A 230,686-nucleotide genomic window follows, 5' to 3' on the forward strand; every position below is an offset into this window, starting at 1 on the left:
CATCTGAGAGCAATCATAAAATTTCAGTTCAACAATGGCTTTCTGGAGTTTATATCATTAATTTAAAATACCATAATTTAAATAAAACTATTAAAATCATTTTACCTTAATTAGGGTATATTTGATGCAATTAATGTTAAAAGTTAAAATAAAGCTAAACCATTACTTCCTTTAAGTTTTCCTTGATTAAATCATAACTTTGTATAAAAAAATGCCAACTACAATAAAAGCTTATGGTGCAGAATTTTCTGATGCACCGCTAAAAGAATTAGAAATTAAACGAAGGGAACTAAATCCTAAAGATGTTAAAATAAAGATTGAATACTGTGGCGTTTGTCATAGCGATATTCACACCGTTAGAAATGATTGGGGTGGCAGTAAATATCCAGTCGTTCCGTGTCACGAAATCATAGGAACAGTAGAAGCCATTGGCGATGATGTGAAAGACTTTAAAGTCGGACAAACCGTTGGCGTTGGATGTATGGTTGATTCGTGCAGAACTTGTCCGTCTTGTCAAGACGATTTAGAACAATATTGTGAACAAGGCTCAGTCGGCACTTATAATGGCAATGATAAACATCTGGGCGGACACACATTTGGTGGTTACTCTCAACAAATTGTTGTTGACGAACATTTTGTTTTGAATATTCCTGAAAATTTAGATATCAAAGCAACCGCTCCTTTATTGTGTGCTGGCATCACAACTTGGTCACCTTTAAGCCATTGGAATGTCAAAAGAGGTGATAAAGTCGGTGTTGTTGGTCTTGGTGGTTTAGGTCACATGGGGATTAAATTTGCTAATGCTCTTGGTGCACACGTGGTGATGATTACCCGTTCCAAAGATAAAGCACAAGATGCTAAGGATTTAGGAGCTCACGAAGTTTTAATTTCCACTGATGACAAACAAATGCAGGAACATGCCAATAGTTTTGATTTTCTATTGAACACAATTCCTGTCAAGCACGATATGAACCCTTATCTCGGTTTGCTCAAACGCGATAAAACTATGGTTTTGGTCGGTGCAATTGAACCTCTTGAACCACTGCACGGTGCATCTTTAATTCTAAACAGAAAACGTGTTGCTGGCTCCTTGATTGGAGGCATTAAAGAAACTCAAGAAATGTTAGATTTTTGTGGCAAACACAATATCACTTGTGATGTAGAGATGATCAATATACAAAACATCAATGAAGCTTATGATAGGGTGACGAGTTCGGATGTAAAATATCGTTTTGTAATTGATATGGAGAGTTTGAAGTAACGTGACTTCGATATAAATTCCAATAAAATATATTCATATAAAATACAGATATTTAATCATTTGTCATGTCAATAAAGCGGAGCATGAGCGACGAGACATCTCAGTAGGATGAGATTTCTCCTCATTCTTCGTTCGAAATGACAAAATTTGCTTACAAAAAGATGTAATTATATGATTTACAGATTTCAATAAATCGAACTCACGTTGAAGTAAGTATTAGTCTTCCCTTTTAACTCCAAAAAAACCCAGCTGTAATGTAATAAGCTGGTTTTTTTATAATTTTTCATTAGTGTCCGATAAAATATTTTAAAGTGGGATTTCCAATACAGGATTTCCCACTTTTTTATATCTTCATCTTTCGCAAAAAAAAAGAGATATGAACAAAAGTAAAAATTTCAGCGGTCAACCCATTATCAAACAGGTTTTAAATTTTATTTTACCCAACGATGTTTATCGGACAGCCGAAAAGCATAACAGCGACAGATACACTAAAAAGTTCACTACTTATGAGCATTTAGTTACTATGATTTTCACTGTCATTAGTGGTTGTAGCTCGCTTCGTGAAGTATCGAGTATTATGCTTGCTTGTGAAGGAAAAATCAACCATTTGGGGCTAAAAGATTTCCCAAAGCGAAGCACATTATCTGACGCCAACAGGAGAAGAAGCTCATCAGTATTTGCTGATATTTACCATTTACTCTATAAACGTTACCACCGATTTTTGTCGGACAGCAGAACTTATGAACCAGCTGTAAAAGACCTTAAAATTGTTGATTCATCAACTATAACACTCTTTAGTGACATTCTTAAAGGTGTAGGTAGAAACTCACTCAACGGCAAAAAGAAAGGTGGTATCAAGATGCACACTATGATAAATGCTATGGAAGATGTGCCCTGTCTGATAAAGTTCTCAAATGCCGCAACCCATGACCATACCTTTTTAAAGGATCTTGAACTCAAGAAAGGTTCTTATGTCGTCTTTGATAAAGGTTATGTGGATTATAAACAATACCAAAAATGGACCTTAGAGAATATTTACTTTGTGACCAGACAAAAAGACAATGCCCGTTATACAAGCCTTGAAGAGTTTGATATTCCCGACACGGTAGATGATGCTGTCCTAAAGGACGAAAAAATAGAACTCAAAGACAATGACGGTAAGCCATTTTACCTTAGAAGAATAGCTTTTTGGTACGATAAACACCAAAAAGTTTATGAGTTCATTACCAACAATTATGAACTTCAGGCAGATAAAATTGCCGAGATCTACAAGAACAGGTGGCAAATCGAGACTATGTTCAAACGCCTTAAACAAAACTTCCCGCTAAAGTATTTTCTTGGAGATAATCAAAATGCCATCGAGATACAGATATGGGTCAGCTTAATCATACAACTAATAATGCTTGTCATTCAGAGAAAAGCAGAAAGAAAATGGGCATATTCTAATATGATGTCCGTGATACGATATCATTTAATGACCTATATTGATTTGTTCAAATTCCTTAAAAATCCAGAAGCAAAATGGGAAGATATTACAACAAAAAATATAGGTCAATTAAGCCTTTTTGACCCATAAGGAGGTTCTATTTTTAAAATACTAAAGCTACACAGTGAAATTAGGCGATACAAAAGATTTTTTTAGTAATTTAGATTTTTATCGGACAACAATGATAATTTTTATTAAAGTAACTTATCGCTTCAACGTAAAATGTGATTTAAAAGTGCTTGGACTACCTGTTGTAGGTTCTATAAACTCTACTCTAAACCAATAATCCTGTGATGGCATGGCTTTGCCGTTAAATGTTCCGTCCCAACCTATTCCGCCAGGACTGAGTTGTTTGAGCAATTTGCCATAGCGGTCAAATATATAAATTTTTGCGTTAGGTTGATTAGATAATCCTGTGATATTCCATGTTTCGTTAAAACCATCTTGATTGGGTGTGAAAAATGGTGGGAAATCTATCGTTGCAAAACTCACTTGTTGCTCTCCACAACCGCCTTCTTCTCTGCCTCTTATTATATGTGTGCCTGGGGTTACAGCGTTAAATACCAAGGTGGTTTGTCCTGGCTCTAAACTGATCCATTCTCCATCATCTAACTGGAATTCAAAATTGCCATTACCAACTATATTGCTGACCTCTACCACATAACTTTGACTAAATGATGCCGATAACACTGTGACTTCAAAACTCGGTGGATTGCTCTCTATGATTTCTGCACTGCTTGTGCCTACACAACCTGTGGCGTTGTTGGTTACAGTCACGGTGTAAACGCCTGGCTGATCTGCTTCTATACTCGGTGTGGTATCTGGCAATGCTGTGCCTTCAAAAGTCCATTCAAAACTGAAGTTTGCACTGTCTAATCCTGTATCGATTATTGGTGGTGAGTCTGCATTCTCTATCAATTCACCGTCTTGTCCTATACAAACTATCGCACCATCAAATCCACTGATATCTACATTGGGTAAGGCATTGACTATGATATCAAAACTTAAAAAACGACTCGACTCACACAAGGTTTGCGTATTGACCACTTCGGCTATGATTGTCTGTGGCGTTTGACTGGTTTGATAATTCGTTGGGTCGTCTATTGGTGTGGCATTATTAAAGTTCATCATGCCTTCATAATACACTACCATTGTATTGGCTGGTGAACTTGGATTAACCGCTACATCTTGTTGGGTTAAATCTATCGTGGCTACACCAGATGCACCTACGGCATCGGCACAAACCACAATGTCATCTGGGTTGGTATTGGCTATAGCTGGTCTTGGCTGGATTTGCATTTCTACTTGACCGATTCCTGCCGTATTAAAACAGTCTGTTGTGGTGTTTTCTACTCGTATAAATAATATTTCTCCATCGCTAGCTTGATAGCCTGCTGATATTTCATTCACTCCATCTTCGGCATCTTGCTCCGTTAAGTGATAGCTCACTGTAAAATCTTCTATGCTTTGACCTGGCGTGATATTGGGGTCTAAAAGTGGGATGATGACATCACTGTCGCCATTCGTTAAATCCCAAAGGTTGTCCGTGATGTCCTGAGTCGAAAATATAGTCGCTACACCTGGATTGGTATCGTCGTCCTCACACAAAGTGTAAGCAAAAGGATTGCCGTTTGGATTGAGCACTGGAGCACGATGCACCACAATCTCAAAGGGAACTATCACAAAACAGAAGTTACCCGCAACGGCATTGTCCACCCTCGCATAAATGATTTGTGTATTGGTCGGATTGCCATTGGCATCGGTTTCGTTTAAACTGGGATCATTCACGTAAGCATCGGGTGTGGTGATTAGGTCTCTGCATCTTCATTTTCTGCACCACTTTCGTTGAGATAATAACTGATACTGACATTTTCTGATCCAGCTATCAGGTTTCCGCTTTGGGTTAAATCAAATGGTTCTGCGGCTACACCATCATTGTTATCATCGCAGGCTTCTAATCTCAGAGCATCGGGGTCGGTCTCACTTGGACTTGGCAATGGCAACACGCTGATGGTCATAATTACCGTATCAAAGCATTGATTTTCTGTAGCTGTATCAACGACTTTGATGAAAATACTTTGCGGTTGACTCGTGTTGGTATAGTCCGTCGGATCAGTTATCGGGTTGTCATTGTCTAAATCGGCTTGACTTTCATAATAGGTGAATTGTAAGTTGGCTGGAACTACCGTTTGTCCGACTATCTCTGCCTCTTTGACCGTTAAATCAAAACTAATCTGTGGAAATGGATTTTGATTAGCATCATCATCACAAACTTCTAACACACTTGGTGCGGTAATGGCTGGTAATGGTTCTACCGTTAGTGTAAAACTATTATTGGTATCATCTGTAAAGTCAAATAAGTCAACACAGCCGGTTGCTGTGTTTTCTATACGCACATATATAATCTGTGGGTTGGTGATATTGGTGTAATTACTCGGTACGGCTATGGCATTGATGCCATCCTCGGCGTCTTGTTGGGTCTCGTGATAGGTGATTTGTATGTTTGTCGGGTCTTGATTGCCGAGAGCTTCTGGAGTGTTTTGGGTTAAATCAAAACTCGCAAAGCCATTTGCAGTCTCATCATCACAGCGTGTTAAGTCTTCTAAGTTTTGTATTTCTGGACTGGGGATTACAATCAAATCTAATGGACGTGTATCATAACAACCTGTACCATCATCGCCGTTTGGTCCTGTGTTTTCCGCTCTGACATAAAGGGTTTGTTGGTTGGGGTTGTTTGTTCCAAAAGGCTGTGTGGTGTCTATCGGATTGACTCCTAAGTCGGCATCGGCTTGGGTCAAGTGAAAAGTAATTGTTACCTCAGGTTCATTGTTTAGAATATCTGCAATAGCGGCATCTAAATCAAATTCTGCAAAGCCGTCATTGTCGGGGTCACAAACCTCTAAAGGTTCTAAAGTTGGAGCTAAACTCGGCACAGGATTAACCACCAAAGTTAAAGTGGTAAAGTCTTCGCAACTTGTTGTCTGACTGGTTACCTTCACCTCTATCGTTTGGGGATTTATAAGGTTGACATAACTGTCTATTGGTGTTATCGGGTTGTTATTGGCTAAATCAGTTGGGGTTTCAAAAAACTCTACGTTTAGCTCATTATTGCCTTGGGTGATTTCATCTATCTTATCATTCAAATCAAAGGTGGCGATTTCATCGCTTAAATCTCCGCCTGTTTCATCATCACAAACGGCTAAGGGTTCGGGGTTGATAATCTCTGGTAATGGCAGGACTTCTATATCAAAAGGCTCGATATTATAGCAATTTTGGGCATTGCTCGTGTCGGTTACCCGTACCCAAATGGTTTGTGGACTACTCGTGTTTTGATAGTTCGTCGGTTGGGCTATTTCATTTTGATCAGTCTCGGCATCAGTTTCATTCAAGTGGTATGTGATGTCTAAGTTTGTTGGGTCTAAACTGCCTAAGACTTCGGGCTCTATTTGTGTTAAATCAAAAAATAAAAAGCCGTCTGTATTGTCATCGCATACCGATAGAGGATCTTCTATTGGTGTCAGTATTGGACTATCGACTACTTGCAACTCAAAACTGCTGACCAAGCTACAACTGTTGTTGATGTCTTCGGTTCTAAAATAGATTGTTTGAACACTTTCTACCACATTAGAATAAGGCGAACTCAAGGCTCCAACGTTATTTTCAGCATCTGATTGGGTTAAATGATAACTGACTTGAACATCAGGGTTGGCTAAACTTATCACATCGTCTTGACTGCTTAAATCAAAGTTGTTGAAAAAGCCGTCGTTGTCATCGTCGCATTCTACGATGTTTGGTGGGGTTAGGTTCACTGGGGCAGAATCGGTTACCGATATCTCAAAACTCGCTATTTCAAAACAGTTTGTTGGATCGCCAATGTTCTGCACTCTAACCCATATGGTCTGTGGGTTGCTGGTGTTAGGGTAAGCCGTGGGATCTGGAATGGGGTTTGACCCGCCATTGGCGTCGGCTTGGGTTTCGTGGTAACTCACAGAATGCGTCGTGGTGTCTTGGTTAGGTCCTAGTACCACAAAATTGTTTTCTGTGAGGTTGAAAGTGGCTGTACCTGTGCCACTACCGTCGTCGCATAAACCTAAATCGTCGGGTTGTAATATCTCTACATCAAAGATTTCAATGGTAAAACTGTCGGTAGAAAAACAATCTGAGCTGTTGATGTTTTCGGCTCTGATAAATATCGTTTCTTGATTGTTTGCAGGTTGGTAGTTGGCAGGATCTGGTATGGGATTGTCTCCTATATCGGCTTCGGCTTGGGTGTTGTGATAGGTGAGTTGGGTTTCTGCTGGGTTTGATATGCCTAAACTACTCACATTGTTTTCGGTTAAATCAAAAGTTTGGGTTAGGGTGAAATCGCCGCATTCTTCTAAAGCAATGGTCTGAATAATTTGAGGTTGTTGAATTACTATTAAGTCAAAACTAGCAACTTCAAAGCAATCTGGATTATCTTGATTTTCTACACGTGTCCAAATGGTTTGAGGGTTAGACAAATTAGTATAGCTTGCTGAATTAGTTATTGCACTTGCTCCAGCTACAGCATCAGATTGAGACTCATAAAAAGTAGCGTCAAAATTGGGATTATTTGTTAACACATCTGAACCAACTATATCTAAGTTAAATATTGAAGTTCCGTTACTAGACGATTCACAATTTTGTAGATCCTCAAGTTGGCTAGGTAATTGGGGTAAATTATTGATTGTGAGTGATAAATTAGTAAATGCTTCGCAACCTGTAATTTGACTAGTCACTTTAACTTCTAATGTTTGAGGGTTTGATGTATTGACATAACTATCAATTGGTGAAATAGGATTGTTATTATCAATATCTGACTGGCTTTCAAAAAATAAAACATCTAAATCATTATTAGATTGAGTGATTTCATCTATTTTTTGACTTAAATCGAATGTGGCGGTTTCATCGCTTAAATCACCATCAAAAGTATTAATACATACACTAAGTGGTTCAGGGTCTGATATATCATCTTCTAAAACTGAGCAACCTTCTTCATTAACAACAATCAAATAGTCTTCAACTTCACCATTAGGTGCATTCCCAAAAGCTGTACCAGCCGATAATTCATCAGTACTCAATCTTAATCTTAAAAATTTATTTTCAATTGTTGAGTTAAAATTAGATGGGACATTAAATGTTAAAGGATAAGTTGCAAATCCGGAATTAGCAGGTATAGTTAATAATTGGGATTTTTCATCTGTATCTGCAATAAAATCTCCATCATCATTCCAGTCTATAAAACCATAGCTAAAAACTGTTTCATTCTCATTATTAGTCACACCAACATCAACTGTAAAAGTTCCACCAGCTGTAGGAGATGTGTATAAAAACAAAGAAATAGCATCCTCTTCATCACCGTCACCAGTAGCGTCTGCTGTGGGTTGATTAGTGAGTTCATCACTTGGTAGAATCGATCCAAAGTACACATCAGGGTTAATAAGTGCTCCAGCGGCAACAGGAGGCTGTTTTCGTTAAGATCATAAGAAATTGGAGCATCACCATAGTCAAAGATTCCTCCAGTAATATTAACTTGACAATTGAAAAATTCAGCACATCCGCTTGAAGACTCAGCTTCGAGTAATAAGTTTACTAATCCATTTGCTTTATCTACATCATTGATGATATAGGATGTTGATGCGGTTGAAGGATTAGTAAAGTTTCCTCCAGAGCCAGAAGTCCAATTTATAGTTATCGCATTAGACACTGAAAAATTTAATACAATATTGGTATCATTAATAGTAACATTAGTGGGACAATTTCCAGTTATAATAGGGATTTGACCTGCGGTAACATTGTCAAAACCAATGGCGTTGCCCGTATTATTTACAGTATTTGGTATTTGAGATACTTCTGCAGATAAGGTAGTTACACCAGTTCCTAACATAATATCAACATTAAATGTTGAAATACCACCAGCTAAGTTAAAAATAGCAATAGAATTAGCCCCTGATTGTTGAGATAATGCGTTAGCAACATTAGGATAAGCAGGATCAAAAATATTAGGTTCTGCCAGTGCTAGCCCATTGGTTAAATTGTAGGGTTCACCATTAAATAAAGAACCTGTTCCTGAAAGATCTAAAGTTAAAATTGTATTATTAAAGGTCAAACCGCTTTGGTTATTGATTGTTATAGTAGCTTCGCTAAAATCTCCAGGACAGCTTCCATCCCCAGTCAATGAAACATCTACAACAACCTGTTCACCAGGTACACAATCTGAACTGCTCCCATTAAAAGAAAGATCATCTGAAGTATTAGCTGTACCATCATACCCGTCTAAGCCAGTTTGATTTCCAACAGTAAAATCTGTGTTTGGGGTAATTACAACAAAAGGAGCGATTCCATCATCAGCTATAGCTGTTATTCCAACACTATAATCATAATCACCAGGTGGCATATCACTAATATCATAGACTAATTGCTGAGTAAAACAAGTTTGAGCAGGAAGTTTAGTCACGACTAAATTTTCATACCAGATAATTTTATCTTCAGAAGTTGAAAAAGAAAGCACATCTAAATCACCATCTCCGTCAAAGTCTGCAAGAAATACAGATTGTGGGTTATTAATTGATTCAGTTATAAATTGTCCAGCACCAAAATTACCATTACCATCATTTTCAAACCAACTAATTTTAGACTGAGCAGTAAATGTGCCAGAAGAAGATAAAATATCTATATCACCATCATTATCATAATCTGCGGGAAAAATTGATTGAGCAGAACTAACGGCGTTGCTGATAACAACCTCAGGGTTAAAATTACCATTACCGTCGTTTTCTAACCAAGTGATTTGATTAGCTCCAGTTGCTACAATATCCATCAATGAGTTGCCATTTATGTCTGCAATGTAAACTTCTTCATCAGTAGATTGAGAGACTGTAATGAATTGCTCTGCACCAAAATTTCCTGTACCGTCATTGGCATACCAAGCAATTTTATCATCTTCTGAAGATATAGATACAACATCTAAGTCTCCGTCTGTGTCAATATCACCAACTGCTAAAGACATGGCACCATCTGCATTGGATGAAATAATTTGTTGCGAACCAAAATTACCTGCACCATCATTTTCATACCAAGCCACTGTATCGTCATCAAAAAATGCGACCAGCACATCCAAATCACCGTCGCCATCAACATCAGCAGTTCTAATATCTTCAGGTAAATTTAATGCTGAAGAAATTATCTGCTGTGAAATAAAATTTCCTGCTCCATCATTTTCAAACCACGATATTTCATTGGGGAAATCACCACCAGAAATGACATCAATATCACCGTCGTTATCAATATCGGCTACAAGTATAATTCTACCTGTGCCAATATTAGAAGCAATAGGCTGTTGTGCTCCAAAATTACCAGTACCGTCATTGGCATACCAAGCTAATTTTTCATCAGTGATATTTGCTGATAACACATCCATATCACCGTCACCGTCGATATCAGCGGCATAGATATCTCTTAAATCTGTATTTTCATTTTCGGAAACTATCTGTTCTGGACCAATAGCATTATCTATTATAAAGGGGCTGTCTCCTATTGTAGAAATGCTTACTAAATTAAAACCGTCAGGTGGTATATGATTGATATCAGACACACCCATTATAGCATTGCCTGTTCCTATATTACATACTTCTACAGTATAAAATACTTGACTATCGCATCCCACACCAAGATTAGTAACCTGAACATCAATATAAGCAAATTCTGAACAATCTCCTTCATCTATTCTATTTATAGGGTTCGAAATATTGTTTGCTACCTCTTCTTCAGTATCAATTTCAACCTGATTAGGCAAATTAGAAAATAGTAAAGGAACTTGATTTCCAGGGATACTACCATCAAAATTAACTACTGCATATAGTTCAGTTGCACTAAGAAATATTTGATTGCTTATAGATGCGGTAAATGTCCCGCCATTTGAAGGTATATTTTGTGTGCCTAAATTTTCTGTAAATAAAAATTGAGTACCAGGTAAGGTTGGGTCACCATCATAAAAAGATATTTTTAGAATATCGCTAAAGTCATTTAGAAAATCATTATTAGTAATTGTAAAATCTACAACACCAATTGGTGGTCCAGGATTACAATTAGTTAGCTCATAATTTGTCAGATTTATAGTTAAATCAAATGCATTTGACAAATCTGGTGGATCGGCTTCACAACCTACTTGAGTAATACTCTGTATAAGACTAATAGCATTATTTTGTAATTCTGCATAACTATCTGCACTAAAATAGCCATTTGGTGAAGCTACATTAGTGCCCGTCAATATGTCACAAGTTGCAGAAGCATCAACGGCAAGCAGAATGATGGTAACACCTTGATTTTTAATTTGCGTTGCAGTGTTAACAATATTAGGTGATATCTGACCACAAGATGCATCTGTTAGTATTATAATAACTTTTGGCACATTTCTACCAGGAATTGGGTTTTCAATTATTGAATTAAATGCACTGATAAGAGCACCACTAAGATCTGTTGAACCAGAAAAAGGTTTAGGAGAACTTGTATAATTTACAATATCTGAAACTTCTGTGGTAAAATTTGGACCAGCTATAGGAAAATCATAATCTTCATATTCACCAACACCTGACCAACTACTTATTGAAATACGTGTCTCTGTATCTTCTAACCCTAAAGAATTAGAAAACGACAACCCCAATTCACCTATGAAATTTTTTGATTGTTCAAATTCTTCAGCATCTACTGAACCTGATACGTCGTTGGCAATATGGATATCAAGACCTATATTACAATCTTCATCATCGTTTTGTGCATGCAAACTTAAACTTGTAAATAAAACAAGTATTATTAGATATATGTAACTATAAATTTTCATGTGAAAATTTTATAAAGAATATTAAATAAAAATTAAGAAAACAATATTATAATTTTTTTTAATGAATTTTGTTAAAATTAGATGTTTTTTCCTAAAACTTATTTCCATAATACCTAAGTATTTGATAAATAGTTTTGTTTTATAATCGTAAAAATTATTTTAGTAGCACTAATTTTTTAACATACTTCCCAATCACATCAAATTCTAAATTTACAGTATCGCCTTTTTCTATATATTTAAAAGTTGTGTGCTCATAAGTATAAGGTATAATAGCGACGCTAAAGGTATTGATATCGCTATCGACGACTGTCAAACTCACGCCGTTGATAGTGATTGAACCTTTTTCTATGGTAAGGTTTTTCTGTTCGATATCATATTCAAACCGATATATCCAACTGCCATTTTGTTCATCAGCTTCAATGCAAGTTGCGACTTGGTCAATATGACCTTGAACTATATGACCGTCAAGACGAGAATTAAGTTTCATCCCGCGTTCTAAGTTTAAATAACCTCCTTCTTTTAAAGTTCCTAAATTGGTTTTGTTGAGAGTTTCATCTATTGCGGTTACACGATAAGCGTTTTTTGAAGCATCAACTGAAACAACGGTTAAACAAACCCCGTTATGTGAAACACTTTGATCTATCTTGAGCTCGGTTGCTAAATTTGCTTTGATGTCAAAATGAATATTTGTGTCCTCTTTTTCAATATTAATGACTTGACCAATTTCTTCTATGATTCCTGTAAACATATTGCAGATTTATTTAATTATCTTTGCCCAGCAAATTTAATTGAAATAAAAAGTATAACACTTTTAAAACGATACATTAATTTTTATTTAGCTTTCATTGACTTCAAAACTTATGGTAAATAAAACTACACATTCTCAAAATAAACTTCCAAAAGTTGGCATTAGCATTGGCGACATCAATGGTATTGGTTCAGAAATTATTCTAAAAACTTTTGAAGATGAACGGATGTTGGAGTTTTGCACACCTGTAATTTTCGCTCATTCTAAAATGTTGTCTTTTCTCAAAAGACATTTTAAATTGAATTTACGATTTCAAGGTATCAGCTCGCCTGACAAAGCAATAGAAAAAAAAATTAACGTGGTCAATGCTTGGAAAAACAATCCAAAAATAGAATTTGGTCAAGAACATAAAGTTGCTGGAGCATTTGCTATAAAGTCCTTACGTCTTGCAGTTAATGCCGTTAAAACAGAACAAGTAGATGTTTTGGTCACCGCACCGATTCATAAAAACAATATCCAAGCAGATGACTTCAACTTTCCTGGTCATACTGATTTTTTGGAACAAGAATTTGGTGGCAAGGCTTTAATGTTTATGGTTTCTGAAACAATAAAAGTTGGATTACTAACCGATCACATTCCCGTTAAAGATATTTCAAAACATATCACACCAGCACAGATTAAACAAAAAATTCAGACTGTAAAACAATCTTTAAAACAGGACTTTCAAATAGATGTTCCAAAGATTGCTGTCTTAGGTATCAACCCACATACAGGCGATAATGGTGTAATTGGCAAAGAAGACGACGAAATCATCAGACCAACCCTATCAGAAATCAACAAAACCGAACATTATGTTTTTGGTCCTATGCGGCAGATAGTTTTTTTGGATCCAAAAATTATAAAAATTTTGATGCCATTATTGTCGCTTATCACGATCAAGGTTTAATTCCTTTTAAAACCTTATCATTTGGACAAGGTGTAAATTTTACGGCAGGCTTAAATTTCATCAGAACTTCACCAGATCACGGTACAGCATTTGACATTGCTGGCGAAGGCAAAGCAAATGCAAACTCATTTACTCAAGCGGTTTTTGAAGCTATTAAAATTTATAAAAACCGAGAAGAATACAAGCGTTTGACAAAAAACCCTCTAAAAATTAAATAAAAACGTGCCATAAAATTAAGTTTTAATCCTTATAGTTTATAAATATTTTTTATATTTGCAAGCTCAAAATTGATGTAGTGATGTTGAATCTTGAAGATTATGCCATTCATTTTGTAGGGCTTAAAGAAGGTAAACATCAATTTGAATATAAGATAAATAACACGTTCTTTGAAGAGTTTGATTACCAAGAATTTTCAAAGTCAGATATTCAAGTTGAGGTTACTTTGATTAAGAAAAATACACATCTTGAATTTGACTTTCATATTAAAGGTAAAGTTGAAGTAGAATGTGATTTGACTTTAGAACATTTTGATTTACCCATTGAAAACAGCTTATATTTAGTTGTAAAATTTGGAGACGAATATAAAGAAGTTGACGAGGAATTATTATTTATTCCACACGGACAATATGATTTTCAGATTGAACAATTTATATATGAATGTGTAGCTTTGTCAATACCTCAAAAAAAAATACACCCTGGAGTAGAAGATGGTACTTTAGATTCTGAGATTCTTGAAAAATTAAATCATCATAGCATAGATAGAGAAAAAGATTTAAAAAATAACGAAACAGACCCACGTTGGGATAAACTAAAAAAATTACTAAAAGATTGAGTTATGGCACATCCTAAAAGAAAAACATCAAAAACGCGTAGAGATAAAAGACGCACGCATATTAAAGCCGAAATGCCTCAAATTGGCACAGATCCAACTATCAGTGAAGCACATCTTTACCACAGAGCACATTGGCACGAGGGTAAATTATACTACAGAGGACAAGTTTTAATTGACAATACCGAAGATGTTGGAATAGAGTAATATCACCTATAAAATTTTACTTCAAACTCCGTTTCAGAATATGATTTGAAACGGAGTTTTTTTTGTTTATATCATACATTTTTAACAATTTGAATGAATAATATCGTTAATAAAAAGATGAAGGTAGAATACAAGCATATATTTTAAAGAACTTTTATGAGACATTCAAAATAACATTCGGTATTATACATTAATTAATTTTATCATAAACACTTATATTTTAAAAGGAAAATAAATTAAAATCTTAAAGATATTAACTATTTTAGTCAAAGATTTTTAAATATGGTCTCAAATAACATAGAATTGACATTAAAAACCCTACCTGAAAACCCTGGAGTTTATCAGTTTTATGACAAAAACGGAAAACTACTATACGTCGGCAAAGCAAAAAATCTTAAAAAACGTGTCAATTCCTATTTTACAAAATCTCACGATTCCAGACGGATTGAAGTCATGGTTAAAAAAATAACCAACATCAAACATATTGTAGTCAATTCTGAAGCTGACGCCTTACTTTTAGAAAACAATCTTATCAAAACTCGTCGCCCTCGGTTTAATGTCATGCTTAGAGACGATAAAACTTATCCTTGGCTCTGTATCAAAAACGAAAGATTTCCAAGAGTTTTTTTGACTCGACGCGTCATCAAAGACGGTAGCGAATATTATGGACCTTTTCCTAGCTTAAAAACTGTGAAAATCCTACTCGGTCTCATCAAAGGTCTCTACCAAATACGAACTTGTAAATACGATTTATCAGAAACCAAAATAAAAGCAGGAAAATATAAAGTCTGCTTAGAATACCATTTAGGAAATTGTCTCGGACTTTGTGAAGCTTATCAAACCGAAGAAGATTATAACCGTCAAATTGAATCGGTTCGCCAAATTGTTAAAGGTAATTTTAAAAGTTCGCTAAAAGCCTTTAAACAACAAATGAAAGACAAAGCCGAAAATCTTCAATTTGAAGAAGCCGAAAAAATCAAACGTAAAATAGAAAGCCTTGAGCGTTATCAATCCAAATCTACTGTTGTCAATCCAAAAATCAGTAATGTTGATGTGTTTTCTATTGTCTCTGACGAAAGTTTTGGTTATGTCAATTTTCTACAAGTCGTTCACGGAGCAATAATCAGATCACATACTATTGAAATTAAAAAGAAACTTGACGAAGACGACAAAACTCTACTTGAACTTGGCATTGTAGAAATTCGCCAACGCTTTGAATCGCAATCCAAAGAAATATATGTCCCTTTTGAAGTCAACCTTGGTGAAGATGTGCAAGTGGTGATTCCAAAATTAGGCGACAAAAAAGCACTAATTGATTTATCTCAACGCAACGCCAAGTATTTTAGAATAGAGCGATTTAAAACCATGAAAATCGTTGACCCTGAACGACATACCAAACGTTTGATGACACAAATGAAAAAAGATTTGAGATTACCTAAAGAGCCACGACATATCGAGTGTTTTGACAATTCAAACATTCAAGGCAGCAATCCTGCTGCCGCTTGTGTGGTGTTTAAAAACGGAAACCCGTCAAAAAAAGATTATCGCAAATTTAATATCAAAACCGTTGAAGGACCAGACGACTTCGCCTCTATGGAAGAAGTGGTTTTTAGACGTTATAGAAGACTTTTAGAAGAAGACGAAAACCTGCCACAACTCATCGTGATTGATGGTGGCAAAGGTCAACTTTCTTCTGCTGTTAACGCACTTGACAAATTAGGTTTAAGAGGACAAATATCAATCATAGGAATCGCCAAAAAATTAGAAGAAATTTATTTTCCAAACGATAGTATTCCTCTATATTTAGACAAAAAATCTGAAAGTTTAAAAATCATTCAACAACTAAGAAACGAAGCCCACAGATTTGGCATCACCTTTCACCGTCAAAAACGAAGCCAACAAGCCATAGAAACCGAATTAGAAAACATCAAAGGGATCGGGCAAAAAACAGCTTTAGATTTATTGAAAGAATTCAGATCTGTGAAACGCATAAAAACCGCTAATGAAGAACAATTGATAAAAATTGTTGGTCAAGCCAAAACAAAACTAATCAAAGATTATTTTTCTGAAAACTAAATGAAACTAAAACTATACATCTCTATATTTTTTATCTACATAAGTCTGTGCAGTCAAGCTCAAACAGACACAATTCGCCCAAAAGTAGGCTTGGTATTAAGCGGTGGCGGAGCAAAAGGCTTAGCCCATATTGGGGCTTTAAAAATGATTGAAGAAAGTGGCGTAAAGATAGACTACATTGCTGGCACAAGTATGGGTGCGATTATTGGCGGACTTTATGCGTCAGGTTACAACGCAAAACAATTAGATTCGATTTTTAGCAAAACCGATTTCTCCAAACTCATCAGGGATGAATTACCACGTGACGCTAAAACCTTTTATGAACGTGAACAATCTGAAAAATATGCAATTTCATTCCCATTTGATAACTTCAGTCTAACACTTCCCACTGGAATTTCAAAGGGACAAAATATTTACAATTTATTGGCTCAACTTACACAGCACGTAAAAACCGATGATTTTAGTGAACTCAAAATTCCTTTTTTTTGCATTGCCACTGACATAGAAACAGGACAAGAAGTTGTTTTAGACCACGGCAATCTTGCTCAATCTATTTCTGCCAGCGGTGCCATACCAACCTTCTTCAGACCTGTAGAAATAAATGGACAACTACTTAGCGATGGTGGTGTAGTCAACAACTATCCCGTTGAAAAATTAAAACTCAAAAACATGGACTACATCATTGGCGTTGATGTACAGGATAGTTTATACCCTCGACAAAAACTTAAAAGCGGTTTAGAAATCATGACTCAGGTTAGTAACTTTAGAACCATTAAAGCTATGAAAACCAAACGACAAAAAACCGATGTTTATATCAGACCTGATATTAGAAATTTCAATGTAATGTCTTTTGAAGATGGCGAAACTATAATAAATGAAGGTCTTATTGCGACCATAGAAAAATATCCTGAACTTGAAAAACTCGCATCACTTCAAAATCATCCTAAAATTGAAAAAAAACCTGTAAAAATTATTGATTCTATTTACATTGACGGTATCCAAATCATTGGCAACAAAACCTTTCCAAGAAATTATATCAGGGGAAAACTACAAATAGAAACACAACAAAAAATCGCTTACGATGATTTAAATAATGGTTTGAATAATTTATCAGCCACTGGAAATTTTAATCGTGTAACCTATAATATCGAATCAGATAACAACAATCAAAATTTAATCATTAAAGTTGAAGAAAATGAAAACAAAACTTTTATAAAACTCATGACCCATTATGATGACTTATACAAAAGTGGGTTGTTGGTTAATCTCACTCACAAAAGCCTTTTTCAAACCAACGACGTCACAAGTTTTGACCTCATCTTAGGTGATAATATTCGCTATAATTTTGATTATTTTATCGATAAAGGAAAATATTGGAGTATCGGTCTAAAATCGAGTTTCAATCAATTTGATGACAATGTTGATTTTGACTTTATTCAAGAAAATTCAAACATTGGTGATTTTAATGTTAACCAAATTAATCTCAAAATAGATGATTTTACTAACCAAGTTTATATAGAAACTTACCTCTTTAAAGATTTTAGATTCGGACTTGGTTTTGAACAAAAAGACATTAACGCCAAAACAGAAACAATTATCGATGACCAAAACAACACCGATAATGCAACCGTTATTCAAGACTCTAATCTATTGAGTGCATATACTTATATTGACTTTGATAGCTTTGACGATAAGTTTTTTCCTACCAAAGGAGTATATTTTAGCGGAGATTTTCACTTTTATTTTAATGACTTAAACAGCAATGGAATCAGTGAGTTTTCTATAGTTAAAGGTCAAATCGGTTATGTTACAACGCCATTGGAAAAATTAACCACTCGTTTTTCTTCAGAGTTAGGCTTTAGACTAGGTGAAGAAGATGTCAGTAGTCTTAATTTTTTTCTCGGTGGCTATGGCAATAAAACCATCAATAATTTCAGACCGTTTTACGGTTACGACTTTTTTAGTGTTTCTGCCAATAGTTATATGAAAGGTATGATAGAAGTTGATTACAATTTTTACACTCAAAACCACTTGATTTTAAGTGCCAATTATGCCAATGTCGCAGAAGATATTTTTTCAGATGGCGAATGGTTTAGCTCTCCCGAATTTAGTGGCTATGCTATTGGTTACGGTTGCAAAACTATCTTTGGTCCAATTGACGTCAAATATTCATACTCGCCAGAAACAGGAGATAGTCATTGGTTTTTTAGCTTAGGCTACTGGTTTTAATCACCTCTATTTTAGGGCTATCCGATAAATATTTATATTTAATATTTCATCGCGAATCCCCAAGCCATTGTCAAACACTAAAGTTGTTTTACGGTGTTTTTATCTTTAACACCTAATGTGGTAGCATAAAAAAACAATTTTATAAACCATATTTTTTTGTTTTAAAAATTTTTTGACTAATTTAGTAACTTATTCATTAATATGAGCTACAGAGCTATAGAGCTATCACTTGTAGCAAACAAAGTGGTGAAAGATTACTTTACTTTGAAGCCGAGAATGAGTTTCTATTTTGTACATATAAATTTACTTATTGGATATTTGGATACACTTAGGGTTAAAGATTAAGTTGTAAATTTTAAATCTTAATATTAATCAAATATCCATTTATGTAATGAAAAATAAAATTCAATTATTTATAATTTTTATGGTTTTTTCAATCTGTTTTATAAGTTGTCAAAAAGACGATGTGTTTCAAGACACTCAAAATGAAAACCCATTAGACCTAAAAAGCGTAAGTTCAAAAGATATAGCACAATACTATAATTCTTTTTCTCAAAACGCCAAAAGTGACCAAGCTTGGCTTACACCTTATTTTGAGTATAATGACAGCATAAGTATTGTAAACTCTAATGCCAAAATCACTGTTACACCAGCAATAACTGATATACCAAATGCTTATTCTCGGTTATTTTCTTTAAACATTAACAGCCAATTAAAAACAGTTGCCTATCATATGTTCCCAAATGACCAAGCAACGAGTAGTTCCTTTTTTGGTGGTATTATGATAACAGATTTAAGCGGTAATCTTTTATCAGCCTTTGAAGCTGAAAACAATCTATACACAAAATACTATGATGTCGCGACTTCTGATTTAGATTTGAATATTTTAGATCTTAATAGTAAGAGTGGTGACTGTCCTGACGATCCAAATTGTTTTGACGGAGGAATGTTAGATGAAGTAGTTATAGTTGCAGACCCACCAAAGGATTCTGCTAGCATAACTATAATTTTTCTACCAGAATTTATTAATCAGCCTGAAGATGGTAATGGCGGTTTTACAATACCAACAACCCCAACAGAACCCTCAGCACCAGCAACTGATACTAATGAGGACACTTGCCCGCCTGGAAAAATTAAGGACAACAATGGTAATTGTGTTGAGCCAGATGAGCCTTGTCCAGGAATTAAAATAAAAAATAGTAGTGATGAATGTATTTGTCCTAATGGTTTTGTAGAAGCTATAGATGGCAGTTGTGTTGAGGTCCCTTGCGATAAAGACCCTGTCAAAAATCCTAAAGTAGCTAAACAGAATTTATCTGGTATTGAAGGAGGCCTATTTGGGTGCACAAGAAATGGCAGTGGATGCCAAGGACAACCAAACAAAAAAAAGCATGGAGGTCTAGATGTTTTAAATTCTTTTGGTTCACCTGTTTTTGCTATGTATGATGGAGTTGCAAGCCTGTCGCCAAATGAATTAAATAGAGCAGGTTGGGTTGTTGTCCTTTTTGCTAATGTTGATGGTGTAAGCACTAAGATTCAGTATTTTCACTTACAGCAAAACAATAGAGCTAACGGCTCTGTTAGTGCTGGAGACATTATAGGCTACCAAGGAGATTCAGGAAACCTCGATGAAGCTATTGCAAAAGGTTTTACAGAATCTCATGTCCATATTAAAGTTGAAAATGACCAAGGTTTACAAAACCCTGAAGATTATATAGGAAATTTAACCACAGAAGACGAATCAATAACTATTTCTAATCCAGATTGTAATTAAAACTAAATAAAATGAAAAATAAAATAATCATATTACTTTCTATACTTAGTATAGGATTAAATGTTCAAGCACAACTTGTTCAAGAAGCCACACAGTTGGGCTATACCGTTGTAACTGAGAATATATACAACACCATAAAATTTGAGGACGTATTGTTTACAGATATAAAAGCGACCCATGGAGATATTGATCAGATGGTAAATTTATTTCCGATAGAAGATGATGAAAATACTGGTCCTACAACTAGCATAGATTTAGCTCAGCCAAACTCCGTAACGATAGAAGAACCAGGGGCTATTACAGGAGATGTTTATAGAGAATTTGAATATCACAATGGCTTAGAAGTTACCTTTTTTGGAGAAAATCAAGGAGATAATCTTGAAGTCATAGACTTAAAGTCTGATAACATTACTATTGATGGTGTAAAGCTGGAAATAGGAGACCCCATTTCTAATCTTACAAGTATAAACTATATAATAAAAAATGGTGCAAATAATAATAAATTTGTAAACATTGTAGAAGAAGGTGAATATGCTTTTTCTCTGTCTCTTGATTTAGACTCTAATAATTATATCACAAAAATACATTACTTTGAAATTCCTTAATTTATTTCCACCTCAGAGTTTTTTAGCTTTGAGGTGATTTTTTTATCTTTAGAGAATGAAAAATAAAATAATTTTACTACTATCTATACTTAGTATAGGATTAAATGTTCAAGCACAACTTGTTCAAGAAGCCACACAGTTGGGCTATACCGTTGTAACTGAGAATATATACAACACCATAAAATTTGAAGACGTATTGTTTACAGATATAAAAGCGACCCATGGAGATATTGATCAGATGGCAAATTTATTTCCGATAGAAGATGATGAAAATACTGGTCCTACAACTAGCATAGATTTAGCTCAGCCAAACTCCGTAACGATAGAAGAACCAGGGGCTATTACAGGAGATGTTTATAGAGAATTTGAATATCACAATGGCTTAGAAGTTACATTTTTTGGAGAAAATCAAGGTGATGATCTTGAAGTCATAGATTTAAAGTCTGATAATATCACTATTAATGGCATAAAGCTGGAAATAGGAGACCCCATTTCTAATCTAACAAGCATAAATTATTTAATAAAAAATGGTGCAAATAATAATAAGCTTGTTAAAGTTGTACAGGAAGGCGAATATGCAGTTTCTTTATCTCTTAGATTAGATTCAAATAATAACTTGTCTGAAATTCACTTTTATGTAAATCCATAATATTTATTACCATCTCAAAGTTTTTAAATTTGGGGTGGTACTTTTTCATTAAATCTTTAGGGTATATTGGTATTGATTTTTTTCACCGCGAATCCCCAAGCCATTGTTAAACACTACAGCCATTTTCAATTTTAAAATCTAATTTGAAATCTAAAACAAAAAAATTGGAAGGTTTTTAAACCAACTCAATTTTGCATATTTAATTTTTTAAATTAACTATTATTCACGATATTTGAATAAATTATAAAAATTATGCCTTTTTATCATAAACTTGGTAAAATACCACACAAACGCCATACTATTTTTAAAAAACCAGATGGCAGTTTGTATTATGAACAATTGTTTGGCACCATAGGTTTTGACGGGATGTACACCAATTCTTATCACATACATCGACCTACTCAAGTAAAAGCTATACAATCCCAAAAGTCAGTAGCACCCAAAATTGCGGTTAAAAACAACTTAGAATCTTTACGCTTAAAAGGGTTTCAGCTCAAACCAGAAGCCGATTATTTAGACAGTAGAAAAGTTATTATGCACAATAGCAATGTCAATATAACCCTTGCAGCACCTCAAGAATCTACCGATGATTATTTTTATAAAAACGCCGATGCTGATGAATTGCTTTTTATTCATGAAGGAAGCGGAAAACTAAGAACTCATCTTGGAAATCTCGATTTCAAATACGGCGACTATTTGCTTATTCCGCGTGGAATGATTTATAAAATCGAATTTGACACAAAGGATAATCGCTTGTTTATTATTGAATCTACCAGACCAATATACACACCCAAACGCTATCGCAACTATTTTGGGCAACTGTTAGAACATTCACCGTTTTGTGAACGAGACCTCAGAGCACCACAAGATTTAGAAACCCACGACGAAAAAGGAGATTTTATCATAAAAGTCAAAAAACAAAACGACTTGTTTGAAATGGTTTACGCCACACATCCATTTGATGTGGTAGGCTACGATGGTTATAATTTTCCTTATGCATTTTCTATACACGATTTTGAACCCATAACAGGTAGAATACATCAACCACCGCCAGTGCATCAAACCTTTGAAACCGATGCTTTTGTGGTTTGTTCATTCTGTCCAAGATTGTTTGATTATCATCCAGAAAGCATTCCAGCACCATACAACCATTCTAATATAGACAGCGATGAAGTCTTATATTACGTTGATGGCGATTTTATGAGTAGAAATGACATAGACCGCGGACATATTTCATTGCACCCAGCTGGCATACCACATGGTCCACATCCAGGTGCAAGAGAACGAAGCATTGGCAAAACCAAAACTGAAGAACTCGCCGTAATGGTAGATACCTTTAAACCTCTTCAAATCACTGAAGTTGGTATGAAATTGTCTGATGGCACTTATTATAAGTCATGGTTGGAATAAAATAGCTTTTAGCCTCTATCTGTTAGTTTTTAGACTATACAGCTTGTACAGCTTGGAATTAGATCAAGTAATGAGAAATTAAAATATAGCAGAAAATATATTATGTATGAATAAAGACCAAGAAAGTATCAAAAAAGCTTTTCAGTTGTTTGAAACTGGAAAAATCGATACTTTTGAAGTTGGCACAACAGAAGGACTTTTGCAAATTCATAAATATATATTTGATGGTTTGTATGATTATGCTGGAAAGATTAGAGAAAAGAATATTTCAAAAGGCATAAAACAATCATACTATTATGAAGGCTATAGAAAAGATGATGAGTAATAGAAAAAAACAACTTAAAACTTGAAACTTATAAACTGATAACCTTATAAACTCAATACAATGAAAACAGATACAACAAGCTTAAACTTACCCGTAGAAAATCCAGAAGCCGAAGATTTTTTACCCATTTTAGGAACCGATTTTGTAGAACTTTATGTCGGCAATGCCAAACAAGCCGCTTATTATTACCAAACCGCTTGGGGCTTTACGCCTATTGCTTATGCTGGCTTAGAAACTGGAAAGAAAAATACAGTCTCTTATGTTTTACAACAAGACAAAATCAGATTAGTATTAACCAGTCCGCTTGAACCTGGAGGAGATATCAACGCCCATATCAACAAACACGGCGATGGCGTCAAATATATTGCCCTTTGGGTGGACGATGCCACAAAAAGCTACGAAGAAACCACTAAAAGAGGTGCAAAAGCTTATTGCGAACCACACACCATTGAAGACAGCAATGGTAAAGCCGTGATTTCAGGCATTCACACCTACGGTGAAACTGTTCATCTTTTTGTTGAACGCAAAGATTATCACGGACCTTTTTTGCCAGGCTATAAAGCTTGGGATAACCCTTACACCACAGAATCCACAGGAATTAAATACATTGACCATATGGTGGGTAATGTAGGTTGGAACGAAATGAACAAATGGTGTGAATTTTATGCCAATGTTATGGGATTTGCACAACTCGTATCTTTTGACGACAAAGATATCTCAACAGAATACACCGCCTTGATGAGTAAAGTGATGAGTAATGGCAATGGTAAGATCAAATTTCCTATAAACGAACCTGCTCACGGTAAAAAGAAATCTCAAATTGAAGAATACATAGATTTTTATAACGGTGCTGGTGTACAACACATTGCAGTAGCTACTGACAATATTATTGAAACAGTCAACAGCTTAAGAAACCGTGGCGTAGAGTTTTTGAGCGTCCCTGAAGTTTATTACGAAGATGTTTTAGACCGCGTAGGAGAAATAGACGAAGACCTTGAGCCACTAAAAGAGCTCGATATTTTAATCGATAGAGATGATGAAGGTTATTTATTGCAAATTTTCACAAAACCCGTCTTAGATAGACCAACCATGTTTTTTGAAATCATACAAAGAAAAGGTGCAAAATCTTTCGGAAAAGGCAATTTCAAAGCCCTTTTTGAAGCTATAGAAAGAGAGCAAAATTTAAGAGGAACTTTATAGATAATGTAGCAATTTGAAAATGAAAAATAAATAAATCAATAATTAATTTTTAAAAAAAGTTCCTTCCCAATGAGAAGGTCAGGATGGGAAAATGAATAATCTAGATAACAAATCTTGGGAAAAAGCCCAAAAAGACGACCAAAACAGCGTTATTCTCGATGTGAGAACACCAGAAGAATATGAAGAAAAACGCATTCCAAATTCAACGCTTATCAATGTGCAAGACGCTCAAAAATTTGTAGAGGAAATAGAAAAACTTGACAAATCAATTGCCTATTTTGTATATTGCAGAGCTGGAAGTCGCAGTGCGATGGCATGTAATATCATGGAACAATTAGGTTTTAAAGATGTATCAAACCTCGAAGGTGGCATCATAGAATGGCATGGAGAAGTTGAAGGATAGCTGTTAGTCGGTAGCTGGTAGTTGGCGGTAATAAGAAAGTTGAAAATTCTTAGATGTTTTATATTATCAAAGTAATAAATTGATAAGTTCACTTTGAGTGTTTTGGCATCAAAACTTTGCGTCCTCTACATGAAATCTTAAGTATAAATAGTCATATTTGAATAATAAAATCAACTCAGAAACAGCATAACAATAGCATTATGAAACATTTTAAAATTAGCCTAGTTTTAATCCTTTTACTAAGCATAGGCTGTAAAGAAAAAGCCAAATACTCTAATATCACGATGATAGATAGTAAGGAAATGAAAACCATGCTCAAAAATGATGAAGTTCAGCTGGTTGACGTTAGAACCGTTAAAGAATTTAATGAAAATTATATCGAAGGGGCACACAATATTGTTTATGATGATAACTTCGACAAAAAGCTAGACACTTTAAACAAAGACAAACCCATTATCGTATATTGTCGCTCAGGAAGAAGAAGTGCAAAATGTGCTAAAATTCTTCAAAAACAAGGCTTTTCAAAAATCTATGACTTAAAAGGTGGTATTACGCAGTGGATGAAGGAAGGGAATACAATTAAAAAGTAAAAATCAGTTCGTATTTTCTACAAATATTATTTTAAAGTCTTACTCATTCATCGTAATTTGTTACTTTTATCAGTATAAAATTTGAATTTCTTTAAAACAAGTAGAATATTATGCTCATAAAAGTCTATGGCAGTGCTGTTTTTGGTGTTGAAGCCACCAATATCACAGTAGAAGTCAACGTGGATTCTGGCATCGGTTACCACTTGGTAGGTTTGCCTGATAATGCCATAAAAGAAAGTAGTTTTAGAATTCAAGCCGCATTGAAAAACATCGGTTTAAAATTCCCTGGCAAAAAAATAACGGTCAATATGGCACCAGCTGATTTGCGTAAAGAAGGCTCTGCTTATGATTTGACTTTAGCTCTGGGTATTCTTACCGCTTCATCACAAATCAAAGCACCAAACATTGACGAATATATCATTATGGGCGAATTGTCTCTCGATGGTGGTTTACAACCCATAAAAGGAGCTTTACCCATTGCCATCAAAGCCAAAGAAGATGGGTTTAAAGGTTTTATCTTACCAAAACAAAATGCTAAAGAAGCCGCTATTGTTGATGGTCTTGAAGTTTATGGTGTTGAAAACATCACTGAAGTCATCAACTTTTTTGATAAAGGTAAAACACTCGAACCAACCATTCTCAATACGAGAGAAGAATTCTATAAAAACTTAGAACATCCCAAATTTGATTTTTCAGAAGTTAAAGGTCAAGAATCCATAAAACGCTGTATGGAAATTGCAGCCGCTGGCGGTCATAATATCATTATGATTGGTCCGCCTGGTTCAGGCAAAACGATGCTCGCCAAACGGCTACCCAGTATTCTTCCACCTATGACACTTCAAGAAGCTCTTGAAACCACTAAAATCCATTCGGTAGTTGGTGGTGTAAAAGAAAACACAGGTTTAATGGCAAACCGACCTTTCCGAAGTCCACATCATACCATTAGCGATGTTGCTTTGGTTGGTGGCGGTGCTTATCCACAACCAGGTGAAATTTCTCTTTCGCATAATGGTGTCTTGTTTCTTGATGAACTCCCAGAATTTAAACGCTCAGTGTTGGAAGTGATGCGTCAACCTTTAGAAGATAGAGAAGTCACGATTTCTAGAGCAAAATTTACAGTAACATATCCGTCAAGTTTTATGTTAGTCGCCAGTATGAATCCGAGTCCTGGTGGTTATTTTAACGATCCTGATGCACCTGTTACTTCATCGCCATCCGAAATGCAACGCTATCTCAGCAAAATCAGTGGTCCACTACTCGACCGTATTGATATTCATATAGAAGTCACGCCGATGCCATTTGATAAACTCAGCGAAGAACGCCGAGGCGAAAGCAGTGCTGAAATTAGAGAACGCGTGACCAAAGCCCGCGAAAAACAAGCTGAACGATTTAAAGATATTGACTATATTCACTACAATGCCCAAATGGACGTCAAACAAATTAGAAAGTTTTGTGAGCTTGATGAAGCCTCAAAAACTTTGCTTAAAACCGCTATGGAAAAACTCAACCTATCTGCTCGTGCATATGATAGAATTCTTAAAGTCTCCAGAACCATAGCCGATTTAGAAAATGAAGATAATATTTCTAATGCACATATCAGTGAAGCAATTCAATACCGCAGTTTAGATAGAGATGGTTGGTTAGGTTGATTGAATTTTAGCTTTTAATGCTTTGAGTTAGATTTAAATATTTTAGAGCTAAATTTAAAAAAATTCTTGTTAATTTCATTAAATACTTTACTTTTGCAATCCTATTCTTGAATGAGAGTATATTTTAAATATTGGTCCTATAACTCAGTTGGTTAGAGTATCTGACTCATAATCAGAAAGTCCCTGGTTCGAGCCCAGGTGGGACCACAAGTCTAAAACCGTTTCATAAGTTTGAAACGGTTTTTTTTTAACCAATAAAAAACGCTGCTCAAATGAACAGCGTTAGTAAGAAAAACAATAAATAATTTGTATTATTTAGAGGATACGAACGTTTGTAGCGTTCATACCTTTTCTGCCTTCTTCTTCAGTGTACTCAACTTGATCTCCTTCTTCAAGAGATTCTCCATTAAGACCTGTAACGTGGACAAATATGTCCTTTCCGGTTTCGTCGTTAGTAATGAATCCATAACCTTTAGACTCATTAAAAAATTTAACTGTACCTTCCATAAAATATAAAAATAATTAATTAATAAAGTACAATATTACAACATATTTTAATCAGTAAAGCATTTTTAATGTTAATTATTGATTTTCTTTAAGTTAAAAACAGGGTCTTGCTCTAATTTTAAACTCCATTTTTTATGTATTAAAACGTTGAAAAGGCTTTGTTTAAAAGGCTAAGACAAATTTATTGCTAAACGATTTGAGATTTCATCTTTGTCAAACACCAATTTATAATTTTGAGATAAGTCTATAGCTTTAGGAGTATGAACAAATAAACGATGCGATTTCCAACTTAATTCAATTTTAAAATAATGTCCCATATAGTATTGATTGATAATATCTAATTCAGATTTTGTAGTTTTTTGGAGTTTTATTTCGTGTGGATATATTATAATGTTTTTTTCTTTTTTGGTTTTATTCCAAATGTGTTTTGGGTTAATTTGATTAAAGTCTCCAAATAGACTTGCCACATAAGGATTATTATTGTTTTTATAAAGCCTGTTCGGTGTGTCTCTATCGACTATTTTTCCTTCTTTTAAAACCAGTATTTCATCACAAAAGGCTAAGATGTCATCTTTATCGTGAGTTGACAAAACACAAGTCACATGATTATTTCTTAAATAGCTAAACAATTGACGTCTTAACTCATTTTTAAAAAATTGATCGATATGCGAAAACGGTTCATCTAACAATAGTAACTTAGGTTTTTTTGCTAATGCTTGAGCTAGGGCAACGCGTTGTTTCTGACCTCCACTAAGATTTTTAACTTTTGTATTCTCGTAATCCTTAAGTCCTACAACTTCAAGCAATTCTCTCGCTCGAGAAATATTTTGACGCATAGATTGTCTAGATAAAGGTTTTGTGATATTATCTAAAACACTCGTGTAAGGCATCAATTGAAAATCTTGGGTGACGTACTTTAAATCTTCTCTTCCTGGAGTTAATTGATTTGATGGTCCTAATATTGTTTTGCCATTCCATAATAATTTTCCACTATCAGCATCAAGCTTTCCATAAATAAGTTTGAGTAAAGTAGTTTTACCACAACCACTTTGACCAATAATACCAAGAATATCCCCAGAATGAATACTGAAAGAAATATTGTTAAGCCCAAAAATTTTGTTGTAAGAAAAATAAACAGATTTTAATGTTAACATCTTCTGATAAAAATAAAAGCTGAATTTAAAACAAATTCAGCTTAGATGATTGATATAATAAAGTTTTAATTTACTATTATTTTTTTAGAAATATTTACTCTAGAGTTTTCTATTTTAACGACATAAACACCAGTTTTGAGTTGAGAAACATCTAACTCTTGACTTTGGTTGAAATCTAAAGGTTTATTGATGAGCAATCTACCACTCACATCAAAAACCTTAAGGTTAGCATAACCAATTGTTTCCGAAAGACTTTTTATGTTCAATATATCATTGGTAGGATTTGGATAAAATTTTAAAGAATTTTGGTCATAATCTTGTGTTGTTAACGTTTGGCAAGGCAAAATAATATTTGTTGGTAAGTCAAAAGCTTCTATTTGATCATCTCTTTGAAGGGATGAGCCTTGATCTGCACTAAAACCTAAGCCTCTGTTTGCAAATACTTTCCATATAAAACATTGGTTAGCCCCATTGTTTGCAAGCATATCAGCCTGTAAAATTGCATCTCGTCCGTCGATAAAACCTGGATTACAACTTTGAAGTTTCATACCATCAACAATCAACTGAATAGCTATATTATTTCCGCCACTTCCATTTACTAAATCAGGGTCAAAACCATATTGATCTATCAATTCCCAAGTTAAATCCCAAAGCATGGTTGCCCATACAAAGCCAACACCATGAGGTATGGAAAGATTAGGATTATTAGTTAAATCATAGGTTGCTGGGTTTACTGAAAAGTCAGTAGAATATGGAAAAGGTCTTATGCCAGTTCCCGTAGTAGGTTGGCTAATAGCAAATGTGCCATAGCCTCTAAGTTTTTCTGGTGTATCGCCAGGTTGCATAGTCATCATCAGTACAATCCAATCGCTCCAACCTTCACCCATTTGTTCGTCATTAAACAAACAATTAGCTTGAGTTGACCCGCCTGTGAGCCTACTTGAAATTCCATGACCGTATTCGTGGGCTACAATGCCATTATCAAAATCACCATCAACTTGAAACGGTCCATTATTGACTAATGTCGCATTAATATTATCGCTATTTTGAAGCTTGGTAATAAGAGATATTCCATCTCCTAATGAAATCATTATTGAAGGAATATTAATGTTATTCCCATTCCCACCCATTGTAATGGGATTCCCTAACACATTATTTACCATTATAACAGCAATAGCACCATTATTTTGTGCTTTTTCGATTTTTTCAACAAAAGTGCAAATCCCTCGTCTTATCACAACAATTTTACCATTGAGATTAGCTCCATTAGTGATAATATCACAAGCATCATGGATATCTGTTGATGTTGCACTACTATTGTCATCTTCTATTAGTGCTAAATCTGCTGTTATCGGTGTTGGTGTCAAGCCTGGACCAAATCCAGCTTGAATACCAAAAATATCGCCAGCAATATCAGATGGCGAATTGATAGTTAGTGGATTGCTAGGTGATCCTGATGACGACCATAAAAACATTTGCATTCTTGGATTTGATCCTTCTGGTGGTGTACCGAAGTTTGCATTATTTAAACCTGCACCATCTTGTGCATCGGCTACAACAAAATCACTACCTATACCTATACTGCTGTAATTGGTTTCTTGAAAATTTCCTGCTCCTTCATCAAAACCATAATTATACCAAACATCGTGAACATAATTATTCCAAACAAATAAGTTGGTAATGGTCGCATCTTCATTCATAAAAGCGGGCAAATCCCCTAAAGGAAAATCAAAATTTAAGTTTGCACCACCATCAGGCGAATATCCTGAAACATTATCGCCGTCTCTGTCCTCACTAGCTAATACATTGTTGCCTTGTGTAGTTGTAAATTCTGCTCCTGCAACACCATCTGTGTCATGCCAACCAAAAGGTGATGCGTTATAATCTGCTGGCTGATTAAGCAAAACTCTGCTCCCGTGATTAGGAGATTCTATGCCTAATGGGTAAGCTCGATATTGAGATCCATCTGTAACAAAACTTAGGGTGGAATTTTCTTTATTTTCAAAATCTTGTGTGTTATTAGATTTATTAATAAAGTGATAATTATTGAAATTGCAACTCAACATCCAGTCGTTTTGTCTTAAAATATCTCCAGTGTTAGCATCAACTGACATACTCCACCAATGGCTTTCATCTCGTGGTAAAATGCTTAAATCCCAAGCTATTCTATATTTACCATTTTGTGCTTTCGCATAAACTAATTTGACAGGAATATTTTCTGTTGAAAGATTTTCTGATTCAAAAACAAATTCAATTGTCGAAACATTGTCTTTCAATATTAAATTTAAAGATGCATCTAAACCTAAACTTTGAATTGCTGAATTAACAGCATCTTCAGCAGAAATACTAAAGGTGGTTGTTTCAATAAAATCGCTTAAATTAGATACAAAAGAATGATTGAAATTAACTACCCGATTTTGATTGATAGCAAAACTTCCTAAAGCATTGATTACTGGGATATTTTGATGAGTTTGCTGAACATATACGTTATACAAATCCATACTCTTAGAGTAGGCTTGATTGGTGATGATAAAGTCATTTAAATCGGAACGGTTAAAATTAAATTCTTCCGAATTTTGGTCTAAATAACTATAAATAACAGTTTCGAAATTTTGTGCTTGAAAAACACTTACAATCGAAAGAGCACAGATTAAAATTATATTACGCATATATTAATTTTTTGTAAAAATATAGGAAATTAAAAATTACCCAAACTAACAAGTGTTAATTATGTAGTTTAAAGATATGTTTAATTACAAAACTTACGTGATTAACTGTTAAAGTAAAACTTACAAAAGCAAATTTTTCTCAACGTATTCTGCAATTTGAACCGCATTGGTTGTCGCTCCTTTTCTCAAGTTATCGGCAACAATCCAAAGGTTTAAACCATTTTTAATACTAAAATCCCGTCTCAAGCGTCCCACAAAAACCTCGTCTTTACCTTCCGCATAAATTGGCATAGGATAAGTATTTGTGCTCGGGTTGTCTTGAAGTGTAATACCATTAAAATTACTTAGTTTTTCTCTGACTTCAGTCATTTCAAAAGGCTTTTCAAACTCCAGATTGACAGATTCTGAATGTCCACCAACGACTGGAATTCTTACCGCTGTAGCCACAACATTGACCCTGTCGTCTGAAAGAATTTTTTTGGTTTCATGAGTGAGTTTCATTTCTTCTTTGGTATAATCGTTGTCTAAAAACGCATCACAATGTGGTAAAGCATTTTTATGAATGGGATACGGATAAGCCATCTCACCTTTTGCATCTTGATATTCGTTTTCTAATTGTTTTACGGCTTTAACGCCAGTACCAGTAATAGATTGATACGTGGAAACAATAACGCGTTTAATTTTAAAAGCATCGTGCAGTGGCTTAAGCGCCATAACCAACTGAATGGTAGAGCAATTAGGGTTTGCAATGATTTTATCATTTTTAGTCAACTCGTGGGCGTTGATTTCTGGCACAACAAGTTTTATGTTCTCGTGCATCCGCCAAGCTGAAGAATTGTCTATCACGGTTGTGCCCGCCTTAGCAAATTTTGGCGCCCAATCTAAAGAGGTTTGTCCACCAGCTGAAAACAAAGCGATATCAGGTTTTTGAGCTAAAGCATCATCCATACTGATTATGTTCACCTCTTTTCCTTTAAACTTTATGGATTTGCCAACCGAACGCTCTGAAGCGACAGGCAACAATCTTGAAACTGGGAAGTTTCTTTCTTCTAAAACTTTAAGCATTACTCGACCAACCATTCCGGTAGCACCTACAACTGCTATATTCATAATTTTAACTTTAAAAGTGCAAATGTAAAATGCTTTTTGGTATTATTGCACAAGCCTTAACTTAATTTATCAATGTCTAACCTGAGTTTATGGATGTAATTAAATGATTTTTTAATCGTATATAATTATGTTTTAAAGTCAAAACTAACTTTTTGCATTATATATCTTTTTATGAAGTACTTTTTTTCTATTGTCTTAGTTTTTAGCTTTTTATTCTCGTATTCCCAAAATTCTTTTAAAATTAGTGGCATCGTAAAAGACAGTATAAGTCAAGAAGTGCTTATTTCTTCTACGGTTTATCTCGAACGCCTTAAAGATTCTACAATGGTGTCTTATTCTATTACAGACCAAAACGGTTATTTTGAAATTGAAGATTTTACCAAAGACACGCTACTCAATTTAAACGTGAGTTATACGGGCATGAAAACTTATCAGCAAACCATTAATATCAAAAATTCTCCTATTGATATTGGCACTGTTTTCTTAAACTCAACAACTGATGAGTTAGACGAAGTTACCGTGACAGCCAACCGCTCACCTATTGTTTTCAAAAAAGATACCTTAGAGTTTAATGCGTCTTCGTTTAAAACTCGCGACGGTGCAAACCTTGAAGCTTTACTTAAAAAATTACCAGGTCTTAAAGTTGATGCCGGTGGCAATATAACAGTAAACGGAAAACCAGTTCAACGTATTTTAGTCAACGGTAAATCCTTCTTTGGCGACGACCCGAAAATCGCCACAAAAAATTTACCTAAATCTATCATTGAAAAAATACAAGTAGTCGATACCAAAACCAAACAGCAAGAATTTACTGGCGAAGATGGCGATGCCGAAAACAAAACCATCAACATCACCATAGATGAAGACAAAAACAAAGGCATATTTTCAAGATTGACCCTTGGTGGTGGCACAGATGGTCGATATGCTATGAGCGGTTTTGGAAATTACTTTAAAGACAAAACACGCATCAGTGTTATAGCTGGCTCTAACAACATTAATAGTCCAGGGTTTAGCTTTGATGAAGTCTTTGATATGATGGGTAACGTGAGAAGAGTAACAAGCAATTCAAATGGAAGTTTTGGAATTAATGGAATAAATTTTGGGGGTAATAGTGGCATCACAAAATCTGATAATGTTGGCGTAAGCTATGCTGACGAATGGCCTAACAATCAAGAATTAGAATCGAGCTACTTTTTTGGTTCTAACAAAACCCGAAATGAAACTTCAACACGTCGAGAAAATATTTTGCCTGACAGAACCTTTTTTACCAATTCTGAAAATGCATCGACCAATCGTTCTGACTCTCATCGTGGAACTATTAACTACAGCATAAAACCAGACACCTTAACTCGAATTTCGATTAGACCCAACATCAATATTTCATCGGGAGATAATGAAACTTCTTCTTTTTCGGAATCTTTAAATAGTGACGGAGAGCAAATTAATGAACTCAATACAGAAAACACATCAGAATTTGACAATAAAACTTTCAGCAATAATCTATCTGTTTCTAGAAAATTAAAAACCAAAGGTGCTTACGCGTCTTTACGTTTTAGAAATACTAATACCAATTCAGAAAACAACAGCTTTTTTAACTCCATTAGAGAAATTTTTGGCGACAATCCCAATACTGAAATTCAAAATCAAAACATTCAAAACAACTCTCACCGTGATGAATACAGTATTACAGGAAGTTATAGAAACCTTTTGTTCGATGATTTATTCTACAGCTTGACTTATGAATATGTCAGCGAAAGTGAAAAATCTGAACGAAATGTGTTTGATTTTGATGAAAATACAGGAGAATTTTCAAGCTTAAATGAAGACTTGAGTAACGCATTTACAGTTAGGGCGAATAAGCATATTCCTAAAGCAGGAGTGCGTTTTGACGACGATACTTTAACGGTAAGTGTAAGTGGCGGACTTAACCGCACCGAACTCAAAACCAACAATTTAATTCAAGACGTCAACTTCAATAATGACTTCAATGTTTTTGCTTACAGCGGTTATATTGCTTATCGATTTAAAAACAAATCACGTCTATCCTCTTGGTTCAATAACTCGACTCGAATTCCAAGCGTAAGCCAATTGCAACCCGTTACTATCCAAACCAATCCGCTAAACATTACGTTAGGGAATCCAAACTTAGACGCCTCAGTAGTGCATAACTTTAGTTTAAGTTATAGAAAATATGATTTTAAAACCCGAAGTGGCTACGGTTTTTACTCATACTACAGTTATAATGAAGACCAAGTCGTTTCCGTAACCACAACTGACGACAATTTGGTCAGGACAACCACCTACACCAACCTCAGCGGTGGACAAAATGCCAATTTGAATTTTTATATTGACAAAAGCCTCAAAAAGTCTAAAAATCAAAACGACCGCGAAAACATTACAGCTGGTGGTAACTTCAGCTTTATTTACAACAAAAACCTCGGGTTTTCAAATGCCCAAAACTTTAGAAGCGAATCTTACAGATTTTCTCCATCAATCGATTTTAGATACGAAATTGAAGACCTCATCAATATTGAACCTGAGTTTGGAATCACGCACAATATCACCACATACAACCTTCAACAAAGCCTTGACGAAGAATTTACAAATCTTAATTTCGGGATGGAGTTAACAACCTATTACTATAAAAACGTCACCTTTGGCAACGACATCACCTTCACCAAACTCGGTAATATCAGTTCAGATTTTGACTCTGATTTTTTGTTGTGGAATGTCAGTCTTGGTTACACCTTTGCCGATGAAAAAGCCATCGTTAAATTTAAAGTTTACGACCTTTTAGACCAAAACATCAACACACAAAGAACCACAGGAGACGATTTTATACAAGACACCAATCAACTCATTTTAGAACAGTATTTTATGTTTAGCTTCACCTATAAGTTTAGCAAATTTGGTGGTAAAGACCCAAGTAAATCAAGGCGATTCAATTAAATTTTTCAGGAATCAAGAACCTGCTTCCCGCTATATCTTTTGTGGTAAAATCAAGCATTGAAAACTAAACACCACCGAGTAAAAAACCTACTCCTTAAAAATTAAAACTTCCTTTTTCCCATTTTTATCGATTGATGCTCTAAACATACCAGAAGTATTAAACACCATAGAAATATTACCATCTTTATCTAAAGCGATAATTCCACCATCGCCACCAAGATTTTCTAATTTGTTAAAAATCACATCTTCAGCCGCTTCTTGCAAGCTCACTTTTTTATAAAGCATTTGGGCAGAGATATCGTGAGCTACTGCCAGTCTGATAAAATACTCACCATGACCTGTTGAAGACACGCCACAAGTCGCATTATTAGCGTAAGTTCCTGCACCGATAATGGGCGAATCCCCTATTCTCTTCCAACGTTTATTGGTCATACCGCCCGTTGAAGTTCCTCTGCAATATTGCCATCTTTATCCAAAGCCACACAGCCAACAGTGCCAAATTTTTGGTTTTCCCAGTTGAGTAGAGCTGTTTTATTTTTGGCTCGTTTTAGGGCTTGTAAACGACTTGGCGTAGCAAAATAAGCTGAGTCCATTATTTTAAATCCTCGCCCTTTAGCGAAATTTTCCGCACCACTACCAGACAACAACACGTGTTTAGAATTGACCATAACTTCGTAAGCTAAATTTATGGGATTTTTGATACGAGTAACGCCAGCCACAGCTCCAGCATTTTGAGTTTTGCCATCCATGATAGACGCGTCGAGTTCGTTGTAGCCTTCATGATTAAACACCGCACCTCTGCCAGCATTAAACAAGGGTGAATCTTCCAAAATATTGATGGTTCGTTGTACAGCTTCCAACGCTGATCCTCCTTTTACCAAAATATCATGTCCTGTAGAAATGGCTTCGTCTAATTTAGCTTTATAAAGATTTTGCTTTTCTTCACTCATATTACTTTGTGCCATATATCCTGCTCCGCCGTGAATAACGATGGCAATAGGATTTTCTGGTTTACTACTTTGTTGTTTGTTTTCAGATTTGGAGTCTTGAGTTGGACTTTGACAAGCCCAAAATAGAAGACTGATGACGAGAGATAAAATAAAAGTTTTTTTCATAAAAAATATTTGTTGAGTCTGTGAATGCTAAACTATGGTTTAAAGATAGGATATTTTGAATAAATCTTCTCTATATTTACGCCATGAATCTGATAGACATTATCATCGGCATCATTCTTATTCTTGGTTTTTACAAAGGCTTTAAAAAAGGTTTTGTGTTAGAATTAACCGCTTTATTGGGTTTAATACTTGGCATTGTTGGTGCGTTTTATTTATCAAAAGAACATGGCTTATATATTGGGCAATGGCTAGAATGGGACGATGAATATTTAAGAATTACTACCTTTTTGCTAAGTTTTATAGTCATTGTTATCATTGTTTCTCTCATCGGTAAACTCATCACAAAACTTATTGATTTTGTGGCTTTAAGCTTTTTTAATAAACTGATAGGTGGTTTATTTGGTTTGCTTAAATTTGGTTTACTTTTAAGTATTTTGCTGTTACTTTTTAATGTGATCAACGAGCAAGTTGAAATGGTGTCTGAAGAGACTTTAGAGCAATCGATAACTTATCCTGTACTCAATCAATTTACGGATATCATTTGGCCTAAATTGGTAGAGATGAGTCAAGAACACCAAGATGTGATGAATGCATTGCCTTAAAATAATTGGATTCAAAATCATAAATAACATATAGTTGCTCGTGGGAATATGCTGATTCACTAAGTTTTTAGAAACCAAACATTGATATTCATCATAAATCAAAATTTTTCTAAGATTACAAATCTAATTATACCAAATAGGTGTTGGTTTGCCCAGTTCAAAATTCTGAAATCCGAAATCCTCTGTATCAAAGGAATTAGTATTAAAAATATGGTTTCCTTTTCCAGGAATAATTGGGTAATAAGAGAATGATAACTGAAAGGAATTAAAGACCAAGAAATCGTTTCTGATAACAAAACCAACACGAAATGCAGAATACAATCGGCTTTTTGTAATACTTACGTCTTCATTGCCCAGAAGTGCTGTTGTAATATTCACAAAAGGGTTAAAACGAAAGCCAAGTGCTGCCCAAGGTGAATAAAACTGTGTTTGGAGCGATAGCACAATTTTTTTTGTCCCCACAAGATTACTGGAAAAACCTGGAATTCCAGTATTGTTTTTACGTTGAGCCTGATCGCCGTACACATCTTGATATGGATTGTATTCATCAATGGTTAATCGGTCGCCAATTGAGTTCAATCGGTTGATTCCAATTAACACTTGGGGTTTAATAAACTGACGCATTTTCCAGTTTTCACCCAATGAAATCAGGTTTGTGAAATAATTGGCTTGAAACGAATAAGCTGTTTGCTCGGTCTGTTGTTTTTTAACAAATGTGCCGTATTCAAAACTTGTGCTCAAATATCCCCAGTTGAAATAACGACCATGTGAGATTTTAGCACCCAAATATAATCTGTCTGATTCGTACTTTCGTTGATATCCAAATGTAGTGGCATAAATAGTTCCTATGGGAACGTCCTCTATGATTCCATCGCGAAAAATGTATGCGTCTTGGACAAACTGTCTGGAAGAAACACCAATTGTGCTGAGGGCAAATGTTTCATCACTAAAATAGCCAATGCTGTCAAATTCAACCGTAGGACCTTGTTTGTAATCTAAGCGTAGCAATCGTCCTGAAGTTATAAGATTGGTTGTACGTTCCCTGACAGAAGATCCTTTGAAAATCTGAAAAGAATAACCTCCCCAAACATCCAAAGATTGGTATTTGATATTTTGACTGTTTGTGTTTGTAATTGAATCTTCTTCTATAAAAGGGGCATGTCGAAACTGCTCATCTAGATAAATACCTCCTGCCCATTTGGTTAACGGTGAGTAAAACCGACGGGAAACATCAAAAAATTTTCCATAATAATCATCTAAGTCAATATTATAGCCAATTGAAGTATTGATATACGAATTTTTAAAATTAGGAACCGTATATCGGATGTCGTATCCGTTTTTGCTATCACTCATTCTATGAGAATATTGGTTATTAAATTCATGACCTAGACCTAAAAAATTGCGTTCTTTCAATCTTATTTTATTTTTATCCGTTGATAACGATACAGAAGGTATCAAACTCCATGAATCAAGTACATCCACAAATACATCAATAGAGTCTTTGGAATTAGCACTGTTTTTTATTGTAATTTCAACATTTCTGATATAATTCTGAGCACGGACTAAACGCTCTGACTCCTTAAGTTTAATAATATCTAAAGGAATTTTTTCTTTGATGAGCAAAAGATCGTTAATCGTTCCTTGCTTTGATTTGACATGCATGTTATTTCCTGTTTTTTCAAGCCAAGTGTTGTCGGTTTGGATAGAATCTTTAAAAGAATATCCAAATGGATCGTGCGTTTCAATAGTTATTTTCCTAATGATTTTACCTTCATAATTAGCATAATTTTCCTTTTCATTTTGAGTCGTTTGATTGCTTCTTCTTTTGGTGGTTGGTTTAAAAATAAGTTTATGTAAAAACTTAGTGGACTTAGTTTTTTTTGAATATTTTTCGATGTTCTGGTACATCGAAGAGTCTTGTTGTTCTTCTTTTACTTGTGCAAAAATGGAACTGTAAAAACCAAAAAACAACAATAAGAAAAAAATAGCCTTCAAGTTCATTATCTTTTGAAGCAAACAAATTATAAATTTCAAATGTAATCAAATATTTATTATCCCTTTTTCACGATTGAGTTAACATTAACCCTAACATTTTCTGATTGATAATTCTATTATTTTTAGGTTCAAATATGGAAAAATTCAACAATGAGATATATTAACTTTTAATATTGATAAGAAATTGTATTTTTAGGTAAAATTTTTAGGTTGCAAAATCTGAACTACAACCAATTTCAAATAAATATTTACAAAGTTATTGAAGTTATTTATCCGACTATTAACATTATATAAATAAAATTTAAAATTCTAACATCGATATTTGTATTACAAATTAGAATTATGAAAAAAGCACTTAAAATCATAGGAATAGTCATACTTGTTTTGGTATTAATTTTGTTGATAGCACCTTTTTTATTTCAAAACCAAATTGAACAAAGCATCAAAAAAAGCATCAACAAAAACGTCAATGCACAAGTAGAATGGTCGGCACTTAACTTAAGTTTATTGTCTAATTTTCCTAACGCTAAAGTTGGTTTAGAAAATATTTCAGTTATCAACAACAAACCTTTTGAAGGTGATACTTTATTTTATGCCCAAAATTTTGAACTTAAAATGGGCTTGTTTGAAATTTTTGACACAAGCAACATAAAAGTTGATGGCATCTCAATCAACAAAGCGGTTGTTAACATTAAAACCAATAAAGATGGTATTGCCAATTACGATATTCAAAAACCAACTGAATCTAAAGATAGAGAATCTACAAGCAATTCTTCAGCAGATGAAGGATTTAATTTAGAACTAAGTGCTTACGATATTTCTGACTCTAAAATCATCTATCAAGATGCTGATGCTATGAAGTTGACTTTAGAAGATTTTAATCATTCTGGTCAAGGTGATTTTTCAAAAAACACATTCGTCTTATCTACACAAACCGATTCAAAAATATCTTTTGTTTATGATAGCACGGCTTATCTCAATCAAAATAAAATTGTATTGGATGCAGATTTGGCAATGGATTTAGACCAAATGCGATTTTCATTTAAAGACAATAAAGCTTTAGTCAATCAACTTCCTTTAAAATTTGATGGATTTGTTCAAGTCAATGATGATAACCAAGAATTAGACATCAATTTTACAACACCTGATTCTGATTTCAAAAATCTCTTGGCTTTAGTACCTGAAGAATATGCGGGAAATCTTGACGGAATGTCAACACAAGGCGAATTTAATTTAGATGGTCGCCTGTTCGGTGTGATTGACGACACGCATATTCCTAAAATGACAATCACATTAAACAGTAAAAATGCACAATTTCAATATAAAAATTTACCCAAAAAAGTTGAAAACATCAATATAGACCTTAAACTTATAAACGAAACTGGACTTGTTGAAGATACTGCTATAGATATCAATACTATTGATTTTAGAATTGATAAAGATAGATTTTCTGGTGCGGCAAATTTTAAAAATCTAACCGAAAATATGAAAGTTGATATCACTGCAAAAGGCAAAATCAATTTGAGCAATTTAAGTCAAGCCTATCCTATAGATGCTAAGTTAGATTTAAACGGTATTTTAAATGCAGATTTTGAAACCCATTTTGATATGAATAGTATTGAAAACAAACAATATCAAAATATCAAAAGCAAAGGTCGAATAGAATTGAGCAGTTTTAAATATTCTTCTGAAGAATTAGCCAATCCGTTTGAAATCCAAACAGCTTTGGTCAACTTTAAAGGTGGTAATGCAGAGTTGTCTCAATTTAAAATGAAAACGGGTCAAACCGATCTTCAAGCACAAGGTCAATTAAAAAACCTAATGGGTTATTTGTTTTCTAAAGAAGACTTAAAAGGTCAATTTAAAACCAGTTCAAACAAATTTAATGTCAATGATTTTATGACAGCAACTGCTGAAGAAGACACAAAATCTTCTGGTGCTAAAAACAAAACACCTGATGAAAACAGCAAAACAGAAGAAGCCATAAAAATTCCAAGTCAGTTAGATTTAAGCTTAGATTTTACAGCAAATGAAGTGGTTTACGACAATTATAATTTAAAAAATGCTAAAGGTCAACTCACTATAAAAGACCAAAAAGCAAGTTTAAATAAAATTCAAGCGGATTTATTTGGAGGTCAAGTTTTAGTTGATGGAAACGTTAGCACGAAGTCTAAAACACCAACTTTTGGGATGAAACTTCAATTGCAAAACATTGATATTGCCACTTCAATGCAAGATGTAGAAATGCTCAAAGGTTTTACGCCTATTTTAAAATCTTTAGTCGGTAAAATTACCACAGAATTTGATTTTTCAGGTGATATGACACAAGGCTTGTCTCCTATTCTATCTACGTTAAATGGCAACGGTTTAGCTAATATTATTCAAGCTAAAGTTGAACCCAGCAAAATGCCTTTAACCAACTCTTTAAACAGCAAATTAAATATTATTGATTTGAACAATTTAAAATTAAAAGATGTAGTAACAACTTTTAAGTTTCAAAACGGTGCGGTAAATGTAAATCCTGTCAAATTTAAAATTGATGACATAGAAGTTAACTTACAAGGCAGTCACAGCCTTAATAATGTGATGGATTACGCCGTAAATCTCAAATTACCTGCAAAATATTTTGGTAATGAAATCGGTAGTCAACTCGCTAAGCTAAGCAATACCGAAATGAACAATATGAAAGTTGACTTACCAATTAATATTACTGGAAATTTAAAACAACCTGATTTCAACATTAATATGCAATCTGCTGTCAGCAGTTTAACCAACCAAATCATTCAAAGTCAGAAAGATGAGCTTACTGATAAAGCCAGTGAACAAATTAAAAATCTACTTCATGGAAATTCTAATGACAAAGCTCAAGACAGCACAGCTCAAGGCGGTAACAAAGCTGAAGAAACCATAAAAGACGTGCTTGGTGGCTTACTAGGTGGTAAGAAAAAGAAAGACAAAGACAATTAAAATGAAATATCTAATTGAATTAGAATTTTAATTTTTAGACAGATAGAATGTATAATCAACTACTTCAAGTAATCTTCAGAAAACGATAGAGGCAATAAAGATAACAAAGATTCAACCATTTTAACTTGACCTGATTTTCCCATAAAATAGACGGCTATGGGAGATTTTTGTTTTTGCTCATATTCAGCAATAGCTTGCCGACAAGCTCCACATGGCGGAACGGGTTGTAGATTGTCTTTGCGAATACCACTTGCTGAAATAGCTATAGATTTAATTTTTTGATTTGGGTATTTTGATGCAGATAAAATATAGCTGTACGTTCTGCACACAAACCTGAGGGATATGAAGCATTTTCTTGATTGCTACCCATTATGATTTCTCCATTTTCTAATAAAATTGCTGCTCCAACCTGAAATTGAGAGTACGGTGCGTAAGCTTTATTTCGAGCCGTAACTGCATTGCTCATCAATTCTTGAATTTCAGAATTACATTCAGCTATGCTTTCAAATTCATAAACTGTAGTGATTATTTTAGAAGAACTTGGCATCAAAGCTTATTTTAGTATTCAATATAAGCATTATCACCTATATTAAAAGTTAATGAAAATCTTAAAGTGCCTTCTAAAGGATTTTGAACTGGTGTTGTTGAAAACAAATAAGACGCATCAATATTGATAGAAGAATATTTAAAACCAGCACCAAGCGTCAAAAACTGTCTAAAACCTTTTTCTTCAGATTCGTTAAAGTAACCAACTCTAAAAGCAAAACTATCTTCATACCAATATTCTGCTCCAATGGCCCAAGTTACCTCTTTAAGTTCTTCTGAAAATCCATCAGGTGCATCACCAAAAGAGCTGAAAATTGCAGAAAACTCACCTTCGTTAGCCCAATCATCTTCTCTATTGATAACTCCGTCACCATTAGAATCACTTGGAGTTGGCACCAACAATTTATTGAATTCTACATACAAACCGATAGTATTTGATGGGTCTAAAATAAAATCATGACCTGCACCAAGTTTTAAATTGGTTGGTAAAAAGTTCTCTTGTCCGGCATCATCAAATTTAATTTTGGGTCCTATATTTTGTATAGCACCACCAAAACGCCAACGGCCATTAAAATTATTATAAAACACTTCTTCTCCCCGATAAAAGGCAGAAATATCAGCGACAAAAGTATTAGCTGCAGTCGCATCACCACCTAAACCAGGTATTTTTTGGTCTGACCGAATAAATTTACCAGTAACAGCCATAGAAAATTTTTCGTTTAATCTTAAGGCATAACTCAAATCTACTGCAAATTCGTTAGGCTCAACCTCACGTGGGACTTGGTCTGCTGTTTCTCGTAATTCTACGCCACCTAAACCAAAAAATCGAATACTTCCTGCAAAAGCACTTCTTTGATTGATTCGATTAAAATATGACAATTGACCTAAATTAATATCTGTAACCAATTCTCTTAAATAAGGCGTATAGCCTAAACCAAAACCCGAACGCGTTTCAGAGAATGCATATTTGGCTGGATTCCACTGTTGAGAAAAGGCATCAACTGGCGTTGCAATACCTTGGTCACCCATACCAGATGATCGTGCATCTCCAGCAATTAATAAAAACGGTACAGCAGTTGTAATGACTCGTCGTGGTTCTTCTTGTGAAAAAGATTTTGAAATTGTCCCTAGAGACAAAAGAACTATAAATAGATGTTTGTATTTCATAAAATAAAAATTAAGGCAAATATATAATTATGTAGCTATAGCTTAACGAGTTTTTCAAATTTTTCTACTTTTTTATTGATATTAGGCGATTCAACCGTCAATTTATAAACATAAACCCCTTTACCAATTTGGTCTCCAAAATCATCACGTCCATCCCATGTGATTTCTCGGGCAAGAAAACTATCGGTTGTAATGGTTTCATTGTGTGTCCAAACAACTTTTCCTGTAACTGTAAATACCTGAACTTGAACATTTAAAGGCACAAAAGGTTGGTTGTGATGAAACCAAAATTCAGTATAATTGACAAATGGATTTGGATAATTTAAAACTCTGGTAATATCTAACCCATCAGAAGAAGCAACTCTAAATTGAATATCGGCAGTTGATGAATTGTTGTAAACATCCCAAGCTTTAAAGCTTAAGGTATGCGACCCATCTTCTAAATCTCTGAGTTTATAAACAACTTCTCCTGAAGTAAAATCATCAACATCAGCTTTGTAAAATTCATTGAGCACCATGGGGTTAGATTCGTCGCCATCCAAATAAGCAATGATATCATGACCTATACCACCAGCGGTGTTGATACCATTTTCATCTTGTAGTTTAGATATCAAAAACGGAGCATTGTCAGTAATTTCTCCATCAACAAAAGACTCATCATTCATAAACAATTGAATTTGTGGCCCTTGGTTATCTTCGGGTGCATTTTCGTTGATATCACCAATTAAGATATCGTTACTATATCCAGATTGATCTTCTAGCACATTGTTTCTCAAGGCATAAAAACTTACTCTTCCGTTTCCTACAGGAATTTGAGTATCTTTAGGTAATACAAATTCAATATCAAATTTACCGTTATTTACACTGGCTTGACCACTAAAAAGAACTTCGCCTAAGGTTGTAAAATCCATTATCAAAAGCTCTCCTTGCGAGTTTGTGGTGTTGTCATTTGCTAGAGTAGAGCGTTGAATACGCTTGTCAAATAAAGTTGTAGAAACAACACCATTATAGTTGGATATTATATTACCGCCGTCATCGACAATTTCACCTGAAAATTTATTTTGACTTAGAGCTTTTAAAGTGTCAGTAAATTGGTTCAAAGGCGTATCATTTATATGGGTTAAACGCACATTCGGTTTTGGAAATGGTATATGTAAAGCGGGATCGCCAATGTAAAATACAATTCGGCGTCCGTTTGTTCCTAAAATATTTTTAGCCAATCTTACAGCTTCACCAACAGAGATTCTGTTTTCATCATAATCAAATAAAAATGGTGCCAATTCTCGATTAAAACTTACACCATCACTGACAGAAATGGCTCGTGTTGTGCTAATCATACTTACTGGACCACCTTGCGGATTGCGATAAGAAAGTTCGCCAGCCGTTATTCTTAAAGGATTATCAAATCTGGTAAACTCACATGTTACCGTTAAAAATACATTATAGCGATTAGGGTTTTGCCAAGACTCAACGTTGGATTGAGTAACAATTCGCTCTTGTGCCAAACCATCTTCACCACCGTGACCAAAATAGTTTAAAACAGTTGCTCCTACTTCAACTTGATCTGAAATTGCAAGATTGACTTTAGGATAGCGATCGCCACCAGCAGAAGACTGTTGTTGAAAAGCATCACTATGTATTTTTTTGACATTAATGTTGGGTTTATTTTCTGAAATTTCATCACCCAAATTATCGAGATTAACTTCAATAGTCGCATATTCCCAATTTTGATCAACATCATCAGACACTAATATAAAGTTGTTTCGCCAATTATCATAAGAAGGTCTAGTTTCATAATCCATAATTTTGTCAATAGCTTCTCTTGCTTGTTGCTGGGTATCTACAACAATTCTTCCAACGGCAAAATCCATTTTGTTAGCAGAATTCATATCGCCTTCGTTAGCATCCATCATAGTGTAGAAATCATCAGACATAAATGAAGATACCGTGGTTGCAAAGCTGTTGTAACTTTGAAAAGTAGGCAAGATATTGTTATTGCCTTGCAATCTGTTTTTATAATCAACTGATGCATCTCCTATCAAGCATAAATATTTTAGTCTATTTTCTTGAGATGATGCATTATCGTAAACATATTTAAGAAAATTTCTTATGGCAACAATATCTGGTTTTCCTGAAGAAAATTCAGTATAAATTGATTGCAAATCAACGACTTTTACGTTGAGTCCATTTTGGTTTCGTCTAAAGTTTGCAAGTCGGTTGGCGTGAGAGAGAAAATCATTTCTAGCAATAATAATGTAATCTACATCTTGAAAATTACCTTGATTATCATCAAAAATAGTTCCTTTTAAATTTTGGTTATTGACAATTTTATTAGATTCATCAATCAAAGGTTGAAAATAATCATCCGGTGAAATCGCTATAAATTTAGAATTTTGATCATGTGAAGTTACATAAGAAAAATTTTCGTTTGCATCTGTATTTTGGTATGTTGAAATATCTGTCAAGCCATTGATTTTCCAGACTTGGGAGATGTTTGATGCATTAACTAAATTATATTGTATCACATTGGCATTAGGGCTTATTTCTAGATTTTGAAATTGAAATTGCTCATTGTCAGCTCTTAATTCTCTCTTAGCTCTTAATCTTATATAATCCAAAAAACCTCTTGTCGCTGGATTGCCATTTTTATTGTAGGTTAATTTTACAGTTACAGAGTCAGAGTTGACATTAGTTTGACTGATTATGTCATTACCATTTGAAGGCAAGTCGTCACCTACTGGGCTAATATTAATGGTGTTTACTTCATTTCCATTTATTGAAATTGAAAAACTACTTTGAACTTCAGAAATAGCACCAAACTTTATATCATATCTTAAAGGCTTTGAAGTTATGAGGTTTTTAAATTCAAAGCCAAATTCTTTTTCTGTTTCAATATCAAATCTATCACCAAACCAACGCCTTCCAACTAAGGACAAGCTTGTTTCATCAACTTCGTGAAATTGAAATTCATCAAATTCGTTGATGATTTCATCGGGATTGCCAGACAAACTTTGTTGAGGCTGAACGCGATTTGGAGTTTCATTGTTTAAAGTTACATAATAATAAGCTTTATCGGCATAAGCGTTAATATGGGTTTGACTTTCTTCATTCCAAACCTGGGTTGATTCAGCATACATTAAAATAAAATCACCAGAATCAAAACGTCCATCACCGCCGTCAAAAACTTGAATCGGTAATTGAGGCGGATCATAGTATTCATTTTCTGAATTGAGAAGTGGCAACATAGCTCCGCCGTGACTGTAAATCTTAATCGCATCTGAACTTGCATTATTCAAGTCTAACCCCAATTGAGACAAAAAATTATGACTTAGCTTATAAACTCCAGTTTTATCAACATAAAATTTAAACCAATTACCTTGTTCCAAAATAGAATTTTGAACATTTATGCTATTTGATTCTATATTTGATGCTATACTTGAGATAGTTCTGTTTTGGCTTATATCGAGTTGATAAGATACCAATCGTTTTACCACACCATTTTCCTTTAAATAAGGATTAAAGCTTATTGTTATGGTGTTTTGACCTCTGGCTTTAGAAAGATTTAGATCGTATGCAAATTCTTTTTGAAAAGCTTCTACGCGATCAAGAGATCGAGAATCCACTGTTTCAAATTGGAGATCTGAAAGTTGATAATTAGCGTTAGGCAAGCCGGTTAAAGTTCTGGAATAGATTATTTTTTTTTCTCGATAATCGTATGAAAAATATTTGTCATCAAAAGCTGAAACAAGAATAGTTTTATCTTGTTGTGTAGATATGTTTTTCTTTTGTGACCAATTGATAGTGAAGCTTTTGTTTTGAGCCAATAATAAAGAGGTCGAACTAAAAAAGAAAATCAATAAATATTTAAATTTCATAGTCAATTTAAACCTTGTGTAAAGCATAAACGCAAATATATCAAAGGTAGTATTATTAATGTGTAAAGTTTTTTTTTATTCAAAACTTAAATGCATAAAATATTGTTGTTAATACGTCGTTAATTATTATATTGCGAACCTATTTTAGAAATTTTATAGAAATATGACAGATTTAAAGAAAATTCGATTGATGATTTCTGTGTGCTTATGTGTTTTGTTGATTTCATGTAATAATACAAGAAATTATGACAAAACATCAAGAGCTACAGGTGTTGATATAACTGGTCGCAAAGGCGGACCTAAGTTTATTAAAGACTTTGTTGACGATACGCCTGGTCCAGGTCTTATAGCTATCAAAGGTGGAACTTTTACTATGGGACAAGTTCGAGATGATGTGATGCACGAGTGGAATAATATTCCAACCCAACAACATGTTCAATCTTTTTATATGGACGAAACTGAAGTTACCAACAATATGTATCTTCAGTATTTGTATTGGTTAAAGTCTAAATTTCCTCCTACAAATCAAAATTATAAAAACATCTACTCAGGAGCTCTTCCAGACACATTAGTTTGGAGAAATCCTCTTGGTTTTAACGAGAGTATGGTTAAGAACTATCTCCGGCATCCATCTTATGCTAAATATCCAGTGGTTGGTGTAAATTGGATACAAGCTACAGAATTTAGTGAATGGCGAACAAATAGAGTAAATGAAAGAAGACTTGATGAAGAAGGCTATACAAAAAAAGATATTACCTACAGTATTAGCGATACTGTACCAGCATTTTCTACTGAAACTTATCTTGCTGCTCCTACAAAAGCCTATGGTGGTAATGAAGAAATCCTTACAGGAGGTAAAGTTTCTCAAAACAAATTAAAAAGAGATAGCACAAGCGGAAAGTTCGTCAATAAAAAAGATGGTGTATTGCTACCAGCAGAATACAGATTACCTACAGAAGCAGAATGGGAGTTTGTCGCACTTGGTCTATCGTCTGTAAGAGAATACAATTCATATAGAGGAAAGAAAAAATATCCATGGGATGGAAAATACACCCGTTCTGGTAACAAAAGAACAATTGGAGACCAAAAAGCTAACTTTAAGCAAGGAGCTGGTGATTATGGCGGAATTGCAGGTTGGAGCGACGATAATGCCTCTTACACCGCACCTATAAAATCTTATGAACCAAATGATTTCGGATTATATGATATGGCTGGTAATGTTGCAGAATGGGTCGCTGATGTTTACAGACCAAAAATTGATAATGAATTTAATGATTTCAATTATTTTAGAGGTAATGTTTATACAAAATATGTAATCAATGAAGATGGCACCGTTGAAATTTTAAATCCTAACGAAGTGCAATACGATACTTTAAGCGATGGGAAAATTGTTTATAGAAGTCTTCCAGGTTAAATCAAAAAAGAACCAATTGATGATAAAGAAACTTATCTAAGAACTCAGTTTAACAGAGCTGATAATATAGATTTTAGAGATGGTGACAAACAGTCGTCAAGATATTTTGGTTTAGCTAATGAATTAACCGATGACCAAAGAATGTATAATTCACCTAAACACAAAATTGAAGCTGATTCAACAAAACTCATTAGAGAATATGACAAAAGCGACAACAGAACTACGCTTATCAACAACAAAATACGTGTTATAAAAGGTGGTTCTTGGAGAGATAGAGCCTATTGGTTAGATCCTGCCCAAAGACGATTTTATCCTCAAGATATGTCAACAGACTATATTGGGTTTAGAAATGCTATGTCTATGTCTGGCTCAACACCTTTGCTTAACCAAAAAACTAGAAACTAATAATATTAAGTTTTAAAATAAAAAAAAGCCCTAATTTTGAGTTAGGGCTTTTTTTATGATTACAATTTATTAAACATGAATTTAAAACAACTTCATCAACTCTATCTCAGTAGCAATGGCATTTGCACAGATACCAGACAAATAAAACCTAAAGAAATTTTTGTTGCATTAAAAGGTCACAATTTTAATGGGAATAAGTATGCTGATGAAGCACTTAAAAAAGGAGCATTAAAAGCCATAGTCGATGAAGACTTTAAAGATATGACCCATAAAATTAAAGTTAGCAACTCTTTAAAAACCCTTCAAGATTTGGCCAGTTTTCATAGAGATTTTCTTCAAATTCCTATTATTGGCATAACGGGTAGCAATGGCAAAACAACCACCAAAAGACTGATTCATGCTGTATTAGAACAAAAATTTAATGTACAATCAACTGAAGGTAACTTAAACAACCATATCGGTGTGCCTCTAAGCCTTTTAAAATTAAACGAAAATACTGAAATTGGTATTATAGAAATGGGTGCTAATCATAAAAAAGAAATTGCATTTTTATCTGAAATTGCAAAGCCCGATTTTGGTTATATCACCAATTTTGGCAAAGCTCATCTCGAAGGTTTTGGCGGTGTAAAAGGTGTGATTAAAGGGAAAAGTGAACTCTACGATTTTTTAAAAAAACATAAAAAATTAGTTTTCGTCAATGCAGATGATAAAAAACAAATGATGAAACTCAGAAATGCAAAAATATATAGTTTTGGCGAAGCTAAACACGCTGACTTAAATATTTATTTTAAATCGGCTAATCCCTTTGTAGAACTTGAATTTGAAGGTGTTAGTGTTAAATCAAAATTAATTGGCGAATACAACTTCAAAAATATTGTCATAGCGGTTGGAATTGGCTATTATTTTGATGTGCCAGTTTTAAAAATTAAAAGTGCCATTCAAAATTTTGAAGCCAAAGACAATCGCTCTCAAATTAAAATCACTTCTTACAACACTCTAATCTCAGACGCTTACAACGCCAACCCTTCAAGTATGGAAGTAGCTCTCAAAAGTTTTGACGCTTACCAATCTGACTATAAAGTTGCTATTCTCGGTGATATGTTTGAGTTGGGTAAAAATCAACTCGAAGAACATCAGCATATAGCAAAGCTTGCTACTGATCTCAATATCGACAGAGTGATATTCTGTGGTGAAATTTTTAACGAAGCATTAGATTCTGATAAATTTGAAGTGTTTAAAAACTTTGATAATTTAAAACAAAATTTACATAAACACCCCATAAAAAAAGCTCACATTCTTATCAAAGCTTCTCGTGGTATGGCTTTAGAACGCTTACACGATATTTTGTAAAATGGCATCAAAAGTTAGCCTTAAAGACATCAATAAAATTGCTATTCCAGCTATCATAGCAGGTATAGCTGAGCCACTTATTTCGCTAACAGATATTGCTATTATAGGTAACGTTGAAAAAAATCCAGTTGAAGCTCTTGCGACAGTTGGTTTGGTCGGTTCATTTTTAAGTGCTATTATTTGGATTTTAGCTCAAACCAAAACCGCTATCTCTGCCTTGGTTTCTCAACATCTCGGAGCCAAAAGACTACACGCAGTAAAAACGCTTGTACCGCAAACCATTGCTTTAAATTTTCTGTTGAGTTTATTGATTTACGCCATCACAGCTCTACTTGCAGAATATATTTTTAAATTATATCAAGCCGATGGTTTAATTCTTAGCTATGCCAAATCTTATTACCGCATCAGGGCTTTAGGCTTTCCTTTAACCTTGGTCACTTTTGCTATTTTTGGCGTGTTTAGAGGTTTACAAAACACCTCTTGGGCTATGCGTTGTAGCTTAACTGGTGGTGCAGTGAATGTGGTTTTAACCTATATTTTGGTATATGGTATTGATGGAGTTTTTGAAGGTTTTCATCTCGCTGGTCTTGCTATAGCAAGTTTATTTGCTCAATTAGTTATGCTGATTATGGCTTTGTACTATTTTTTTAAAAAGACACCGTTTCATCTTAAGTTGAGTTTTAAAATTAATCCTTTGCTCAAACCTTTAATCAAAATGAGTTTGAATTTATTTTTAAGAACTCTTTCATTAAATGTAGCCATTTATGTTGCCAATGCTTATGCCACAGGATACGGCAATAATTATATCGCCGCTCAAAGTATTTTGATGAATATTTGGTTGTTTTTCTCCTTCTTTATAGATGGATTTGCTAATGCTGGAAATGCTATTGGCGGTAAATTACTCGGCGAAAAAAACTACAAATCTTTATGGTATTTAAGCATTGATATTTCAAAATATGCCATTGTCGTTGCGGGTTTTCTGATTTTGATTTGCAGTATTTTATATCAACCTATCGGACTCATATTCAACAAAGACCAAGAGGTGTTAAGTTTGTTTTATCAAGTGTTTTGGGTGGTTTTGTTGATGCAACTTGTGAATGCTTTAGCCTTTGTTTTTGATGGTATTTTTAAAGGTCTCGGTGAAGCCAAGTTTTTAAGAAATATTCTAATTATCGCAACATTTTTAGGCTTTATCCCTACTCTACTCATAGCTGATTACTTTGGACTAAAACTCTACGCCATCTGGATTGCGTTTTTTGTATGGATGCTTATTAGAAGTTTGACCTTGATTTTTAAATTTAGAATATCATATTTAGACCAAGCTTAACGGATTTATCAACAGTTTAACAAATGCTTATAAGCACTTTCCATAGAATTCTTTTATTTTAGTGATATGAATTTTAAACTTAAACAAAGCGGTTACAGATTTGAAGCATACAAGGATGAAGATGTATCGATATTTGAAAAATTATTCGATATTTTTAAAGAACTCATCACTTACACTTCTGGTGATTTTGATGAAGCCATTGATTGGCTCAAAGCCTTAGACAAAGAATATAATCTCACAACCGATGATTACACCATAGATGATTTTATAGAAGATTTAAAGAAAAAAGGTTACATCAAAGAAGAAATAAAACCCAATGGTGGAAATAAAATTTCTATAACTGACAAAACAGAACAAGCTATTAGAAAAAGAGCACTCGAACAAATATTTGGTAAACTTAAAAAAAGTGCTTCGGGTCAACATCAAACTCACATCAAAGGTCTTCACGGAGAACCTTCAGGCGATTTGAGAGCTTACGAATTTGGTGATGCTTTAGATAGAATTTCACTTACAGAAAGTTTTAAAAACGCACAATCCAGACAAGGATTGTCAAACTTCAATCTCACTGAAGAAGATTTGGTGGTTCAAGATAGCTATCACCGCACACAAATGAGTACAGTTTTGATGATAGACATCAGCCACAGTATGATTTTATATGGTGAAGATCGCATTACTCCTGCCAAAAAAGTGGCTATGGCACTCGCAGAACTAATCACCACAAGATATCCAAAAGATTCTTTGGACATCATTGTTTTTGGGAATGATGCGTACTATATAAAAATAAAAGATTTACCTTATCTCAATGTTGGTCCTTATCACACCAACACTGTAGCTGGACTTCAACTGTCAATGGATTTGCTCAGACGCAAACGCCAAGCCAACAAACAAATCTTTATGATTACCGATGGTAAGCCCAGTTGCTTAAAAATGGCCGATGGCACCTATTATAAAAACAGTGCTGGTCTTGACCCATTTATTACAGGAAAATGCTATAATATGGCGACTCAAGCCAGAAAACTCAATATCCCAATCACCACCTTTATGATTACTTCTGACCCTTATTTACAACAATTTGTCGATCAGTTTACAAAATCAAATAAAGGTAAAGCTTTCTATTCTGGACTTAAAGGTTTGGGTGAATTGGTTTTTAGAGATTACGAACAAAATAGAAATAAACGAACACAATAATATGAATATACAAAATATCAAAACCTTAGGTGAACTTAAATCTAAAGGCTACAAATCTCAATCTGTAAAAGATGAATTGAGAAATAACTTAATCAAAAATATAAAAAATAATGTCAATAGTTTTGAAGGCATAATTGGTTATGAAAACACTGTAATTCCACAAGTTGAACGTGCCATATTATCAAAACACAATATCAATCTTTTAGGGTTACGAGGTCAAGCCAAAACTATGATTGCTCGTAAATTGATCGGTTTATTAGATGAGTTTATTCCAGTTGTTAAAGGTTCAGAAATCAACGATGATCCATTACAGCCAATCTCAAGATATGCACAAGAAATTATTGAAAAACACAAAGATGATACTCCAATTGAATGGCTTCATCGCAAGGATAGGTTTTCTGAAAAATTGACCACACCAGATGTTAGCGTAGCCGACTTAATTGGCGATATTGACCCTATCAAAGCAGCTAACCTAAAACTGAGCTACGCTGACGACCGCGTGATTCACTTTGGAATGATACCACGTGCAAACCGTTGTATATTTGTCATCAATGAATTACCAGATTTACAAGCCAGAATTCAAGTGGCTTTATTTAATATTTTGCAAGAAGGCGATTTGCAAATCAGAGGGTTTAAGTTTAGGTTTCCGATGGAAATTCAATTTGTATTTACAGCCAATCCAGAAGATTATACCAATAGAGGCAGTATTGTCACACCATTAAAAGATAGAATTGGTTCGCAAATATTGACCCATTATCCTAAAAATATTGAGATAGCCAAAGATATTACCCAACAGGAAATCAACATTTCAGAAAATCAAAATCACATTCATGTTTCTGAAATTGCAAAATTATTATTAGAACAAATCAGTTTTGAGGCTAGAAAAAGTGAATATATAGATGTCAAAAGTGGTATCAGTGCAAGATTGAGCATCAGTGCTTACGAAAATCTGGTCAGCACAGCCGAAAGACGAGCTATGATTAACGATGAAAAAGAAACTCACATCAGACTTGCTGATTTTAATGGTATTTTACCAGCCATAACAGGTAAAGTAGAATTGCTCTATGAAGGCGAGCAAGAAGGCGTAGAATATGTTGCTCAAGGTTTAATTGACACCGCTATATTACGCCTTTATAATGTGTATTTTCCTGAAATTAAAAAGCTTGAAAAAGACGAAGACAAAAAACCATACCAAGATATTATTAAGTGGTTTACCGAAAATGAAGGTTTAGAAATTTTAGACGATAGCCCTGATAGCTTGTATCAAGAGAAATTATCAAAAGTAAAACCATTAAAGCTCTTTGTTCAAAAATATATTAAAAATCTACAAGACTCTGATTTATATTTTTATATGGAAATGGTATTATGGGCTTTAACCATTCACAAAAAATTAAGCAAGCATCGTTTTGACCAAGGCAATCAATTTGAAGATTTGTTTGGAGATTTTATAAAAGGGATATAAAGCAAAAAACAATCTCAAAATTCCAATAATTGCCGAACCCTAAATAATTTTAGACCTCACAGGTTTTAGAAACCTGTGAGGTCTATTAAATATTGTCAATCAGAACTCATTTCAGATTCTGATGGGTTCTGAAATAGTATAATTCTATTTTAAAGCGTTTTCTTAACCTCTACTTCCTGAAAAGCTTCAATGATATCGCCTATTTTGATATCGTTATAATTTTTGATTTGCATACCGCAATCGTAACCTTTAGAAACTTCTCTAACATCATCTTTAAAACGTTTTAAAGTTGCCAATTCACCTGTGTGAATCACAATGCCATCTCGAATAAGTCTGATGTTAGATTTTCTATATACTTTACCAGAAGTTACCATACAACCTGCAATGGTTCCGACTTTAGAAATCTTGAAGGTTTCTCTGATTTCTGCAGTACCAGTAACTTCTTCTTTGAGTTCAGGTGAGAGCATGCCTTCCATAGCATCTTTAATATCATTTATAGCATCATAAATAATAGAATAGGTTCTGATGTCTATTTCTTCTTTATCAGCAAGATTGCCCGCTGAACCCGCTGGTCTGACATTAAAGCCAATGATAACCGCATCAGATGCAGAAGCGAGCAAGACGTCACTTTCGGTAATGGCTCCAACGCCTTTATGGATAATATTGACTTGAATTTCGTCTGTAGATAATTTTTGTAAACTATCAGACAAGGCTTCAACAGAACCATCTACATCCGCTTTTAGGATAACATTGAGTTCTTGGAAATCGCCAAGAGCTATTCTTCGACCAATTTCATCAAGGGTGATGTGTTTTTGAGTTCTTACACTTTGTTCTCGTAAAAGTTGAGTTCGTTTTGAGGCAATTTCTTTAGCTTCTCTTTCATCTTCCATTACTTTAAAAGTGTCGCCTGCTTGTGGAGCACCATCTAAACCAAGTACAGAAACCGGTGTAGAAGGTCCAGCTTCTTTAACTTTGTTGCCACGCTCGTCTTGCATAGCTTTAATTTTACCAGAAGTTGTTCCAGCTAAAATATAATCTCCTACTTTTAAAGTTCCTGTTTGCACCAAAACCGTAGAGACATAACCTCTACCTTTATCAAGGAAAGCTTCAACAACAGTACCTTGAGCTAGTCTATTAGGATTAGCTTTTAGGTCAAGTAACTCGGCTTCAAGAAGTACTTTTTCGAGTAAATCTTCAACGCCATCACCTGCTTTAGCAGAAATATCATGAGATTGAATGCTTCCACCCCAATCTTCAACCAATAAATTCATATTGGCGAGAGATTCTTTAATTTTTTCTGGATTTGCTGTCGGTAAATCTACTTTGTTTATAGCAAAAATAATTGGCACTCCCATGACTTGAGCATGTGAAATAGCTTCTTTAGTTTGTGGCATCACATCGTCATCTCTTGCTATTACGATAATAGCAATATCGGTTACTTTAGCACCTCTTGCACGCATAGCGGTAAATGCTTCGTGACCAGGTGTGTCTAAAAATGTGATTTTTTGTTTAGAATTAAGCTCAACACTATAAGCTCCAATATGTTGAGTGATTCCACCACTTTCACCAGCAATTACATTTTCTTCTCTAATATGATCTAACAAAGAAGTTTTACCGTGGTCAACATGTCCCATAACTGTAACGATAGGTGCTCTTGGCTCAAGGTCTTCTTCTTTATCGACTTGTTCGGGTTCTATATTGTTATCTTCTTCACTATCTACAAATTCTACATCATAGCCAAATTCTTCTGCTACAATGGTGAGTGTTTCAGCATCAAGACGTTGATTCATCGTTACCATCATACCGAGAGACATACAAGCAGAGATAATTTCGGTTACCGAAACGCCCATCATAGTTGCGACTTCATTTACGGTAACAAATTCAGTAACTTTGAGTATTTTGCTGTCTTTTTCTTGCTGATCGAGTTCGTGTTGTGATTTTTGACGATGCTGTTCTCTTTTTTCTTTTCTGTATTTTGCACCGCCTTTTCCTTTCTTGGATTTGCCTTGAAGTTTTTCTAAAGTTTCTTTTATTTGCTTTTGTACTTCTTCCTCTGTAGGTTCTTCTTTAGTAACGCGTTTAGGTCTATTTCCTTTAGAGCTTTTGCGTTTGTCAAAATTTGGTTTATTGTCACTTTTGGTAATTCTGCGTCTTCTTCGTTTCTTAGAATTATCAGAAGCTTTTTTGTTGTCTTTTTTCTTAGGCTTTTCTTTAAATTTATCAAGATCAATTTTTTCGCCTGTTACATTTAAGCCTTTAAGTTTAGTGTATTTAGTCTCAAGTTTTTCTATTTTCAGCTCTTCGTTATCAGAAGTTTTATCTGGTTTGGCCTGTGTTGGTTTCTGACTTTCTTTTGAATCTTTCTTGTTTTCAGCAGATTTCTTATCGTCTGCCGTTGCACTTTTTTTAGGCTTAGGTTTATCCTTGTCCAAATCAATTTTACCTACTGTTTTAGGACCAGAAAGTTTAGCTCTTCTTAATCTTTCTTGGTCTTTTTCTTTTTGTTCTGCGACTTTTTGTTCTTCTAACGCTTTTTGCTCTTTTTCACGTTGTTCTTTTTCAAGCTGTTCTTTTTCTTCTTTTTCTTTTTTTCGCTGAAGTTCTTTTTCACGGGCTAAACGAAGCATTTCTTTTTCTTTTTTCAGCTCTTCGCTGACTTCTTTGGATTCTACTCGTTTAGATTTATCCGTTTCAAATTCTTCATATAAGACGTTATATATTTCATCAGATATTTTGGTAGTAGGTCTTGCATCAATTTCATAACCTTTTGATTTTAAGAAATCTACAACCCTATCTAAAGAAACATTAAATTCTCTTAATACTTTATTTAATCTAATTTTTTTGACTTCAGCCATAAATGAGTTTACTAAATTCTTTTGTCTTGTCTATTATACAAAGATTAATTTAAAATACTTAATCTTCAAACTCTTCTTTTAATATTTTTACTACATTAGAAACAGTTTCTTCTTCTAAGTCTGTTCGTCTAACTAAATCCTCAACAGATTGTTCTAAAATGCTTTTTGCTGTATCTAATCCTATTTTTATGAATTCTTGAATGACCCAATCTTCAATTTCATCAGAAAATTCAGTCAATTCCACATCTTCATCTTCTACGCCGTCTCTAAAAACTTCAATTTCATATCCAGTCAATCGTACTGCTAATCTGATATTGTGTCCACCACGACCAATAGCTTTAGAAACTTCTTCTGGTTTTAAGGTAACTTCTGCTATTTTTTTATCTTCATCAATCTTAACGTTCATGACTTTTGCAGGGCTTAATGCTCGAGTTATATACAAATGAATATTGTCTGTATAATTAATAACGTCAATATTTTCGTTGCCAAGTTCTCTCACAATACCGTGTATTCTTGAGCCTTTCATGCCAACACAAGCACCAACGGGATCTATTCTATCATCATAGGTATCTACGGCAACCTTGGCTTTTTCACCAGGAATTCTAACGGCGGCTTTTACTGTAATTAGACCGTCAAAAACTTCTGGAATTTCTTGTTCAAAAAGTTTTTCTAAGAACTTAGGAGATGTTCTTGATAGCACAATAATGGGTTTATTCCCTTTGAGTTCAACTTTTTCAATCACGCCTCTAACGCTATCTCCTTTTCTGTAAAAATCAGAAGGGATTTGGTGTTCTTTAGGAATAATTAGTTCATTGCCATCATCGTCAAGAAGGATAACCATATTTCTTCTCACGTGATGCACTTCTGCGGTATAAATTTCACCGATAAGGTCTTCAAAATATTTAAAGGTATTGGTGCTATCGTGTTCGTGAATTTTGGAAATCAAATTTTGTCTTAATGCCAATATAGCACGTCGTCCTAAATGGGCTAATTTAACTTCTTCAGAAACATCTTCTCCAACTTCAAAGTCGGGTTCTATTTTTCGAGCATCTGAAAGTGATATTTCTTGATTTTCATTTTCTACTTCACCGTCGTTAACAACAATTCTGTTTCTCCATATTTCTAAATCACCTTTGTCTGGGTTTATAATAATGTCAAAGTTGTCATCTTCACCGTATTTTCTTTTTAGTGCATTTCTAAATACATCTTCAAGAATGCCCATTAAGGTAACACGGTCGATTAATTTATCATCTTTAAATTCTGAAAACGAATTGATTAAATCAATATTTTCCATCTTAATTTTTATTAAACATTAATTTGATACTGGCTTCTTTTATGGTTTCAAAAGGAAAAGTTTTGTCGTGTTCTACGGTTATTTTGCCTTTGCCTTTTGTTTTTTTCTCTCTTGATTTCCAAGTGAGTCTGATTTCATTGTCATTGACTTCGACTAACTTGCCTTCAATTTTTTCTGTGTCGGTTTTCAATTTCAATTTTCTACCGATGTGTTTTTTGTATTGTCTTTTGTCCACCAAAGGTTCATCAGCACCAGGCGATTGAACTTTGATAGAAAAGTCATACAAGTCTCTATCGAGAGCGACTTCTATTTTTCTGCTTACTGAAATACAATCTGAAACATTTACAAGTTCATCTCCATCTATGGTTAAATTGATATCTAAACCGTCAGAGATATGCTTATTGACTAAAAATAAATCTGTTCTTTCTTCAAAAATTGCTGAAATCGCCTGTTCTATGATATCCTTTGCTTGCATAAATTTATAAAAAGAGGGGACAAAATGTCCCCTCTACCCTTAATCTTTTGCAAATATACAATTAAATTACAATTTGAAAAAACTTTTATGTTTCAGATATTTTTTTGTAGTTTTATTAACAATTTTTAAACTTAATCTTATGAAAAAAATTCTCGTCCCAACAGACTTCTCGCCCGAAGCAGAAAATGCTTTAAAAGTTCTTGCACAAATCGCTAAAAATTTTGATAGTGAAATTTTTCTTTTGCACATGTTAGAGTTGCCTCTTGATTTAATTGACCCATCGCAACCAAGAGGTACAGGTGATTTACCTGAAGCTCTTTTCTTTATGAAATTAGCTCATCAAAGGTTTAATGAAGTGATGAAAAAAGATTATCTAAAAGGTATAAAAGTTAATGAAACTGTTGAATTTCATGAAGCCTTTGATGGCATTATGGAAATTAGCAAAAAACACCAATGCGATGTGATTATAATGGGTTCAAGTGGTGCAGATGGCTTGAAGGAAATATTTATCGGTTCGAATACCGAAAAGGTGGTTCGCCATTCTGAAATTCCAGTTTTGGTGATTAAAAAAGAGATCCCATTATTTGAAGTTAAAAAGTTTGTTTTTGCCACAGATTTAGACTCTGAATCGATTCCAACATTTAAAAAAGCTATTGATTTTGCTAACAAACTCGACACAACTATCGAGTTAGTGATGGTCAATACAGCGAGTAAGTTTAGCACTACTGATGAAATTGATGATAAACTCAAAAGTTTCACTGAAAATATTGATGAAGCTGACTACCAATTTAGCGTATATAATGATGTCAATGTTGAAACGGGAATTTTAAATTACGGCAACAAAATCAATGCAGATTTAATCGGTATAAGCACGCATGGTCGCAAAGGTTTGGCACATTTTATTAATGGAAGTTTGAGTGAAGATTTAGTCAATCATGCTAAACGACCAATTGTGACTTTTAAAATTTAAGCATGAAGCACTAACAGCGGGGCTTGTTGATTTAAGTTTTTTGTGTTGAGTTGTTGAAATATTTGATTACTTATACTCAAATTTTTTGCCATAAACATAATCATATCAGCATCTAAACAAGCTTCATAAATCGCTTTTTTATCTTTGGATTGAATGGGCTTGAATTGAAAATTGATTTCCTTAAAAGTTTTTGCTATTTTATCTTTATTGTTTTTTTTAAACAACAAATTATTAAGTATTCGGTTTGGCACTTCTAATATGGATAAATTTATTTTTTTCCAAAAAACAAGTTGACTTATGGTTTTAAAATATTTGTATTGAAATGAAATTCCATAATCTAAAGGAAACACAATATGGTTCGGAATTTTTATGACAGAGTTTTCAAATACAACGAGAATTGGACATTTTATTTTAGTAACAATGTCAAATGTATTTTTTCCAAATTGTCTATCTTCATCTGAAGTTTTACCTTTTCCTCCCATTAAAATCATATCCACGGAGTTTTTATCGATATAATTTCTAACGGCATCTACGAGATTATTTTTTATAAAAACTTTTGAAAGCGTATGATTTGGCTTCAGTTTTGGTTCTAAATTGTGTTCATTTTCGAGTAAATTTCTCTCTCTTTTTTTTGCACAAATCCCATTGCAAGTCGATGTTTTACAAGGTTTCATAGCGTGAAATAAAACAAAATGCACATCTTCTTCGCCAAAAAAATTTAGGGCATATTCCTGTGTTATTTTGGCGTTCTTAGAAAAATCAGTAAGAAGTAAAACCTGCATAAACTCCTGTATAGGTTACAAAACTAATGTCAAAGCAGGTGTTGTGAAATGATATTTGTCAGTTTAAAAAAAATAGACTAAGAAATTTGCTCTAATTTTTCAAAATCTAACACTTTAATATTACGACCTTCAATTTCTATAAGTACTTCTTTTTTAATTTAGATAGTGTTCTTATCAAACTTTCTTGAGCAATGCCAGCCACTGCGACCAAATCGGCACGTGAAATTCTGATTTGCCTTAGTTTGTTGCGTTTAAGTCGTTCGGTAAATAAAATAATAGTTTGTGCTGTTTTACGCTTTACCGAGCTATACGCCATATCAAGCAACTGATTTTTAGTGTCTTGCAAATTATGGTCTAGCACATCAATAATGTCATAAAGCATTTTTGTATTGGCATCTAAAAAGTTTTTAAAATCTGATTTAGGAATGCAATATAACTCGGTTGGCTCAAGGCATTCTGCTATTTCTTTTGAGGAGTTGTGTTTAAATGTAAAATCGCCAAAAACATCGTCAGTTTTATATAGAGCAGTTATCAATTCTTTGCCATTTTCATCAATCATATAGGTTTTGACAACGCCTTTGTCAACCATATAAAAATAATTTGAGCCTTTATTGCTGTCATAAACCACTTCTGAAGTTTCAAAAGATTTAAGCTCATAACTTTTTAAATGTTTTTTAAGGTCTTCAAAATTGCTTAATTTAGGATGACTTTGTTGATTGTCTTGTCGCTGTTGAAGAATTGCCGTTTTAGCAATTCGACTTTCAATAGCACTGATCAATTCATCTTCTTCAAAAGGTTTAGTCAAATAGTCGTCTGCACCTAAATTCATACCTTTTCTAATGTCTTTATGGTCGGTTTTTGCAGAAAGAAAAATAAATGGAATATACTGAGTTTGTGGATTTTTAGACAAAATTTCTAAAACTCCATAGCCATCCAACTCAGGCATCATAATATCACAAACAATGAGGTCGGGATTAAAACGTTTGGCTTCTTCTACGCCTTTAAGTCCATCGGAAGCTGTTTGCACTTCATAATCTAATAGTTCAAGTATTTCAGCCGTATTTTCTCTTACGGTCATATCGTCTTCTATCAATAGTATTTTTTTAGCCATTAGTTGTCGTGTTTTATTGGAAGTTTTATAAAAAATGTAGAGCCTTTATTTTCTTGACTTTCAAAATAAATATCTCCACCTAAATTATCTAAATGAACTTTAATGATGTTTAAACCAATACCTGTGCCTTGATTGAGTAAAGCATTTTCTGCCCTAAAATAGCGTTCAAAGATGTGTTGTTGATCTTTTTCGGGAATACCAATGCCTTGATCCTGAATATCAAACTTTAAATATTTATCGTCAAAATTAATATCTAAAGTTATAGTGGTATCTTCTCTTGAATATTTTATTGCATTGTTGAGCAAATTAGATAAAATCAGCTCTAAAACATGCCTATCTTGATACAATTCTACATCTTGTAAATCTTGAGGATAATTAATAATTTGACCTGCTTTTAAAGTTACATTGGCATTATAAACAACTTCATTAATCAAATTTAACAAACTGAAGCGTTCAAATTTATAGGTAAATTTTCCTGTTTCTAATCGCTCAACTGAAAGAAAATCGTTGAGAATACTCGTTAGATAATGCACTTTATTTTTGATGGTATTTAAGTGTTTTTCACGCTTTTCCTGTTGCTCAGTCTGAGTGTATTTTTTGGCTAATGTAGAAGATGTCAAAATTCCGCTCAAGGGTGTTTTAAACTCGTGAGAGACTAAGGATAAGAATTTGGTTTTCAAATCATTGAGTTCACGTTCTTTTTGAAGAGCTGTTTTTATGCGAGCTTCGGCTTGTTTTCTACGCATAATTTCGTCTTTCAGTAAATCGTTAAGTTCTGAAAGTTCTTCAACACTTGATTTGAGATCTTTGGTGCGTTTATGAACTTTTTCTTCAAGCGATGCATTGAGATCTAAAATTTCTTGTTCTGCTTCGACTCTTTTGGTGATATCAGTGATCAGCGTCATCACATATTTTTCACCTTTAATTTCAAAAGGATTTAAGCCCGCTTCTAAGGGAAAGGTTTTGCCTGATTTAGTTAAACCAAAAATATTTCGACCAACACCCATTTGGCGACTTTCTTTTTTTTTAATGAAAGATTTTACGTATGCTTCGTGTTTATGATGAAATTTTTGTGGAATCAATATATTGATATGTTGACCTTTCAATTCATGAATTTCATAACCAAACATTTTCACCGCTGAGTCGTTAAGCTCAACGATTAGTTGTTGTTTGTTCACGATTAAGGCTCCTTCTGATATGCCATTAAATAGAATCGAAAATACTTCAGAATTTGATAATGTAAAGCTACTCAAGTTTTCAAATTTATGTCCAAAAATAAGAATTTATTAAGTAACTTCCATAGTTTTCAGTGAGTAGGTTTGTTTAATATTTCACACAAAACATAATTACGACTTAAAATGAACAAGTTTTTCGGTTAAAATTTTATTTTCTAAAAAAAATTAAATCTCATTTCAACACAAATCTATGCATTTTTGTTTTGGACTGTTAGCAATAGTTTTTATTTTATTTAATTGACTTTCACGCATTGGTTCAAAAAAATTATAACCTGAGTTCGATTTATTGAAAGCTATAAATCAGATGATTACATCTTTTTGTAAGCAAATTTTGTCATTTCGAACGAAGAATGAGGAGAAATCCAATCCTACTGAGATATCTCGTCCCTCATGCTTCGCTCTATCGACATGACAGATAATTAAATATCTGTATTTTATATGAATATATTTTATTGGAATTTATATCGAACTCACGTAATTATAAACTCAATCTAAATTAGCATTCAATCTATGATCTAAAAAATCTTCATCATCCAAATTGTTTAGATATAAATCATAGTAAAGTTATAATTTTTTCTAAAGGTTTTGAGTTGAGGCATTAAAATTTAATTCACTCGTTTCACATATTGACCTTTACGCCTTTCTTTTTCTTCTAACAAAAGTGATAACTCACGTGATGATTGTCCTTGGACAGACGAATTTTCTTGAGCTCTTCTAAACAAGTAAGGCACCACGTCTCTCACTGGACCAAAGGGAACAAGCTTAATAGCGTTTGAACATTCTTCGCCAAGATTATAGCTTATGTGATCACTCATACCATAAAGCTGACCAAACCAAACACGATCATCATCTAATTTTAAGCCTTTTTGAGACATTAATTGTAAAGCCATATAAGTTGAAACCTCGTTATGAGTACCTATAAAAGTAGCGATATCATCTATATTATCGATACAATAGCACATAATAGCATTAAAATTAACATCTGTAGCTTCCTTGTCTTCACATATTGGAGTTTGGTATCTTTTTCTTCTAGCTCTCGCGTTTTCTTTTTCCATATAAGCACCTCTAACAATTTTAAATCCAAGTTTAAAATTTTCTTTTTTAGCTCTTTCGTGAATATCTTTGAGATAGGCTAACCTGTCCCATCTGTAGCATTGAATAGTATTAAAAATAATAGCCTTATCTCTGTTGTAAATTTTCATCATTTCTTCAATCAAATCGTCAACTGCTTTCTGCATCCATGTTTCTTCTGCATCAAACATAAGTTTTGTGTTGTAATCAGCTGCAGTTTGGCACAGCATTTTAACTCGTTTTTGGATGCGATTCCATTCTGATTGTTCTGATGAGCTTAATTCTTCGTTTTGACTTACTTTTTCCCAAATCTTAAAACGACCTAAACCAGTGGGTTTGGCAACTGCAAAAGGTATTTCTTTTTGTTCTGAGGCAAATTTTATGATTTCTGCTTTTGTTTTTGCAACTTTTTCAAATTCTTTTTCATCACTTTTTCCTTCTACTGAATAGTCTAAAACACTATAAACATGTTTAGAATACATGAGTTTGATAAGAGGTAAACAGTCTTTTTGAGTTGTGCCACCACAGAATTGTTCAAAAACTGTTTTTTTTATTATCCACTCTATCGGCAACCGGAGCTTAAGGGCAATTTTTGTAAAAAAAATACCTAAAGGCACCAAAAGAGGAATATTCATCAATTTAAAAATAAATATTGACCTTTTTAAATCCTTTTCAGATTTTAAAATAAAAGCCCTTTTGGTGTTATTGAAAATTTTTGTGTCTATCATATCAGTCAAATTTACCTCAAAGATAAATAATAAAAGACGCAAAAAGTCAGGTGTATTTAACTAATTTGCATTTCTTAAAAATTGATAAAATAATGATAGATGATAAGAGCATTTTATTTGGGAAAAAAGCATATAAAACCTTAGATACACTTGTCAAAACAGCCTCAGTTTCAAGCGTGTTTTTGTTGATTGATAACAACACAAAAACACATTGTTTAGATCATTTTAAAAATCGCGTTAGCTTTAATTTTAAAACCGTATTGATTCCTTTTGGAGAAACGCATAAAAATCTTGAAACCTGCTCAGTTATATGGCAAAACCTTTCTGATAATGGAGCTGACAGGCAATCTTTACTGATTAACTTAGGTGGTGGTGTGATAACAGATATTGGTGGGTTTACAGCTTCATGTTTTAGACGTGGAATTGCTTTTGTGCACATTCCAACTACATTGTTAGGTATGATTGACGCAGCTATTGGCGGAAAAAACGGCGTTGATTTTAAAAATCTAAAAAATCAAATTGGTGTTATAAAACAACCTGAAATGATTTTAATAGACCAAGTTTTTTTGAAAACACTCCCTCATAACCAAATGGTAAGTGGTTTTGCTGAAATGATAAAACACGGTTTAATCAATGTAAAATCTCATACGTATTTTGATAAATGTTTAGATTTAGAAAAAGTTGATAGTGAAAATATTAAAGACCTCGTGGAAGAATCTATTAAAATAAAAAAAATGATAGTCGATGCAGACACATCAGAAAAAGGAATAAGAAAAATTTTGAATTATGACTATACTTTAGGACATGCTATAGAATCCTACAGATTGTCGCTTGACCCAACTAAACACTTGCTTCATGGTGAAGCTATAGCAATAGGTTTGGTCTTAGAAACTTTTATTTCTCATAAAATGTTCGGTTACCCAAAACGTGTATTGAATCAATTAAAATCCTTAGTCAAAAGATTTTATATATCTCAAAATTTTGGTCGTGATGAAATTTCACAAATCATTGATTTAATGAAATATGACAAAAAAAATATCAAAGGTAAAGTCAATTTTGTATTGCTCAAAAATATAGGGCAATACGTTTTGGATTGTCAAGTAGAAAACAAATTAATCTATGAAGCTTTTGATTTCTATGCAAAAGATTAGCCATGAATACTTTCATGTTGACCTAACTTTTTCATTATTTCAGCTTCGTAGTTTAGCAATTTGTGCCATTTTTGGTCAACAATATTTTTATCGCCATAATGTCTAGCAAGTTGAAGAAACATGGTGTAATGATTGGCTTCAGAAATCATAAGTTTTTTGTAAAAGGCTCTTAGTTTTTCATCTTTTAAATTTTCTGACAATAGCCTAAAACGCTCACAACTTCTTGCTTCGATGAGTGCGGCATAAAGCAATCTATGTATGAGTTGGTTGGTTCGACTACCGCCTTTTTCAAAGAATTTTTGTAGCTGTACAACATATAAATCTTTTCTATCTCGACCCATTGTGATGTTTTTGGTTTTAATTAAATCATGAACCATTTTGAAATGACTCATTTCTTCTTGAGCGAGTTCGGTCATTTTGGTAACAAGCATTTCATATTCAGGAAAACTGACAATTAGCGAAATAGCTGTTGATGCGGCTTTTTGCTCACAATAGGCATGATCGATTAAAATTTCTTCTATGTTTTTTTCAGCTATATTAGCCCATCTTGGGTCTGTTGGAAGTTTTAAACCTAACATATTTTAAAATTCTAAATCGAGTTTTTTTCTTAACAATTCTACGTTTGGGTTTTTTTCTACAAAATACTTGTATTTTTCTTCATTGGTATGCAAGTATTTTTTCTCTTGAAATTGGCTCACGTGAATGACAAGATCGAGATGCGAATTTCTTAAGGTGTTTTTTAAATATTTTAGAATACGATCTTTATTCCTTTGAATATCAATTTTCATGGTTTCATTTGGCAATTGTATTTCAATGGTATTATCCTTGAGTTTTGGAACATCAGATAGCAAAGTAGAAGCGAGTAATTTTTCTCCTCTATCGTCTATAATTTCTGCAAATTTTATCCAAGCAGATTTTAGACTATCAAGGCTAAATTTTTCATTTAAAATTTCTGTCTCAACTTGTTTATTCTTATTTTTTTGAACGTGATTTTTCTTAAATTCAATTGACTTAAGCGATAATGCACTTTTTTTTAATGGTCTTGCATTTTGAACAGATTCTTGCTTTTGCTCTTTCTGCTCAGTTGTATTGTTAACTTTCTCAGTGTTATCGGTTTGGGTTTTGTCTTTTTTTGCAGAGGTTATAGATTTTTTTGATTTTTTTTCTACAACTGGAGACGCTATGGATTTAGGCTTTTTTTTTTGTGATAAAATCGTCTCTTGACTTGCTAGTTTCATCAGACACAGTTCTACATGTAGTAGCTTATTTTGACTTAATTTATAATTAAAATCACATGTATTTGCTAAATCTATAGATGTTAATAATTGTTGAAAGCTAAAATTTTCAGATTGCTCTTTGTATTTTTTCTTAGCTTCATCTCCAACATCAAGGAGCTCTATCGTTGATGGATTTTTACAGACCAAAAGATCTCTAAAATGAGACGCTAAACCACTGATGAAATGCTGACCATCATATCCTTTGGCTATAACTGCATTAAAATAGGTAACTAATCCAGGTATATCAGCCTTTAGAATTAAATCGGTGGCATGTAAAAAAGTTTCAAAATCAAGGATATTTAAATTTTCTGCAACAGCCTTTCGTGTGAGTTTATTACCGCAATAACTTACCACGCGATCGTAAGTTGACAATGCATCTCGCATAGCTCCATCAGATTTTTGAGCAATGATCAGCAAAGCTTCATCTTCGGCTTCTACGCCTTCTTTTGCGACAATTTCTTTAAGGTGTTCTAGGATATCTTGAACTGTGATGCGTTTAAAATCAAACACTTGACAACGAGATAAAATCGTTGGAATAATTTTATGTTTTTCGGTTGTGGCTAAAATAAAAATAGCGTGTTTTGGCGGTTCTTCTAAAGTTTTTAAAAACGCATTAAACGCGACCGATGAAAGCATGTGTACTTCATCAATGATGTAAACTTTAAAATTACCAGTTTGTGGTGGGATGCGTACTTGGTCATTGAGATTTCTGATATCATCAACCGAGTTATTGGAAGCAAGATCTAATTCAAAAATATTAAAAGCATAATCAGAAGTTTCACTATCAGAAGACACTTGGTTGACTGTTTTGGCTAAAATTCGGGCACAGGAAGTTTTGCCAACTCCACGTGGTCCAGTGAATAGCAATGCTTGTGCCAAGTGATTATTGTCAATAGCATTTTTTAGCGTGTTGGTCACTGCTTTTTGACCGATAACTTCTTCAAAAGTATCTGGTCTGTATTTTCGTGCGGATACTACAAAATGGTTCATAGCACAAATATAAATAAAGCTATCATTTGAATAGAACTTTTGGTCAAAAAAGCTATTAGATTGCTAATTTAGTCCGTGATTGATTAATCAGTTTCATTTAGGGTTTCCTCAGAAAGTCAGAATTTAAAGTTATAGATTTAGGATTTGTTATAACCTGAGTTCAATCTATTGAAAGCTGTAAATCAGATGATTATATCTTTTTGTTAGCAAATTTTGTCATTTCGAACGAAGCATGAGGAGGAATCTCATCCTACTGAGATGTCTCGTCGCTCATGCTTCGCTCTTTCGACATGACAAATGATTAAATATCTGTATTTTATATGAATATATTTTATTGAAATTTATATCGAACTCACGTTGTTATAAATAGAATGGCTCCAATCCAACTATTTAAAACCGTTGAAACGCTTAGGATTGTGCATTGGCTATGGTTTGCAAATATTCGATGGTGAATGGATTTATCCATTTTCTATAATTTCAATTTCTTCCCTGTAAGTGGTTTATAAAAGAATGAGGATATCCTATTTAATCTCATATAAATAGACCAAAGCATAAAAGACAAATTCTATCAATTTTGCTCTCTCACATTTTTAAAATCATTGTCTTAAAAAAAGTTTTACAATACTTTAGCATTTTTAACTTTTTGATTGGTAATGGCAATTTCCAAAACTTCAGACATATCGCTGACGTAATGAAAACGCAATCCTTTGATATAGTCTTTTTTAATCTCCTCTATATCGCGTTTGTTTTCTTCACAAAGGATAATATCTTTGATATTGGCACGTTTGGTCGCCAATATCTTTTCTTTTAAGCCACCAACGGGCAATACTTTGCCTCTAAGGGTGATTTCACCAGTCATTGCTAGTTTTTGTTTGACTTTTCTTTGGGTAAATAAAGAAAATAGACTCGTCAACATAGTGATACCAGCACTTGGACCATCTTTTGGTGTAGCACCTTCAGGCACGTGAATATGCACGTTGTATTTTTCAAAAATGTCAGGATTGATGTTAAATTTTTCTGCATTAGATTTGATGTATTCCATCGCAATGGTTGCAGATTCTTTCATCACTTTACCTAAATTGCCTGTAATGTTTAATTGACCTTTGCCTTTAGAAAGTGTAGATTCAATAAATAAAATATCACCACCAACAGCCGTCCAAGCAAGACCAGTTACCACTCCAGCGACTTGGTTGTTTTCATATAAATTGGCTTTGAGTTTGGGTGCACCTAAAATTTCTATAATGTCATCTTTGCTTAATTCTGGATTATAGGTTTCCTCTAATGCGATTTTTTTAGCAATCCCTCTAACCACCTTAGCTATTTGTTTTTCTAGCCCACGCACGCCAGATTCTCTAGTGTAACCTTCTACAATGCTTTGTATTTCTGGTTTATGCAGTTTTATTTGATCTTTGCTCAAACCATGTTCTTTAATTTGTTTAGGGATAAGATGTCTTTTGGCAATTTGAATTTTTTCTTCTACTGTGTAACCATTCACATTTATGATTTCCATACGATCTCTAAGAGCTGGTTGTATAGAACCTAAATTATTTGCAGTAGCAATAAACATCACCTTAGAAAGGTCATAACCCATTTCTAAAAAATTATCGTAAAAATCATTATTTTGCTCTGGATCAAGCACTTCAAGTAAAGCTGAAGCAGGATCGCCTTGCATACCTTGAGCTAACTTGTCTATTTCATCAAGAACAAAAACAGGATTAGAAGTTCCAGCTTTTTTGATATTTTGAACAATTCTACCTGGCATAGCACCAATATATGTTTTTCTATGACCTCTTATCTCAGCTTCATCGCGTAAGCCACCTAATGAAACTCTCACATATTTACGCCCAACTGCTTCAGCAATAGACTTCCCTAAAGACGTTTTACCTACACCAGGTGGTCCGTATAAGCAAAGAATAGGCGATTTCATGTCATTTCTCAATTTTAAAACCGCCAAATATTCAATGATACGTCTTTTTACATCTTCTAAGCCGTAGTGATCTCGGTCAAGTACACTTTGTGCTTTTTTAAGATCAAATTTATCTTGGCTGAAATTATCCCATGGTAAATCTAAAAGCAACTCTAAATAATTACGTTGAATAGAATGCTCTGGGACTTGAGGATTCATGCGTCTTAATTTTGCCAATTCTTTATCAAAATGCTTAGAAACCTCTTTAGACCATTTTTTGGATTTGGCTTTTTTCTGTAGCTCTTCAATTTCGTTTTCCTGAGAAACCCCTCCAAGTTCTTCTTGTATGGTTTTCATTTGCTGGTGCAAAAAATATTCTCGTTGTTGCTGATTGATGTCAGTTTGTACCTTAGATTGAATATCATTTCTTAATGCAAGTTTTTGATACTCTACATTCATTTGTTTTAGAGTAGCTAAAGCCCGTTCTTTAAGATTAGATATTTCTAACAATTTTTGTTTTTCATCAACATCTAAACTCATATTTGAAGAAATAAAATTGATAAGAAAGGAAGAACTTTCTATATTTTTTACTGCAAATGAAGCTTCTGTAGGAATGTTAGGACTTTCTTTGATGATGCGTAAAGCCAATGATTTTAACTCTTCAATAATGGTTGTAAATTCTTCCTCAACAATATCACTTAAATCCTCTGAAAATTCTGAAACTTTACTTTTTATGTAAGGTTCTTCGCTTACAACCTGTTCTATTTTAAATCTCTTTTTACCTTGAATGATTACAGTCGTATTACCATCGGGCATTTTTAAAACCCTAAGTATTTTAGCAACAACACCAACCCTATTTAAGTCTTTGAAAGTAGGTTCCTCTACCTCGTTATCAATTTGAGCGACTACACCTACAATTTTATTAGTGGCATTAGCGTTGTTTATAAGTTTGATTGATTTATCTCTGCCAGCAGTTATAGGTATTACCACTCCTGGAAATAGTACTGTATTTTTTAAAGGCAAAATCGGCAATTCGTCTGGTAAGGTTTCTGAATTGATTGCATCTTCATCTTCTGATGTCATCAACGGAATTAATTCTGCATCTTCGTCAAATTCTTGTGATGACAAATTGTCAATATTAAATATTTTTCTGTTACTCATAATTAAATTTTAGTCATGATGTCATATCAAAATTACTCAAATCTTCATAAAGATAGATATAACTTGTCTTGATACGTTTTTTTAAAATGATTACTTTAATAATCCAATTCCTATGCCAAAAACAAATGAAATGTATTTTTTCCGTTAAAATTATGGACTTGTAAGTTTATTGATTTTTTGTAAAGCATGCTCAATATTTTCGATATGCCCAAAATTTAATACCAATCTCAAACCATTTCTTGTTTTCTTTTCTTTCAAAATAAATTGATTTTGACTTTGTTGAATTTGAGCTAAAACTTGTCTAAATTGATTACTTTGGTAAAAAGATGATTCTTGGTTAGCAATAAAATAACCAATCATTTTATGTTGTTTGATGACTAATTTTTCAATTCCAACCTTAGCCGCAGTCCATTTTAACTTGACACTGTCTAATAAATCTATTACTTGAATAGGCAGGTCACCAAAACGGTCTTTGAGTTCATCTTTAAATGACTCTAACTTATCTGATGTTTTTATATCATTGAGTTTAGTATAAAGATTTAACCTCTCGGTGATGTTGTTGATATAATCGTCTGGAAAAAGTGTTTCAAAATCAGTGTCTATTTGAACATCTTTAACAAAATCTTTGTTTACATTCTGATTTTCAGATTTATATAAATCTTTAAATTCATTTTCCTTGAGTTCTTCTATGGCTTCATTAAGTATTTTTTGGTAAGTATCAAATCCGATTTCATTGATAAATCCGCTTTGCTCACCACCAAGCAAATCGCCTGCTCCACGAATTTCTAAGTCTTTCATTGCAATTTTGATTCCACTGCCCAAGTCAGAAAATTGCTCTAATGCTGTGATGCGTTTTCTGGCATCAGGTGTCATATTGATAAGACTTGGTGTGATGAGGTAACAAAATGCTTTTTTATTACTTCTCCCAACACGACCACGCATTTGATGTAAATCGGATACGCCAAAATGATTTGCATTATTAATTATTATAGTATTTGCATTGGTAATATCAAGACCACTTTCAATGATAGTTGTTGATACCAATACATCAAACTGACTATTCATAAAACTAAGCATCAATTGTTCTAATTTTTTACCTTCCATTTGACCATGACCAATTCCAATTTTAGCATCTGGCACTAAACGTTGAAGTAATCCTGCCACTTCATTAATATTTTCTATTCGATTGTGTATAAAAAAGAGTTGACCGCCACGTTGCAGTTCATAATTAATGGCGTCTCTAATGGCGTCTTCAGAAAATCGAATAACTCGAGTTTCGATGGGATAACGGTTTGGCGGTGGCGTTGTGATGGTTGATAAATCTCTGGCGACCATCAAGCTAAATTGTAAGGTTCTAGGAATTGGTGTTGCTGTTAAGGTTAAAGTATCTACATTAGTTTTAAAATTTTTGAGCTTGTCTTTTACGGCCACACTAAATTTTTGTTCTTCATCGATAATTAACAGACCTAAATCTTTGGATTTTAAATCTGAAAGCGTCTCTCGTTTTTCTTTTGCCGTTTTAAATCGATTGATGTAATCTATTGTAACAGGAAAGTCTTTCAAACGTTCCGAAAAAGTTTTGTGATGTTGAAAAGCCAAAATTGTGGTTGGCACTAAAACGGCAACTTGTTTTCCATTATCAACAGCTTTAAAAGCGACTCGTATAGCAACTTCAGTTTTACCAAAACCTACATCGCCACAAACAAGTCTGTCCATGGGTTGTTGGCTTTCCATGTCTTTTTTTACCGCTTCTGTTGCTGTACTTTGGTCTGGAGTATCTTCATAAATAAAAGAAGCTTCTAACTCGTGTTGCAAATAAGAGTCTGGTCCAAATTGAAAGCCTTTTTTTAATTTTCGCTTAGCGTAAAGTTTGATAAGGTCGAAAGCGATTTTTTTAACTCTGGTTTTTGTTTTTTGTTTGAGTTTTTTCCAAGCTTTACTACCAAGTTTATAAACTTTTGGGGCTTGACCGTCTTTGCCATTATATTTTGAAATTTTGTGTAAGGCGTGAATGTTTAGATATAAAACATCTCCTTCACCATAAACCAATTTGATGGCTTCTTGTGTGTTGCCATTTACTTCTATTTTTTGTAAACCTCCAAATTTGCCAATACCGTGGTCAATATGTGTCACGTAGTCGCCACGCTCAAGCTGTGTCAACTCCTTTAAGGTAATAGCTTGTTGTTTGGAGAATTTATTTTTAAGCTTAAACTTGTGGTAACGCTCAAAAATTTGATGATCGGTATAACAGACCAACTTACTATTATGGTCTATAAAACCTTCGTGTAAGCCCAAGACTAAAGTTTGGTAATTGGTAAACTGCATATCCTCAAAAATGTCGTGAAAACGTTGGGCTTGTTGTTGATTCAAGCGACAAATTACATTGGTGTAATCCGATTTTTGATGCTTTTCCAAATCATCAATCAGTAAATCAAATTTTTTATTGAAAGCTGGTTGAGGAGAAGTATGGCAAGTAAAAATAAAATTATCTGAAGCTCCTAAAAAATTTTGGTTGTGATATTGAATACAATTGAAATTTTGAAGTTGAGCTATCAACTCATCTCCATGACAAAACAATTCTGAAGGTTTAGAATAGCTAACATTTTCAGAAAGTTGTTTGAAATTATTTTCAGCTTTTTTAAATAATTCATTCAAGTCTGCTTTTAGCAATTCAGGATTTTCAGTTATTATCAAACTTTGTTGTTTGATATATTCCAAAAAACTTTGTCGTTTTTCCTGCACATATTTATTTTCAACATTAGGCATAATTGAAGCCTTGCTATGGGTTTGATTAGATAGTTGAGTCTCAATATCAAAAGTTCTGATACTTTCTATCTCATCACCAAAAAATTCAATCCGATAAGGCTCGTCATGGCTAAAGGAATAAATATCAATTATACCACCTCTCACAGAAAATTCGCCAGGTTTAGTAACAAAATCTACGCGTTTGAAGTCGTATTCAAAAAGAGTTTCATTTACAAAATCTAAATCTAATCGATCCCCGCGATTTATTTTTAAAGTATTTCGGCTTAATTCGCTCTTAGTAACTACTTTTTCAAATAAAGCATTAGGGTAAGTAACGATGATAACGGGTTTTTTTCCAGAGTTTAGTCTGTTAAGCACTTCTGCTCTGAGCAAGACATTGGCGTTGTCGGTTTCTTCAATTTCATATGGTCGGCGATAGCTACTTGGATAAAAAAGCACTTCTTCATGACCTAAAAAATCTTCTAATTCATTAAGGTGATAAGTCGCGGTTTCTTTATCTTTCAAAATAAAAATAAAGGGTAAATTGGCTTGTTTGAATAGTTCAATGGTGTAAAAACTTTTTGATGAACCAATCAAATTCTTAAGCTGAAATATCTTTGGATTTTGCTCCCTAATTTGAGACAATATAGGCTGAACCGAATTGGCTTTAGAGAACAGGTTTAAGAGTTCTGTTTTAGTCATATTTTTAAAAAGAAGCTACAAAAGTAAAGTATAAATTTTGATAAAAAAAAACCGTTCCAAGTTTGAAACGGTTTTTTGATATCATATAAAGTAAAATTTTTAACTCAACACCTCTTGAACTTTATCTGCGACTTCTTGAAATAAAACTGCACTTTCTACATTTAAGCCAGAATTGTCAATTAATTCTTTAGCCAAGTCAGCGTTTGTACCTTGAAGCCTAACAATGATTGGCACATTGATTTTATCACCAAGATTTTTGTAAGCTTCTACAACACCTTCTGCAACACGGTCACAACGTACAATTCCGCCAAAAATATTGATTAATATCGCTTCAACTTTTTCATCTTTAAGAATCAATCTGAAAGCTTCTTCAACACGTTTAGCATCAGCTGTGCCACCAACATCAAGGAAGTTTGCAGGTTCACCACCAGCTTGTTTGATCAAATCCATTGTTGCCATAGCTAAACCCGCTCCATTTACCATACAACCCACGTTACCATCAAGATTGACATAACTCAAGCCAGCTTCTTTAGCTTCAACTTCAGTTGGGTCTTCTTCTCTAATATCACGCATCGCTTGATAATCTTTATGTCTAAACAAAGCACTGTCATCTATGGTAACTTTAGAATCTACAGCCATTATTTTATCATCGCTGGTTTTTAGCACAGGATTAATTTCAAATAATGATGAATCTGAACCTTCATAAGCTTTGTATAGGTTTGTAACAAACTTGCACATTTCTTTAAAAGCTTGACCTGATAAACCTAAATTAAAAGCAATTTTTCGAGCTTGAAACGGCAAAATGCCTGTAGCAGGATCAATCACTTCAGTAAATATCTTATCTGGTGTTTTTTCAGCCACAGTTTCTATGTCCATTCCACCTTCAGGCGAATACATAATCATATTCCTACCTTTGGCACGATCGAGTAAAACTGACATATAATATTCTTCTGGTTCACTATCGCCTGGATAGTAAACATCTTCAGTAATCAAAACTTGATTTACTTTTTTGCCTTCTTTAGAGGTTTGTGGCGTGACAAGGTTCATGCCGATGATTTCATTGGCAATTTCCTTTACTTCTTTAAGATTTTTAGCCAACTTAACACCACCGCCTTTACCGCGACCACCAGCGTGAACTTGGGCTTTTATCACATGCCAACCCGTACCGGTTTCTTCTGTGAGTTTTTTGGTCGCTTCTACTGCTTCATCTGATGTTGTAGCTACTATACCGCGTTGAATATTTACACCAAAACTACTGAGTATTTCTTTACCTTGATATTCGTGAAGATTCATAATCTTTGTTTAAAAAATTTTAGATGCACAAAAGTAATAATTTATAAAGTTGAAACAAGATTTTTAACCCAAATTATGATTTAGCTTAATTTTAAGTCAATATCCTTAATGCATGGTTTACATTTGTAGCTGTTTTAATTAAAAGCAATATGAAAATAATTTGTATTGGTCGCAACTATACCGAACATATCAACGAGTTAGAAAACGAAAAACCCGATGATCCGGTTATTTTTATTAAACCAGATTCATCGGTTTTACCTAAATCGCATCCATTTGTGATTCCTGAATTTTCAAATGAAGTGCATCACGAAGTTGAGGTTATAGTCAAAATCAATAAACTCGGCAAATACATTCAGCCCAAATTTGCTCATAAATATTATCAAGAATTTGGATTGGGAATTGACTTTACAGCACGAGATTTACAATCAAAACTCAAAACTAAAGGCTTACCTTGGGAAAAGGCTAAAGGTTTTGACGGTGCAACACTTATCGGACGACAATGGTTTGATAAATCAGATTTTGATTTAAATAATTTGAATTTTTCTTTACTAAAAAACAACAAAATCGTTCAACAAGGCAATACCAAATTAATGCTTTGGAAAATCGATGAACTCATCGCTTATATCTCTCAGTTTTTTACTTTAAAAATAGGCGATATCATTTTTACAGGAACACCTTCTGGAGTAGGCAAAGTTGAAGAAAATGATGTTTTGATCGGAAAAATAGAAAATCAGTCAGTTTTTAAAGTTAATGTAAAATAAATGTACGCAGAAATTATAACCATAGGCGACGAGATATTAATCGGTCAAATTGTTGATACCAATTCAGCATTTCTCGGTCAACAACTCAACAAAATAGGAATTGAAATTATACAAATCACATCCATAAAAGATGAACAAAGTCATATTCTAAAAGCTTTGAAAGATGCTGAAACACGTGCCGATATTATCATTACTACTGGTGGATTAGGAGCAACCAAAGACGACATCACAAAACATACACTCTGCCAATATTTTAATGACGAATTGGTTTTAGACCAAAAGACACTTGAACACGTTGAAAATATTTTTGAAAAATATATAAGTCATCCTATTTTAGAAGCCAACCGCTCGCAAGCCTATTTGCCATCAAAATGTTTAGCACTTAACAATCAGTATGGCACAGCACCAGGAATGTGGTTTGAAAAAGACAACAAAGTCTTTATTTCAATGCCAGGCGTGCCTTATGAGATGAAAGCTTTGATGAGAAATGAAGTCATACCAAGACTTAAAGACCGTTTTAATCGCCCGTTTATTCTTCATAAAACCGTTTTAACTTACGGTCTTGGAGAAAGTGCCATTGCCGACAGAATTGAAGATTGGGAAAACAACTTACCAAATTTCATCAAATTGGCTTACTTGCCAAGCTTAGGCAGAGTGAGATTAAGATTAACCGCTCGTGGCGATGATGAAAAATTATTGCAAAATACTATTAATCAAGAAATTGAAAAATTGCACAAACTCATTGGTGATATCATCAAAGGTTACGAAGATGAAAACAGCATAGAAGAAAACATCGCTAAAAGCTTAACCGAAAAACATCTCACCTTAGCTACAGCCGAAAGTTGCACTGGCGGTCGTTTAGCGACAAAATTTACCGAAATTCCAGGTGCATCGGCTTATTTTAAAGGCAGTATTGTGAGTTATGCCACTTCAGCAAAACACGACGTATTAGGAATCTCAAAACAATTTATTGAAAAATATTCAGTGGTAAGTGCTGAAATTACTAAAGAAATGGCCAAACGTGTTCAAAAAATGTTCAAAGCAGATATTGCAGTCGCAACAACAGGAAACGCAGGTACAACAAAAGGCGATAGCGATGCGGAAATCGGCACAGTTTTTATAGCTTTGGCTTATCAGTCTGAAGTTGTCGTCGAAAAATTTAATTTTGGTACCCATAGGGAACGCGTGACCCAAAAAGCCGTCAACAAAGCTTTAGAAATGCTTTATGACCAAATAAAAGTCTAAGAGTTATGAGCAACAACATCAATATCAAAAATAGAAAAGCCAAATTCCAATACGAAATTTTGGATAAATATACCGCAGGCATCAAACTTGTTGGCACTGAAATCAAATCAATTCGTGAAGGCAAAGCCTCTATTGCTGAAAGCTTTTGCGAGTTCAACGATAGAGGTGAACTGTTTGTGATCAATATGCATATTGAAGAATATTCTCACGCTACGCATTTTAATCACAAACCTAAAAGCGAACGTAAACTTTTATTACAAAAAAAAGAACTCAAAAAGCTGCACAAAGAAGTTAGAAACACAGGTTTAACTATCATTCCTTTGCGTCTATTCATTAATGACAGAGGGATTGCTAAACTAGTTATTGCACTTTGTAAAGGGAAAAAACTCTATGATAAACGAGAGGATATTAAAAAACGCGATACCAAAAAACGTTTAGACCGCATTAAAAAAGCATTTAACAATTAAAGATTTTATTAAAAATATACCTATAAAAAATTAAAAACTAATCACTTTTTTGCTTGACCTTTTTGTTTGGGGTTATATTTAAAAAAGCGATACCGTTAAGGCAAAGATTGGTTTTTCAACTCAACTATTTTGCAGGGTATCGCTTAATTGGGCATAGTGGAACTGCTTACTCAATTCCTCTACAAATCAAAATAGTGCATTAGGGCAAGTCTTTGAAGTAAGTCTAAAGATACTGGCAACACTATTCTAAATTAAACTAAGTTTAAAGCCCTCGTTAAAGGAAACAGACCAATACAGTATCTTTAAATACTTAGTCTATTTGCTAAAAAAGCCCTTAGAGATGTAAAAGCTTTTAGTTTGCTCAAATTTACTTATCGTTAAATAAGTAGAACACAAATCTACGATAATTAAAATAAGCCCTCAAAAACACGAAAAATTGAAGTCGTCGGATAATGGTCGGACAAATTAATTTTAAAAAACCTCAACACTCTGTAAATAAGCTTATTGAGGTCATTTATTGCGGAGAAAGAGGGATTCGAACCCCCGGTACCTTGCGGTACAACGGTTTTCAAGACCGCCGCATTCGACCACTCTGCCATTTCTCCATCTTTTTGCAAAGCGAGTGCAAAGATAATAAGCTTTCTATTTCTACAAAATAAAAATGAAAGAATTATCTAAGTATTTTAAATGTCAATCATTTGGGCTAAATCGTCAAAATTCATTTTATCTGAAAGCAGCATCATTTTATAAAAATTTGACGGGTTTAAGTCATCGCCAAGCAATCTTAAAACGATAAAACCTTTGCTATTATCGTTAGCATAAATAACTATCTCTTGAACTTTGTCTTCTAAATCGTCTGCATACATCTTCATCTGTCGACCTTTGTCATTAACTGACATCAATTGTTGACTACTAAACTCTTTTGATAAAATTGTTGTGAGCTGTGTGCGTTTTTCTACATAATAGTCTTCTTTCGTGTTGTCTTTTTTAAAGGCGAGAAGATTAACCTTTCTGACATCTTTAAAGAGTGATTGCTGTTCTTCAGACAGGTCTTCAAAATTGTCTATGAATGTTTTGAGCGAAAAGTCTAAACTGATAAAGTTTTCGTCGTCTTTATGGTCAACCATATAGGTTTGCAGAGAATTGGTTTGACAAGATATCAAAACCAAGAGACTGAGGCATAATGTGATTATAGTTTTCATAATTGAGATTTTATTTTTTGTTTAAAGAATCAGCACCAGGCACTTTTAGGTCTTTGGCTAATTTTGAAACTTGACGCAAATCAATTAAACCATTGATGATAATAACGACAGTTTCTCCATTGTCATCAATTCCATTGACGTGCATAAATAATTGTTTGACTTCGTCATCAGTATTACCAGGTTTAAAGTGAAAAGTTACATGTTTCCCGTCTTCATTGACACGCATCAATTCTTCAAGATTATTATTCTTAATATATGACTTTGCATCACCGTTAAGTTCATTACTCATTTTTGAGTCGTTAGTCTTTAAAACTTTGATATTTTCAAGATTATTGATAAGCTTGACATACTCTTGGGTCTCTTTATCTTTACTGTCTAAATCAAGTCTGCTCATTAATTTAAACATATTTTTATTGATAATCACTGAGCTTACACTCGGGTTATTTTCGTATCGTTCAAAGTCTTGTGCTTGGACAAAACTCGCAAATAAAACAGCTGATATGGTAATTAAAATTGTTTTCATCGTTTTTGTATTTAAATTAAGGTTTAAGTTTATCAATGTATTTTGTTTTGATTTCTTCTAAAGTTGAAAGATTTTGAATGTCTTTGGTGTTGGAATTGATATGACTTCCTATCAGTTCAAAAACTTTTATGGTTTCTTGCAAGGCCAATTCTGGGTCGTCATAAGTGCCTAAATCTTTAGTGCTATTTCGGTGATTATAAAACCAAGCTCCAGCAAGACAGACTAACAATATAGCGACGTATTTGTAAAATGGTTTAAAAGACTTTTTCGCTTTTGGCTTAAAAGATTGTTGAGGTTTTGCTGTCTTGCTGTTTTCAAAATAGCTAAACATATTTTGATAGACCTGCCATTCAGGTTTAACCTTGTTGTTTATAAAATATTGAGCAAGTAGTTGTTCTTCTTCAATATGTGTTTTGCCTTCAAGGTATTTGTCTATCAATTGGCTGATGTCATGCTCTGTTTTCATTTTTTTGTTGTTTTGAAAGTCGTTCTACTAAATTTTTTCTCGCTCTCGACAAAGTAACACGCACTGCCGTTGGTTTCATATCCATTATTTCGCAAATTTTATCATAATCGTATCCTTCTATTTGACGCAAATGCAAAACCATACTTTGTGCTTTGGGCAAGGTTTTCATCATAGCTTCTACTCTATTCCAATCTTGTTTAGCTTCTAATTGTTGATGCGGATCTGCCGAGCTATTTTCATAATTGGTATGCACCAATCTCAAGTTATTATTAGCTTTGAGTTTTAACTGGTCTAAACAATGATTTTTGGTCATAGTCATTGCATAGGCTTCTATATTTTTAATATTTTCAAGTCCGTTTTTTTGGTTCCACAATTTAATCATCACTTCTTGCGTAGCGTCTTCTCTTGCATCAGATGAAGTTAACAAGCGTTTAGACAACCTGAAAATCTTTTGTTGTATTGGAATGACTAAACGATTAAATTCTGAAACTTTCATATTTATTGGTTACACTTTCTCGACGAGTTGATATTAATTTTGTTACAATAATTATTAAAAATATGGTATTTTTTTAATTAATTGATAAGCCTAAACAGATTTGCTCTCAAATTAGGGATAATCGAAAAAATACAGCTGATAACCCAACTCGAAGCTCATTAATATTATAACAATACTTTTAGAAATTGAGTTAAAATTGTAAATTTAGCGTAACAATTTGTAAAAGTTTAGACCTATTGTGGTGTTGAAAAATATGAAAATAAGTTATCGCAAAGGATTTTTATGTGATATAATAAATTGTATTTTTACGCATTATTTTTAGCACATGGGAAAAATTATAGCTATAGCTAATCAGAAAGGCGGTGTTGGTAAAACAACTACAGCAGTAAACTTGGCTCAAAGACTTGGCGTTTTAGAAAAGAAAGTCTTGTTGATTGATGCCGATCCACAAGCCAATGCGACTTCTGGTTTGGGCATTAATGTTGACGAGGTTGAAAACAGCAGTTATCAACTTCTAGAACACACGCAGGAAGCTAAAAACTTAGTCGTTTCTACAGATTCGCCAAACTTAGATTTGATTCCAGCACATATTGATTTAGTCGCCATTGAAATAGAATTGGTAGATCAAGATAATCGTGAGCAAATGCTAAAAATGGCAATTGATGATTTGCGTTCTCTCTATGATTACATTATTATAGATTGTGCACCATCTTTAGGCTTGCTGACTTTGAACGCGTTGACGGCTTCTGATTCCGTGCTAATTCCGATACAATGCGAATATTTTGCTCTTGAAGGTTTGGGTAAATTGTTGAATACCATAAAAAGTGTTCAAAAATTGCACAATCCTAATTTAGATATTGAAGGCTTATTGCTTACCATGTATGATGCACGTTTAAGATTGTCTAACCAAGTGATTGATGAAGTAAAAAAGCATTTTGCTGATATGGTGTTTGACACTATCATACAACGTAATGTGCGGTTGAGCGAAGCCCCGAGTTACGGTGAAAGCATTATAAAATATGACGCTGCAAGTCGTGGTGCTAATAACTACTTGAGCCTTGCCGAAGAATTATTAAAACAAAATCAAACTTAAATTTTATACTAAAGCCAAAAAAAAACAAGCTTTAGGACGTGGACTTTCAGCCTTACTGAATGATCCAGAACAGGATATTAAATCTGTTGAAGATGAAAATGCTGATAAAGTTGTTGGCAGTATAGTTGAATTAGAACTTGCTCATATTGAAGTAAATCCGTTTCAGCCACGTAGTAGTTTCAATGAAGAACATTTAGAAGAATTAGCTTCTTCTATTCGTGAACTTGGTGTGATACAACCCATTACCGCCAGGAAAATAGACCGCAACCAATACCAGTTGGTGTCTGGTGAGCGTCGTTTTAGAGCATCTAAACTTGCTGGACTTCAAACTATTCCGGCTTATATCAGAATTGCCAACGATCAAGAAGCTCTGGAAATGGACTTGGTTGAAAATATACAACGCCAAGATTTAGACCCGATTGAAATTGCTTTGTCTTACCAAAGATTGATTGATGAAATCGATTTAACTCAAGAGCAAATGAGTTCACGTGTAGGAAAAAAACGCTCAACTATTACCAATTATCTAAGATTGCTCAAACTTGACCCTATAATTCAAACCGGAATGCGTGATGGATTTGTCACTATGGGTCATGGCAGAGCTTTAGTGAATATTGATGATTCCAAAACACAAATCAAAATTTATCAAAAAATATTGAAAGACAAACTTTCAGTGAGAGCAACCGAAGATTTGGTAAGACAACACAATCAAAAAGGCGAAACAACACAAAAAACAGACGTCCAACCAAAATCTTTTAGTGTTGAAAAAAAACATATTTCAAAATTTTTTGGAACTAAAGTTGACATAAAAGTGAACCAAAAAGGCAATGGCAGAATCATTATTCCGTTTGCATCTGAAGAAGATTTGAATCGTATTCACGAGTTATTGAATAAATAATTTAAACCTTGAAAAACACAATTTTCATAGCTATCGTCATTTGCTTTGTAGGAAATATTTTTGCTCAAAATGATAGTATTCCTGTCAACGAAGAGCTACAATTTGACAAAGCCGTTGATAGCAAAAGTTTTGAAGCCAATCCATTTGATGCTAATGCTCCAGCAAAAGCCGCATTTTATTCTGCGGTATTGCCTGGTTTAGGTCAAGCTTATAACAAAAGCTATTGGAAAATTCCTTTAGTTTACCTCGCAATTGGAACACCTATGTATTTTTATTTTGATAATAATTCAAAATACAACCGTTACCGCGATGCCTATAAAAGTCGATTGGCTGGTTTTGAAAACGACGAGTATATTGGAATTTTAAGCGATGATGATTTAGTAGAAGCCCAGAAATTATTCAGAGAAAACAGAGATTTATCATTATTATTAACCATCGCGACTTACATTCTCAATATTATTGATGCTAATGTAGAAGCCCATTTAAACCAATTTAATATCTCTGATGATTTATCTTTGCGACCACATCAAGTTCAAAACTTTTCAACGGGTCAACAGGCTTTTGGTTTATCGTTAAATTTAAAATTAAACTGATGAAAATAGCACTTTTAGGATACGGAAAAATGGGACAAAGCATTGCTGAAATAGCCAAAGAGCAAAATCATAACATCGTTTATAAAACCAATAATAAACCTGATTTCGAACAAGTCAAAAAAGCCGATGTAGCCATTGAATTTAGCATTCCTGAAGTCGCTTTTTACAATATTTCAGAATGTATCAAACACCAAATTCCTGTGATTTCTGGCACTACAGGTTGGTTAGACAAGTTTGATACCGCTAAAAAATTAGCTAAACAACATCAGTCTAAATTTTTATATGCATCTAATTTTAGTATTGGTGTAAATTTGTTTTTTAAACTCAATACCATGTTAGCTAAAATTATGAAAACCCAACAAGATTACAAGGTAGATATTTCTGAAATTCATCACCTTGAAAAAAAAGATGCTCCAAGTGGTACGGCTATCAGTTTAGCTAAACAAATCATAGAGCATTCTGATTATAAAACATGGTCGCATCCACCTAAATCAAATAACAACTTAGATATTCCTATCGAAGCTTATAGAGAAAAAGGAATTTTTGGTACGCACATAATCAGTTACAAATCTAAAATTGACGATATTGAAATCAAACACACCGCACACAGCAGAAAAGGATTTGCTCTCGGAGCCGTTTTAGCCGCAGAATGGCTTGTGAATCACAATAAATACGGTTGCTTTGATATGAGCGACGTTCTTAATATTTAAAAATCTTACATTAAATCCTATGAATTTATTTGACATTTTAATTCTAATCTTGATAATTCAAGTCATCCATTTTTTAGGGACTTGGAAGTTGTATAAACGTGCAGGTCGCTCAGCTTGGCAAGCCATAATTCCTGTTTATAATGCTTATATTTTAATGAAAATTATCAATAGACCGTGGTGGTGGATATTTTTATTATTCATCCCCATTGTTCAACTATTGATGTTTCCTGTGATTTGGATTGAAACCGCAAAAAGTTTTGGTTATAATGACACAAAAGATGGGATTTTGGCAGTCGTAACTTTAGGATTGTACATCTACTATATCAATTACTTTACCACTAGCGAATATGAAGGAAATCGAGAGCTAAAAGCCAAAACCAAAGCTGGTGAAACCCTCGGTTCTATTGTTTTTGCCGTGGTTGCAGCAACGATAGTTCACACGTATTTTATACAACCTTTTACCATTCCGACGTCTTCACTTGAAAAATCCTTACTTGTTGGCGATTTTTTGTTTGTAAGTAAGTTTCATTACGGTGCAAGAACACCTGGAACAGCCTTGGCTTTTCCAATGGTTCACGACACTATTCCTGGGCTTAAAATCAAATCTTATGCCAATAAACCACAGTCGCCGATGTTTCGTTTGCCTGGATTTGAAGATGTAAGTCGCAATGATATTGTCGTTTTTAATTTGACCATAGATACCGTACGTATTTTGGATATTCTGGACCTAAAAACTATTTAAAACCCATCGATAAAAAATCAAATTACGTTAAGCGAGCTGTTGGTGTTGCTGGTGATTCTTTAGAAATTAAAAATGGAAAAGTTTACACCAACGGGCAACCGCTTCAACTTCCTGAACGAGCTGATCTGCAGTATTCCTATATCATCAAAGGTGATAATTTTAACCTAAATACTTTACAAAACCGTTATGATATTACAGACGGTTTTGGATTTATCAATAGAGAGCAAGGCATTTTTAAAGCCATTGCTATTCCCAACTCAAAAATTGAACGCTTTAAAAAATTACCAAATGTGCAATCGGCAGTTAAAGACATTTGGAGTAAAACAGATACAAAACCTTCAAAAAAAGTATTTCCAAATCAAGCTAAACGCGATTGGAATCGTGATAATTTTGGCCCAATTTATATTCCTGAAGCTGGTCAAACAGTTGATATCGATACCAATAGCGTGGACTTTTACAAACGTATCATAGAAGTTTATGAAGGTCGTGAAATGGGTGAAACACAAAATATAAGCATCAAAGGCAACCAAGTTTTACTCAATGAAGAACCGATAACAAGCTATACATTTAAACAAAACTATTATTGGATGATGGGTGATAATCGCCATAACAGTGAAGACAGCCGATTTTGGGGTTATGTTCCTGAAAACCATATTGTAGGAAAACCTGTTTTTATTTGGTTGAGTTTAGACCCAAACAAATCGGGCTTAAGCAAAATTCGTTGGGACAGAATGTTTACCACAGTTTCAGGTGAAGGCAAACGCGTGTCTTATTTACCTTATTTTCTTATCGGTTTGGTTTTAATTATAGGATTTAGTTATTTTAGAAAAAAACGAAAATCTTAAATGTCACATGCCATTTTTTGTTTACCGTATTTTGGACCTATAAGTTTTTATAAATCACTTGTAGAGTATAAAGAAATTTATATTGAAGCGACTGAAAATTATCAAAAACAGTCTTACAGAAATCGCCAAAATATTTATGGTGCTAACGGTAAATTAATGTTGAATATTCCTGTAAAACACAGCGGTTCAAAACAACGTTTAAAATACCGAGAAAGTCAGATTGAAAATGATTTTTATTGGCAAAATTTGCATTTTAAATCCTTAGAAACTGCTTATCGTACATCGCCGTATTTTGAATTTTTTGAAGATGATATCGAGCCACTTTTTAAAGAAAAATTCAATTCTTTGTTTGACTTTAATCTGAATTGCTTTAAAACTACTTTAGATTTATTAGACTTAGATATCAAGATTGAAATGACATCTGAATATGTAGAAAAGTATAACGACATTGATGATCAAAGAGAACTTATCAAGGCCAAGTCAAAAACAGATTATAACATCAAACCATATCATCAAGTCTTTGAAGATAAATATGGTTTTATCTCTAATCTTAGCATTTTAGATTTGCTTTTTAACTTGGATCCTGAGAGTGTGAATTATCTAAAAAATTTATAGTTGTATTTCAGTTATCACCAAATAATGATCTTAATAATCGACTTTATAATTTTTAAAATTTAAAGAGTTTAAACTTTCGCTGATTAAAAAACCAAAAAAAATCTTATAGGTTTGCCATTACTTTTATAAAATTGTAAATCGTCTGCATGACAAACTCTATGGTAATCATCTTGATAATTTTCAATATCAACTTTTAGCTTTTCTAAATACTGAGTTGATAAATCAAATTTATGATAATCAGAAGAATTCTTATAATTTTTTAGAATTGGTTCAAATATCATTAGTTAATTAACGTGAGTTCGATTAATTTAAGGCTATAAATCAGACAATTACATCTTTTTGTTAGCAAATTTTGTCATTTCGAACGAAGAATGAGGAGAAATCTCATCCTACTGAGATGTCTCGTCGCTCATGCTTCGCTCTATCGACATGACAAATGATTAAATATCTGTATTTTATATATATTTAAGGAGGCTTATCACATATTCCGCCTATATTGTCCACCAACTTCAAACAAAGCATCGGTTATTTGTCCTAAAGAACAGTATTTAGTAACTTCCATCAAACTGTCAAACATATTGTCATTTTTGATAGCGGTCTTCTTCAAATTGTCCAACAAATCTTCTGCCCTATCTTGATAGGTTTTATGCAGATTTTTCAAGTTGTTAATTTGATATTCTTTTTCATCTTCCGTTGCACGAATGACTTCTCTTGGCTTAACCGTTGGCGAACCTTTGCTACTCAAGAACGTATTGACGCCAATGATAGGAAATTTACCGTTATGCTTAAGCGTTTCATAATACAAACTTTCTTCTTGAATTTTACTGCGTTGATACATCGTTTCCATGGCACCTAAAACGCCACCGCGTTCAGTCAATCTATCAAATTCAAGCAATACGGCTTCTTCTACCAAGTCTGTTAATTCTTCAATGATAAACGAACCTTGAATCGGGTTTTCATTTTTGGCTAAACCTAATTCTTTATTGATAATCAATTGAATCGCCATCGCACGTCTTACTGACTCTTCGGTTGGTGTGGTTATAGCTTCATCATAGGCATTGGTGTGCAATGAATTGCAATTATCATAAATGGCATAAAGAGCTTGAAGTGTGGTTCTGATATCATTAAAATCTATTTCCTGAACGTGCAGTGAACGACCAGAAGTTTGGATGTGGTATTTCAACATCTGTGCTCGTGGATTGGCTTTGTATTTTTCTTTCATCGCTTTAGCCCATATTCTACGTGCAACACGACCTATAACTGCGTATTCTGGATCAATACCATTGGAAAAAAAGAACGATAAATTCGGTCCAAATTTATTGATATCCATTCCACGACTCAAGTAATATTCCACATAGGTAAATCCGTTAGACAAGGTTAAAGCCAATTGAGTAATCGGATTGGCACCAGCTTCAGCTATGTGATAACCCGAAATTGAAACCGAATAGAAATTTCTAACTTTATTTCTGATAAACGATTCTTGCACATCACCCATTAAACGCAAAGCAAATTCGGTTGAAAAAATACAAGTGTTTTGAGCTTGGTCTTCTTTGAGTATATCAGCTTGAACCGTTCCACGAACCACAGAAATAGTGTCTTGTTTTATCTTTTCATACACATCTTTCGGCAATACCATATCGCCAGTAACGCCAAGTAGCATCAAACCTAAACCGTCGTTGCCTTCTGGCAAAAGCCCATTTTGCTTCTTATCAAAGGGAAGAAACGCTTTACCATTTTTGCAAATATATCTTGGAATCGAAGTCTTCTTATCCTTGTAAATTGTCTCGATTTTGGCTTCAACTTCTTTTTCTAAACCATTCTCTTTGATATATTTTTCACACTGTTGGTCAATAGCTGCATTCATAAAAAAGCCAAGTAGCATTGGTGCTGGACCGTTAATCGTCATACTTACTGAAGTCATCGGGTCAGCCAAATCAAATCCTGAATAGAGTTTTTTGGCATCGTCTAAACAACAAATCGACACGCCAGCATTGCCTATTTTCCCATAAATATCTGGTCTGTAATCTGGGTCGCTACCGTAAAGTGTTACCGAATCAAATGCTGTTGAAAGGCGTTTTGCAGGCAAGCCGAGACTGACATAGTGAAATCTTCTATTGGTACGTTCTGGTCCGCCTTCGCCAGCAAACATTCGGGTTGGGTCTTCGCCTGTTCGTTTAAATGGATATAAACCTGCGGTGTAAGGAAATTGCCCTGGCACGTTTTCTTGTAGCATCCATTTGAGCAAATCGCCCCAAGCTTGATATTTTGGCAAAGCAACTTTTGGTATTTTTAGGTGAGATAAAGATTCGGTATGGGTTTCGATTTTAATTTCTTTGTCTCTGACTTTAAAACTATAAACCTCATCGTTATATCGTTGTTGAACTTTATCCCAATTTAAAATTTTTTCCCAATGATAAGGATTTAAGTCCATTTTCACTTTATCAAATTCGCTTTTTAAAAGCTTGATAAACTCTTTATTTTCTTTGGTGATATAAGATTGTAAATCGTCTTCATCAATACCATTTGAATCCAATTTTAAAGATGAAGCCTCAGCTGTTGAAACCAAAGTAGTGTATATACCAAAAAGCCGTTGAGCAACTTTCACTTGGTTTTCAACATCGTCGTCATAAGCACGATTGTTTTCAGCAATTTCAGATAAATATCTTGTTCGTTTTGGTGGAATGATATAGATTTTTTCAGACATTTCATCTGAAATTTCAAAATTGCTTGTTAGCTGAGATGAAGTTTTTTCTTCCATACAATCCATGATTTTTTTGTATAGAATATTCATACCAGGATCGTTGAATTGAGATGCAATGGTGCCGTAAACGGGAAGTGAATCTAAATCCGCATCCCAAAGGTTGTGATTGCGTTGGTATTGTTTTTTGACGTCTCGTAGAGCATCTTTTGCTCCGCGTTTGTCAAATTTGTTAATCGCAACCAAATCTGCAAAATCTAGCATATCTATTTTTTCAAGTTGTGTGGCAGACCCAAATTCTGGCGTCATCACATAAAGCGAAACATCGCAATGATCGAGAATTTCGGTATCACTTTGCCCAATACCAGAAGTTTCGAGAATAATCATATCAAATTGAGCCGCTTTAAGCACTTCAACAGCATCTTGAACATATTTAGACAATGCTAAGTTGGATTGCCTTGTTGCTAAAGACCGCATATAAACACGAGGTGAATTGATAGCATTCATCCGAATTCTGTCGCCGAGTAAAGCACCACCTGTTTTACGTTTAGATGGGTCAACAGAAATGATGCCTAAAGTTTTATCATCAAAATCCACTAAAAACCGACGAACCAATTCATCGACCAAAGAAGATTTTCCAGAACCGCCTGTTCCAGTGATGCCCAAAATAGGAACTGATGCCCCATTGGAAGCCCCATCTAAATCTTCCCTCGAGGGAAAGACTTTTTTATAATCTTTCTGGTTATTTTCGGCTAATGATATTAGCCTTGAAATGGTAGTCACTTCTTTTTTCTTTAAAGAATTTAAAACTTGGTTTGAAGACATTTTTTTCAACTGAGAAGCGTCATAATTAGCAGGTAAGGCTTTCTCTCCTTTAGGGAGATCAAGTGGGGTTTCAGAAGCTTTCACCAAATCATTAATCATCCCCTGCAAACCCATTTCCCGACCGTCGTCTGGTGAATAAATTCGAGTAATGCCGTAGTCCATAAGTTCTTTGATTTCTTCCTCAAGAATGACACCGCCACCACCACCAAAAATCTTGATATGGGATGCTCCTTTCTCTTGAAGTAAATCATACATGTATTTAAAATACTCGTTGTGACCGCCTTGATAGGATGTCATAGCTATAGCATTGGCATCTTCTTGAATGGCACAATTCACTACTTCATCAACACTTCTATCGTGGCTAAGATGAATCACTTCTACACCTGTGGATTGAATAATGCGACGCATAATGTTGATTGCAAGATCGTGACCATCAAACAATGAAGCGACTGTAACGATTCTTACATTATGTTTAGGTTTGTAAATTTTAGTCTGTTGCATAGTCAATTATAGATTTTATCAAAAAACGTTTGTAAATTTAAGAATTTACAAATAATATGCGTCTTATATAAGCTAAAAGTAAGATTCTTTTAAAAATAAATCACCTGAATTTATATAGGCAATTCATTTCAGGCTTATAAGGGAGTCAAATAGTGGTTTTTTACTAAAATTATGGATTTGTGATTTCATATAAAATCATCAATAATATATACACCACCGATCTACTTTTTTTATTTGCATATCATCTAAATATTTCTGAATATCAGAAACGATATCTTTTGAACATTTAACAACCAAGAGTCCTTTGTTATATTCTAAAAAATCAATCAGCTTTTTAAAATCATTATCATTTTCTAAATTCCAATAATAGTTTTGATAATTTGTATCTTTTTCAAACCTAACTTCTCTTTTGGTGTCGTATCTATCAAGATGTATTTGTATAGTTTTTTCGTGCAAATAAAATGGCATTGATGAAAGTCTCTTGTCAAAAACGGCAACTTTGTGCTTTCCTGCTTTGTTTTCTAAATCCCTTATTTCTTTAGCCAAAGACTTTGTGCTATTGATTAAGTTTGGATTTTGATTACCTACAACTCTAAAGGTAACCAATATCATCATAATAAACAAGAAACTTAAACTCATCAATTTTGAATATTGAGATTTAATTAGGTTTAAATTTGAATAGATTATGGTCGCCACAAAAAACAGGAGTAAAAAAATAAAATAAAGAGATTTGATTTTTAATAAACTCAAAAAATAAGCCACAGTAAAACCTACAAAAAGAATTACAAATAATACCTTATAGGTTTTGATAAAATACTTAATAAATTTATTTTTTGAATGGTAAATCAAATAACTTGATAGTATTGCTAAATATATAAATATGGGCAAAATATATAACACCCGTTTTGAGCTAAACAATGAAAAACAAAGTAAAACAACACCCAAATTGATCAATAAAAATTTTACTTTAGGATTAATTGAAAAGTTCTTTTTAAAATAATCTATAACTTGAAAGATTAAAAATATTACCCAAGGAAAACCTAAAGCAGGAATCAAAACCAAAAAATACCAAAACGGCTTGTCTCGATTAAACGTTTCAGCATTTAAAGCTCTTTCAATGGTATGTTTTTTGAAAAAATAGTCCCATAATTCTGGGGTTTCTTTTACAACTATTGCAAACCAGGATACAGAAATTCCCAAAAAAATCAAAACAGATAAAAAAAGGTGATAATTAAACTTGAATTTTTTCTTAAAAATAATAAAATAAGTTATTACAAACACCACAAATGGCAACAACACAACAGGACCTTTAGTCAAAAAACCTAAACCCAAAGCCACTGCAGAAAGATAGAGACCGTATATTTTATGCTTCTGTTTATACAACAGCCAAAAATAAATACCGATTATTTCAAATGTTGTTAAAAAAGCATCTGTAGTAAGATTATTGGTTGATATTAAAATAATTGGAAAAGAAAAATAAATAATGGCTGAAAAAAATGAAATCTTAATATTGTCAAACAAAACTTGAGCAATTTTATACATAAAAAATATTTGTAACACCAATGCAATTTGAAGAAAAAACCTTGCTCCAAATTCATTTATACCAAATATTTTGTAACCAAGTGCAACTAAATAATAGGTTAATGGTGGCTTGTGATAATGTTTTATTTCCAACAACTCTGGATGTATATAATCATGATTTATAAGTATTTCTCTACCAATTTCGGCATATCGAGCTTCACTGCTTTCTGTAAGGCTATACGAGCCCAAAACCAACAATGACATCAAGAAAATTAAACTAAGTAAAACATATATTTTGTTGGGTGAAGATATTTTTAGTGCCATAATCTAATAAGCAGTAGTATTAAAAAAGGAGTTTCAAAATTATTATTATGTGTATAATTTAGTGGTTGCTAAATCATAAAACGAATTAAAAAAACATTTCTTATTTATTTTGCCAAAACTTTTTTTTAACACAAACCATCACACTTTGACTTAACAACTTAATATATTTATTTGATTATCAATGTATTAAAACATATAAAATAAGAATTAAATATCATTTTATTTCTTTAAATAGATTTATTTTAACGTGAGTTATATTTATTTAAAGCTGTAAATCAGATGATTACATATTTTTGTATGCAAATTTTGTCATTTCGAACGAAGAATGAGGAGAAATCTCATCCTACTGAGATGTCTCGTCGCTCATGCTTTGCTCTTTCGACATGACAAATGATTAAATATCTTTATTTTATATGAAAATATTTTATTGGAATTTATAACGAACTCACGTTATTTTAATTTTTTTTTCAAAAAGAATTTACCAATAAACTCTTAGACAACTATCTACCATATTTTTAATTTTAATTGTGCTTTTTTTTAATTGAATTAACATTTTTTTTTGAAATATTTACTTAAATTAGACAACCAAAAAAATAAAATTTATGGCATAAAACTACTTAACCTTAAAATTTAAACATCATGGCAAGAGCAATGTTTGAATATACAAAGGAAGTTTTGAGAAAAGTTTCTTTTGATGCCAAATTGTTTTGTAGAGAAGTAGAAAAAGCCGTCAAAAGACTTTTACCTCATGAAATTGAAGAACTTAGAATTTTTATCAATTCCCTGATTTTTCAAAACCCTGAACTCAATCGATGTCAGGTTTATCTGAATCCTTAATTTTTCATTTTATCAACCGCCTTTTGGGGCGGTTTTTTTTATTATTACTCATCCTTCAAAGTTTTAATATAAGTATTTTTTATGTCTTTAGCATAACTTACTTTTGCTTTAAAATTAGTAAACTATGAAAAACATATTGGCTTTTGCAGGGTCAAACAGCTCAACATCAATCAATTTTAAATTGGTTTCTTATGTTGCTTCTCAAATCAGTGATCACAAGGTCGAATTAATCGATTTAAAAGATTTCGATATTCCCATGTATAGTGCAGATGTAGAAGAAAAACAAGGCTTTCCTAAATCTATTAAAAAACTCAACAAACACATTCAAAATGCTGATGCTTTGTTGATTTCAGTCAATGAACACAACGGTGGTTTATCGGCTTTTTTTAAAAATTGTATAGATTGGTTATCAAGACATGATAGAGATTTTTTAAAAAACAAAAAGGTATTCATCATCAGCACTTCTTCTGGTCGAGGTGGAGCAAAAATGGCTAATGATTACACCGTTGATATCTTGCCACGTTTTGGTGCTGAAGTTGTATCAAATTTTGCTCTAACTTCATTTAATCACAGTTTTTCTGAAGAAGAAGGCATTACAGATAAAGCACAAAATGAAGAATTTAAAAAAGCTTTAAATACTTTTATTAAAGAAATTGATTAGTCTTTGAGAACTTCACATAAATTTTCACCACGAGATATTGAAGCTTTTAAAAATCAGCTTTTTCATTGGTCGGCTCAATTTGAAGATATTGTTTGGCTTAACTCCAATAAAGATGCAAATGCTGACTACGATGCCATTTTAGCCATAGAAGCTTTTACGGCAATTAAAACTGATTATACTCAGGCTTTAGACGCTTTAGAAGAATATCAACAACAAACCCAAGATTGGATTTTTGGTTATTTGAGTTATGATATCAAAAATGGTATAGAAGATTTAAAATCTAAAAATGATGATGGTTTAGAGTTTCCAGATTTGTATTTTTTTCAACCGCAGAAATTGTTTTTAATTAAGGATAATTGCGTTGAATGTCTGTATTTGAATATGCTTGCTGATGAAATAGAAGACGACCTTAAATCTATTGAAAATCAAGATGTTTTATCAAGTAACAATGCATTCCAAAACACCAACCTAATCCCGAAAATTTCAAAAACAACCTATCTTTCAAAAGTAGAAGAGGTGTTAAAACACATTCAACGTGGAGATATTTACGAGATGAATTTTTGCCAAGAGTTTTTTGCAGAAAACCATCAATTGAATCCACAGAATTGTTTTCAAAACTTAAACGACATTTCACAACCTCCTTTTGCTTGTTTTTTTAAACATGAACATCAGTTTGCTTTAGGTGCAAGTCCAGAGCGGTTTTTGAAAAAATCTAATCAACAGCTCGTTTCTCAGCCCATAAAAGGAACGGCGAAGCGACATAAAGACTCCGAAATAGACAAAAACTACAAACTCAAACTCCAAAAAGACCCAAAAGAGATTGCTGAAAATGTGATGATTGTGGATTTGGTACGCAATGATTTGTCTAAAATTGCTAAAAAAAATAGCGTAAAAGTTGATGACCTTTGCAAAATTTACAGTTTCAAGCAAGTTCATCAAATGATTTCCACAATTTCAGCTGAACTCAAACCTGAAATCGGTTTAAAAGATATTTTGAAAGCCACATTTCCGATGGGCAGTATGACAGGAGCACCAAAAGTCTCAGCTATGCAAATTATAGAAAATTTAGAATCGACCAAACGTGGTTTATACAGTGGTTGCATTGGCTACATTACTCCCGAATTTGATTTTGATTTTAATGTGGTCATCCGGAGTATTTTACACAATTCTTTAAAAAAATATACCAGCTTGATGGTTGGTAGTGCCATAACACATCAATCTATTCCTGAAAATGAATATGAGGAATGTTTGGTTAAAGCTAAAGCTTTGATGGAAGTGTTAAAAAACGGGCAAGTATCTTAGAATTTTTTTCACGCTAAGACGCCAAGACGCTAAGGATTTTGGTTAGTTTTGTATTTTAAGTCCATAACCACTTTTAATTCAATGCAAAGTTCATTTCAAAAACAAATTCAATACCTTGTTCCTGAAGCAGAAAACAAAAGGTTTTTAATTGCTGCGAGTGGTGGTTTAGACTCGACGGTTTTGATTCACTTGTGTCATGTTTTAGGTTTGAAGTTTGGCATTTGTCATGTCAATTTTAAACTGCGTGGAAAAGAAAGTGATGCAGACCAAAAGTTTTTAGAAAATTTAGCTCAAGCATTAAGCCGACCCATTTTTGTTTTAGAAAAAAATGCGAAAGATTACGCCAAGTCTCATCAACTTTCTACACAAGAAGTCGCTAGAGAAATTCGATATCGATGGTTTGAAGATTGTTTAGAAAAAGAAAATTATGATATTGTTATGACCGCACATCACGCCGATGATGATTTAGAAACCTATTTGATCAACTCCTTTCGTGGCACGGGAATTAAAGGTTTAACGGGAATTTCTAAAAAGCGAAATAATATAATAAGACCTCTGCTTGAGTTTACAAGACAAGATATTTTAAATTATGCTCATTCAAAAAACCTAAAATGGCGAGAAGACCAAAGCAATGCGTCTGACAACTATCTTCGCAATGTGATTCGGCACCATTTGATTCCTTTTTTTGAAAAACATGATGATAATTTACACGCCCGTTTTAAAACCACACAAAGCAATATTAAACGTCAACATGAATTGCTTGATGATTATTTGAATATTGCTTTTAAACAAATAGTTAAACAAACAGAAGACTCGTATCAATTTGACATCAAAGCTTTAGAAACCTTTTCAAATCCTAAAAACTTATTGATTGAATTATTAAAAGATTTTGGGTTCACAGATTGGGATAGCATTTACAATTTAACAACAGCTCAAGTCGGTAAATTTGTCAAGTCACCGAGCCATAAATTGGTTAAAGAACGTGGATTTTTAGAACTTTTTGTTTTAAATAAAGTTGATAAAGACCCCATTACAATTAATTTAGAAAATCTTCCTAAAACCATAGCATTTTCAGAAGGAAAACTGCGATTTGAAATCACTGACAATTTTGATAAAGCCAACCCAAATATTGCTTTTATTTCTAAAGATTTACTTAAAACTGAACTTTTGCTTCGTCCATATAAAATAGGTGACTATTTTTGTCCGTTAGGCATGCAAGGAAAGCGAAAATTAAGCGACTTTCTGAAAGATGAAAAACTAAGCACTAAAGAAAAGGCTCAAATTTGGGTGCTTTGCCACAATCAAGACATCATTTGGGTAGTTAATCAAAGAATTGACGACCGCTATAAAATTACTGATAAGACAACACAATGTTTAAAAATAACCTATTTCAAATAAGCTTTTTATTATTCAGCTTTATTTTATTGAGTTTTAATACAACTGCCCAAATCAATTTTGGCTCGCAAAATCAAGTTTTAGAACCCATTGAATGGAAAGCCAATGTCACAAAATCTGACAGCCTTTTTACTTTAGCATTTATCGCTGAATTAGAAGAAGGCTGGCACTTGCCGTCAATGAGAGCTTTAGGTGAAGATGTCATTGGTCCAATTCCAACCGAATTTACCTTTAAAAATCAAAAGCACTATCAGTTGGTTGGTACAACCTATGAACCCGAAGGTATAGAAGCTTATGATGAAACTTTTGAAACCGATTTAAAATATTTTGAAGAGAAAGTTGCTTTTACCCAAAAGGTTGAAATAACTTCGTTTGACCAACCTATTGAAGTAGATGTTATGTATTCGGTTTGTGATGATAAGCGTTGCTTGCCACCAGAAACACATACCTTCAGGTTACAAATTAATCCTGATGGTTCATTTCAAAATTTAGGTCAAGATTTGGAAGTTGATGAAACAGATGTCAACTTGACTAATTCCTTAAAGTTAGATATAAAAAACCCAGAATTGATCAGCTCAACCAATGAAGAACAATCGTATATGATGCTGTTTTTTCTTGGATTTATCGGTGGACTTTTAGCTTTGTTGACACCTTGTGTATTTCCTATGATTCCGCTCACGGTTTCATTTTTCACCAAAGGTGCACGAACCCCGAAGATTGGTAAAATCAATGCCATACTTTATGGATTATTCATTTTTGGAATATATCTTTTACTAAGCTTGCCTTTTCATTTATTAGACAGTGTCAATCCAGAGATTTTAAACAACATTTCTACCAACACAGTTTTAAACATCATCTTTTTTATCATTTTTATGGCTTTTGCTTTTTCGTTTTTTGGTTATTACGAAATCACATTACCACAATCTTGGAGTAATCGTATGGATCAAAAAGCCATGAGTTTTGGTGGTATTGTAGGCATATTTTTTATGGCATTGACTTTAGCTATTGTCTCTTTTTCTTGTACTGGACCAATTCTTGGTTCGTTGCTTGGTGGCTCCTTAACTGCTGATGGTGGTGCTATTCAATTGAGCTTTGGTATGGGCGGTTTTGGTTTGGCTCTTGCTTTACCCTTTGCTTTATTTGCTTTGTTTCCTAACTGGTTAAAGGCGATGCCACAAAGTGGTGGTTGGCTGAATACCGTTAAAGTCGTTTTAGGCTTTTTGGAAGTTGGTCTGGCATTCAAATTTCTATCCAACGCCGATTTGGTTGAAAACTGGGGTTTGCTGAAACGTGAAATATTTATTGCCATTTGGATCATTGTTGGTATTGCTATGGTGCTTTATCTCTTAGGTAAAATCAAATTTCCGCACGATGCTAAAACCATCAAACTGAGTAAAGGTAGAATTTTTACATCGCTGATTATTATAGCGTTTGTGATTTATCTCGTCCCAGGATTAACTCAGTCGTCTTATGCTAATCTGAAACTCTTAAGTGGTTTTCCGCCACCATTAAATTACAGCTTGTACGACAAAGATAGTTCAGGTCCATTAGGTTTAACCGCCTATAAAGATTTTGACAAAGGACTCGCTCACGCCAAAGCTTCAGGAAAACCTATATTGATAGATTTTACAGGAATGGCCTGTGTAAATTGTCGTAAAATGGAAGAGCAAGTATGGAGCGAACCCCAAGTTTTGGAGACATTACAAAACGATGTGATTTTGATTTCGCTTTATGTCGATAAACGCACTGAATTGCCAAAAGATGAGCAGTTTAACTATAAAAAGCAAAACGGAACCATTAAAACCATTAAAACCATTGGCGACAAATGGGCGACGTTTCAAACGGTGAATTTTAAAAATAATTCTCAGCCCTATTATGTATTAATGGACAGCGATTTGAATTTACTCAATCAACCCACTGGCTATGAGCCTGATGCAGATGTGTTTTTGGAGTGGTTGGAAAATGGGATTCAGGCTGAAAATTAAATAATAGACAAATTGATAAAAAGAAATTGTGCTTGAAATATTTTTTTTATCATAATTTGGTTTTGTGATATTTTGTATATTTATTTATATACAAATTTTTAAAAATTTATCTTACCCCACAAACTTTTTGCTTGACCCCTTTTTTCCAACCATTGGCACTTGCAGACCGTTGCCAGAATTATGGTTCTCCAGTTAAAACAACTTTAAACCTTTTGATTAGTATTAAAAGTATCGCCCTATCCATTGACATTTTGGAATGCCGCTGACTGAGGTAACAGACACTTTATCTGGAAATGATGCCACCCCATTTATATTTGATTTATAAATATGTTCAATCTTGTATTCAATAAAATTAAAGCCTGCTTTTAGGTTTAAATTATATTGGTAGGTGATTTGTGCATTACCGGTGTCGAGCATCCGTGTTTGGGTACAATGGGTGTTGTATTGAAAATCTGAAGCCACATAAATGAGCTTAAAGAACGAACCTAAAACTGGATTGATATAAAACGGATCATCAACCCATGCTATTAAGTCTTCATCTGAAACGGCATAAATAGTGCCTACAAAACGGTCTTTATCGGTCCAAAGTGATATGATCCCCGACTCACGTGACAAGATATCGTCCTTTTCTTCAACAATGGCTCCATCCTTATCGCATTGCGAAGATATAGCGTCCTGAATTTTTGAGGATTCGATAGATGTATTTTCAAGCACTTTGGGAAAATCAAAATTGATGTCTCCCGATTTAGACATGGTTCCAATTTTCACGGGCGTACTCATCCCCATAGGAATCACCGTAACATTAACGTTCAAACTGCCAAATGGGTAATTCTCTATTTTTGGTTCGGAACTTGCAGGTTTAACCTTTTTCTTCACCTTTATATTTTCTTCCTCTTTAATATTTTCTTCCTCTTTTTTTGCTTTTTTCTCATATTCTGCCAGGTCATTTATTATTCGTTGCACCTCTTTTTCCAGCTCTTTATACTCAGGCGTATTCATAATACTATCTTGCATTTTTTTTGCTTTTTCTATCTCTTTATTTGCTTTTTCTAATGCTTGTTCTATCATTTTTTGCTGTTCTGGCGTTTGCGAAAAGCCCACATAGGAAGTAACAAGCAAAAGAATAACAATAATTTTTAGATTTTTTTTCATAGGTATATATTTATTGATTATTAAAAAGTCTGATGTAATTAGCATATTTTCAATGGTGTTAGTGATTATTTTTTAAGTCATGTTTATGTCATTATATATCGTCATTATAATCCAATGCTTATTCGTGTATCGATTGGTAATGACACACTTTTTAAAGGCGTATAGGTGAATTTTAAATTTAACGGGGTAGAAAGTAGCTTCTCGGGTATCTCGAAATTTAATTTACCTTCTTCCATGTAGATATACCCCAAATTTTTAATCATGTTCCCGGAGTTGTCCACCATGTCTATTTCTTTTACTGCTACCCCTATATCTGAGTTTTGCAGGGAATAGCCAATATTTCTTTCATTATTTCCATCAGAAGAACGCGATCCATTTTTAACGATAGTAATAGGCTTGCCTTGCCAGTTGGCAACTTCATTCTCTGGTGTGAAATTTTGAATAATTGTGCTTTGATCTGGGGCTGATGCATCTTCAGCGAAGTATGCAATAACTGCTTTTATATGCAACTCTTTAGCTTTTTCGGCTGGCAATACTGAACTGGAAAGCAGTAGTTTAAAACCAATAGCATCATTTAAAGCCCGCGTGTTTGCAAGATCAATTATGTTTTTGTTACTTACATAAAAATCGCTATACCCAGTTTCTTGCTGTTGTTTTTCATACTCAGAAATGGTCTTTTGATGTGCTTTTAAAATATCAGTTCCTAAATCATCTTCAAATAGGAGCATTTTCGTTTGAGTAGTATCAAGACTAATAAATTTGTTTTGCTCTTCAATCCAGAATTCTAATTTAAGACCTGTATTCGGGAAGGTTTCTCCGGGAATTTCTTTTTCGATTTCCAGTTTTACAGGAATTACGTTTTGAGCTATAGCAAAATGCCCCATGCTATACAATGCCAATACTATAATTATTTTTATTTTCATCTGTTTATATTTATTGTTTAAAGAGGTCAGATGGAACACCCTGAATAACTATTCTCTTGTGTGCTAATGCAATTCTCATGGGTGTTTCATTTTATAAAATTTTATTGATCACTGTTTTTGTGGTTTTAGTTTTTAATGAATTTGAGGGTTTGTTTTTCGTTATTTTCAGAAATAATATTTAAAAAATAGAGCCCTTTGGATAGGTTTGAAACATCTAACGATGTGGCTGACGCATTGCTGTTTTGCAGTAAAACTTGTTGTCCTAATTGGTTAATTACTTGCAGTTGATGATTCGCAGATAAGGGAGTCTTAAAAAACAACGTATTGGTAATGGGATTCGGATAGATTGAATTATTAAATATTGCTTTATCTACAACGCCTAAAGTGGCATCAAAAGACCATAATTCAAATCCTTCAGAAGTTGATTCTTTTGTAAAAAGTAATTTATTATTTAAAAAGCTGACGACGCTTATTAATGGTAAATCTGATTCTGATATATCAAACAAAGATATTGTACCTGAAGCTGTTCCGTTACTTTCCCATAGCGATCTTCCAGTTCCATCATCTCCTGTGAAATAAAATTTATTTAATTCAGGAATAGGATATGTGGAATATATTGAACCATCATATCCAGGGTGAATATCTATGACAAATTGTGTGCCTAATTCAGTTCCATCTGTCTTCCATATTTCGGTTCCTGGAAATTTACTCACTTGAAAAATCAACTCGTTATTTAATTCAAAGAAGTAACTAGAGAGCTAGAAGTAGTCCCAGGTATTATATCTTTAAGCATTTGTGTTCCCGAATATGTACCATCAGTAGTCCATAATTCAGTACCGTAAACCGTAGAATAAGCATTAAAATATAACTTATTATTAAATACTTTTGAATTAATGACAGAAACATTGCCAACAGGTAAATTGTCATAATATATTAGTGTTCCTGCAACTGTTCCATCAGATTTCCATAAAGATTGTTCCCCTGAATAGTTATAAGCGGTAAAACATATTTCAGAATTAATAATTCCAAAATTTCCTATTCTGTATGAAGGTGTGTTGTAAAGTGATTTTACTTTTACTGTTCCAGAACTGGTTCCATCTGTTTTCCATAAATAAAATCCTGAACCATCATCAGCGGTAAAAAATATTTCATTGCCGTTTGGCCCAACCATAAGATTAGAAGTATTAGAAGAATAATACGAAAATGGCATAAAACTTTTAACTAAAACGGTACCATTTTCTGTTCCATCAGTTTTCCAAAGTTCACTTAAATTATTAGATGCAGAGTTAGCAACAAAATACAATTCATTCATAAAAACAACTCCCGAACCAACACCACCTATTGAGTTTCCTGATCCAGGATTAATATCTTTTACCCGTTGAGTTCCTTGTTCTGTTCCATCTGTCCTCCAAAGTTCTGAACCAGTTACACCATCATCCGCACCAAAATATACAATACCATTCATTTCTTTAAAACCTCCAGGATTACTGCCATATAATAATCCCGGACTTATTTCTTTAACTAGAGCTGTTCCGTTTAATGTTCCATCTGTTTTCCATAATTCTTTATTGTTGTTAGCGTCTTGAGCAGAAAACAGGAGTTCGTTATTATATTTAAAAAATCCTGAAGGATTACTGCTTCCTGATCCAGGATAAATATCTTTAAGTAAAGTTGCTTGGGAAAAGCTTAACTCGAAAATTAAAAAAAATAGAACATGTATGCCTGTTTTTGAGTCTAATGTTGTTTTCATAATCATGGTTTTTAATTAAATAATTGAAATAGTTTTTCTGTGATTTCTGTATAAAGATCTTGGTTAAAAAAAGCGATGTAGCCATAAATAAAACTTACCGATGTTATTACAACTGCTAAGACAATACCGTCTTTTCGTCCCGGTTCTAAAACTGCCATTTTTGGTTTATTTGGATTGTAAAAAACCTCAACTTGTTGTCCTGGCGAATACTTGCTTCTAAACTCTCTAATGTGTTTTAACCTGTACTGTTTTGAGTTTGAAAAAAATATTCGTTGGTTTTTATAAACAGTACCTTATACTTGATATCCGTATTCAAAAATCATTTTTTTTGCATTATTATAACTTTTAATGCTTTCTATAGTTCCTTTTGCTTTGGTCCATAGTTTCGATTGATTTGCCAAATACCAGGCGTATATCGAGTTAATTAAAACCGATACCATAGCTACCAATAAAATGAGACCTAATATTTGCCTTTGGTCAAGTTCTGAAATGTATGTTGTCATTCTTTTTTATAATTTTTTTTTAATAATTAACTACAACCTGTTCCAGGCGACCCATTGCCACCCATTAAGGATATCATTAAATCAAGACCACCCATAACTTCACCGACTCTCCCTAAGGCAAAAAACATGATTTCTTTTTGCACATTGCAAGCAAGCTCTTTTAATGCATTACGAATTTTGTCGTCCATACCAGTGTTATCCATAACAATTATTACTTCTGTTACAATGGCATAAAGTTTTACAAGCGTTTTGCTATAGGTGACCACAATACCAAGTGCTAAATTGGTTACCCCCATTACAGAAAATGCGACCATATATAAGTCCATAACATGATAGAGTTTTTTTAGCTGTAGTTCAGTACTCGTGGAGCCACCACCTGTTCCATCCCACAACACGCCATACAGTTCGCCTTGGGCATTTATTTGCCAAAAAGCCTTGTTGATGCCTGCTGAATCAAATAGTTTATAGTTACCATCGCCGCGATTTATCCGTTCAAACCAATAATAGTAGTCTGGATTATTACGGTCTAAATTGCTAAACCAGCGATCAGCAATAGCCTTCGTCCTTTCAATAAGTACTTTATCGTTTAAATCACTCAGCGTGCTATTATGAAAAAGAGACGCTTCACGAATAGCGAGTTGTGCTGTTTTTATCAGGTTAGTTTTGAAAGCATTCTCATGACCATTGGAAAAACTCACATAGTGGGACGTTGGTAAAAAATCAAATGACTGTGATGTCTTTTTATCTTCAATATGGATTTGTTGTTTGCAAATCCCTATTCGTATTCCCGATGCAAATGTGAAGGTGCTATGGGTAACACCATCTTCAATGGGCGCCATTAATGGGACTATGTTTGCATGATATTGAAACCCACCTTTTTCAAATTCGGTTTTTGCTTTCGTTAAATCATCTTCTAAAAGGGCTTCTCCCCAACCGCGCGTAGATAATCGATACTGTAACAAATCAACCAACGAGGTTGCCAGCGTTGGACCTTCACCTTCAAAATAAAACGTTGTGCCGCCAAGAATGAGACTTTTGACATCTAAAAAATGGGATTTGGTGGGTTTCTTGTTAGTTTGTGTAACCGGATCCCAGCCAGCCAAGACACGTTTTGTATGTGTATTCCCTATTTTTACATCGAGATACATTCCGATAATTCCTTGGTTTAGGTCTTCAGGATTGGGGGACGAAAGGAATTCAAAATCAGAACTAGCGTGAAGCCTTTCCTTATCCATCGTTAGTACCAATTCATGCTGTATTTCATCATTTGCATAATAGGTAAATGTATAAGGTGGAATGTCCATGGCATTCACATATTCCACAACCTTTTCTATTACCAAATTTTGGTCTTTGGCGTTATATACAGAACCATTGGTTATGGTAGCCATGTGCTCAAAAGTACTTTTATCATGTGAAGAATCCGTATTGTACACATCAAGAATAATGGTTGAAGGCCCATGTTGATAGGTCGCTAAATCCTGTTCATTGTAAGTATCATCATTATCTCCATCGGTAGCATATAAAACTAAATCAAAACTGGTTTTTGAGGCTTTAAGCAACCATGTGTAAAGTTGAGATGGTGTTGCCCATTTTTCAATAACGGCAGATGGAAATTGTGTTTGAATTTGTTCTTCAACTGATGCCACAAACCTATCCATGTTCTCTCCGTAATACTCCTTTGGCATGCTGAAAGATTCATCATATAAAATCAGAATTTTAGGAGTTTGCCTGTTCGACTCCATCAAGGCTTGAATAGGCTGTTTGTTATCTTTGAACTGAAAATCGCTAACCAGTAAACCTTCAACGATTTTTCCTTCGGAATTCGTTGGGGTTACTTGAAGTTTTACCAAAGGGTTGTTTATTGGGATTGCTTTTACTGCAAGTTGATTGACTGTCTTAATTAATTCTGAATTTGGGGCATTTAAAATAATTGGTGTCTTTGGGTTATCATTTTCATCGGGAAGAATTATTTTATCCCCTTCCAACGTAATAGGGTCTGCAATGAACGACTGCTTTTCCATGGTTTCAAGATCGGCGTTAAAATCTTGATATGCCAATGTTGGAGTAAAAGTGCGTAAATTACCAATAGGTGTCACAGCACTTTGTTCCAAACTTAATCCATTGAGGCAAGCAAAATGTATCTGGTTCCCTATTAAATCTCTTGATTTCCAGGCTCCTGAGATGAGTTCAATTTCTTTATCAGGGTGTATGGCTTCTCTATAAGTTATCTTAATTTCAAGAGTTTCTTCGTTTAACTTAACAGGATCAGCTTCAGAAATTCCTCCCTTGTTTTTAAGCTCTCCAAACGGAATGTTGGCATCAAACAAATGGGCGTATTTTGTGACGCCATCTATTTGAAACGCCACGGTTGGCGTGCGGTAATTATCCCATCTAAAATCAAAACCAGACTTATTTAGCGTCTCTTTATTGGGAATTAAACCCCATAATTGTTCGGCTAATGCATTCGTCTTTTTAAAATCCTGGTCGAAAACCGGAATTTTATTATCTTCATTATTCTCAACTTGCAACTCTTTCTTCCATTGTTTCCATTGTTTTTTGGAAACCTCTACATTAAATTTCCGTTGTACAGGGCGTAAAAAAAATGACATGGCTTCTTCTGGCGTAATTGTAGTGCGCTCAAAAACCACTTTGGAGGAAATGCCACTATCAGAAAACATTTGATTCAATAATTCTGCTTTTTCCCTGGGTGTCGCCATCCCATAACGCAACACGCCTTTCATTCCCCATTTAAATTGTCTTCCAATATATCCAATGGATTTATTTGAGGCTGGCATTAAATAAATCTCATCTCTCACAAAATCAAACATGGCTTCCGCATCTTTGGAAGCTACTAAAGCTTTCATGCGCCCTTCCAAATAATCGGGACAGGTTTGCAACGCCAAAAGCATTTCTTCCCACACTTTATACGGTACTTTCCCGGAACCTATAAACATCTTTTTATCAGACTCACAGCCCAAAAAAGATAACGGAAGGTTTGTTGCCAAATAAATCAAGGCTATTTGTTGCATAAACTCCCTTCGGGAATTGGGACTTGTTGTATGTTGTTGTTTTTTGGTCGGCTGCATTTACAAAGTGTTTATTTAAGATTTTTCAGTGCATTGATATCAAAAGCCTCCCAAAGTTCATCTGGGTTCATTTCACTTAACAAATAAATATAAAATCTGCTTTTATATAAAAATTCAAGTTTTGTATGACTTCCTATATATTGTGTTGCAAAAGTTGCGATGCCGTTACGTTCTTTTTTAATGTATTTGATATCGGCAGTATCCTCAAAATTTTTATTATTTAGTGTATTTAAAAAATAGATTGCTCTTTTTTTGCTTTCTCCAGTAGCATCGGTAACTTCCAAGGAGATTTTTCGACCACCAAAATGCCCTAATATGGATTGACCTGTAATTACCGGATCTTTATCTAATTTTAAATCATAAAGTCGCTTTGGAAACGCTGCTTTTAATTGCTCATTGGAAAGTGGTGTTAATTTTTGAATGGTCTTTATAGATGATTCGCTACTGGTTGTTTGAGGGTTTGCATCAACTATATTGCTATCTTCTTCTTTTTTATTGTTCTTACATGCAAACAAAAGGGTTGCCAAAAAAGTGATGTAGATTATTTTTTTCATCTGTTTAACTTTATTTGTTTTTCAATAGTCCGATGGAATGCTCTTTTAAATATTTTGTTTCTTTTGAAAAATTTGTTAAAGAGCATTTCATACTAGTTTACTTTTTAAAATTCTGTAACGCATTGATATCAAAAGCCTCCCAAAGCTCGTCTGGATCCATTTTGATACGATTATCGTCATTGCGTAAAGAAATGTAGAACCGATTGTTGTATAAAAACCAAATCCCACTTCTACCATTTTTTTTAAAATATTCGGCATGGGTTTTAATACCACTGTGCTCTGTATTTACAACTTTAAAATTGTTGGTTTCCTCTGGTACTTTATTGTAGGTATAACTATTGATAAAATTTGCTGCCAATTGGTTTTTATTCCCAGCTGCATCTGCTATGGAAAGTGATATTTCATGATTGCCAAAACTCCCCACAACTTGTTGACCAATAACCATTATTTTTTCATCTACTGGCACACCTTTCAAATGCTTTGGAAACGCATTTTTTAATTCGTCTTCTGATAATGGTGTTATTTTAGAAAGTTTTGTCGCCACCTTTTGTCCTTCTGAAATTTGTTGTGTATAATTCCCCTTATCTTTAAGTGCTGGTAATACGTCCGTTAAAATCTGTTTAGGTTTTTTATCACAAGAAATAAGCACCGTTACAAAAACCATTAATAAAATAAATTTTTTCATGGGTGAAAGGTTTATATGTTTTTAAACCATTCTATATATTTCTTTCCTAAAATTGGCACGGGTTTTTCCTTGGCGTTAATGGCGTTTATTAACCCTATAATCCACATATAAAGCAATACAAAAAAGCCCACAAGGTCTATGATCCATCCCAGTATGGGAACCATTCCGATAACTCCCAGTGCAAAACCTGTTAATGCCAATCCAAGAGATTGCTTGATATGATAGCTTGCAAAGGCGTTTTTTTTATCATTGTTCATTACAAAGGCAATAATTAAACCTATAAATGTTATGTAAGCAATGAGGGCTATTGTTTTGCCTTCTTTTACAATAGCTTCGTTGGATGATGCCTGTACGGTGTTGTTTTCTGTTGTTTCCATAGTTGTTTTATTTATTAATTCGTGTTATTATGTTCTAAAATCATAAACATTGAAGCTATCCAATATAATTTTACCTTGCATTGGAAATAATTCTTTCTTGAGAGTTGAGCCAAGAGAAATGCCCATGCCATTAAAGGTTACAACAAGTCTGTTTTCAGACAATTCGTCAAGAGAAACAGTGCCTTGATATAGTGCCTTGGTATCACTTTGAAGATATTTGCCACTGGGAACTATAACTTCTAACCTGCTATGTGTTTTTACCTTATAGGCTTCTCCTATTTTTAATGCAGAGGATTGTTGGGAAATGGCAATTGGTATATGTTTCAATAAATCCGGAGCGTACATATTAACCAATATCATTTGCTTGTTTACGTCATTTATTCTAAACTGAATACCATTGTCCAGAAAGACCACATCGGTAGATGTTTTTTGGTCAAAGTTGTCCATTTTGAATGGTTTACCATCAATTTGTGCTTCAACAAGTCCTGTAACCACTTTCTTTTTTTTATCTTTTTTTGTAATAGTGGTCATATCATTGGTTTTCACTTCCTTGCTTTGTGTGCTTTTGGCATCATTTTTACATGCTACCATTAGAAGGGTCAAAAAAATAAAGCTGATTATTTTTTGCATCATGTTTTAATTTTTAAATTTTTTCATTACATCTATATCAAATGTATTCCAAAGTTCATCGGGACTCATACCTTCCCCTCTCAATACAACGTACCATCTATTATGGTAAACAAAAGCTATATCACATCTTTCACTATTTATTCTGTAGTTGCTAATGGTTTTAATACCATTACGTTCTTTATTTTCGTGCTTGGTATCTTCATCGTCAAATTGCTTTATGTTGTAAGCCATCAAAAAGGTTTTTTGTAATCCATTGTGTTTTTCTGAACAGTCGATGATTTGTAGTTCAATTTTTCCGTCTCCGTATGTTCCATTTGCCATTTGGTTTTCGCTAAAAAACTTATCATCCAAGGGTAGTCCACCTATTGATTTTGGGAATGCTTCCTTAAATTCGGCTTTGGTATAAGGCGTTTTTTTAAAATCTTTTTGTACTACGTTTTGAGTATCTTGTTGCGATTCATCTTGTGCTTTTGTTTCATGTTTACAGGCTATAAAACAAAAAATAAATGCTATAGTAATGATTCTTTTCATCTGTTAAAATTTATTTGTTCACTATTTTTAAAATTTGCTAATTGACTTTTTATCTTTTAATTTTTATAAAGTATTCTATTTAACAACCACCCACTGAATATTGTCAGGAATACGGTCTATCCTACTTATTTCGGTTTTAGAAGGTATTATTTTTCCGTTTGCATCGGTAAAAACTTCAGCAATGTTATATTTGATTATATTCCATCCTTTTTGCAATTCTAAATTTATGATGGTTTTATTATTATAAGTTTCACCAGTTGAAACAGACGTTTGCCATAAACACTCTGCTTTAGCCGATGCTGGTTCTTCCACAAAAAACCATTGCAAATAATAGCCTTGAGCACTATTTTTTTCTCCATAAGAATACAACCAATTGGCTATTTCTGGATTGCTAACGGCATACATTACGGATTCGTCCCATTCTGCATTTTTGGCTTTAACTTCAAGATCTGGCATTCCGGCAACCAATGCTCCACCATTTTCATATTCAACCATTAAACCCGAGCATTCAAAAGTTGTAGCCACTGTTTTAAATTCAATTTCCCAACCTTCTGGTGCTTTTGCTTTTGCGTTTTCAGCTTTTAGTTTGATAGTTTTCAGATAATTTTCATCCAAAGGAATACTGAAATTACCCTCTTCATGAATAGTTCCAATTTCCATGGTCTCTTTTGAAATCATATCATAAAAAGCAATTAGCTTTTCTCCTCCTGTATAATTTGAAATGCTTCCTGAAATAGCCTTTTGTGCCTGGCACGTCATACTAAATAATACACTTATCGCTACTACTATGGTATGGTTTATTTGTGTTTTCATTTAATATGTATTAAGTTTTTGCAAATCTTCTTTTTTAAAGTAAGTCCATAGCACATCGGGTTTTTCAACACCATCAAGGCTTAACCTGAATCGTTGGTTGTAAATAAATGAGATGCTATAACGATTAATGTTGTGTTGCAGAAAGGCGATGGTTTTGTATCCGTTGCGTTCTTTTCTAAAAATCTCAGTTCCTTCAGGACCTTTTGCCGTTGTTTTATACGCGTCTTCAAAATTTTTGAGAATCGCAGACCCCTTTCTATTTCCATCTTCCAAAGTGTAAGTCAAACTATGGTCGTAATCATTTCCTTTGATATACATCCCAAAGGCAATACCGTTTGTTTTTAGTAAATTATCCTCTATGTTAATCAATTTATAATCCCCGATTTGTTTTGGAAAGAAGTTGCCCGCTTGTTCTTTGGTAAGCGTTTCTTTTTTTTGATTGTTAGCCGTTTGCTTGGGCAATTCAACCTGATGCGATTGGTTTGAATCCTTATGTTCTTGTTTTGTCTCATCTTTACACGATGAAAGACACAACAAGAGACTGAATAGGAATAGAATAGTTTTTTTTATTTTCATTTGTTCAATTATAATGGTCTCATTCTTTAAAAAAATTAAATCTTAAGTAACAGATAAAATATCCCACTTTCCTTCAACCCAGGATTGAATTGCAGCTATATGTAATTTAACTTTTTGCTCCACTTTTGTTGGTGTTTCTATGTTTTTTGAAGCACAGTATTTTTCTATAATTGGATCCGGATCCAAAACCCAATCGGTGTAGCCAATCGCTTTTTTAGTGCCTTTAAAAGGCACCGCTTCATCCTTTTTACAGGATTCATCGTTCAATGCTGTGATAGCCATTTGTTGAATTAGTTTTAAATAACTTTTTTCAGCTTTTAAAAATGAACTTACTTTTTGTGTTTTTAAGTAATCTCTAACCTTTGATGCACCACCATACACACCTTTTGACTTTGGATGTGGTTCAAGTTCTGTAAAGCGCTCATTGCCATTGTCCATGCGCAGTCTTCCCAAAGGGCATAACCGACAAACCAGTACTACTGTCTTTATGAACAGTACAACCTTCTTTTCCTAAAAACTGGCAGGCGCCAGAAACCTTGTTTTGCTTTAAAAACTGACCATCAAGATGTTTTTTCCTGAATTGGGTTGTTGAAATTCCCAAACAACTCGATAAGCGTAACAATTCATAAGGATTGATTTGAATCAATTTGTTGTGACAACAGTTGTTACAGGCATAGCACTGATAGGAAAAAGCAGATTCACGGGTTCTGGTAATTGGATTCATAAGCAAACTTTTATTCGACTTTTTGAGCCATTTCTGAAAGTTGTTTCATAAAATTTCTGTCTGTAATGCTCGTTTCTATAGTTTTCCAGTTGCGTTGGTCAAAACTAGCTTCCATTTTTATGGTGAGCGATTCCATTTTACCACTTTTCAATTTTTCCAAATTATTCTCTGAAAATGAATACATATTATCTTTAAGTGGAATGCCACCGACATACTTAATTTTTGCAAACAATTTACCATTGCCCTGCCCAGTTGCCACAGGAAACCCAAAGGCACTGTTCAGCGTTAAAGTCGCCACTGCCATTGACACGTCGACCAAAAAGTCTCGTCTATTTGGTTTTCCATTTTTTGATTTCTTTTTTGTTTCCATTTTTTATTTGAATTAATTTTACTGAACAGAAAATTTAATGGTAGCGGGTGCAATTCCTGATTTTACAGATTGTTTTGGTGACGGCACCGTCTCTAAAATAATTTCATAGTTCCCTTTCGGTAAAAAACCTTCGGTAGAAGTATCTTGTGTACTTAATTTTTCTAAAGCAGGGATAAAATCAAAGCCCTCTGCAGGCACAAACATATCGCCTGGTAACCATGGCCATCCACCTCTTGTTGTTTGAGAAATTGTTTTACCATTATATTTTACGGTGGTTTTCATATCAAACAGAACAATATTTCTGTCGTTAATACCATCGGCTCTAAAATTAAACTTGATGCTGTAGGAGCCTTGTTTAAAAGCTTTGAATAAATCTACAGTCGCCAACTCTTTAAAACTAGTGGTTCTGGAAAAGCCTTCTACACCTAATCTGCCCTCAAGGCTTTGAGAAAAGGAAAGTGTTGTACTTAGCATTGCACCAATAAGGAATACTTTAATTGTTTGTGTTTTCATGATTTTTGTTTTTTTGGTTTACTATTTTATAATTCATAAATGATTTAAACAATTACTTTTGTTTGGGATCAATTTTTTTTTTAATTACATAAACTTATAATCTGACTTTTTAATGGTTTTTGACACTTCTTCTAAACCAATACATTCCATCGTCATATTTTCCTTTTTCTTTTTTAAGCCTTTCATGTCCATATAAATCATGAGTAGTTTTTCATCTTTATCAAAATAGTCATTTACTTGCCTAGGAATTTTGGTTTGCTGGTTTTTGTAGATATCGTCAAAGCTCACTTCGGTATCATTGGTAAAATACATATCCATTTCAAAGTCTTTATTAGTAGCTTTAACACCTTTGCAATGGTAACCATTGATGGTTTTATCTGGAAGTGATGTAAATACGAATTCTTTAGACTGGTCTTTTGTTTCTTCCAAATCCAAATCATCTGGCATTTGTGTTACCATACCAACATTATTCCCTTGGGATTGCATAAACATAACGATTACCTTATTGCCGTTATCCATGATGGTAAACATGTTTTCCATGGTGGCTGACGTAAAACCAAAATAGGGTGCATCGGGTTTTAAATAGTAATCAAAGACTATTTCACCTTCTTTTTTTGTGCTCATTTTTAAAGAATATTTCCAAGTGAAATCATACGAGTTTGCAACCAATCCAGGATTTGCTTTTTCTTTGCGACCGGAGTTAGCAAAAGGATTTATGTCAAAAGCTTTATCCATGGTTTTAGCGGTTTTTTTGGCAGCTTTGTCAGCTGTCTTATCAACAACAACATCTTCTACTGTTTGTTCTACACGGTTTTTTAGTTTTTTTAGGAATTGAGCTTCAACTGTTTGGGTTAGGAGAAGATAAAGTGTTAATGTGACAAATAAATGAGTTGTTTTCATATCAAATGTTTTTTACTTTAAGCTATTTAAATTGCATTATGCAAAGCTTAAGCAAAACTATATTTGATACTTAGAAGTTTGTACAAGATATGTAACAAAATATGAAACCATTGTAACATTATGCAAAAAAGCGAAGAAAAATGCTACTTATTTAATGTACTCCAATGGCGTTTGCCCATACATTTCCTTAAAACATTTTATAAAATAAGACGGTGTATTAAACCCTACCATATAGGCAACTTCATTTACAGTATAGTTTGATGATTTTAAAATTTGAATAGCTTGTTTTAATCTTTGAGACCGAATAAAAGCAGTGGTGTTCAGTCCTGTAAAAGCCAACAGTTTTCTGTGCAATTGCATTCTGCTCATGCCTACCTGTTTACTGAAAAATTCGGCATTAAAATCGGGGTTTGACACATATTGGTCTAATATATTTTGAACTTTTTTTAAGAACATCTCATCTGCAGGTGTTGTTGCCATATCTTTAGGCTTAAAAACAATATCCTTTTTATAACGTTCACGAAGCTTTCTTCTACCTTCAATAATATTATTGACCTTGATTTGGAGCGTTTTTGGATTAAAAGGCTTGGTTATATAATCATCTGCTCCTGTATTTAATCCTTCTATTTCATTTATATCACCTGTTTTTCCTGTAAGAAGAATAATGGGGATGTGAGATGTTTTTTCGTCATGTTTTAAAATTTCGCAAAGTTCTAAACCATTTTTTAAAGGCATCATAACATCTGAAACGATAATATCCGGAATGGTTTTAAAAGCCTTTTCTATTCCTTCTATCCCATTTTTAGCTTCAATAACTTTAAAATCATCAATTAACAATGATTTAACAAACTGTCTGATGTCTTGATTGTTATCAACAACCAAGGCTATTGGTTTTGAACTATTTTGCGGTAAATTATTTGTTGGCAGTGTAATATCATCATTTTTAAGGTTCGCAAGATCTATTTCATCCGGTAAAAAAGATTCTTTTGAAATGGGCAATTTAATGACAAACTTGATTTTTTGATGGTCTGCATAAGATGCCTCTATCGTTCCATGGGATAAATTAGTAAGTTCCTTAACCAGAGAAAGACCAATACCAGAGCCTTCTGAGTTTTCATTTATTTGATAAAAACGATTGAATATTTTAGAAATTTCTTTTTCTATAATGGCATCTATATCATTTATAAAAACCATCTTAACCTCTTTTTTGTAAACATGCTCTACATTAAAAGAAATGACACCGCCTTTGGACGTGTATTTTATGGCATTGGAAAATAAATTATTTACAAGTCGTTCCACAACATCCGAATCGAACCACGCATTTTTAATTTCCGGCACATGGACCGATAGTTTTAAATTGTTTTGTTCTGCTAAAAACTGAAACGATTGGGAAATAACCTTTAAATATAAACCCAAATCATTTTGTTTGACTTTTAATCTCATTGCTCCAGATTCCAACTTTGACAGCTCCAATAACTGATCGACTAAACTTAAAAGTTGTGTGGTGTTGTGCTCTACTAATTTCAGGTCCTTTTTTGAATCTGACTGTAAATTATTATTTAACAATTGTTTTTTAATTGGTGCAGAGATTAATGTTAAAGGTGTTCTAAATTCGTGAGCTATATTGGTATATAGTTTTGTTTTATACTCATCTAAGCGCTTTAATCTTTCTGACTTTTCTCTTTCTTCTTTTAAGTTGAGTGTCATTTCCCATCGCCATTTAAAATAATAATAGGCTAGCAATAAGGAACATATAATTAAAACAGCATAGACAGAAAGCATCCAATTATTTAAATACCATGGTTTATTGATTATAAAATAAAAACTAGCAGGCTTTTCATTCCAAAGACCATCATAATTACTGGATTTAACCAAAAACGTGTAATTGCCTGGTGATAGATTGGTGTATCGCACTCGTTTTACACCATTGGACAGAATCCAATTTTCATCATGATTTTCCAGTTTATACAAATAATTGTTTTTTTTAGGTAATGAAAACTGTAAACTAGAAAATGTAAAAGACACGGTATTCTCATTATACTGCAATTGTATGCTATCAACCATTTGAAGTTGATGGTTAAAAACCTCAAATCCTGTAATGACCGTTTTGGGTATTACATCGCTTTTTTTTTATTAAAGAAGGGTTAAACCAATAATAGCCTTCTAGTCCACCAAAATATAAATCATTGTTAGCAGATTTATAATAGGCTACTGTATTGAACTCTGTAGCCAGGCCATCATAATTATCATAATTTACAATTTGAGGCTTAACATCAAGGGTTGGTGCCGGCTTAAACATGGTAATCCCTCTATTGGAGCTTAGCCATAAATTGTTTTCGGAATCTGGCAAGATACCGTAAATAACATTGTTTGGTAAACCATCATTAACGGTGTAATTATAAAATGCTTTGTTTTTTAAATCATATACACATAATCCTTTACCATTGGTGCCAACCCACAAAAGCCCCTTTTTATCATAATAAAGTGATTTAACTTTTTTTGCCACATCTTCTCCGTGTAAATTAAAATCCTTCTTAAAATCAATGAACGTTTTTGTTTTAGTATCTAATAAAAGAACCCCATTATCCTCTGTGCCAACCCAAAGCTTATCCGCTTCTCCCTGAATGGTTACCCTTATATTATTGCTTATTAATCCGTTTGATTTATTGAACTGTTTTAAAACGCCTTTATGCTTGTTAAATAAAATTAACCCATGGTCTCTAGTTGATAACCAGATATTGTTGGATTCATCTTTAAAAATATCCCAAATGGTCTCAACGTTTAATTTGACTGGGGTATTATTGTTGTAATGTGATATTTTCCCGTTGGTATGCATTATGTTTAAGCCTCCTCCTTGGGTTCCTATCCATAATTCATTATCGTCATCTATAAATAAACTAACAACTCTATTAGAACTTAAGCCTCCTTTGGTTTCAACATAAGTTTTCCATGTATGTGTTTTAGGAGTGTATCTTGAAAGGCCTTTACCGCTCGTGCCAATCCAAACATTATTGTTTTTATCTATTTGTATCGCTCTAACCAGATCTATACTTATTTCTTCAGGCGTTTGATAATTATTGATGACATTGAACTTTTCAAGGTATTCATCATAAAAACTCACACCGGCTCCATCTGTTCCAAACCAGAGTGTTCCTGTATAATCCTCAAAAATACAGAGGATATCGTTATAATGAATTGCTCTTGGATTATGCTTCTTTGTTTCAAAATGATTTATTTCAGAAGTATTTAAGTCAATTTTATAAAGACCACGACCATAGGTGCCAATCCATAATCTGTTTTTTTTATCTAAGTGCATAGATAAGACATATAAATCGTTTGGTAAAGTGGAGAGATTCAAGTAAAACGCCTTTACGCTTTTAAAAGTGGATGATTCCGGATGTTTGATCCACATCCCATTGCCATACGAACCTAACCAAACAGTTCCTAAATCATCAAATAAAAGATTGCTGTAATTTACATTTGATTGATTATTGCTGTCCGGAAAATAAGTGTCTATGGTATCGTTTTCATTGTTTACACACATAACCTTTCCTTGACCCACTAACCAAATGCTTCCTTTTTTATCTTCTGAAATTGCGAATATTGTACCTATGCTATCTTTAGGAACAACCAAGGTTACATCTTTTGTTGTAACATCTTTTTTAAACAAACCTGACGCATACGTGCCAAACCAGTAATTGCGTTTACTGTCTTGGTACAATACACTTACATCTTGTATGTTTGAAAACGGAATAAAACTATTGGTCGCCTTATCGTAAATACGTGGCTTATTGGAAGCAGGTATGGTAATTATGTTGCCCTCACGGTCTACATAAACCTTGCCCAAATGACTGTATGTTGGTTTGGTGACATCTAAAAAAGACTGACTATATATTTCAAATTTATTGCCATCATACTTATTTAGTCCATCTTGGGTAGCAATCCATAAATAACCCGTACTGTCTTGCGCTACCGATACAACGCTATTTTGAGAAAGACCGTCGTTAACGGATAGTTGTCTAAAAGACACTTGAGATTGCCCAAACGTTTCAATAGCACATAAAACAGGTATAATAAAACAGATTATTTTCATAATAAAAATTACACTTTTTTAATCGTTTTTTTTAATAACTGCTGTTAAAAATACACTTTATAAGAAAAAAAAATAGTATTGCTATATTATAAAATTCTTCAATAACTTGTATGATTATCATAGAAAAGAATTGTTTAAATAAACTACCTCAAATTATTTAGAACATTTTTGGTTGATTATTAATTGAATTAAGATCATTACATAAAAATAGCAACCTTTCACTTTTTCTTTAATTTCAGTTTACTTTTGTCTTTTAAGCTAAAGATTTTAATTATTCACGTCATTTTAATCTTTATTTTAGTGATTTTTACTTTCATTTCTTTTAAATTTGAGTATTGGATGTAATTATCTATGGGGTTCTGAATAAATTGTAAGAGATGATCTCCAAAAAGTTTTGAATATACATCTTTGCAATCCTTTTATACCTTAACACTCAACCTAAGAACCATTTTTAATTCCTTCAAAAGTGTGATCTACATTAAATATTGTCTTGCCTACACATTTATTGAACTTTTTCTCCCAGTGGGTTAGGGACGTATTTTTCTTTCTCTTTTAAGGATATAAATTTTTAGTCACTTTTATTATTATTTTATCTGAATGATACCATTTTTCGGCTTATAAAGGAATGTTTTTTGGTTAGTCAATTGGCTTGATTACTTCTTCTAAATTAATTAATTTTGTTGATGCTATCTATGGTGGTTACTACAGCCTTGTTCGTCGGTCTCACTACTATTTGTAGCTTTATCTATATTTAATCCACAAAAATAATAAAAAGAAATACTATATTTGTTGTACCAAATTGAATGAATAATGTCATTAATATAATGATAAAACAAGCCTGCGACAGGCGGATATTAGAAGGATTTCATATATACGTGAGACATTTAAAATAACAATCTGCCTCAATAAACCCTCGGCAATGAAATCTTAAACACCACAGCCGAAATTCTAACAGCAATCACCACAACACCAGAAATGATAAAAATCAAATCTTGTGATAGATTAAAATAAGTTAAGGCGAAATAAGCAAAACCACCAAGAATACAAGCTGTAGCGTATATTTCTTTATGAAAAATGACGGGAATATCATTGCATAAAATATCTCTAATCACTCCACCAAAACAAGCACTCATTGTGCCAAAAGCCACGCAAATAACAGGTGGCAACCCTGCTGAAATAGCTTTTTCTATACCAACAACCGTATAAAGTCCAATTCCAAAAGTGTCAAATAAAAACAAAGATTTGCGTAGATAATTGAGCTTGTTTCTTAACAAAATCGCGAATATTGTAGTGATTAAAATCACGTAAACATAAGTCATATTGTTCAACCAACTGACATTAGCTTTAATCAAAACATCGCGTAAAGTTCCTCCACCGACAGAAGTTACAAAAGCTATAATCAAAATTCCAAAGACATCAAGTCCTTTGCGCATAGCGACCAAAACACCTGAAATAGAAAAAGCAATTACGCCGAGAATATCTAATACAAAAATAAAATCCATTAGCGTTGCGTATAATAATTATAATCTTGTAAAACAATTTTAACAAATTCAATTGGCTCTTCCTTAGGCTGAACTTCCATTTTACTCATCAATTGCTGGTATAATCTGTTGATAAGGTGATATTCTCTTTGGCTTTTAGCTTTCATATATATGGCTTTGGTTTGCCGCATATCTTCATCGCTAAAAATGGTTACTTGTGGATATTTGGGTTGGTAATTTTCAGGCAAGTCCATTATTATGGTTTGCGTAAAATCGACTCGATTTCTTTCTGAAATAACCGTAGTTTTGGTCGCTATATCACCTAAACGCTGACCTTTACCACCAAACAAGATAAACAAACTGGCCACTGAACCCATAGTCATAGAAATGTCAATCAACCTCAAACACCATCGTATCAGATAATGACCTGCTTTAGGCTTTGAACCATCAACACAAACCACTCTGATTTTCATAGCGACCTTGCCTATACTTTGGCCATTCATTGTCAATTCCATTACTAAATGATAGACCAATAACGGCAATGACACTACCATTCCAATTGCAAAGCTTGACGCTCCTAACAAAGGAAAAACAAAACTGACTAAAAATAAATAAGCCAAAAGGACAAGGATGTCTATAAAATAAGTCTTTGCTCGTTCAAAGTAATTGGCTATATTCTGTTCAATAATGACATTTTGAGCCGTTTGAATTTGAAAATTATTCATTAAAAATTATTAGATTTGAAGTTTATTTTTAAAAACTATGCGCGAGGTAGCTTTTGTAAAGCAAAATAAAAACAAATGGTTCAAATTTGAAAGCTATTTGAGAGATAATGCTCAATATTCTCCCGATGAGCTTTCTGATTTATACATCGAAATTACCGATGACTTAAGCTATGCCCAAACCTTTTATCCTAACAGCAATACTACCAAATATTTGAATCAAATCTCGGTAAAAGCACATCAAAAAATCTACAAAACTCAAAAAACATCGGGAAATAAAATTGTAAAATTTTACACCAAAGAATTTCCATTGATGTTTTACAATTATAGATATCAATTGTTGTTAGCGTTTTTAGTGTTTTTATTTTTTGGCTTAATCGGTGCTTATTCTGCGGCGACAGACCAAGATTTTGTAAGATTGATTTTAGGTGATGCTTATGTCAATATGACTTTAGAAAACATCAACAACAACGACCCGATGGCGGTTTATAAAAAGGCCAACGAAACCGATATGTTTATTGGTATTACTATTAACAATGTCAGAGTTGGTTTTCTCTCATACATTTTTGGATTTTTATTTGGTATTGGTGCTTTATTTATAGGTATGCAAAATGCGGTGATGCTGGGTTCGTTTCAATATTTTTTTGCTGACAAAGGTTTGTTGTGGGAATCTGCAAGAACGATTTGGATTCACGGCACTATTGAGATTTCGGTGATTATCGTCTGTATTTGTGCAGGTTTAGTCGCTGGCAATGGCATTATGTTTCCTAAAACCTATACCCGATTAGAGTCGTTTGCTCGCAGTGCTAAAGCTGGACTCAAAATTGTTTTAAGCACCGTGCCGTTTTTTATTATTGCGGGATTTTTAGAAGGTTTTGTAACTCGACATACCGAAATGCCCGATGCTTTGGCTATATTTATCATTAGTGGTTCAATGGCTTTAATTTTATTTTATTACGTATTTTTACCCTTTAAACTTCATAAAAACCAACAACATGGAAAACAATGATTTAACTCAACCACAATTTGTCTTTAGAAAAGAACGTGACTTAGGCGAAATTATAAGTGATACCTTTAGTTTCTTTACGCAGAATTATAAAAGTATTCTAAACATATTTTTAAAGTTTGTCGGTCCGTTTATACTACTTACCATTTTGGTAACGACATATTACCAATATAAAATGGGCGATTTATTTAGTAACATAACAACTTTTTCAGAACCTGATTCAGCAGTTTCAACTATTTTAGAAGACTCTTGGATAATCATTCTTTTATTTGCTGTATCTATCGCAACTAATATCGTTTTGTATGGTACTATTTTACACATTATAAAATCTTATATGAACAATAATGGTGAAATTTTAGAACAAGACGTTTCTCAAGGTTTAAAAGATGATTTTTGGAAATTACTAGGCTATCTTGCATTAACCACCATTGTTGGAATTATCGGTTTTATGCTTTGCTTTTTACCAGGTATTTATCTTATAGTCGTTCTTGCACCTGGTATTGCACTTTTAATAATGGAAAACGAATCGGTTTCTGAGTCATTCACCAAGTGTTTTACTTTAATTAAAAACAATTGGTGGATTACTTTCGCTACTTTTCTGGTTTTTGGTATTCTCATTGCTATTTTAGGTTTTGTTTTTCAATTACCAGCATTTATTTTCAGTATGGTAGAGGGTTTCACTGCATTTGATCAAGCTTCTGATCCAACTGCGATTACTGGACTTTATCAAAATTGGGTGTATTTGCTCTTTACTGCTATAGGAAGTATTGGTCAGTCATTTCTTAGTATTTTTACGGTCATTATGATTGCTTTGGTGTATTTTAACCTTTCTGAAAAACAAGAATTTAAAGGCACTTACGAACAAATTGATCAAATCGGAAATTAAATAGTATGAGCAAATCATTGCTGTTTTTATTGACTCTATTTAGTCTTTATTTTAGTTTTAGTTTTAATTCGGTTGATAATTCAAGTCATCTTTTTTCAAACTTTGTTTCTCAAGACAAAGATATTTTTGACCAAGAGACATTAGACAAGCTAAAAACCGACGACGACTACAATTACAGCATTGAATCTCAAACCAATTGGTGGTCTGAATTTAAAGAATGGTTAGGCACGCAATGGCGAAACCTGTTTGGACAAAGTATAGATTCTAGTTTTTGGTTTTTTATTTTCAAAGTGTTGCCCTATTTAATTCTTGTAGTTGCTGTGGTGTTTTTAATTTGGTTCATAGCCAGGTCTAATATTGACAACCAAATTATGAGGCAACATAAGACTTCTAAAGTAACCTTAACGGAGGAAGAAGAATTATTGATGACGCGAAACCTTGAAAAAATGGCCGATAAAGCCATTGAAAACCAACAATATCGTTTGGCGATTCGTTATCTATATCTCAATTCCATCAAACGATTAGACTTAAAAGGCATCATAAAATACACTAACGATAAAACTAACTTTGAATATCTCAGAGAAATTGAATTTAATGAACTCTCCAAAATTTTTAAACACTTGACTATAGCTTATGAGCAAACTTGGTATGGACAAATGCAGTTTGACGAGGTTTATTTTCAAAATCTTCAACAGCAATATGAAGCATTTCACAATCTTTTAGACCAAAAACAATATGCTCAAGCCTAAAAACTATATTCTTATTTTGGTTTTAGTACTGTTTGGTTCTTTAGTGTTTTTAGAATCCACAGCCAAAAAACCTTTGGATTGGTCTGATAGTTATTGGAAAAACCACTCAAAACCTTTTGGTGCTGAGATCTTTCATAAAATTTTTACAGAACAACTTGAGCAAAGCGAAGAAACCAATCAATCGGTTTACGAAACCTTGACGGAGAGTTACAAAGCAGGCAATTATCTCTTTTTTAATGGCAATTTAGGTTTTGGTGAATACGATACTAAAGAATTGTTGTGCTGGATTGAAAACGGGAATACAGTTTTAATGTCCGCAGAATATTTTCCAAAGACAATTTTGGATACTTTAAATTTAAACAAAAAAAAATTTGTATTTGACAACCAGTTTTCCTATCAACCTAGTGTCGTTTTAGACACCACAAATCAAGATGAAATTTACGATTTTAAAAGAAACCTAAACGTAGAATATTTTACCAATACCGATACTTTAGACCATCAAGTTTTAGGCTATTCTAAAGTAGTCAACAACGACAGCACGATGACTAAATATCTGCCAAATTTCATAAAGGCTAAATTTGGGCAAGGCGAACTTTACTTGCATCTTTTTCCAAAAGCGTTTACCAATTATTTTTTAGTCAGTGCAGATAACGCTAATTATACCGAGCAAGTTTTATCAAGCTTAAATTATGACAAATCAATAATTGTAGATGAATATTACAAAGCTCAACGTGTGGTTCAACAGCCTCATTTATTGCAATATCTCGTCAGTAACAAACATTTGCGTTGGGCGTATTATTTGCTTATACTATTAGCTGTAATTTATATTTTTTTTGAAGGCAAACGCAAACAAAAACCCATTAAGGTCGTTCAACCTTACGAGAACAAAACCTATGCGTTTACCCAAACCATCGCTGAGATGTATTATCGCAAAAAAGACCACAAAAGCATTGCCACTAAGCTAATCGAACATTTCTTTGACTTTGTCAGATCTCAATATAATATCTCAACAGCAAACTTGAATGATGAATTTGTTGTTCAATTAGCTTCAAAATCGGGTAAATCGCAACAAGATATCAAATCATTATTAAAATATATTAAAAACATTGAAAGTAAAAATAGAATTACCAAAGAACAATTGCTTAAATTAGAAAAACAGATATCAAATCTTAAAAACTAAGTCTATGGAAAATCAAAATATAAAACCGTCTGAACAACCTGATGAAAACTCAAAATCATTAGAAGACAACAAAACTGCAGAAAAAACTTCATCTGAAGATACGGCAACACCATCTTTAAATGAGTATCAACAAATGGCTGAAGATTTAAAAGCTCAACTTGCTAAAGTCATTGTAGGTCAAGACGATTTTATTGAGTTGCTTTTGGTGAGTCTTTTAACCAACGGTCACGTTTTAATAGAAGGCGTGCCAGGAATTGCTAAAACACTGACCGCTAAGCTTTTCGCAAAAAGTATCAACGCCGATTTTAGTCGAATTCAGTTCACGCCCGATTTGATGCCAAGTGATGTGCTCGGAACTTCTGTATTTAATGCAGAAAAAGCCGAATTTGAATTTAAAGCTGGACCAATTTTTTCCAATTTAGTGTTAATTGATGAAATCAATCGGGCGCCTACTAAAACCCAATCGGCTCTGTTTGAAGTGATGGAAGAAAAACAAGTTACAATCGATGGTCATCAATACGATATGGAAGCACCATTTATGGTATTAGCCACCCAAAATCCTATTGAACAAGAAGGCACTTACGCCCTACCCGAAGCCCAACTCGATCGGTTTATTTTTAAAATTAAACTCAGTTATCCCAACCTTGAAGAGGAAGTTAAAATTATAGACAAGCATCACCAAAACAAAGCACAAAATTTTCTCAATCAAATAGAAACCGTAATTAACAAAGACAGCGTTAGCCAATTCAAAGCAGACATTCACAAGATCAAAATTGAGTCTAAAATTATGTCTTATATTGCTGAAATTGTTCTCAACACACGTCAGCACCCACATTTGTTGTTAGGGGCATCGCCAAGAGCTTCTGTTGCAATTATGATGACGGCTAAAGCCTTTGCTATTTTAAACGGCCGTGATTTTGTTACACCAGACGATGTCAAACGCAGTTTAAAACCTGTGCTTAATCACAGAATTGTCCTGTCACCCGAACGTGAAATGGAAGGCATGACCACCGAAGATGTGGTTGATATGATTGTAAAATCTATTGAAATACCAAGATAGTGTTTAAACTGCTCAAACCTTTATATTTTACACGACGCTTTTTTTTAGCCTTAATCAGTATAGCTTTGCTATTCTTTTTATCGTATTGGTTCACTGTGCTTTTTACCTTAGCATCATTGCTATTTTATGCCTTAGTGGTTTTGGTTATCATTGATATTGCGACATTATTTCGCATCAAAGGTTTTTTTGCAGAACGGTTTTTACCCAGTAAATTTTCAAACAGTGATAATAATGTAGTGATGCTTAATTTTGAAAATGGTTACAATTTTAAAATTCAATTACAAATCATTGATGAAATTCCTGTTCAATTTCAAAAACGAGATTTTTTAAAAACCTTAAAGCTTGATGCCAAACACCAAAAATCTTATGATTATCAACTCAAACCTACACAACGTGGCGAATATTATTTTGGCAATTTGAACTGTTATGTGTCTTCGCCACTTAAGCTGACTAAACGACGATACAAGTTTCAAAACGAGCAAATGGTCAAGGTGTATCCGTCGTTTATTCAAATGAAAAAATACGATTTCTTGGCTTTAGACCGTCAATCCAGAGATTTTGGAATGAAAAAAATCAGACGTATCGGTCACAGCATGGAATTTGAGCAAATCAAAGAATACGTCAAAGGCGATGATATTAGAGACATCAATTGGAAATCTACTGCTAAACACAACCAGCTGATGGTCAATCAGTTTCAGGATGAAAAATCACAACCCATTTATAATGTCATTGACAAAGGTCGTGTGATGAAAATGCCTTTTGAACAACTCAGCTTATTAGATTATGCCATTAATTCGGCTTTAGCTTTTTCTAATATCGCTTTGAAAAAAAATGACAAAGTTGGGATGCTGACTTTTTCAAACAGCATTGACAATTTTAGAAAAGCCCAATCCAGACTGTCGCAAATCAATGTGTTGTCAGAAGCTTTATACAACATTAAAACCGATTATAAAGTCAGTGATTTTGGTTTGCTTTACGCCCATCTTAAACGAAAAGTTACCCAACGCAGTTTGTTGTTTTTGTTTACCAATTTTGAGCATATTTCTTCACTTGAACGCCAATTGCCTTATCTAAAAGCGATTTCGAGACAGCATGTTTTGGTGGTCATCTTTTTTGAAAACACAGAATTGGATCAACTCATCCATACTGAAACCGAAGACTTACAAAGTATTTATCAAAAAACCATCGCTACAGATTTTGCTTACAATAAACGATTAATGGCTAAGGAACTTGAAAAAAATGGAATTCAAGCCATTTTGACCAAACCAAAAAATTTAAGCATTAATACCATAAATAAATATTTGGAGATAAAAGCTAAAGGCTTGTTGTGATTTTTGAGAGTAAAACGAAAAATCTCGAAATTTGTCAGGAGTATCGAAATTAGGCTTTATGATGAAAACATAACTGTTAGCTAATCAGCCCACAAACTATCAATAATATTTAGTGTATTCCTCCTTCACTTATAGGAATATTAAAAACCGTATAGAACATTTCTTGCATTCTCTTAAAAGGCAAGTATTGTCTGGTATGAAAATATCCTATTAAACTTTCAATATTATTCCCATAGCTTACGGGTGCATTTGCTTGTGATGGATAGTCGCTTTTTGTTTCACAACCGCAAGGACAAACTTTTTTATAAACCTTGTGTTCTGTGACTTTTATTTTTATTTCAGTTATCTCAACCATCTTCAAAGTATTGCCTTTTCTTCCTGTTTGCCCACCTGGCTTACGCTCTGTCTTTGTTCTTAGGCTTTTCCTCTTTGGTCTATTTTCATCCTTTGAGGGTGGTATGGAGCTATTATTACTGTTTTATTGGAGTTTCATATTTGGCCAGTCGTGCTTTAAGTTGACTATTTTCTAATTCTAAAGCAATTAGCTTTTTAGAAAGTTCTTCTACCTTCTGCAAAAGTGATTCTATAAGCTTATCCTTTTCCAACTTTTTTTCTTACAAATATAGGGTGGTATGTTCGTAACAAACAAATTATTAACCAATTAGTTATCAATCCAAAAAGTTAAAAATGTTGATAAAGGTCTGATTTTTAAAATCAAGCTCTAATGAGTGGCTTATTTGAATTTTTTAAAAAAAAATTGAAATAAGCACAAAGAAAATATATGCTCAGTTTGCATTATCCAAAATTTATAGTCTTATTTTTGACACTGATTAGTTACAAAGATTTTTATAAAAACATAGTCAATAAAGAAACAGATAAAATAGTTTTGCTAAAAAATTAAATATGAGCATAAAAACAGCCCAACAACAAGTCGATGAATGGATCAACCAACACGGTGTCAGATATTTTAATGAACTCACCAACATGGCTCAACTCACAGAAGAAGTGGGCGAAGTCGCCAGAATTATTGCACGTCGTTTTGGCGAGCAAAGCGAAAAAGAAAGCGATAAACAAAAAGATTTAGGTGAAGAGCTTGCCGATGTTATGTTTGTTGTGTTATGTTTGGCCAATCAAACTGGAATCGATTTGCAAACCGCTTTTGACAAAAAAATGGAAGTCAAAACAAAAAGAGACCACAATAGACACCAAAATAACCCAAAACTACAATAAATGTTTACCAAAGTAATTTGCCATAAAGGTTTTTGGAAATCTGTGATATTTCTTTCCATTATGTTTATCCTTATTTACAACTTAGTAGATTGGGGTATGGTTTTTAATTTTAACCTTCAAGACTTCGTTGAAGAACGATTGAAATCTGATAACTTACTTAAATTTATTTTCGCCAATATTCTCAGCGGTTTTGTTTACGGTTTTATCATTAGTTTTTTTAAGTTTAGAAGTAAACTCAAAAAATCAAATTCAACTCAAGGTTAAATTGATGAAAACTCTGCTTCAAAAAACCCTATCGGGAGATTATTCCTTAAATATTTGTGGGTCTAAAAGCGAAAGCAACAGATTGCTCATTATTCAAGCTTTATTCAAAAAACTAAACATTGACAACCTTTCCACATCTGACGATACTATGGTTTTAAAAGCCGCTTTGGCTTCTCAAAAAGACATCATCGATATTCATCATGCAGGCACAGCAATGCGTTTTTTAACGGCTTATTATGCGTGTTTTACAAATAAATCCGTCACGCTTACAGGAAGCAAACGCATGCAAAACAGACCTATAAAAATTTTGGTTGACGCCTTGAGACAAATAGGAGCAAAAATTGATTATATCAACAAAGAAGGATTTCCACCGTTGAAAATTCAAGCTTCTAACATTACAAGTAACAAAATTGAAATTCAAGCCAATACAAGCAGTCAATACATCAGTGCATTAATGCTCGTTGCACCTAAACTCAAAAATGGATTAAAAATAAATTTTACATCAAAAATCACTTCTCTACCCTATTTGAAAATGACCTACAAAATGATGCAAAATTTAGGGTTTGAAATAAATTTCGATCATCAATCTATTGAAATCAATCCCAAAACTGATATCGATACGCAAAAAATTAGTGTTGAGTCAGACTGGAGTTCAGCATCTTATTATTATAGTTTGGTAGCACTTTCGCCCTCTTTAAAATTAAAATTAAGTATCTATAAAAATAAAAGTTTGCAAGGCGACTCAAAAATTTCGGAATTATATAAAGAATTAGGCGTCCAAACCACTTTTGAAAAAGATGCTATTATTTTAGAAAACTCTCAAAACAATGCTATCAATTATTACAACAAAAACCTAAATCACACACCAGATTTAGCTCAAACTATTGCCGTAACTTGCTTAGGCTTAAAAATCTCATGTAATTTGACTGGTTTGCACACTCTAAAAATCAAAGAAACCGACCGGTTGGTTGCCCTGAAAAATGAATTAGAAAAATTTGGTGCAACGGTTGAAATAGATCATGAAAGTCTGAAAATGACACCGCCTGATGAAATTTTATCCCACCAAACGGTTAAAACCTATAACGACCACAGAATGGCAATGGCATTTGCTCCTTTAATCACAAAAACCGAGCTTAAAATTGAAAATTCTAAAGTCGTATCTAAATCATATCCAGATTTTTGGAAAGATTTTGAATCTTTATATTAGAATTTTTATTAAAAATTTTTAAAAGTTAAAATTTTAACTTAATATTGCATCAAAACAAACTATTATGAAACAAAAAATTTTATCACTCGCTATGCTTGCCTTTTTTGCTATAAGCATCACAAGTTGCAAGCCAGAAAAAAAAGAAAACGCTAAAGAGCAATTAGAAGAAACTGCCGAAGACGTTGAAGACGCCGCTGAAGAAACTGCTGAAGACGTTGAAGACAGCGCAGAAGAAACCGCAGACGAAGTTGAAGACGCGACAGAAGAAACTTCAGAAAGCGTCAAAGAAGCTACTGATAAAGCAGTAGAAGATGTTAAAGATCTTGCTAACAACACAGTTGAAGGCACTAAAAAAGCGACTAAAGATGTCAAAAAAGCGGCTGAAGATGCAGCTGATGATGTTAAAGAAACAGTGAAATAAATTTTCTAACACTTTTTATAAAAACCGCATCACAAATGTTGTGATGCGGTTTTTTTTATGAATAAAATTTAATCCCAAAAGTATTCTTATTTTTGTAAACATGGATACAAATCATCAAAATAGATATGCCAGACGAGGCGTATCACACCAAAAAGAAGATGTTCACAATGCTATCAAACATATTGACAAAGGTTTATACCCAAAAGCGTTTTGTAAAATTATTCCAGATTACTTAACAGGTAGCGACAAGCATTGCATTGTAATGCATGCCGATGGTGCAGGTACAAAATCTGCATTAGCCTATATGTATTGGAAAGAAACAGGCAACCTTTCAGTTTGGAAGGGCATTGCCCAAGATGCCATCATCATGAACATTGATGACCTGCTGTGCGTTGGAGCAACTGACAATATTTTGTTATCTTCAACCATTGGAAGAAATAAAAATTTAATCCCTGGAGAAGTTATTGCTGAAATCATAAACGGCACTGAACAAATTGCAGATGACTTAAAAAAACACGACATCAATATCATTACAACTGGTGGAGAAACCGCCGATGTAGGCGATTTGGTCAGAACCATTATTGTTGACTCTACTGTTACTGCCCGAATCAAGCGTGAAGATGTAATCAATAATGCCAATATTCAAGCAGGCGATTGCATCATAGGTTTAGCATCTTCTGGCCAAGCAAGTTACGAAAATGAATATAATTCAGGTATGGGAAGCAATGGATTAACTTCAGCAAGACACGATGTCTTACATAAATATTTGGCTGAAAAATATCCCGAGAGTTTTGATAGTCACGTTCCTGAAGATTTAGTTTACACAGGAAGTCAAAAACTTACAGATTCTCACAAAGATTTAAACCTTGATATTGGCAAGCTCATCCTCTCTCCTACGCGAACTTATGCCCCAATTGTAAAATCTATTTTTAAAGAATTGCCACGACAAGACATTCATGGCATGGTGCATTGCGACGGTGGTGCTCAGACTAAAATATTACACTTTGTAGAAAATCTAAAAATCATCAAAGATAATATGTTTGATATTCCACCGTTATTCAAACTCATACAAAACGAAAGTCAAACCGACTGGCGAGAAATGTATCAAGTATTTAATATGGGGCATCGCTTTGAAATTTATACTCATCCAAACAATGCTCAAAATATCATTAATATTTCAAAATCTTATGATGTAGATGCAAAAATTATTGGTCGTGTAGAGCCATCACAAAACACCGAATTAAGCATTTCCTCTCAGGTTGGAAACTTTATATATTAAATTATTATCTTTATTTTAAGATGAAGCTAAAAATTTATCTGATCCTTATTATTTGCATTTGGAGTATTCACCTTGGATATTCTCAAATCCCTTCAACTAAAATTCCTAAGGTGTTTTTAAAGACTTTTGGTCCACAAAAAATGCACAGCTTCGATAAACTCGATATTAATAAAAAAGAACTTGTCAAACGAATTGATATGCCTGTCTTTTGGACAGAAGTCAATAAACTTAGATTACAAGCCAGTGAAGTCTCTTTTGCTAATTGGAATGGTGGTGGTTCCAATTCTGTTTCTGGACTTTTCGGCATTGAACTTGAAAGAAATTACAAAGACAAAAAGTTTAAATGGGATAACCAGTTGATTATCAATCTCGGTGCTAACAAACAAAGCGACCAAGACATTAGAAAAACCGAAGACCATTTAGAAATAAATTCAAAAGCGGGGTTTAGCTTTAAGAAAAACTCTAATTGGTATTATTTGGGAAAACTCAATTTTAATACTCAATTTTTTAACGGCTATAATTTTCCTAATACTTCAGAAATAATCTCCCAGTTTATGGCTCCTGGTTATCTCTTTATGGGGCTTGGTGTTGAGCATAAAATCAATACTCAAAATATTTATATGTATCTTTCTCCAATGACCTTAAAATCGACATTTGTTTTAAATCAAAAACTAGCAAACGACGGTGCATTTGGTGTAGATAAAGCCATACGAGACAACAATGACAACATCATTAAAGAAGGCAAAAAAGTAAGAGTTGAGAGTGGCATTTTAATCAATAATGAATACGAAAAAGAACTTTTTGAGAATGTCATCATAAAACACAAACTCAGCCTTTATACAGACTATATCAATAATTTTGGTAACATAGATGTAGATTGGGAAATTAATTTTAATTTTAAAGTGAATAGTTTCATCAGAGCCAATTTTGGCTCACACCTTAGATATGATGATGATGTAAAAATAAGATTGGAACAAGAAGACGGCAGTTTTGTAGAAGGTGGCTCTAGAGTTCAATGGAAACAGCAACTTGGTATTGGAGTCATCGTAGAACTTTAAATAATGTTATCGCCATCTTTATTTAGGCTTAACTTTCGTAAATTTGCAATCCATTTAAAAAACTATGTTAGACAAACTCAATATACTTAAACAACGCTTTGATGAAGTTAGTGATCTAATCATTCAACCTGACGTCATCAATGATCGAAAGCGTTATGTAGAATTAACCAAAGAATACAAAGATCTTAAAGCAATTAATGACGAACGAGAAAAATATATTGAACTTAAAGACAATGTAGAAGAAGCCAAACAAATTATTGCTGACGGTGATGACGATGAAATGGTAGAAATGGCAAAAATGCGACTTGAAGAGTCTGAAGAAAAACTTGAAAAACTCGAAGATAAAATCCGTTTTATGCTCATCCCTAAAGACCCCGAAGATGAGAAAAATGCGGTGGTTGAAGTCAGAGCAGGAACAGGTGGCGATGAAGCCAGTATTTTTGCAGGTGATATTTATAAAATGTTGACCAGATATTGTGAATCAAAAGGCTGGAAAGTCAGCACGGTTGATTATAGTGAAGGCACCAATGGCGGTTTCAAAGAAATACAATTTGAAGTCAGCGGTGAAAATGTTTACGGCACTTTAAAATATGAAGCTGGCGTACATCGTGTTCAGCGTGTGCCACAAACCGAAACCCAAGGGCGTGTACATACAAGTCTTGCTACGGTGATGGTGTTTCCTGAAGCTGAGGAATTTGATGTGGAAGTTGACCCCAATGATGTTAGAATTGACTATTTCTGTTCATCAGGCCCAGGTGGTCAGTCGGTGAACACGACCTATTCGGCGGTACGTTTAACTCACGAACCTACGGGTATTGTCGCTCAATGTCAAGATCAAAAATCACAACATAAAAACAAAGAAAAAGCCTTTAGAGTATTACGCTCAAGACTTTATGAAATGGAACTTGCCAAAAAACAAGCTGAAGATGCAGAAAAACGTGGCAATATGGTAACCAGTGGCGACAGAAGTGCTAAAATCAGAACCTACAATTACCCACAAAGTCGTGTAACTGATCACCGCATCAATCTAACCCTTTACGATTTAGATAATATCATCAATGGTGACATTCAAAAAATCATTGACGAACTCAAATTGGTTGACAATACTGAAAAATTGGCAAGAATGTCTGATTCTATCTAATATTTATTATGGATATTTCAAAACTCATCCAACAAATAAAAATTAAGCAGAGTTTTCTCTGTGTAGGTTTAGATACAGATTTAGCCAAAATTCCTGAACATCTCCACAAGCATCCCAATCTTATATTTGAGTTTAACCGTCAAATCATAGACGCAACTGCTAAATATGCGGTTGCCTTCAAGCCCAATATTGCATTTTACGAAGCCTTAGGCATCAATGGCTGGGAAGCTTTACAACAAACTATTGATTATCTCAACAATCAATATCCTGAAATATTTACCATTGCTGACGCTAAACGTGGCGATATCGGAAATACTTCATCAAAATATGCCCAAGCTTTTTTTGAAGACCTCAACTTTGATGCCATTACCGTTGCTCCTTATATGGGTAAAGATTCTGTTGAACCATTTTTGGCTTATAAAAATAAACACACTATTCTTTTAGCTTTGACTTCGAATGAAGGCGCTTTTGATTTTCAAACCCAAACTTTAGACAATAAAGCTCCACTCTATCAAACGGTGCTTAAAACGTCTCAAACTTGGAAAAATTCAGAAAACCTGATGTACGTTGTCGGTGCCACAAAAGCTGAATATTTTAAAGAAATCAGACAGATTGTTCCTCATTCATTTTTGTTGGTTCCTGGCGTCGGTGCTCAAGGCGGAAACTTAAAAGAAGTTTGCCAATACGGTTTGACTAAAGAATGTGGCTTACTGGTCAATTCTTCTCGTGGCATTATTTACGCTTCTCGTGGTAAAGACTTTGCTCAAGCTGCTGAAATCAAAGCGAAAGCACTCCAAGAAGAAATGGCGGTATATTTATGATTAAAATTAATTTGGAAATTTGTCATTTATGAAAATACAATTAACATCTACCATCACTTGCCCAAAATGTGGACATCAAAAAGAAGAAACCATGCCTGAAAATGCATGTGAGTTTTTCTATAAATGTGAAAATTGTAATGAAATTTTAAAACCAAAAGAAAACGACTGTTGTGTGTATTGCAGTTATGGCTCACAACCTTGCCCACCTGTTCAGAAAAATCAATCTTGTTGATAGCTTTTTAGTATTAAAAAACATAAAATTTACTAAAGTTTTCGTAATCAACTTGCAATCATCATCTTTGCAAAAGAAATGATGTTATGGCTTATGATTTTATTATAGTTGGTGCGGCACAAGCGGGTTTGTCTATGGCTTATGAGCTGAAGCAGATGAACGCCAATTACATAGTTTTAGACAAAGAAGAAGAAATTGGAGCGTCTTGGCTCAACCGTTGGGATTCTTTAAAATTGTTTACGCCAACAGAGTTTAACCATTTACAAGGTCTTGAATTTCCAGCACCTAAAGGTCATTATCCTAATAAATATGAAGTTGCAGAGTATTTTAAAACCTATGCCGATACATTTGAAATCCCTATTCAACTCAAGACTTTAATTACTAAAATTTATAAGAAAGAAGGTATATTTATTTTAGAATCAAAACACAAAACCTACAACACCCATAATGTAATTATTGCAACAGGACCTTTTCACATTCCTTATACACCACCGTTTTACAAAAAAATAAGCACAGACATTAAGCAATGGCACAGCAATTACTACAAAAATCCCAATCAACTACAAGATGGCGATTGCTTAGTGGTTGGTGCTGGCGATTCGGGTTTTCAAATATTAGATGAAATTTCGCAAACAGGTCGAACCACATATTTCTCAGGACAAACGCGAGTCAAAACATTGCCACAAGAATTCCTAGGAAAAACCTTGTGGTGGTGGTTTTGCAAAACAGGTTATCTGAGCATCAACAAATACAATTGGTTAGGAAAAATTATCAGCAAATCAAAACAACCTGTTATCGGCGTTGATGTCAAAGGCATTTTGAACCGAAAAAATGTAATTCCTGTCGGAAAAACTATCGATGCTGAAAGCAAAACTATTATTGCAGAAAATCAATCTATAAAAGGTATCAAAAACATTATTTGGGCTACGGGCTATCGTCCTAATTTCAATTGGATTGAAGATATAGAATTAGACAAAGAAGGCTATCCCGTGCATAAACGCGGGGTAAGCAACACTAAAGGATTGTATTTTATTGGTCTGCCATGGCTTCATACAAGAGGCTCAGCAACTTTAGGAGGCATCAAAAAAGATGCGGAATATCTTGCTAATTACATTTCAAAAGTTTCTGAAAAAGTGGCAAGCTAATTTGTTTCAAACCTACTCAACCCGAATTATTCAATAGGAAATTTCCTGTTGAATAATGACAAAAAATGCTCAATTATGAGCATTTTCTTCTATCATTGCGATGTGCTGAGCTAAATATTAAAAGAAGCTATCTCATTAAACAAAACTTTATTGTTTTTTAGCTTTGCTTTAACCCATCATATAATTAGTTATACTTAGTTTCGTGTCGATTTTTAAAATATTATACTATGTCAAATAATCAAGCCTTACTGCAACCTATTAAAATTGGAGATTTAAGCTTAAAAAACCGCGTTATTATGGCACCAATGACTAGAAGTCGAGCCGATAACGATGATGAAGCACCAACAGATTTACACGTTAAATACTACACACAACGTGCTGAAGCAGGATTGATTATAACCGAAGGCTCACATGTTTCTGAACGTGCCAGAGGTTATATCAATGTGGCAAATATTTATAAACAAAAACAAATTGAAGGTTGGAAAAAAGTAACCGAAGCTGTTCACAATGAAGGTGGCAAAATCTTTATTCAATTGTGGCACGTTGGTCGAATTTCTCATCCTGATTTTCATAATGGCGAAAAACCCTTAGCACCAAGTGCTATTAATCCGAATGTTCAAGCATACACGCCTAAGGGTTTTAAAGATACGGTTACGCCAAAAGCAATGACCACTGAGGAGGTTTTAGATACCATTCAAGAGTTTAAGCTTGCGGCAAAAAATGCAGTAGATGCTGGCTTTGACGGTGTTGAAATTCACGCATCTAATGGTTATTTGTTTCATCAATTTTTTAATCAAACATCTAATAAGCGTAAAGATAGGTTTGGTGGTAGTCGAGAAAATAGAACAAGATTTTTGTTTGAAGTCTTGGATGCAGTTAAAGTCTTTTGGCCTGAAAACAGAATTGGAGTAAGACTCAATCCGTCTTTACACGGTACATTTGGCATGGAAGCCGACGAGGAAACCATTCCAACTTTTGAATATATCGTTAAACGCTTAAACGATTATGATTTGGCATATCTACACCTATCAGAACCTTTTAATGACGTCAGCGACAAACCGTTTTTAGTAAAAAATGTCGCCGAGCATTTTAGACCTTTATACAAAGGAAATCTTATGATCAATGGAGGATTTGACCAAAAAAGCGGTAATGAGATAATTGAAAAAGGCTATGCTGATATGGTAGCGTTTGGCAAGTTGTTTATTTCCAATCCAGATTTACCTACCCGTTTTGCAAAAAATGTGGAGTTGGCAGAATGGGATGAAAATACGTTTTATGGTAGTGGTGAAAAAGGTTATACTGATTATCCAAAATTGGAAGAAGAAAAAAAATCTCCAATTTAGTAAACATCAGAAATTTAAAATTATTGGGGATAGTTGTAAGATAAATCGTAATTTTATGCCCCAATTTAAAATACTAAAATACACTTTATGGATTCATTTGATGTTGTTGTTATAGGCTCTGGACCAGGCGGATATGTTGCTGCCATTCGTTGTGCTCAACTCGGTTTAAAAACGGCTATTATAGAAAAATATGCCACAAAAGGAGGAACTTGCCTTAATGTGGGTTGCATTCCTTCAAAAGCTCTACTCGATTCTTCTCATCATTACGAAGATGCTCAAAAACATTTTAAAGACCACGGCATAGAATTAAATGGCGACATCAGTCTCAATTTCAAGAAGATGATTGAACGCAAAGACAAAGTCGTTGATCAAACCACAAAAGGCATTGACTTTTTGATGGATAAAAACGATATCAAAGCCTACGAAGGTGTTGGTGCTTTTAAAGACAAAACCCATATTGTCATCACTCACAACGATGACAAAACCACAGAAATAGAAGCCAAAAATACCATAATTGCTACGGGTAGTAAACCTAATTCTTTACCATTTATAGACATTGATAAAGAACGTATCATCACTTCTACTGAAGCCTTATCGCTTAAAGAAATTCCAAAACATTTGATAGTGATTGGCGGTGGCGTGATTGGTTTAGAACTCGGTCAAGTCTATAATCGCCTTGGTGCTGAAGTCACTGTTATAGAATATATGGACAGAATTGCCCCGACTATGGACAAAGCCTTGAGCAAGGAATTGACAAAAGTGATGAAGAAGCAAAAAGTAAAATTTGCTGTATCACATCAAGTGAAATCTGTTGAACGCAAAGGCGATAAAGTTACCGTAAAAGCCGACAACAAAAAAGGTGAAGAAGTATCTTTTGAAGGCGATTATTGTTTGGTTTCTGTCGGTAGAAAACCTTATACTCAAGGTTTAAATGCAGATAAAGCTGGCGTAAAATTAAACGATAAAGGTCAGATAGAAGTCAACGAAAAATTACAGACCACTACAGAAAATATTTACGCTATTGGCGATGTCATCAAAGGTGCAATGTTGGCTCATAAAGCTCAAGAAGAAGGCATTTTTGTGGCTGAAGTTATTGCAGGTCAAAAACCACATATCGATTATAATTTAATTCCAAATGTGATTTACACATGGCCTGAAGTGGCATCTGTTGGAAAAACCGAAGAACAACTCAAAGACGAAAACATAGCATACAAATCAGGGCAATTTCCTATGCGAGCCTTAGGACGTAGTCGAGCCAGTGGCGACATAGACGGTTTGGTCAAAATTCTTTCAGATAAAGAAACTGACGAAGTCTTAGGCATTCACATCATAGGTGCAAGAGCGACCGATTTAATTGCAGAAGCAGTTACAGCTATGGAATTTAGAGCCAGTGCTGAAGATATAGCCAGAATGAGTCACGCTCATCCAACCTATGCCGAAGCTGTAAAAGAAGCGACACTTGCGGCTACTGAAGACAGAGCAATTCATGTATAACCAATCAAATAACTTTAAAAATGAAAAAAATAATATTGCTAATCGCATTAACTTCAACATCAGTAATTTTCGCTCAAGATTACCCAAAATCTTTGCCTGATTTTGAAATTTCAAATCAAAACAACGAAACTTTTACACAAGATGATGTGTCGCAAGATTCCTATGCTTACTTCATATATTTTAATCCCACTTGCGGCCATTGTAAAACAGCATTTAAAACTTTAAATCTTCACGTTGAAGATTTAAAAAATACAAAGTTTAAATTATATCCAGTTTCAGCCAAAAATGACAAAGACACGCACGCATTTTTTGAAAATTATGCACCAAAACTTTTAGCATTAAACAATGTGCAAATTTTATTAGATGACAATTATAAATTTGCAGATACTTTTTTCGTCAAAGGTTATCCAACTGCTTTTCTCTATGACAAAAATCAAAAGTTAGTTAAAGTCTATAACGGTGAAAGTAAAATTATGGGATTTATGGATGAGATAAAATAAGAAACTGCTCATTCATTTTTCATAAAAAATATACCAATCCAAAGTTATGACCATTGAGATGGGTTTGCTATATAAGAATCTACCTAAAAACTCTTAAAACTTATAACCTCTTAACCCATCAGCACTAAGCATTGACAGTTCAACTTAACAAAATCAAACATAGCGACCACGGCGTAAATCCTTGCGACCCTTGCGGTAAAAAAAATGCATATGGAATAACTTATAAGGTAAGGGTTAAACTAAAAAACATCATAACCTCATAATATCATAAACTTATAACCTCTTAACCCATCAGCACTAAGCATTGACAGTTTAACTTAACAAAATCAAACATAGCGAACCTGGCGTAAATCCTTGCGACCCTTGCGGTAAAAAAAATGCATATGGAATAACTTATAAGGTAAGGGTTAAACTAAAAAACATCATAACCTCATAATATCATAAACTTATAACCTCTTAACCCATCAGCACTAAGCATTGACAGTTTAACTTAACAAAATCAAACATAGCGAACCTGGCGTAAATCCTTGCGACCCTTGCGGTAAAAAAAATGCATATGGAGTAACTTGTAATGAATGTAAGAATTACACTAAAGAAACACCATTGCCTCATAATATCATAAACTTATAAGCTTTTAACCTATCAGCAAAGTTCAGAGCAAATCCCGAGAGCAAAAAACGATTCGAAAACCTTATAAACTTCCAAAAAAACTGACCAACATCATAAACTAAATATGATGCTATCCTTATGTTTGTAAGGTGAATACTCAAAAAACACATCATTGTTACCACTGTGGCGACCCATGTCAGCCAACAGACATTGAAGCATATGACAAACATTTTTGTTGTCACGGTTGCAAAACGGTATATGAAATTTTTTCTGAAAACGACTTAGGTTGTTACTACGATTTTGAAAACGCCCCAGGAAAAACCCCGACAGAACTCAAAGGCAAATATGATTTTTTAGACCAAAACGACATCGTTGAAAAACTTGTTGATTTTAATGATGGTGATACGCAAATTGTCAACTTATACATTCCACATATCCATTGCAGTTCTTGTATTTGGATTTTAGAAAATTTGAATAAACTCAACAAACACATTTCAACTTCGCAGGTCAATTTTCCTAAAAAAAGTGTTCAAATTCAATTCAACTGCACAAAAACAAGCCTAAAAGAAGTTGTTAACTTATTAACTTCAATAGGTTATGAACCCTATATCAGTTTAGAAGATATGGACAAACCTGACAGCAAAATAGACCGTTCACTGATCTACAAAATTGGTATTGCGGGTTTTGCTTTTGGTAATATTATGTTTTTATCATTTCCCGAATACTTTGAAGTCTCTGAATATTGGCTCGACCAATACAAACCTGTTTTTAGGTGGTTGATGTTTGTGTTTTCATTACCTGTGGTATTTTATCTGCTCAAGATTATTTTAAATCGGCTTTTAGTGTACTTAAAACCAAAAGTTTAAATATTGATATCCCTATCGCTTTAGGAATCACAACACTTTTTATTCGTAGTACAGTAGAAATTAGCTTTAACATAGGTTCTGGATTTTTTGATAGCTTAACTGGATTGGTATTTTTCTTATTACTCGGAAAATTTGTGCGACAAAAAACCTACAATTATTTATCTTTTGAAAGAGACTACAAATCTTATTTTCCCATTGCGGTAACCAAAATTGATAAACATACTGAAACCAATATTAAGGTTAGCGATATCAAGGCAGGCGACAAACTTTTAATTAGAAATGCAGAATTAATTCCTGTTGACGGTATTTTGATGAATGGCGAAGCGCACATTGATTATAGTTTTGTAACTGGTGAAGAAAAGCCCGTTCATAAAACATCAGGCGATAAAATATTTGCTGGTGGTAAACAAATCGGCAGTTCAATTGAAATGACCGCTGAAAAATCTGTTGAGCAAAGCTATTTAACGCGACTTTGGTCTAATGAAGCTTTTAAAAACCAAAAAGCAGAAACATATCAAACATTGTTAGACAAAATCAGTAAACATTTTACAATTGGCGTATTAGGCATTGCTTCAATATCAACTTTAGTTTGGTTATTTATCAACCCGAGTTTAGCATTGAATGTCTTTACGGCTGTGCTGATTATTGCCTGTCCTTGTGCTATAGCTTTAACCACGCCATTTACTATGGGAAATTTATTGAGACTGTTTGGTCAAAAAGGTTTTTATTTAAAAGATATCAAAAGCTTAGAACAACTTACTGATATCGACCAAATTATTTTTGATAAAACGGGAACTCTAACCCAAAATGAATACACAGAAATTACCTACCAAGGCGAAAACATTACCGATGAGGATAGGCATTTGCTCAAAAACACTTTGCGAAATTCCAATCACCCTTTAAGTCGGCAATTGTATCATTTTCTTCAAAGTCAAGATATAATGACTGTTGAAGATTACGAAGAGCTTCTCGGACAAGGTATTGAAGCAAAAATCAATAATAAAAATATAAAATTAGGCTCATCATCTTTTGTTCACGCACCACAACAAGACAAAACTTTTGAAACTGCTGTGCATTATAAAAACGATGAACATTATAAAGGTAAGTTTATTTTTAAAACCACCTACAGACAAGGTGTTCAAGACTTATTTCATCAACTAAAAAACGATTATCAACTGGCTGTTTTGTCAGGTGATAATATCGGCGAAAAAAAATTTTTAGAACGGTTTCTTCCTGCTGAAACGCCTTTATACTTCAATCAGAAGCCTGAAGACAAATTAAATTATATCAAAACTCAACAAAACAAACACCAAAAAGTGATGATGATTGGCGATGGTTTGAATGATGCTGGTGCACTAAAACAAAGTGATTTAGGCATTGCACTTTCAGAAAATATCAATGTGTTTTCACCCGCTTGTGATGCCATTTTAGATGCTAAACGCTTATCACTTCTACCCAAATTTATTTATGCTACACATCGTGGAATTAGAATCATCAAGCTGAGCTTTTTGTTTTCTTTTCTCTATAATATTGTGGGCTTATACTTTGCAGTAACTGGTCAATTAGAACCTGTAATAGCGACTATTTTAATGCCGTTGAGTTCGATTAGTATTGTTGGGTTTACGACTTTGATGACGCATTTTATAGCAAAAAAAATAGAAGTTTAGTTTGTGGCTTAACGGTAAATTTAATGATTCAAAAAAAACATAGAATCATTACGAGTCGAAATAATTTTCTATATTTAATAAAAATGAAAAATAATTTTTTATTAAATTTGATTTAAAAAGCTATTATGAGTGATTCAGAATTAAAATTAAACATAATCAATAGTATTACATCCACTAATGATAGTGATATGCTTAAAGAAATAGAAGGATTAATCAGATTTCAATCCGAACAAAAGCCTTTTCTAATTGATACTGAGGCTAAAAAAAGCATTAAAATATCAAGAGAACAAATTGAGCAAAATGAAGTAGTTTCAAATGCTGACGTTCAATCTGAAATAAAAGAATGGCTAAAAGAATAATTTGGACTGTTAAAGCTAAATCTGAGCTATTTGAAATTTATGAATACTGGAATTACAGAAATGATTCAAGTATGTATAGCATAAAACTGAATAAGTTAATTGATAAAACATTAGATAAACTCTTATACCTTCCTGAAATTGGGAGAACTACTGAAATTGAAAATGTAAGAGTTAAGTTGATTAACAAATACCTGCTTTACTACGAAATTATTAATGATGATTTATATGTACTCTCTATTAGACACGAAAAAAGAAACCCTGAAACACTGAATTTAAAATAAAAAGTTACACGCTTGAGTTTGTGTTCAATTAAAAATTTAGGCTATTATTTTCAGTACTACAACTATTCATTGTTGCAATCCTATGAATCCACAAGATTGCTTTATGACTAACTTTATCAAATAAAAACTGACAGATTTTTCATCAAAGACAGACAACTTGAGACCTGCAATGTTTATAAAACTTTGTGCCTTTGCACCTTTGCGAGATATTTCTCAAAACCTATTCACACATTGCCTTATCTCCACTAATCGCGTTAATAAGCCTTCTAAATGAGCTAAGTCCAACATATTAGCACCATCACTTTTGGCTTCTGCGGGATTGAAATGCGTTTCAATAAACAATCCATCAACATTATTGACAACTCCTGCACGTGCAATGGTTTCTATCATATCAGGTCTGCCACCTGTAACACCTGAAGATTGGTTGGGCTGTTGAAGTGAATGCGTCACATCAAGCACAACAGGTGCAAATTGTTTCATTGTAGGAATGCCACGCATATCCACTACCAAGTCTTGGTAGCCAAACATCGTGCCTCTGTCGGTTAGCCAAACTTTGTCATTATGGCTATCTTTTACCTTTTGAACGGCGTGTTTCATACTTTCAGGACTCATAAATTGTCCTTTTTTAAGATTGACATACTTGCCAGTTTTTGCAGCGACAACCACCAAATCGGTTTGCCTGACAAGGAAAGCTGGAATTTGAAGCACATCCACATATTCGGTCGCCATTGTGGCGTCACTTTCTTTGTGTATATCAGTTAAGGTTGGCACATCAAAGGTTTCGGAAACTTTTCGCAGTATTTTTAAAGCTTTCTCATCTCCTATTCCGGTAAAACTATCTATACGACTCCGGTTAGCTTTTTTAAAACTGCCTTTAAATATATATGGAATATTGAGTTTGTTTGTGATGCTAACTACTTTTTCAGCAATTCTTAGAGCCATGTCTTCGCCTTCAATGGCACACGGACCAGCGATTAAAAAAAAATTATTGGAATCGGTATGTTTGAGTTTATTCATTATTTATAATTTTTTACTAAAATATTAAAAACTCCCTGCAAAATGCTAAGTTGTGATGTATTTTAAAACTCTACTTCACAAAAAACTGTATCACAAAAAACAACAAAGCAATTCCAAACGTCGATAAAGACACTTTTTTAAGTTCTTGATCTAAATTTTTCGGGTTATTGTTTTTCAAAACAAAACTCAAATGTTTAATTAAGAAAAAAGCTGTTATAAGACTTAGATAAATCCACTTTGAAAAACCTGCTACAATATAAAATCCGAGTAGTCCTAAAATCCCAAAACTAATCAAAAATGAATGGTAATATTTTGCGTTTAATTCACCTAAAGATACCACTAAAGTGTTTTTATAGGCGTTTTTATCAGAATTGACATCTCTCATATTGTTGAGATTTAAAACGGTTGAGCTGAGCAAACCAATGCCAATACCACCGAGAAAAATTATCCCATCTATAGATTTAGCATACAACACGTAAGACCCACAAACACTTACAAGTCCAAAAAACAAAAACACAAACACATCGCCAAAACCGCGATAACCATAAGCCGATTCACCAACGGTATATTTTATAGCTACCCAAATGGCAATAAGTCCTAAAATAAGAAAAAGTAAACTCATCAGTGCATTTTCAAATCCAAAAGCGATTAAAATTAAAATTATAGCAGAAAGAAAACTTATAATTGATGTGATAATTAAGCCCTTTTTAAAATCAGTTTTTGTGATTTTTCCACTTTGAAAAGCACGTTGTGGAATGAGACGTTCATTATTATCTGTGCCTTTCACACCATCACCATAGTCGTTGGCAAAGTTGGATAAAATTTGAAATAACAATGTGGTCAAAATAGCGAAAGAAAATATCAGCCAATCAAAACAATTATGATAAACGGCATATCCACTACCGACCAAAATTCCAGAAACTGACAAAGGTAATGTCCGTAATCTGGCTGCATCAATCCAAGCAGAAATTTTTGAACTTTTCATTAAATACCAGTATAATTAAAGGGTGTGATTTGTTTTAATTCATTTTTTACATCATCAGAAACGTCTAAGGTTTCAATAAAATCGGCTATACTTTTAGCATTGATTTCAGTATTGGTTCGTGTTAAAGCTTTTAGGGTTTCATAAGGATTGGGATAGTTTTCTCGTCTCAAAATCGTTTGAATAGCTTCTGCAACCACAGCCCAATTTTGCTCTAAATCTTGATGTATGGCTTTTTCATTTAATAATAATTTGTCTAAACCTTTTAAAGTGGATTTTATGGCGATTAGCGTGTGACCAAAAGGCGTTCCTATATTTCGCAAAACGGTGCTATCCGTTAAATCGCGTTGCAAACGGCTTATGGGCAACTTAGCTGATAAATGTTCAAAAATAGCATTGGCTAAACCGAGATTACCTTCACTGTTTTCAAAATCAATAGGGTTGACTTTGTGTGGCATAGCTGATGAACCAACTTCTCCTTCTTTGATTTTTTGCTTAAAATAACCCATAGAAATATAAGACCAAACGTCTCGATCCAAATCTATGATGATGGTATTGATGCGCTTCAACACATCAAACAAAGCTGCGAGATTGTCGTAATGCTCGATTTGTGTTGTTGGAAATGAATAGGATAATCCTAAATAGTTTTCGGTAAAATTTTTACCAAAAGCTTTCCAGTCTTCATTAGGAAATGCCAAGTGATGAGCGTTAAAATTTCCTGTTGCACCGCCAAATTTGGCTGAAAAAGGCACTTGTAGCAATTGTTTTTTCTGCTCGAGCAAACGAATGGCAAAAACTTTAATTTCTTTACCTAATCGGGTTGGAGATGCAGGCTGACCGTGAGTTTTGGCCAACATCGGGATGTTTTTCCAGTTTTCGCTTAATTCTAATAATTTAGCAATTAATTCATCTAAAAAAATTAGATAAACCGACTCTACTGCTTCTTTCAACGATAAAGGAATACTTGTATTATTGATGTCTTGTGAAGTCAATCCGAAATGGATAAATTCTTTAGAATTGGCTAAACCGAGTTGTTCAAATTTTTCTTTTAAAAAATACTCCACCGCTTTGACATCGTGATTGGTGACCTTTTCAATAGATTTAATAGATTCGGCGTCCTTTAAATTGAATTTTTTATATATCTGACGCAGTTCATCTTTTTGATTTTTATTTAAACTTGGTAATGCCGATAAGTCTAAATCAGACAGAGCGATAAAGTACTCCACTTCTACCCTAACCCGATAACGAATCAGTGCATATTCACTAAAAAAATCATTGAGCTCTAAAGTTTTGGATTGGTATCGACCATCAATGGGTGAAATGGCATTTAATGCACTCATATCTAACAAATTAAAGTTTAAGTAAAATTGATTTTAATTCTTCCATACCAGCCACAGCTGTTTTTGCAAAAATACGAAGATTTGAGCTTTCATCGATGCTGGGTTTAGGATCAATAAGGTAAACAGGAATGTCAGGGTTAGCGTAATCTATCAAACCAGCGACAGGATAAACTTGAAGTGATGTGCCAATAACAATCAGAATATCAGCAGTACCAACAATTTCGATGGCTTTTTGCATCATAGGGACAGCTTCGCCAAACCAAACCACGTGTGGTCTAAGTTGATTGCCATGTTCGTCGGTATCTCCCATTTGTAAATCTTCTTTCCATTCTATCAATCGATTATGATTGTTGACAGGTCTGACTTTAAAAAGCTCGCCGTGCAGATGCGTCACTTTTTTGCTTCCTGCTCTTTCGTGCAAATCATCTACGTTTTGAGTGATAATTTCTACATCAAATTTTTCTTCTAAATCAGCTAAAATTTGATGAGCTTTGTTGGGTTCAACCGTTTTGAGTTGACGTCTTCTTTGGTTATAAAAATCTAAAACCAAATGCGGATTCGTTTCAAAAGCTTGTGGTGTAGCAACTTGATTAACATCGTGATCTTCCCATAAACCGTCTGCATCTCTAAAGGTTTTCAAACCGCTATCGGCACTGATACCAGCACCTGATAAGACTACAATTTTTTTTTTCGGTTTTGCACTCATTTAGGATTAATCGCTTTGTAGTTTTCGTAGCAATTGCTTATGGCGTCCAAAAGTTGTAAATCATTAGCATTTTTGATATAGTCTTCTGAATAATTACAACGTTTCAGGACTTTTTCTATATCAGATATTGAAATTTGCAAAACCGCAGAAAGTGTTTCGCGATTATACTTATCTACCAGTAAATCTCTGATGGATTTATCTTCTTTCATCTGCCGCAATTTTTTCATTTGTTGCGGTTTTTTGCCAAAGACATTATAGAGTAAATCTGTAGGATTAAAGATAGCGTCAAGTGTTTTTGAAAATGAGCTCTTCTGATAATTCCCACCTTCGTAACCGTAATCTAAACCTGAGATTTGATATCTAAAATTGTCGTAAACAGGAATATTTTTAGCATCAATTTCTAAATAACCTGTCAATTTGATTTCTTTAACGGTAACTTCTTCTAAGGCAATGGCTACTTCAGTCATTTTGACTTTAACTTCACCGTATTTTATCCAATCTTCAGTAACTTTGACTTGCATGGACTTAAAACCAATGTAAGAAAAATAAAGTGTATCGTTGATTGAAGCTTTGATTGTAAATTTACCATTAGGGTCAGAAACTGTGCCTTTTACTGTATTAATATTAATGATATTGGCATTAGACAATGGTCTATCATTGGTCGCATTAAGCACGCGACCTTTTATATCATAGATTTCTTTATCTTGTGCAAGTAGTGATATACTGCACAAAAAGAAAAAGCTAATATAAACTAAATATTTCATCGGTCTAAAATAGTTAAAATCAAATAAAGGTGAAATTTATCCTTTAGACTTTATGCAAAATTAACAGATCAACGTTTTCGGCGACGCTCAATAGATTTATTTCTACTGTCATTTCTACCTTTTCTGTGTGGTTTAGAACCAAAGTCTTTTTTGCGTTTAAAATTTCCTTTTTTGCCACCGCGACCTTTGTCTTTAGTAATTTCTACATTAACAGATCTGCCGTTATGTTGAAAATTTTCAAAGGTTTTAAACACCTTATCCTCTTGTGATTTTGGGGTGTTAAAAAATGAAAACGTATCTTTTACATCAACTTTGCCCACATCATCACGACCTAAATTCAAGTTTTCTTTCAGAAAATCCTTTAGCGACATCCAGTTAAAACCATCTTTTTCACCAAGGTTGATAAAGTAGCGATTTTCATCACCAAAAGATTTACCACCTCTTGAAGAGCGATCGCTTGACCTGTCTTTATGTACTGTGTTTTCTAACTGTTCAACACTCGGTGCGTTTTTATAATAGTTATAAAAGCGTGTAAATTCTACGCTGAAGAATTTTTTAATCAATTCGCTTTTGTCTAAATCTGATAGAGCTTCTTCTAATTTTGGTAAAATCACATCAATATCGTGATTGACTTCTGTGTTTTTGATTTTTTCAGCGAGGTAAAACATTTGGCTTTCGCATATTTCTTCTGAAGTTGGTAGCTTTTCAGCTTTAAAGCTTTGACCGATAATGCGTTCAATAGTTTTAATTTTGCGTTGCTCACTTTTGGTGATAATCACAAAAGATTTACCGGTTTTGCCAGCTCTTCCTGTTCTACCGCTACGGTGTGTGTAGATTTCAGTTTCATCAGGCAATTGGTAATTGATCACGTGTGTGATATCATCTACATCAATACCTCTGGCGGCAACATCGGTAGCCACAAGCATTTGGACTTGTTTATTTCTAAAGCTTTTCATCACCAAATCTCTTTGGTTTTGACTTAAATCGCCGTGCAAAGCTGCGACGTTGTAGCCATCTTCAATCAGTTTTTCTGCCACTTTTTGAGTGTCGCGTTTGGTTCTACAAAACACAACGGCATACACATCAGGATTGGCATCAACCAAGCGTTTCAAAGCATTATAACGGTCTCTTGCACTGACTGTAAAATAGGAATGACTCACACTTTTAGTAGAAACATTGCGTTGTCCAACGGTAATTTCTACAGGTTTGTTCATAAATTTTTTAGCAATGCCTGAAACCTCTTTAGGCATCGTTGCACTAAACAACCACGTGCTTTTCTCTTTTGGACTGTGAGATAAAATTTCTGTGATATCTTCATAAAAGCCCATATTGAGCATTTCGTCGGCTTCGTCTAAAATACAATATTCAATTTTTGAAATGTCTATGATTTTTCTTTTAATCATATCTTTCATTCGTCCTGGTGTAGCCACAATAATTTGAGCACCTCGGTTAATTTGTTTGGCTTGGTCTTGCAAACTCGCTCCGCCATATATGGCAACAATATTGAGTTTGTTGATGTATTTGGCATATTGCTCAAGCTCGTTGGTGATTTGTAAACACAACTCACGCGTTGGCGATAAAATTAAACCTTGGGTTGTTTTTTGATTTGCATCGGTCAATTGAAGTAAAGGAAATCCGAATGCGGCGGTTTTACCTGTACCTGTTTGAGCCAGTGCAACCAAATCGGTTTTTTGCTCTAAAAGAATAGGAATACTTTTGATTTGGACATCACTTGGGGTTTCAAAACCTAAGTCGGTAATGGCTTTTAGAAGATTTTCCTGTAAGCCTAAGGAAGAAAAATTTGTCATAAAAATAAAATGAGTGCAAAGATAGTGGAATAAAATTGTAAATCACTATGATTTAACAACATTCGATTAAACGCACAAAAAAATTTAATTCAACATTTAGCAAACTTAGCATAATACCGAATGTTATTTTAAATGTTGTAAGTACAGAATTCATAAAAATCTGCCTACCTCAGGTTGGCATATCGGTTTATAACTTCATCTTTTTATTCACGATATATTCATTCAAATTAGTATTTCACGTAAAAAAATAATCGTTTATGAAAAGATTAAATCTCCTAAAAATAAGATAAAATATATAGCTTCTATTTTGATTTTGTGTTACCACAAGTTGTGCTTTTATATAGGTTTCTTCACCAAATAAAGTTTATAAATAGCCTCATTTTTAGATGAATGATAGATTTATTTTTGAAATAATTGGTATCACAAATCCAATTCATCAATTTGGTGTTGTATTTTTTCCCAGTCGCTCATCAATTGTTCTAAATTGTTCTTTTTGGTGTTGTATTTGTCAAAAAAACCGTCTTCAGCAATGGTTTGTTCGTAATCATAAGCTAACTTTTGGTCAGATTCTTTAATTTCCTTTTCTAATTTTGTGATTTCAGACTCGACTTTGCTCAATCTGTTGCAAAGCGATTTGTATTTCTTTTGACGTTGATAATCATTAGATTTATCGGCTTTTTTTGATTTGGTTTCAGAGCGTTTTTCAATACTTCTAAAGTCTTCTGCTTCTCTTGATTTCAAGTATTCATTAATACTTCCCAGAAATGTTTTGACTTTTGAATCTTTAAATTCTAAAATGGTTTCTGACAAACCTTGAAGAAAATCTCTGTCGTGTGAAATTAAAATTAAAGTGCCATCAAAAGCTTGCAAGGCTTGTTTAAGCACATATTTAGATTGCATATCCAAATGATTGGTTGGCTCATCCATAATCAAAACATTAAATGGATTGAGTAGCATTTTAGCCAAAGCTAATCTGTTTCGCTCGCCACCAGATAACACTTTGACGTATTTGTGCACATCATCGCCACTAAACAAAAAAGAGCCGAGAATATCTCTCACTTTATGACGTGTTTGGGCATTGGCTGCATCAATCATGGTGTCTAAAACGGTTTTGTTTTCGTCGAGATATTCGGTTTGATTTTGGGCAAAATATCCTATTTCAACATTGTGCCCCAATTCAACGTGGCCTTCGTAAGAAATTTCATTCATTATAATTTTGGCTAAGGTAGATTTCCCTTGACCATTTTGACCTACAAAAGCGAGTTTATCACCGCGATTAACGGTAAAACTGATGTCTTTAATAACAAGATTATCTTTATAAGATTTTGATAGATGTTCAGCTTTGATAATGACTTTTCCAGGACGTTTTGATACTGGAAATTTGATATTCATTGTAGCTGTATCTTCTTGCTCAACTTCAATTCTATCAATTTTGTCTAACTTTTTTATCAGCGATTGGGCTATAGACGCTTTGTTGGCTTTGGCACGAAATTTATCGATGAGTTTTTCGGTATGTTCTATTTCTTTTTGTTGATTCTTTTGGGCTGCTATTTGTTGCTGACGTAATTCTTCACGATGGATTTTAAATTCTGAAAAAGGCTTGTTGAAATCGTATATTTTTCCAAGAGAAATTTCAATAGTGCGATTGGTCACATGGTCTAAAAACATTTTATCGTGAGAAACAATAAGCACACAAGCTGAAGATTGATTGAGAAATTTTTCTAACCAAATAATACTTTCTATATCTAAATGGTTGGTTGGTTCATCAAGCAATAAAATATCATTTTGTTGCAATAAGAGTTTGGCCAGTTCTATTCGCATTCGCCAACCGCCTGAAAATGTATTTGTAAGCTTATTGAGTTCTTCTTCTTTAAAGCCTAAACCTTTAAGAATACGTTCAGTCTCACCTTGATAATTATAGCCACCTTGAATTTCGTATTGATGTTGATATGTGTTGAGGTCAACCATAAGTTGATGGTATGCTTCAGACTCGTAATCTTCGCGTTCAGCGAGTTGAATATTGATGTATTCAAGTTTTTTTTCTATGGTTTTAATCTCTTCAAAAGCCTGATAAGCTTCTTCTAAAACGGTTCTGCCTTCTTCAAACTCAATATCTTGTTTAAGAAATCCGATAGAAACTTCTTTATCTTTTGAAATTTGACCTTCGTCATAAGCTTGTTCACCAGCAATAACTTTAAGTAAAGTTGATTTTCCAGCACCATTTTTTCCGATCAAACCGATGCGTTCGTTAGCACCAAGTCTAAAACTGATATTTTTAAATACATATTCGCCACCAAAAGACAAAGAAAGTTCGGAAGTGTGAAGCATAAGTTATATCAATTTGATTTAATAATATTATCAATAATGTGCTACAGACATAATACCGATGTATATTTTAAGGATTCCGCATATGTGGAAGACATTTAAAATAACATTCGGTATGACGTAAGTTTGTGCAAATATTGGTATTTTTGTATTTATAATCTAAGAAAACATACAAATGCTTAAAGGTTTTAAAATTTATAGCATCATTACAGGATCTTGCCCGGTCTGCCACGAAGAAAGTATGTATAAAGAAAACAATCCCTACAAATTAAAGCATATCCATGATATGTATGAACGTTGTTCACATTGTGGTACAAAATATCAAATTGAGCCATCGTTTTTTTATGGTGCTATGTATGTGAGTTATGCTTTGGGCGTTGCAATAGCTGTGGCTACCTTTATCATTACTTATTTCTTTATAGGTCTTGAAGTTTTTGCGTCTTTTATGAGCATAATTGGGGTTTTAATTTTATTGATGCCTGTGATAATGCGCTTATCACGTAATATTTGGATCAATCTTTTTTTTAGTTATAAGCCTAAATCTGAGCGTGAAAACGTTGAACAGAAACTTCAGGATCAATAGGTGTTTCTTTAAGAATATGATTTATCAACATTTGACCTAATTTAGGAGCCAACATAACCCCACGACTTCCAAACCCATTGAGAATATGAAGGTTTTTATATTTTGAGTGCGAACCTAAAATTGGTCTTCTATCCTTAGTTGTGGGTCTGATGCCACAAACTTGGTCAACAATTTCATAAGGTGAATTGATCATTTTGTTCAAAGCTTCTCTCATTTGGGATTTTGCTGTTAAAGAAGGCTGATGATTTAAAGGTTGTCGTTGATAGGTTGCTCCAAATTTATATAAATTATGACCAAGTGGAATCAAAAAATATTTGGCTTTATAAAGATCTTCTATTTGGAGTTTTTTAGATTTAAAAATAATATAATCGCCTTTGTTGCCATAAATTCCTAAATGATTAAAAAAAGGATTTTGACCAACCCCAAAACCTTCACAAAATATAATATGCTTGTAAATTTTATTCCTATAAGAAATACTGCTTTTATCAACCTTTAAATTATTATGCTGAAATGTGTCATCTATCCAATGTTTTTGATAATACTGCTTTAAACACTGAAATAGAATAGGCAGATTAATTGATGTTGCTTTTATTTCACCAATCTTATCAGTGAGTAAAGTTTGATTTTTATTTGTTAAAACTTCAGGTGAAAGAAATGGCGAGAGTCTTGGTTTATCACAAGCTTGATACCAATTGTTTTCTTGTGCTACATCATGAATAAACACATTTAATGATTTATTTTTATAAATTTCACCTGATAATTGTTTGTCTAAAGATTGATAAAATAGCTTAGCATAAGGCAAAAACACTTCAACATTCCATACAGGCTTCATATGTTTTACGGCAACGGGATTAATGATGCCACCAGCAATTTTTGAAGAAAGCTGTGAATTGTTAGAAATAATATCAAACGATGTATTGTTAATTTCTAAATGTCTAACAACAGAAAGCCCAGCTAAGCCAAAACCAACGATAAGAAAATCCTTATTCATGTTTAAATTTAGTAAATAAAAAAACGCCCCTATAAAAGAGGCGTTAAGTTAATGATTATAAATTGGAATTAATATGTCCACATATCCAATTCAAAATTTCTGATTTGTTCTTTCAAACGCCTAGCTTCAAGCAGTTGCATCAAGGCATTGTCTTGAATATAGTTTTCAATTTCTCTATCCTCATAGATGTTTTGAGTTTTATAAATAAGTGCTTCAAAACGTCTAGAATTTAAGAGGTGATCAAAGGTTAAAGGATGTGCACCATTATCAGAATTTAAAACTTTGGCTTTGTGTAAAGCTTGACGAGCATCTTTAAACCAAACCCAAAAATAAGGAATCACTTTAGGATCGCCAGAATAAGTGGGATTTTGAGTTTGAATATCATAACCCGCAGGAGCGATACCTAAAAGTCTATATTTAAGAGCTCCTTGTCTTTTATCAAAATACCAAATGCCTTTGACTAAATAAGCAGTGATATCAGCACCTGTAATTTCAGTGGGTATCACATAAGGTTTCATTTGATTAATCAACTCATCTGAATACAATTCAGGATAATTTTGAAGTTCGTTAGATAGAGCTCTATTCAAGAACAATTGTACATTTTCGGTACCCGTAATACCATACTGACCTAATAAATCTAAAGCCACATCAGGTAAAAAGATAGCTTTCAAGGAATTTTGAATTTCTTCATAGCTCTTTTTTTGTTGAAAATAGCTAGTAGAATACACTTCAGTTATTGCTCCTTCAGCATTAGGATCTTCTCCTCCTTTTTTGATAGAAGATATTAAGACTTGAAATAATGATTGTCTGTTATCGCCAAGCCTACCGTCATCAAGTGGATACAACAAGGGATAATTAATTTTTTGATTCAAATCGATTTTTTCCCAAACAATTTTTGACCACATAATGTCTCGTTTGTCAACATAACCATAAGGTAAAGGTTTGCTATCGTCAAGTTCTTCTTCTTCTTGAGATAATTTTTTAATATCGTCAGGTGATTTAGCATTTAAAACACTTGACTGCGCATTAATTTGACTGAAAGTCAAAAAAAGAGCAATGATATAAATGAAACGAATTGACATAAATAAAATGTTTAATTAGTTTGTAAGTTGTACAAGCAAAGCAGGCATACTTTTCACGTTAACCTGAGCGCCTGGAACATCTGCACGAATATCAAAAAATTGAATGATATCGCCAGTTTTAGCTAAGGCGAGTGTTTTTTTAGCTTGAGCGTTTAATCTATCTCCGTTAACAACAACTGAAGCCTGACCTGGTACACTCATAGTAAATCGTTTAACGACAGGTGAAATATCAAAATCAAAGTCTTCAAAAATTGCACCTATTGGAGATATTTCTACAGCTTTACGCGGTAGTTTTATAGCACCACCTTGAGCCACTTGACCACGAATGGTCGGTGTAGGTCTTGGAAGTGATTTAATTCTAAAGTTGGTTGAAGAGCTAAAAGTTTCGCCTTCTATAGTACCGTTTACCTTGATGCTTAATTCCTTACCCGTGCCAGGTTTTAAAATATAAGTTGAACCTGATTTTTTTCTAAATGTATGTCCTGGAGCAGATGCTGAAATATTATTTTCAGGCACACCTGGCATTGATACGGTAATAGGATTATCAATACCTCTATAAACGACATTCATTTTATCAGCAGAAACAATGGCTTGATTTGGTTTAGGAATAACTTGGAATGATTGTTCTACAGGAACTTCAATATCTTCAGCATCTTCTTGAGCAAACACAAGTTTACCTTCAATTTTATGCTCACTTGGATTACCAGCTGTAACATTAAGTTTTACTTTTCCACCAACAATTTCAAAATCTTTTCCTTTTTCGAGTTGGCGACCGTCTAATTTTAAATTTACTGTTGTTGGTACTGTAGTTGAGTCTGTTCTTCCAAGAACAATATTACCATCAAATTTATTTCCAGGATAAACCGCACTTCTTTCAGTTTCAAGCAGTGTTGAATAATTATTCATAGAAGCAATTTCTACCAATTGACCTGAGAACATCTTAGAAAGCACTTCATTTTCATTAATTTTAATGTTATTCTGAAGCGTAGATAATTTAGTGATTGTTGAAATTAATGGATAACCTATATAATGATAACTGATATAATCCATTTTCTTTCCATCATTATCTGTTATTACAACATCAGCTTCTTTAAAGGTTTCCTTTACATTCTCTATCACATTAGGATACGAATCTCCTATAAGCTGTTCCATACCATTACGATATTCTTCCATCTTCTGCATAAATTCTTGACCAGCTTTAGTTAATTTACCACTAATCATAAATTTTTCGTTCACATAAGAGTCTTTATCCATTGCTTCATAATCCTTAGGATTTTCAACAGTGCCTTCAAATTCACTTTTAAGTGTAGCTAAATAAGAATAATAATTATCAGATAGTGTTGAAACTTGCTCTGCAGTTTTAGCGATTTCACCAAATTGTTCTTTAGACTCAATCGCTTTCTTTTTAAGACCTTCGAGAGCTATTTTGTTTTTTTCTTCAAAAGTTTTGTTTGTCGCAGTAACGGTTTCATTGACGATACCAAAACCCGTCAAAACTTCTTTAGACATATTCAAAGCTATCATTGAAATGAAAACCAAATACATTAGGTTAATCATTTTCTGCCTTGGTGATACTTTTCCAGATGCCATATTATGTTATATTTTTTATATTAATTAAGAGATGAATTAAGCTTTAGGTTGCATAGCACTAAGCATACCGCCATAAACTCCATTAAGAGAGTTAAGGTTTTTAGTCAATGACTCCATTTGTTCTCTTAATTTACTAGCATTATCAGCAACAGCTTCATTAATTTGAGCTTGTTTAGAAGCTGACTCCACTTGTGCTTTGTACAAGTTATTTAAAGATTCCATTTGTCTGCGGCTAATGAAAGCTCTTCACTGTATTTCTTTTGAGAATTGATTCCATCTGTAGTTGGTGATAAGTTTTTAGCTGCACTTTCAAAACTTCTTATACTTTCACCTAAGCTTTCCATAAGATTAGAGTCAATTCTAGCTTCTTTGAGCATTTCATCAAGTTTTTGAGACAATATCCCTTTTTCTTCTTCATCAGCCTCGACACCTTCTCTTGCTCTACTGTCAGCATCTTCACCAGCGAGTTCTGGATAGACTTTAGACCAGTCAAGTTCAGAATCAACAGGTTCGAATGCAGAAACTGCAAAAACAATTGCTTCTGTTACTAGACCAATAATCAACATAAAGTCACCATTAAGCCAGTGCATAAGTTTAAATAGTGCTCCAATAATAACAACAGAGGCTCCGAGACCATATATCATGTTCATTACTTTCTTTGACGTATTTGATTTTGCCATAATTTTTAAGTTTTAATTTATTAATTATTTATTGATTTGATTATTATAAAATTTTGTTTTGATTTTAATTTCTTCTGCGGTTTTGTGATATCCCACTACCGAGGTAGTCCTGTACAGTTCTAAATCCAATGTAGCTTCTTGCAGAATCTGCATATTCATAATCTCTGGTACTCACTCTTAAAAAGTAACTAACATCTTTCCAAGAACCGCCTCTAATAACTTTACGGTTATTTTCTTGATTATTCATATTAGGATTAATAGAAGACATATATTCATAGGATGATGGGTCATATGAAGTATTTACCCATTCAGCAACATTTCCAGACATATTATATAGACCATAATCATTGGGTTGATAAGCATCAGCCTCAACGGTATAAAGAGCTTCATCTGCCGCATAATCACCTCGTAAAGGTTTAAAATTAGCGAGATAGCAAGCTCTATCATCTTTTGTGTATGGACTACCCCAAGGAAATGAAGCAGATTCTAAACCTCCACGAGCGACATATTCCCATTCAGCTTCCGATGGAAGTCTAAAAGCTGGCGATCTGTTTTTGTCAGCTTCTTTATTATATGTATTTAAATATTGTGTTCTCCAATCTGAAAATGCTTTAGCTTGCACCCATGAGACACCGACAACAGGATAATTATCGAATGCAGTATGGTAAAAATAGTTGTTATGCATTGGTTCGTTGTACGAATAATTAAAGTCTTTTATCCATACAGTAGTATCTGGATAGACAGGAACTTTCTGCTCAACGATCTGACTGGAAAGCTTTTTATCTGAACGAGCGACTTTGTCTAAATTTACAGTTTTATAGCTGTAAACAAATTTTGTAACATCAAGCATACGCTCTCCATTGTAAGAATCTTCTTTATCTAAGTAAAATTCATCCATCACATAAACATAGTTTTCGTCTGGATATTCTGAAGGTTTCCAAATAATATCAACATCCCAATTCAAAGCTCTATCCATAGGGTCATAATGCTTTGAATATTGTTGATATGGTGTTTGATAATCCTGATTTTGATTATTATTACCTCTACCAAACAAGCCTAAACCTCCTTTTTTGTTTTGACCAATTGATTTAAAAGCAAAATCTTGAATACTTCTACTATTTCTTCCTCCGCCTTGATTTGGATCTGCATTATCTCCACCTCCAGCAAGCTCAGCCTCTTCTGCGAGTTTTTGTCTAATAACAGAATCTCTGACATATTCAGTGAACTGTCTGTATTCAGAATTGGTTATTTCAGTCTCATCCATGTAAAAAGATGTAACTGTCATGGTTTTAATCGGTGCATTTTTAAGTCCAGCAATATCATAATCAGATTTACCCATGGTAAAAGAACCACCTTCTATTTTTACCATTCCATAAGGTTTTTCAGGAAACCACTGTTTACCTTGAACACCTACAAGCTGTCCTTTATCACTATTAGAACAACTAACTAAAAGAGAAATCACTATAAATAATTTCAATAAAAATTTAAACTTCATACAAAATCGTTTAGTTCATTTAAAATTTCAGTATTACAAAAAAACAATAATTTTATTAATAAACCCGTAAATTTTTTAAAAAATCAAAATTCATTTTTTTTTCTTGCTTTTACCCAACGTTCTGGTATGTTTTGATTGCAAGCTGAAATGTAATTTTGCTTATCACATGGTAATAACGTATGTTGATTTAATTTATTATTAACATCTTTAAAATTAGAAGATATTTCTATCCACCACCGACCAGAGAGTTGACTTTCATAAAATACTAAGATATCATTTTCTACGGGAACTTGATATTTTATAAAGTTTGGATTATTGATGTCTGCTTTTTCATCGAGTCTAAATTTTACGCCTTCTATAAAATACCAAATCACTTGAGCTATCAATTGTTTTGAAATGTTTGAAGTTAGATGTTGAAGCTCGTACAGCCCAAACGAACTTACCTTATCGCTTATTCCTGCATATCTTGAAAGTGCACATATTTCACGGCTATCAAAACCATTTGGATATAAACTGTCTTGACCTAAAGATTGACTTTGTATGCTGGTAACATCCAAAGCCACGATATCTGCATCTCTTAAAGTAGGTTCTACACTCTCAATGTTTTTTGATACTTCGCCTAACCTATATGCCTCAAAAAACATTTTTTCTAAAAGGTTGATTTCCTCTTGAGAATTTAGATATGTTTGATAACCGACATTAGCATAATTAAAGAGATTATAAGGTTTTTGAACTATCATATGGCTTAAAAATGACTGATTGTGCATCTTGACATTAGAGTCGCCTAAATCAAATTTTGCATCTATATTGGCTAAATTCAGCATATATTTTATTCCATCATAAGCCCTATATTGTGAGTAGAGTATATCTTGAGAGCCTCCTAATATTATAGGTATAATATTGTAACCAAGCACTTTTTTAATAATACTTTGAAATGCGTAATAAGTATCACTGATAGATTCTCCTGCATCTAAGATACCTAAGTCTATTATTGATAAATTCCAATTCCCTTTATATAATTGGTAAAGTTGAATTTTAATTTCTTCAAAATCTATTTCGTTTTTATCAGATTGGTCGCCACGACATTCATTGATACTTATTATACAAAAATCAAAATCTTCTATTGACGTTTGCTTATCTAAAAAACTAACCGAGGATCCGATATAAATATTGCTTAGATTTTCAACAGCCTCAATAAAACTTGATGTGTTTGGTTTTAAAATTTTAAACATCTACTGTTTTCTTGATTTGGATTTGGATTTGGGTTTTGTCTTTCTTTTAGTTTTTTTAGGCTTCTTTTTGTCTAACATCGCTTTAACTTCTTCTAAGGTTAAAGCTTCGGCGTCTGTCGTTTTGGGTAATTCTATTTTGGTTTTACCTTGACTGACTTTATATCGACCCCATCTGGCTTTTTCTACTTTAATACCTTCGTCTTCCCAATGGTGAATGAGTTTGTCTTTTTCCTTTTGAATTTTGTCTTCTATAAGTTCGATGATATCGGCTTCAGAAAGATTGTCAAAATCGTATTTTTTACTGACATTGATAAACATGCCATCCCATTTCAAAAATGGTCCAAATCGCCCTTTACCTTTTTGAACGCCTTTACCTTTATATGTATATATAGGTTTTTCTGCCTCTTCTTTGGCTTTTATGATTTCAATGGCTCTATCATAACTGACTTCTAATGGGTCTTCGCCTTTGGGGATAGATGCAAACTTTTTACCATATTTTATATATGGTCCATATCGTCCAACGTTGGCTTCTACTTTTTCGCCTTTGTATTCGCCGAGTTCTTTTGGAAGCTTAAACAAATCCATAGCTTCTTCAAACGTGATAGAATTTAAAGTCTGGTGAGGTTGGAGTCCAGCAAATTTTGGTTTTTCTTCATCTTCTACAGAGCCAATTTGCACCATAGGTCCAAATTTACCCAATCTAACACTAACAGGTTTTCCTGTTTTTGGATCTTTGCCAAGTATGCGTTCTCCGACTTCTCTTTGGGCATTTTTGGCAACATCTTCAACATTAGGATGAAATTTATCATAAAACTCTTGAATAACTTCTGTCCATTGTTCTTCACCTTGAGCAATTTCATCAAAATCTTGTTCGAGTTTAGCGGTAAAGTTATAATCTAAAATTCCTTCGAAATGGTTGACTAAAAAGTCATTGACCACCATACCAACATCGGTAGGAATCAATTTACCTTTGTCAGCTCCTGTAATTTCAGAAAGTGTTTTTTCTTTAATCTCGTTATTTTTGAGAATTAATTTTTTATAAGACCGTTTATGGCCTTCAATATTTGATTTTTCTATATATTTTCTATTCTGAATAGTCGAAATTGTTGGAGCGTATGTAGAAGGTCGCCCAATACCAAGTTCTTCAAGTTTTTTGACTAATGCCGCTTCGGTATAACGCGATGGTGGTCGTGTAAAGCCTTGTGTAGATTCTATAGCTATTGGTTCTAATTTATCACCTTTGGTGATTTTAGGCAACATTCCAGCTTGTTCTTCATCTTCTTCGTCTTTACCTTCAAGATAAACTTTTAGAAATCCATCAAATTTGATCATTTCGCCTTTGGCTACAAAAATTTCTTGGTGTTTATCGGCTTTTATTTTAACGTTTGTTCTCTCAAGTTGAGCATGACTCATTTGAGATGCAATAGCTCTTTTCCAAATCAATTCGTATAATCGCTGTTGATCGCGTTCTGCTGGCACGTTGTGTTTAGAAAAGTCTGTAGGTCTTATCGCCTCGTGAGCTTCTTGAGCTCCTTTAGATTTTCCTTTGTAGTTTCTACTTTGATGATATTTTTCACCATATGCCGAAATGATTTCGTTTTTTGCACCAGCTTTTGCCTGATTTGACAAGTTGACGCTATCGGTTCTCATATAAGTAATATGTCCAGCTTCGTATAAACGCTGTGCCATTGACATCGTTTTTGCAACAGGAAAGTAGAGCTTTCTTGCGGCTTCTTGCTGTAATGTAGATGTCGTAAACGGCGGAGCTGGTTTTTTTTGAGCTGGCTTTTTGTCGAGTTCAGCAACTTCGAAGTTGGCATTAACACATTTTTCTAAAAACGATTTAGCTTCATCAAAAACATCAAAACGCTTTGGTAGTCTTGCTTTAAAAAATGAACCGTCTTGGGTTTTGAATTGAGCTTCAACTTTATAAAAGGTTTCGGTTTTAAAATCTCTGATTTCACGTTCTCGTTCTACAATTAATCTTACAGATACAGATTGCACACGTCCTGCTGATAATCCACCTTTGACTTTTCGCCATAACAACGGCGACAATTCATAACCTACCAATCGGTCTAAAACACGTCTGGCTTTTTGAGCATTCACTAAATTATAATTAATGCCTCGAGGATTTTCAATCGCTTTTTGAATAGCAGATTTTGTGATTTCTGAAAAAACAATGCGCTTTGTTTTAGCCTCATCAAGTTTTAATTCATCGTACAAGTGCCAAGCAATGGCTTCTCCTTCTCGGTCTTCATCACTGGCTAACCAAACGGTATCAGATGATTTTCTGCTTTATTTAATTTGGAGACTATAGATTTTTTATCAGAATTGACAACATATTTGGGTTGAAAATTATTATCAACGTCAACGCCAAGCTCTTTTTGGGGTAAATCTGCTATGTGGCCGTAACTGGACTCAACTCTATAATCTTTACCAAGAAATTTTTCAATGGTTTTAGCTTTTGCAGGTGACTCGACAATAACTAAATTTTTGGGCATAGTAAGTGAATTTTGTGTGTGCAAAAGTAGGCGAATTTTTGAATATAAAAATTGAAGTGGCTTTTAATCTAAAATAAAATCTTTGCAAAATCTTATCTAAATAATTATAACTCATTAATATTTAAGTGTTTATACAAACATGATATGAGATTGATTTTTTTTTAAATCCGTATAAAATAAATTATTTAATTTAAACTTAATTTTAAAAATCTGTATTCAAAAAAATACATCTTTGTAAAAAACAATTTAAGTGAAAAAAATAGAATGCATCAGTGTTTTTGATATGCTAAAAATTGGTGTTGGTCCATCAAGCTCTCACACTCTGGGAATATGGCGAGCTGCACAACTTTTTGTAAAAGAACTTAAAGCCATAAAAGCTATTGAAACCATCGATTCCATTAAAGTTGAGCTTTACGGTTCTCTTTCTCTCACGGGCAAAGGTCACGCCACGGATATAGCCGTTGCTCTTGGTTTGATGGGATTTGACCCTGTAAAAATGCCCATTGAAAACATTGATGCTGAAATTTCAACATTAAAATCTGAATCAAAACTACTATTAGGACATCAAAACTACATAAAATTTAGTTTCAAAAACGATATAGAATTTAAAAGTCAATTTTTGGATTTTCACCCTAACGGAATGATTTTTAAAGCTTTTTCTAAAAGTAAAATTTTGCATCAAGAAGCTTTCTATTCTATTGGTGGTGGATTTGTAGTGAAAGAAGAAAGAGAAAATGCCAAACAAAAAATGGAAGATTTTAAACATTTTCCGTTTTCTATAGAAACTGGTGAAGAATTACTAACCTATTGTTCAAAAGAAAAGAAATCTATTGCAGAAATAGTTTTAGAAAACGAAAAATCGCTTCGTTCTGGAGATGAAATTGATCAAGGATTAAAAGATATTTGGAAAGTGATGTTAGATTCTATGTATGTCGGTTGCCATACCAGTGGTGAATTGCCTGGCGGACTAAATGTGAGTCGCAGAGCTTTAAAAATGAATCAAAACCTCCTATGTGAGCATTTTGAAACTTATGATAATGCCGAAGAATGGCTTCAAACCATCCGACAAACCGAAGTCAAGTTTAGGCAAATATTAAAATGGGTAAGTTGTTTTGCTATTTCAGTCAATGAAGTCAATGCATCTTTAGGTCGTGTAGTCACTGCACCGACTAATGGTAGTGCAGGAACATTACCCGCTGTGATGATGTACTATATGACCATTGAAAATCATCAAGCTTCTTTTGAAGAACTTAAAGAATTTATGCTGGTTGCCAGTGAAATAGGAAGTTTGTTTAAAAAAGGGGCAACCATTTCTGCGACAATGGGTGGCTGTCAAGCTGAAATTGGCGTGTCATCTGCTATGGCAGTAGCTGGCTTAACACACGTGATGGGTGGCACAGCCGAACAAGCACTTATGGCGAGCGAAATTGCTATGGAACATCATCTGGGTTTAACTTGTGATCCTATCGCTGGATTGGTTCAAATACCTTGTATAGAACGAAATGCTATGGGTGCCATAAAAGCCATCAACGCAGCAGAAATCGCTATTGAATCTGATGCTTCAAAAGCAAAAGTGCCGCTTGACAAAGTGATTAAAACCTTGTGGGAAACCGCTAAAGACATGAACAACAAATACAAAGAAACTTCTGAAGGCGGTCTGGCGGTTCAAGTTAATATCAGTGATTGCTAATCTTATATTTTACCCTAATTTAGCGTGAGTTCGATATAAATTCCAATAAAATATATTCATATAAAAATACAACAGATATTTAATCATTTGTCATGTCGATAGAGCAAAGCATGAGCGACGAGACATCTCTGAATGACAAATTTGCTTATAAAAAGATGTAATCATCTGATTTACAGTTTTCAATAAATCGAACTCAGGTTAATTTAGTCAAGGCTATAAACATTTTCACCTCCAACAAAAGTTTGTTGCACTTTCAAATCAATTACATCATAAATATCACAACTTAACAGGTCTTTGTTCAAAACCACAAAATCTGCGTATTTACCACGCCCAAGACTGCCTTTCACATCTTCCTCAAAAGCGACATAAGCAGGCCAAATTGTCATGCCTTTTAAAGCTTGTTTTCTAGTCAAAGCATTTTGCATTTGAAAACCATTTTTGGGATATGCATGCGTATCTTGACGACTTACTGCAGCATAAAAGGTTAAAAGTGGATTGACATTTTCAACAGGAAAATCTGTTCCTAAGGGTAAAACACCAGCTTGGTCAAGTAAAGTTTTGTAAGCATAAGCATATTTGATGCGTTTAGCCCCTAAGCGTTCTTCTGCCCAATACATATCGCTGGTGGCATGTGTTGGTTGAACAGATGGAATAATGTTTTTTGAAAAGTAATGATAATCTTCAGGGTCTATAATTTGTGCATGCTCAACACGCCATCGTTTATTAGGTTTATCGTTAATATATTTTTGATAAACTTTGAGTACCACTGAATTAGCAGAATCACCAATAGCATGAGTATTCATTTGAAAATTTGTCTTTGAAAGTTTTTTAGCCAATTGGTCTAAATATTCCAAACTTATCAACATCGCACCATAATGATTTTTTTGATCAGAATAGGGTTGTTTGAGTTTTGCACCTCTTGAGCCTAAAGCACCATCGGCATAAACCTTTACTGAACCTACACGCAGTCTTGGTGTGTTGATGACTCCTTTTTTTAAAAAATAATCAACATCTTCAGGAGTGTTGCCAACCATAGCATTGATACGAATTTTGAGTTCGTTTTGGCGTTGCATCTCTTGAATAATATTGATAACTTTTCTTGACAAACCAGCGTCAGTAATGCTAGTAAGCCCATTTTTAAATGCAATTTTTTCTGCTTTTTTAAGTGCTTTTTTTATTGATGTTTTTGATAATTCAGGAATGATAGCATTAATTTTATTCATGGGTTCATCAATTAAAACACCAGTTAATTCACCATTCTTTTTTACAATTTCTCCGCCTTTTATTTGAGTATTAATGTTAATTCCTGCCAAGTCAAGAGCTTTTTGATTAACCAACATAGCATGACCATCAATCCTAGTTAAAACTATTGGTGTGTTAGGAAATAAATCATCTAAGGTATCTTTAGTAGGAAATGTCTTTTCTTGCCAATCATTTTGATCCCAACCTCTGCCAATAATAAAATCAGACGAATTTTGTTTCTGATATTGTTGCAAAGCTTCTACCACTTCATCAAAACTTTTGGTTCCTACCAAATTGACTTGCTCCAAATTTACCCCTAATCCATAAAAATGGGTATGAGCATCATTAAAACCTGGGTAAACATATTTCCCGTTTAAATCGATAGATCGGTTTGCTGTATATTTTGTTTTAATTTGCTCAGTTGTCCCTATGTCTAAAATTAATCCATCTTTAACCACCATAGCTTCTTGAGTAGAAAACAAAGCGTCAAGAGTATAAATATGAGCGTTGTAAAACATTACCTCTGCGTTTTGTTTTTTTTGACAAGACAAAGCAGATGTTATGCTCAATAATAATAAAATTTTTTTCATAGATAAAATAAATGATTGTTTGAAACTAAACCATAGCAACATCATTGATGATTTGAGAGCTATAGAACAGCAAAATAAAACCTATTATTAGATTTTAATTTATAGGCTATTCATTATGCATAAAAGCCTGTTTGCCAAGAAGTTCTTCTTCTGTTTCTTCGTGATCTTCATCAGGCACGCAACAATCAACAGGGCAAACCAGCGCACATTGTGGCTCTTCGTGAAAACCCTTACATTCGGTGCATTTATCGGTAACGATATAGTAAAACTCATCACTAACAGGCTCTTGAACCTCATCAGCATCAACTTCTTTGCCGTTGGGCAAAACCACCTTGCCTTCTAAGTTAGTGCCATCAGAATATCGCCAATCGTCAGCACCTTCATATATTGCAGTATTTGGGCATTCTGGTTCACAAGCCCCACAATTTATACATTCGTCTGTTATCTTAATCGCCATGTTTTTCTTTTATCGTAAGTTTGTTCAAAATTAATCATAATAGCAAAATACCACAAGTTTATGCTCACTTTTGAACAACGAAAAGCGACATTTGTTGACCTTGGTCAGCATATACGTGATTTGACAAATCAACAATCCTTAACACTTTCAAAAAAACACCCTAAATTTGAGGAAGTTCTTCAAATTGCAAAAGCCGAAAACCGATGGTTTACTGAAGAAAATATTTGCTTTGCATTACAACAATGGGGAAAATCTCTCCAAAAGAACAATTTGGATGAATGGTTAAATCCTTATAATTTAGAAAAAGATATTTCACCACAAAATATTGGCGTTGTTATGGCTGGCAATATTCCACTTGTGGGTTTTCACGACTTTTTATCTACATTGATTTCGGGTCATAACATCATCGCAAAATTATCTTCAAACGATAAGCAACTTCTACCCTATTTTGCTGAGCAATTAGTTGATATTCAGCCTGAATTTAAATCCTATATCAAATTTGAAGAGAATCAACTCAAAAACTATGATGCCGTTATTGCCACAGGCAGTAATAATACTGCTCGATATTTTGAATATTACTTCAGAAACAAACCGCATATCATTAGAAAAAACAGAAATGGTGTAGCCGTTTTGACCAATCAAGAAAATATTGAAGATTTTCAAAAATTAGGTGAAGATATGTTTAGATTTTTTGGTTTAGGCTGTAGAAATGTGTCTAAATTATTTATCCCCCAAAACTTTAATTTTAATCATTTTTTTAAAGGCATTTCAAAATTCAAACCCTATATTTACCACAACAAATACGCAAATAATTACGATTACAACAAAGCGGTTTATTTGATGAGTGATACAAAGTTTTTAGACAATGATTTTTTAATCTTAAAAGAAGATAAATCTATTGCTTCACCAATAGGTGTTGTTCATTATGAAATTTATGATAGTGAGACTTCACTACAACAAACTTTAAATCAACACCGAGATGAAATTCAATGTATTGTCGGTCAACATTCAAGTTGCCAATTTGATTTTGGTCAAGCTCAACAACCCAATTTGGCAGATTATGCCGATGGTATAGACACCGTTCAATTTTTACAAAATCTTTCAACAAAATAAGAATTATGAAAAAACACAATTTTAGTGCTGGTCCTTGTATTTTACCAAAAGAAGTCTTTTTGCAAGCTTCTGAAGCGGTGATAGATTTAGATAATTCTGGCTTATCTATTTTAGAAATTTCTCATCGAAGCAAAGCTTTTGTTGATATTATGGAAGAAGCAAGAGCTCTGACTTTAGAATTGTTAGGACTTGAAGGCAAAGGCTATCAGGCTTTATTTTTGCAAGGCGGTGCAAGTTTACAGTTTATTATGAGTGCATACAATTTACTTGAAAACAAAGCGGCTTATCTCGAGACAGGTGCGTGGTCAACCAAAGCTATCAAAGAAGCAAAAAAGCTTGGCAAAGTTGAGATTGTAGCCACTTCTTCGGATAAAAATTTTAATTATATTCCAAAAGATTATAGCATTCATAGTGACCTAGATTATTTTCACTGCACGAGCAACAACACCATCTTTGGCACGCAAATCAAAGACTTTCCTAAAACAGATGTTCCCGTTGTTTGTGATATGAGCAGTGATATTTTTTCTAGACAACTTGACTTTAGCAAATTTGATTTGATCTATGCTGGTGCTCAAAAAAACATGGGACCAGCTGGAACAACTTTAGTCATTGTTAAAGAAGATATACTCGGCAAAGTCAGTCGAGATATTCCTTCGATGTTAGATTATAAAATCCATATCGGTAAAGACAGCATGTTTAACACGCCACCCGTTTTTGCGGTTTATACATCAATGTTGAATTTGCGTTGGCTAAAAGCAAAAGGTGGCATTGAAGCCATTGAAAAAGAAAACGAAAACAAAGCCAAATTAATTTATTCTGAAATTGATATCAATCCGTTGTTTAAGGGTTTTGCCAATAAACCTGACCGTTCAACAATGAATGCCACTTTCAATTTGGTTGATGACACACTTAAAGACCGTTTTGATGAAATGTGCAAACAAGCAGGCATTAATGGTGTAAATGGTCACCGAAGCGTCGGCGGTTATCGCGCTTCAATGTACAACGCTTTGCCTAAAGAATCGGTAAGTGTTTTAGTAGAAATTATGGACGAATTAGAAAGAAAAGCTTAAATATTAAATACTAAAAAAAAATTGAAATGAAAATATTAGCAAACGACGGTCTGTCTCAAGCTGGTGTAGATATGCTTGAAAAGGCAGGTCACAAAGTCATACAAACCAAAGTAGCTCAAGAGCGACTCGCCAAATACATCAACGATAATGACATTGATGTCATATTGGTGAGAAGTGCAACCAAGATAAGAAAAGACTTGATCGATGCTTGTCCAAATCTTAAAATCATCGGTCGTGGTGGTGTTGGGCTTGACAATATTGATGTTGATCATGCGGTATCTAAAGGAATTAAAGTCATAAACACACCAGCGGCCTCATCAGATTCTGTGGCGGAATTGGTCATGGCACATGCTTTAAGCGGCTTTAGATTTTTGCATCTCGCCAATCGTCAAATGCCACTTGAAGGCGATTCAAAATTTAAAGAACTCAAAAAATCTTATGCCAAAGGCACCGAACTCAAAGGTAAAACTATGGGAATAGTCGGTATTGGTCGAATAGGTCAAGCCACGGCAAAGCGTGCTATTGGTATGGGAATGAATGTTGTGGTTCATGACAAATTTACTGATGAAGTGGATGTTAGACTTGATTTTTTTGATGGTCAACATTTAGATTTTCATTTAAAAAGTATAGATTTTGATGACCTTCTATCAAAATCTGATATCATTACATTTCACGTGCCATCACAAAAAGACTACATTTTAGGTGCTAAAGAAATCGAAAAAATGAAAGACGGAGCGACGGTTATCAACACTGCTCGCGGTGGCGTTATTGAAGAAAAGGCTATAGTTGAAGCTCTTGAAAGTGGTAAATTGAGCTTTGCCGCCATAGATGTATTTGAAAATGAACCAACACCTGAAATTAAATTGTTGATGCAATCCAAATTGTCATTAAGCCCTCATATTGGTGGTGCAACCACTCAAGCCCAAGACCGAATTGGCATCGAACTCGCCGAACAAATTATTCAATTAAGTCAATAATGTGAAACCTTTACAACTTTTTATATTGCTCATATTTTGGGGTTTACCAAACCTAAATGCTCAAACCCAACAAGGTTTTGCTTCGGTAAGACCGCTATCTCATGAAGGGTTGATGACCAAAAGCGGTGAACGGTTTTCTCACGACAGTCTTGTAGCTTCGCACCGCAGTTTGCCTTTTGGCTCTGTGGTGAAAGTGACTAATCTAACCAACAAACAATCTATCAAAGTAAAAATAAACGATCGCGGTCCTTTTATCAAAGGTCGTATCATAGATTTATCTCAAAGTCTTGCAGATTCTATAGGACTTTACAACAATGATATTGCTCAAGTCAAAATGGAAGTGCTTAAAATTGAAACAAATTTTGAGCCACAAAACGCAACTTCAAATCCAAATTCAAAAGGAAATTTTGCCATTCAAGTGGCCAGCTATTCTAAAAAAGAAAATGCGATTAATTATACAACCGAACTCAAAAAATATAATATCACAGAACCTATACATGTCAAACTACAATCAGTCGATGACAAAACTCTATTTAAAGTTTTTATTGGCAATTTTGATACCCGTGAAAAAGCTGAAAAATACAAAACTCAATTACCTGATGCTCTACAAAAAGGCTATGTTACAACTATAAATCCTTGAGCTATTTTTTGCTAAAGCATTCTGATAGCAACTGAGTTTAAGCTTTTATAGTTATGAAATTCAAAAGATTATATATTGCTATCATTCCAATCCTGCTCATAATAGGATGTAATGCCATTGAGAAACCTAATGAATAAGACCCAAAAATCTAAAAAATCTCTCAGCAAACCAAACCCCCTTTGTCATTCTGAACGGAGCCTGCGAAGTGAAGAATCTCTCAGTGAACCGAACCCCAATACGTGAGAAAGATTCCTCCTGCCGTCGGAATGACATTCCCTTGTCATTCTGATACCGAAGCCTCGGTAGAGGAATCTTTTGGTGAAATGAAAACCAATACGTGAGAGAGATTCCTCCTGCCGTCGGAATGACAAACCCCTTGTCATTCTGAACGGAGCTTGCGAAGTGAAGAATCTCTCAGTGAACCGAACCCCACTTGTCATTCTGAACGGAGCCTGCGAAGTGAAGAATCTTTTGGTGAAATAAAACTCAATAAGTGAAAAAAAAAAAAAAAAAAAAAAAAAAAAAAAAATCATCCTATCGTTTATTTTTTTTAACACATTTAAACTACTGTAAAACAACAATATACAAAATAATAATATTATAATACATTATATATCAGTATTATAACTAACTTATTAATAATCAATAAACAAACTAAATGTTCATAACTTGTTGAAAACCTTATTTATAGTATTACTAAAAAAATAAAAAAAGCTTTTTAAATTTACACCAATATTAACCAGGCAGTTTTATCTGCCATAAATTTTTTAACAATGGTAACATTTAAAACCGTTCAAAAGGTGAACCCACAAGATGTGGCGGCACCACGCAAGTTTTACGCCCAGGTCAAAACAAGTGGGCGTACAGATCTGAATCGATTGGCATTTTTAATTTCCAATCAATCAACAGTCCGTAAGGCAGATTGCCTTGCTGTACTGGAAGCATTTGTCCACAACATGTCTGACGAGCTCAGCCAAGGACATATTGTGTATCTAGGAGACTTAGGCTCTTTTCGCGTCAGCCTTAGCTCAGAAGGTTTCGACCTTGAAGAAGATGTGAGCTCAAACGCCATAAAGGACTCTAAAATTTTGTTTAGACCTGGCAAGAGATTCCGTGATTTGCTTAAAACTTTAGAATTCAAAAAAGTGGATTAGCTTGTATTCATAAGTTTTAAGCTTGTATTAAAACCTTGGTTTTTTCCGTGAACCAAGGTTTTTTTTATGTAAAATCTAAAGATTTATCACAAAAACAACCGCAGGTTTCTTCAATTTCCTGCTTAGGTTATGCTCAAAACCTAAGGTGGTTTTACTCAAAACCTAAGGTGGTTTTAAAATTTGCTTTGCTACAGCTTTTTTTAAAAAATCAATTTGAACCCAAATTATGCATTTGAGCAGATAAAAACATAGGTATATCGGGGTAAACCCTAAAAAAAATGCTCATATTGAATAAAAAAGTTGATAAAAAAAATGAAACTTACATTTTATGGATTCAAAATATGCAAAAAATATTAAAAAAACATTAAATATAAGTATTAAAAAAGCCGATTTATTGTGAAATATTTACTTAAAAAAAATAAAAAAAGCTCAAAAAAAGAATGAGGATTAGCTTGTATTCATATTTTTGAGCTGGTATTAAAACCGATATTTTCCGTATTATCGATATCCAAAAATATAAAATAGAATAGAGCATACCAAATTTAGTTATCAACAAACGTTGAAAACTATGCTTAGACCAGCAACAGCCTAACACTTCTCACTTTAAACAAAGCTTAACAATAGTCATTCAAAGATAAACGCAGTGACGATGCTTCGGTATCGGAATGACATTCCCTTGTCATTCTGATACCGAAGTCTCGGTAGAGGAATCTTTCAGTGAAATGAAAACCAATACGTGAGAGAGATTCCTCCTGCCGTCGGAATGACATCCTGCCGTCGGAATGACATTCCCTTGTCATTCTGAACGGAGCTTGCGAAGTGAAGAATCTCTCAGTGAACCGAACCTCAATACGTGAGAAAGATTCCTCCTATCGTCGGAATGACAACCTGCCGTCGGAATGACAACCGATCGTCGGAATGACATCCTGCCGTCGGAATGACAAACCCCTTGTCATTCTGAACGGAGCCCGCGAAGTGAAGAATCTCTCAGTGAAATGAACCTCAATACGTGAGAAAGATTCCTCCTATCGTCGGAATGACAACCTGCCGTCGGAATGACAACCGATCGTCGGAATGACATCCTGCCGTCGGAATGACAAACCCCTTGTCATTCTGAACGGAGCCCGCGAAGTGAAGAATCTCTCAGTGAAATGAAAACCAATCTTGTCATTCTGATACCGAAGTCTCGGTAGAGGAATCTTTCAGTGAACCGAACCCCAATACGTGAAAGAAAGATTCCTCCTACCGTCGGAATGACAACCTACCGTAGGAATGACAAACCCCTTGTCATTCTGATACCGAAGTCTCGGTAGAAGAATCTTTCAGTGAAATGAAAACCAATACGTGAGAAAGATTCCTCCTGCCGTCGGAATGACAACCGATCGTCGGAATGACAAACCCCTTGTCATTCTGATACCGAAGTCTCGGTAGAGGAATCTTTCAGTGAAATGAAAACCAATACGTGAGAGAGAGATTCCTCCTGCCGTCGGAATGACATTCCCTTGTCATTCTGATACCGAAGTCTCGGTAGAGAGATCTTTCAGTGAAACGAAAACCAATACGTGAGAGAGAGATTCCTCCTACCGTCGGAATGACAACCTGCCGTCGGAATGACAAACCCCTTGTCATTCTGATACCGAAGTCTCGGTAGAGGAATCTTTCAGTGAAATGAAAACCAATACGTGAGAGAGAGATTCCTCCTGCCGTCGGAATGACAACCTGCCGTCGGAATGACAAACCCCTTGTCATTCTGATACCGAAGTCTCGGTAGAGGAATCTTTCAGTGAACCGAACCCCAATACGTGAGAGAGAGATTCCTCCTGCCGTCGGAATGACAAACCCCCATTGTTGGCTTGAAAATTAATCTTTAACTAAAAGCTTTTTGATTTCAGTTTCAAATTTATCTAAGGTATATTGTCTTGACCATTGGGCTGCGTTTGAGGATAGGTTTTCCAATTGTTTTGGAGTTGATTTTAAAGCTATTAACTTTTCAACACTGTTTTCTATATTTTCGGCATCTATCAAGATACCGCGATTTCCATTATCTAACATCCATGGCACGCATGAAATTGGCGTCACAATAGGAATACAACCCCAAAACATCGCCTCGGCAACCACTTTTGGCTAACCTTCAGATTGGCTCGGTAAAATGAGAAAATGTGAGTATTTAAGAGTTTTTTTGACGTTTTCTTTGGGCTGATTGCCATGCATAAACGCCCATTGTTCGGCGTTATGGGCTTTGATATGATTTTGTAAAGCCGATTTGAGCTTTCCATCACCATAAAAATGCAAACTGGCTTCAATGCCGTTTTGTCTGAGTTGATGCACCAGTTGAAATGCCAATTGTGGGCGTTTGCCTTTTGACATCTTGCCCACATAACAAAAATGCCAAGGTTTGGTGTAATCTCTCACAAACAGGGCTTCTTTTTCGTTGTCGTGATAGGTGGCGGTGAAAAAAGCTTTGATATTCCGACTTTGATTTGGCCATTGCCCATAAACCAAAACTTGCATGTTTTGGGTTAAAAATGTGTTGCTTAAAATCCATTTTTGCAAGTTATAGCTCCACGGCTGTTTGGCTTTAGGATCCCAATTGCCAGCATATTTGGCGGTTTTTGGGGTTTTAGGAAATAAAATTTGAACCAAACACCCCAACAAACCCATATTACCTGGACAACGCAAGTGAATATGATCGGCTTGTTTCATGGCTTTGTATAGAGTGCTTAAAATTTTAGGCAGTTGTTTTAGCGTATGTAATTTTTCTTTAAACCCAATTAATGAAAACGCAGGCACGTCATCAATAGATATATTGTCGTGTTTATAGGCTAAATTGATATTTTTGTCAAATGATGTGGATAATGGTGCTACAATTTTTATGTCATCAACAAATTTAAGCCACAAATTCATTTCACGGACATAAGGTGCGTAGGCGTAGAGTTGGTTGTCAACTTTGTAATGATCGGCATGTGAAATGATGAGGAAAGTCATTAATTATTGATAAGGTTATTATACATCTCAATATTCTTTTTTAAAAGCACGTCTAAACTAAAGCGTTTTTGAACATCTTTTATAGCGTTTTGTCCCATTTGATGGGCTTCTTTACGGTTTTGTAGCATATAAATGACTTGATTAGCCAAGTCGTCGATATTTAATGGGTTGCAAAGCAAGCCCGTTTCGCCGTGATTTACCGCTTCTGATCCCGGTCCTAAGTTGCTTGCTACAAAGGCTTTGCCCATGCTCAAAACTTCTATCCACGCCAGTGGCATGGCTTCCATATGCGAGGGATAAGCACAAACTTCAGCTTTTTCTATTTCTTTGGGAATTTGTGTGTTTTCAATAGACCCTAAAAATTCAATGTCTGTTTCAACAGCTTTAGGGATTTCAGATTTAAGATAAGCCAAATATGAATTTTGCGTGCCTCTTATTTTGGTATCTCGTCCAGCTACAACGAGATGAGCTTCTGGCACAGCTTGTTTGATTTTTGGCATAGCTTTGACGAGCTGTCTTATGCCTTTCTTTTCACAAATTGACCCTGCAAAAAAGATACGCCCTTTAATTTCTTTGGATAAATCGGCTTTATAAAACATGTTGAGATTGGCAGGATTATAAATCACTTCACCGCGTTTGTCCTCAAAATCTAAATACATAGCCGTATGGTTGAGCACATATTCACTGACCCCGATGATGTGGTCGGCTTTTCTAAAACTACGGCGTTCTTGAAAGGCTTTCCAAAACTCGACACCGCGGTTTTCAGACTCAGCAAAAAAATGATGACCACCATTCATACGAATCAGGTATTTTATACCTGGTATTTTGTTGATAAATGCCAAACCCAATTCTGTTGATTCTACAACATCAATAGGTTGTTTTTGGTGTAAACTTTTTATGGCTTTGTTTAATATTTTATTGTTGAGGTACCAACCCATTTTAGGCGTTTTTGAGCGTTGATAACGATAAATATTTACGCCTTCGTCGTTCTCTACTTCGTCTTTGGCAATATAATTTAAACCTATAATACTGACATCAATTTTATGCTGAACAAGACTTCTTGCCAAAATACGGATAAAAGTCCCAACGCCACCATGTGGAAAACCGTCTTTAGGATATTCTGATGTGAGGAATACGATGTGCATTAGTTTAAATTTTTAAGTGTGTGAGTTAAATTTTGAGAGGCATCTTTATACAAATTTTCACCTATAATTTTATCTCGCCAAAGTTTTTGATCTCGCTTTACATTTTCATCAAATTGATTTATTTTATTAATGACTTTTGAAAAATCATTGACTTGGTTTATCCAAAAGACAGGGTTTAAGTCTTGCATAGATTTAAAATGCTCATATTTATAAATGGTCTCTACATTCCATTTTTTCTTATGTGGTGTCATCTTAGTAAAATCCTTGAGTTTTGGGTTGTAATTTAAATAAAATGCAGGTTTTTTAAACATCGCAAAATCATGAGCCATAGTAGAACCGACATTTACAACGGCATCAGCATGATAAGTTAAACTAACAAGTTGTTTGATATCATTTCGTTTAGGAAATTTAACTGCCCAATGTTTTTGATTATCACTTTCATACCAGTCTGCAGGAGCAAATTTTATATCAGGATACTTTTTTAAAACGGGTTTAAAACGACTACCATCATCAGCCGGTGAAGGTCTTAAAATAATTTGAGGTCGAATAGACTCATCTATTAAAGAAAAATGCGAAGCCATATCGTCTAAATATTCAGGGTCAAAAGGTGATGTCAGTCTATCGTCACCTGAAAAACAAACTATAGGTCTATTTGTATCTAAATTATGTTCATTGCAAAAATCATTTTTATTTTTAATCATTGAAGAATCCAAATAAAATTCAAATTGCGGTGTTCCTGTAACTTTAACTCGATTCAAATCAATTTCTGGGTAATAATCTTTAAATTCATTCATCATATATTCCGACCAAACCATAAAATAATCACTAAAGTAAGGAATCCTCGCTTTAGGCATATTGTCCCATGAATAAATTACTGATACTGAAGTGATATTTAATTGTTTAGTCTGCTGCAAATAAAGGAATATTAAGAGCTGAACGTTGATGAGTTGTAAAAACTATATCAGGCTTCTCTTGCTTTAATAAGTTTAAAAAAGAATTTATACTTTGGCTGTTAAGAATTGTTTTGTGATAAGTCTCAGTTGTGTTTTTTATACGAGAATAATCTTTGGATAAATAACTACCGTAAAATTCAACACATTTATAAAATAATTTTTTTGGTAGATTTTTAAATTGACGTCTCCAATTTACTAAAATACTAGGGTTATTTTTGATTTTTGCGTTATAGTGTAATCTGGCATAACACAAGGCTTCTCTATAAAATTTGTGTTGGGGCTTTTCTTTATAAGCTGGAATATTTACTTTTTTGTAGTGATTTGGACTTAGTGACAAATGCGGTTCAATACTTTTATCAAAATTATGGGCTAAGATTACATTAAAATGTTGAGGTAAAAACTTTAAAAAATCTGAAAGTAGATAATTTTTTATCCCTGTTCCATCAGGGATTAAAATAAGTATTTTAGGTTTTTTAGACATTTTTTAAAAGTTTATTAGCAATAAAAACTTCAGTCATAGCCATTGAGTCGTAAGTTGCACCAGCTATATGTGGTGTTATAATACAATTATATTTGGAAGTATCTATTTTTAAAATTGGAGATGCAAAAATATTATGAGATATTTCATCTTGAACCACATCTGTGTCTGAATTTGTTTCAAAATGATGATTTAAATCTATCAATTCTTTTTTGAGTTCTAAGTAATTGTAAATTTCGCCGTTAAAAACCAGGTAATAAGGCTCATTTGGCAGATTAAAAGGTTGGTTTGCGTTTGTGTTTATATCTATAATAGCCCGTCGATTATGACCTAAAATATAATGATTACTAATATAGTGGTTGATGTTGTCATGACCTCTATGAACAAGGGAATCTGTCATCTGTTTGATGTTACTGATTTTGGCTTTAGAACCAATAATTCCCGATATGCCACACATTGATTAGTTAATTTTAATTGCATTACAAATCTAATTATGTTTTTTTAAACCAAAGTTTATACCTGGATTAAATTTAAAATTACTTTTGTTTCAAGTTCAAGCTATTTCTTTTTGTTTCAAGTTCGAGTTTTCTCTTTTTGTTTCAAGTTGGTGTTTTATCTTTCTGTTTCAAGTTCGAGTCATCTCTTTTTGTATTAGTTTCGAGTCATCTCTTTCTGTTTCAAGTTCGAGTCATCTCTTTCTGTTTCAAGTTCGAGTCCTTTCTTTCTGTTTCAAGTTCGAGCTTTTCATTGTTTCAAGTTCGAGCGAAGTCGAGAACCACCAACCCACATCTCGACTACGCTCGATGTTAAAACAAGTTTGTTTTAAGTTCGAGTTTTCTCTTTTTGTTTCAAGTTCGAGCTTTTCATTGTTTCAAGTTCGAGCGAAGTCGAGAACCAACTCACATCTCGACTACGCTCGATGTTAAAACAAGTTTGTTTTAAGTTCGAGTTTTCTCTTTCTGTTTCAAGTTCGAGTCCTTTCTTTCTGTTTCAAGTTCGAGCGAAGTCGAGAACCACCAACCCACATCTCGACTACGCTCGATGTTAAAACAGGGGGAAGATTCGATGTTAAAACAGAGGAAAAAAAAGTTGATGTTAAAACAGGGAAAAAAACTCGATGTTGAAACAGGGGAAAAAGGTTGATGTTAAAACAGGGAAAAACTCGATGTTAAAACAGAGGAAAAAGGTTGATGTTAAAACGAGGGAAAAAAAGGTTGATGTTAGAATAAGGAAAAAAAGCTCAAGGTTAGAGCAGGGAAAAGAAACATGATTTTATAAAAAAGTTCATATCTATTATTTGGCTGATTTAAGCTTTATTTTTTAGCTTATAATGTGTATCATTTTGACATTCAGACAACTTTTTTAATTTATCCCAATTTTTATTGATTAAAGCTTTTTTCTTAGCTCTACTCCATTTTTTTATTTTTCGTTCAAACTCATAAGCTTGATTTACATCGTTAAAAGCTTCGTAAAACACGAGTTTCAATGGTTTTCGGGTATATGTATATGAAGTTTTATTCTCTTTGCTATAACAATGTTCATTCCAACGCCTATTAATATTATTCGTCATCCCTGTATAATAGGTGTTATCAGCACATTGAATAATATAAACGAAGTAGGTTTTCATTTTTCTAATTATAATTTTAAATCTACTAAGATATAATTTTTTAATATTTCTATCAAAAATGTTTCAAGTTCGAGCGAAGTCGAGAACCACCAACCCACATCTCGACTACGCTCGATGTTAAAACAGGGGGAAAAGGTTGATGTTAAAGCAGGGGGAAGACTCGATGTTAAAACAGGGGGAAAAGGTTGATGTTAGAACAGGGGGAAAAGGTTGATGTTGAAACAAGTTTGTTTCAGGTTCGAGTCATCTCTTTCTGTTTCAAGTTCGAGCGAAGTCGAGAACCACCAACCCACATCTCGACTACGCTCGATGTTAAAACAGGGGGAAGACTCGATGTTAAAACAGGGGAAAAAGGTTGATGTTAAAACAGGGAGAAGACTCGATGTTAAAACAGGGAGAAGACTCGATGTTGAAACAGGGGAAGACTCGATGTTGAAAAGGGAAAAAAGTTGATGTTAGAACAGTGGAAAATGTTGATGTAAAAACTTTAAAAAATCTGAAAGTAGATAATTTTTTATGCCAGTAACATCTGGAATCAATATAAGTATTTTAGGTTTTTTAGACATTTTTTAAAAGTTTATTAGCAATAAAAACTTCAGTCATAGCCATTGAGTCGTAAGTTGCACCAGCTATATGTGGTGTTATAATACAATTATATTTGGAAGTATCTATTTTAAAAATTGGAGATGCAAAAATATTATGAGATATTTCATCTTGAACCACATCTGTAGCCACGCCTCGTATTTTATCAGATAATAAAGCATTCACAATAGCATTTTCATCCCAAACTTTACCTCTTGAGGTATTAATGATGCATGCTTCTTTTTTCATAAGACTAATAAGATTGTTGTTCACGAATTTTTCATTGTTTTTATTTAGAGGAATGTGTATGCTCACAAAATCTGATTTTAAAAAAAGATCCTCCGGATGATTAACACACTCAATATTTTCAAAGGTTTGTCTTTTATCCGTATCATAACTTATAACTTTCATGCCAATGGCTAAAGCAAATTTGGCAACTTGTTTGCCGACTCTACCTATACCTAAAATCCCCAACGTTTTACCTCGTAGATTATATGTTTTAAATTTATTTCTATCCCAGTGTTTAGAATTTACATCAATTTGTGCAAGATGCAGTTTTCTGTTTATAGCAGTAAGTAATGTCCAAGTATGTTCTGCTGTAGAGGGAATACTTCCTAAAAAATCTATCTCGTTTTTTAGAGAGATTACTTTAATGTTTTTATTTTTACAGTATTCAATATCTATATGGTCTAAACCTGTTGTAGGCGAACAAATAAACTTTAAGACCTTAGCTTTTTTTAGTATTTTATCATTTAGTATAATACCTAACCTTATAAATAACACATCTACATTTTCAATAATATTGTTTAGGTTATTGATATCGGCTAATTGTATGACCTCAAATTTAGATTTTAATAAATCTAAAGCTTTTAAGCTAAAATCTTTTGGTTCAGTGATTACAAGTTTCATAACTCTTTATTTTCCCAAGCTTTAATTAAAACTTCAGCAAGCTTTACATCTCTTTGTGTATCTATGTTTAATAAATGATCTGGATTCATCACGTAAGCTTTTTTATTTTTTGGCATAAAAGTTTGTTGTTTTAAAAAAGCTTCTGTTTTTATGGCATAAAAGCAACCATTTCTAAAATAAATAGGTTTTAAGTTCTGCCTATGTGTTGATTCATCAGATTTTATCAATGGGGACAAATGACTCTTTTGGTCTAATTCATACATTCTCGCAGGATGCATATCTTCCATTGGTATTACACTTATGACGGCTTCTAAATTTTTATCAATTTCAAAGTATTTAATAATCTGAGTAATATCTTTTGGAGACCTAATAGGTGATGTTGTTTGCATTAATAGTATAATGTCAAAGTTATCTTCTAATCTTTTTAACGCATCTAATACAACATCAACAATTGATGAGTTATCTTTTCCTAAATTTTCAGGTCTTAATTGTTTAGTAATTCTTTTTGGATCTTGCTGAGTATTTACAGAATCAAGTATTTGCTGGTCATCAGAATTAACAAGTATTCGATTTATTTCTTTAGAATTTAAAGCGCAATCAACGGCATATTGTATTAAAGGTTTTCCATTAAATTCTTTAATATTCTTTCCTGGCACGCCTTTCTTGCCACCACGCGCGAGGATGATGGCGAGGGTTTTGAGTCTCTCGTTTCTTGTTTTTCGTTGATCGTTGTTGGTTGAACGGTTGTGATGCATATCTTTTTATATCAATTACTCGATTAACTATTTACGAATTTTAGTTTTCAAATATCTTTTGGTTGCGTTTATTAATTTTTTTTGTCTTTCAATTCTTTCAAAAATATCATCTGGCACTTCATAGCCTATGCGTTTAGCAATCAAAGCTTGAGTTTCTAATTCACGACAAGATCCAGATGAAATTAATATAAATCTATGATAATCTTTATAGGATTGTCTTGAAGACCCTTCAGCAATATTAGAAGGAATAGATACTCCAGCATCACGCATTTGACCACTCAAATTATATTTTTCAGATTTCGGGAATTTTTCAGTTATCTTATAAATTTCAACAACTAAGTCCATAGTCGCTTTCCAGACTTCTAACTCTTTGTAATCCATGATTCTATTACTTTATGATTGATTTTTATTAAAATTTGTTTACGAACAACGACCAACGACCAACCAAAAACTAATAACAAATCGTCTTATAAAACTTTAACTCAACTTGAGCTAAAAGATCAGCAATACGTTGACCCGAATCGCCTTGACCATAAATTTTTGATTTTGGAATATCAGCGACTATTTGTGTTTTTATGGCTTTGGTAATGGCTTGTGTTTCACATTCCACATCCAAGACATTTTGTCCGCGTTGGCGTCTGTTTTGTCTATCACCAATATTGACAACTGGCACGCCAAGAAAAGAAGCTTCTCTAATGCCAACACTTGAATTACCAATCAAGGCTTTGCAGTGGTAAATGAGTTCTAAAAAATCTTCACCACTTAAATTTTTAAAGAAATGCACGTGTTTCAACTCGTGATATTCTCTATAAGCTCTGATGCCCGACGAAGTACCATCAGCACCTGCATCGATGTTGGGCCAAAACCAAAGCGTGGGCAATTTTAATGCATCTATGGCTTTTAAGGTTTCTTCAATCTGTTGCCGACTTTCTTTGATATGCGTTGTTACAGGATGTTGCATCACAACGAGATACCCGTTTTTTAAATCAGGTTCATGACCTACGCCACCGTATTTTTGGTAAGGGTCAAAACTTAAATTTTTGCTTTTAAGTACTGGTCTTGCCAAATCTATAGACGGGCAACCCGTGTTGAACACCGATGATTTGTCTTCACCAAGTTTGATGACTCGTCTATAGGCATCATCTGATGACACAAAATGATAGTCAGCAAGTTTGGTGATAGCATGGCGGACTTTTTCGTCAATATTGCCCGTAACTTCTCCACCTTGCAAATGGGCTAAAGGAATGTTCATATAGGAAGTCGCAATGGCGGTGGACATGGTTTCAAACCTATCGGCTACGGTTACGACAATATCGGGTTGTAGATTTTCAAAAACACTTGAAAGTTCTAAAATACCTAAGCCTGTGGTTTTTGCCGTTGTTGCAGTATTTTCGCCTTCTAAAACACTAAACACCTTTGCGTCTATTTGAAATCCGTCAGCTTTGATAAAATCAACAGCAGTGCCATAACGCGGTAGTAAAGCAGATCTTGCAACTACAAGCTGAAGCTCAAGTTCAGAATGTTGGTCTATTGCTTTTAAAACGGTTTTTACACGACTATAAGATGGTCTAGCGGTAACAACAACGCAAATTTTACGTTTACTCATATAATAAATTTATTTGGTAAAAATAATTTTTTAATTGTTTAATGGCTAAGGATATCTTATCTTTTTGGCTAATTTTGACTCAAATAAAATTGAGTTATGAAAAAAGTTTTTACCATAGCAGAAGTGGCACAAGCTCACGACGGAAGCCTTGGTATGGCACATGCCTATATCGACGCTTTGGTTAGACGCGGTGTTGATGCGGTTAAATTTCAAATTCATTTGGCTCATGCTGAAAGCAGTATTCACGAACCTTTTCGTGTGAAATTTAGCCAACAAGATGCTACGCGATATGCATATTGGCAACGCATGTCGTTTACCAAAGAGCAATGGAAAGGTTTGAAACAACACTGTGATGATGCAGGTATAGAATTTATGGCGTCTCCCTTTAGCAATGCTGCTGTAGATTGGTTGGAAGAACTGGGAGTGAAACGCTATAAAATTGGCTCTGGTGAAGTCAATAATTTATTGATGCTTCAAAAAATTGCACAAACCCAGAAACCCGTTATTTTATCATCGGGCATGAGCTCTTTTGAAGAGTTAGATGAATCTGTTCAGTTTCTAAAAAATCAAAACATAGAAGTCTCAGTTCTACAATGCACAACAGCTTACCCAACGCCACCTGAGGCTTATGGCTTGAATGTTATCAAAGAATTACAATCCAGATATCAAGTTAAGGTCGGCTTTTCTGACCATTCTGGAAAAGTATCTACAGTGTCTAGCCGCGGTAGCTTTAGGGGCTGAAATTGTAGAGTTTCACGTCGCTTTTTCAAAAGAGCAATTTGGTCCTGACAGCAGTTCGAGTTTAACTTTAGACCAAACCCAAGATTTGGTCAATGGCATTCGTGATATTTCAACCGCCTTAGACCATCCGATTGATAAAAATGATAATAGTGCATTTTCATCTTTAAAATCTATTTTTGAAAAATCACTGGCGGTCAACAAAGATTTGCCTCAAGGCTATGTGTTGTCATTTGAAGACTTAGAAGCCAAAAAACCAAAAAACCATGGCATTGCCGCTTCTGATTTTAAAAATGTTATTGGCAAAACTTTAAAACGTGATATGGAGGCTTGGGGGTTTTTGGGGGAAGGTGATGTTTATGATTAAAATTTAAATATCAGTTAATGTTACTTAAATGACATTATGTTGTGATAAGACTTTATACAATTAGTGTTTGATTTAAAGGTGTAGTCTTTTTTTTTGAATGTTTACAAAAACAATACTTTAATATTTTATTTAGATTTATTTTTATTAAAATAGTAGTCTATGAAAATTTGAGTAAATAACTCTGCACCCTTTTCATTTAAATGAGTGTTATCCCTAAAAAAATTTTTGTCAGATATTGAATTTGAAAAGTTTTCGTAAGAACTATAATATTTTTTAATTATTTCAAAGTTAAAAAAATTTGCATTCATGGGAGATGTGAAAAAATACAATTGAACGCCCTTACGTTCACATATTTCTTCAATTTCAGTAAGATGTCTATTGCGTGAATCTTGTAAAATAAATTCAGGAGTAATATTTTTATTTATAAGACTACCATGTGTTGGCACAAAACCTTTTTTATATGTAAAATCGTTTTTTTTTGATAAATTTAAAAAAACACTTCGAAAACCTATTTTAGACTCATTTCTTGCATATCTATAAAATGGTATATATTTATATCTAAAAGATTTTGGTTCTACTTTTTTTAGTTCATTATAGACGTAATCTTCACCTATTATAGGTAACCAAGGTACAGTTGCCAAATTACTATTAGACTCTTCATTATATGTGTAATCAATTTGTACAAAAATTTTTTTTGGTTTAAATTTCTTTAGAAAAGTTTCCACCATAAGTTTTACTTCTAATGGTTTTGATGCTGCATAGCCTAAATTAATACCATTAAGTCCTGTTGATAAATCTATCAATTTAGGGTCAATGTGGTGTACGCATCTTGATGAGCCAAAAAGAGCATAGTCGAATCTGAGTTTATTGCTATTATCTAACTTGTAAATCCAACTCACTTTAGTTCTTGGGTTTATAGGGTTTACATATAAAAGAGTATATACAATGTCCATTAAATACATTATTAAGACTACAGTTAAAATAAACAGAAAAATGTACCGTAAAAATTTTTTCATTAGAATTGGAAATAGATGAATTCATTTAATGATGAAAAGCTTCCAAATAAAATAATAAATAAAATTAACAAAATTGTTTTTAAATTTAAATTTTTACCTTTTTCTAAAGGATGGATTTTAAATCTACTTAGCCACTCAATTATTACAAAAAATATTATTAATGGTATTAATTCAAAAGAGTATCTTTCTAATTCAATTTTTTCAATTTTAAAAGTAAATGATGCTATTCTAATTAAAAAAGCAAAAGCATGATCAATATTTTCAGCCCTAAAAAATACCCAAGCTAAAACTGTTAAGCTAAATGTAATTAGCATTCCTTTGAATTCTTTTATATTAGGAAAAAAACTATATTTTGAAATATCACCTAAATAATTTCTATTTTTATTTAATAACAATAAAGGTAAGAAATATATAGCATTCAATGCACCCCAAAAAATAAAAGTCCAGTTTGCACCATGCCAAAACCCACTTACAACAAAAATTATAAAAGTATTTCTAACCTTCATTGAAGAACTGCCTCGGCTACCACCTAATGGAATATAAAGATAATCCCTAAACCAAGTCGAAAGAGAAATATGCCACCTTCTCCAAAATTCTGCTATATCTCTTGAAAAATATGGAAACGCAAAGTTTTGTTTCAATTTAAAACCAAAAAGTTTTGAAGAACCTATTGCAATATCTGAATATCCAGAAAAATCACAATATATTTGAAAAGTAAAATATACTGCACCTAAAATTAATGTTATGCTAGAATAATCCTCATAATTATTAAATATTTCGTTAGCATATTGAGCACAATTATCTGCAATAACTATTTTTTTGAATAATCCCCAAAGAATTTGCCGCATACCATCTACTGCATAATTATAGTCAAAAGTTCTTTTTTTGTAAAATTGCGGTAATAAATTAGTTGCTCTTTCTATGGGTCCAGCAACTAATTGAGGAAAGAAACTTACAAACGCTGAAAATGCAATAAAATCTTTAGTTGGTTTTAATTTACGTTTATAGACATCAATTGAATAGCTTAAAGTTTGAAATGTATAAAAGCTAATACCAACTGGTAGGATAATATCAAGCGTATTGAAGCCCATTACAACCTGAAGACCTGGAATAATGTCGTACAAAGAATCTAAAAAGAAATTATAGTATTTAAATACTCCTAAGAATCCAAGGTTTACAATGATACTTGACCATAATAGTAATTTTCTTTTAAGTTGATTTTCTTCTTTTTTTAGTTTTATGCCAATGGTATAGTCAATTATAGTACTAAAAATAATTAAAGACAAAAATCTCCAGTCCCACCAACCATAGAAAACATAGCTTGCTATGACAATAAGCAAATTTTGAATGTTTAGTTTTTTATCTGCTATAAACCAGTATAATATAAAAACTGTAGGCAGGAAAATCGCAAATTCAATTGAGTTAAACAACATTCTTTATAACGTTAAATTTAAATTAGAATTAAATTGAAAAATGTTTCAGTATTTATAATTAATGGTATTTTCTTTAATCATCACTTAAGTATTTAGGTCTTATTCGTAGCTTTATAAATTAGTTAAACTAAAAATAATGTAATTCTATAAAAATCATCGATTTTGACTTTATTGTCTATTATTTTAGCGGGGTTTGTGCCTTTACGCATTTGATATGTCTTTAACACTTTTTACAAACTCTTTGTCTGAAAAATATTCTTTTAGTGGGTAATTGATTTCTTTTTTATCTATTAAATTATTAAGCAATTTATTGAGTTTAATATAGATTTCGTGTTCATCATAATCAGAAAAATTATCATGTGAATTTTTTAGTAATCTTTTGAGCTCACTATCTTTAGATGTTAAACATAGTAATTCAGAATTAATATCAGATAACATCGGAACTTTTCCGCTTAAAATATTGCTGTATTCACCATCGGTTTCTAAAACTATAGACAGTGAAGAATACTTTTTTTGCTCATAAAAAGATTCAAAAGCTGATATTTTTTTTAAAAATAAGATATGATTATTATTTTTATAAAGTGCTTTAAGCTTATTGACTTCAAGACCTTTAGACCTAATGACGAACTTAAATTTATTAAATTCATAATTTTTATCTACTAAACTTACAAAAGCTGTAAGTAGAAGGTCTAAACTCCTGTTATGTTGAATGGCACCATGGTAGGTTATATATAAAAAATTATCATCTAATTTGGTCTCGAATTTTGTCTTATAGTTTTTAAAAATATTTTCATCAAATTGATGAGGAAGTGTTTTAAATCTTCTCCCAAACAAGAAACCTAAATCACTTGATAATTTTTTAGAGGGAGAAAAAACAGCTTTAGCATCTGAAACAATTTCTCTCATCTCTTTTATTTTATAAAAATCAGTTGTGTTTAGTTTAGATTTTGAACCTGAATATAATGATGCAGGATAGGGATCATGAAAATATAAAAGCATTTTATTGAGATATTTATATCCCCTTAAAGCTCTAATTAAATAAAAATCTAATCCACCAGATCTTACAAACACATCGTGATATTGATCAAGGTTAAGGGTTTTTAGTTTCTTTTTATATCTGCTAATTTTAATCCAATCTTTTATGTTTATATTAAATAAATGATAAGCCAATCCACAAATTTTGTTTTCTACCCATGTATATTTTTTCTTTTTTACTTGAACTATTTTAGGATTAAAGCAAAGTTTCTTTGATAATTCTTTAAGATGTGGTCTATCGCTTAACCAAACAACTTCAACATCATGATTTGGAAAAAGCTTCTTGTATTTTACAACAAATGAATTAGATACAATACCTTCGCTTGTACCTTCTAAATCAAGAACTTCACATAAGATTAAAACTTTCATATGCTATAAATTTTATAGAAGGACTGATACAAACAAGTCTTTTGAAACTTTAGAATGATATTCATTTAGATACCGATTTCTTCCATTTTTACCATGACTGTCAACTAATTTTGGTTTATTGATATATTTTAACATGAGTTGAGACAACTCTTTGTCATCATCATTATCGTTTAGTACAAAGCCATTGTGGTCATTTATAACCCGATTAGGCACATCGCCCACATTTGTGGAAATCACAGGCATCCCAGTAGCCATAGCCTCTAAAACAGTGATTGGTCCACCTTCACTAATTGAGGTGCAAACAAAAACATCAATGTTTTGATAAGCTTTAAATCTGTTGTTATAGTGAATACTTCCTTTAAATATAATTTTGTCATCAAGTTTATGCTTAGAAGTATAAGATTTTAGACTTTTTGCTTCATTTCCATTGCCGTAAATTATCACTTTAAAATTATCATTATCAAGGAGTTTTGTGGCTTGTAGTAATAATTGAATATTTTTTTCTTTATCAAGCCTTGATATTACCCCAAATTTAACTTGTTGTTCTGAATTTATATTTAGGTTTAAAAATTCATTTTCATTGGTATAAATCCATTGTTTTATTGTTCTAAAATTTGGGTTGTTATTTTGCCTACTTATTTCTTTTAACTTATTATCACTTGAAATGAGAACAACATCTTTTTTTGTCAAGGACTGGTAGAATGAGCTATATTTTTGATGAGGTTCAGATATTTGATGAAAAACAAATTGTCGCTTATATTCATTACAAAATTGTTGAATATGCCTTACAATTTTCTGCGGATGTAACGAACAAAAAATAATATCATCAACTTTTGTTTCACGAAATAGATATGGATCAAGTAGTTGAGGGTAACGACTTAGATATGTTCTAATAGTTTTTTTAAAATTAAACTTAGATTTTATTAATACCTTAAAAAACCAAACGGATAAACATTTAAAAACTATAGAATTTTTTAATTTGACAAATTCTGTGTTATTGTTTATTAAAGCTTTAGATTCTTTGTTGATTTCTATGGATAACACTTTAACTTTTAAATCACTTTTCTCAACTAAAGCATTGATAAAACCAATGTTTTCAAGTTCTAATCCGCCATAATCTGTTAGTTTAGGTACAATAATTAAAATTGATCTATTACTCATTTGGTTTTTAGAATTTTTCCAGCTTTTTTTTTGATTTTTCGAAATAATTTTTTGGAAAGAGAATAATATTTTATTTGCTCTTTAAAAAAGGCTTTATTCTCTCTTATCAACTCGGGGTAGCTTCGTGTTAATTTCATATGCAAAAAAGACTTTGCATTTTTAATGTAATTGTCGAAATTTTCATCTAACAAGTTTAAATAACTTTCTATTATTTGCCAACTGTATATTGCATGTTTTGCTTTTACTTTGTCACTGAAATTACTCGTGTTTTGGTTAGATTCGAATCTATAAAGACCGTAAGAATTTTTCGAAAAAAAAATATGTTTTGAGTTGATTATTACTCTACAAAAAAACTCTCCGTCTTGGTTAATTTTCAAATGTTCATTCCATAGTCCACACTGTAATATGATGTCCTTAGTCATCAAATAACAAAACGATAAGAAGTAATTACCTTTAATTCCAAAATCCTTAAGAAGTAAATGTGCAGGTTTATAATTTTTAAAAATATATAGCTCTTTTAATTTAAAATCATTTTTATGCTCAAACCTTCCCCATTTACAGGTACTGACAGCATAAGATTTTCCTTTTATCAATTTTAATTGCTCTTCAATTTTATTTTCTGAAAATAAGTCATCACTGTCCAACCAATTCACATATTCCCCTTGACTCATTTTAAACCCATAATTTCTTGCCCCATTACCACCAGGGAGATGTTCGTCAGGGCGATGGAAATATTTAAAACGCTGGTCTTTTTTAACGTAAGCCCCAACCACTTCGTCGGTGTTGTCCGTAGAGCCGTCGTCCACAATGATACATTCCCAATTTTGGTAAGTCTGTGCCAAGACCGAGTCTAAAGTTTCACCGATTAAATGTGCCCGGTTATAGGTCGGGATGATGACAGACACTAAGGGATTTTGAGTCATTGGCTTTTAGTTAATGCCTCAAAATTACAATTATTTTTTATAAAGCAAAGCCTGTAATGTTTTTTAAACTTAAAGATTTTACATCTCAAAACACCCCAACATTTATAGTCCAAACACTCGATGTGAACCCCTGTCATTCTGATACCGAAGCCTCGGTAGAGGAATCTTTCAGTGAACCGAACCCCTTGTCATTCCGAGGGAAACGCAGTGACGAGGAATCTTTCAGTGAAACGAACCTCCCCTGTCATTCTGAACGGAGCCTGCGGAGTGAAGAATCTTTTAGTGAAACGAAAACCAATACGTGAGAGAGATTCCTCCTGCCGTCGGAATGACAACCGATCGTCGGAATGACATTCCCTTGTCATTCTGATACCGAAGTCTCGGTAGAGGAATCTTTCAGTGAACCGAACCCCAATACGTGAGAGAGAGATTCCTCCTGCCGTCGGAATGACAAACCCCCTTGTCATTCTGATACCGAAGCCTCGGTAGAGGAATCTTTTGGTGAAATGAAAACCAATACGTGAAAGAGATTCCTCCTATCGTCGGAATGACAACCTGCCGTCGGAATGACATCCTGCCGTCGGAATGACATTCCCTTGTCATTCTGATACCGAAGCCTCGGTAGAGGAATCTTTTGGTGAAATGAAAACCAATACGTGAAAGAGAGATTCCTCCTATCGTCGGAATGACAAACCCCTGTCATTCTGATACCGAAGTCTCGGTAGAGGAATCTTTTGGTGAAATGAAAACCAATACGTGAAAGAGAGATTCCTCCTGCCGTCGGAATGACATTCCCTTGTCATTCTGATACCGAAGTCTCGGTAGAGGAATCTTTCAGTGAAATGAAAACCAATACGTGAAAGAGAGATTCCTCCTATCGTCGGAATGACATTGCCTTGTCATTCTGATACCGAAGCCTCGGTAGAGGAATCTTTCAGTGAAACGAAAACCAATACGTGAAAGAGAGATTCCTCCTATCGTCGGAATGACATTCCCTTGTCATTCTGATACCGAAGCCTCGGTAGAGGAATCTTTCAGTGAAATGAAAACCAATACGTGAAAGAGAGATTCCTCCTATCGTCGGAATGACAACCTGCCGTCGGAATGACATTCCCCTGTCATTCTGATACCGAAGTCTCGGTAGAGGAATCTTTCAGTGAACCGAACCCCAATACGTGAGAGAGAGATTCCTCCTGCCGTCGGAATGACAACCTATCGTCGGAATGACAAACCCCTTGTCATTCTACCATGGGAATATTTCAAAAAATATTTAAACCTTTGAGCATTTGCGTAAAAGGAGTTGTTATTTTTGTCGTAAGAAATTAGGCAAATGATTTTAGACGAAACCATTGTAGCTTTAGCTACAGCTTCTGGCACAGGTGCTATTGCTGTGGTGCGTGTTTCTGGACCACAATCCATAGAAATTGTGGATGCTATTTTCAAATCTAAAAGCGGTAAAACTTTAAAACAACAAGCTTCGCACACTTTACAACTCGGCAATATCATTGATCATCAAAAAATTGTTGATGAAGTTTTGGTCAGTGTCTTTAAAGGTCAACGCTCTTATACTGGCGAGCCAAGCGTTGAGATTTCTTGTCATGGCAGTCCGTTTATTCAACAGCAAATTATACAACTCTTAATCCGCAACGGTTGCCGAACAGCCAAGCCTGGTGAGTTTACGATGCGGGCGTTTCTCAATGGCAAAATGGATTTAAGCCAAGCCGAAGCGGTAGCCGATTTAATTGCAAGCGACAACGCGACTTCACACCAAATTGCGATGCAACAAATGCGTGGTGGTTTTGCTCATCAGTTGAAAGATTTACGAAAAAAATTGTTAGATTTTGCATCCCTAATCGAACTTGAACTTGACTTTTCAGAAGAAGATGTAGAGTTTGCTAATAGAGAGCAGTTTCAAAATTTAGTAACTGAAATACAATCAACTTTAAAAGATCTTATCGACTCTTATGCCATCGGTAATGTGATTAAAAAAGGCATTCCCGTGGCTATTGTTGGCGAGCCTAATGTGGGCAAATCAACTTTGCTGAATGCTTTGCTCAACGAAGAGCGTGCCATAGTTTCTGATATTGCTGGAACCACACGTGATAGCATTGAAGATGAGCTGGCTATAAAAGGCATTGGGTTTCGTTTTATAGATACCGCAGGCATTCGTGAGACTAAAGATGAAATAGAAGGTCTCGGCATCAAAAAAACTTTTGAAAAAATAGACCAATCTCAAATTGTGATTAAACTCTTTGATGCGTCTTTGGTTGAAAGTGATCAATCTCATTTAAAACATATTGTTAAAGAAATCGACAAAATCAAAACCCGATTCCCCAACAAACCTTTATTGATTTTGGCAAACAAAATGGATAAAGTTAGCGAAGAAACCCGAGAGTTTATCAAACAACAGCTTCCTGAAGTTGAGTTTATTTCTGCCCAAACCAAAACTGGAATAGATCAACTCAAAGATGAACTTATCAGCTATGTAGATACAGGTAGATTGCACAATCAAGACACTATCATCACCAATTCTCGGCATTACAACAGTTTGCAAAGTGCTCTTGAAGAAATGAACCGCGTTCAAGATGGCTTAAACACAGGTTTAACAGGAGATTTACTCGCCATAGATATTCGTCAAGCCCTGTATCACTTCGGAGAAATCACAGGTGAAGTAACGAATGATGAGTTACTGGGCAATATTTTTGGGAATTTTTGTATTGGGAAGTAATTAAGCTTCTTTTTATTGGTTTTTACTTGTTTTTCAGAGGTTTACATATTTTTTTTTGTTGCCTAATTGCCCTTTTTTAACTATATTTGTTTCATATATGTTGCCCAGTATACGGATTTGTTGCCCAAATCTGTTGGCAAAAATAGTAGCGAAATGATGCACCATAACGCTACATAAAGCACCATTTATGAGCAGTAATTTATACATCCCGAAAACTTGTAAGCATTGCGGTAATGCGTTTACAGCACGTACAACAGTAACTCAATACTGTGGTAATTCTTGCGCTAAAAAAGCCTATAAGGCCAGAAAGCGTAAAGAAAAAATTCAATCAACTCTTAATGCTGATATGAAGCAAAAGAATGAAGTGGTTGAGGTTCAAAATCCAAATGCTGTCAACAATAAAGATTTTTTAAGTGTTACAGAAGCTTCTCAATTAATTGGTGTTAGTAGATGGACCATTCAAAGAATGATTCAACAAGGACGCTTAAAAGCTGTTCCTTTCGGAAGAAAACGTATTGTAGCCAGATGGCAAATAGAAAACCTTTTTAATTAGCATCCTATGAAAGTAACATTAAGACAACGCAAGAAGAATGACAAAATAAGTTTGTATTTAGATTACTATCATAAAGGCAAACGTAAAACCGAATATTTACGTTTATACCTTACACCTAACCCTAAAACTAAAACCGAAAGAGAGGTTAACAAGAAAACCAAACAATTAGCGGAAACTATTTGTGCTCAACGACAAATTGAAATTCAAAACGGTATTTATGGGTTCCAAGATATTGAGAAATTAAAAGGGAGTTTTATTACTTATGTAACAGCATTAGCAGAGAAAAAGAATACAAGCTCTGGTAATTATGGTAATTGGAACAGTATGCTAAAACATCTAAAAACGTTTTGTCCAACAGACGTAAGTTTTCAAGATATTGATAAGGATTTCGTAGTACGCTTTAAAGAGTATTTAGATAAGGATGCAATGGCAAGAGCAGGTAAAAAATTATCTCAAAACTCTAAATATTCTTATTATGGAAAATTCAACGCCGCATTAAAACAAGCTGTTAAGGATGGTATTTTAAGAATAAACCCAGCAAATGGTGTTGAGTATTTTAAACAAGGTGAACCTCAACGAGAATTTTTAACTCTTGATGAATTACAAAAAGTAGTCAATACAGAATGCGAGTTACCACTTTTAAAAAGTGCTTTTATATTTTCTGCGCTTACTGGGTTACGTTGGTCAGATATTGAAAAACTGATTTGGTCAGAAATTCAACATTCTAAAGAAATGGGATATTATATTCGTTTCAGACAAAAGAAAACAAAAGGGGTTGAAACTTTACCTATTTCAGACCAAGCAAGAGAATTATTAGGAGATAAAGGTAAACCCGAAGAAAAAGTTTTTCAAGGTTTACATTATAGTGCTTGGTCAAATTTAAAGTTACAACAATGGATGCTTAATGCAGGAATAACAAAAAATATCACGTTCCATTGTGCTCGACATACCTATGCAACTTTACAATTAACTTTAGGAACAGATATTTATACTGTTTCCAAGTTATTAGGTCATAAGGAATTGAGAACTACGCAGATTTATGCAAAAGTTATTGATGATAAAAAGAAAGAAGTCGCTAATAAAATTAAATTGGATTTATAATGGCTAAAGACCTATTTATCGACTTACTGTATGTGGAAAAGGTTACTGATGATAAAAGAACCGAAAACCAATTTAAAGAGCTTTTAAAAGGCTTTAAAAAGCAATACCTCAATACAACGCCTAAATATGAAATTGACTTCAAAAAGGCGTATTCTAACAGGCGTAAATACTATTTAAAGTTAATTGAAACCGAGTACATCAAAAATTTTAATCAAATCAATGATGCACTTGAAATCAATACTACACCAGGTCATTTATCTTTCTTGTATGATAAAGAATATAACCGTATCAAAAATTACCTAAACCAAATTAGTAACTATATTTCTGATAACGATCTTGACGAAACCTTATACTTAAAGCCAATTCAAAATGATAAATCTGATGAAGCTTATATCATTTCATTTTTAAAGGCTAATGCAATGATGCTTTTTATGGAACTTCAAGACCGATTTTCTGAATTGGGTGATGCAGAAATTTATACAATAGAAGAATTACACGAGGTGTTTTTTAACGAAGAACCACCACAGGAATTAATTGTAAAAGATTATACCGGAGCAGAAATAAAAACGTTTAAAAAGCCTAAAAAACAAAATTCCAAATTCAATCCTATTCAAGGTGATTTTAGAGAAGAAAACAATGATGTCTTATCCTATAACGAACTTATTAATAAGATTAAACAAAGAGAATTTGCAAAATTAGAGGAGCTATTAAATGAAAAAGGCATTATAGATGATGAATATAACTTCATAAAGGATAGAGGTAATAAAATATTACTTGCGACTTTTATGGTTAAGTTAACAGAAACTAAATATTTTAATGAAAGAATATTTTTTGACAGTAAACCATCTAAAAAAATAGAGCCTAAACACATTTATAAATTCTTTGCTTATCGGTATGGACCAAGTAGTAATGCAGGTAAAGAATACCGTAGATTTTTAGGTACTGAAAAAAGAGCCTATCAAAAATTAGTTGATGCCAATTTTTGGCTTGACCAAATCAAATAAAACTTCACTTTTTAAAAGTGGTATTTTCTCTACTTAATACCAAACAGATAATACCAAAAACGGTGTAAATCATTGTTTTACAATGGTTTAATAATACCATTTTTTCTCTTTTCTGTTATACCAAACACCTTTTTCAATATTTGTTATGTCCTTGACAATCAAGGATGACTTTTGCGCAGAAGTCCATTTTTAAATTAAAATTTATAATAAGATGGACGTTAAAATAATTGAACGTTTAGAACGCATCGAAAAGTTGTTAGTAGAACAACAAACGTTGCAAAAGCAAGTATTGAATTTCAATGAAACTTGTCAGTATTTAGAACTATCACAATCGCACTTGTATAAACTTACAAGTACGGGAGCCATTCCACACTATAAACCGAATGGCAAAAAAATCTATTTCCAACGTCAGGAGTTAGACCAATGGTTACTGCGTAACCGTATGGATTCCCAGGACGAAATCGAGCAACAGGCGACTAATTACTTAATCGAAAAAGGAAGGATTTAGTTATGACTGAAATCATCGATTTACTCTTGGCACTCTCACAAGAGATTAAGGATTTAAAAGCACGTATCGAATTAATAAGAGCTACGAGAGCAGAACGCTTAAAAGATACGTGGATTGACAATCAGGACGTAATGCAAACGCTACATATTAGCCAACGCACATTGCAAACATTCCGTTCAAATGGCACGATTCCATATAGTAAGATACAAGGAAAGTTTTATTACAAAGTATCTGACATAGAGGAACTATTACAAAGCAATTATTATAACCCAAATTTTAAATGCGATGGAAATAAGTAAAGAAAGCATTTTAAAGAAAACGCATTATGGGTTAAATATCTATGCCTATGTATTAAGGCAGTATTATCCTGAAACAACAGTCCTTTCCGTAAAAGGAAGGGACTGCGGGATAACCCGAAATCCTTTTAACGGTGGTAAATCAACATTACAAATTAATGTTGTTGAAAATAAGGTAATGCATTACGACATAGAATTAACCGATTTTAAAGGTGATGTATTCGATTTTGCATCCTATCATTTTAAAATCATTAATGAAGAAGAATTGTTACTAAAAATCAATGAGGTACTGCATCTAAATTTTGAAGTTAAAAAAGAAGATGAATTATCCTGGTTAGATGCACCTGATGATACTTGGTATGCTTACAGCAGTTTTTACAAAGCACCAATTAGAAATGTTTTTCCAACTGAAAAAGTAAGATTACACCAAATATTTGAGCGTATTACAAGCGATAAGTATAAAAGTATCACAGAGCAATTTAGAGCGATTAAAAACCCTAAAGAAGCACGGAAATTTAAAGCAAATCATTTTGATTATGTAACATTTTCAGGTGTGTTTTCTAAACGAAATGATGATAGCTTAATTGAGCATTCCTCATTATTGACAATCGATTTTGACCATTTAGAAAATCTTGAAGAACTAAAACAACAATTATTAAACGATGAATATTTCGAAACCGAAATGTTGTTTACATCACCTTCAGGAGAAGGCTTAAAATGGATAATTAGAATCGATTTATCGAAAGTGTCACACAACGAATATTTTATTGCGGTGGCCAATTACATAAAGCAAACATATAACATTGAGGTAGACCAATCGGGTAAAGACATTTCCAGAGCGTGTTTTTTATCCCACGATCCATTGGCATACCTACATAAAAGACATCAAAAGCTATGACAAAAATATTCAACCCGAAAGATTGGTTAGCTGTTCCAGAGCAAAAAGAAGTACCTAAAAAACCAATCAACAACAAACCGACAACGGTTGTTGCAAATGATATTGAAACATATATCAACGCTTTAGAACAATCAGGTATCGATATTACTGATACTTATGAAAAGTGGCGTGATATTGGTTTTGCTATTTCAGAGGAATACGGTGAAGCTGGACGTGATTACTACCATAGAATTAGCAGAAATTATTCAGGTTACGACCATAAAGAATGCGACGAACAGTATAATAAATGCTTACAAGCAAAAGGACACGGTATAAGCATAGCAACCTTATACCACCATTTGCATCAAGTTGGTATTAAACCAAAACAGCAACAACAAGTTGTTGAAGTATCGCAACATCCAGAGGAAGAAAAACAACCATTGCCAACAATACCAACAACAGTTTACAACAACATCCCAACATTTTTGCAACAAGTAGTAAAACCATCAAGCAGTAATGAAGAACGTGATATTTTGTTGTTGGGTGCATTAACTGCATTTAGTGCCTGTTTTCCTAAATTGTTTGGTGTGTACGACCAACGGAAAGTGTTTAGCAACTTGTATTTATTTGTTACTGCACCTGCTTCAGCAGGAAAAGGGAGATTAAACCAAATTAAAAATTTGGTAAATCCTGCTCACAAAGAAAAGCGCGAACAATCCAAAACCCTAAAACAACAGCATCAAGTTGAAATGGCTACTTATAATATGAATAAGGGCAAAAGTGAAACTATGGAAAAACCGAGTAAACCACCTGAAAGAATGCTGTTTATTCCGGCTAACAATAGTGTAACAGGTGTTTATCAATTAATATCGGATAATGAAGGTAGAGGGTTAATTTTTGAAACCGAAGGAGATACTTTAGCACAAGCTTTTAAAAGTGATTACGGTAATTATTCCGATGGTTTTCGTAAAGCATTCCACCACGAAACCATTAGTTACTATCGTAGAACGGACAGAGAGTATGTAGATATTGAAAGACCTTGTTTGTCAACGGTGTTGTCTGGTACACCAAAGCAGATTCAGGCATTGGTTCCAAGTGCTGAAAATGGCTTGTTTAGTCGTTTTATGTTTTATTATATGAATATCAAACCTACTTGGAAGAACGTTTTTCAAACTGATACAACCAATGGTTTAGATGAATATTACGACCAATTAGGAAAAGAATTTTTTGGGTTATACAAAACCCTAAAAAACAATCCTGATATTGAAGTAAGGCTAACAACCGAGCAACAACAAAAGTTTAATGTGTTTTTTGAGAAGCTTCAAACCAAATACCTCAATCTTCAACCCGATGACTATATAGCAACTGTTAGACGTTTGGGGTTAATAGCATTTAGAATTATAATGTTGTTTTCTGTATTTCGCATTATGGAAGATGGTGATGTAAACCAAGTAAGATATTGTGAGGATATAGATTTTGAAAATACATTGGAAATGATAAGCGTATTAGTAAAGCACAGTAGTAAGGTGTTTAACGATTTACCTATCGAACAAAAAGAAGTAAAAAGAGCCAATCGTAAAGAACGTTTTTTAGAAGCACTACCTTATCAATTTTCAAGACAAGATTACCTAAATATAGCCGACAAAAACAAGATTCCTCATAAAACAGCAGAAGGCTATATTACTAAATTTGTTGATGCTGGTCTAATACATAGGGAAGCACATAACAATTATACAAATCCCACAAAAGCACAATAAGGATTTTGAGGATTTTAAGGAAACGAGGGTTTATAATATTACTTAATATCCTCAAATCCTTAACTTCCTCATTTCCTGTTTAAAATTGTTAATATCTTTTTGTTAGTTCTTATTTTCTTTTTCTTACATTAGACAAATATTGACAAGTCAAAATATCCCCAAAATGACGTTTGGAGAATACATCAGAGAAATACGAGAAGAAAAGCAATTATTATTAAGAGAAGTTGCTTCTCAAATGAATATTGATACGGCACTTTTAAGTAAAATTGAACGTGGTACTCGTTTAGCTCGTAAAGAACAAGTTGAAGCATTAGCTAAAGCATTAAAGCAAAACAAAAGCGAATTACTTCAATATTGGTTAGCAGATAAAATTGTCTTTATGTTAAAAGAAGAAAAAAACATTACGGAAATCCTCAAAATTGTAGAACAAAAAATTAATAGATTTAAAAATAAATAATTTATGAAATATCTGTTTAACTCAAGTGGTAATTGGATAGCGTTTAGGATTAATGATTATTTATTTAACTCCAATGCTAATTGGATTGGATGGTTTCCTTGGGACGATGAGCACGCGGTAGATAAAAAGGGTAGGTATTTAGGTAGTATGTTTGACGATAATCGTTTCTATAAAATAATGAATTTTCCATATAGAGGATATCCTGGTTATCCGGGTTATCCAGGTTACCCTGGTTATCCGGGGTACACTGGTTATGCGGGGTATTCGCCTATGCCTATTGGAGTTAAAGATTATTCCCCTGAAGAATTAAAAAACATAGAAAATTAAAATACAGAATTATATAGATGAAATTAGATAACCTATACACTTTAAGAAGAGACTTTACAATAATAGGAGTAACAGGTAGGACAGGTTCTTGTTGCACCAAGATAGCAAATCATTTAACTCAAACATTTGATAAATTTAATAAAGATGGAGAGTTAAGACCTTTATCAGATTTTGACCCGCATTCACACTTTTATAGAAAATATAATATTTTAAACAATTTTATGTCTTCAAAAGGTAATTGGATTCCTTTCGAAAAAATAATGTACAAAAACGTAATTGTATTTTACCTTTTTAATAAAGAAAGTGGGAATCCTAAATATCTACATCAGCTTTTAAAAAAATATTTTGTAGAAAAATTAGGAGAAGAAAATTCAGAAATTGTTTCTAAAGTATTTAAAGACATTGTTGAGCTACATAAAGCATCCTTGAATTTAATTGATGATATTAAAAATTTAGGAGAAATAAAGAATATAAAATCATTGTTGTCCGATAAAAATCTAAATTACTAAAAAAATCTTTTGTATCGCCTAATTTCACTGTGTAGCTTTAGTATTTTAAAAATAGAACCTCCTTATGGGTCAAAAAGGCTTAATTGACCTATATTTTTTGTTGTAATATCTTCCCATTTTGCTTCTGGATTTTTAAGGAATTTGAACAAATCAATATAGGTCATTAAATGATATCGTATCACGGACATCATATTAGAATATGCCCATTTTCTTTCTGCTTTTCTCTGAATGACAAGCATTATTAGTTGTATGATTAAGCTGACCCATATCTGTATCTCGATGGCATTTTGATTATCTCCAAGAAAATACTTTAGCGGGAAGTTTTGTTTAAGGCGTTTGAACATAGTCTCGATTTGCCACCTGTTCTTGTAGATCTCGGCAATTTTATCTGCCTGAAGTTCATAATTGTTGGTAATGAACTCATAAACTTTTTGGTGTTTATCGTACCAAAAAGCTATTCTTCTAAGGTAAAATGGCTTACCGTCATTGTCTTTGAGTTCTATTTTTTCGTCCTTTAGGACAGCATCATCTACCGTGTCGGGAATATCAAACTCTTCAAGGCTTGTATAACGGGCATTGTCTTTTTGTCTGGTCACAAAGTAAATATTCTCTAAGGTCCATTTTTGGTATTGTTTATAATCCACATAACCTTTATCAAAGACGACATAAGAACCTTTCTTGAGTTCAAGATCCTTTAAAAAGGTATGGTCATGGGTTGCGGCATTTGAGAACTTTATCAGACAGGGCACATCTTCCATAGCATTTATCATAGTGTGCATCTTGATACCACCTTTCTTTTTGCCGTTGAGTGAGTTTCTACCTACACCTTTAAGAATGTCACTAAAGAGTGTTATAGTTGATGAATCAACAATTTTAAGGTCTTTTACAGCTGGTTCATAAGTTCTGCTGTCCGACAAAAATCGGTGGTAACGTTTATAGAGTAAATGGTAAATATCAGCAAATACTGATGAGCTTCTTCTCCTGTTGGCGTCAGATAATGTGCTTCGCTTTGGGAAATCTTTTAGCCCCAAATGGTTGATTTTTCCTTCACAAGCAAGCATAATACTCGATACTTCACGAAGCGAGCTACAACCACTAATGACAGTGAAAATCATAGTAACTAAATGCTCATAAGTAGTGAACTTTTTAGTGTATCTGTCGCTGTTATGCTTTTCGGCTGTCCGATAAACATCGTTGGGTAAAATAAAATTTAAAACCTGTTTGATAATGGGTTGACCGCTGAAATTTTTACTTTTGTTCATATCTCTTTTTTTTTGCGAAAGATGAAGATATAAAAAAGTGGGAAATCCTGTATTGGAAATCCCACTTTAAAATATTTTATCGGACACTAATGATATAAAATCTAAAGAAGAACTATTAAAGTTGAACGATATTTTCTTTGGATCTGATTTTAAACAATTTTGCCATAACTTATTTAAGTTGTTGGAAAATTATGGCTTTTATAGACGTACACTTTTTTTACATTTTATAGCCTGTAACATTAGACAATCTGGTGACCCTCTCAAAGAAAAGGGTGAAGGTATAAAACACGTTTATACAATTGCAGAGGTTATAAATAGATTAATTAAAGCAAAAAAATTAAAAAACACTGCTAAACCTACAAGGATAGTTATTGACTCATTGAGAAATTCATTAGAAATAATGTTTTTTAAAGAGAGATATTCTGCATTTTATATGTTAGCTACAAAAGATGTCGTTAATAACTCTAGGGATAGAATAATTGAAAGACTTAAACAGTCTATCAAAGATGAAAAGGAGATAAAACCAACAGCTGATAAGTTATTAAACCTAGACGCTACAGAATATAAGACTAGTGATTTTTCTAAAGGTTTGTTTTCTTCGCCTGATGTGGAAAACTGCATTCAAAAAAGTGACTACCACATATTAAACCTTAAACAAAACGATATAAAAAAATTCTTTGAGTTGTATCCTAAAGAAAAGTTTAAAGAATATAACTTTCTAACTCGAAAAGAACAACTCTTAAAGTTAATGGGGTTAATTGCTCAACCAGGGCTTTTGACCCCTAGTTCAGCTGAACGGTGTATGCAAATTGCTCATACCGCAAAATTAAACTCGGGATGTATTTCAAGAAATGTAGGTCTTGCAATTAGTGATGAAGATTTTTATATAAAATCAGTTGGATGGAATGATGTAGCTAAAGGTCATACTCCTTGTAATTTAAGGAATATAAATGATATTATAACACCAAAGTTTGAGCAAGAATTAAAAGAATCAAACCATTACAGTCCGTTTGAAAAAGGTGATTTTTCCCAAAATTCATCTTTTAAGTATAAAGGTGAATATCCCAATGATTTTCCTACTGCTTTAAAAGATTATTTTAAAAAAAGCTATGATAAGAATAAAAGTGACTTAAATGGTAAAAATTGTGCATTCTGTTTTAAAACAGTATATAATCATTATGAAGGTGAAGCAAATCAAGTGCATACGAGGTCACTACACGCTGAAGAAAATGCAATGTTGCAAATAACAAAATTGGGAGGACAAGGGGTTAAAAATGGTATTCTATTCACAACTGCGAGTCCTTGTGAGTTATGTGCGAAAAAAGCTTATCAATTGGGAATAAAAACAATATATTATATTGACCCGTATCCGGGTATTTCAAGTGATCAAATACTGAATGGCGGAACAGGAGTACCTACTATGATTCCATTTGCAGGAGCAATAGGCAATGCATATCACAAACTGTATGATTCGTTTATGTCTTATAAAGATGAGATTTCAATGACATTAGAATTAAAACAAAAAGATAAGGTTGGTATTCAGTTCAAAAGTTTATTAAAAAGTCTTAAAAAAGATAAGGATATAGAAAAGTTGCTTGAAAGTAAAAAACAATTTACGGATGAAGATGTTATTGAGCTTATTAAAAACGGCTTAATTAATAAATCATAATAATAAAGAGATTTAAAAATCAATATATGCAGTTGAAAATTTAAAAAAATAAGCCTATGAATCAGGAACTTTATTTTAATATTCTAACGTTTGATATACCAAACAAGCCGATAACATTTTACTTTAGTAAAGAGAAAATAGGAAATGCACAGGAAATTTATAAAAACAAATTCCCTTCTAATATAGAAAATTTGTTTCCGGGTATCAAAGAAGAAAATCCTGATTTCATCTACACATCTTTTATTTATGAAAAAGAAGACTACCAACCGTTAACGCTTAACCTAAAGGAACAACCAACGGAGTCGCTTAAGCACTATTTCAATTGGAGAATTAAGAAACACTTTAAAAGTAAAAATAAAGTAGTCAAAACCAATTTTGTAAACGATGTGCAAGTATGGATAAAAGACACAACATTTAAAAACCCAACCTTTGCGAAGTACGACAAGTTTACCCTAAAGTTACAGTTTGAGGAAGTGAGTGATTTTGCGGAATTGGTAATTGCTTATGATGGCGTTACTAAAATTCTTAAAAACCCTGTTTCAGAATTGGTAAAAGAAGTGTCACCGACATTATTGACAGGAGTAATTTATAACAGGCATTATTTTAAATTTGAGTTTCTACAGGAAATAGAAAATGATTTCTCTAAAACCTATCCTGTTTTTAATAATAAAATAAGAGCGGCATTGGGCTATGAAGCGGAAAACAAAATAAAAGGGAACAAATACAAACACTATAAAACAAAAATTGATGGTTTTATAAAGAAACATATCGTACAAAACGATTTCAAAGAAATAGTTTCCATCAACAGGGAATCCTATTTATCTGTGGAGAAAAAGCGCATTGGTGAAGTAGCAAAAGAATGCAATGATTTGGTATTCAATGGCGGTGCCGTTGGCAAAATTCCAAAGTACGATTTCAAAAAATTAAAACCATTTAAACCTTGTACACAAATTCATAAAAACATACACCTTTTCTTTATTGTACATCAAGAGCATACCAATGAGGCAAAAGCACTTCAAAATTATCTTCAAAATGGTTTAAAATGGTATAAGGGATTGCAAGAATATGCAGGAGTTTTATATCATATAGAACCAGGCTTTAGCATTGTATTTGATGATATGGAAAACCCGCTACCTCAAATAACACAAGGTATAAAAAACTTAAAATTAAAATCCGAGGTAACTTATGTAGCCATTTATCTAAGTCCATTTTCAAAGTACGAGCAAGACTTGCCTAAAAAACAAGTCTATTATAAAGTGAAGGAACAACTATTATTAAGACGGATTGTTTCACAGGTAGTTGATGTTAATAAATTTCAGGAGAAGCAAAACGACTTTGAGTATGAACTTACAAATATTTCTTTAGCCATTTTAGCAAAATTAGAAGGCATTCCGTGGCAATTAACCACCCCATCAAAAAAGGAATTGGTTATTGGCGTAGGGGCATTTAAAAATGTAGAAGAAAATATCCGTTATGTAGCAAGTGCCTTCAGTTTTCAGAGTAACGGTAAATTCAATGAATTTCAATATTTCAGTAAATCAGATACCAAAAAATTAGCGGGTGCTATTAGTGATGCCATTTGGCAATATGTAACAGTAGAACAAAATCCGGATAAAGTGGTTATTCATTTCTATAAGGAAATGAGTAATGAAGAAATCGAACCTGTTCTTGAAATGATGAATACTTTGCATTTAGATTGTCCTTTGTATATCGTCAACATCAATAAAACGAGGTCAAAAGATATAATTGCATTTGACCAAAATTGGAATGGTAAATTAATGCCAAAAAGCGGTACATATATCAATATCAGTAAAACAGAACACAAATACCTATTGTTCAACAATTCCAGATACGATGATAGTACAACATACCCGTCATCAGAAGGTTTTCCATTCCCTGTAAAATTAAGAATTACAAGTCCAACACCAGAAGCCTTAACCGATAGCAAGATGATTAAAAAATTGATAGAACAGGTATATCAATTCAGTAGGCTGTATTGGAAATCCTTACGTCAACAAAATGTACCCATTACCATTAAATACCCGGAAATGGTTGCAGAAATTGCACCTCGTTTTGATAGTAGCACGATTCCACCGTATGGAGAAGAAACGCTTTGGTTTTTATAAAGGAAAGATATGGTTGAGAAAGAGAAAACAATAAATGAGTTTACCCCCGAACAATTATCAGGTTGGGAAGAGTATAGACAATCCTTATATGTTCAAAAGGCGAAAAGTGACGATTTATTTGAAAAAGCAATAACGTTTATTTCATCTGGTGCATTGGGGTTAACCCTAACATTTCACGATAAAATTGTACCAGTAGAAAATGCGATTTGGATAGCACTTATTGCGGTGGGGTGGTTTTTATTAGTGGCAACTTTATTTCTTAATTTAGTTAGTCATTATAAATCAAGTAAATCTACAGATTACACAATTGACGAGATAGATAGCATAATTGATTATCAATTATCCTATGAAGATTTTAGAAAAAAATTAACCAAAAGGAATAAACAAATAGATAGGCTTAACCTAGCTTCTATAGTGCTATTAGGGATTGGCTTATTAGTAATTATTATGTATGTATCAATAAATATTCATTATGGCAAAGAAACCAAACTCAAGACCACAGTCGAAACCACAAAATCGACAGCAACCCAAAACAAACAATCAAGGTCAGAAAGGACAGTCGATTCCACGGCCTACTTCACGACTAAATAATAATCCAAAAAAGAAATAATTATGGCAGAAAAAAAGAATAAATCACAAAACAAGAGTGTGAAAATTGATTTAGGGAATACAATCAAAAGACCATCCAACAACCTAAAACCAGTAACTAATACAGATAAGAAAAAATAAAACGATGAGTGATAAAAAACAGAGCAACAATAATGATGCTAACATTAGTAAGAATGTAAGATGGGATACCCCTAAAGTCGATCCCAAAGCAGGTTCTACAATACCAAAACCGCCAACGAGTTTAAATCCTGATAGAAAAGGGAAAGAATAAACAAAATTGAGCTTTTGTCTTAATAAAAGATTCCTATTTTTATGGTTTCATAATATCCAATATTGAATGTCAACAAAGTTTTTTACCAATAAATTAAATAATAGCTTATTAAAAAAGTTCGAAGGGGTTTTCAAGAACTTACCTAACATACATAATTTTGATGCTTTGGTAGGTTATTTTAGGGCTACAGGCTATTTTAAGTTAAGACCATATTTAGAAAGTATTCCAGAGATTAGAATTTTAGTAGGAATAAACGTTGATATGGTTTTAGAAAAATATCATTCTTTAGGTCAGCAAGATATAATAAACCCTCAAGAGACAAAAGATGAGTTTATAAAAAAACTTAAAGAAGATATTCAAGAAGCTGATTATTCTAAAGATATTGAAGATGGTATAGTACAATTTATAAAAGACATTGTCAATAAGAAGATAACAATCAAAGCTCATCCTGAAAAAAACTTACACGCTAAAATTTACATCTTTAAACCAAAAGATTTTAATGAATATTCAACAGGTAGTGTTATTACAGGCTCTTCCAATCTTACGGAATCTGGTTTGGGTTCTCGTGAAAAGTCTAATTATGAATTTAATGTTGAATTAAGAGACTACGACGATATACGCTTTGCTTCAGAAGAGTTTGAATTATTATGGAGTGAATCAATAGATATTTTACCTGTAGATATTTCTAATTTGCAAAAAGAAACCTATCTAAATGACAATTTCACACCTTTTGAGCTTTACATTAAATTATTAATAGAATATTTCGGTAAACGAATTGAGTATGACCCAACAAATATAGATTTACTACTCCCTGACAAATACAAAAGATTAACATATCAATCAGAAGCGGCCATTGAAGGCTATGAAAAATTGATGAAATATAATGGCTTCTTTTTAGCTGATGTTGTTGGTTTAGGTAAGACAATTGTCGCTTCAATTATTGCAAAGAAGTTTGTCTTTGAAAATGGGTACCACTCTAAAATTCTAATTGTCTATCCACCAGCTTTGGAAGATAACTGGAAAAAAACAATTAAAGATTTTCATATAGAAAATAATACTTATTTTATTTCCACAGGGAGCTTACATAAAGTGTTAGAAGATAAATATTTAAATTATCCTAATCCTAATGAGTATGATTTAATTATTATTGATGAAGCTCATAAATTTAGAAGTGATACTTCTAATATGTATGAGAAACTACAAACCATAACTAAAACAGATAGACGAATACCTGGTTCTAATGGTGATACACGTAAAAAAGTAATGTTACTTTCTGCAACACCTTTAAATAATCACCCTTCTGATATTGAAAATCAAATTTATTTATTCCAAGATAAAAGAAATGCTACATTACCTAGTGTGAAGGACTTGCAAGCATTTTTTCAACCTTTAAAAGATGAGTACGATGAATTAAAAAAGGATAATATGCTCAATATCGAAAAGGTAAAAGCAATATTCGATAAAATAAGGGATAAAGTTATTGAACCTTTGGTAATTAGAAGGAGTAGGACTGATATTGAAAACAATAAAGATTTTAAAAAAGACATTAAAGAACAGGGCATTATTTTTCCTAAAATAAACCCACCTAATGAAGTCAAATATAAATTTGATGATGCATTAAGTGTCTTGTTTGATACGACTATTACAATGCTTACCTCTATGGATGAAAATCGTAATACCGTTGATGGTATTGGGTTTTATCGATATAGGGCAATTGAATATTTAATAAATGAAGAAGATAGAAAACGCTACGGTGATGTTACTTCTATTTCAAACAGATTATCTGCCATAATGAAAACCTTATTGGTAAAACGTTTAGAGAGCAGTTTTTATGCTTTTAAAATGTCCTTATCAAGGCTTCATAAAAATACAGAGCATATGATTAAAATGTTTGAAGATGATAAAGTCTATGTTGCACCAGATATTGATGTGAATAAATATTTGAATGAAGGAAACGAAGAGGCTTTAGAAGAGAAAATCAACCACAAAGGAGGTAATAATCAAATTTATATTGCAGAAGATTTTAAAGAAGATTTCATTGAGTTATTAAAAACGGATGAAAAAAAAATCAAGGATTTGGTAGACCAATGGGCTAAAATAGACTATGATCCTAAATTAGATAAGTTTATTGCAGATTTAAAATCTAAATTCCTAAACAAAAAAAACAATCATTCAGGAAAATTAGTGGTGTTCTCTGAATCTAAAGAAACTATTGGGTATGTTAGTAAAACGCTACAAGAAATAGGTGTCAATAAAATATTGACTATTAGTGCGGCAAACCGTAAAGATAAGTTCCCGATTATATTAGAAAACTTTGATGCCAATCAAGACAAAGCAAGTTGGAAAAACGATTACAATATTATATTCACGACAGAAGTGTTAGCAGAAGGTATTAATTTACATCGTTCTAATGTCATTGTTAACTATGATGTTCCTTGGAACTCAACCCGTTTAATGCAACGTATTGGGCGGGTTAACCGTATTGGTACAGAAGCCAAAGAAATACACGTTTTTAATTTTTATCCATCAGACAAATCAGACAATCAAATAAAATTGACCAATACTGCCATTAAAAAATTGCAAGCATTCCATAGTGCGTTTGGGGAGGATAGTCAAATTTATTCACAATTGGAGGAAGTTGGAGAAGCTGGTTTGTATGGGTCTAAACTAAAAGAGGAAGTCAATGAAACCCTGTTGTTTTTGCAAGAATTAAGAGAGTATAAAAAGAAAAACATTAATAAGTTCAATCAAATAAAAAGCATTCCTAAAAAGTCTCGTATTGCTCGTAAATCAAGTAATATTGATTCTTTTATTAATGTTGATAACGCTTCAATAACCTATATAAAAAGTGAAGGACACCCAGGGGTATTTTACAAGACTGATGAAAACAATATAGTTCACGAACTTACTTTTGTAAATGCGGCTAAAATATTTAAAGCAAGTGTTAAAGAGAAAGCTGTAAAACTACCAGAGAATCATCATAAACAAGTAACAAAAGCCTTAACACACTTCAAAACAGTTGCTAAAAATATTGAAACTAAAAATGTAACAAAAGCTCAATTGTCGGCTACTGAAAAGAAAGTTATTACAGATTTAGAATTTTTTATTGGTGTGGCAGAAAATGAATTTATCAAAAATCAATTACAAAGAGCATTAGATGAAATCTACAAAGGGTCTCATAGACAATTGCCTAATAAATTACATAGATTTTTCAAATCAAATACCGAAAATGACCCCCAAAAAGTAATTGACAACTTATTCAATGATGTATTAAAAACTATGAATTTTAGTGATACAGCAAGAATAAAGCGACAAAGAACATCACTTTTCAGTAAACCTCAAATTGTTATTTCAGAATCTTACATCGAAACTAAATAATGGAAAATATCTTATCACAAGTATTTACTTCAGATTATAATCGTGCTTCATTCGAAGAAAATATATTAAAGCCTATATTTCTTAAATCGGTTAAGGATTTTGTTTTATATGATGCTGATGGCGAACAAGAAGTAGAATTAACCGACACCGAAAAACGTACGGCAAAAAAAGTGGTCAAGTATGGCGAATTTAAAACCCACGATGATAGAAAAATTGAACTTTATGAAGTAACCGTTGAAGATTTTAGACAGGTGAAAATTGCTCGTGTAGGTTTAGGTGCATTGGTTAAAAAACTAATTATAGGTAATAATGCCGTATTTGCAACTTTTAAATATGAGAATACAGTTGAAAAACACTGGCGGTTTTCATTCATTGCTTATGATAGTTTTTTTGAAGACGGTCAAGTTCAAACAAAAGAAACCAACCCAAAACGCTACACCTATGTGTTTGGCGATAAAGAGGAAACGTATCGCACGGCCATAGATCGTTTTCAAGAACTAGACAGTAAATTTCAAATAAAGGTAAAAGATATTCAAGAAGCTTTTGCTGTAGAGGCAATGTCTAAAGAGTTCTTTGATGAGTATAGGGAAACCCACTATGCGAAATTTGTGAAATATCTTCTTAGTGAAGAGTTTCAAAAAAAAGGGAGTAAGTATGAGTTAATTAAAGTACAAAACCCTTCACCGTTTTTAGCTTCGGTTTTTGATGGCAATAAAAAGGATGCTCGTGACTTTTGTAAAAAGTTATTAGGGCAAATAGTGTTCTTATACTTCATTCAGAAAAAGGGATGGTTAGGTGCTACAAACATCAATTATAAAGAAGGTAATGGAGATAAAAACTTCATTCAAAATTTTTATAAACAAGCTGGTGAAAATGATAACTTTTATCCGCTTTGGCTATCTAAACTATTCTACGATACTTTAAACCAAAAAAGGAATAATGATAATTTTACTATGCCTGATGGTTCAATCGTTAAAATACCTTATTTAAATGGGGGGCTGTTTGAAAAGGAATCTGAAAAATTTGACCATTTGGTGTTTCCAAGTGAGTTGTTTACAGATTTATTCGAATTTTTTAACCGTTTTAATTTCACTATATACGAAAACAGTCCCGAAGAACATACCGTCGCGGTTGACCCTGAAATGCTCGACCATATTTTTGAAAATCTACTTGAAGACAATAAAGACAAAGGAGCTTTCTATACCCCAAAGGAAATTGTGCAGTATATGACACAAGAATCCTTAATTGAGTATTTAGTAACTCATTTAGGTGACGGAACCAAGCAAGGAGTTAGTCAATTTGTAAAACAAAAGGATAAAGAAGCTTTAACAAATGTACAACTTAACGAAATCAATAATCTTCTAGACAAGGTAAAAATATGTGACCCTGCTATTGGTTCCGGTGCATTCCCTATGGGCTTGCTACAAGAAATATTTGCCCTAAAAGAACGCATAGCTTTCGATTTAGGTTTTAAAGTTTGGAGTCCCGCAACTGTAAAAGAAAACATTATACAAAACTCTATTTATGGTGTAGATATAGAAAAAGGAGCGGTAGATATTGCACAACTGCGTTTTTGGTTGAGTTTAATTGTTGATGAAGAAGAGCCCAAACCATTACCTAATTTAGCCTATAAAATTGTGGTTGGAAATTCATTAGTAGGCAAATTTGAGGACGAAATTATTGAAATAGACTGGAGTACAGACGACACTAAAGAAGGCTTGTTTGCCCAAGAATTGATTAACGAAAAAACAGAACTGTTAAATAAAATTTCAGAAAAACAAAAAGATTTTTTTACAGCAGATGCCAATGAAAAATCGACTTTAAAAAAAGAAATTAGGGACTTAAAATTAGATATTCTTTCAAAGCAACTGGCATTGATGATTGAAACCAAAGGATATCAAAAGCAAGCAGGCAAAAAATTAACCAAAAAAGAAACCGAAAAATGGTTGGAGACTGAAGGTTGGAAACGCACCCAACAAAAAATTAAAGAATTAAAGCAAAACAATAAACCATTTAACCATTTTGATTGGCGATTGGACTTCCCTGAAATCCTAAATCCAATGTTACAAAAAAACGGTGGTTTAAATTCGGCTATGGGGTTTGATATTGTGATAGGCAATCCGCCTTACGTTAAGGAATTCATTTTCAGAAATAAAATACGGTAACTATGAAGCGTATTACAAAACAAGGTATGGAGGTATGAAATACATGGATATTTTGAAGTTATTGTGGATAAAAGGAGTATATCCTATTATTATTTTAGGGAATGCCAAAAAAGATAGCACTAACACTAGTTTTGTCGAATATTATCTAAACCATTTTTCTGATTTAAAATACGGCGTTTTTAAAAAAGTGAAACAAATGCCAAATTATAAATCATTAGTTGATTCTGGTGTGAAAATCAGCTCTGGAGCTACTGGTTTTCAAGCTCAACAGCTCAAAAAAAATGTAATAGAAGAAAGGTTATTGGGCTCTATTCCCTTTACCGTTAGTGGAAATGTTGATAGGTATAAGTTTAATAATGAAGATGTTCAATTTATGAAAAGGCGTTATTCAGAAGCTTATGTTACAAAAACACCTGATCTGGCTGAATCAAAATGGTCTTTTTGGAATAAACCTAAAATTGTAATAGCTGGAATGACAAAAGTGGTAGAAGCAGTCTATACAACTAAACCTTTAGGACTTGGAGTTGGTGTTTATGGTATTTATGATTTCGGAGAATTTGAACCTTATGCTTTAACAGCTATTCTTAACAGTAGATATTTGTCTTATTATTTTAGAAATAAATTTAAAGACAAACATTTGGCAGGAGGCTATCTTGCAATAAATAAATCAACTATAGAATCATTTCCAATTGTTGAGGTAAATTTTGATAAGCAATCAATATTAACTAAACTATCAAGATATCTACATTGGATTATAGGTGTAGAAAAACAAAAATCTTATGGTAAGAATAAAGTATCTGAAATAGAAAGACTTATTGAAGGAATTATAGATGCGATTATATATGAATTATACTTACCAGAGCTTTCACAAAAACATAATTGTACCATAATAGAGCATTTAGGCGAGTTGCCAAAGTTTACCGAATCTATGTCAAATACGCAAAAAGAAGAAATTATAACAACTGTTTTTTACCGATTGAACAACAAACATCATCAATTGTATAAAAGCCTAAATAAACTTAAAGAAATTGACGAAATTGCGATTATTGAAGGTCTTAAAGATTAAATTGCAATGCTTTCATACTCCTGTTGTGATAACGGAAATTTATCATCAATGATTTTTACATTATCGTAGGTTAAGTTATAAAGTCGGTATATTATATTGTCTATCTCCTGCTCTAAATGCAGGGTATCTTCGTTTTTAGATTTTTTGTCTAAAATTTCTGCAACCATATTTGATAGTAAGTTTACTGTTTTTTCAGGTGTATTAATAATTGGAATATTTACCAAAGGTTCTTTATCAATTTGATAGTTGTTTCCCTGCATTTTCCCTTTGTAGCGTAACCAAAAAGCAATGAGCTTTGAATTTAAAAGTGCGGTTAAATATTTTAGATTAAATGTATGGGGTTTGATAGAGTAAAAAGTCTGTGTTACATAACAATCGAAATCAGTATAAGTAAAACAAGGTTGATGATTTTTTCTTAATGATATTATTTTTTCGCCTTTAAAAAACTCTTCATTTCTTGCCCGATGTAAGCCATAAGGTTTGTTATCTGATGTTATAATATCCGAATACTTATCTAAATGGTGTTTAATATTAGGGTATGAATCAATGTTGTTTTTTATATCAGATTTTGTATAAATAATCCACTCTTTGTTTTTATTATGTATCCCACCGACTAACTACATATTTGACACATAATAATTTGAGCATAGATTTGATGTCTTAAAAAACATCAACTATGTTAACATTACATGACACACTCAAATTTGAGTTATACTTAGAACCAACCGACATGCGAAAGAGTTTTGACAGCCTATCAGGTATTGTAAAAACAGAACTTAAAGCAAACCCAACTAGTGGAACAGCTTATTTGTTTGTCAACAAGCTACGCAATAAGATAAAGATTTTGCAATGGCGTACTGGTGGCTTTATATTGTATTACAAACGACTTGAAAAAGGAACTTTTACACTTCCTGATTATGAAAAATCTGTGCGAAGTATCATTTTAGATTATGCTCAATTAGTCTTACTTTTTGATGGCATAACCATAGGAAATTTAACACAAAAAGAACAACAAAAAGCTGTATAAAGCTTTGTCATTACTGATATTTTACGTATTTTTATATCGTGATGACGTATCAAGAATTACTCAAAAAAAACGAAGAAAACAGCATTTTTATAAAAAATCTAAAAGCAAAAAATGCATCACTACAAGCTCAATTAGATCAGCTTGTAAAACTCATTAACGGCTTCAAGTCTGAACGCTTTGTTTCTAATGAAGTATCTAATGAGCAATTCAATCTGTTTTCAGATACCAACCAAGAGATAGAAGCGTCAGAAGAAGAACCATCGCAGACTATAACTTACAATCGTAAGAAGAAAAAACACCATGGGCGTAATAAACTACCTGAACATCTACCAGTAAAAGAAGTTATCATTGAGCCAAAAGAAGATACAGAAGATTTGGTGAAAATTGGAGAAGAAGTTTCAGAAACCTTAGAATATACCCCAGCAAGCTTAATAAAAAGACGCACGATACGACCAAAATACGCCAATAAAAGTAAGGACAAAATAATCATAGGTGAGTTACCTACTCGTCCTATCCCAAAATCAATAGTTGAAGCTTCCTGTTAGCCTATATATTAACGGCTAAATTTGTTGACCATTTACCTTTATACAGACAAATTCGACGTTTCAAAAGAGAATTTGGTTGGGAAGTAGCTCAAAGCACAATGTGCGATTGGGTTGATAGCTGTTGTCAACTATTAGATCCGCTATACAATACCTTAAAACAAAAAATATTAGAATCCGATTACATACAAGCAGATGAATCCCCGATTAAAGTATTAGACAAAGACAAAAAAGGAAGCACCCACCAAGGTTACCAATGGGTATATCGCAACCCCTTGCAAGGTCTTGTATTATTCAATTATCACAAAGGACGTGGGCAACACGGTCCTAAAGAGATATTACTCAATTACCAAGGCTATTTGCAATGCGATGGCTACCAAGTATATGATAAAATTGGGCAACAACAAGGTATTACATTAGTAGGATGTTTGGCACATGCTCGAAGAAAATTCTTTGATGCAAAAGACAATGACTCAACTATAGTAAATAAAATTCTTGAACAAATTCAAAAAATATATCTCGAAGAAAGAGAAATAAAAAAAATAGCAAAAGAAGACTTAGCACTCAAGCAAAAGTTACGAGAAGAAAAAATAGCTCCAAAACTTGAGCAAATAAAAACTTGGATAGAAGCACAAAGCATAAAGGTATTACCTAAAAGTGCAGTAGGTAAAGCTATGAGTTATTACCTCAATCAATATCCAAAAATAAAAGCCATTACATTAGATCCGAGATTAGAGTTAGACAATAATCTAATTGAAAACGCCATACGTCCGCTTGCACTAGGAAGAAAAAATTATCTTTTTGCTGGATCACATAAGGGAGCTCAGAACATTGCTATAATGTACTCTTTATTTGCCAGTTGTAAAATCAATAATGTAAACCCACAAGAATGGTTGAAAGACGTACTTGAAAAAATACCAGATTATAATATTCAAAAACTTGAAGAATTACTCCCTAATAATTGGATACAAAATCATAAATAACATGTAGTTGCTCGTGGGGATACTTTATTATCTCCATAATATTTATATAATTCAGAAGTCGAGTAAAATGGTTTTATAAGCTGATATTCATCATTATTTAAATTTAGATTATTTAATTCTCTCTCACTAATCTGAAAAATTCCATCATTTACACTGAAGTCATCACCTAATTTATTTGCATTTTTTTGATTTAATTTGTCTTGAGGATAAACAATACCTTGTGCTATTTCATCAGAGGTCAAATAATCAATTTCATTTTCAAGTATTGAGTTAAGAACATTATCAATTTTAGGGTTGTTAAAAGTGATTAGACTATCATAATATAGGGTACTGTCAAAATCTAATGTATATTTTTCATCAACTCCTGTATCATTTTTAAAGTTTAAGAAATGTTCTAACTCTTTCTCCTTAATCGTATCGTCTTTGAGTAAAGAGTACTTCAAAGGATAAGTGCTATTAGGTATTTCTTTTTTTAGTAAATAGACCATTGTTTGTATACCAGCAGTTTTAAACACCTTGTAATTCCAAAAATCTGTGAATAGTTTTATTTTGGTCTCTTGGAGTATTTTATTTCTGAAAATAGAAGCTCCAGCACTTGTAATCCAATTGTTCTGGGCTATAAAGCACTCTACGCCATTTTCTTTTAATAAATCAATTCCTTTACAGGCAAAACCATACCAAATATCCATTTTACCTTGGTAATAAGGGGATTGTTCTCTAAAACCATTAAAAGCTGTTCTGTTTGTGTATTCCTTAATGTATGGAGGGTTGCCTATAATTATATCAAACCCCATAGCCGAATTTAAACCACGATAAAAAACGCATCGTTTTTATCGACTAAATTTGTTTACTATTAATGTAAACAATTACTTTAACCAACACCAGACTATGAATTACGCATACATAAGAGTCAGTACAGAACGGCAAACCGTAAAAAACCAACGCTTTGAGATTAAGAATTTTGCAGAATCAAGAGATATAGAAATCAATAAATGGATAGAGGAAAAAATTAGCTCTATTGAGCGACTTGAAGATAGAAAATTTGGAAAACTCCTCAATAAAATGCAAAAAGGAGACCAACTAATTGTTACCGAGTTGTCCAGAATGGGTAGAAACTTAATGCAAATAATGAAAATTTTACACGATTGTATGGAAAAGGACATTAAGGTTTATACTATAAAAGAGCATTATGAGTTAGGGAATAATATCAATTCAAAAGTATTGGCATTTGCATTTGGTTTATCAGCAGAAATAGAACGAAACCTCATTTCCCAACGTACAAAAGAAGCACTCGCTAGAAAAAAAGCAGAAGGTGTAATTCTAGGTCGCCCTAAAGGAAGTAAATCTTCAAAAACTAAATTAACCGGAAAAGAAAAGCAAATAAAAAAGTTGCTAGATAAAAAAGTATCTTATAGTGCTATTGGGAGAATCTTAAACGTACACAGATTAACGGTATCTAAATTTGTAAAAGAGCATCAGTTGGAAACTAAAGAGTTACTGTAACGATGTTACCAATCACGTACCAAAAAGACTCACTTTTTAAGTCTTATTGTTACATAAAAGGTAGAGATTTGTTATTAGAAGCAGGTATTTTTAAAATAAATAAACTACCTTTACCATTCGTGTAACAATAGACCCCTATTTTTAGGGTTTATTGCGACATAAAAGGTAATGTTAAGATATGGCAAAAAGTACGTATATATCAGAAAATTTAAATGAAGACCAAATAGCTCTATTGAAGTATTTAGAAGATAATGAAATACTATACTTCAACTTAAAAGACTTGACTACTCAACTTTCTGTAAATCTAACCGATAATGTAAATGAGTTAGTAGAAAACCTATACCAAAAAGAGTTGTTAGTGCGTATTGAAAGAGGGGTATACGCTAAACCTAACTACAACAATGTGAATGTATTGGCAACCTTTATAAGCCAAAACAGTAGTATTGCCTACTGGTCGGCTTTATACCATCACGGGCTAACAGAGCGTTTTCCTAATACGGTATTTGTAAAAACCACCCAACGCAAACGAGAAACACAAATATTAGGTTCTACCATAAAATTTGTAAGTGTAAAAGCAACAAAAAATATAGGTATTATACAAGAAGGCTATGGAGACGATAGTTTTTCCATAACAGATGTAGAAATGACTTTAGTAGATTGTTTTGACCAACCTCGTTATGCAGGTGATTTCGCAGACCTTATAAAAGCCTTTGCTAATGCAAAAATAACCAACAATAAACTAATAGAATACACCAAAACCTATAACAATATTGCCTTGACAAAGCGATTAGGATATCTGGCTTCCTTGTTTCATAAAGAAAAGCTACAAAGTTTTATCAATTATGCCAAAACACAGGTGAATAAACGATATAGTTTAATAGATGCCGGAGGTATAGAAGAAGGCGAGTTTGTAAGCGAATGGAAATTACGCTTAAATAGTAGTAAAGAAAGCTTATTACAAATGGCACAAACCGAATATTAAATGATTTTACAAAAAGAAATAATTGAAAAAGTTCAAGAATGGAAAGTGCCACCGGATACAGTAGATAAAGATTATGTATTAGGACATTTTTTATCGGTCTTTGTAGACCATTACAAAGACGATGTAGTCTTTAAAGGTGGAACTTGCCTACGCAAATGCTATATCAAAAACTACCGATTTTCAGAAGACTTGGATTTTACAGCATTGAATAAAAATTTTGTATTAGACCAAAAAACAGTACAAAGCATAGCTAAAACCACAGAAGAAAGAACAGGGATTCAATTTAGTGTAGATAAAGTAAAACCTTTACTATTCAAAGATGATCCCAAAGGCTACCAAGTGTACATAAAATATTGGGGAGCTAATCACTCTAAAAACCAACGCCCGTTACCGTCCAATCGATGGCATACCAAAATAAAGCTTGAAATAAGTACTGATGAGGTATTGTTATTGGATACAGAAACAAAGGCTATTATGCATCCGTATTCTGATGAGCTAACGGGCGAAAAACAAAGCAATTGTTATAGCATTAATGAGGTAGTAGCAGAAAAATTACGAGCATTAAAACAGCGGTCTTATACAGCTCCAAGAGACTTTTACGATTTATATCATTTAACAGAAAAGTTTACCAAAAAAGACTGGGAAACGATTATTCCTATTTTCCTTAAAAAAATGGAGCATAAAAATCTGGAGTATCAATCCCCCGAGGATTTAATAGACGAATCTAAACTCCTCAATGTAAAACGAGCGTGGAAAACTAGTGTAGCACATCAAATTACAGAAGGACATCAACCCGAAGCAGATGAAATCATTGAAACAGTAGCAGAAAGAATCAAACAGTATTTAAGTTAATAATGATATATCTATATTAGAAAATATAGTTGACTAATTCCACACAGCCCAAAACCCAGATTTTTTTTAAAACGAATTTATAATTTTACTATAAGAGTTTTCAAAAAAAGCCCCTGTCTTTTGGGCTGTTCCGCTTACCACCACACTTGTGTTTTTTGGTTGCCAACCCGCACACAGCACATTGCTTATTTTATTTAAGGGTATATTTTAAAAAGTGGTATAATAAAAAAGCAAAGAGCTGTTGCCAACGCACACACCAAAAACCACCCCAAGCTATGTTTACATAATGCGCTGTTATAATAGCAGACGCTACACCCACCGCATCACCAAAGCTGTAGTTATAACGCCATTATGTAAAATAGCCGCTTTTCCCACGCTCACACCCGAACTTTCAATAAAAATCCGAACTATATTTAAACAATAGCCATTTGAAATTTTAGATTAAAATGAAGCATATTCGTTATCTCATTCAAGTCGCACAAAACCATCGTTAAGTCCAAGTATTCCTTACCTCAAGTCTTTGTTTGTTTCATATCATTAACAAATATAAAAGACCACTTTTCCCCGCCACCCAAGTCAGCGGTTTTAAAAAAATAGGTTCATAAAATGTAGTAATACGCCATAGCATATTGCTTTTTCTCGTACCTCAAAAAAACAAAAAGCTATTGCCTAAAAGTCCTGTATAAGTAGCTTGTTTAAATGCTGTTTTATCAAACAACTATTTAAAACGCTACCCATACAACCGCTTCATCCAATGCTCAAATTGGTGATAACCTATTTTTTTAAGAGTTTATGCCCCAAAAAGTGGAAATCAATTACCTAAAAAGAAAACAAGATGATTACAAAAACAATTCAAATCACAGAGGTTACAATAGATGAATTAGCAGATGCGGTAGCAGATAAACTAATGTTTAAAATTGAAAACTACCTTAAAGAATTATCTAAAAAACAAAATGATGAAATCCTAACAAGACAAGAAGTAGCCGATTATTTAAGGATAAGTTTAGTAACAATACATTCCTGGAATAAACACGGCATTTTAAATCCAATTCGTATGGGCAACAGAATTTTTTACAAAAAACAAGACATATTAGATGTTTTAGAACAACAAAAAATAAATAAAAAAAGGTAGCAAATATATGTGGCTACCACAGCCAACGCGCAAGGCTATAAAGGTCACGCCCTACGGGTTTTGAATAAAACTTTTTTCAAAAGCATTTTTCACAATCATTAAACAATTAATCTCAAAAAACTTTTATCCAAAAACCTTGACAGCCTTATCCACGCCACAAGAGCATTAGGCTTTCTTTTTTTATTGTTTTTCTTTTAAAAAATTAATGGTGCGAAGCGTAGCGAAGCAATTTTAAATTGGATAGCTATGTCAACTTTTGAACTAAAAACACACCAAATCGGAAGAATCTACTCGCAACCTCATTTTTTTATCCTGAACAAAGGGCAAAACAGCGGAAAGCCTTTAATAAATCCTTGTCCTAATTGTTTTGTTGTATCTACATCAACCGAAGAAGAAAAGCACACCCTTTACCATTTATCAATGATGTTGCAAATAGGCGGTTTTTATGCTTATTATTTAAAAGGGAGTGTTATTCCGTTTATCTCAATAGATGATTGTAGAAACACCTTAAATAATAGTTATACCTCGTTGTTAAGTAATGAATTTGAGTTACAAAAGCATATTAATATAGTGTCAGCAATTTGTAAAAAAGAAGCTGAACTTCAAAAAGTAATTTCAAAAATGGCAGATTTAAAAGTGTCATACATACAAAATCTATTTTCTAAAAAGCAAAATCGGGCAACAAAGGGCAACAAAAACCAAATCAATCTATTAGCATAGTATTTGCCATATATTACTTGTGTTGGTTAAAGACCGTACCAAGTCCGTACCAACTTCGAACAAGTATTAATTTTAAATTTTATATACAATGGGTGTTATTTCACAAGGAATCCTGGGCGGTGTATCAGGTAAAGTAGGAAACGTAGTTGGTGCTTCTTGGAAAGGTATTGACTATTTGAGAATTAAGCCTTCAAATGTGGCAAATCCACGAACAGAAGGACAAGTTAACCAAAGAAACAAGTTTACTGTTACTTTGGAGTATCTACAACCGAATTTAGGTTTTATCAAGAAAGGGTATAAATCTTATGCGGTGCAAAAAACAGAGTTTAATGCAGAATGTCTTATGTATTGAATAATGCGATTACAGGAGTCGCACCAAACTTTACTGTAGATTATTCTTTAGCTTTATTAAGTAGAGGTAATCTATCTGGAGCATTGAACCCTGCAACAGATTTAGCAACTGCGGGACAAGTAGAATTTACTTGGGATGATAACTCTGCTGAAGGTAATGCAAATGCAACTGATAAAGCAATGATTTTAGTTTACAATCCAAGTAAAAAGGAATCAATGTATATTCTTGATGGTGCTGATAGAACTGTAGGATCTCAAATCATTACAATTCCAAGTACCTATGCAGGTGATACAGTCGAGCTTTTTATGGCATTTATTACTGCTGAAGGTAATACAGTGTCAAACAGCGTTTATTTAGGCTCTGGAATAGCTAATTAACGGTTGATGTTTTTATGTATGAAACCACTCTTTATGAGTGGTTTTTTTATGCTATATTCGTAATTGAATTTATTAATAATTGCCCTTAATTTACCCTTTTTAGGTGTTTTTTGTATCCTATTTGTTGCCCAAATGTTCTAACCCCAATAAATACAAGAAAAATTACATATTGTATTGGGAAATAACACCAATTTAAACCCAAATTATACATTAGAGCATAATCCCTCCATAATAGCCGACCAAAACATAGTTTTGACGAGGGTTTGTGAATAATGACACTCTGACTTAGAAAAATTTTTATGCTGAATAATAAAGTTGAAATGTTAGTATTAAAAGAAACGTTCATTATATTTGTATGTTCATTGTCACTGAACGTTAATAAATAATGAACATATATGATGTATAAAAACAATGATTTTATTTATGAAGCAGTAGCAAACTTAGAAAGCCTCTCTGGTATATCAATAGATATTGAGACTTCGAGAGCTAAATATGATGCTATTTTAAAAATAAAAGATACACAGTTTATCGTTATGGCAAAATCAGTTATGCGAGCATCTAACCAAGGGTTTATACTGTCACAATTAGAAGATTTAAGAAATATAAGCAATAGACCAATAATCTTTATTGCCGACTACATCTCTAAAGAAGGAGCAAGCCAACTCAAGGAAAGAGGCTTTAATTATTTAGATACTGCTGGAAATGCTTTTATAAGAGAATATGATTTAATTATTTATGTAGGAGGTCAAAAAAGAACACTAAAACAACATACCAATCAGTCTAGAGCATTCCAAGAAGCAGGTATAAAAATTATTTTCCATCTTTTAAATAACCCACAAAATTTACAAAATTCATATAGAGAAATTGCCCAAAAAATTAATATCTCAATAGGTTCTGTTAGCAATGTATTAGCTGAACTTGAAGACTTAAATTTTTTAATTAAGACTAAGGATAAAAGAGTCCTAAAACACCAAAAAGAACTTTTAGAGCGATGGATAGTCGAGTTCAATACGGTTTTAAAGCCTCGCATCTTTAGAAGTAAAATGAAATTCATTGATACCAATGCCGAAAAAAAATGGAAAAATGCTTTAATCCATCAAAATTCAGGTGATATCCTTTGGAGTGGCGAACCAGCAGGTGCTTTATTAACTGAAAATTTAAAACCTCAAGAGTTTATAATCTACAGTAATTTAGAATTGCCAGAAATAGCTAAAACCCTAAAATTCATACCAGATAAAAACGGCAATGTAGAAATAAGACAAAAATTTTGACCAAGCCATAAGTCTAATCAAAACATTGCACCCACACTATTAGTTTATTCCGATTTAATCAACAGTAAATATGGCAGAAATGTAGAAACAGCTAACCAAATATTTGACAATGAGCTACAGCATATCCAGTAAAAAATTTAATCATCCACTATTAAAACCTATTTTACAAGAATTAACCGACTATTTCAAAGCATGGGGTATTTCCTTTTTTGTCATTGGGGCGACAGCTCGAGATTTTGGAAATTTTGAATTTCATTTAATGAAAAGTGACATTTTATGAGTTAGAAACGAAAAAACCGACCTACAAAAATTTTCCATTGAATAATTTGGGTTTAACTCAATAAAACCATTAGCATTTGACGCCATCTATGGTCTCAACACTTCAATCTCTTGTTTTGGAGTCATTACCTTATGAACTTCTTCAACAATAATGTCTTGATTTACCTTAAAGTTTTGCTCTAATTTGATATCTTCTGAAGAGGCTCCAACTTTTAACACATAATCGCCAGCTTCAACAAGCCATGCAGAGTTGTCTTCATCAAAAGAAGCGAGGTCTTTAGCAGAAATGTCAAAGCTTAAGGTTTCAGATTGACCAGGTTCTAAAGATTTGGTTTTACCAAAAGCAACAAGTTCAGATTTGGGTTTTATCAGTTTGCCATTGGGTGCAGAAACATAAACTTGAACCACTTCTTTTCCGCTGACTTCACCTGTGTTTTTAATATTTACTGTTATTTTTAAATTATCTTTAAAATTGGTTTTATCTAATTTTAAATTGTCATATTCAAAGCTCGTGTAAGATTGACCATAGCCAAATTCGTAAGAAACAGGAACATCAAATGTTTGAAAATACCGATAACCTACAAAAATGTCCTCTTGATAAACCACTTCCCAAGGCTCACGCTTCATAAATGAAAACCCAGACTCATCTTGCTTATCATCAGCATCACCTTCTACAGCATAACCTGGAAAATAGTCTGAGGTTGAGGTGTCTTTGTAAAGTTTTGGAAACGTAGTCGCCAGTTTACCCGAAGGATTTGTTTTTCCACTTAATACATCAACCACTGCATCACCTGCTTCTTGACCAGGTAACCACGTGCATAAAATAGCATCAGGAATGTTTTTCCAAGACGCTGTTTCTATTACGCCAGCAATATTCAAAATTACAATAGCTTTTTTGCCTTGAGCGTGAAAAGCTTCGCTGACATTTTTTATCATTGATTTTTCTATGTCTGTGAGGTAGAAATCACCAGCTTCAGCTTTCCGATCTTCACCTTCACCTGCATTTCTGCCAATAGTAATCAAAGCTATATCAGATTTTTTAGCCATTTTTTTAGCAACTGCTTTATCTAATTGCATTTCAGGAATAGGCAATTTGCCACCGAGTAAAGCTGTTAATTGATTTTCTGGTGGTGGTTGGTTTTTTTCAGTTTCTGTGATATAGTTTTGATAAATCTTTTTCAATTCATCATTCATATTATAATTGGCATTTTCCAGACCTTCTATCAGCGATACGGTATAGGCTTCATTGACATCACCACTTCCTGTTCCGCCTGAAATAAAGTCATAAGAATTAGCACCAAATGCAGCAATATTTTGAATGGATTGATTTAAGGGTAAGGCTTTGTCTTTATTTTCAAGCAAAACCATACCTTCGGTTGCGGCTTGTCTAGCAACTTTGGCATGAGCTTTTAAGTCGGGTTGATTTGTAGGTTCATAACCTTTAAATCTAGGCGTTTTTTGCATAACGTCTAAAATTCGCTCTACATTTTTATCTAATTCACTTTCTTTTAAATCGCCTTTTTTAACGGCATTGACCACTTCGTCAATTTGTTCGGGTGAGCCAGGTTGAATCATATCATTACCTGATTTGAGCTGAGCTACAATATCGCTTCCACCGCCCCAATCAGTCATGACGTAGCCATCAAAACCCCATTCGTCTCGTAAAATAGTAGTCAATAAGTCTTTATCTTCTGAAGTATATTTGCCATTGACTTTGTTGTAAGACGACATCACTGTCCAAGGTTTGGCTTCTTTCACGGCAATTTCAAAACCTCTTAAATACAATTCGCGCAAAGCCCGTTCTGACAGAATGGTATTAACCGTCATTCGGTTGGTTTCTTGATTATTGACAGCAAAATGCTTAACAGAAGTGCCAACGCCATTAGACTGGATGCCATTAATCATAGCCGAAGCTGTTTTACCTGACACTAATGGATCTTCAGAATAGTATTCAAAATTTCTGCCGTTTAAAGGATCACGTTGCAGATTAAGTGCTGGAGCTAACAAAACATCTGCACCGTATTCTAAAACTTCTTCGCCCATGGCATGTCCAACTTTGTTTACTAATTCTTTGTTCCAAGTCGATGCCAGTAAAGTGCCTATTGGAAATGCTGTGGCGTAAAACGTACCTTCCTGACCTTCTCGAGTTGGTAAAATCCTTAAACCCGCTGGACCATCTGCAAGGGTTTGACTGGTAATGCCATATTGAGGAAACTCGGCAGTTACACCAGCAGAACCTGGCAAATATTGACGAATTTTTTTGACCATTTTGCCATATTCTGAATTATAGTCAAGTCTATCCTTCAATTCTATAGGCAATTGTTTTAGAATAGAATCAGGTAATGGGAGATACATTCCTGTGCCAACCACTAATTGGGCTTTCTCTTTAACGTTCATTTTTTTGATGACATCAGACGAATTGAATTCGGCTTTGGCGTTTTTGTTTTTTGAATCGCAAGAAGTAAATGATTTACTTAAAGCCATAATAAAGATTAAGATTAAAATTTGTTTGTAATTCATAATTACTGTTTTAAAAATTGATCAATTGTGTTTTTAATATCGCTTTCAATAGAATTGTAAGCTAAAGGTTCGAATTTTTGATTTGTGATTTTTTCATAAAGTTCAATATATCTATCGGTAACGTGCGTTATAAAATCATCAGGCAAATCGGGTATTTGCTGTCCTGTTTTGCCTTGAAAGCCTTGTTTCATTAGCCATTCACGGACAAACTCTTTGGAGAGTTGTTTTTGTTTTTCGCCCTTGTCTTGAAGCTCTTGATAGGTGTCAGCATAAAAATAACGCGACGAATCTGGCGTGTGAATTTCGTCGATCACTACAATTTTGCCATCCGCAGTTTTACCAAATTCGTATTTTGTGTCAACAAGAAGCAAGCCACGAGATTTGGCAAGTGTTGTTCCCATTTCAAACAACTTGAGGCTGTATTCTTCTAATGTTTTATAGTCTTCTTGGTTGACAATATTTTGTTTTAGAATTTCTTCTTTTGAAATATCTTGATCGTGGTCGCCTTGCTCAGCTTTGGTGGTTGGCGTGATGATAGGTTGTTCAAATTTGTCGTGTTCTTTAAGACCGTCAGGCAATTTCACCCCGCAAAGCTCTCGTTTTCCTGCTTTGTATTCTCGATAAGCGTGACCCGTAAGATATTGCCTGACCACCATTTCAACTTTAAACGGTTCGCATTTATGACCAATACTGACGTTTGGATGTGGCGATGAGATGAGCCAATTGGGCACTTCGTGTTGGGTTTTGTCCAACATATAAGTGGCTAATTGATTTAAAATTTGACCTTTGTACGGAATGCCTTGGGGCAAAACCACATCAAAAGCACTTAATCTATCAGTGGCGATAATGATGAGAATATCATCGTTTATAGTATAAACATTTCTAACCTTACCTTGATAATAATCGGTTTGGTTAGGAAATGTAAAATTGGTATGAGTTAAGCTTTTTAACATAAATTATGTATAGTTAATTTTGATTTTCTATTGATTTGTATGCAGCTATCACTTTTTTGACGAGCTTGTGACGAATGACATCTTTGTCGTCTAAATAAATGATGCCGACACCTTTGACATCTTTTAGAATGAGCAAGGCTTCTTTAAGTCCTGAAATGATGCGTCTTGGTAAATCTACTTGACTTGTATCGCCAGTGATCATAAATTTGGCGTTTTTGCCCATTCTGGTCAGAAACATTTTCATCTGGGCGTGTGTGGTGTTTTGAGCTTCATCGAGAATCACAAAAGCGTGATCGAGAGTTCTACCGCGCATAAATGCCATTGGGGCAATTTGGATGATGCCTTTTTCGATATAGTTATCGAGTTTTTCTGGTGGAATCATATCGCGTAAAGCATCGTAAAGCGGTTGCATATACGGATCGAGTTTTTCTTTGAGGTCGCCTGGCAAGAAACCGAGGTTTTCGCCTGCTTCAACCGCAGGTCGGGTTAAGATAATGCGTCTGACTTGTTTTTGTTTTAAGGCTCTTACCGCCAAAGCAACGCCAGTGTAGGTTTTTCCTGTTCCTGCAGGACCGATGGCAAACACCATATCGTTTTTGTTCATCAGTTCAACAAGTTTGCGTTGATTGGAAGTTTGTGCTTTGATATTGCGACCACCAACGCCGTGAACCAAAACTTCAGAAGCACTTTGTGGCGTGGTATAATCCGCAGAAGATTCGCTGCTGGTTAAAATGCGTTCTATGCTGTTTTCATCAATCTTATTGTATTTTGTGAAGTGTTCTAAAATCATAGCAAAACGCTTGTCAAATTCTTCTAAGCGTTCTTCGTTGCCATAAACTTTTATTTTGTTACCACGAGCGACAATTTTAAGCTTAGGAAAGTAAGATTTGATGAGTTCGATGTTGGCGTTGTGATGTCCGAAAAACTCTTTAGGGCTGATGTCAGATAATTCAATAATAAGTTCGTTCAAAGAAAAAAAAGATTTAAGATTTTTTAACTATCCAAATTTAAACAAATAAAAATATAAATGGTTTAATTCTTTGTAAACTATTTATCAAAATGGATTTTTAAGACATAAAAAAACTTCCATAAAAATATATCATGGAAGTTTTTGAGTTACTGTTTATTTATTGTTTAACTACCTAAACACATAGGTTTTACTCTCGCCATTTGGTGCTGTAAACGTTAAAGACAAAGGCTTGTATGGGTCGCGATTATCTAAAATATCACGTAAGGCATTGATATCTTTCACGGGTTGGTCATCAACTTTGGTAATCAAAATCCCTATCAAATTATCAGCAATCATACTGTCATTGAGTAGCCTGTTGATTTTAACGCCATTTTTGACGCCAAAAGCTTTGAGCTCGTCATCAGTAGCATTGATAACTTCTACGCCAATTTCTTTAATTCTGTAGTATTCGTATTTTTCAAGAGTTACCGTTGTGGTTTTGATTTGACCATTTCTAATGTAAGTTACTAAAACGCGATCTCCAGGGTTTTTTGAGCTGATGTACCCACTTAAGTCTGAAAACTTTCTGATTTTGATATCGTCAAGTTTTATGATGACATCTTTTTCTTGAAGACCTGCTTTTTGAGCACCGCTTCCGTTGTCAACTTTAGCTACATAAAACCCTTGTGTTTGTTGTATATCATCAAACTGCTTGTAGTTTTCAGGCGTAATGTCAGTTCCTCTCACTCCGAGAATGGCTTTTTGAACATTGCCGTATTCTATTAAATCTTCAACTATTTTTTTGACATTGTTGGAAGGAATGGCAAATGAATAGCCAACATAACTTCCAGTTCTAGAAGTAATAGCCGTGTTGATTCCAATTAATTCGCCTTTAGCATTGACCAAAGCTCCACCGCTATTGCCTGGATTAACCGCAAGATCGGTTTGAATAAAGGATTGTATCATATTGTTAGATTCATCAAGGCTACGACCTTTTGCACTGATAATACCTGCCGTAACTGTGGAAGTTAAATTAAATGGATTGCCAACCGCCAAAACCCATTCGCCAAGATTGATATGATCTGAGTCTCCAAAAGAAATATAATCTAAATCTTGAGCATCAATTTTGAGCAGAGCGATATCACTATCTGGTGCACTGCCAATCACTTCAGCTTGATAGGTTTTATTATTGTTTAATGTGATTTCAACTTCACTTGCTCCTTTTATCACGTGATAGTTGGTTACGATATATCCATCTGGCGTGATGATAACACCCGAACCGATACCTCTTACTGCTTTTTTGGTTTCACCAGAACCTTGACCAAAATAATATTCAAAAAAACTTTGTGGACTGGAATAAGTTGAAACATTTTTGACGTTGACGACTTTATTTACAGTGCTATTAGTCGCTTCAGTGAAATTAAAATTCTCAGGCACTAAATTTGAATAATTGTAAGCGACCGTCTGATGCACTTTGGGCTGGTCAAAGTTAATTACATTTTCTTCAGATTGTATCTGATGAGGTTCAATCAAAAATTGATAAGTTCCTAAGCTTATCATTCCACCTAAAATAGCGATACCGAGATAACTCATAAATTTCTTCATAATTCTATATTTTTTATATTCAAAATTAAATTTTTTAAAGACTAAACACCGTTAAGTTTAACGACATTTTAACCCGATTTCACTTGGTTAAAAATTGTATATTTGACATCCAATTTATAGTTATGACTCAACAATTACAATTTTATAAATACCAAGGCACAGGTAACGATTTTGTCATTATTGATAACCGCAAACAGGTTTTCAAAAACGATACCAAACTTGTTAAAAAATTATGCAATCGTAAATTTGGGATTGGAGCAGATGGATTAATTTGCTTAGAAAATTCTAATAAAGTTGATTTTAAAATGCTTTACTATAACGCCGACGGTCGCGAAAGCAGTATGTGTGGCAATGGTGGACGATGTATTGTTGCATTTGCAAAATACTTAGGCTTGATCAGTGAACAATGTACTTTTGAAGCTGTTGATGGTTTACATCAAGCCATAATTGATACTGAAAACCAAGTAGAGTTAAAAATGACAGATGTTCATAAAATTAACTATTTTGATAACGATATTGTTTTAGATACAGGTTCGCCACATTATGTGTCATTTGTAGAAAACACAAAAAACATAGATGTTCCTAAAAAAGGAGCTGAAATCAGATATTCTGAAGCCTTTAAAACAGAAGGTATCAATGTCAATTTTGCACACTTAGCAGATAACAAACTCAATATCAGGACATACGAAAGAGGTGTTGAAGATGAAACCTTGTCATGTGGCACAGGCGTTACCGCAGTTGCGATAGCTCACGCTTATCAAAATTTGGTTTCCACTAATACGGTTGATATTGAAACACTTGGAGGGAATTTAAAAGTCAAATTTGAAAAATCAACTTCAGGTTATAAAAATATTTGGTTAATCGGGCCTGTGGAAATGGTCTTTAAAGGAGAGATTGAATGTTGAGTTTTGGTGCTAAACATATATATCTTAGAGCTTTAGAAGCTGAAGATTTGTCATTTTTAGAACATATTGAAAACGATGAGAAGCTTTGGCATTTAAGCAACACCCAAACGCCATTTTCTAATGATATTTTAAAAAATTATTTAGACAATCGGCATCGCGATATTTTTGATGTCAAACAATTGCGACTGGTGATTTGCAAAAACGATAACAACCAACGTGTTGGTTTTATCGATATTTATGATTTTTCGCCACGACACAAACGTGCTGGCTTAGGGATTGTGGTAGAAGAATCTTTTCGGGGTCAAGGTTATGCCAAAGAAGCGATTAAAGCTGTTTTAAAATATGGGTTTGATCACTTAGACTTGCATCAATTTTTTGCCTACATTGAATTGAATAATATAGAAAGTATCAAACTTTTTGAATCTTGCGGTTTTGTGAAAACTGGCGAGCAAAAAGACTGGAATTTTCATCATAGTCAATTTCATTCTCAAGCCATTTATCAAAAAATAAAAGATGTACATTAAAAAAATCTTATTGTTTATAGCGGTTGTAGCGGTTTTGATTTTAGGCTATTTCAGCTTTATGATTTATCAAGCTGTTTTTTTGCCCAACACTTCTTTTGAGTCTCAATCGGCTTCGGTTTATATCTCAAAAAACGACAATTATGACAGTCTTATCAAAAGGTTAACCCCTTTGCTTAAAGACACCAAAAGTTTTGTCAATGTGGCGAAGCGAAAGCAATATCAACCTCAAGCGGGTCATTTTATTATAAAAAAAGATATGAACAACAATGATATTGTTAATGTGTTAAGAAGCCAAAATACACCGATAAATATTACTTTTAATAATGCGGAAAGCTTAGCCGAACTGAGTGGAATATTGGCATTACAGTTTGATGCCGATTCTTTAGAAATATATAAGGCCTTTAGTGATGACTCTTTTTTAAAAGCCAAAAAAATGACGACTCAACAGTCTCTATCACTTTATATACCAAATACTTATGAGTTTTATTGGAATGCTGAACCCAAAGATATTCAAAAACGTTTACTTCATCAATATGAAATATTTTGGAACTCAACTCGAGAAGAAAAACGAAAAGCTATAAATCTTAGCCGATTAGAAGTTTCCGTTTTGGCTTCTATCGTTCAAAAAGAAACGGCAAAAGTTGATGAACGACCAAAAGTGGCAGGCGTTTATATCAACAGACTTAAACGAGGTTTGAAACTACAAGCCGACCCAACAGTAATTTACGCCCTAAAACAAAAATATCAAAAGCCAGATACCATCATAAAAAGAGTATTGACCAAAGACTTGACAATCGATTCCCCTTTTAATACATATAAGTATGCTGGTTTACCACCAGCACCGTTAATCATGCCTGATATTTCTTCGATTGACGCAGTATTGAATTACGAAAAACACAATTATTTGTATTTTGTCGCCAGCACAACCAATCCAGGATATCATATTTTTGCGAAAACTTTAAGTGAGCATAACAGAAATGCACAAAAATATCGTCGTTGGATAAATCAACAGCGGATATATAGATGATTTTTTTGATGTATTGTTAAGCACTTTAGTTTACTTGAGTTCAATTTAAGTAGATCTAATTTATATCATCAAAAAATTTTTTTCTCAGTATAAAATATTGAAAAACAATAGACCAAGTTGAGTGATACTTAAAAAAAATTAATGCTTTTTCACGCTTCTTGATGATTTTAAAACTATTTTGATAAAACGATAAATGTGCTCTAAAAACCGCAAAAATGTGTTTGAATTGTCCTAAAAATAAAAATCTCACACAAGCTAAACCATCTAAAAGTAAACGCTTAAAAATGATAAAAACATACCACGGCGATGGTACATTTTTGGTGATATTAAATAAGGAGTTTCTGAAATTTAAAAATGTTTTTTGTGGATGAAAAGCACTTAATGTGCCACCGCCAAGATGATAGACACAAGATTGATGACAATACCATATTTTATAACCTGAGTTGTGTATTCGCCAACACAAATCTATTTCTTCTTGATGGGCAAAATACATTTCATCAAAGGCTCCAATGTCCCAAAACACTTTACGTTTCACAATTAAACAGGCTCCGCTTGCCCATAATATTTCTGTATCTTTGTTGTATTGACCCTTGTCTTTTTCAAGTGTATTAAAAATTCTACCTCTACAATACGGATAGCCACAAATATCAAGAAAACCACCTGCAAGACCAGCATATTCAAAATAGTCTGGTTTGTTATAGTCAAGTATTTTTGGTTGAATTACCGCAACATCATTATGCGTATCAAAAGCGACTATGATTGGTTTTAACCAGTTTTCGCATACCGATACATCATTGTTTAATAGAATATAAATATCTGCATCGACGTGCTTTAAACCTTGATTATATCCACCCGCATAACCTGCATTTGTTGAGTTTGAAATAATTTTTATTTTGGGATAATTGGCTTTTAGAAAAGATACAGAATCATCTGCAGAAGCATTGTCAATAACGTAAATTTGAGCTTCAGCAGAATGCTTAACTACACTGGGCAAAAACGTTTTAAGAAGCCCAAGACCATTCCAGTTCAATATGACAACAGCAATACTCAAGATTTAATCAAATTTTGGTAACTCTTGTAAAAAAATATAAGATTCATTTTTATAATCAAGTTGACAAAAGTAATGATTTAATCCATTAGTTAGCATCAAATACTGAGCATTTAAACTCAAGTTGTATCGTGCTATTTGGTCAAAAGTCTCTTGATTGATTTCAACTTCAGGTGATTTGCACTCTACTACCAATTGGATTTTGCCGTTTGGCTCAAAAACAACAATGTCATAGCGTTTTGACATATTGTTGATAACAACTTTCTTTTCTTCGTTCATCAAAGCTGTTGAACAACCTTTTTCTTCAATTAAAAAATTCACACAATGTTGCCTCACCCATTCTTCTGGCGTA

189 protein-coding genes, 2 tRNA genes and 12 pseudogenes (2 of these 203 only partly in view) are annotated in these 230,686 nt (G+C 33.5%); 105 read left to right on the forward strand and 98 right to left on the reverse strand.

Translation table 11 applies throughout. The features are described 5' to 3' along the window. The 3 genes from IGB25_RS05780 to IGB25_RS05790 form a co-directional block, all read left to right on the forward strand. On the forward strand, positions 1–110 hold the final stretch of the coding sequence (locus IGB25_RS05780) for an endonuclease (protein WP_211066551.1). It extends 1,021 nt beyond the left edge of the window; the window shows 110 of its 1,131 coding nt (coding positions 1,022–1,131); its start codon lies off the left edge, out of view; it ends in the stop codon at positions 108–110. Positions 111–211: 101 nt separating this feature from the next. Continuing rightward, on the forward strand, positions 212–1,261 hold the full coding sequence (locus IGB25_RS05785; protein WP_211066552.1) for an NAD(P)-dependent alcohol dehydrogenase: 1,050 nt from the start codon (positions 212–214) through the stop codon (positions 1,259–1,261). Between the two features lie 376 nt (positions 1,262–1,637). Then, positions 1,638–2,837, forward strand: a complete 1,200-nt coding sequence (locus IGB25_RS05790) for an IS4 family transposase (protein ID WP_211064494.1) — start codon at positions 1,638–1,640, stop codon at positions 2,835–2,837. A gap of 114 nt (positions 2,838–2,951) precedes the next feature. Here IGB25_RS05790 and IGB25_RS05795 read toward each other — a convergent pair whose 3' ends face one another. The 4 genes from IGB25_RS05795 to IGB25_RS05805 all read right to left on the reverse strand — a co-directional run bounded on the left by IGB25_RS05795 (position 2,952) and on the right by IGB25_RS05805 (position 12,355). Next, positions 2,952–4,535, reverse strand: a complete 1,584-nt coding sequence (locus IGB25_RS05795; protein WP_211066553.1) for a T9SS type B sorting domain-containing protein — start codon at positions 4,533–4,535, stop codon at positions 2,952–2,954. A 20-nt stretch (positions 4,536–4,555) separates the two neighbouring features. Further along, the gene (locus IGB25_RS14830; RefSeq protein ID WP_247653717.1) at positions 4,556–8,050 is read right to left on the reverse strand and encodes a GEVED domain-containing protein; all 3,495 of its coding nucleotides are present in this window, start codon (positions 8,048–8,050) and stop codon (positions 4,556–4,558) included. Then, on the reverse strand, positions 8,047–11,607 hold the full coding sequence (locus IGB25_RS05800; RefSeq protein WP_211066554.1) for an FG-GAP-like repeat-containing protein: 3,561 nt from the start codon (positions 11,605–11,607) through the stop codon (positions 8,047–8,049). The genes IGB25_RS14830 and IGB25_RS05800 overlap by 4 nt, the downstream gene beginning before the upstream one ends. A gap of 154 nt (positions 11,608–11,761) precedes the next feature. Then, complete coding sequence (locus IGB25_RS05805) at positions 11,762–12,355, reverse strand: riboflavin synthase (RefSeq protein WP_211066555.1); 594 nt, start codon at positions 12,353–12,355, stop codon at positions 11,762–11,764. Between the two features lie 268 nt (positions 12,356–12,623). Here IGB25_RS05805 and pdxA point away from each other — a divergent pair. The 15 genes and pseudogenes from pdxA (at position 12,624) to IGB25_RS05880 (ending at position 27,454) form a co-directional block, all read left to right on the forward strand. Then, a pseudogene (gene pdxA, locus IGB25_RS05810) lies at positions 12,624–13,519 on the forward strand (4-hydroxythreonine-4-phosphate dehydrogenase PdxA). A gap of 80 nt (positions 13,520–13,599) precedes the next feature. Then, positions 13,600–14,133 carry a DUF177 domain-containing protein gene (locus IGB25_RS05815; RefSeq protein ID WP_211066556.1) on the forward strand — a complete coding sequence of 178 codons (534 nt, stop codon included), beginning with the start codon at positions 13,600–13,602 and terminating at the stop codon, positions 14,131–14,133. Between the two features lie 3 nt (positions 14,134–14,136). Then, entirely contained in the window at positions 14,137–14,337 is a 201-nt protein-coding gene (rpmF, locus tag IGB25_RS05820; protein ID WP_211066557.1) for a 50S ribosomal protein L32, read from the forward strand. A 282-nt stretch (positions 14,338–14,619) separates the two neighbouring features. Then, positions 14,620–16,413 (forward strand): excinuclease ABC subunit UvrC, encoded by a 1,794-nt coding sequence (gene uvrC / locus IGB25_RS05825; protein ID WP_211066558.1) that lies wholly within the window; start codon positions 14,620–14,622, stop codon positions 16,411–16,413. Then, the gene (locus IGB25_RS05830; RefSeq protein WP_211066559.1) at positions 16,414–18,642 is read left to right on the forward strand and encodes a patatin-like phospholipase family protein; all 2,229 of its coding nucleotides are present in this window, start codon (positions 16,414–16,416) and stop codon (positions 18,640–18,642) included. 391 nt (positions 18,643–19,033) lie between these two features. After that, complete coding sequence (locus IGB25_RS05835) at positions 19,034–20,416, forward strand: M23 family metallopeptidase (protein WP_211066560.1); 1,383 nt, start codon at positions 19,034–19,036, stop codon at positions 20,414–20,416. 11 nt (positions 20,417–20,427) lie between these two features. Next, a complete protein-coding gene (locus IGB25_RS05840; RefSeq protein WP_211066561.1) occupies positions 20,428–21,021 on the forward strand; it encodes a hypothetical protein in 594 nt (197 codons plus the stop codon). Between the two features lie 55 nt (positions 21,022–21,076). Then, a complete protein-coding gene (locus IGB25_RS05845) occupies positions 21,077–21,670 on the forward strand; it encodes a hypothetical protein (protein WP_211066562.1) in 594 nt (197 codons plus the stop codon). A 252-nt stretch (positions 21,671–21,922) separates the two neighbouring features. Continuing rightward, a complete protein-coding gene (locus IGB25_RS05850; RefSeq protein WP_211066563.1) occupies positions 21,923–23,080 on the forward strand; it encodes a homogentisate 1,2-dioxygenase in 1,158 nt (385 codons plus the stop codon). A 106-nt stretch (positions 23,081–23,186) separates the two neighbouring features. Beyond that, entirely contained in the window at positions 23,187–23,405 is a 219-nt protein-coding gene (locus tag IGB25_RS05855) for a hypothetical protein (protein WP_211066564.1), read from the forward strand. A 60-nt stretch (positions 23,406–23,465) separates the two neighbouring features. Then, on the forward strand, positions 23,466–24,605 hold the full coding sequence (hppD, locus tag IGB25_RS05860; RefSeq protein WP_211066565.1) for a 4-hydroxyphenylpyruvate dioxygenase: 1,140 nt from the start codon (positions 23,466–23,468) through the stop codon (positions 24,603–24,605). 91 nt (positions 24,606–24,696) lie between these two features. Next, positions 24,697–25,008, forward strand: a complete 312-nt coding sequence (locus IGB25_RS05865; protein WP_211066566.1) for a rhodanese-like domain-containing protein — start codon at positions 24,697–24,699, stop codon at positions 25,006–25,008. A 200-nt stretch (positions 25,009–25,208) separates the two neighbouring features. Next, positions 25,209–25,598 carry a rhodanese-like domain-containing protein gene (locus tag IGB25_RS05870; protein ID WP_211066567.1) on the forward strand — a complete coding sequence of 130 codons (390 nt, stop codon included), beginning with the start codon at positions 25,209–25,211 and terminating at the stop codon, positions 25,596–25,598. Positions 25,599–25,708: 110 nt separating this feature from the next. Beyond that, positions 25,709–27,247: a YifB family Mg chelatase-like AAA ATPase gene (locus tag IGB25_RS05875; RefSeq protein ID WP_211066568.1), complete on the forward strand. Its 1,539-nt coding sequence runs from the start codon at positions 25,709–25,711 to the stop codon at positions 27,245–27,247. Between the two features lie 133 nt (positions 27,248–27,380). Next, positions 27,381–27,454, forward strand: a tRNA-Ile gene (locus tag IGB25_RS05880). A 108-nt stretch (positions 27,455–27,562) separates the two neighbouring features. Here IGB25_RS05880 and IGB25_RS05885 read toward each other — a convergent pair. From IGB25_RS05885 to IGB25_RS05900, 4 genes are all read right to left on the reverse strand, one after another. Continuing rightward, entirely contained in the window at positions 27,563–27,754 is a 192-nt protein-coding gene (locus IGB25_RS05885) for a cold-shock protein (RefSeq protein ID WP_211066569.1), read from the reverse strand. A gap of 170 nt (positions 27,755–27,924) precedes the next feature. Beyond that, the gene (locus tag IGB25_RS05890) at positions 27,925–28,908 is read right to left on the reverse strand and encodes an ABC transporter ATP-binding protein (protein ID WP_211066570.1); all 984 of its coding nucleotides are present in this window, start codon (positions 28,906–28,908) and stop codon (positions 27,925–27,927) included. Positions 28,909–28,973: 65 nt separating this feature from the next. After that, positions 28,974–31,577, reverse strand: coding sequence for a T9SS-dependent M36 family metallopeptidase (locus IGB25_RS05895; RefSeq protein WP_211066571.1), 2,604 nt, complete (start codon positions 31,575–31,577; stop codon positions 28,974–28,976). Positions 31,578–31,697: 120 nt separating this feature from the next. Beyond that, positions 31,698–32,687: an aspartate-semialdehyde dehydrogenase gene (locus IGB25_RS05900; protein ID WP_211066572.1), complete on the reverse strand. Its 990-nt coding sequence runs from the start codon at positions 32,685–32,687 to the stop codon at positions 31,698–31,700. 171 nt (positions 32,688–32,858) lie between these two features. Here IGB25_RS05900 and IGB25_RS05905 point away from each other — a divergent pair, with 171 nt between their 5' ends. Continuing rightward, a complete protein-coding gene (locus IGB25_RS05905; RefSeq protein WP_211066573.1) occupies positions 32,859–35,636 on the forward strand; it encodes an outer membrane beta-barrel protein in 2,778 nt (925 codons plus the stop codon). Between the two features lie 87 nt (positions 35,637–35,723). Here the strand turns inward: IGB25_RS05905 and IGB25_RS05910 are convergent. Further along, positions 35,724–36,751 (reverse strand): annotated as a pseudogene (locus IGB25_RS05910) (isoaspartyl peptidase/L-asparaginase family protein). Between the two features lie 83 nt (positions 36,752–36,834). On the opposite strand from IGB25_RS05910, the gene IGB25_RS05915 reads away from it, so the two are divergent. Continuing rightward, positions 36,835–37,353: a CvpA family protein gene (locus tag IGB25_RS05915; RefSeq protein ID WP_211066574.1), complete on the forward strand. Its 519-nt coding sequence runs from the start codon at positions 36,835–36,837 to the stop codon at positions 37,351–37,353. Positions 37,354–37,476: 123 nt separating this feature from the next. Here IGB25_RS05915 and IGB25_RS05920 read toward each other — a convergent pair whose 3' ends face one another. Continuing rightward, entirely contained in the window at positions 37,477–39,261 is a 1,785-nt protein-coding gene (locus IGB25_RS05920) for a hypothetical protein (RefSeq protein ID WP_247653648.1), read from the reverse strand. 429 nt (positions 39,262–39,690) lie between these two features. On the opposite strand from IGB25_RS05920, the gene IGB25_RS05925 reads away from it, so the two are divergent. Further along, positions 39,691–42,315 (forward strand): AsmA-like C-terminal region-containing protein, encoded by a 2,625-nt coding sequence (locus IGB25_RS05925; RefSeq protein WP_211066576.1) that lies wholly within the window; start codon positions 39,691–39,693, stop codon positions 42,313–42,315. A gap of 59 nt (positions 42,316–42,374) precedes the next feature. Here IGB25_RS05925 and cdd read toward each other — a convergent pair. The 3 genes and pseudogenes from cdd to porU form a co-directional block, all read right to left on the reverse strand. Then, positions 42,375–42,862: pseudogene (gene cdd / locus IGB25_RS05930) on the reverse strand (cytidine deaminase). Between the two features lie 11 nt (positions 42,863–42,873). Then, positions 42,874–44,028 carry a type IX secretion system outer membrane channel protein PorV gene (gene porV / locus IGB25_RS05935; RefSeq protein WP_211066577.1) on the reverse strand — a complete coding sequence of 385 codons (1,155 nt, stop codon included), beginning with the start codon at positions 44,026–44,028 and terminating at the stop codon, positions 42,874–42,876. A gap of 35 nt (positions 44,029–44,063) precedes the next feature. Continuing rightward, entirely contained in the window at positions 44,064–47,903 is a 3,840-nt protein-coding gene (gene porU / locus IGB25_RS05940; RefSeq protein ID WP_211066578.1) for a type IX secretion system sortase PorU, read from the reverse strand. A 163-nt stretch (positions 47,904–48,066) separates the two neighbouring features. On the opposite strand from porU, the pseudogene gldJ reads away from it, so the two are divergent. The 5 genes and pseudogenes from gldJ to IGB25_RS05965 all read left to right on the forward strand — a co-directional run bounded on the left by gldJ (position 48,067) and on the right by IGB25_RS05965 (position 55,049). Next, a pseudogene (gene gldJ, locus IGB25_RS05945) lies at positions 48,067–49,722 on the forward strand (gliding motility lipoprotein GldJ). 75 nt (positions 49,723–49,797) lie between these two features. Then, entirely contained in the window at positions 49,798–51,072 is a 1,275-nt protein-coding gene (gene murF / locus IGB25_RS05950; RefSeq protein ID WP_211066579.1) for a UDP-N-acetylmuramoyl-tripeptide--D-alanyl-D-alanine ligase, read from the forward strand. 1 nt (position 51,073) lies between these two features. After that, entirely contained in the window at positions 51,074–52,399 is a 1,326-nt protein-coding gene (locus tag IGB25_RS05955; protein WP_211066580.1) for an MATE family efflux transporter, read from the forward strand. A 66-nt stretch (positions 52,400–52,465) separates the two neighbouring features. Then, a complete protein-coding gene (locus IGB25_RS05960; RefSeq protein WP_211066581.1) occupies positions 52,466–53,587 on the forward strand; it encodes a VWA domain-containing protein in 1,122 nt (373 codons plus the stop codon). A 1-nt stretch (position 53,588) separates the two neighbouring features. Further along, positions 53,589–55,049, forward strand: a complete 1,461-nt coding sequence (locus IGB25_RS05965; protein WP_211066582.1) for a magnesium chelatase — start codon at positions 53,589–53,591, stop codon at positions 55,047–55,049. Positions 55,050–55,198: 149 nt separating this feature from the next. Here IGB25_RS05965 and infB read toward each other — a convergent pair whose 3' ends face one another. From infB to rimP, 3 genes are read right to left on the reverse strand one after another with little or no spacing between them, the layout of a single operon-like run. Next, complete coding sequence (gene infB, locus IGB25_RS05970) at positions 55,199–57,904, reverse strand: translation initiation factor IF-2 (RefSeq protein ID WP_211066583.1); 2,706 nt, start codon at positions 57,902–57,904, stop codon at positions 55,199–55,201. A 58-nt stretch (positions 57,905–57,962) separates the two neighbouring features. Beyond that, positions 57,963–59,198: a transcription termination factor NusA gene (gene nusA / locus IGB25_RS05975; RefSeq protein ID WP_211066584.1), complete on the reverse strand. Its 1,236-nt coding sequence runs from the start codon at positions 59,196–59,198 to the stop codon at positions 57,963–57,965. Position 59,199: 1 nt separating this feature from the next. Further along, positions 59,200–59,673, reverse strand: coding sequence for a ribosome assembly cofactor RimP (gene rimP / locus IGB25_RS05980; RefSeq protein ID WP_211066585.1), 474 nt, complete (start codon positions 59,671–59,673; stop codon positions 59,200–59,202). 139 nt (positions 59,674–59,812) lie between these two features. Here rimP and IGB25_RS05985 point away from each other — a divergent pair, with 139 nt between their 5' ends. Then, positions 59,813–60,643, forward strand: coding sequence for a universal stress protein (locus IGB25_RS05985; protein WP_211066586.1), 831 nt, complete (start codon positions 59,813–59,815; stop codon positions 60,641–60,643). Here the strand turns inward: IGB25_RS05985 and IGB25_RS05990 are convergent. The 4 genes from IGB25_RS05990 to IGB25_RS06005 all read right to left on the reverse strand — a co-directional run bounded on the left by IGB25_RS05990 (position 60,640) and on the right by IGB25_RS06005 (position 65,570). After that, entirely contained in the window at positions 60,640–61,425 is a 786-nt protein-coding gene (locus tag IGB25_RS05990) for a universal stress protein (protein ID WP_211066587.1), read from the reverse strand. The genes IGB25_RS05985 and IGB25_RS05990 overlap by 4 nt on opposite strands. Positions 61,426–61,561: 136 nt before the next feature. Then, positions 61,562–62,536, reverse strand: a complete 975-nt coding sequence (locus IGB25_RS05995; RefSeq protein ID WP_371815958.1) for a response regulator — start codon at positions 62,534–62,536, stop codon at positions 61,562–61,564. Next, entirely contained in the window at positions 62,536–63,789 is a 1,254-nt protein-coding gene (locus IGB25_RS06000; RefSeq protein ID WP_211066588.1) for a PAS domain-containing sensor histidine kinase, read from the reverse strand. The genes IGB25_RS05995 and IGB25_RS06000 overlap by 1 nt, the downstream gene beginning before the upstream one ends. A 587-nt stretch (positions 63,790–64,376) precedes the next feature. Further along, the gene (locus tag IGB25_RS06005; RefSeq protein WP_211066589.1) at positions 64,377–65,570 is read right to left on the reverse strand and encodes a proline dehydrogenase family protein; all 1,194 of its coding nucleotides are present in this window, start codon (positions 65,568–65,570) and stop codon (positions 64,377–64,379) included. 92 nt (positions 65,571–65,662) lie between these two features. Here IGB25_RS06005 and aroB point away from each other — a divergent pair, with 92 nt between their 5' ends. Then, positions 65,663–66,721: a 3-dehydroquinate synthase gene (aroB, locus tag IGB25_RS06010; protein WP_211066590.1), complete on the forward strand. Its 1,059-nt coding sequence runs from the start codon at positions 65,663–65,665 to the stop codon at positions 66,719–66,721. Here aroB and IGB25_RS06015 read toward each other — a convergent pair. From IGB25_RS06015 to sucC, 5 genes are all read right to left on the reverse strand, one after another. Further along, positions 66,718–67,299, reverse strand: a complete 582-nt coding sequence (locus tag IGB25_RS06015; RefSeq protein ID WP_211066591.1) for a tRNA-(ms[2]io[6]A)-hydroxylase — start codon at positions 67,297–67,299, stop codon at positions 66,718–66,720. The genes aroB and IGB25_RS06015 overlap by 4 nt on opposite strands. Positions 67,300–67,302: 3 nt before the next feature. Beyond that, positions 67,303–68,988, reverse strand: coding sequence for a DNA polymerase III subunit gamma/tau (dnaX, locus tag IGB25_RS06020; RefSeq protein ID WP_211066592.1), 1,686 nt, complete (start codon positions 68,986–68,988; stop codon positions 67,303–67,305). A 616-nt stretch (positions 68,989–69,604) separates the two neighbouring features. Further along, the gene (lon, locus tag IGB25_RS06025) at positions 69,605–72,055 is read right to left on the reverse strand and encodes an endopeptidase La (RefSeq protein WP_211066593.1); all 2,451 of its coding nucleotides are present in this window, start codon (positions 72,053–72,055) and stop codon (positions 69,605–69,607) included. 150 nt (positions 72,056–72,205) lie between these two features. Continuing rightward, a complete protein-coding gene (mfd, locus tag IGB25_RS06030) occupies positions 72,206–75,502 on the reverse strand; it encodes a transcription-repair coupling factor (RefSeq protein ID WP_211066594.1) in 3,297 nt (1,098 codons plus the stop codon). A 99-nt stretch (positions 75,503–75,601) separates the two neighbouring features. Next, entirely contained in the window at positions 75,602–76,795 is a 1,194-nt protein-coding gene (gene sucC, locus IGB25_RS06035) for an ADP-forming succinate--CoA ligase subunit beta (RefSeq protein ID WP_211066595.1), read from the reverse strand. 149 nt (positions 76,796–76,944) lie between these two features. Between sucC and IGB25_RS06040 the strand changes: the two genes are divergently transcribed. The 3 genes from IGB25_RS06040 to smpB are packed head-to-tail and all read left to right on the forward strand — an operon-like array spanning position 76,945 to position 79,268. Continuing rightward, positions 76,945–77,556 carry a fumarylacetoacetate hydrolase family protein gene (locus IGB25_RS06040; protein ID WP_211066596.1) on the forward strand — a complete coding sequence of 204 codons (612 nt, stop codon included), beginning with the start codon at positions 76,945–76,947 and terminating at the stop codon, positions 77,554–77,556. Further along, positions 77,557–78,801 carry a competence/damage-inducible protein A gene (locus IGB25_RS06045; RefSeq protein ID WP_211066597.1) on the forward strand — a complete coding sequence of 415 codons (1,245 nt, stop codon included), beginning with the start codon at positions 77,557–77,559 and terminating at the stop codon, positions 78,799–78,801. 5 nt (positions 78,802–78,806) lie between these two features. Beyond that, complete coding sequence (gene smpB / locus IGB25_RS06050) at positions 78,807–79,268, forward strand: SsrA-binding protein SmpB (protein ID WP_211066598.1); 462 nt, start codon at positions 78,807–78,809, stop codon at positions 79,266–79,268. A gap of 520 nt (positions 79,269–79,788) precedes the next feature. On the opposite strand, the gene IGB25_RS06055 is transcribed toward smpB, so the two are convergent. From IGB25_RS06055 to IGB25_RS06075, 5 genes are all read right to left on the reverse strand, one after another. Continuing rightward, positions 79,789–79,873 (reverse strand) — tRNA-Ser (locus IGB25_RS06055). A gap of 78 nt (positions 79,874–79,951) precedes the next feature. Continuing rightward, a complete protein-coding gene (locus tag IGB25_RS06060; RefSeq protein WP_211066599.1) occupies positions 79,952–80,470 on the reverse strand; it encodes a DUF4252 domain-containing protein in 519 nt (172 codons plus the stop codon). Positions 80,471–80,480: 10 nt separating this feature from the next. Next, complete coding sequence (locus IGB25_RS06065) at positions 80,481–80,993, reverse strand: DUF4252 domain-containing protein (RefSeq protein WP_211066600.1); 513 nt, start codon at positions 80,991–80,993, stop codon at positions 80,481–80,483. Between the two features lie 16 nt (positions 80,994–81,009). After that, on the reverse strand, positions 81,010–81,459 hold the full coding sequence (locus IGB25_RS06070; protein WP_211066601.1) for a hypothetical protein: 450 nt from the start codon (positions 81,457–81,459) through the stop codon (positions 81,010–81,012). Continuing rightward, on the reverse strand, positions 81,443–81,955 hold the full coding sequence (locus tag IGB25_RS06075; RefSeq protein ID WP_211066602.1) for an RNA polymerase sigma factor: 513 nt from the start codon (positions 81,953–81,955) through the stop codon (positions 81,443–81,445). The genes IGB25_RS06070 and IGB25_RS06075 overlap by 17 nt, the downstream gene beginning before the upstream one ends. 325 nt (positions 81,956–82,280) lie before the next feature. Between IGB25_RS06075 and IGB25_RS06080 the strand changes: the two genes are divergently transcribed. The 6 genes and pseudogenes from IGB25_RS06080 (at position 82,281) to IGB25_RS06105 (ending at position 87,448) form a co-directional block, all read left to right on the forward strand. Continuing rightward, positions 82,281–83,048, forward strand: a complete 768-nt coding sequence (locus IGB25_RS06080) for a ParA family protein (RefSeq protein ID WP_211066603.1) — start codon at positions 82,281–82,283, stop codon at positions 83,046–83,048. Then, positions 83,038–83,943, forward strand: coding sequence for a ParB/RepB/Spo0J family partition protein (locus tag IGB25_RS06085; RefSeq protein ID WP_211066866.1), 906 nt, complete (start codon positions 83,038–83,040; stop codon positions 83,941–83,943). The genes IGB25_RS06080 and IGB25_RS06085 overlap by 11 nt, the downstream gene beginning before the upstream one ends. A gap of 8 nt (positions 83,944–83,951) precedes the next feature. Next, a complete protein-coding gene (locus IGB25_RS06090; RefSeq protein ID WP_211066604.1) occupies positions 83,952–84,536 on the forward strand; it encodes a DUF5683 domain-containing protein in 585 nt (194 codons plus the stop codon). Continuing rightward, a complete protein-coding gene (dapB, locus tag IGB25_RS06095) occupies positions 84,536–85,246 on the forward strand; it encodes a 4-hydroxy-tetrahydrodipicolinate reductase (RefSeq protein ID WP_211066605.1) in 711 nt (236 codons plus the stop codon). The genes IGB25_RS06090 and dapB overlap by 1 nt, the downstream gene beginning before the upstream one ends. Before the next feature lie 19 nt (positions 85,247–85,265). Next, positions 85,266–86,833 (forward strand): annotated as a pseudogene (lepB, locus tag IGB25_RS06100) (signal peptidase I). Next, entirely contained in the window at positions 86,834–87,448 is a 615-nt protein-coding gene (locus IGB25_RS06105; RefSeq protein WP_211066606.1) for a WbqC family protein, read from the forward strand. It begins immediately after the preceding pseudogene. An 83-nt stretch (positions 87,449–87,531) separates the two neighbouring features. Here the strand turns inward: IGB25_RS06105 and IGB25_RS06110 are convergent, their stop codons facing one another. The 3 genes from IGB25_RS06110 to IGB25_RS06120 all read right to left on the reverse strand — a co-directional run bounded on the left by IGB25_RS06110 (position 87,532) and on the right by IGB25_RS06120 (position 93,317). Next, the gene (locus tag IGB25_RS06110; protein WP_211066607.1) at positions 87,532–87,729 is read right to left on the reverse strand and encodes a hypothetical protein; all 198 of its coding nucleotides are present in this window, start codon (positions 87,727–87,729) and stop codon (positions 87,532–87,534) included. Between the two features lie 197 nt (positions 87,730–87,926). Further along, positions 87,927–91,472, reverse strand: coding sequence for a methylmalonyl-CoA mutase family protein (locus IGB25_RS06115; protein ID WP_211066608.1), 3,546 nt, complete (start codon positions 91,470–91,472; stop codon positions 87,927–87,929). 198 nt (positions 91,473–91,670) lie between these two features. Continuing rightward, positions 91,671–93,317, reverse strand: a complete 1,647-nt coding sequence (locus tag IGB25_RS06120) for a glycosyltransferase family 39 protein (protein WP_211066609.1) — start codon at positions 93,315–93,317, stop codon at positions 91,671–91,673. A 639-nt stretch (positions 93,318–93,956) separates the two neighbouring features. Here IGB25_RS06120 and IGB25_RS06125 point away from each other — a divergent pair. The 5 genes from IGB25_RS06125 to IGB25_RS06145 all read left to right on the forward strand — a co-directional run bounded on the left by IGB25_RS06125 (position 93,957) and on the right by IGB25_RS06145 (position 99,497). Next, positions 93,957–94,154: a hypothetical protein gene (locus IGB25_RS06125; protein WP_211066610.1), complete on the forward strand. Its 198-nt coding sequence runs from the start codon at positions 93,957–93,959 to the stop codon at positions 94,152–94,154. 124 nt (positions 94,155–94,278) lie between these two features. Then, positions 94,279–94,815, forward strand: a complete 537-nt coding sequence (locus tag IGB25_RS06130; RefSeq protein WP_211066611.1) for an NADPH-dependent FMN reductase — start codon at positions 94,279–94,281, stop codon at positions 94,813–94,815. 3 nt (positions 94,816–94,818) lie between these two features. Beyond that, positions 94,819–96,117 (forward strand): anthranilate synthase component I family protein, encoded by a 1,299-nt coding sequence (locus IGB25_RS06135; protein WP_211066612.1) that lies wholly within the window; start codon positions 94,819–94,821, stop codon positions 96,115–96,117. An 81-nt stretch (positions 96,118–96,198) separates the two neighbouring features. Then, positions 96,199–97,515 carry a tRNA lysidine(34) synthetase TilS gene (gene tilS, locus IGB25_RS06140; protein ID WP_211066613.1) on the forward strand — a complete coding sequence of 439 codons (1,317 nt, stop codon included), beginning with the start codon at positions 96,199–96,201 and terminating at the stop codon, positions 97,513–97,515. Continuing rightward, positions 97,488–99,497, forward strand: a complete 2,010-nt coding sequence (locus tag IGB25_RS06145; protein WP_211066614.1) for a cytochrome c biogenesis protein CcdA — start codon at positions 97,488–97,490, stop codon at positions 99,495–99,497. The genes tilS and IGB25_RS06145 overlap by 28 nt, the downstream gene beginning before the upstream one ends. A gap of 222 nt (positions 99,498–99,719) precedes the next feature. Here the strand turns inward: IGB25_RS06145 and IGB25_RS06150 are convergent, their stop codons facing one another. The 23 genes from IGB25_RS06150 to IGB25_RS06260 all read right to left on the reverse strand — a co-directional run bounded on the left by IGB25_RS06150 (position 99,720) and on the right by IGB25_RS06260 (position 119,883). Next, positions 99,720–100,649, reverse strand: coding sequence for a hypothetical protein (locus IGB25_RS06150; RefSeq protein WP_211066615.1), 930 nt, complete (start codon positions 100,647–100,649; stop codon positions 99,720–99,722). A gap of 104 nt (positions 100,650–100,753) precedes the next feature. Then, on the reverse strand, positions 100,754–101,572 hold the full coding sequence (locus tag IGB25_RS06155; protein WP_211066616.1) for a hypothetical protein: 819 nt from the start codon (positions 101,570–101,572) through the stop codon (positions 100,754–100,756). Between the two features lie 125 nt (positions 101,573–101,697). After that, a complete protein-coding gene (locus tag IGB25_RS06160; RefSeq protein WP_211066617.1) occupies positions 101,698–102,285 on the reverse strand; it encodes a T9SS type A sorting domain-containing protein in 588 nt (195 codons plus the stop codon). Positions 102,286–102,305: 20 nt separating this feature from the next. Beyond that, on the reverse strand, positions 102,306–103,322 hold the full coding sequence (locus tag IGB25_RS06165; protein WP_211066618.1) for an ELWxxDGT repeat protein: 1,017 nt from the start codon (positions 103,320–103,322) through the stop codon (positions 102,306–102,308). An 11-nt stretch (positions 103,323–103,333) separates the two neighbouring features. Next, positions 103,334–103,591 carry a DUF3592 domain-containing protein gene (locus IGB25_RS06170; RefSeq protein ID WP_211066867.1) on the reverse strand — a complete coding sequence of 86 codons (258 nt, stop codon included), beginning with the start codon at positions 103,589–103,591 and terminating at the stop codon, positions 103,334–103,336. A gap of 24 nt (positions 103,592–103,615) precedes the next feature. Then, positions 103,616–103,825, reverse strand: coding sequence for a hypothetical protein (locus IGB25_RS06175; protein ID WP_211066619.1), 210 nt, complete (start codon positions 103,823–103,825; stop codon positions 103,616–103,618). A 26-nt stretch (positions 103,826–103,851) separates the two neighbouring features. Then, positions 103,852–106,911: a hypothetical protein gene (locus IGB25_RS06180; protein ID WP_211066620.1), complete on the reverse strand. Its 3,060-nt coding sequence runs from the start codon at positions 106,909–106,911 to the stop codon at positions 103,852–103,854. Positions 106,912–106,922: 11 nt separating this feature from the next. Continuing rightward, positions 106,923–107,465 carry a hypothetical protein gene (locus IGB25_RS06185; protein ID WP_211066621.1) on the reverse strand — a complete coding sequence of 181 codons (543 nt, stop codon included), beginning with the start codon at positions 107,463–107,465 and terminating at the stop codon, positions 106,923–106,925. A 97-nt stretch (positions 107,466–107,562) separates the two neighbouring features. After that, positions 107,563–108,150 (reverse strand): hypothetical protein, encoded by a 588-nt coding sequence (locus IGB25_RS06190; protein ID WP_211066622.1) that lies wholly within the window; start codon positions 108,148–108,150, stop codon positions 107,563–107,565. Between the two features lie 11 nt (positions 108,151–108,161). Continuing rightward, positions 108,162–108,527, reverse strand: coding sequence for a DUF4870 domain-containing protein (locus IGB25_RS06195; protein ID WP_211066623.1), 366 nt, complete (start codon positions 108,525–108,527; stop codon positions 108,162–108,164). A gap of 27 nt (positions 108,528–108,554) precedes the next feature. Further along, positions 108,555–109,157, reverse strand: a complete 603-nt coding sequence (locus IGB25_RS06200; protein WP_211066624.1) for a hypothetical protein — start codon at positions 109,155–109,157, stop codon at positions 108,555–108,557. Between the two features lie 6 nt (positions 109,158–109,163). Then, entirely contained in the window at positions 109,164–109,688 is a 525-nt protein-coding gene (locus tag IGB25_RS06205; protein ID WP_211066625.1) for a hypothetical protein, read from the reverse strand. A 75-nt stretch (positions 109,689–109,763) separates the two neighbouring features. Beyond that, positions 109,764–110,501: a hypothetical protein gene (locus tag IGB25_RS06210; protein WP_211066626.1), complete on the reverse strand. Its 738-nt coding sequence runs from the start codon at positions 110,499–110,501 to the stop codon at positions 109,764–109,766. Continuing rightward, entirely contained in the window at positions 110,502–111,077 is a 576-nt protein-coding gene (locus tag IGB25_RS06215) for a hypothetical protein (RefSeq protein ID WP_211066627.1), read from the reverse strand. It abuts the gene before it with no gap. Between the two features lie 42 nt (positions 111,078–111,119). Then, complete coding sequence (locus tag IGB25_RS06220) at positions 111,120–111,515, reverse strand: hypothetical protein (RefSeq protein WP_211066628.1); 396 nt, start codon at positions 111,513–111,515, stop codon at positions 111,120–111,122. Beyond that, positions 111,499–111,801: a YkgJ family cysteine cluster protein gene (locus IGB25_RS06225; RefSeq protein WP_211066629.1), complete on the reverse strand. Its 303-nt coding sequence runs from the start codon at positions 111,799–111,801 to the stop codon at positions 111,499–111,501. The genes IGB25_RS06220 and IGB25_RS06225 overlap by 17 nt, the downstream gene beginning before the upstream one ends. A 10-nt stretch (positions 111,802–111,811) precedes the next feature. Further along, positions 111,812–112,171: a twin-arginine translocation signal domain-containing protein gene (locus IGB25_RS06230; RefSeq protein WP_211066630.1), complete on the reverse strand. Its 360-nt coding sequence runs from the start codon at positions 112,169–112,171 to the stop codon at positions 111,812–111,814. 18 nt (positions 112,172–112,189) lie between these two features. Then, a complete protein-coding gene (locus IGB25_RS06235; protein WP_211066631.1) occupies positions 112,190–112,684 on the reverse strand; it encodes a hypothetical protein in 495 nt (164 codons plus the stop codon). An 84-nt stretch (positions 112,685–112,768) separates the two neighbouring features. Next, entirely contained in the window at positions 112,769–113,584 is an 816-nt protein-coding gene (locus IGB25_RS06240; protein ID WP_211066632.1) for a DUF4412 domain-containing protein, read from the reverse strand. A gap of 147 nt (positions 113,585–113,731) precedes the next feature. After that, a complete protein-coding gene (locus IGB25_RS06245) occupies positions 113,732–115,648 on the reverse strand; it encodes a hybrid sensor histidine kinase/response regulator transcription factor (RefSeq protein ID WP_211066633.1) in 1,917 nt (638 codons plus the stop codon). A gap of 22 nt (positions 115,649–115,670) precedes the next feature. Then, positions 115,671–117,677: a two-component regulator propeller domain-containing protein gene (locus IGB25_RS06250; protein ID WP_211066634.1), complete on the reverse strand. Its 2,007-nt coding sequence runs from the start codon at positions 117,675–117,677 to the stop codon at positions 115,671–115,673. 902 nt (positions 117,678–118,579) lie between these two features. Then, positions 118,580–119,179 (reverse strand): trimeric intracellular cation channel family protein, encoded by a 600-nt coding sequence (locus IGB25_RS06255; protein ID WP_211066635.1) that lies wholly within the window; start codon positions 119,177–119,179, stop codon positions 118,580–118,582. Next, positions 119,179–119,883: an RDD family protein gene (locus IGB25_RS06260; protein ID WP_211066636.1), complete on the reverse strand. Its 705-nt coding sequence runs from the start codon at positions 119,881–119,883 to the stop codon at positions 119,179–119,181. Before IGB25_RS06260 ends, IGB25_RS06255 begins: the two co-directional genes overlap by 1 nt. A gap of 37 nt (positions 119,884–119,920) precedes the next feature. Between IGB25_RS06260 and IGB25_RS06265 the strand changes: the two genes are divergently transcribed. The 6 genes from IGB25_RS06265 to IGB25_RS06290 all read left to right on the forward strand — a co-directional run bounded on the left by IGB25_RS06265 (position 119,921) and on the right by IGB25_RS06290 (position 126,092). Further along, entirely contained in the window at positions 119,921–120,889 is a 969-nt protein-coding gene (locus tag IGB25_RS06265; protein ID WP_211066637.1) for a stage II sporulation protein M, read from the forward strand. Beyond that, entirely contained in the window at positions 120,876–121,772 is an 897-nt protein-coding gene (locus IGB25_RS06270; RefSeq protein ID WP_211066638.1) for a hypothetical protein, read from the forward strand. Before IGB25_RS06265 ends, IGB25_RS06270 begins: the two co-directional genes overlap by 14 nt. A gap of 5 nt (positions 121,773–121,777) precedes the next feature. Continuing rightward, positions 121,778–122,521 carry a hypothetical protein gene (locus IGB25_RS06275; protein ID WP_211066639.1) on the forward strand — a complete coding sequence of 248 codons (744 nt, stop codon included), beginning with the start codon at positions 121,778–121,780 and terminating at the stop codon, positions 122,519–122,521. Next, positions 122,508–123,701, forward strand: coding sequence for a DUF4350 domain-containing protein (locus tag IGB25_RS06280; RefSeq protein ID WP_211066640.1), 1,194 nt, complete (start codon positions 122,508–122,510; stop codon positions 123,699–123,701). The genes IGB25_RS06275 and IGB25_RS06280 overlap by 14 nt, the downstream gene beginning before the upstream one ends. Positions 123,702–123,834: 133 nt before the next feature. Continuing rightward, a complete protein-coding gene (locus IGB25_RS06285) occupies positions 123,835–124,761 on the forward strand; it encodes a MoxR family ATPase (RefSeq protein WP_247653720.1) in 927 nt (308 codons plus the stop codon). After that, positions 124,761–126,092, forward strand: a complete 1,332-nt coding sequence (locus tag IGB25_RS06290) for a DUF58 domain-containing protein (protein WP_211066642.1) — start codon at positions 124,761–124,763, stop codon at positions 126,090–126,092. The genes IGB25_RS06285 and IGB25_RS06290 overlap by 1 nt, the downstream gene beginning before the upstream one ends. Positions 126,093–126,201: 109 nt before the next feature. Here IGB25_RS06290 and IGB25_RS06295 read toward each other — a convergent pair whose 3' ends face one another. Together IGB25_RS06295 and IGB25_RS15145 are read right to left on the reverse strand one after the other, a co-directional pair. Further along, entirely contained in the window at positions 126,202–126,447 is a 246-nt protein-coding gene (locus tag IGB25_RS06295; protein WP_211066643.1) for a hypothetical protein, read from the reverse strand. Between the two features lie 115 nt (positions 126,448–126,562). Continuing rightward, the gene (locus tag IGB25_RS15145) at positions 126,563–126,697 is read right to left on the reverse strand and encodes a hypothetical protein (protein ID WP_256437252.1); all 135 of its coding nucleotides are present in this window, start codon (positions 126,695–126,697) and stop codon (positions 126,563–126,565) included. Positions 126,698–126,995: 298 nt separating this feature from the next. Here IGB25_RS15145 and IGB25_RS06300 point away from each other — a divergent pair, with 298 nt between their 5' ends. The 16 genes and pseudogenes from IGB25_RS06300 (at position 126,996) to IGB25_RS06375 (ending at position 142,009) form a co-directional block, all read left to right on the forward strand. Next, positions 126,996–127,322: a nucleotide pyrophosphohydrolase gene (locus tag IGB25_RS06300; protein ID WP_211066644.1), complete on the forward strand. Its 327-nt coding sequence runs from the start codon at positions 126,996–126,998 to the stop codon at positions 127,320–127,322. Then, positions 127,323–127,586, forward strand: a complete 264-nt coding sequence (locus tag IGB25_RS06305; protein WP_211066645.1) for a hypothetical protein — start codon at positions 127,323–127,325, stop codon at positions 127,584–127,586. A gap of 4 nt (positions 127,587–127,590) precedes the next feature. Continuing rightward, a complete protein-coding gene (locus IGB25_RS06310; RefSeq protein WP_211066646.1) occupies positions 127,591–128,793 on the forward strand; it encodes a 3-phosphoshikimate 1-carboxyvinyltransferase in 1,203 nt (400 codons plus the stop codon). 64 nt (positions 128,794–128,857) lie between these two features. Then, positions 128,858–129,214, forward strand: a complete 357-nt coding sequence (locus IGB25_RS06315; RefSeq protein WP_211066647.1) for a hypothetical protein — start codon at positions 128,858–128,860, stop codon at positions 129,212–129,214. Positions 129,215–129,314: 100 nt separating this feature from the next. Next, positions 129,315–130,493 carry an AIR synthase related protein gene (locus IGB25_RS06320; protein ID WP_211066648.1) on the forward strand — a complete coding sequence of 393 codons (1,179 nt, stop codon included), beginning with the start codon at positions 129,315–129,317 and terminating at the stop codon, positions 130,491–130,493. A gap of 110 nt (positions 130,494–130,603) precedes the next feature. Continuing rightward, positions 130,604–131,551 carry a DUF3078 domain-containing protein gene (locus tag IGB25_RS06325; RefSeq protein ID WP_247653650.1) on the forward strand — a complete coding sequence of 316 codons (948 nt, stop codon included), beginning with the start codon at positions 130,604–130,606 and terminating at the stop codon, positions 131,549–131,551. 64 nt (positions 131,552–131,615) lie between these two features. After that, complete coding sequence (gene prfA / locus IGB25_RS06330) at positions 131,616–132,692, forward strand: peptide chain release factor 1 (RefSeq protein ID WP_211066650.1); 1,077 nt, start codon at positions 131,616–131,618, stop codon at positions 132,690–132,692. 8 nt (positions 132,693–132,700) lie between these two features. After that, positions 132,701–133,513, forward strand: coding sequence for an orotidine-5'-phosphate decarboxylase (pyrF, locus tag IGB25_RS06335; RefSeq protein WP_211066651.1), 813 nt, complete (start codon positions 132,701–132,703; stop codon positions 133,511–133,513). Positions 133,514–133,541: 28 nt separating this feature from the next. Continuing rightward, positions 133,542–133,745, forward strand: coding sequence for a GDCCVxC domain-containing (seleno)protein (locus IGB25_RS06340; RefSeq protein WP_211066652.1), 204 nt, complete (start codon positions 133,542–133,544; stop codon positions 133,743–133,745). 86 nt (positions 133,746–133,831) lie between these two features. Beyond that, complete coding sequence (locus IGB25_RS06345; RefSeq protein WP_211066653.1) at positions 133,832–134,890, forward strand: NAD(P)/FAD-dependent oxidoreductase; 1,059 nt, start codon at positions 133,832–133,834, stop codon at positions 134,888–134,890. Positions 134,891–135,117: 227 nt separating this feature from the next. Next, positions 135,118–136,233 (forward strand): alkene reductase, encoded by a 1,116-nt coding sequence (locus IGB25_RS06350; protein WP_211066654.1) that lies wholly within the window; start codon positions 135,118–135,120, stop codon positions 136,231–136,233. 87 nt (positions 136,234–136,320) lie between these two features. After that, positions 136,321–137,727: a dihydrolipoyl dehydrogenase gene (gene lpdA, locus IGB25_RS06355; RefSeq protein WP_211066655.1), complete on the forward strand. Its 1,407-nt coding sequence runs from the start codon at positions 136,321–136,323 to the stop codon at positions 137,725–137,727. A 20-nt stretch (positions 137,728–137,747) separates the two neighbouring features. Next, positions 137,748–138,227 carry a peroxiredoxin gene (locus IGB25_RS06360; protein WP_211066656.1) on the forward strand — a complete coding sequence of 160 codons (480 nt, stop codon included), beginning with the start codon at positions 137,748–137,750 and terminating at the stop codon, positions 138,225–138,227. A 758-nt stretch (positions 138,228–138,985) separates the two neighbouring features. Continuing rightward, positions 138,986–141,369: pseudogene (locus IGB25_RS06365) on the forward strand (heavy metal translocating P-type ATPase). Positions 141,370–141,494: 125 nt separating this feature from the next. Beyond that, entirely contained in the window at positions 141,495–141,728 is a 234-nt protein-coding gene (locus IGB25_RS06370) for a hypothetical protein (protein ID WP_211066657.1), read from the forward strand. Beyond that, a complete protein-coding gene (locus tag IGB25_RS06375) occupies positions 141,713–142,009 on the forward strand; it encodes a type II toxin-antitoxin system RelE/ParE family toxin (RefSeq protein ID WP_211066658.1) in 297 nt (98 codons plus the stop codon). Before IGB25_RS06370 ends, IGB25_RS06375 begins: the two co-directional genes overlap by 16 nt. A gap of 213 nt (positions 142,010–142,222) precedes the next feature. Here the strand turns inward: IGB25_RS06375 and kdsA are convergent, their stop codons facing one another. The 7 genes from kdsA to IGB25_RS06410 all read right to left on the reverse strand — a co-directional run bounded on the left by kdsA (position 142,223) and on the right by IGB25_RS06410 (position 150,954). After that, entirely contained in the window at positions 142,223–143,026 is an 804-nt protein-coding gene (gene kdsA / locus IGB25_RS06380; RefSeq protein WP_211066659.1) for a 3-deoxy-8-phosphooctulonate synthase, read from the reverse strand. A 70-nt stretch (positions 143,027–143,096) separates the two neighbouring features. After that, complete coding sequence (menA, locus tag IGB25_RS06385) at positions 143,097–144,011, reverse strand: 1,4-dihydroxy-2-naphthoate octaprenyltransferase (RefSeq protein ID WP_211066660.1); 915 nt, start codon at positions 144,009–144,011, stop codon at positions 143,097–143,099. Beyond that, complete coding sequence (gene purB / locus IGB25_RS06390; RefSeq protein WP_211066661.1) at positions 144,011–145,348, reverse strand: adenylosuccinate lyase; 1,338 nt, start codon at positions 145,346–145,348, stop codon at positions 144,011–144,013. Before purB ends, menA begins: the two co-directional genes overlap by 1 nt. A 10-nt stretch (positions 145,349–145,358) precedes the next feature. Then, entirely contained in the window at positions 145,359–146,054 is a 696-nt protein-coding gene (locus IGB25_RS06395) for an NAD-dependent deacylase (protein ID WP_211066662.1), read from the reverse strand. Next, entirely contained in the window at positions 146,051–146,818 is a 768-nt protein-coding gene (locus IGB25_RS06400) for a carboxypeptidase-like regulatory domain-containing protein (protein ID WP_211066663.1), read from the reverse strand. The genes IGB25_RS06395 and IGB25_RS06400 overlap by 4 nt, the downstream gene beginning before the upstream one ends. A 68-nt stretch (positions 146,819–146,886) precedes the next feature. Beyond that, entirely contained in the window at positions 146,887–148,626 is a 1,740-nt protein-coding gene (locus IGB25_RS06405) for a DEAD/DEAH box helicase (protein ID WP_211066664.1), read from the reverse strand. A gap of 420 nt (positions 148,627–149,046) precedes the next feature. Beyond that, a complete protein-coding gene (locus tag IGB25_RS06410; protein ID WP_211066665.1) occupies positions 149,047–150,954 on the reverse strand; it encodes an ABC-F family ATP-binding cassette domain-containing protein in 1,908 nt (635 codons plus the stop codon). A 172-nt stretch (positions 150,955–151,126) separates the two neighbouring features. Here IGB25_RS06410 and IGB25_RS06415 point away from each other — a divergent pair, with 172 nt between their 5' ends. Continuing rightward, positions 151,127–151,534, forward strand: coding sequence for a DUF983 domain-containing protein (locus IGB25_RS06415; RefSeq protein ID WP_211066666.1), 408 nt, complete (start codon positions 151,127–151,129; stop codon positions 151,532–151,534). Here IGB25_RS06415 and IGB25_RS06420 read toward each other — a convergent pair. The 7 genes and pseudogenes from IGB25_RS06420 to topA form a co-directional block, all read right to left on the reverse strand. Further along, positions 151,488–152,525 carry an FAD-binding oxidoreductase gene (locus IGB25_RS06420; protein WP_211066667.1) on the reverse strand — a complete coding sequence of 346 codons (1,038 nt, stop codon included), beginning with the start codon at positions 152,523–152,525 and terminating at the stop codon, positions 151,488–151,490. The two genes, IGB25_RS06415 and IGB25_RS06420, sit on opposite strands and share 47 nt — an antisense overlap. Before the next feature lie 68 nt (positions 152,526–152,593). Continuing rightward, on the reverse strand, positions 152,594–153,607 hold the full coding sequence (gene gldN / locus IGB25_RS06425; RefSeq protein WP_211066668.1) for a gliding motility protein GldN: 1,014 nt from the start codon (positions 153,605–153,607) through the stop codon (positions 152,594–152,596). Positions 153,608–153,622: 15 nt separating this feature from the next. Beyond that, a complete protein-coding gene (gene gldM / locus IGB25_RS06430; protein ID WP_211066669.1) occupies positions 153,623–155,197 on the reverse strand; it encodes a gliding motility protein GldM in 1,575 nt (524 codons plus the stop codon). 36 nt (positions 155,198–155,233) lie between these two features. After that, positions 155,234–155,877 (reverse strand): annotated as a pseudogene (gene gldL / locus IGB25_RS06435) (gliding motility protein GldL). Between the two features lie 64 nt (positions 155,878–155,941). After that, positions 155,942–157,372 carry a gliding motility lipoprotein GldK gene (gene gldK / locus IGB25_RS06440; protein WP_211066670.1) on the reverse strand — a complete coding sequence of 477 codons (1,431 nt, stop codon included), beginning with the start codon at positions 157,370–157,372 and terminating at the stop codon, positions 155,942–155,944. Positions 157,373–157,455: 83 nt separating this feature from the next. Further along, on the reverse strand, positions 157,456–158,604 hold the full coding sequence (locus IGB25_RS06445) for a formimidoylglutamase (RefSeq protein WP_211066671.1): 1,149 nt from the start codon (positions 158,602–158,604) through the stop codon (positions 157,456–157,458). Next, a pseudogene (topA, locus tag IGB25_RS06450) lies at positions 158,605–161,105 on the reverse strand (type I DNA topoisomerase). A gap of 250 nt (positions 161,106–161,355) precedes the next feature. Here topA and IGB25_RS06455 point away from each other — a divergent pair. After that, entirely contained in the window at positions 161,356–162,795 is a 1,440-nt protein-coding gene (locus IGB25_RS06455; RefSeq protein ID WP_211066672.1) for an L-serine ammonia-lyase, read from the forward strand. Between the two features lie 203 nt (positions 162,796–162,998). On the opposite strand, the gene IGB25_RS06460 is transcribed toward IGB25_RS06455, so the two are convergent. Together IGB25_RS06460 and IGB25_RS06465 are read right to left on the reverse strand one after the other, a co-directional pair. After that, on the reverse strand, positions 162,999–164,627 hold the full coding sequence (locus tag IGB25_RS06460; protein ID WP_211066673.1) for an amidohydrolase: 1,629 nt from the start codon (positions 164,625–164,627) through the stop codon (positions 162,999–163,001). Positions 164,628–164,733: 106 nt separating this feature from the next. Further along, positions 164,734–165,084: a 4Fe-4S dicluster domain-containing protein gene (locus IGB25_RS06465; RefSeq protein ID WP_211066674.1), complete on the reverse strand. Its 351-nt coding sequence runs from the start codon at positions 165,082–165,084 to the stop codon at positions 164,734–164,736. A gap of 60 nt (positions 165,085–165,144) precedes the next feature. Here IGB25_RS06465 and IGB25_RS06470 point away from each other — a divergent pair, with 60 nt between their 5' ends. The 5 genes from IGB25_RS06470 (at position 165,145) to IGB25_RS06490 (ending at position 170,038) form a co-directional block, all read left to right on the forward strand. Beyond that, on the forward strand, positions 165,145–166,197 hold the full coding sequence (locus IGB25_RS06470; RefSeq protein ID WP_211066675.1) for an acyl-CoA reductase: 1,053 nt from the start codon (positions 165,145–165,147) through the stop codon (positions 166,195–166,197). 5 nt (positions 166,198–166,202) lie between these two features. Further along, the gene (gene serC, locus IGB25_RS06475; protein WP_211066676.1) at positions 166,203–167,267 is read left to right on the forward strand and encodes a 3-phosphoserine/phosphohydroxythreonine transaminase; all 1,065 of its coding nucleotides are present in this window, start codon (positions 166,203–166,205) and stop codon (positions 167,265–167,267) included. A 26-nt stretch (positions 167,268–167,293) separates the two neighbouring features. Then, a complete protein-coding gene (locus IGB25_RS06480) occupies positions 167,294–168,244 on the forward strand; it encodes a D-2-hydroxyacid dehydrogenase (RefSeq protein WP_211066677.1) in 951 nt (316 codons plus the stop codon). 1 nt (position 168,245) lies between these two features. Further along, on the forward strand, positions 168,246–168,884 hold the full coding sequence (locus IGB25_RS06485) for a septal ring lytic transglycosylase RlpA family protein (RefSeq protein ID WP_211066678.1): 639 nt from the start codon (positions 168,246–168,248) through the stop codon (positions 168,882–168,884). A 773-nt stretch (positions 168,885–169,657) separates the two neighbouring features. Beyond that, the gene (locus tag IGB25_RS06490; protein WP_211066397.1) at positions 169,658–170,038 is read left to right on the forward strand and encodes an HU family DNA-binding protein; all 381 of its coding nucleotides are present in this window, start codon (positions 169,658–169,660) and stop codon (positions 170,036–170,038) included. A 1,860-nt stretch (positions 170,039–171,898) separates the two neighbouring features. On the opposite strand, the pseudogene IGB25_RS06495 reads toward IGB25_RS06490, so the two are convergent. The 10 genes and pseudogenes from IGB25_RS06495 to neuC all read right to left on the reverse strand — a co-directional run bounded on the left by IGB25_RS06495 (position 171,899) and on the right by neuC (position 181,078). Beyond that, positions 171,899–173,023, reverse strand: a pseudogene (locus tag IGB25_RS06495) (glycosyltransferase). Beyond that, positions 173,023–174,168: a glycosyltransferase family 4 protein gene (locus IGB25_RS06500; protein WP_211066679.1), complete on the reverse strand. Its 1,146-nt coding sequence runs from the start codon at positions 174,166–174,168 to the stop codon at positions 173,023–173,025. Before IGB25_RS06500 ends, IGB25_RS06495 begins: the two are co-directional and overlap by 1 nt. Beyond that, positions 174,168–175,082 carry a hypothetical protein gene (locus IGB25_RS06505; RefSeq protein ID WP_211066680.1) on the reverse strand — a complete coding sequence of 305 codons (915 nt, stop codon included), beginning with the start codon at positions 175,080–175,082 and terminating at the stop codon, positions 174,168–174,170. Before IGB25_RS06505 ends, IGB25_RS06500 begins: the two co-directional genes overlap by 1 nt. Next, the gene (locus IGB25_RS06510) at positions 175,069–175,602 is read right to left on the reverse strand and encodes a hypothetical protein (RefSeq protein WP_211066681.1); all 534 of its coding nucleotides are present in this window, start codon (positions 175,600–175,602) and stop codon (positions 175,069–175,071) included. Before IGB25_RS06510 ends, IGB25_RS06505 begins: the two co-directional genes overlap by 14 nt. After that, on the reverse strand, positions 175,595–176,056 hold the full coding sequence (locus tag IGB25_RS06515) for a hypothetical protein (RefSeq protein ID WP_211066682.1): 462 nt from the start codon (positions 176,054–176,056) through the stop codon (positions 175,595–175,597). The genes IGB25_RS06510 and IGB25_RS06515 overlap by 8 nt, the downstream gene beginning before the upstream one ends. A gap of 849 nt (positions 176,057–176,905) precedes the next feature. Then, positions 176,906–177,226, reverse strand: coding sequence for a GIY-YIG nuclease family protein (locus tag IGB25_RS06520; RefSeq protein ID WP_211066683.1), 321 nt, complete (start codon positions 177,224–177,226; stop codon positions 176,906–176,908). A gap of 558 nt (positions 177,227–177,784) precedes the next feature. Further along, a complete protein-coding gene (locus IGB25_RS06525; protein WP_211066684.1) occupies positions 177,785–178,717 on the reverse strand; it encodes a D-isomer specific 2-hydroxyacid dehydrogenase family protein in 933 nt (310 codons plus the stop codon). Next, entirely contained in the window at positions 178,714–179,472 is a 759-nt protein-coding gene (locus tag IGB25_RS06530) for a cytidylyltransferase domain-containing protein (RefSeq protein WP_256437254.1), read from the reverse strand. Before IGB25_RS06530 ends, IGB25_RS06525 begins: the two co-directional genes overlap by 4 nt. Positions 179,473–179,499: 27 nt before the next feature. Then, a complete protein-coding gene (locus IGB25_RS06535) occupies positions 179,500–179,853 on the reverse strand; it encodes a four helix bundle protein (protein WP_211066686.1) in 354 nt (117 codons plus the stop codon). Between the two features lie 70 nt (positions 179,854–179,923). Continuing rightward, a complete protein-coding gene (gene neuC / locus IGB25_RS06540; RefSeq protein WP_211066687.1) occupies positions 179,924–181,078 on the reverse strand; it encodes a UDP-N-acetylglucosamine 2-epimerase in 1,155 nt (384 codons plus the stop codon). Positions 181,079–181,174: 96 nt separating this feature from the next. Here neuC and IGB25_RS15505 point away from each other — a divergent pair, with 96 nt between their 5' ends. The 3 genes and pseudogenes from IGB25_RS15505 to IGB25_RS15515 all read left to right on the forward strand — a co-directional run bounded on the left by IGB25_RS15505 (position 181,175) and on the right by IGB25_RS15515 (position 182,183). Then, positions 181,175–181,819, forward strand: coding sequence for an N-acetylneuraminate synthase family protein (locus IGB25_RS15505; protein WP_371815959.1), 645 nt, complete (start codon positions 181,175–181,177; stop codon positions 181,817–181,819). A 1-nt stretch (position 181,820) separates the two neighbouring features. Further along, positions 181,821–181,886, forward strand: a pseudogene (locus IGB25_RS15510) (hypothetical protein); the annotation flags it as partial. An 18-nt stretch (positions 181,887–181,904) separates the two neighbouring features. Further along, a complete protein-coding gene (locus tag IGB25_RS15515; RefSeq protein WP_371815978.1) occupies positions 181,905–182,183 on the forward strand; it encodes an SAF domain-containing protein in 279 nt (92 codons plus the stop codon). A gap of 125 nt (positions 182,184–182,308) precedes the next feature. Here IGB25_RS15515 and IGB25_RS06550 read toward each other — a convergent pair whose 3' ends face one another. The 5 genes from IGB25_RS06550 to IGB25_RS06570 form a co-directional block, all read right to left on the reverse strand. Continuing rightward, positions 182,309–183,136, reverse strand: coding sequence for a hypothetical protein (locus tag IGB25_RS06550; protein WP_211066688.1), 828 nt, complete (start codon positions 183,134–183,136; stop codon positions 182,309–182,311). A 62-nt stretch (positions 183,137–183,198) separates the two neighbouring features. Next, a complete protein-coding gene (locus IGB25_RS06555) occupies positions 183,199–184,632 on the reverse strand; it encodes an MBOAT family protein (protein ID WP_211066689.1) in 1,434 nt (477 codons plus the stop codon). Positions 184,633–184,833: 201 nt separating this feature from the next. Next, positions 184,834–186,036 (reverse strand): hypothetical protein, encoded by a 1,203-nt coding sequence (locus IGB25_RS06560; protein WP_211066690.1) that lies wholly within the window; start codon positions 186,034–186,036, stop codon positions 184,834–184,836. A 12-nt stretch (positions 186,037–186,048) separates the two neighbouring features. Then, complete coding sequence (locus IGB25_RS06565; RefSeq protein ID WP_211066691.1) at positions 186,049–187,197, reverse strand: glycosyltransferase; 1,149 nt, start codon at positions 187,195–187,197, stop codon at positions 186,049–186,051. Next, on the reverse strand, positions 187,194–188,120 hold the full coding sequence (locus IGB25_RS06570) for a glycosyltransferase family 2 protein (RefSeq protein WP_211066692.1): 927 nt from the start codon (positions 188,118–188,120) through the stop codon (positions 187,194–187,196). The genes IGB25_RS06565 and IGB25_RS06570 overlap by 4 nt, the downstream gene beginning before the upstream one ends. Positions 188,121–189,450: 1,330 nt before the next feature. Here IGB25_RS06570 and mnmE point away from each other — a divergent pair. From mnmE to IGB25_RS06625, 11 genes are all read left to right on the forward strand, one after another. After that, the gene (mnmE, locus tag IGB25_RS06575; protein ID WP_211066693.1) at positions 189,451–190,848 is read left to right on the forward strand and encodes a tRNA uridine-5-carboxymethylaminomethyl(34) synthesis GTPase MnmE; all 1,398 of its coding nucleotides are present in this window, start codon (positions 189,451–189,453) and stop codon (positions 190,846–190,848) included. Between the two features lie 187 nt (positions 190,849–191,035). After that, positions 191,036–191,401, forward strand: coding sequence for a helix-turn-helix domain-containing protein (locus tag IGB25_RS06580; RefSeq protein WP_072349428.1), 366 nt, complete (start codon positions 191,036–191,038; stop codon positions 191,399–191,401). A gap of 6 nt (positions 191,402–191,407) precedes the next feature. Further along, complete coding sequence (locus IGB25_RS06585) at positions 191,408–192,502, forward strand: site-specific integrase (protein WP_211066694.1); 1,095 nt, start codon at positions 191,408–191,410, stop codon at positions 192,500–192,502. Further along, on the forward strand, positions 192,502–193,506 hold the full coding sequence (locus IGB25_RS06590; protein WP_211066695.1) for a DUF6617 family protein: 1,005 nt from the start codon (positions 192,502–192,504) through the stop codon (positions 193,504–193,506). The genes IGB25_RS06585 and IGB25_RS06590 overlap by 1 nt, the downstream gene beginning before the upstream one ends. A 211-nt stretch (positions 193,507–193,717) precedes the next feature. Next, the gene (locus IGB25_RS06595) at positions 193,718–194,014 is read left to right on the forward strand and encodes a helix-turn-helix domain-containing protein (RefSeq protein WP_211066696.1); all 297 of its coding nucleotides are present in this window, start codon (positions 193,718–193,720) and stop codon (positions 194,012–194,014) included. A 2-nt stretch (positions 194,015–194,016) separates the two neighbouring features. Continuing rightward, positions 194,017–194,313 (forward strand): helix-turn-helix domain-containing protein, encoded by a 297-nt coding sequence (locus IGB25_RS06600; protein ID WP_072349425.1) that lies wholly within the window; start codon positions 194,017–194,019, stop codon positions 194,311–194,313. Further along, positions 194,300–195,208: a BT4734/BF3469 family protein gene (locus IGB25_RS06605; protein WP_211066697.1), complete on the forward strand. Its 909-nt coding sequence runs from the start codon at positions 194,300–194,302 to the stop codon at positions 195,206–195,208. The genes IGB25_RS06600 and IGB25_RS06605 overlap by 14 nt, the downstream gene beginning before the upstream one ends. Then, on the forward strand, positions 195,205–196,944 hold the full coding sequence (locus IGB25_RS06610; protein WP_211066698.1) for a DUF3987 domain-containing protein: 1,740 nt from the start codon (positions 195,205–195,207) through the stop codon (positions 196,942–196,944). Before IGB25_RS06605 ends, IGB25_RS06610 begins: the two co-directional genes overlap by 4 nt. Positions 196,945–197,107: 163 nt before the next feature. Next, positions 197,108–197,401 carry a helix-turn-helix domain-containing protein gene (locus IGB25_RS06615; protein ID WP_247653652.1) on the forward strand — a complete coding sequence of 98 codons (294 nt, stop codon included), beginning with the start codon at positions 197,108–197,110 and terminating at the stop codon, positions 197,399–197,401. A gap of 3 nt (positions 197,402–197,404) precedes the next feature. Then, positions 197,405–197,728 carry a 4-fold beta flower protein gene (locus IGB25_RS06620; RefSeq protein WP_211066699.1) on the forward strand — a complete coding sequence of 108 codons (324 nt, stop codon included), beginning with the start codon at positions 197,405–197,407 and terminating at the stop codon, positions 197,726–197,728. Positions 197,729–197,745: 17 nt separating this feature from the next. Beyond that, positions 197,746–198,237, forward strand: a complete 492-nt coding sequence (locus IGB25_RS06625; protein ID WP_211066700.1) for a hypothetical protein — start codon at positions 197,746–197,748, stop codon at positions 198,235–198,237. 62 nt (positions 198,238–198,299) lie between these two features. On the opposite strand, the gene IGB25_RS06630 is transcribed toward IGB25_RS06625, so the two are convergent. Beyond that, positions 198,300–199,499: an IS4 family transposase gene (locus IGB25_RS06630; protein ID WP_211064494.1), complete on the reverse strand. Its 1,200-nt coding sequence runs from the start codon at positions 199,497–199,499 to the stop codon at positions 198,300–198,302. Positions 199,500–199,620: 121 nt separating this feature from the next. Here IGB25_RS06630 and IGB25_RS14835 point away from each other — a divergent pair, with 121 nt between their 5' ends. The 7 genes from IGB25_RS14835 (at position 199,621) to IGB25_RS06665 (ending at position 210,783) form a co-directional block, all read left to right on the forward strand. Next, positions 199,621–201,168 (forward strand): hypothetical protein, encoded by a 1,548-nt coding sequence (locus IGB25_RS14835; RefSeq protein ID WP_247653654.1) that lies wholly within the window; start codon positions 199,621–199,623, stop codon positions 201,166–201,168. Between the two features lie 56 nt (positions 201,169–201,224). Then, positions 201,225–203,294, forward strand: coding sequence for a Piwi domain-containing protein (locus IGB25_RS06640; protein ID WP_211066701.1), 2,070 nt, complete (start codon positions 201,225–201,227; stop codon positions 203,292–203,294). 9 nt (positions 203,295–203,303) lie between these two features. After that, positions 203,304–203,885 (forward strand): hypothetical protein, encoded by a 582-nt coding sequence (locus IGB25_RS06645; RefSeq protein WP_211066702.1) that lies wholly within the window; start codon positions 203,304–203,306, stop codon positions 203,883–203,885. 142 nt (positions 203,886–204,027) lie between these two features. Beyond that, positions 204,028–204,174 (forward strand): hypothetical protein, encoded by a 147-nt coding sequence (locus IGB25_RS06650; protein WP_211066703.1) that lies wholly within the window; start codon positions 204,028–204,030, stop codon positions 204,172–204,174. Between the two features lie 261 nt (positions 204,175–204,435). Beyond that, complete coding sequence (locus IGB25_RS06655) at positions 204,436–207,552, forward strand: helicase-related protein (protein WP_247653656.1); 3,117 nt, start codon at positions 204,436–204,438, stop codon at positions 207,550–207,552. Continuing rightward, entirely contained in the window at positions 207,552–209,717 is a 2,166-nt protein-coding gene (locus IGB25_RS06660; RefSeq protein WP_211066705.1) for an Eco57I restriction-modification methylase domain-containing protein, read from the forward strand. The genes IGB25_RS06655 and IGB25_RS06660 overlap by 1 nt, the downstream gene beginning before the upstream one ends. Positions 209,718–209,751: 34 nt before the next feature. After that, entirely contained in the window at positions 209,752–210,783 is a 1,032-nt protein-coding gene (locus IGB25_RS06665; protein WP_211066706.1) for a TaqI-like C-terminal specificity domain-containing protein, read from the forward strand. Here the strand turns inward: IGB25_RS06665 and IGB25_RS15150 are convergent. Beyond that, entirely contained in the window at positions 210,780–211,388 is a 609-nt protein-coding gene (locus IGB25_RS15150) for a TaqI-like C-terminal specificity domain-containing protein (RefSeq protein ID WP_211066870.1), read from the reverse strand. The two genes, IGB25_RS06665 and IGB25_RS15150, sit on opposite strands and share 4 nt — an antisense overlap. 71 nt (positions 211,389–211,459) lie before the next feature. On the opposite strand from IGB25_RS15150, the gene tnpB reads away from it, so the two are divergent. From tnpB to IGB25_RS14855, 3 genes are read left to right on the forward strand one after another with little or no spacing between them, the layout of a single operon-like run. Next, the gene (gene tnpB, locus IGB25_RS06675; protein WP_211064502.1) at positions 211,460–211,810 is read left to right on the forward strand and encodes an IS66 family insertion sequence element accessory protein TnpB; all 351 of its coding nucleotides are present in this window, start codon (positions 211,460–211,462) and stop codon (positions 211,808–211,810) included. 41 nt (positions 211,811–211,851) lie between these two features. Next, positions 211,852–212,355, forward strand: coding sequence for an IS66 family transposase zinc-finger binding domain-containing protein (locus IGB25_RS14850; RefSeq protein WP_247653660.1), 504 nt, complete (start codon positions 211,852–211,854; stop codon positions 212,353–212,355). 50 nt (positions 212,356–212,405) lie between these two features. Then, complete coding sequence (locus IGB25_RS14855) at positions 212,406–213,335, forward strand: IS66 family transposase (RefSeq protein WP_247653722.1); 930 nt, start codon at positions 212,406–212,408, stop codon at positions 213,333–213,335. Here the strand turns inward: IGB25_RS14855 and IGB25_RS06685 are convergent. Further along, a complete protein-coding gene (locus tag IGB25_RS06685; protein WP_211066707.1) occupies positions 213,326–214,129 on the reverse strand; it encodes an Eco57I restriction-modification methylase domain-containing protein in 804 nt (267 codons plus the stop codon). The genes IGB25_RS14855 and IGB25_RS06685 overlap by 10 nt on opposite strands. A 94-nt stretch (positions 214,130–214,223) precedes the next feature. On the opposite strand from IGB25_RS06685, the gene IGB25_RS06690 reads away from it, so the two are divergent. The 7 genes and pseudogenes from IGB25_RS06690 (at position 214,224) to IGB25_RS06720 (ending at position 220,656) form a co-directional block, all read left to right on the forward strand. After that, positions 214,224–214,838 (forward strand): master DNA invertase Mpi family serine-type recombinase, encoded by a 615-nt coding sequence (locus IGB25_RS06690; protein WP_211066708.1) that lies wholly within the window; start codon positions 214,224–214,226, stop codon positions 214,836–214,838. A 178-nt stretch (positions 214,839–215,016) separates the two neighbouring features. Then, entirely contained in the window at positions 215,017–215,820 is an 804-nt protein-coding gene (locus IGB25_RS06695; protein WP_211066709.1) for a type IV toxin-antitoxin system AbiEi family antitoxin, read from the forward strand. Further along, complete coding sequence (locus tag IGB25_RS06700) at positions 215,821–216,672, forward strand: nucleotidyl transferase AbiEii/AbiGii toxin family protein (protein WP_211066710.1); 852 nt, start codon at positions 215,821–215,823, stop codon at positions 216,670–216,672. Between the two features lie 835 nt (positions 216,673–217,507). After that, entirely contained in the window at positions 217,508–217,804 is a 297-nt protein-coding gene (locus tag IGB25_RS06705) for a helix-turn-helix domain-containing protein (RefSeq protein ID WP_125466304.1), read from the forward strand. Between the two features lie 246 nt (positions 217,805–218,050). Further along, on the forward strand, positions 218,051–218,524 hold the full coding sequence (locus tag IGB25_RS06710; protein WP_211066711.1) for a hypothetical protein: 474 nt from the start codon (positions 218,051–218,053) through the stop codon (positions 218,522–218,524). A gap of 88 nt (positions 218,525–218,612) precedes the next feature. Further along, a pseudogene (locus IGB25_RS06715) lies at positions 218,613–219,253 on the forward strand (DUF6266 family protein). Positions 219,254–219,801: 548 nt separating this feature from the next. Then, positions 219,802–220,656 (forward strand): annotated as a pseudogene (locus tag IGB25_RS06720) (type IV toxin-antitoxin system AbiEi family antitoxin). A 234-nt stretch (positions 220,657–220,890) separates the two neighbouring features. Here the strand turns inward: IGB25_RS06720 and IGB25_RS06725 are convergent. From IGB25_RS06725 to IGB25_RS06740, 4 genes are all read right to left on the reverse strand, one after another. Continuing rightward, complete coding sequence (locus IGB25_RS06725; RefSeq protein WP_211066712.1) at positions 220,891–223,323, reverse strand: glycoside hydrolase family 3 protein; 2,433 nt, start codon at positions 223,321–223,323, stop codon at positions 220,891–220,893. Between the two features lie 2 nt (positions 223,324–223,325). Further along, positions 223,326–224,276: a phosphoribosylaminoimidazolesuccinocarboxamide synthase gene (locus tag IGB25_RS06730; protein ID WP_211066713.1), complete on the reverse strand. Its 951-nt coding sequence runs from the start codon at positions 224,274–224,276 to the stop codon at positions 223,326–223,328. Between the two features lie 13 nt (positions 224,277–224,289). After that, positions 224,290–225,246, reverse strand: coding sequence for a PhoH family protein (locus IGB25_RS06735; RefSeq protein ID WP_211066714.1), 957 nt, complete (start codon positions 225,244–225,246; stop codon positions 224,290–224,292). A gap of 168 nt (positions 225,247–225,414) precedes the next feature. After that, positions 225,415–226,830, reverse strand: a complete 1,416-nt coding sequence (locus IGB25_RS06740; protein WP_211066715.1) for a trypsin-like peptidase domain-containing protein — start codon at positions 226,828–226,830, stop codon at positions 225,415–225,417. 122 nt (positions 226,831–226,952) lie between these two features. On the opposite strand from IGB25_RS06740, the gene dapF reads away from it, so the two are divergent. Genes dapF through mltG form a run of 3 tightly spaced genes read left to right on the forward strand, consistent with a single transcriptional unit; the run spans position 226,953 to position 229,286 of the window. Beyond that, the gene (gene dapF / locus IGB25_RS06745) at positions 226,953–227,735 is read left to right on the forward strand and encodes a diaminopimelate epimerase (protein ID WP_211066716.1); all 783 of its coding nucleotides are present in this window, start codon (positions 226,953–226,955) and stop codon (positions 227,733–227,735) included. After that, positions 227,729–228,259, forward strand: a complete 531-nt coding sequence (locus IGB25_RS06750) for a GNAT family N-acetyltransferase (RefSeq protein ID WP_211066717.1) — start codon at positions 227,729–227,731, stop codon at positions 228,257–228,259. Before dapF ends, IGB25_RS06750 begins: the two co-directional genes overlap by 7 nt. Continuing rightward, the gene (mltG, locus tag IGB25_RS06755; protein ID WP_211066718.1) at positions 228,249–229,286 is read left to right on the forward strand and encodes an endolytic transglycosylase MltG; all 1,038 of its coding nucleotides are present in this window, start codon (positions 228,249–228,251) and stop codon (positions 229,284–229,286) included. The genes IGB25_RS06750 and mltG overlap by 11 nt, the downstream gene beginning before the upstream one ends. Before the next feature lie 55 nt (positions 229,287–229,341). On the opposite strand, the gene IGB25_RS06760 is transcribed toward mltG, so the two are convergent. Then, positions 229,342–230,337, reverse strand: coding sequence for a glycosyltransferase family 2 protein (locus IGB25_RS06760; protein ID WP_211066719.1), 996 nt, complete (start codon positions 230,335–230,337; stop codon positions 229,342–229,344). 3 nt (positions 230,338–230,340) lie between these two features. Then, on the reverse strand, positions 230,341–230,686 hold the 3' portion of the coding sequence (locus IGB25_RS06765) for a type I restriction enzyme HsdR N-terminal domain-containing protein (protein WP_211066720.1). 98 nt of this gene lie beyond the right edge of the window; only the last 346 of its 444 coding nucleotides appear in the window; the start codon falls outside the window, past its right edge; the stop codon is at positions 230,341–230,343.

The sequence above is a fragment of the Flavobacterium sp. CS20 genome (assembly GCF_018080005.1).
GTDB lineage: Bacteria > Bacteroidota > Bacteroidia > Flavobacteriales > Flavobacteriaceae > Psychroflexus.

Coding starts and splice junctions, on each gene's coding strand:
- IGB25_RS05785 (WP_211066552.1), top strand. CDS start 212: ATGCCAACTACAATAAAAGCTTATGGTGCAGAATTTTCTGATGCACCG.
- IGB25_RS05790 (WP_211064494.1), top strand. CDS start 1,638: ATGAACAAAAGTAAAAATTTCAGCGGTCAACCCATTATCAAACAGGTT.
- IGB25_RS05800 (WP_211066554.1), bottom strand. CDS start 11,607: ATGAAAATTTATAGTTACATATATCTAATAATACTTGTTTTATTTACA.
- IGB25_RS05805 (WP_211066555.1), bottom strand. CDS start 12,355: ATGTTTACAGGAATCATAGAAGAAATTGGTCAAGTCATTAATATTGAA.
- IGB25_RS05815 (WP_211066556.1), top strand. CDS start 13,600: ATGTTGAATCTTGAAGATTATGCCATTCATTTTGTAGGGCTTAAAGAA.
- rpmF (WP_211066557.1), top strand. CDS start 14,137: ATGGCACATCCTAAAAGAAAAACATCAAAAACGCGTAGAGATAAAAGA.
- uvrC (WP_211066558.1), top strand. CDS start 14,620: ATGGTCTCAAATAACATAGAATTGACATTAAAAACCCTACCTGAAAAC.
- IGB25_RS05830 (WP_211066559.1), top strand. CDS start 16,414: ATGAAACTAAAACTATACATCTCTATATTTTTTATCTACATAAGTCTG.
- IGB25_RS05835 (WP_211066560.1), top strand. CDS start 19,034: ATGAAAAATAAAATTCAATTATTTATAATTTTTATGGTTTTTTCAATC.
- IGB25_RS05840 (WP_211066561.1), top strand. CDS start 20,428: ATGAAAAATAAAATAATCATATTACTTTCTATACTTAGTATAGGATTA.
- IGB25_RS05845 (WP_211066562.1), top strand. CDS start 21,077: ATGAAAAATAAAATAATTTTACTACTATCTATACTTAGTATAGGATTA.
- IGB25_RS05850 (WP_211066563.1), top strand. CDS start 21,923: ATGCCTTTTTATCATAAACTTGGTAAAATACCACACAAACGCCATACT.
- IGB25_RS05855 (WP_211066564.1), top strand. CDS start 23,187: ATGAATAAAGACCAAGAAAGTATCAAAAAAGCTTTTCAGTTGTTTGAA.
- hppD (WP_211066565.1), top strand. CDS start 23,466: ATGAAAACAGATACAACAAGCTTAAACTTACCCGTAGAAAATCCAGAA.
- IGB25_RS05865 (WP_211066566.1), top strand. CDS start 24,697: ATGAATAATCTAGATAACAAATCTTGGGAAAAAGCCCAAAAAGACGAC.
- IGB25_RS05870 (WP_211066567.1), top strand. CDS start 25,209: ATGAAACATTTTAAAATTAGCCTAGTTTTAATCCTTTTACTAAGCATA.
- IGB25_RS05875 (WP_211066568.1), top strand. CDS start 25,709: ATGCTCATAAAAGTCTATGGCAGTGCTGTTTTTGGTGTTGAAGCCACC.
- IGB25_RS05885 (WP_211066569.1), bottom strand. CDS start 27,754: ATGGAAGGTACAGTTAAATTTTTTAATGAGTCTAAAGGTTATGGATTC.
- IGB25_RS05890 (WP_211066570.1), bottom strand. CDS start 28,908: ATGTTAACATTAAAATCTGTTTATTTTTCTTACAACAAAATTTTTGGG.
- IGB25_RS05895 (WP_211066571.1), bottom strand. CDS start 31,577: ATGCGTAATATAATTTTAATCTGTGCTCTTTCGATTGTAAGTGTTTTT.
- IGB25_RS05900 (WP_211066572.1), bottom strand. CDS start 32,687: ATGAATATAGCAGTTGTAGGTGCTACCGGAATGGTTGGTCGAGTAATG.
- IGB25_RS05905 (WP_211066573.1), top strand. CDS start 32,859: ATGAAGTACTTTTTTTCTATTGTCTTAGTTTTTAGCTTTTTATTCTCG.
- IGB25_RS05915 (WP_211066574.1), top strand. CDS start 36,835: ATGAATCTGATAGACATTATCATCGGCATCATTCTTATTCTTGGTTTT.
- IGB25_RS05920 (WP_247653648.1), bottom strand. CDS start 39,261: ATGTACCAGAACATCGAAAAATATTCAAAAAAAACTAAGTCCACTAAG.
- IGB25_RS05925 (WP_211066576.1), top strand. CDS start 39,691: ATGAAAAAAGCACTTAAAATCATAGGAATAGTCATACTTGTTTTGGTA.
- porV (WP_211066577.1), bottom strand. CDS start 44,028: ATGAAATACAAACATCTATTTATAGTTCTTTTGTCTCTAGGGACAATT.
- porU (WP_211066578.1), bottom strand. CDS start 47,903: ATGAAATTTAAATATTTATTGATTTTCTTTTTTAGTTCGACCTCTTTA.
- murF (WP_211066579.1), top strand. CDS start 49,798: ATGAATTTAAAACAACTTCATCAACTCTATCTCAGTAGCAATGGCATT.
- IGB25_RS05955 (WP_211066580.1), top strand. CDS start 51,074: ATGGCATCAAAAGTTAGCCTTAAAGACATCAATAAAATTGCTATTCCA.
- IGB25_RS05960 (WP_211066581.1), top strand. CDS start 52,466: ATGAATTTTAAACTTAAACAAAGCGGTTACAGATTTGAAGCATACAAG.
- IGB25_RS05965 (WP_211066582.1), top strand. CDS start 53,589: ATGAATATACAAAATATCAAAACCTTAGGTGAACTTAAATCTAAAGGC.
- infB (WP_211066583.1), bottom strand. CDS start 57,904: ATGGCTGAAGTCAAAAAAATTAGATTAAATAAAGTATTAAGAGAATTT.
- nusA (WP_211066584.1), bottom strand. CDS start 59,198: ATGGAAAATATTGATTTAATCAATTCGTTTTCAGAATTTAAAGATGAT.
- rimP (WP_211066585.1), bottom strand. CDS start 59,673: ATGCAAGCAAAGGATATCATAGAACAGGCGATTTCAGCAATTTTTGAA.
- IGB25_RS05985 (WP_211066586.1), top strand. CDS start 59,813: ATGAAAAAAATTCTCGTCCCAACAGACTTCTCGCCCGAAGCAGAAAAT.
- IGB25_RS05990 (WP_211066587.1), bottom strand. CDS start 61,425: ATGCAGGTTTTACTTCTTACTGATTTTTCTAAGAACGCCAAAATAACA.
- IGB25_RS05995 (WP_371815958.1), bottom strand. CDS start 62,536: ATGGCTAAAAAAATACTATTGATAGAAGACGATATGACCGTAAGAGAA.
- IGB25_RS06005 (WP_211066589.1), bottom strand. CDS start 65,570: ATGATAGACACAAAAATTTTCAATAACACCAAAAGGGCTTTTATTTTA.
- aroB (WP_211066590.1), top strand. CDS start 65,663: ATGATAGATGATAAGAGCATTTTATTTGGGAAAAAAGCATATAAAACC.
- IGB25_RS06015 (WP_211066591.1), bottom strand. CDS start 67,299: ATGTTAGGTTTAAAACTTCCAACAGACCCAAGATGGGCTAATATAGCT.
- dnaX (WP_211066592.1), bottom strand. CDS start 68,988: ATGAACCATTTTGTAGTATCCGCACGAAAATACAGACCAGATACTTTT.
- lon (WP_211066593.1), bottom strand. CDS start 72,055: ATGAGTAACAGAAAAATATTTAATATTGACAATTTGTCATCACAAGAA.
- mfd (WP_211066594.1), bottom strand. CDS start 75,502: ATGACTAAAACAGAACTCTTAAACCTGTTCTCTAAAGCCAATTCGGTT.
- sucC (WP_211066595.1), bottom strand. CDS start 76,795: ATGAATCTTCACGAATATCAAGGTAAAGAAATACTCAGTAGTTTTGGT.
- IGB25_RS06040 (WP_211066596.1), top strand. CDS start 76,945: ATGAAAATAATTTGTATTGGTCGCAACTATACCGAACATATCAACGAG.
- IGB25_RS06045 (WP_211066597.1), top strand. CDS start 77,557: ATGTACGCAGAAATTATAACCATAGGCGACGAGATATTAATCGGTCAA.
- smpB (WP_211066598.1), top strand. CDS start 78,807: ATGAGCAACAACATCAATATCAAAAATAGAAAAGCCAAATTCCAATAC.
- IGB25_RS06060 (WP_211066599.1), bottom strand. CDS start 80,470: ATGAAAACTATAATCACATTATGCCTCAGTCTCTTGGTTTTGATATCT.
- IGB25_RS06065 (WP_211066600.1), bottom strand. CDS start 80,993: ATGAAAACAATTTTAATTACCATATCAGCTGTTTTATTTGCGAGTTTT.
- IGB25_RS06070 (WP_211066601.1), bottom strand. CDS start 81,459: ATGAAAACAGAGCATGACATCAGCCAATTGATAGACAAATACCTTGAA.
- IGB25_RS06075 (WP_211066602.1), bottom strand. CDS start 81,955: ATGAAAGTTTCAGAATTTAATCGTTTAGTCATTCCAATACAACAAAAG.
- IGB25_RS06080 (WP_211066603.1), top strand. CDS start 82,281: ATGGGAAAAATTATAGCTATAGCTAATCAGAAAGGCGGTGTTGGTAAA.
- dapB (WP_211066605.1), top strand. CDS start 84,536: ATGAAAATAGCACTTTTAGGATACGGAAAAATGGGACAAAGCATTGCT.
- IGB25_RS06105 (WP_211066606.1), top strand. CDS start 86,834: ATGTCACATGCCATTTTTTGTTTACCGTATTTTGGACCTATAAGTTTT.
- IGB25_RS06110 (WP_211066607.1), bottom strand. CDS start 87,729: ATGATATTTGAACCAATTCTAAAAAATTATAAGAATTCTTCTGATTAT.
- IGB25_RS06115 (WP_211066608.1), bottom strand. CDS start 91,472: ATGCAACAGACTAAAATTTACAAACCTAAACATAATGTAAGAATCGTT.
- IGB25_RS06120 (WP_211066609.1), bottom strand. CDS start 93,317: ATGGCACTAAAAATATCTTCACCCAACAAAATATATGTTTTACTTAGT.
- IGB25_RS06125 (WP_211066610.1), top strand. CDS start 93,957: ATGGCAAGAGCAATGTTTGAATATACAAAGGAAGTTTTGAGAAAAGTT.
- IGB25_RS06130 (WP_211066611.1), top strand. CDS start 94,279: ATGAAAAACATATTGGCTTTTGCAGGGTCAAACAGCTCAACATCAATC.
- tilS (WP_211066613.1), top strand. CDS start 96,199: ATGCAAAGTTCATTTCAAAAACAAATTCAATACCTTGTTCCTGAAGCA.
- IGB25_RS06145 (WP_211066614.1), top strand. CDS start 97,488: ATGTTTAAAAATAACCTATTTCAAATAAGCTTTTTATTATTCAGCTTT.
- IGB25_RS06150 (WP_211066615.1), bottom strand. CDS start 100,649: ATGAAAAAAAATCTAAAAATTATTGTTATTCTTTTGCTTGTTACTTCC.
- IGB25_RS06155 (WP_211066616.1), bottom strand. CDS start 101,572: ATGAAAATAAAAATAATTATAGTATTGGCATTGTATAGCATGGGGCAT.
- IGB25_RS06165 (WP_211066618.1), bottom strand. CDS start 103,322: ATGAAAACAACATTAGACTCAAAAACAGGCATACATGTTCTATTTTTT.
- IGB25_RS06175 (WP_211066619.1), bottom strand. CDS start 103,825: ATGACAACATACATTTCAGAACTTGACCAAAGGCAAATATTAGGTCTC.
- IGB25_RS06180 (WP_211066620.1), bottom strand. CDS start 106,911: ATGCAGCCGACCAAAAAACAACAACATACAACAAGTCCCAATTCCCGA.
- IGB25_RS06185 (WP_211066621.1), bottom strand. CDS start 107,465: ATGAAAAAAATAATCTACATCACTTTTTTGGCAACCCTTTTGTTTGCA.
- IGB25_RS06190 (WP_211066622.1), bottom strand. CDS start 108,150: ATGAAAAAATTTATTTTATTAATGGTTTTTGTAACGGTGCTTATTTCT.
- IGB25_RS06195 (WP_211066623.1), bottom strand. CDS start 108,527: ATGGAAACAACAGAAAACAACACCGTACAGGCATCATCCAACGAAGCT.
- IGB25_RS06200 (WP_211066624.1), bottom strand. CDS start 109,157: ATGCAAAAAATAATCAGCTTTATTTTTTTGACCCTTCTAATGGTAGCA.
- IGB25_RS06205 (WP_211066625.1), bottom strand. CDS start 109,688: ATGAAAAGAATCATTACTATAGCATTTATTTTTTGTTTTATAGCCTGT.
- IGB25_RS06210 (WP_211066626.1), bottom strand. CDS start 110,501: ATGAAAACACAAATAAACCATACCATAGTAGTAGCGATAAGTGTATTA.
- IGB25_RS06215 (WP_211066627.1), bottom strand. CDS start 111,077: ATGAAAATAAAAAAAACTATTCTATTCCTATTCAGTCTCTTGTTGTGT.
- IGB25_RS06220 (WP_211066628.1), bottom strand. CDS start 111,515: ATGGACAATGGCAATGAGCGCTTTACAGAACTTGAACCACATCCAAAG.
- IGB25_RS06225 (WP_211066629.1), bottom strand. CDS start 111,801: ATGAATCCAATTACCAGAACCCGTGAATCTGCTTTTTCCTATCAGTGC.
- IGB25_RS06230 (WP_211066630.1), bottom strand. CDS start 112,171: ATGGAAACAAAAAAGAAATCAAAAAATGGAAAACCAAATAGACGAGAC.
- IGB25_RS06235 (WP_211066631.1), bottom strand. CDS start 112,684: ATGAAAACACAAACAATTAAAGTATTCCTTATTGGTGCAATGCTAAGT.
- IGB25_RS06240 (WP_211066632.1), bottom strand. CDS start 113,584: ATGAAAACAACTCATTTATTTGTCACATTAACACTTTATCTTCTCCTA.
- IGB25_RS06245 (WP_211066633.1), bottom strand. CDS start 115,648: ATGGTTGATAGCATACAATTGCAGTATAATGAGAATACCGTGTCTTTT.
- IGB25_RS06250 (WP_211066634.1), bottom strand. CDS start 117,677: ATGAAAATAATCTGTTTTATTATACCTGTTTTATGTGCTATTGAAACG.
- IGB25_RS06255 (WP_211066635.1), bottom strand. CDS start 119,179: ATGGATTTTATTTTTGTATTAGATATTCTCGGCGTAATTGCTTTTTCT.
- IGB25_RS06260 (WP_211066636.1), bottom strand. CDS start 119,883: ATGAATAATTTTCAAATTCAAACGGCTCAAAATGTCATTATTGAACAG.
- IGB25_RS06265 (WP_211066637.1), top strand. CDS start 119,921: ATGCGCGAGGTAGCTTTTGTAAAGCAAAATAAAAACAAATGGTTCAAA.
- IGB25_RS06270 (WP_211066638.1), top strand. CDS start 120,876: ATGGAAAACAATGATTTAACTCAACCACAATTTGTCTTTAGAAAAGAA.
- IGB25_RS06275 (WP_211066639.1), top strand. CDS start 121,778: ATGAGCAAATCATTGCTGTTTTTATTGACTCTATTTAGTCTTTATTTT.
- IGB25_RS06280 (WP_211066640.1), top strand. CDS start 122,508: ATGCTCAAGCCTAAAAACTATATTCTTATTTTGGTTTTAGTACTGTTT.
- IGB25_RS06285 (WP_247653720.1), top strand. CDS start 123,835: ATGGCTGAAGATTTAAAAGCTCAACTTGCTAAAGTCATTGTAGGTCAA.
- IGB25_RS06295 (WP_211066643.1), bottom strand. CDS start 126,447: ATGGTTGAGATAACTGAAATAAAAATAAAAGTCACAGAACACAAGGTT.
- IGB25_RS06300 (WP_211066644.1), top strand. CDS start 126,996: ATGAGCATAAAAACAGCCCAACAACAAGTCGATGAATGGATCAACCAA.
- IGB25_RS06305 (WP_211066645.1), top strand. CDS start 127,323: ATGTTTACCAAAGTAATTTGCCATAAAGGTTTTTGGAAATCTGTGATA.
- IGB25_RS06310 (WP_211066646.1), top strand. CDS start 127,591: ATGAAAACTCTGCTTCAAAAAACCCTATCGGGAGATTATTCCTTAAAT.
- IGB25_RS06315 (WP_211066647.1), top strand. CDS start 128,858: ATGAAACAAAAAATTTTATCACTCGCTATGCTTGCCTTTTTTGCTATA.
- IGB25_RS06320 (WP_211066648.1), top strand. CDS start 129,315: ATGGATACAAATCATCAAAATAGATATGCCAGACGAGGCGTATCACAC.
- prfA (WP_211066650.1), top strand. CDS start 131,616: ATGTTAGACAAACTCAATATACTTAAACAACGCTTTGATGAAGTTAGT.
- pyrF (WP_211066651.1), top strand. CDS start 132,701: ATGGATATTTCAAAACTCATCCAACAAATAAAAATTAAGCAGAGTTTT.
- IGB25_RS06340 (WP_211066652.1), top strand. CDS start 133,542: ATGAAAATACAATTAACATCTACCATCACTTGCCCAAAATGTGGACAT.
- IGB25_RS06345 (WP_211066653.1), top strand. CDS start 133,832: ATGGCTTATGATTTTATTATAGTTGGTGCGGCACAAGCGGGTTTGTCT.
- IGB25_RS06350 (WP_211066654.1), top strand. CDS start 135,118: ATGTCAAATAATCAAGCCTTACTGCAACCTATTAAAATTGGAGATTTA.
- lpdA (WP_211066655.1), top strand. CDS start 136,321: ATGGATTCATTTGATGTTGTTGTTATAGGCTCTGGACCAGGCGGATAT.
- IGB25_RS06360 (WP_211066656.1), top strand. CDS start 137,748: ATGAAAAAAATAATATTGCTAATCGCATTAACTTCAACATCAGTAATT.
- IGB25_RS06370 (WP_211066657.1), top strand. CDS start 141,495: ATGAGTGATTCAGAATTAAAATTAAACATAATCAATAGTATTACATCC.
- IGB25_RS06375 (WP_211066658.1), top strand. CDS start 141,713: ATGGCTAAAAGAATAATTTGGACTGTTAAAGCTAAATCTGAGCTATTT.
- kdsA (WP_211066659.1), bottom strand. CDS start 143,026: ATGAATAAACTCAAACATACCGATTCCAATAATTTTTTTTTAATCGCT.
- menA (WP_211066660.1), bottom strand. CDS start 144,011: ATGAAAAGTTCAAAAATTTCTGCTTGGATTGATGCAGCCAGATTACGG.
- purB (WP_211066661.1), bottom strand. CDS start 145,348: ATGAGTGCATTAAATGCCATTTCACCCATTGATGGTCGATACCAATCC.
- IGB25_RS06395 (WP_211066662.1), bottom strand. CDS start 146,054: ATGAGTGCAAAACCGAAAAAAAAAATTGTAGTCTTATCAGGTGCTGGT.
- IGB25_RS06400 (WP_211066663.1), bottom strand. CDS start 146,818: ATGAAATATTTAGTTTATATTAGCTTTTTCTTTTTGTGCAGTATATCA.
- IGB25_RS06405 (WP_211066664.1), bottom strand. CDS start 148,626: ATGACAAATTTTTCTTCCTTAGGCTTACAGGAAAATCTTCTAAAAGCC.
- IGB25_RS06410 (WP_211066665.1), bottom strand. CDS start 150,954: ATGCTTCACACTTCCGAACTTTCTTTGTCTTTTGGTGGCGAATATGTA.
- IGB25_RS06415 (WP_211066666.1), top strand. CDS start 151,127: ATGCTTAAAGGTTTTAAAATTTATAGCATCATTACAGGATCTTGCCCG.
- IGB25_RS06420 (WP_211066667.1), bottom strand. CDS start 152,525: ATGAATAAGGATTTTCTTATCGTTGGTTTTGGCTTAGCTGGGCTTTCT.
- gldN (WP_211066668.1), bottom strand. CDS start 153,607: ATGTCAATTCGTTTCATTTATATCATTGCTCTTTTTTTGACTTTCAGT.
- gldM (WP_211066669.1), bottom strand. CDS start 155,197: ATGGCATCTGGAAAAGTATCACCAAGGCAGAAAATGATTAACCTAATG.
- gldK (WP_211066670.1), bottom strand. CDS start 157,372: ATGAAGTTTAAATTTTTATTGAAATTATTTATAGTGATTTCTCTTTTA.
- IGB25_RS06445 (WP_211066671.1), bottom strand. CDS start 158,604: ATGTTTAAAATTTTAAAACCAAACACATCAAGTTTTATTGAGGCTGTT.
- IGB25_RS06460 (WP_211066673.1), bottom strand. CDS start 164,627: ATGAAAAAAATTTTATTATTATTGAGCATAACATCTGCTTTGTCTTGT.
- IGB25_RS06465 (WP_211066674.1), bottom strand. CDS start 165,084: ATGGCGATTAAGATAACAGACGAATGTATAAATTGTGGGGCTTGTGAA.
- IGB25_RS06470 (WP_211066675.1), top strand. CDS start 165,145: ATGCTCACTTTTGAACAACGAAAAGCGACATTTGTTGACCTTGGTCAG.
- serC (WP_211066676.1), top strand. CDS start 166,203: ATGAAAAAACACAATTTTAGTGCTGGTCCTTGTATTTTACCAAAAGAA.
- IGB25_RS06480 (WP_211066677.1), top strand. CDS start 167,294: ATGAAAATATTAGCAAACGACGGTCTGTCTCAAGCTGGTGTAGATATG.
- IGB25_RS06490 (WP_211066397.1), top strand. CDS start 169,658: ATGGTAACATTTAAAACCGTTCAAAAGGTGAACCCACAAGATGTGGCG.
- IGB25_RS06500 (WP_211066679.1), bottom strand. CDS start 174,168: ATGCACATCGTATTCCTCACATCAGAATATCCTAAAGACGGTTTTCCA.
- IGB25_RS06510 (WP_211066681.1), bottom strand. CDS start 175,602: ATGTCTAAAAAACCTAAAATACTTATTTTAATCCCTGATGGAACAGGG.
- IGB25_RS06515 (WP_211066682.1), bottom strand. CDS start 176,056: ATGTGTGGCATATCGGGAATTATTGGTTCTAAAGCCAAAATCAGTAAC.
- IGB25_RS06520 (WP_211066683.1), bottom strand. CDS start 177,226: ATGAAAACCTACTTCGTTTATATTATTCAATGTGCTGATAACACCTAT.
- IGB25_RS06525 (WP_211066684.1), bottom strand. CDS start 178,717: ATGAAACTTGTAATCACTGAACCAAAAGATTTTAGCTTAAAAGCTTTA.
- IGB25_RS06530 (WP_256437254.1), bottom strand. CDS start 179,472: ATGCATCACAACCGTTCAACCAACAACGATCAACGAAAAACAAGAAAC.
- IGB25_RS06535 (WP_211066686.1), bottom strand. CDS start 179,853: ATGGATTACAAAGAGTTAGAAGTCTGGAAAGCGACTATGGACTTAGTT.
- neuC (WP_211066687.1), bottom strand. CDS start 181,078: ATGAGTAAACGTAAAATTTGCGTTGTTGTTACCGCTAGACCATCTTAT.
- IGB25_RS15505 (WP_371815959.1), top strand. CDS start 181,175: ATGAAAAAAGTTTTTACCATAGCAGAAGTGGCACAAGCTCACGACGGA.
- IGB25_RS06550 (WP_211066688.1), bottom strand. CDS start 183,136: ATGGACATTGTATATACTCTTTTATATGTAAACCCTATAAACCCAAGA.
- IGB25_RS06555 (WP_211066689.1), bottom strand. CDS start 184,632: ATGTTGTTTAACTCAATTGAATTTGCGATTTTCCTGCCTACAGTTTTT.
- IGB25_RS06560 (WP_211066690.1), bottom strand. CDS start 186,036: ATGAAAGTTTTAATCTTATGTGAAGTTCTTGATTTAGAAGGTACAAGC.
- IGB25_RS06565 (WP_211066691.1), bottom strand. CDS start 187,197: ATGAGTAATAGATCAATTTTAATTATTGTACCTAAACTAACAGATTAT.
- IGB25_RS06570 (WP_211066692.1), bottom strand. CDS start 188,120: ATGACTCAAAATCCCTTAGTGTCTGTCATCATCCCGACCTATAACCGG.
- mnmE (WP_211066693.1), top strand. CDS start 189,451: ATGATTTTAGACGAAACCATTGTAGCTTTAGCTACAGCTTCTGGCACA.
- IGB25_RS06580 (WP_072349428.1), top strand. CDS start 191,036: ATGAGCAGTAATTTATACATCCCGAAAACTTGTAAGCATTGCGGTAAT.
- IGB25_RS06585 (WP_211066694.1), top strand. CDS start 191,408: ATGAAAGTAACATTAAGACAACGCAAGAAGAATGACAAAATAAGTTTG.
- IGB25_RS06590 (WP_211066695.1), top strand. CDS start 192,502: ATGGCTAAAGACCTATTTATCGACTTACTGTATGTGGAAAAGGTTACT.
- IGB25_RS06595 (WP_211066696.1), top strand. CDS start 193,718: ATGGACGTTAAAATAATTGAACGTTTAGAACGCATCGAAAAGTTGTTA.
- IGB25_RS06600 (WP_072349425.1), top strand. CDS start 194,017: ATGACTGAAATCATCGATTTACTCTTGGCACTCTCACAAGAGATTAAG.
- IGB25_RS06605 (WP_211066697.1), top strand. CDS start 194,300: ATGGAAATAAGTAAAGAAAGCATTTTAAAGAAAACGCATTATGGGTTA.
- IGB25_RS06610 (WP_211066698.1), top strand. CDS start 195,205: ATGACAAAAATATTCAACCCGAAAGATTGGTTAGCTGTTCCAGAGCAA.
- IGB25_RS06615 (WP_247653652.1), top strand. CDS start 197,108: ATGACGTTTGGAGAATACATCAGAGAAATACGAGAAGAAAAGCAATTA.
- IGB25_RS06620 (WP_211066699.1), top strand. CDS start 197,405: ATGAAATATCTGTTTAACTCAAGTGGTAATTGGATAGCGTTTAGGATT.
- IGB25_RS06625 (WP_211066700.1), top strand. CDS start 197,746: ATGAAATTAGATAACCTATACACTTTAAGAAGAGACTTTACAATAATA.
- IGB25_RS06630 (WP_211064494.1), bottom strand. CDS start 199,499: ATGAACAAAAGTAAAAATTTCAGCGGTCAACCCATTATCAAACAGGTT.
- IGB25_RS06640 (WP_211066701.1), top strand. CDS start 201,225: ATGAATCAGGAACTTTATTTTAATATTCTAACGTTTGATATACCAAAC.
- IGB25_RS06645 (WP_211066702.1), top strand. CDS start 203,304: ATGGTTGAGAAAGAGAAAACAATAAATGAGTTTACCCCCGAACAATTA.
- IGB25_RS06650 (WP_211066703.1), top strand. CDS start 204,028: ATGAGTGATAAAAAACAGAGCAACAATAATGATGCTAACATTAGTAAG.
- IGB25_RS06655 (WP_247653656.1), top strand. CDS start 204,436: ATGGTTTTAGAAAAATATCATTCTTTAGGTCAGCAAGATATAATAAAC.
- IGB25_RS06660 (WP_211066705.1), top strand. CDS start 207,552: ATGGAAAATATCTTATCACAAGTATTTACTTCAGATTATAATCGTGCT.
- IGB25_RS06665 (WP_211066706.1), top strand. CDS start 209,752: ATGAAATACATGGATATTTTGAAGTTATTGTGGATAAAAGGAGTATAT.
- tnpB (WP_211064502.1), top strand. CDS start 211,460: ATGTTAACATTACATGACACACTCAAATTTGAGTTATACTTAGAACCA.
- IGB25_RS14850 (WP_247653660.1), top strand. CDS start 211,852: ATGACGTATCAAGAATTACTCAAAAAAAACGAAGAAAACAGCATTTTT.
- IGB25_RS06685 (WP_211066707.1), bottom strand. CDS start 214,129: ATGGGGTTTGATATAATTATAGGCAACCCTCCATACATTAAGGAATAC.
- IGB25_RS06690 (WP_211066708.1), top strand. CDS start 214,224: ATGAATTACGCATACATAAGAGTCAGTACAGAACGGCAAACCGTAAAA.
- IGB25_RS06695 (WP_211066709.1), top strand. CDS start 215,017: ATGGCAAAAAGTACGTATATATCAGAAAATTTAAATGAAGACCAAATA.
- IGB25_RS06700 (WP_211066710.1), top strand. CDS start 215,821: ATGATTTTACAAAAAGAAATAATTGAAAAAGTTCAAGAATGGAAAGTG.
- IGB25_RS06705 (WP_125466304.1), top strand. CDS start 217,508: ATGATTACAAAAACAATTCAAATCACAGAGGTTACAATAGATGAATTA.
- IGB25_RS06710 (WP_211066711.1), top strand. CDS start 218,051: ATGTCAACTTTTGAACTAAAAACACACCAAATCGGAAGAATCTACTCG.
- IGB25_RS06725 (WP_211066712.1), bottom strand. CDS start 223,323: ATGAATTACAAACAAATTTTAATCTTAATCTTTATTATGGCTTTAAGT.
- IGB25_RS06730 (WP_211066713.1), bottom strand. CDS start 224,276: ATGTTAAAAAGCTTAACTCATACCAATTTTACATTTCCTAACCAAACC.
- IGB25_RS06740 (WP_211066715.1), bottom strand. CDS start 226,830: ATGAAGAAATTTATGAGTTATCTCGGTATCGCTATTTTAGGTGGAATG.
- dapF (WP_211066716.1), top strand. CDS start 226,953: ATGACTCAACAATTACAATTTTATAAATACCAAGGCACAGGTAACGAT.
- IGB25_RS06750 (WP_211066717.1), top strand. CDS start 227,729: ATGTTGAGTTTTGGTGCTAAACATATATATCTTAGAGCTTTAGAAGCT.
- mltG (WP_211066718.1), top strand. CDS start 228,249: ATGTACATTAAAAAAATCTTATTGTTTATAGCGGTTGTAGCGGTTTTG.